This is a genomic window from Flavobacterium hiemivividum (genome assembly GCF_004349145.1).
Classification (GTDB): Bacteria; Bacteroidota; Bacteroidia; order Flavobacteriales; family Flavobacteriaceae; genus Flavobacterium; species Flavobacterium hiemivividum.
This window is the reverse complement of sequence record NZ_SMFO01000001.1, coordinates 519,044-749,729: the sequence shown is the minus strand read 5'-3', so window position 1 is coordinate 749,729 and position 230,686 is coordinate 519,044. Positions and strand designations below refer to the sequence as shown.

Annotated in this window: 204 protein-coding genes and 2 tRNA genes (2 of these 206 cut by a window edge); 118 read left to right on the top strand and 88 right to left on the bottom strand. The window is 34.7% G+C overall.

From position 1 onward, the window contains the following. From E0F98_RS03345 to E0F98_RS03320, 6 genes are all read left to right on the top strand, one after another. Positions 1-1,570, top strand: the 3' portion of a protein-coding gene (locus E0F98_RS03345; protein WP_132109168.1) for a S8 family peptidase. 56 nt of this gene lie to the left of the window's left edge; 1,570 of the gene's 1,626 nt are visible here — the last part of the coding sequence; its start codon lies beyond the left edge, outside the window; its stop codon occupies positions 1,568-1,570. Between the two features lie 60 nt (positions 1,571-1,630). Continuing rightward, positions 1,631-3,505: a M1 family metallopeptidase gene (locus E0F98_RS03340; protein WP_132109166.1), complete on the top strand. Its 1,875-nt coding sequence runs from the start codon at positions 1,631-1,633 to the stop codon at positions 3,503-3,505. A gap of 397 nt (positions 3,506-3,902) precedes the next feature. After that, positions 3,903-5,204 carry a hypothetical protein gene (locus E0F98_RS03335; RefSeq protein WP_132109164.1) on the top strand — a complete coding sequence of 434 codons (1,302 nt, stop codon included), beginning with the start codon at positions 3,903-3,905 and terminating at the stop codon, positions 5,202-5,204. A gap of 17 nt (positions 5,205-5,221) precedes the next feature. Beyond that, positions 5,222-5,641, top strand: a complete 420-nt coding sequence (locus tag E0F98_RS03330; RefSeq protein ID WP_132109162.1) for a hypothetical protein — start codon at positions 5,222-5,224, stop codon at positions 5,639-5,641. Positions 5,642-5,791: 150 nt separating this feature from the next. Continuing rightward, positions 5,792-6,037 (top strand): hypothetical protein, encoded by a 246-nt coding sequence (locus tag E0F98_RS03325; RefSeq protein WP_132109160.1) that lies wholly within the window; start codon positions 5,792-5,794, stop codon positions 6,035-6,037. A gap of 138 nt (positions 6,038-6,175) precedes the next feature. Beyond that, positions 6,176-6,553 carry a hypothetical protein gene (locus E0F98_RS03320; protein ID WP_132109158.1) on the top strand — a complete coding sequence of 126 codons (378 nt, stop codon included), beginning with the start codon at positions 6,176-6,178 and terminating at the stop codon, positions 6,551-6,553. A 199-nt stretch (positions 6,554-6,752) separates the two neighbouring features. On the opposite strand, the gene E0F98_RS03315 is transcribed toward E0F98_RS03320, so the two are convergent. Then, complete coding sequence (locus E0F98_RS03315; RefSeq protein ID WP_132109156.1) at positions 6,753-7,691, bottom strand: L-threonine 3-dehydrogenase; 939 nt, start codon at positions 7,689-7,691, stop codon at positions 6,753-6,755. A 315-nt stretch (positions 7,692-8,006) separates the two neighbouring features. Here E0F98_RS03315 and E0F98_RS03310 point away from each other — a divergent pair, with 315 nt between their 5' ends. After that, the gene (locus E0F98_RS03310; protein WP_132109154.1) at positions 8,007-8,618 is read left to right on the top strand and encodes a DUF3450 domain-containing protein; all 612 of its coding nucleotides are present in this window, start codon (positions 8,007-8,009) and stop codon (positions 8,616-8,618) included. Further along, entirely contained in the window at positions 8,611-11,985 is a 3,375-nt protein-coding gene (gene mfd, locus E0F98_RS03305) for a transcription-repair coupling factor (protein WP_132109152.1), read from the top strand. Before E0F98_RS03310 ends, mfd begins: the two co-directional genes overlap by 8 nt. Before the next feature lie 99 nt (positions 11,986-12,084). On the opposite strand, the gene E0F98_RS03300 is transcribed toward mfd, so the two are convergent. The 4 genes from E0F98_RS03300 to E0F98_RS03285 form a co-directional block, all read right to left on the bottom strand. Next, the gene (locus E0F98_RS03300) at positions 12,085-12,600 is read right to left on the bottom strand and encodes a hypothetical protein (protein WP_132109150.1); all 516 of its coding nucleotides are present in this window, start codon (positions 12,598-12,600) and stop codon (positions 12,085-12,087) included. Positions 12,601-12,691: 91 nt separating this feature from the next. Further along, positions 12,692-13,348 (bottom strand): aspartate kinase, encoded by a 657-nt coding sequence (locus E0F98_RS03295; RefSeq protein ID WP_132109148.1) that lies wholly within the window; start codon positions 13,346-13,348, stop codon positions 12,692-12,694. A 116-nt stretch (positions 13,349-13,464) separates the two neighbouring features. Continuing rightward, positions 13,465-13,824 (bottom strand): YraN family protein, encoded by a 360-nt coding sequence (locus E0F98_RS03290; protein ID WP_132109146.1) that lies wholly within the window; start codon positions 13,822-13,824, stop codon positions 13,465-13,467. 191 nt (positions 13,825-14,015) lie between these two features. After that, positions 14,016-15,017: a S66 peptidase family protein gene (locus E0F98_RS03285; protein WP_132109144.1), complete on the bottom strand. Its 1,002-nt coding sequence runs from the start codon at positions 15,015-15,017 to the stop codon at positions 14,016-14,018. A gap of 165 nt (positions 15,018-15,182) precedes the next feature. Between E0F98_RS03285 and E0F98_RS03280 the strand changes: the two genes are divergently transcribed. The 3 genes from E0F98_RS03280 (at position 15,183) to amaB (ending at position 18,704) form a co-directional block, all read left to right on the top strand. Then, complete coding sequence (locus tag E0F98_RS03280; protein WP_132109142.1) at positions 15,183-16,280, top strand: endonuclease/exonuclease/phosphatase family protein; 1,098 nt, start codon at positions 15,183-15,185, stop codon at positions 16,278-16,280. A gap of 108 nt (positions 16,281-16,388) precedes the next feature. Next, positions 16,389-16,928 carry a 3-hydroxyanthranilate 3,4-dioxygenase gene (locus tag E0F98_RS03275; protein WP_132109140.1) on the top strand — a complete coding sequence of 180 codons (540 nt, stop codon included), beginning with the start codon at positions 16,389-16,391 and terminating at the stop codon, positions 16,926-16,928. Between the two features lie 222 nt (positions 16,929-17,150). Next, on the top strand, positions 17,151-18,704 hold the full coding sequence (gene amaB, locus E0F98_RS03270; RefSeq protein ID WP_132109138.1) for an L-piperidine-6-carboxylate dehydrogenase: 1,554 nt from the start codon (positions 17,151-17,153) through the stop codon (positions 18,702-18,704). Positions 18,705-18,785: 81 nt separating this feature from the next. Here the strand turns inward: amaB and E0F98_RS03265 are convergent, their stop codons facing one another. The 3 genes from E0F98_RS03265 to E0F98_RS03255 all read right to left on the bottom strand — a co-directional run bounded on the left by E0F98_RS03265 (position 18,786) and on the right by E0F98_RS03255 (position 21,910). Then, positions 18,786-19,283 carry a DUF6646 family protein gene (locus E0F98_RS03265; RefSeq protein WP_132109136.1) on the bottom strand — a complete coding sequence of 166 codons (498 nt, stop codon included), beginning with the start codon at positions 19,281-19,283 and terminating at the stop codon, positions 18,786-18,788. A 47-nt stretch (positions 19,284-19,330) separates the two neighbouring features. Next, the gene (locus E0F98_RS03260) at positions 19,331-20,059 is read right to left on the bottom strand and encodes a metallophosphoesterase (RefSeq protein WP_132109134.1); all 729 of its coding nucleotides are present in this window, start codon (positions 20,057-20,059) and stop codon (positions 19,331-19,333) included. Positions 20,060-20,761: 702 nt separating this feature from the next. Beyond that, positions 20,762-21,910, bottom strand: a complete 1,149-nt coding sequence (locus E0F98_RS03255) for an ATP-binding protein (protein WP_132109132.1) — start codon at positions 21,908-21,910, stop codon at positions 20,762-20,764. Between the two features lie 92 nt (positions 21,911-22,002). Here E0F98_RS03255 and E0F98_RS03250 point away from each other — a divergent pair, with 92 nt between their 5' ends. Then, complete coding sequence (locus tag E0F98_RS03250; protein WP_132109130.1) at positions 22,003-22,812, top strand: DUF4382 domain-containing protein; 810 nt, start codon at positions 22,003-22,005, stop codon at positions 22,810-22,812. Between the two features lie 90 nt (positions 22,813-22,902). Here the strand turns inward: E0F98_RS03250 and E0F98_RS03245 are convergent, their stop codons facing one another. Both E0F98_RS03245 and E0F98_RS03240 read right to left on the bottom strand, forming a co-directional pair. Continuing rightward, positions 22,903-23,655: an SDR family NAD(P)-dependent oxidoreductase gene (locus E0F98_RS03245; RefSeq protein WP_132109128.1), complete on the bottom strand. Its 753-nt coding sequence runs from the start codon at positions 23,653-23,655 to the stop codon at positions 22,903-22,905. Between the two features lie 75 nt (positions 23,656-23,730). After that, positions 23,731-24,603, bottom strand: coding sequence for an aldo/keto reductase (locus tag E0F98_RS03240; RefSeq protein ID WP_132109126.1), 873 nt, complete (start codon positions 24,601-24,603; stop codon positions 23,731-23,733). A gap of 212 nt (positions 24,604-24,815) precedes the next feature. Between E0F98_RS03240 and E0F98_RS03235 the strand changes: the two genes are divergently transcribed. The 8 genes from E0F98_RS03235 to E0F98_RS03200 all read left to right on the top strand — a co-directional run bounded on the left by E0F98_RS03235 (position 24,816) and on the right by E0F98_RS03200 (position 34,099). Then, positions 24,816-25,820: an AAA family ATPase gene (locus tag E0F98_RS03235; protein ID WP_132109124.1), complete on the top strand. Its 1,005-nt coding sequence runs from the start codon at positions 24,816-24,818 to the stop codon at positions 25,818-25,820. 79 nt (positions 25,821-25,899) lie between these two features. Beyond that, positions 25,900-26,763: a DUF58 domain-containing protein gene (locus E0F98_RS03230; protein ID WP_132109122.1), complete on the top strand. Its 864-nt coding sequence runs from the start codon at positions 25,900-25,902 to the stop codon at positions 26,761-26,763. A 58-nt stretch (positions 26,764-26,821) separates the two neighbouring features. Next, on the top strand, positions 26,822-28,453 hold the full coding sequence (locus tag E0F98_RS03225) for a hypothetical protein (protein WP_132109120.1): 1,632 nt from the start codon (positions 26,822-26,824) through the stop codon (positions 28,451-28,453). Then, positions 28,453-29,454: a vWA domain-containing protein gene (locus E0F98_RS03220; protein WP_132109119.1), complete on the top strand. Its 1,002-nt coding sequence runs from the start codon at positions 28,453-28,455 to the stop codon at positions 29,452-29,454. Before E0F98_RS03225 ends, E0F98_RS03220 begins: the two co-directional genes overlap by 1 nt. A 175-nt stretch (positions 29,455-29,629) precedes the next feature. After that, complete coding sequence (locus tag E0F98_RS03215) at positions 29,630-30,664, top strand: VWA domain-containing protein (protein WP_132109117.1); 1,035 nt, start codon at positions 29,630-29,632, stop codon at positions 30,662-30,664. 53 nt (positions 30,665-30,717) lie between these two features. Beyond that, positions 30,718-31,479: a tetratricopeptide repeat protein gene (locus E0F98_RS03210; protein ID WP_132109115.1), complete on the top strand. Its 762-nt coding sequence runs from the start codon at positions 30,718-30,720 to the stop codon at positions 31,477-31,479. Positions 31,480-31,566: 87 nt separating this feature from the next. Next, positions 31,567-33,318, top strand: coding sequence for a BatD family protein (locus E0F98_RS03205; protein ID WP_132109113.1), 1,752 nt, complete (start codon positions 31,567-31,569; stop codon positions 33,316-33,318). Between the two features lie 37 nt (positions 33,319-33,355). Further along, on the top strand, positions 33,356-34,099 hold the full coding sequence (locus E0F98_RS03200; protein ID WP_132109111.1) for a tetratricopeptide repeat protein: 744 nt from the start codon (positions 33,356-33,358) through the stop codon (positions 34,097-34,099). Positions 34,100-34,286: 187 nt separating this feature from the next. Here the strand turns inward: E0F98_RS03200 and E0F98_RS03195 are convergent, their stop codons facing one another. Beyond that, complete coding sequence (locus E0F98_RS03195; protein WP_132109109.1) at positions 34,287-34,826, bottom strand: CvpA family protein; 540 nt, start codon at positions 34,824-34,826, stop codon at positions 34,287-34,289. A gap of 227 nt (positions 34,827-35,053) precedes the next feature. On the opposite strand from E0F98_RS03195, the gene E0F98_RS03190 reads away from it, so the two are divergent. The 3 genes from E0F98_RS03190 (at position 35,054) to E0F98_RS03180 (ending at position 37,030) form a co-directional block, all read left to right on the top strand. Next, entirely contained in the window at positions 35,054-35,410 is a 357-nt protein-coding gene (locus E0F98_RS03190; protein ID WP_132109107.1) for a hypothetical protein, read from the top strand. Between the two features lie 116 nt (positions 35,411-35,526). Continuing rightward, positions 35,527-36,546 (top strand): phenylalanine--tRNA ligase subunit alpha, encoded by a 1,020-nt coding sequence (gene pheS / locus E0F98_RS03185; RefSeq protein WP_132109106.1) that lies wholly within the window; start codon positions 35,527-35,529, stop codon positions 36,544-36,546. A 76-nt stretch (positions 36,547-36,622) separates the two neighbouring features. Beyond that, positions 36,623-37,030, top strand: a complete 408-nt coding sequence (locus E0F98_RS03180) for a hypothetical protein (RefSeq protein ID WP_132109104.1) — start codon at positions 36,623-36,625, stop codon at positions 37,028-37,030. Between the two features lie 114 nt (positions 37,031-37,144). On the opposite strand, the gene E0F98_RS03175 is transcribed toward E0F98_RS03180, so the two are convergent. The 3 genes from E0F98_RS03175 to E0F98_RS03165 all read right to left on the bottom strand — a co-directional run bounded on the left by E0F98_RS03175 (position 37,145) and on the right by E0F98_RS03165 (position 40,360). Beyond that, positions 37,145-38,140, bottom strand: coding sequence for an NAD(P)H-dependent glycerol-3-phosphate dehydrogenase (locus E0F98_RS03175; protein WP_132109102.1), 996 nt, complete (start codon positions 38,138-38,140; stop codon positions 37,145-37,147). A 286-nt stretch (positions 38,141-38,426) separates the two neighbouring features. Then, positions 38,427-39,584 (bottom strand): iron-containing alcohol dehydrogenase, encoded by a 1,158-nt coding sequence (locus tag E0F98_RS03170; RefSeq protein WP_132109100.1) that lies wholly within the window; start codon positions 39,582-39,584, stop codon positions 38,427-38,429. A gap of 2 nt (positions 39,585-39,586) precedes the next feature. Continuing rightward, a complete protein-coding gene (locus E0F98_RS03165; RefSeq protein ID WP_165929270.1) occupies positions 39,587-40,360 on the bottom strand; it encodes a type 1 glutamine amidotransferase domain-containing protein in 774 nt (257 codons plus the stop codon). Positions 40,361-40,447: 87 nt separating this feature from the next. On the opposite strand from E0F98_RS03165, the gene E0F98_RS03160 reads away from it, so the two are divergent. Then, positions 40,448-41,344: a LysR family transcriptional regulator gene (locus E0F98_RS03160; protein WP_132109096.1), complete on the top strand. Its 897-nt coding sequence runs from the start codon at positions 40,448-40,450 to the stop codon at positions 41,342-41,344. Here E0F98_RS03160 and nadD read toward each other — a convergent pair whose 3' ends face one another. The 6 genes from nadD to E0F98_RS03130 all read right to left on the bottom strand — a co-directional run bounded on the left by nadD (position 41,345) and on the right by E0F98_RS03130 (position 45,347). Beyond that, positions 41,345-41,926: a nicotinate (nicotinamide) nucleotide adenylyltransferase gene (gene nadD, locus E0F98_RS03155; RefSeq protein WP_132109094.1), complete on the bottom strand. Its 582-nt coding sequence runs from the start codon at positions 41,924-41,926 to the stop codon at positions 41,345-41,347. Positions 41,927-42,028: 102 nt separating this feature from the next. Then, positions 42,029-42,391 carry a four helix bundle protein gene (locus E0F98_RS03150; protein WP_132109092.1) on the bottom strand — a complete coding sequence of 121 codons (363 nt, stop codon included), beginning with the start codon at positions 42,389-42,391 and terminating at the stop codon, positions 42,029-42,031. Between the two features lie 75 nt (positions 42,392-42,466). Further along, a complete protein-coding gene (gene gmk, locus E0F98_RS03145) occupies positions 42,467-43,045 on the bottom strand; it encodes a guanylate kinase (RefSeq protein WP_132109090.1) in 579 nt (192 codons plus the stop codon). A gap of 40 nt (positions 43,046-43,085) precedes the next feature. Then, the gene (locus tag E0F98_RS03140) at positions 43,086-43,946 is read right to left on the bottom strand and encodes a YicC/YloC family endoribonuclease (RefSeq protein WP_132109088.1); all 861 of its coding nucleotides are present in this window, start codon (positions 43,944-43,946) and stop codon (positions 43,086-43,088) included. Between the two features lie 134 nt (positions 43,947-44,080). Further along, positions 44,081-44,998: a DMT family transporter gene (locus tag E0F98_RS03135; protein ID WP_132109086.1), complete on the bottom strand. Its 918-nt coding sequence runs from the start codon at positions 44,996-44,998 to the stop codon at positions 44,081-44,083. Continuing rightward, positions 44,991-45,347: an arsenate reductase family protein gene (locus tag E0F98_RS03130; RefSeq protein WP_132109084.1), complete on the bottom strand. Its 357-nt coding sequence runs from the start codon at positions 45,345-45,347 to the stop codon at positions 44,991-44,993. The genes E0F98_RS03135 and E0F98_RS03130 overlap by 8 nt, the downstream gene beginning before the upstream one ends. Before the next feature lie 77 nt (positions 45,348-45,424). Between E0F98_RS03130 and E0F98_RS03125 the strand changes: the two genes are divergently transcribed. Continuing rightward, a complete protein-coding gene (locus E0F98_RS03125; RefSeq protein WP_132109082.1) occupies positions 45,425-45,880 on the top strand; it encodes a DinB family protein in 456 nt (151 codons plus the stop codon). A gap of 195 nt (positions 45,881-46,075) precedes the next feature. On the opposite strand, the gene E0F98_RS03120 is transcribed toward E0F98_RS03125, so the two are convergent. Beyond that, positions 46,076-46,819, bottom strand: a complete 744-nt coding sequence (locus E0F98_RS03120) for a DUF3298 and DUF4163 domain-containing protein (RefSeq protein ID WP_132109081.1) — start codon at positions 46,817-46,819, stop codon at positions 46,076-46,078. Positions 46,820-46,924: 105 nt separating this feature from the next. Between E0F98_RS03120 and E0F98_RS03115 the strand changes: the two genes are divergently transcribed. Beyond that, positions 46,925-48,067 (top strand): cystathionine gamma-synthase, encoded by a 1,143-nt coding sequence (locus E0F98_RS03115; RefSeq protein WP_132109343.1) that lies wholly within the window; start codon positions 46,925-46,927, stop codon positions 48,065-48,067. Between the two features lie 106 nt (positions 48,068-48,173). Here E0F98_RS03115 and E0F98_RS03110 read toward each other — a convergent pair whose 3' ends face one another. Next, positions 48,174-48,977, bottom strand: a complete 804-nt coding sequence (locus E0F98_RS03110; RefSeq protein WP_132109079.1) for a THC0290_0291 family protein — start codon at positions 48,975-48,977, stop codon at positions 48,174-48,176. A 266-nt stretch (positions 48,978-49,243) separates the two neighbouring features. On the opposite strand from E0F98_RS03110, the gene gdhA reads away from it, so the two are divergent. The 6 genes from gdhA to E0F98_RS03080 all read left to right on the top strand — a co-directional run bounded on the left by gdhA (position 49,244) and on the right by E0F98_RS03080 (position 58,516). Further along, the gene (gene gdhA / locus E0F98_RS03105) at positions 49,244-50,587 is read left to right on the top strand and encodes an NADP-specific glutamate dehydrogenase (protein WP_132109077.1); all 1,344 of its coding nucleotides are present in this window, start codon (positions 49,244-49,246) and stop codon (positions 50,585-50,587) included. Positions 50,588-50,727: 140 nt separating this feature from the next. Continuing rightward, a complete protein-coding gene (porZ, locus tag E0F98_RS03100; RefSeq protein WP_132109075.1) occupies positions 50,728-53,016 on the top strand; it encodes a type IX secretion system anionic LPS delivery protein PorZ in 2,289 nt (762 codons plus the stop codon). A 62-nt stretch (positions 53,017-53,078) separates the two neighbouring features. Then, on the top strand, positions 53,079-53,792 hold the full coding sequence (gene recO / locus E0F98_RS03095; protein ID WP_132109073.1) for a DNA repair protein RecO: 714 nt from the start codon (positions 53,079-53,081) through the stop codon (positions 53,790-53,792). 132 nt (positions 53,793-53,924) lie between these two features. Further along, positions 53,925-57,386 carry an isoleucine--tRNA ligase gene (ileS, locus tag E0F98_RS03090; protein ID WP_132109071.1) on the top strand — a complete coding sequence of 1,154 codons (3,462 nt, stop codon included), beginning with the start codon at positions 53,925-53,927 and terminating at the stop codon, positions 57,384-57,386. 3 nt (positions 57,387-57,389) lie between these two features. Further along, positions 57,390-57,770: a TraR/DksA family transcriptional regulator gene (locus E0F98_RS03085; RefSeq protein WP_132109069.1), complete on the top strand. Its 381-nt coding sequence runs from the start codon at positions 57,390-57,392 to the stop codon at positions 57,768-57,770. Between the two features lie 122 nt (positions 57,771-57,892). After that, entirely contained in the window at positions 57,893-58,516 is a 624-nt protein-coding gene (locus tag E0F98_RS03080) for a lipoprotein signal peptidase (RefSeq protein WP_132109067.1), read from the top strand. A 293-nt stretch (positions 58,517-58,809) separates the two neighbouring features. On the opposite strand, the gene E0F98_RS03075 is transcribed toward E0F98_RS03080, so the two are convergent. From E0F98_RS03075 to E0F98_RS03050, 6 genes are all read right to left on the bottom strand, one after another. After that, positions 58,810-62,673 carry a TIM-barrel domain-containing protein gene (locus tag E0F98_RS03075; protein WP_132109065.1) on the bottom strand — a complete coding sequence of 1,288 codons (3,864 nt, stop codon included), beginning with the start codon at positions 62,671-62,673 and terminating at the stop codon, positions 58,810-58,812. 423 nt (positions 62,674-63,096) lie between these two features. Beyond that, entirely contained in the window at positions 63,097-63,432 is a 336-nt protein-coding gene (locus E0F98_RS03070) for a hypothetical protein (protein WP_132109063.1), read from the bottom strand. An 84-nt stretch (positions 63,433-63,516) separates the two neighbouring features. Beyond that, the gene (locus tag E0F98_RS03065; protein ID WP_132109061.1) at positions 63,517-64,104 is read right to left on the bottom strand and encodes a hypothetical protein; all 588 of its coding nucleotides are present in this window, start codon (positions 64,102-64,104) and stop codon (positions 63,517-63,519) included. Positions 64,105-64,422: 318 nt separating this feature from the next. After that, a complete protein-coding gene (locus tag E0F98_RS03060; protein ID WP_132109059.1) occupies positions 64,423-64,620 on the bottom strand; it encodes a hypothetical protein in 198 nt (65 codons plus the stop codon). A 38-nt stretch (positions 64,621-64,658) separates the two neighbouring features. Further along, positions 64,659-65,231 carry a 5-formyltetrahydrofolate cyclo-ligase gene (locus tag E0F98_RS03055; RefSeq protein ID WP_132109057.1) on the bottom strand — a complete coding sequence of 191 codons (573 nt, stop codon included), beginning with the start codon at positions 65,229-65,231 and terminating at the stop codon, positions 64,659-64,661. After that, the gene (locus tag E0F98_RS03050; protein ID WP_132109055.1) at positions 65,221-66,195 is read right to left on the bottom strand and encodes a succinylglutamate desuccinylase/aspartoacylase family protein; all 975 of its coding nucleotides are present in this window, start codon (positions 66,193-66,195) and stop codon (positions 65,221-65,223) included. The genes E0F98_RS03055 and E0F98_RS03050 overlap by 11 nt, the downstream gene beginning before the upstream one ends. Before the next feature lie 138 nt (positions 66,196-66,333). Here E0F98_RS03050 and uvrC point away from each other — a divergent pair, with 138 nt between their 5' ends. From uvrC to E0F98_RS02995, 11 genes are all read left to right on the top strand, one after another. Further along, the gene (gene uvrC, locus E0F98_RS03045) at positions 66,334-68,133 is read left to right on the top strand and encodes an excinuclease ABC subunit UvrC (RefSeq protein ID WP_132109053.1); all 1,800 of its coding nucleotides are present in this window, start codon (positions 66,334-66,336) and stop codon (positions 68,131-68,133) included. Between the two features lie 58 nt (positions 68,134-68,191). Continuing rightward, positions 68,192-70,393, top strand: a complete 2,202-nt coding sequence (locus E0F98_RS03040; protein ID WP_132109051.1) for a patatin-like phospholipase family protein — start codon at positions 68,192-68,194, stop codon at positions 70,391-70,393. Between the two features lie 183 nt (positions 70,394-70,576). Then, positions 70,577-71,740, top strand: coding sequence for a homogentisate 1,2-dioxygenase (locus tag E0F98_RS03035; RefSeq protein WP_132109049.1), 1,164 nt, complete (start codon positions 70,577-70,579; stop codon positions 71,738-71,740). A 122-nt stretch (positions 71,741-71,862) separates the two neighbouring features. After that, a complete protein-coding gene (gene hppD / locus E0F98_RS03030) occupies positions 71,863-73,023 on the top strand; it encodes a 4-hydroxyphenylpyruvate dioxygenase (protein WP_132109047.1) in 1,161 nt (386 codons plus the stop codon). 291 nt (positions 73,024-73,314) lie between these two features. Then, entirely contained in the window at positions 73,315-74,085 is a 771-nt protein-coding gene (locus E0F98_RS03025; RefSeq protein ID WP_132109045.1) for a DUF3108 domain-containing protein, read from the top strand. Further along, on the top strand, positions 74,085-75,020 hold the full coding sequence (locus E0F98_RS03020) for a tryptophan 2,3-dioxygenase family protein (protein WP_132109043.1): 936 nt from the start codon (positions 74,085-74,087) through the stop codon (positions 75,018-75,020). The genes E0F98_RS03025 and E0F98_RS03020 overlap by 1 nt, the downstream gene beginning before the upstream one ends. Before the next feature lie 23 nt (positions 75,021-75,043). After that, a complete protein-coding gene (locus tag E0F98_RS03015; RefSeq protein ID WP_132109041.1) occupies positions 75,044-76,276 on the top strand; it encodes a M23 family metallopeptidase in 1,233 nt (410 codons plus the stop codon). Positions 76,277-76,484: 208 nt separating this feature from the next. Next, positions 76,485-78,137: a glucose-6-phosphate isomerase gene (gene pgi, locus E0F98_RS03010; RefSeq protein ID WP_132109039.1), complete on the top strand. Its 1,653-nt coding sequence runs from the start codon at positions 76,485-76,487 to the stop codon at positions 78,135-78,137. Between the two features lie 244 nt (positions 78,138-78,381). Further along, positions 78,382-81,015, top strand: a complete 2,634-nt coding sequence (locus tag E0F98_RS03005) for a TonB-dependent receptor (RefSeq protein WP_317126181.1) — start codon at positions 78,382-78,384, stop codon at positions 81,013-81,015. Positions 81,016-81,112: 97 nt separating this feature from the next. Beyond that, a complete protein-coding gene (locus E0F98_RS03000) occupies positions 81,113-81,535 on the top strand; it encodes a hypothetical protein (protein ID WP_132109035.1) in 423 nt (140 codons plus the stop codon). An 84-nt stretch (positions 81,536-81,619) separates the two neighbouring features. Next, on the top strand, positions 81,620-82,117 hold the full coding sequence (locus tag E0F98_RS02995; RefSeq protein ID WP_132109033.1) for a septal ring lytic transglycosylase RlpA family protein: 498 nt from the start codon (positions 81,620-81,622) through the stop codon (positions 82,115-82,117). Here the strand turns inward: E0F98_RS02995 and E0F98_RS02990 are convergent. Next, positions 82,114-82,587, bottom strand: coding sequence for a CYTH domain-containing protein (locus E0F98_RS02990; RefSeq protein WP_132109031.1), 474 nt, complete (start codon positions 82,585-82,587; stop codon positions 82,114-82,116). The genes E0F98_RS02995 and E0F98_RS02990 overlap by 4 nt on opposite strands. A gap of 211 nt (positions 82,588-82,798) precedes the next feature. On the opposite strand from E0F98_RS02990, the gene dinB reads away from it, so the two are divergent. Together dinB and E0F98_RS02980 are read left to right on the top strand one after the other, a co-directional pair. Further along, positions 82,799-83,881, top strand: a complete 1,083-nt coding sequence (gene dinB / locus E0F98_RS02985; RefSeq protein WP_132109029.1) for a DNA polymerase IV — start codon at positions 82,799-82,801, stop codon at positions 83,879-83,881. A 92-nt stretch (positions 83,882-83,973) separates the two neighbouring features. Further along, the gene (locus tag E0F98_RS02980) at positions 83,974-84,489 is read left to right on the top strand and encodes a PAS domain-containing protein (RefSeq protein ID WP_132109027.1); all 516 of its coding nucleotides are present in this window, start codon (positions 83,974-83,976) and stop codon (positions 84,487-84,489) included. A gap of 50 nt (positions 84,490-84,539) precedes the next feature. Here the strand turns inward: E0F98_RS02980 and E0F98_RS02975 are convergent, their stop codons facing one another. After that, positions 84,540-85,313, bottom strand: a complete 774-nt coding sequence (locus E0F98_RS02975; RefSeq protein ID WP_132109025.1) for a Bax inhibitor-1/YccA family protein — start codon at positions 85,311-85,313, stop codon at positions 84,540-84,542. Positions 85,314-85,548: 235 nt separating this feature from the next. Here E0F98_RS02975 and E0F98_RS02970 point away from each other — a divergent pair, with 235 nt between their 5' ends. Then, positions 85,549-85,932 (top strand): VOC family protein, encoded by a 384-nt coding sequence (locus E0F98_RS02970; RefSeq protein WP_132109023.1) that lies wholly within the window; start codon positions 85,549-85,551, stop codon positions 85,930-85,932. 147 nt (positions 85,933-86,079) lie between these two features. Here the strand turns inward: E0F98_RS02970 and pyk are convergent, their stop codons facing one another. The 5 genes from pyk to E0F98_RS02945 all read right to left on the bottom strand — a co-directional run bounded on the left by pyk (position 86,080) and on the right by E0F98_RS02945 (position 90,542). Next, positions 86,080-87,510, bottom strand: coding sequence for a pyruvate kinase (pyk, locus tag E0F98_RS02965; protein ID WP_132109021.1), 1,431 nt, complete (start codon positions 87,508-87,510; stop codon positions 86,080-86,082). A 5-nt stretch (positions 87,511-87,515) separates the two neighbouring features. Continuing rightward, the gene (locus tag E0F98_RS02960; RefSeq protein ID WP_132109019.1) at positions 87,516-88,004 is read right to left on the bottom strand and encodes an IPExxxVDY family protein; all 489 of its coding nucleotides are present in this window, start codon (positions 88,002-88,004) and stop codon (positions 87,516-87,518) included. 115 nt (positions 88,005-88,119) lie between these two features. Then, positions 88,120-88,866 carry a ribonuclease III gene (gene rnc / locus E0F98_RS02955; RefSeq protein WP_132109017.1) on the bottom strand — a complete coding sequence of 249 codons (747 nt, stop codon included), beginning with the start codon at positions 88,864-88,866 and terminating at the stop codon, positions 88,120-88,122. Positions 88,867-88,873: 7 nt separating this feature from the next. Continuing rightward, the gene (gene fabF, locus E0F98_RS02950) at positions 88,874-90,127 is read right to left on the bottom strand and encodes a beta-ketoacyl-ACP synthase II (protein WP_132109015.1); all 1,254 of its coding nucleotides are present in this window, start codon (positions 90,125-90,127) and stop codon (positions 88,874-88,876) included. A gap of 178 nt (positions 90,128-90,305) precedes the next feature. Continuing rightward, the gene (locus E0F98_RS02945) at positions 90,306-90,542 is read right to left on the bottom strand and encodes an acyl carrier protein (RefSeq protein WP_007137004.1); all 237 of its coding nucleotides are present in this window, start codon (positions 90,540-90,542) and stop codon (positions 90,306-90,308) included. 176 nt (positions 90,543-90,718) lie between these two features. On the opposite strand from E0F98_RS02945, the gene purN reads away from it, so the two are divergent. The 4 genes from purN to E0F98_RS02925 all read left to right on the top strand — a co-directional run bounded on the left by purN (position 90,719) and on the right by E0F98_RS02925 (position 94,810). Beyond that, positions 90,719-91,279: a phosphoribosylglycinamide formyltransferase gene (gene purN / locus E0F98_RS02940; protein WP_132109013.1), complete on the top strand. Its 561-nt coding sequence runs from the start codon at positions 90,719-90,721 to the stop codon at positions 91,277-91,279. A 39-nt stretch (positions 91,280-91,318) separates the two neighbouring features. Next, complete coding sequence (gene rnhA, locus E0F98_RS02935; RefSeq protein ID WP_132109342.1) at positions 91,319-91,804, top strand: ribonuclease HI; 486 nt, start codon at positions 91,319-91,321, stop codon at positions 91,802-91,804. A 74-nt stretch (positions 91,805-91,878) separates the two neighbouring features. Next, on the top strand, positions 91,879-92,802 hold the full coding sequence (locus E0F98_RS02930) for a PfkB family carbohydrate kinase (RefSeq protein ID WP_132109011.1): 924 nt from the start codon (positions 91,879-91,881) through the stop codon (positions 92,800-92,802). A gap of 109 nt (positions 92,803-92,911) precedes the next feature. Next, the gene (locus E0F98_RS02925) at positions 92,912-94,810 is read left to right on the top strand and encodes an amidophosphoribosyltransferase (RefSeq protein WP_132109009.1); all 1,899 of its coding nucleotides are present in this window, start codon (positions 92,912-92,914) and stop codon (positions 94,808-94,810) included. 880 nt (positions 94,811-95,690) lie between these two features. Here E0F98_RS02925 and E0F98_RS02920 read toward each other — a convergent pair. Both E0F98_RS02920 and E0F98_RS02915 read right to left on the bottom strand, forming a co-directional pair. After that, positions 95,691-96,299, bottom strand: coding sequence for a superoxide dismutase (locus tag E0F98_RS02920; protein WP_132109007.1), 609 nt, complete (start codon positions 96,297-96,299; stop codon positions 95,691-95,693). A 261-nt stretch (positions 96,300-96,560) separates the two neighbouring features. Next, a complete protein-coding gene (locus E0F98_RS02915) occupies positions 96,561-97,181 on the bottom strand; it encodes a ComF family protein (protein WP_132109005.1) in 621 nt (206 codons plus the stop codon). A 157-nt stretch (positions 97,182-97,338) separates the two neighbouring features. Here E0F98_RS02915 and E0F98_RS02910 point away from each other — a divergent pair, with 157 nt between their 5' ends. From E0F98_RS02910 to E0F98_RS02890, 5 genes are all read left to right on the top strand, one after another. After that, positions 97,339-98,880, top strand: coding sequence for a glycine--tRNA ligase (locus tag E0F98_RS02910; protein WP_132109003.1), 1,542 nt, complete (start codon positions 97,339-97,341; stop codon positions 98,878-98,880). Positions 98,881-99,229: 349 nt separating this feature from the next. Further along, positions 99,230-100,042, top strand: a complete 813-nt coding sequence (locus tag E0F98_RS02905; protein WP_132109001.1) for a LytR/AlgR family response regulator transcription factor — start codon at positions 99,230-99,232, stop codon at positions 100,040-100,042. Positions 100,043-100,223: 181 nt separating this feature from the next. Beyond that, positions 100,224-100,517, top strand: a complete 294-nt coding sequence (locus E0F98_RS02900; RefSeq protein WP_132108999.1) for a 3-oxoacyl-ACP reductase — start codon at positions 100,224-100,226, stop codon at positions 100,515-100,517. Between the two features lie 272 nt (positions 100,518-100,789). Next, positions 100,790-102,676, top strand: a complete 1,887-nt coding sequence (locus tag E0F98_RS02895; RefSeq protein WP_243699188.1) for a tetratricopeptide repeat-containing sensor histidine kinase — start codon at positions 100,790-100,792, stop codon at positions 102,674-102,676. A gap of 2 nt (positions 102,677-102,678) precedes the next feature. Next, entirely contained in the window at positions 102,679-103,371 is a 693-nt protein-coding gene (locus E0F98_RS02890) for a response regulator (protein ID WP_132108997.1), read from the top strand. A 58-nt stretch (positions 103,372-103,429) separates the two neighbouring features. Here the strand turns inward: E0F98_RS02890 and thiL are convergent, their stop codons facing one another. Then, a complete protein-coding gene (gene thiL / locus E0F98_RS02885; protein WP_132108996.1) occupies positions 103,430-104,476 on the bottom strand; it encodes a thiamine-phosphate kinase in 1,047 nt (348 codons plus the stop codon). A gap of 170 nt (positions 104,477-104,646) precedes the next feature. Between thiL and E0F98_RS02880 the strand changes: the two genes are divergently transcribed. Next, positions 104,647-105,579, top strand: coding sequence for a 1-phosphofructokinase family hexose kinase (locus E0F98_RS02880; protein WP_132108994.1), 933 nt, complete (start codon positions 104,647-104,649; stop codon positions 105,577-105,579). Between the two features lie 143 nt (positions 105,580-105,722). Here the strand turns inward: E0F98_RS02880 and lepA are convergent, their stop codons facing one another. Beyond that, a complete protein-coding gene (gene lepA, locus E0F98_RS02875) occupies positions 105,723-107,519 on the bottom strand; it encodes a translation elongation factor 4 (protein WP_132109340.1) in 1,797 nt (598 codons plus the stop codon). A 254-nt stretch (positions 107,520-107,773) separates the two neighbouring features. Between lepA and dusB the strand changes: the two genes are divergently transcribed. Next, positions 107,774-108,766, top strand: a complete 993-nt coding sequence (gene dusB / locus E0F98_RS02870) for a tRNA dihydrouridine synthase DusB (RefSeq protein ID WP_132108992.1) — start codon at positions 107,774-107,776, stop codon at positions 108,764-108,766. Between the two features lie 97 nt (positions 108,767-108,863). Here the strand turns inward: dusB and E0F98_RS02865 are convergent, their stop codons facing one another. Then, positions 108,864-110,063 carry an ABC transporter permease gene (locus E0F98_RS02865; RefSeq protein WP_132108990.1) on the bottom strand — a complete coding sequence of 400 codons (1,200 nt, stop codon included), beginning with the start codon at positions 110,061-110,063 and terminating at the stop codon, positions 108,864-108,866. A gap of 1 nt (position 110,064) precedes the next feature. Then, positions 110,065-110,457 (bottom strand): 30S ribosome-binding factor RbfA, encoded by a 393-nt coding sequence (gene rbfA / locus E0F98_RS02860; RefSeq protein WP_132108988.1) that lies wholly within the window; start codon positions 110,455-110,457, stop codon positions 110,065-110,067. A 280-nt stretch (positions 110,458-110,737) separates the two neighbouring features. Here rbfA and E0F98_RS02855 point away from each other — a divergent pair, with 280 nt between their 5' ends. From E0F98_RS02855 to E0F98_RS02840, 4 genes are all read left to right on the top strand, one after another. Continuing rightward, entirely contained in the window at positions 110,738-114,451 is a 3,714-nt protein-coding gene (locus E0F98_RS02855) for a UvrD-helicase domain-containing protein (RefSeq protein ID WP_132109339.1), read from the top strand. Between the two features lie 48 nt (positions 114,452-114,499). Continuing rightward, positions 114,500-115,693: a glycine C-acetyltransferase gene (gene kbl / locus E0F98_RS02850; RefSeq protein WP_132108986.1), complete on the top strand. Its 1,194-nt coding sequence runs from the start codon at positions 114,500-114,502 to the stop codon at positions 115,691-115,693. Positions 115,694-115,825: 132 nt separating this feature from the next. After that, positions 115,826-117,262, top strand: coding sequence for an OmpA family protein (locus E0F98_RS02845; RefSeq protein WP_132108984.1), 1,437 nt, complete (start codon positions 115,826-115,828; stop codon positions 117,260-117,262). Between the two features lie 64 nt (positions 117,263-117,326). Further along, entirely contained in the window at positions 117,327-120,089 is a 2,763-nt protein-coding gene (locus E0F98_RS02840) for a PD-(D/E)XK nuclease family protein (RefSeq protein ID WP_132108982.1), read from the top strand. 49 nt (positions 120,090-120,138) lie between these two features. Here the strand turns inward: E0F98_RS02840 and E0F98_RS02835 are convergent, their stop codons facing one another. Continuing rightward, entirely contained in the window at positions 120,139-120,921 is a 783-nt protein-coding gene (locus E0F98_RS02835) for an alpha/beta fold hydrolase (protein ID WP_132108980.1), read from the bottom strand. 124 nt (positions 120,922-121,045) lie between these two features. Here E0F98_RS02835 and E0F98_RS02830 point away from each other — a divergent pair, with 124 nt between their 5' ends. Further along, positions 121,046-122,248 carry an AbiH family protein gene (locus tag E0F98_RS02830; protein ID WP_132108978.1) on the top strand — a complete coding sequence of 401 codons (1,203 nt, stop codon included), beginning with the start codon at positions 121,046-121,048 and terminating at the stop codon, positions 122,246-122,248. Between the two features lie 113 nt (positions 122,249-122,361). On the opposite strand, the gene E0F98_RS02825 is transcribed toward E0F98_RS02830, so the two are convergent. From E0F98_RS02825 to aceB, 4 genes are all read right to left on the bottom strand, one after another. Continuing rightward, on the bottom strand, positions 122,362-123,162 hold the full coding sequence (locus E0F98_RS02825) for a TIGR00266 family protein (protein WP_132108976.1): 801 nt from the start codon (positions 123,160-123,162) through the stop codon (positions 122,362-122,364). Between the two features lie 526 nt (positions 123,163-123,688). After that, entirely contained in the window at positions 123,689-124,981 is a 1,293-nt protein-coding gene (locus tag E0F98_RS02820) for an aminopeptidase P family protein (protein ID WP_132108974.1), read from the bottom strand. Positions 124,982-125,143: 162 nt separating this feature from the next. Then, positions 125,144-126,424 (bottom strand): isocitrate lyase, encoded by a 1,281-nt coding sequence (aceA, locus tag E0F98_RS02815; RefSeq protein ID WP_132108972.1) that lies wholly within the window; start codon positions 126,422-126,424, stop codon positions 125,144-125,146. A gap of 27 nt (positions 126,425-126,451) precedes the next feature. Next, entirely contained in the window at positions 126,452-128,053 is a 1,602-nt protein-coding gene (gene aceB, locus E0F98_RS02810) for a malate synthase A (RefSeq protein WP_132108970.1), read from the bottom strand. A 232-nt stretch (positions 128,054-128,285) separates the two neighbouring features. Between aceB and E0F98_RS02805 the strand changes: the two genes are divergently transcribed. The 4 genes from E0F98_RS02805 (at position 128,286) to E0F98_RS02790 (ending at position 133,557) form a co-directional block, all read left to right on the top strand. Further along, positions 128,286-129,767, top strand: a complete 1,482-nt coding sequence (locus E0F98_RS02805) for a helix-turn-helix domain-containing protein (RefSeq protein ID WP_132109338.1) — start codon at positions 128,286-128,288, stop codon at positions 129,765-129,767. A 272-nt stretch (positions 129,768-130,039) separates the two neighbouring features. Next, positions 130,040-130,705 (top strand): succinate dehydrogenase cytochrome b subunit, encoded by a 666-nt coding sequence (locus tag E0F98_RS02800; RefSeq protein ID WP_132108968.1) that lies wholly within the window; start codon positions 130,040-130,042, stop codon positions 130,703-130,705. A 12-nt stretch (positions 130,706-130,717) separates the two neighbouring features. Further along, positions 130,718-132,718, top strand: a complete 2,001-nt coding sequence (locus E0F98_RS02795; protein WP_132108966.1) for a fumarate reductase/succinate dehydrogenase flavoprotein subunit — start codon at positions 130,718-130,720, stop codon at positions 132,716-132,718. 92 nt (positions 132,719-132,810) lie between these two features. Beyond that, on the top strand, positions 132,811-133,557 hold the full coding sequence (locus E0F98_RS02790; RefSeq protein WP_132108964.1) for a succinate dehydrogenase/fumarate reductase iron-sulfur subunit: 747 nt from the start codon (positions 132,811-132,813) through the stop codon (positions 133,555-133,557). An 80-nt stretch (positions 133,558-133,637) separates the two neighbouring features. Here E0F98_RS02790 and E0F98_RS02785 read toward each other — a convergent pair whose 3' ends face one another. Beyond that, a complete protein-coding gene (locus tag E0F98_RS02785) occupies positions 133,638-134,201 on the bottom strand; it encodes a hypothetical protein (protein ID WP_132108962.1) in 564 nt (187 codons plus the stop codon). A gap of 72 nt (positions 134,202-134,273) precedes the next feature. On the opposite strand from E0F98_RS02785, the gene E0F98_RS02780 reads away from it, so the two are divergent. Continuing rightward, positions 134,274-135,041, top strand: coding sequence for an amidohydrolase (locus E0F98_RS02780; RefSeq protein ID WP_132108960.1), 768 nt, complete (start codon positions 134,274-134,276; stop codon positions 135,039-135,041). Here E0F98_RS02780 and E0F98_RS02775 read toward each other — a convergent pair. Beyond that, on the bottom strand, positions 135,031-136,695 hold the full coding sequence (locus E0F98_RS02775) for an Ig-like domain-containing protein (RefSeq protein ID WP_132108958.1): 1,665 nt from the start codon (positions 136,693-136,695) through the stop codon (positions 135,031-135,033). The two genes, E0F98_RS02780 and E0F98_RS02775, sit on opposite strands and share 11 nt — an antisense overlap. Positions 136,696-136,916: 221 nt before the next feature. Between E0F98_RS02775 and mce the strand changes: the two genes are divergently transcribed. Further along, positions 136,917-137,318, top strand: a complete 402-nt coding sequence (gene mce / locus E0F98_RS02770; protein WP_132108956.1) for a methylmalonyl-CoA epimerase — start codon at positions 136,917-136,919, stop codon at positions 137,316-137,318. A gap of 138 nt (positions 137,319-137,456) precedes the next feature. Next, positions 137,457-137,530, top strand: a tRNA-Ile gene (locus E0F98_RS02765). Positions 137,531-138,002: 472 nt separating this feature from the next. Here the strand turns inward: E0F98_RS02765 and E0F98_RS02760 are convergent. Continuing rightward, the gene (locus E0F98_RS02760) at positions 138,003-138,590 is read right to left on the bottom strand and encodes a riboflavin synthase (protein ID WP_132108954.1); all 588 of its coding nucleotides are present in this window, start codon (positions 138,588-138,590) and stop codon (positions 138,003-138,005) included. 58 nt (positions 138,591-138,648) lie between these two features. Here E0F98_RS02760 and pdxA point away from each other — a divergent pair, with 58 nt between their 5' ends. The 9 genes from pdxA to E0F98_RS02715 all read left to right on the top strand — a co-directional run bounded on the left by pdxA (position 138,649) and on the right by E0F98_RS02715 (position 146,046). After that, complete coding sequence (gene pdxA, locus E0F98_RS02755) at positions 138,649-139,698, top strand: 4-hydroxythreonine-4-phosphate dehydrogenase PdxA (RefSeq protein WP_132108952.1); 1,050 nt, start codon at positions 138,649-138,651, stop codon at positions 139,696-139,698. Positions 139,699-139,782: 84 nt separating this feature from the next. Then, a complete protein-coding gene (locus E0F98_RS02750; protein ID WP_132108950.1) occupies positions 139,783-140,355 on the top strand; it encodes a YceD family protein in 573 nt (190 codons plus the stop codon). Between the two features lie 9 nt (positions 140,356-140,364). Next, positions 140,365-140,559: a 50S ribosomal protein L32 gene (gene rpmF, locus E0F98_RS02745; RefSeq protein WP_007137315.1), complete on the top strand. Its 195-nt coding sequence runs from the start codon at positions 140,365-140,367 to the stop codon at positions 140,557-140,559. A 174-nt stretch (positions 140,560-140,733) separates the two neighbouring features. Then, positions 140,734-141,732 (top strand): beta-ketoacyl-ACP synthase III, encoded by a 999-nt coding sequence (locus E0F98_RS02740; RefSeq protein WP_132108948.1) that lies wholly within the window; start codon positions 140,734-140,736, stop codon positions 141,730-141,732. 23 nt (positions 141,733-141,755) lie between these two features. After that, a complete protein-coding gene (accB, locus tag E0F98_RS02735; protein ID WP_132108946.1) occupies positions 141,756-142,235 on the top strand; it encodes an acetyl-CoA carboxylase biotin carboxyl carrier protein in 480 nt (159 codons plus the stop codon). A gap of 95 nt (positions 142,236-142,330) precedes the next feature. Then, a complete protein-coding gene (accC, locus tag E0F98_RS02730) occupies positions 142,331-143,677 on the top strand; it encodes an acetyl-CoA carboxylase biotin carboxylase subunit (RefSeq protein WP_132108944.1) in 1,347 nt (448 codons plus the stop codon). Between the two features lie 259 nt (positions 143,678-143,936). After that, complete coding sequence (locus E0F98_RS02725) at positions 143,937-144,245, top strand: hypothetical protein (protein ID WP_132108942.1); 309 nt, start codon at positions 143,937-143,939, stop codon at positions 144,243-144,245. A gap of 40 nt (positions 144,246-144,285) precedes the next feature. Beyond that, positions 144,286-144,594 (top strand): hypothetical protein, encoded by a 309-nt coding sequence (locus E0F98_RS02720; RefSeq protein ID WP_132108940.1) that lies wholly within the window; start codon positions 144,286-144,288, stop codon positions 144,592-144,594. Positions 144,595-144,711: 117 nt separating this feature from the next. Further along, positions 144,712-146,046 (top strand): sigma-54-dependent transcriptional regulator, encoded by a 1,335-nt coding sequence (locus tag E0F98_RS02715; protein ID WP_132108938.1) that lies wholly within the window; start codon positions 144,712-144,714, stop codon positions 146,044-146,046. Here E0F98_RS02715 and E0F98_RS02710 read toward each other — a convergent pair. From E0F98_RS02710 to E0F98_RS02700, 3 genes are all read right to left on the bottom strand, one after another. Continuing rightward, a complete protein-coding gene (locus E0F98_RS02710) occupies positions 146,043-148,472 on the bottom strand; it encodes a hybrid sensor histidine kinase/response regulator (RefSeq protein WP_132108936.1) in 2,430 nt (809 codons plus the stop codon). The two genes, E0F98_RS02715 and E0F98_RS02710, sit on opposite strands and share 4 nt — an antisense overlap. Before the next feature lie 182 nt (positions 148,473-148,654). Beyond that, positions 148,655-149,851, bottom strand: a complete 1,197-nt coding sequence (locus E0F98_RS02705) for a C1 family peptidase (RefSeq protein WP_132108934.1) — start codon at positions 149,849-149,851, stop codon at positions 148,655-148,657. 84 nt (positions 149,852-149,935) lie between these two features. Then, complete coding sequence (locus E0F98_RS02700) at positions 149,936-151,837, bottom strand: S9 family peptidase (RefSeq protein WP_132108933.1); 1,902 nt, start codon at positions 151,835-151,837, stop codon at positions 149,936-149,938. 156 nt (positions 151,838-151,993) lie between these two features. Between E0F98_RS02700 and E0F98_RS02695 the strand changes: the two genes are divergently transcribed. The 5 genes from E0F98_RS02695 to E0F98_RS02675 all read left to right on the top strand — a co-directional run bounded on the left by E0F98_RS02695 (position 151,994) and on the right by E0F98_RS02675 (position 157,437). Beyond that, positions 151,994-153,106: an NAD(P)/FAD-dependent oxidoreductase gene (locus tag E0F98_RS02695; RefSeq protein ID WP_132108932.1), complete on the top strand. Its 1,113-nt coding sequence runs from the start codon at positions 151,994-151,996 to the stop codon at positions 153,104-153,106. Further along, positions 153,106-153,849 (top strand): monofunctional biosynthetic peptidoglycan transglycosylase, encoded by a 744-nt coding sequence (gene mtgA, locus E0F98_RS02690; protein WP_132108931.1) that lies wholly within the window; start codon positions 153,106-153,108, stop codon positions 153,847-153,849. The genes E0F98_RS02695 and mtgA overlap by 1 nt, the downstream gene beginning before the upstream one ends. A gap of 3 nt (positions 153,850-153,852) precedes the next feature. Then, positions 153,853-154,797: a lipid A deacylase LpxR family protein gene (locus tag E0F98_RS02685; RefSeq protein WP_243699187.1), complete on the top strand. Its 945-nt coding sequence runs from the start codon at positions 153,853-153,855 to the stop codon at positions 154,795-154,797. A gap of 84 nt (positions 154,798-154,881) precedes the next feature. Next, complete coding sequence (locus tag E0F98_RS02680) at positions 154,882-155,721, top strand: helix-turn-helix domain-containing protein (RefSeq protein WP_132108930.1); 840 nt, start codon at positions 154,882-154,884, stop codon at positions 155,719-155,721. 213 nt (positions 155,722-155,934) lie between these two features. Beyond that, positions 155,935-157,437 (top strand): aldehyde dehydrogenase family protein, encoded by a 1,503-nt coding sequence (locus E0F98_RS02675; protein WP_132108929.1) that lies wholly within the window; start codon positions 155,935-155,937, stop codon positions 157,435-157,437. Positions 157,438-157,536: 99 nt separating this feature from the next. Here E0F98_RS02675 and E0F98_RS02670 read toward each other — a convergent pair whose 3' ends face one another. After that, on the bottom strand, positions 157,537-158,712 hold the full coding sequence (locus tag E0F98_RS02670; protein ID WP_132108928.1) for a dicarboxylate/amino acid:cation symporter: 1,176 nt from the start codon (positions 158,710-158,712) through the stop codon (positions 157,537-157,539). A 323-nt stretch (positions 158,713-159,035) separates the two neighbouring features. On the opposite strand from E0F98_RS02670, the gene E0F98_RS02665 reads away from it, so the two are divergent. The 5 genes from E0F98_RS02665 to E0F98_RS02645 all read left to right on the top strand — a co-directional run bounded on the left by E0F98_RS02665 (position 159,036) and on the right by E0F98_RS02645 (position 161,467). Further along, positions 159,036-159,112: transfer RNA gene (locus E0F98_RS02665), tRNA-Ala, on the top strand. Positions 159,113-159,255: 143 nt separating this feature from the next. After that, positions 159,256-160,023 carry an enoyl-CoA hydratase/isomerase family protein gene (locus E0F98_RS02660; protein WP_132108926.1) on the top strand — a complete coding sequence of 256 codons (768 nt, stop codon included), beginning with the start codon at positions 159,256-159,258 and terminating at the stop codon, positions 160,021-160,023. Next, a complete protein-coding gene (locus E0F98_RS02655) occupies positions 160,024-160,203 on the top strand; it encodes a hypothetical protein (protein WP_132108924.1) in 180 nt (59 codons plus the stop codon). Between the two features lie 35 nt (positions 160,204-160,238). Further along, positions 160,239-160,691, top strand: coding sequence for a 6-pyruvoyl trahydropterin synthase family protein (locus tag E0F98_RS02650; RefSeq protein ID WP_132108922.1), 453 nt, complete (start codon positions 160,239-160,241; stop codon positions 160,689-160,691). 23 nt (positions 160,692-160,714) lie between these two features. Further along, positions 160,715-161,467: a UDP-2,3-diacylglucosamine diphosphatase gene (locus E0F98_RS02645; protein WP_132108920.1), complete on the top strand. Its 753-nt coding sequence runs from the start codon at positions 160,715-160,717 to the stop codon at positions 161,465-161,467. Here E0F98_RS02645 and E0F98_RS02640 read toward each other — a convergent pair. The 7 genes from E0F98_RS02640 to E0F98_RS02610 form a co-directional block, all read right to left on the bottom strand. Then, positions 161,464-161,820 (bottom strand): hypothetical protein, encoded by a 357-nt coding sequence (locus E0F98_RS02640; RefSeq protein ID WP_132108918.1) that lies wholly within the window; start codon positions 161,818-161,820, stop codon positions 161,464-161,466. The two genes, E0F98_RS02645 and E0F98_RS02640, sit on opposite strands and share 4 nt — an antisense overlap. 58 nt (positions 161,821-161,878) lie before the next feature. After that, entirely contained in the window at positions 161,879-163,162 is a 1,284-nt protein-coding gene (locus E0F98_RS02635; protein ID WP_132108916.1) for an MFS transporter, read from the bottom strand. Next, positions 163,162-164,850, bottom strand: coding sequence for a single-stranded-DNA-specific exonuclease RecJ (gene recJ, locus E0F98_RS02630; RefSeq protein WP_132108914.1), 1,689 nt, complete (start codon positions 164,848-164,850; stop codon positions 163,162-163,164). The genes E0F98_RS02635 and recJ overlap by 1 nt, the downstream gene beginning before the upstream one ends. An 86-nt stretch (positions 164,851-164,936) precedes the next feature. Continuing rightward, complete coding sequence (locus E0F98_RS02625; RefSeq protein ID WP_132108912.1) at positions 164,937-165,281, bottom strand: HopJ type III effector protein; 345 nt, start codon at positions 165,279-165,281, stop codon at positions 164,937-164,939. An 11-nt stretch (positions 165,282-165,292) separates the two neighbouring features. After that, positions 165,293-166,345 (bottom strand): flavin monoamine oxidase family protein, encoded by a 1,053-nt coding sequence (locus E0F98_RS02620; protein ID WP_132108910.1) that lies wholly within the window; start codon positions 166,343-166,345, stop codon positions 165,293-165,295. Between the two features lie 3 nt (positions 166,346-166,348). Continuing rightward, entirely contained in the window at positions 166,349-167,062 is a 714-nt protein-coding gene (gene rsmI / locus E0F98_RS02615; RefSeq protein WP_132108908.1) for a 16S rRNA (cytidine(1402)-2'-O)-methyltransferase, read from the bottom strand. 8 nt (positions 167,063-167,070) lie between these two features. Further along, a complete protein-coding gene (locus E0F98_RS02610) occupies positions 167,071-168,180 on the bottom strand; it encodes a hypothetical protein (RefSeq protein ID WP_132108906.1) in 1,110 nt (369 codons plus the stop codon). A 238-nt stretch (positions 168,181-168,418) separates the two neighbouring features. Between E0F98_RS02610 and E0F98_RS02605 the strand changes: the two genes are divergently transcribed. Beyond that, entirely contained in the window at positions 168,419-169,009 is a 591-nt protein-coding gene (locus E0F98_RS02605) for a thymidine kinase (protein WP_132108904.1), read from the top strand. Between the two features lie 167 nt (positions 169,010-169,176). On the opposite strand, the gene rpoN is transcribed toward E0F98_RS02605, so the two are convergent. The 4 genes from rpoN to E0F98_RS02585 form a co-directional block, all read right to left on the bottom strand. After that, positions 169,177-170,643, bottom strand: a complete 1,467-nt coding sequence (rpoN, locus tag E0F98_RS02600; protein WP_132108902.1) for an RNA polymerase factor sigma-54 — start codon at positions 170,641-170,643, stop codon at positions 169,177-169,179. A 78-nt stretch (positions 170,644-170,721) separates the two neighbouring features. Continuing rightward, positions 170,722-172,158 carry an asparagine--tRNA ligase gene (gene asnS / locus E0F98_RS02595; protein WP_132108900.1) on the bottom strand — a complete coding sequence of 479 codons (1,437 nt, stop codon included), beginning with the start codon at positions 172,156-172,158 and terminating at the stop codon, positions 170,722-170,724. A gap of 405 nt (positions 172,159-172,563) precedes the next feature. Continuing rightward, the gene (locus tag E0F98_RS02590) at positions 172,564-173,394 is read right to left on the bottom strand and encodes a mechanosensitive ion channel family protein (protein ID WP_132108898.1); all 831 of its coding nucleotides are present in this window, start codon (positions 173,392-173,394) and stop codon (positions 172,564-172,566) included. 235 nt (positions 173,395-173,629) lie between these two features. Beyond that, a complete protein-coding gene (locus E0F98_RS02585; protein ID WP_132108896.1) occupies positions 173,630-176,041 on the bottom strand; it encodes an efflux RND transporter permease subunit in 2,412 nt (803 codons plus the stop codon). Between the two features lie 206 nt (positions 176,042-176,247). On the opposite strand from E0F98_RS02585, the gene E0F98_RS02580 reads away from it, so the two are divergent. Further along, the gene (locus E0F98_RS02580) at positions 176,248-178,524 is read left to right on the top strand and encodes a cation:proton antiporter domain-containing protein (protein WP_132108894.1); all 2,277 of its coding nucleotides are present in this window, start codon (positions 176,248-176,250) and stop codon (positions 178,522-178,524) included. A gap of 3 nt (positions 178,525-178,527) precedes the next feature. Beyond that, on the top strand, positions 178,528-178,857 hold the full coding sequence (locus E0F98_RS02575) for a DMT family transporter (protein ID WP_132108892.1): 330 nt from the start codon (positions 178,528-178,530) through the stop codon (positions 178,855-178,857). On the opposite strand, the gene E0F98_RS02570 is transcribed toward E0F98_RS02575, so the two are convergent. The 4 genes from E0F98_RS02570 to E0F98_RS02555 form a co-directional block, all read right to left on the bottom strand. After that, entirely contained in the window at positions 178,854-181,352 is a 2,499-nt protein-coding gene (locus E0F98_RS02570; protein WP_132108890.1) for a DUF5686 family protein, read from the bottom strand. The two genes, E0F98_RS02575 and E0F98_RS02570, sit on opposite strands and share 4 nt — an antisense overlap. Before the next feature lie 115 nt (positions 181,353-181,467). Further along, complete coding sequence (gene frr, locus E0F98_RS02565; RefSeq protein ID WP_132108888.1) at positions 181,468-182,031, bottom strand: ribosome recycling factor; 564 nt, start codon at positions 182,029-182,031, stop codon at positions 181,468-181,470. 38 nt (positions 182,032-182,069) lie between these two features. Then, on the bottom strand, positions 182,070-182,777 hold the full coding sequence (gene pyrH, locus E0F98_RS02560) for a UMP kinase (protein ID WP_132108886.1): 708 nt from the start codon (positions 182,775-182,777) through the stop codon (positions 182,070-182,072). Positions 182,778-182,844: 67 nt separating this feature from the next. Continuing rightward, complete coding sequence (locus E0F98_RS02555) at positions 182,845-183,624, bottom strand: patatin-like phospholipase family protein (protein ID WP_132108884.1); 780 nt, start codon at positions 183,622-183,624, stop codon at positions 182,845-182,847. Between the two features lie 108 nt (positions 183,625-183,732). Between E0F98_RS02555 and E0F98_RS02550 the strand changes: the two genes are divergently transcribed. After that, the gene (locus E0F98_RS02550; RefSeq protein WP_132108882.1) at positions 183,733-184,350 is read left to right on the top strand and encodes a thioredoxin family protein; all 618 of its coding nucleotides are present in this window, start codon (positions 183,733-183,735) and stop codon (positions 184,348-184,350) included. Between the two features lie 300 nt (positions 184,351-184,650). Here the strand turns inward: E0F98_RS02550 and truB are convergent, their stop codons facing one another. The 4 genes from truB to E0F98_RS02525 are packed head-to-tail and all read right to left on the bottom strand — an operon-like array spanning position 184,651 to position 187,314. Beyond that, a complete protein-coding gene (truB, locus tag E0F98_RS02540) occupies positions 184,651-185,349 on the bottom strand; it encodes a tRNA pseudouridine(55) synthase TruB (protein ID WP_132108880.1) in 699 nt (232 codons plus the stop codon). Between the two features lie 6 nt (positions 185,350-185,355). Next, entirely contained in the window at positions 185,356-186,165 is an 810-nt protein-coding gene (locus tag E0F98_RS02535; RefSeq protein WP_132108878.1) for an undecaprenyl-diphosphate phosphatase, read from the bottom strand. Further along, the gene (locus E0F98_RS02530) at positions 186,166-186,408 is read right to left on the bottom strand and encodes a DUF3098 domain-containing protein (RefSeq protein WP_132108876.1); all 243 of its coding nucleotides are present in this window, start codon (positions 186,406-186,408) and stop codon (positions 186,166-186,168) included. A 30-nt stretch (positions 186,409-186,438) separates the two neighbouring features. Then, entirely contained in the window at positions 186,439-187,314 is an 876-nt protein-coding gene (locus tag E0F98_RS02525) for a cell division protein FtsX (RefSeq protein ID WP_132108874.1), read from the bottom strand. 215 nt (positions 187,315-187,529) lie between these two features. Here E0F98_RS02525 and E0F98_RS02520 point away from each other — a divergent pair, with 215 nt between their 5' ends. Continuing rightward, positions 187,530-190,514 carry a leucine--tRNA ligase gene (locus tag E0F98_RS02520; protein WP_132108872.1) on the top strand — a complete coding sequence of 995 codons (2,985 nt, stop codon included), beginning with the start codon at positions 187,530-187,532 and terminating at the stop codon, positions 190,512-190,514. 234 nt (positions 190,515-190,748) lie between these two features. Beyond that, positions 190,749-191,441, top strand: coding sequence for a zinc metallopeptidase (locus E0F98_RS02515; protein WP_132108870.1), 693 nt, complete (start codon positions 190,749-190,751; stop codon positions 191,439-191,441). 135 nt (positions 191,442-191,576) lie between these two features. Here the strand turns inward: E0F98_RS02515 and E0F98_RS02510 are convergent, their stop codons facing one another. The 3 genes from E0F98_RS02510 to E0F98_RS02500 form a co-directional block, all read right to left on the bottom strand. Next, a complete protein-coding gene (locus E0F98_RS02510; RefSeq protein WP_132108868.1) occupies positions 191,577-192,047 on the bottom strand; it encodes an Lrp/AsnC family transcriptional regulator in 471 nt (156 codons plus the stop codon). Between the two features lie 250 nt (positions 192,048-192,297). Further along, entirely contained in the window at positions 192,298-193,047 is a 750-nt protein-coding gene (locus tag E0F98_RS02505; protein WP_132108866.1) for a uroporphyrinogen-III synthase, read from the bottom strand. A gap of 13 nt (positions 193,048-193,060) precedes the next feature. Next, positions 193,061-193,732, bottom strand: coding sequence for a DUF4271 domain-containing protein (locus E0F98_RS02500; protein WP_132108864.1), 672 nt, complete (start codon positions 193,730-193,732; stop codon positions 193,061-193,063). A gap of 104 nt (positions 193,733-193,836) precedes the next feature. On the opposite strand from E0F98_RS02500, the gene E0F98_RS02495 reads away from it, so the two are divergent. The 3 genes from E0F98_RS02495 to E0F98_RS02485 are packed head-to-tail and all read left to right on the top strand — an operon-like array spanning position 193,837 to position 196,410. Next, positions 193,837-194,562 (top strand): polyprenol monophosphomannose synthase, encoded by a 726-nt coding sequence (locus E0F98_RS02495; protein ID WP_132108862.1) that lies wholly within the window; start codon positions 193,837-193,839, stop codon positions 194,560-194,562. An 11-nt stretch (positions 194,563-194,573) separates the two neighbouring features. Continuing rightward, positions 194,574-195,914 (top strand): dihydroorotase, encoded by a 1,341-nt coding sequence (locus E0F98_RS02490; protein WP_132108860.1) that lies wholly within the window; start codon positions 194,574-194,576, stop codon positions 195,912-195,914. Positions 195,915-195,927: 13 nt separating this feature from the next. Then, positions 195,928-196,410, top strand: coding sequence for a DUF4296 domain-containing protein (locus E0F98_RS02485; RefSeq protein WP_132108858.1), 483 nt, complete (start codon positions 195,928-195,930; stop codon positions 196,408-196,410). Between the two features lie 10 nt (positions 196,411-196,420). Here E0F98_RS02485 and E0F98_RS02480 read toward each other — a convergent pair whose 3' ends face one another. Continuing rightward, entirely contained in the window at positions 196,421-197,422 is a 1,002-nt protein-coding gene (locus tag E0F98_RS02480) for an NAD-dependent epimerase/dehydratase family protein (RefSeq protein ID WP_132108856.1), read from the bottom strand. Between the two features lie 132 nt (positions 197,423-197,554). Here E0F98_RS02480 and tyrS point away from each other — a divergent pair, with 132 nt between their 5' ends. Genes tyrS through E0F98_RS02465 form a run of 3 tightly spaced genes read left to right on the top strand, consistent with a single transcriptional unit; the run spans position 197,555 to position 199,335 of the window. After that, a complete protein-coding gene (gene tyrS / locus E0F98_RS02475) occupies positions 197,555-198,847 on the top strand; it encodes a tyrosine--tRNA ligase (protein ID WP_132108854.1) in 1,293 nt (430 codons plus the stop codon). Between the two features lie 30 nt (positions 198,848-198,877). Further along, positions 198,878-199,084, top strand: coding sequence for a hypothetical protein (locus E0F98_RS02470; protein WP_132108852.1), 207 nt, complete (start codon positions 198,878-198,880; stop codon positions 199,082-199,084). An 11-nt stretch (positions 199,085-199,095) separates the two neighbouring features. Then, positions 199,096-199,335, top strand: coding sequence for a type II toxin-antitoxin system RelE family toxin (locus tag E0F98_RS02465; protein WP_132109336.1), 240 nt, complete (start codon positions 199,096-199,098; stop codon positions 199,333-199,335). Between the two features lie 7 nt (positions 199,336-199,342). Here the strand turns inward: E0F98_RS02465 and E0F98_RS02460 are convergent, their stop codons facing one another. The 4 genes from E0F98_RS02460 to E0F98_RS02445 form a co-directional block, all read right to left on the bottom strand. Next, the gene (locus tag E0F98_RS02460; RefSeq protein ID WP_132108850.1) at positions 199,343-200,323 is read right to left on the bottom strand and encodes a LuxE/PaaK family acyltransferase; all 981 of its coding nucleotides are present in this window, start codon (positions 200,321-200,323) and stop codon (positions 199,343-199,345) included. 124 nt (positions 200,324-200,447) lie between these two features. Continuing rightward, entirely contained in the window at positions 200,448-200,786 is a 339-nt protein-coding gene (locus E0F98_RS02455) for a T9SS type A sorting domain-containing protein (protein WP_132108848.1), read from the bottom strand. A gap of 108 nt (positions 200,787-200,894) precedes the next feature. Further along, positions 200,895-202,058, bottom strand: coding sequence for a hypothetical protein (locus E0F98_RS02450; RefSeq protein WP_132108846.1), 1,164 nt, complete (start codon positions 202,056-202,058; stop codon positions 200,895-200,897). A 111-nt stretch (positions 202,059-202,169) separates the two neighbouring features. Then, positions 202,170-204,905 carry a TonB-dependent receptor gene (locus E0F98_RS02445; protein ID WP_132108844.1) on the bottom strand — a complete coding sequence of 912 codons (2,736 nt, stop codon included), beginning with the start codon at positions 204,903-204,905 and terminating at the stop codon, positions 202,170-202,172. A 177-nt stretch (positions 204,906-205,082) separates the two neighbouring features. Between E0F98_RS02445 and E0F98_RS02440 the strand changes: the two genes are divergently transcribed. From E0F98_RS02440 to phoU, 11 genes are all read left to right on the top strand, one after another. Then, positions 205,083-205,766 carry a response regulator transcription factor gene (locus E0F98_RS02440; protein ID WP_132108842.1) on the top strand — a complete coding sequence of 228 codons (684 nt, stop codon included), beginning with the start codon at positions 205,083-205,085 and terminating at the stop codon, positions 205,764-205,766. An 80-nt stretch (positions 205,767-205,846) separates the two neighbouring features. Continuing rightward, positions 205,847-206,908 (top strand): sensor histidine kinase, encoded by a 1,062-nt coding sequence (locus tag E0F98_RS02435; protein WP_132108840.1) that lies wholly within the window; start codon positions 205,847-205,849, stop codon positions 206,906-206,908. Positions 206,909-207,250: 342 nt separating this feature from the next. Further along, the gene (locus tag E0F98_RS02430) at positions 207,251-207,901 is read left to right on the top strand and encodes a carbonic anhydrase family protein (protein ID WP_132108838.1); all 651 of its coding nucleotides are present in this window, start codon (positions 207,251-207,253) and stop codon (positions 207,899-207,901) included. Positions 207,902-207,949: 48 nt separating this feature from the next. After that, a complete protein-coding gene (locus E0F98_RS02425) occupies positions 207,950-208,402 on the top strand; it encodes a tail fiber domain-containing protein (protein ID WP_132108836.1) in 453 nt (150 codons plus the stop codon). Between the two features lie 176 nt (positions 208,403-208,578). After that, positions 208,579-209,874, top strand: a complete 1,296-nt coding sequence (locus tag E0F98_RS02420; RefSeq protein ID WP_132108834.1) for a porin — start codon at positions 208,579-208,581, stop codon at positions 209,872-209,874. A gap of 290 nt (positions 209,875-210,164) precedes the next feature. Further along, the gene (locus E0F98_RS02415) at positions 210,165-211,352 is read left to right on the top strand and encodes an OprO/OprP family phosphate-selective porin (RefSeq protein ID WP_243699186.1); all 1,188 of its coding nucleotides are present in this window, start codon (positions 210,165-210,167) and stop codon (positions 211,350-211,352) included. A 142-nt stretch (positions 211,353-211,494) separates the two neighbouring features. Beyond that, complete coding sequence (locus E0F98_RS02410; RefSeq protein WP_132108830.1) at positions 211,495-212,358, top strand: PstS family phosphate ABC transporter substrate-binding protein; 864 nt, start codon at positions 211,495-211,497, stop codon at positions 212,356-212,358. Positions 212,359-212,549: 191 nt separating this feature from the next. Then, on the top strand, positions 212,550-213,758 hold the full coding sequence (gene pstC, locus E0F98_RS02405; protein ID WP_243699185.1) for a phosphate ABC transporter permease subunit PstC: 1,209 nt from the start codon (positions 212,550-212,552) through the stop codon (positions 213,756-213,758). Between the two features lies 1 nt (position 213,759). Beyond that, a complete protein-coding gene (pstA, locus tag E0F98_RS02400) occupies positions 213,760-214,638 on the top strand; it encodes a phosphate ABC transporter permease PstA (protein ID WP_132108828.1) in 879 nt (292 codons plus the stop codon). Position 214,639: 1 nt separating this feature from the next. Further along, the gene (pstB, locus tag E0F98_RS02395; RefSeq protein ID WP_132108826.1) at positions 214,640-215,392 is read left to right on the top strand and encodes a phosphate ABC transporter ATP-binding protein PstB; all 753 of its coding nucleotides are present in this window, start codon (positions 214,640-214,642) and stop codon (positions 215,390-215,392) included. A gap of 60 nt (positions 215,393-215,452) precedes the next feature. Further along, positions 215,453-216,121: a phosphate signaling complex protein PhoU gene (gene phoU / locus E0F98_RS02390; RefSeq protein WP_132108824.1), complete on the top strand. Its 669-nt coding sequence runs from the start codon at positions 215,453-215,455 to the stop codon at positions 216,119-216,121. A gap of 83 nt (positions 216,122-216,204) precedes the next feature. Here the strand turns inward: phoU and E0F98_RS02385 are convergent, their stop codons facing one another. From E0F98_RS02385 to E0F98_RS02370, 4 genes are all read right to left on the bottom strand, one after another. Continuing rightward, a complete protein-coding gene (locus tag E0F98_RS02385; protein WP_132108822.1) occupies positions 216,205-217,284 on the bottom strand; it encodes a glycosyltransferase in 1,080 nt (359 codons plus the stop codon). Between the two features lie 87 nt (positions 217,285-217,371). After that, positions 217,372-220,803, bottom strand: coding sequence for a hypothetical protein (locus E0F98_RS02380; protein ID WP_132108820.1), 3,432 nt, complete (start codon positions 220,801-220,803; stop codon positions 217,372-217,374). An 89-nt stretch (positions 220,804-220,892) separates the two neighbouring features. Next, positions 220,893-222,146: an aspartate kinase gene (locus E0F98_RS02375; RefSeq protein WP_132108818.1), complete on the bottom strand. Its 1,254-nt coding sequence runs from the start codon at positions 222,144-222,146 to the stop codon at positions 220,893-220,895. Between the two features lie 55 nt (positions 222,147-222,201). Continuing rightward, a complete protein-coding gene (locus E0F98_RS02370) occupies positions 222,202-222,684 on the bottom strand; it encodes a GNAT family N-acetyltransferase (protein WP_132108816.1) in 483 nt (160 codons plus the stop codon). 168 nt (positions 222,685-222,852) lie between these two features. Here E0F98_RS02370 and fbp point away from each other — a divergent pair, with 168 nt between their 5' ends. Further along, positions 222,853-223,872, top strand: coding sequence for a class 1 fructose-bisphosphatase (fbp, locus tag E0F98_RS02365; RefSeq protein ID WP_132108814.1), 1,020 nt, complete (start codon positions 222,853-222,855; stop codon positions 223,870-223,872). A 43-nt stretch (positions 223,873-223,915) separates the two neighbouring features. Here the strand turns inward: fbp and E0F98_RS02360 are convergent, their stop codons facing one another. Next, the gene (locus tag E0F98_RS02360; protein WP_132108812.1) at positions 223,916-224,344 is read right to left on the bottom strand and encodes a tellurite resistance TerB family protein; all 429 of its coding nucleotides are present in this window, start codon (positions 224,342-224,344) and stop codon (positions 223,916-223,918) included. Positions 224,345-224,538: 194 nt separating this feature from the next. Here E0F98_RS02360 and E0F98_RS02355 point away from each other — a divergent pair, with 194 nt between their 5' ends. From E0F98_RS02355 to E0F98_RS02345, 3 genes are read left to right on the top strand one after another with little or no spacing between them, the layout of a single operon-like run. Further along, positions 224,539-225,132, top strand: a complete 594-nt coding sequence (locus E0F98_RS02355) for a HupE/UreJ family protein (RefSeq protein WP_132108810.1) — start codon at positions 224,539-224,541, stop codon at positions 225,130-225,132. 1 nt (position 225,133) lies between these two features. Next, a complete protein-coding gene (locus E0F98_RS02350) occupies positions 225,134-225,565 on the top strand; it encodes a deoxycytidylate deaminase (protein WP_132109334.1) in 432 nt (143 codons plus the stop codon). After that, the gene (locus tag E0F98_RS02345) at positions 225,566-227,137 is read left to right on the top strand and encodes a S41 family peptidase (RefSeq protein WP_132108808.1); all 1,572 of its coding nucleotides are present in this window, start codon (positions 225,566-225,568) and stop codon (positions 227,135-227,137) included. A gap of 108 nt (positions 227,138-227,245) precedes the next feature. Here the strand turns inward: E0F98_RS02345 and E0F98_RS02340 are convergent, their stop codons facing one another. The 3 genes from E0F98_RS02340 to E0F98_RS02330 form a co-directional block, all read right to left on the bottom strand. After that, on the bottom strand, positions 227,246-227,851 hold the full coding sequence (locus tag E0F98_RS02340) for an FAD-dependent oxidoreductase (protein WP_132108806.1): 606 nt from the start codon (positions 227,849-227,851) through the stop codon (positions 227,246-227,248). A 2-nt stretch (positions 227,852-227,853) separates the two neighbouring features. Beyond that, positions 227,854-228,057, bottom strand: a complete 204-nt coding sequence (locus E0F98_RS02335) for a hypothetical protein (RefSeq protein ID WP_132108804.1) — start codon at positions 228,055-228,057, stop codon at positions 227,854-227,856. A gap of 125 nt (positions 228,058-228,182) precedes the next feature. After that, on the bottom strand, positions 228,183-228,758 hold the full coding sequence (locus tag E0F98_RS02330) for a MarC family protein (protein WP_132108801.1): 576 nt from the start codon (positions 228,756-228,758) through the stop codon (positions 228,183-228,185). A gap of 192 nt (positions 228,759-228,950) precedes the next feature. On the opposite strand from E0F98_RS02330, the gene E0F98_RS02325 reads away from it, so the two are divergent. From E0F98_RS02325 to E0F98_RS02315, 3 genes are all read left to right on the top strand, one after another. Further along, complete coding sequence (locus E0F98_RS02325; RefSeq protein WP_132108800.1) at positions 228,951-229,748, top strand: hypothetical protein; 798 nt, start codon at positions 228,951-228,953, stop codon at positions 229,746-229,748. 86 nt (positions 229,749-229,834) lie between these two features. Then, a complete protein-coding gene (locus E0F98_RS02320; protein ID WP_132108798.1) occupies positions 229,835-230,407 on the top strand; it encodes a DUF3109 family protein in 573 nt (190 codons plus the stop codon). A 256-nt stretch (positions 230,408-230,663) separates the two neighbouring features. Then, positions 230,664-230,686, top strand: the start of a protein-coding gene (locus E0F98_RS02315; protein ID WP_132108796.1) for a ribonucleotide-diphosphate reductase subunit beta. It continues 955 nt past the right edge of the window; only the first 23 of its 978 coding nucleotides appear in the window; its start codon is at positions 230,664-230,666; the stop codon falls past the right edge of the window.

Here is a 230,686-nt window from a genome sequence, read left to right as displayed (position 1 = left end):
ATGTGGAGCTCAAAAACAAGTTTCAAGTTTTAGTTCTTTAACAGCAATTTCGGCTCCTTTAAATGTTAAAAAAACGGCCACTTTAAAAGAAAATGAATTAAAACGTTGGAGTCATTTAGACATCATAAACGATACAATTCCAGGAATGAGTGTTGATAGAGCTTATGCAGAACTTCTGAAAGATAAAAAGGGAGTTAAAGTAATTGTTGGTATTGTAGATTCAGGAGTTGATATCGAGCATGAAGACTTGAAATCGGTTGTTTGGACTAACTCAAAAGAGATTGCGAGCAACGGTGTTGATGATGATAATAACGGTTACATTGATGATATTCATGGTTGGAACTTTCTAGGAGATATCACCAAAGAAAATTTAGAATACGAAAGAATCATTAAAGATAAAAGCTTAGTAAATGATGTAATTTATAAAGAAGCGAAGAAAATTAATGATGAAAAAATAGCTAAGGCAGAAGCAGGAAAAGCACGTTTAGAAGGGCTTTTAACAGCTACAGCAACTGCAGATAAAGTGATAGCAAAGCATTTAGGAAAGGCTGTCTACACTATTGACGAAGTAAATGCAATTGAATCTAAAGATACTTCAATCTTAGAAAGTAAAGTGACAATGCAAAGAATGCTTTCTTTTGGTATGAGCATTGTAGATTTAGAAAAAGCGATTCAAAAAGATCTTGAAGAAATTATTGCTACTGTAAATGGTGATAATCTAAAACAAGATTATAGAAAAGTAGTAGGAGATAATCCAAATGATATTACCGACACAAAATACGGTAACAATAACGTTATTGGTCCAGATAAAGACGAAGCGCTTCATGGAACTCACGTTGCAGGTATTGTAGCCCAAAGCAGAAATAATTCTATGGGTGGTGACGGAGTTGCTAATAATGTAGAAATTTTAACGGTTCGTGCTGTGCCAGACGGAGATGAATATGATAAAGATATCGCTCTTGGGATTCGTTATGCTGTAGATAATGGTGCAAAAGTGATCAACGGTAGTTTTGGAAAAAGTTTCTCTCCGCATAAGCAATGGGTTTATGATGCGATAAAATATGCTGAAAAGAAAGACGTGCTAATTGTTCATGCTGCAGGAAATGACGCAAAAGACATTGATTTCAGCGATAATTTTCCAACTGATTCTGATGATAAAATAAAAGAGTTTGCTGATAATATGATTACTATTGGCGCTTTGAATTTTGAATACGGTGATAAAGTAGTTGCTAACTTTTCAAACATTGGAAAAGTGAATGTAGATGTTTTTGCTCCAGGAGTAAAAATTTATGCTACAACACCAAATGATACTTATAGATATTTACAAGGAACTTCTATGGCTGCGCCAAATGTTGCTGGAGTTGCAGCCTTGATTCGCTCTTATTATCCAAATTTAACTGCCTCACAAGTGAAACATATTTTGATGGATTCTGGTGTAGCGATTACTGATCTTGTTGTTGTAGGAGGAAATCCAAAAGACAGCCGTTCATTCACAACCTTATCTAAATCAGGAAAAATAGTTAACGCATACAATGCTATATTGATGGCAGAAAAAATGTCTAAAAAATAATTTTAATAATTCTAATTTAATGGAAGGGCATTTGCTCTTCCATTTTTTATTTGTAAAATGATGAGAAAATTACTTTTACTTTCAATTGTCACTCTAAATTTGGGTTCAATTTATGCCCAAAGTTCCAGCTACTGGCAGCAGCACGCCGATTATAAAATGGATGTTGTCATGGATGCAAAAAATTACCAATACACTGGAAAACAGGAATTGGTTTACACCAATAATTCACCTGATACTCTTAGAAAAGTGTACTATCATTTGTTCAATAACGCCTTCCAGCCGGGAAGCGAAATGGATGCTAGATTACACAGTATAAAAGATCCTGACGCAAGAATGGTCAACAAAGTCAAAGTGGATGGAAAAGAGCTGAAAGTAAGCCGTATTGAAACTCTAAAGCCAGATGAAATTGGTTATTTGCGAATTTCAAACTTTAAGCAAGATGGTGTCGCTGCAACAACTAAAGAAGTGGGAACTATTTTAGAAGTTACTTTGGCTAAGCCAATATTACCAAATTCGAAAACAACATTTACACTTGATTTTGACGGACAATCTCCAGTTCAAATTCGCCGTTCTGGAAGAAATAATTCTGAAGGAGTTGAATTTTCTATGTCGCAATGGTACCCAAAATTAGCCGAATTTGATTTCGAAGGTTGGCATGCTGATCCTTATATCGCTAGAGAATTTCATGGTGTTTGGGGGAATTTTGATGTAAATATCACAATTGATAAAGAATACACTATTGGAGGAACAGGTTATTTACAAAATCAAAACGAAATAGGTCATGGATACGAAGACGCTGGAGTAAAGGTGACTTATCCAAAGAGAACTAAAACCTTGACTTGGCATTTTGTCGCGCCAATGGTTCATGATTTTACATGGGCTGCCGATAAAAATTATACTCATGATGTTGTAAAAGGAGCTAACGATGTTGATTTACATTTCTTATACAAAAACAATCCAAAAACAGCTGAAAACTGGAAGAAATTGCAGCCGCTAATGGTTAATATGCTAGATTTTTTAAATAAAAATATTGGAGAATATCCATACAAGCAATATTCATTTATTCAAGGTGGAGATGGCGGAATGGAGTATGCTATGTGTACTTTGATGTTAGGAAACGGAACCCTTGCTGGGATTTACGGGACGGCAACACATGAGTTAGCGCATGCTTGGTTCCAACATGTTTTAGCGACTAACGAATCAAAGCATCCATGGATGGACGAAGGTTTTACGACTTATGTTCAAGATTGGGCTGAGAATGAATTGTCAGGTAAGAAAGTGGAGAATCCGTTTAAAGGGAATTACAATGCGTATTACAAATTGATAGAATCAGGAAAAGAGCAAGCGCAAAGTACGCATGGAGATCGTTATGATGAAAACAGACCGTATAGCGTTTCTTCTTATGTAAAAGGGAGTATATTTTTATCCCAATTAAATTACGTGATTGGAAAGGATAAATTAGCAGAAACGATAAAGAGATATTATCACGACTTTAAGTTCAAACATCCTACACCTAACGATATCAAGAGAACTGCTGAACGTGTTTCTGGAGCTAACTTAGATTGGTATTTGATGGATTGGACTCAAACCACAAATACTATTGACTATGGTATTAAAACGGTAGCTGATAATAGTGACAAAACTACAATTAGTTTAGAAAGAATTGGAAGAATGCCAATGCCTATTGACTTATTAGTTGAATATACTGATGGAACAATGGAGAGTTTCTATATTCCTTTGCGTCTAATGCATTTTGAAAAAGAAAACCCAAATCCATCCGTAAAAAGAACAGTTTTGAATGACTGGACATGGGCAGCATCTACCTATGATTTTACAATTGGGAAAGGGAAAAGCACAATCAAGAAAATCACTATTGATCCAAGCGGATTAATGGCTGATGTGAAACAAGAGAATAATATTTATGAAGTGAAATAACAACTCACTTCGTTTTAAAACCAAAAAAAGTCTAGTTTTTTAAGCTAGACTTTTTTTGTATTTACTTTTTTGGATTATTTCAAATGCTCCAACATATCCGTTGTCATAGATTCCAAATCAAATTTGTGATTCCAATTCCAGTCTTTTCGTGCAAAATCATCATCAATACTTGCAGGCCAGCTGTCAGCAATTTTTGACGGAAGTCAAGTTTTTCATCAATAATAGTTGTAATCTTCATGTATAAATCAAGAAAAAATATCGTTAGAAACACTTATAAAGAATATTTTTCTTACATTAGCAAAAGCTATACAAATAAAATAGCTTTATTTTAACCAGATAATTATGATAAAAAATATACTGATCCCCCCCCCATTACTTAGGAATTTTCCTGGTTCTTTTGTTTTGTTCTTGCTCTAATGAAGATATTGAAACCAAAGCTGCAACCTCGGTTGTAAATCAACAAAATGAAGTGGATTCTGCTAAAATGTGGTTTGAAGATAATCCTTTAAAAAACAATTTTAGTCTTTTGGAATTTGCTGATAAAATTGATTGGGAAAAAGCACAATCGCTAAATAGCGGAAATGAGATAGCAGTTGAAGTCCCAATAATTTTAAAACAGCATATTTTTTTAACTGCGGATAATTCGACGATCTCAGTCAATAGATTGCTGTTTATTAAAACCGCTAAAAATGAGTTTACTCCCTATATTATTAATATTTCGTCCTCCAAAAAGGATTTTGATTTGATAAAAGAGATAGCCAAAATAAATTACTTTAGCATTCCGAATGATTTCACAGGGAAGGTGTTGATTATTAATAATGGCAATAAAAGTGTAAATCTCAATGTACTAGTTGATGGCAAAGAAGCAGTTCAAAAACCAAACATAACCAACAAAGAGGCCTCCGTAACTTGCTATGAGGTTGTTGAGCTTTTTGATACCGGTCCTCCAAGACGTACCGGAATTATTTTTTGTCTTCCTGACGGCGGCTCTGATACCACAACTATTCCTTATTATGGTGGTGGATCTCATGGCACAGGTACAAATGCTACGGCATCAGATCCTTGCACAACTGCTAAAGCAGCCACATCCATTTCTCAGGATAGTAACTATTTATCCGCTAAAGCCAGCATTATTACAGCAAGTGCTGATGGTCTGGAACACAGCATTACCCTAGGAAAAGATGCAGATGGAAAAATAACCCAAGCGCCGATGAATAATGGTACTTCACAATATTTGGTAGCAACAAATACTAGCTGGACGGGGGCGTTTGCTGCCCTACACAACCATCCAAACAACACCCCACTATCCGCGGGAGATATATATGCCAGTGTAAAATTGAATGTAAAAAGCAGTAATTTTACAACAACCTTTGTTTTAACAGATGGAGAGGTTTACGGAATAGTGGTTACCGACTTCGCAGCGGCTCAAGCTTTTGTTGCGGCTTATCCCGCTGACCAATTACCCGGTTATAGTCCTGAATTTCCTGATTTTATATATAACCAATTACAAGATCTTGTAACTCCAATGGGGTCTAGTATCGATGGAAAGACAGAGGCAATTGCTTTTGTTTTGGATAAATATAATGCAGGGATAACTTTACTCAAGCGAGACAGTGATGGAGAATTTAAACCCATCAAACCCCAAGAAACCACGCATCCTGATGGGTCTAAAACATATACTTCAACACCTTGTAATTAACACTAAAAACAAAAAACATGAAAAACATACTCAAAATTTTTGTAACGATCTTTATTATAATGAACTATAGCTGTAAAGCACAACAAATGGTACAAATGCCTAACGATGCTCATAAATTAAAAATAAACGAAAAACACTTCATTAATAAACCTTTGAAAAATTTATTAAAAGAAATAAAACCCGAGATAAAAACCGCATGGGGTAATAATGAAGAAGGTCATCAATTTTTTTCCTTTAGGTTTATAGATTCTGAGGAATTTAAAAGCGGAAGGGCGATAGGGAAAAATCACTTAGGACTATACGTATATGTCAAAGAACCTGTAGATTGGAAGTTCGAAAAAAGGCCCAAAGGCAAAGAATTGATGTGGACAAAAGAGGATGTGGAGAAATATGGTAATCTTATTGTAATACGCATCAAGGTAATTGGCAAAGATTAAAGGAGTGAAAATTGTGAAAAACCTGCTCCCCAAAGTGTTCCTAAATAACACGATTGCTGCGCAATCCCGAAAGCTTTTGGAAATGATGAAAATCATTTTTTTGATGTTAGTGTCGCCATCCAAATAGACTCAAATCAATTACTTAATATTATGGGATATTCTAACAATGCCCCTAATACATACGATTTGAACACATATAATTGTACGGATTTTGCTATAGTAATAGGAAATTTGGCAGGATTGAATTTGTCGGACTCTTATGGGTCTTGGCCAGGAGGCGGAGGGAGTAACCCTGGTCAATTAGGACAAAATATTAGAACGATGTCTTTACCTACTAATGCTAGGAGACAAACCACTGGAGCGAATTCAGCAAGTAATACGGGAACCTGTAATTGAATCAATATGGAATTGAGCATAATGAGAATTTGATACAGCCACAAATGAAGATATGCGAATTAAATATGACAAATAAAAAACCTACTATTAATTTTAACCGTAATTTTAGCTTTGTGTATAGGCTACTATTTATATTATTTGCAAAGTGATAAAAAGTTATTAAAAGATTTTGCATATGAAGTCGTAGATGATTCTGTTAAATTAGAAGATGTTGTTGAAAAATATGTGAAATATACAGCGGAAGGGAAAAAAATGTCTCAGTTTGTGTTAAATTCCATAAAAGATGAGTATAAAAAAACCCCGGGGCAGATAGTTGTATATACCCCCGAAGAAGGAAATAAAAAAGGGACGAAATTTAAAATGGATCTTAAAGAAAAAGAGAAATTATATTATATAAAGTTCAATAAAAATTTGATATTACCGTTTTTTGTAGATAATGACTCCAAAATTGTTGTTTTACTTTATATTACGAAAGGAGACGGAGGAACCTTATCAAATGCAAGATCTGACGAATGAACAAATTAATTCCCAGTCTCCGGTGTTCTCCGTTAATGCTGTGCGAATTTATCTTATTTCGCACCCGCAAACAAAGATATGATTTATAGACGTTTGAGTACTATTTGAAAACTTCGTGAAACCGGGGATTAAAATTGCTTTCAAACCAAAAAAAGTCTAGTTTTTTAAGCTAGACTTTTTTTGTATTTACTTTTTTGGATTATTTCAAATGCTCCAGCATATCCGTTGTCATAGATTCCAAGTCATATTTATGACTCCAATTCCAATCTTTTCTGGCCTCGGTGTCATCAATACTTGCAGGCCAACTGTCAGCAATTTTCTGGCGGAAGTCTGGCTCGTAAGTAATCGTAAATTCAGGAATGTGTTTCTTGATCTCTGCAGCGATTTCTGTTGGCGTGAAACTCATTGCGGCAAGATTGTACGAAGAACGAATTTTGATTTCTTCCACTGGCGCTTGCATAATTTGGATTGTTGCCGCAATAGCATCATCCATATACATCATCGGCATTTTTGTTTCTGAAGACAAGAAACACTCATACGTTTTATCAGAAAGTGCTTTGTGGAAAATATCCACCGCATAATCTGTAGTTCCACCACCCGGAGGCGAAGAGTAACTAATTAGTCCAGGATAACGGATGCTTCTTACATCCACACCAAAGATATTGTGGTAGTATTCACACCATCTTTCACCCGCTTGCTTACTAATTCCGTAAACCGTTGATGGCTCCATGATAGTGTATTGAGGCGTATTTTCTTTTGGAGTTGTTGGTCCAAAAACGGCAATACTGGATGGCCAGAATATTTTTTTGATTTTTCCAGCTTTCGCCAAATTCAAAACATGAAACAAAGAATTCATATTTAAATCCCAAGCAAAAGCGGGGTTTTTTTCAGCTGTTGCTGATAGTAACGCTGCCATCAAATAAACTTCATCAATTTCATGAAGTTCCACAAGATGCTCAATCTGATTGAAGTCTAATGCGTTTACTACTTCAAAAGGACCTGAATTTACAACGTCGTTATTTAATTTTCTAATATCCGAAGCGATGACATTATCAGTTCCGTATATTTTTCTTAATGAATGGGTTAACTCGGTCCCTATTTGGCCACAAGCGCCTATAATTAATATTTTCGTGCTCATTATTGATTGTTTTTGAAGCACAAAGATAACTATTTTACAAATGCATTCGCAGTGTCCCTACTGGATTGTAAATCCAATATAAAAACGCCAGTAATAGTAATTTTCTATTCGGGATTTTGGCAATTTTTATGCTAGAAATGTAGCGTTTTACGTCGAATTCTAATTTGTAATTTCGAATCTATAATTATAAATTTACTTTGTAACTTTGCGCTTCCTTGTAATCGCAATGAAATGAGCCTGAGAGATTTTATACCTCGAGAAGAAAGGGACTGTACTAATTACATTGGAAACCACAAAACAACTGAGAACATCCCTATGAAATATAAAATAGTATCCTTTCTTTTTCTGCTTATTTTCCTTTCTTCTTGTAAAGATGATAACCAAAAAAGGATAGCAGAGAATGAAAAAGACGCCAAAAAAAAGGAAGTCATTTTTTCGAGTATAAAAAAAGGCTGGGTTTTTTATGACACACCCATCAACACAGCTGCAGAAGAAAGTGTAGGGAGCTGGAATGAGCTTCGTCTGTTTTTGGCTGAATTAGCCCAAAAACCCAATAATACTATTGGCGCATTTCAACAAAAATCAACCGCCATTTCTAAAAAAGCGATGGCGTTGAACGAGAATTTGCCATTACAATTTGACAAACCGCAAATAAAAAGCCGAATCTCAACACTAATTACTAAAGTGAGATTGTTAGACTTGTACATTCATTTGGACAATATTCCAGATAAAAAAGTGGTTGTTCTCATTGCCGAAATCAATAAAGAGTTGGCTTCCCTACAGCGCCAAATGGATATTATTGTGGAGAAAAGCAAAATTCCTTTAGAAGAAGGAGAATCCGAACTAAAGAAAATGATGGATGCCTCCAGAGCCATTCCAGAAAGTAGTCCTGTAATAAACGATCAAAATATTTCTAGAGTTGAGTAAAACTGCCTTATATAACACCTTCGATAATTCGCCTAAAGTGCAACAAATTGTTGACCGCTTGCAGGAAGATAATCAACCAAAATTACATCTTGATGGCTTGTTGGGATCATCGGTATCTTTTGTTGTGCGTGCACTTTTTAAAAAAGCCGACGCTCCATTCTTAGTTATTTTAAACAATAAAGAGGAAGCAGCTTATTATTTGAACGATTTGGAACAAATGATTGGTGAAAAGGACGTGCTGTTTTTTCCAGGTTCGTACCGTCGTCCATACCAAATTGAAGATACTGATAATGCTAATGTTTTGCTTCGCGCCGAAGTGCTTAACCGAATCAATTCCCGCAAGAAACCTGCTGTAATAGTAAGTTATCCCGAAGCGCTATTTGAAAAAGTGGTGACTCGTAAAGATTTGGAGAAAAACACTTTGAAAGTGTCGGTTGGAGATAAAATATCTATTGATTTTATCAACGAGGTTTTATTCGAATATGAATTCAAAAGAGTAGATTTTATTACAGAACCGGGCGAGTTTTCTGTTCGTGGAGGAATCGTCGATGTGTTTTCTTTTTCGAATGATAATCCTTACCGAATTGAGTTTTTTGGTGATGAGGTCGAAAGCATTCGTAGCTTTGATGTGGCGACACAGCTGTCTATAGAAAAGCAGAAGAAAATTACGATAATCCCAAATGTAGAGAACAAGGTTTTTCAGGAAAACAGAGAAAGCTTTCTGGATTATATTTCAGAGAAAACAGTGATTTTTATTCAAAATACTGAAGATCTTTTTTCTCAATTAGACAAGCAATTTGCAAGAGCAGAAGAAGCGTTTGAGAAATTGTCACAAGAAATAAAACGTTCCACACCGGATCAGTTGTTTTTAAATCAAAGGACATTTATAAAGAGAGCCTTAGATTTTTCGGTAATAGAATTGAGCGCGAATCCCATTTTTAAGATAGCTAAAAAATGGGAATTCCACATTTTACCGCAGCCGTCGTTCAACAAGCAATTCGATTTGTTGTTGAATAATTTGAGTGAAAATCAGTTTAACGGATACAAAAATTATTTATTTTGTTCTAATGACGCTCAGGCAAAGCGCTTTCATGATATTTTCGAAAGTTTAGACGAAACAAATTCAGAGGATATTCGAAAGCAATATAATACTATTGTTTTGCCTTTGTACCAAGGTTTTATTGACGAAGAAAACCAAATAACCTGCTATACAGATCATCAAATTTTTGAGCGCTACCACAAATTCAACATTAAGAGTAGCTATTCGAAAAAGCAAAATATCACCTTAAAAGAATTGACCACGCTTTCCGTTGGAGATTATGTAACTCACATCGATCACGGAATAGGACGTTTTGGAGGTTTACAAAAAATACAAGTCGAAAATAAAACTCAGGAAGCCATAAAACTAGTTTATGCAGATAATGATATTGTGTATGTGAGCATTCATTCGCTACATAAAATTTCAAAATATACCGGTAAAGACGGAACACCGCCCAAAATTTATAAGTTGGGTTCGAATGCTTGGAAAGTTTTAAAACAAAAAACTAAGGCAAGGGTTAAGCATGTTGCATTCAATTTGATTCAGCTATACGCCAAAAGACGATTGGATAAAGGATTCCAGTTTTCGAAAGATAGTTACTTGCAGAACGAATTAGAAAGTTCCTTTATTTATGAGGATACACCGGATCAAACCAAGTCAACGCAGGAAGTCAAAGCCGATATGGAAAGCGATCGTCCTATGGATCGATTAGTATGTGGTGATGTCGGTTTTGGTAAAACTGAAGTTGCTATTCGTGCTGCTTTTAAAGCAGTGGATAATAGCAAGCAAGTCGCAATTCTAGTTCCTACAACCATTTTAGCCTACCAGCATTATAGAACTTTTACGGAGCGATTAAAAGATATGCCAGTTACCATCGGTTACTTAAACCGATTTAGAACGGCCAAACAAAAAGCGGAAACGCTAAAAGAGTTAGCTGAGGGAAAACTTGATATTGTTATTGGGACACATCAATTGGTCAATAAAAATGTAGTTTTTAAAGATCTTGGATTGCTGATTGTTGATGAAGAACAAAAATTTGGTGTCAACGTAAAAGACAAATTAAAAACCATTGCCGCTAACGTGGATACGCTCACATTGACTGCAACGCCAATTCCGAGAACCTTACAGTTTTCTCTAATGGCCGCGCGAGATTTATCGGTAATTACGACACCGCCACCCAATCGTTATCCTATTGAAACTAATGTTGTTGGTTTTAGTGAAGAGATGATTCGGGATGCGATTTCGTATGAGATTCAGCGTAACGGACAAGTGTTTTTTATCAATAATAGAATCGAAAACATAAAAGAAGTTGCCGGAATGATTCAACGTTTGGTACCGAATGCCAGAGTTGGAATTGGCCACGGTCAGATGGAAGGGAAAAAACTAGAAGAATTGATGTTGGCTTTCATGAACGGTGAATTTGATGTTTTGGTGGCAACCACAATTATCGAAAGCGGCTTAGATGTTCCTAATGCAAATACGATTTTTATTAATAACGCTAATAATTTCGGATTGTCAGACTTGCATCAAATGCGTGGACGTGTAGGACGTAGCAATAAAAAAGCATTTTGCTATTTTATCTGCCCACCATATTCAGTGATGACAGACGATGCTAGAAAGCGAATTCAGGCTTTGGAACAATTTAGTGAACTAGGTAGCGGATTTAATATTGCGATGAAAGATTTAGAAATTCGTGGTGCTGGAGATTTATTGGGTGGTGAGCAAAGTGGTTTTATTAACGAAATAGGTTTTGACACTTATCAGAAAATCATGAATGAAGCCATTGAGGAGTTGAAGGAAAATGAATTCAAGGATTTATATCCTGTTGAGAATGATATTGAAACCAAAGAATATGTAAAAGACCTGCAAATTGACACGGACTTTGAGTTGTTATTCTCTGATGAGTACATCAATAACATAAGTGAACGATTGAGTTTGTATAGTGAATTATCAGCAGTTAAAAACGAAGAGGAACTGCAAGTTTTCCAGACAAAATTGATCGACCGTTTTGGACCTATGCCGCCACGAGCTATTGCTTTAATGAATAGTATTCGAATAAAATGGATTGCGACACAAGTAGGAATCGAGAAACTAGTAATGAAACAAGGCAAGATGATTGGCTATTTTGTTTCTGATCAGCAATCTGATTATTACCAGTCGAAACGCTTTACATCAGTCATGGATTTTGTGACTAAAAATAGTTCAATCTGTAAAATAAAAGAAAAAGAAACGAAGAATGGTCTAAGATTGTTACTGACTTTTGACAATGTAAAATCGACCAGAAGAGCATTAGAATTGATGGAGATGCTGGGAGGGAAAAAAGTATAAAACAAAGCTTCCAGCCTTTTAAAGGCTGGAAGCTTTTTGTTTTACTTATTCAATAATCAAATCTTCTATTTCATGTAAGTCTTGATTAATGCTGTGGTACTATTTAAAGTTCTCCAAATCATAAAACGATTCTATAATTTTATCTCTTTGCAATTTAGTTGTTTTTGTTGAAAGAATTGTTCCATAAGAGGTCCAAGGGTATTCTATAATGGTTTCTGTAAAATTATGATGAACAGGGTTATTGTGGATATAAAAAATAAGTTTTTGGAAATAGGTGTCAGAAGTAACTACTTTTCTCTTAAAATTTTTCTCAAATAAACTACCAGTCCTTTTATATCGTTTATTCATCGCTAAAGTATAGGCGTTAAACAAATTTGAAAACTGTTTTGAAGCACTTATTGCTTTTGGTTTATCAGTTGATGAGTATTCTAATTTTGTAATATCAATCTCTTCCGTTTCTTTAATGTAAACCAGAATGTGAAAATGATTTTTCATCAAACACCAAGCATAAGTTTCAGCTATTGGGTCAATATATTTGTCGTATAACCTCAGAAAATGAATATAGTTTTCGATATCATAGAACAAGTTAATTCCATTATTACCTCTATTATACATATGATAGTATTTACCGTTTTCAAGAGGAATTGGGATTCATAAGAGTTACGGGGTTAAAAGCTTTCAGTCTTTTAAAGGCTGGAAGCTATGTTTAATTCTTCAAATCCTTGATTACTTTAAAAGCAACATCTACTTGGTCTTCACTTACTAAAATAGTAAACTCATTAGAAGTTGAGATAACTTCATTGATGATGATTCCTTCCCAAGCTAATCGCTGAAAGATGAAATAATAAATACCTGGAACAATAATATTTTCTTTAGGTAATTTAACGGTGATTGATGCTAAATTGTCTAATTTTTGGATCAATTTTTCATTTGCAAAATGCTTGTCCACTAAGTGATTAACACTATTGCTTACTACAATATTGATTTCATTTACTCCTCTAGATGAAGTGTAAAACACATCAGGCAAAGCGTTAATATCTGCTATTAATTCGCCTTGCTTGTTCAAAACCGTTTCCGAAACTGAGAAAGCATAGTCAGTCAAAGCAGACCTTACGGTTATCTCTCCAATGTTTTTTATTACTTTATTTATTTTGTGATTTAATCTAAAATCCAGTTCTTCAGTTAGTCTTTTTAATGACATGACAACTGCACCTTGTTTTACTTCTTTGCCAAATTCACTTTCTAATTCTGACATTATATTTCTAGATAGCGACGTCAGATTAATGATTCCAAGAGAGAGTGCGTTTAAAAGGAAAGGTTTTGTTTTGATGTAATTTTCAACAATGGAAGAAACAGTTTTCATAATTTTAATATTTTTTACCTGGTTAGAACAGTAAATTTTTATTTGTCGTAATAAAATTAGAAGCAAATATAAATAAAAAAACATTTTGTTACAAATATAACATCGATAAATTTTCTCTAAAAATGATAAAACGCATCTATAAGGTGTTCAATAACAAAAGATTTACCTTCTTTATGAATGGCAATGATGTCAAAACGAACTTCCAAATCAAGGTTTTTTTGATTGACATATTCGTTAACCGCTTTTACGAGTAGCTGAATTTTTTTAGGTTTCACAAAATCCTGTGGTAAGCCAAATTCTAGCGAGGAACGGGTTTTTACTTCAACTATGGCGAGGGTGTTTTCTTTTATAGCAATGATGTCAATTTCTGCTTTTTGAAAAGTCCAATTGATGTCTAAAATAAGATATCCGTTTTTCTGAAGAAACTCGACCGCCATTTCCTCTCCAAATTTCCCAAGATCGTTATGTTCAGCCATTTTTGTTGGTTTGCGATGTTCAGTTTAGAGTGATCAGCCCACAATACTCATTTTAAAGTGTTTAGCTCCCTGGATTTTGTTTTTGAAAGTATTCAGCTTCCAAAACATTTATTTCAAGAAGCATTCAAAATAAACTTCCATCTAATCACTCCATCCTTCGGCGGGTCCCGAAGCGTCGGGAGGGGGGAGGATTACTCAAACACTAACACACTCTTTTTGTCATTAACATCAAGACGAACTACACTTCCTAAGACTAGAGCTCTATTGTCGCGAATATGTCCTGCGGGGAAATTGTAAACTACCGGAATTTTATATTGTTTAGTGACATCTTCAATAATTTCAAGGGCGTTTTTCCCCCATGGAATATCGTTATCTCTCATCTTATTCATAGACCCTACAATGATTCCCTTTATATTTTCTAGGCAACCATTTCGTTTTAAGTTCATCATCATGCGATCTATATGATAGAGGTATTCATCTAAATCTTCGATAAATAAAATTTTGTCGTTGCAGTCAATAGCCGAATCCGAACCTAGTAAGCTGTAAAGAATTGATAAGTTTCCACCTACTAATTCCCCCGTAGCAGTTCCAAATCGATTCATTGCGTCTGGAGCAATTTCGTAACGGATTGGATTTCCAAACAAGGCTAGTTTTAAACTTTGAACGGCCTCAGGAGTTGCTCTAGGAAACGTTACAGGCATAATCCCGTGTATGGTTTTATATCCCATCGTGTTTAAATGGTTGTGCAAAACCGTGATATCGCTAAAACCAACAATCCATTTTGGGCTTTGTTTAAATTTTGTAAAATCGAGTAAGTCGATTATTCTAACGGTGCCATAGCCGCCTTTTACACACCAAATCGCTTTAATATTTGGGTTGTCTAATTGCTTCTGTAAATCGGCTGCTCTTTGAGCATCAGTTCCTGCCAGTTGATTTTCGTCTAAACCAATTGTGTTTCCTATAACAACTTCTAGTCCCCAACTATGCAATAAATCTATTGCAGGTTGTAGGTTGTCATCAATATTTTTTCGGGCTGTGGCCAAAATTGCAATGGTATCTCCTTTTTGTAAAATGGGTGGTGTTGTCATTTTTGTATGGGCTTGGCTGTTGAAAGATTGTAAAACAAAAAATAAAAGTAAGGCTTTATAAAAACCAAAACTACTGTTTATAGACCAAAATCGGGTAGTACGCATATTTTTGTTTTTCGAGAATAGTTAGAATAATGGAAGTCAAATAAATGGACTAAAAACCAAAGATAATGAATTTCGAAAATAATTAAAGGATTGATGTTAAAATGAAGTATTTTTACTAGTAGAGTCGCTGATTGTTAGGACATAAGAATTTTTTACATTTTAAATATGAGAGTTGCGCAATTATTTCTGATGTTGCTTTTAATGTTACCGATAGCGCAAGTACTTGGTCAACAAAAAAAATATGCAATCCATACCGTTGCATTTTATAATTTCGAAAACCTTTTTGACACCATAAACGATCCTAATACAAATGATGATGAATGGACACCAAAGGGAGCTCAGAAATGGACTACCAAAAAGTACAAGCAAAAACTACAGAATCTTTCTCGAGTTTTACTCGAAATAGGTTCTTCCGAAAACACCAATTCACCTACTTTTATTGGGGGTTGCGAAATAGAGAACAGAGGGGTTTTGGAAGATTTAATAAAGGAAACAAACCTTATTGATAGAGACTACGGAATCATCCATTTTGAATCTCCAGACAAAAGAGGAATAGACGTAGCACTTTTATATCAAAAGAAGTATTTCCGACCGACAACCTACACCAATATTCCCCTAATAGTTTATAAAAAAGAATCGCTGAATAAAGTTGAATCAGACGAAAAAACAGACGATAGTTTAGCCATAAACTATTATAATAATCGTGTTTTTACCCGCGATCAGCTTTTGGTAACAGGTTTTTTAGATGGAGAAGAAATTAATATTATTGTCAATCACTGGCCGTCGCGCTCCGGTGGAGAGAAAAAATCTAGTCCATTTCGCGAAGCCGCAGGAGTTTTAAACAGAAAAATAATCGATTCTTTGCAGCAAATAAATCCAAATGCAAAAGTATTGACTATGGGAGATTTAAATGATGGTCCTTATAATAAGAGTATAAAAGTTGCCCTTGACGCCAAAGCCATTAAAGGTGATGTTCTCCCTTTTGGAATTTACAATCCTTTTGAGGAGATGGCTAAGAGAGGCTTGGGAACTATTGCATATCGGGATTCATGGGATATTTTTGATCAAATTATGGTTTCGCAATCGCTTATCAGGAATGATTTTTCCTCCTTTAGTTATTGGAAAGCAGGGATATACAACAAGTCTTTTTTAATACAATCTTCAGGTCAATATAAAGGGTATCCAAAACGACATTCGGTCAACGAGGTTGGTTTCAGTGATCATTTTCCGGTTTATATTTATCTTATAAAGGAAGTTCAGTAAAAAAATTCTTTAGTAGAAACGCGTTGCTATAGTTTCTGTTTTTATACACTAAACCGCTAGAGACTTTTTAGTAACTTAGCGGATCATTAATTTAATAATTCGAAAAAAATGGCAATTTCAAAACCTTTCAACCTTAATAAATGGATTGATGAAAACCGTCAATTACTGAAGCCGCCTGTAGGGAATAAAAACTTATATGTAGATTCTGGTGATTATATTGTGATGATTGTTGGCGGGCCAAATGCTCGAAAAGACTTTCACTATAATGAGACGGAAGAGTTGTTTTATCAATTAGAAGGAACTATTCAAGTCATTACACAAGAAGACGGCCAGCGCAATGTTTTAGAACTTCAGGCTGGTGATATGTACTTGCACCCAGCAAAAACGCCACATTCTCCAGTGCGATCAGAGAATTCTATTGGTTTAGTGATCGAACGAAAAAGGGAAAATCAGGGCTATACTGACGGCTTATTATGGTTTTGTGAAAACTGTAACCATAAACTGCATGAAGTATACTTTGAATTAAAGGATATTGAAAAAGACTTTTTGCCTCATTTTGAAAATTTCTACAAATCTGAAGCCTTGCGAACATGCAGTAACTGCGGAACAGTGATGGAGGCAGATGCTCGATTCATAGCTAGTAAATAAGTTTAATAAAGCATTTTCTTTGGTTAGGAGCATTTTCTTTGGCTGTAAAATCGCTCATATAAATCTAAAAAATTTTAGTAGGGAAGAATTGTGTAGAAGAAGTCGTATTTAATAAAATACCGTCTCTTCTTATGGATATTTTATAAAATGATCGTTGCATAATAATACTTTAAATAATATCTTTACGAAAATAATATAACAATTTATAACAAAAAAGTTACAATGATAACAATAGCAAATCAATTCGGAATGAAAGAGGCTTTGGCACAATTGGGCATAAAGGACATAAATGAAGGAACTTCAACAGGGTTAAATCACTTTTCAAGCGGAGAAATCCTTGAAAGTTATTCTCCTGTAGATGGTCAATTGATAGCGAAAGTTAAAACTTCTACTGCGGCAGATTACGAAAAGGTAATGCAGTCAGCTACCGAAGCTTTCAAAACATTCCGTTTGATGCCAGCACCGCAGCGTGGTGAAATCGTGCGTCAGTTTGGAGAGAAATTACGTAAAAATAAAGAGGCTTTAGGTAAATTGGTTTCTTACGAAATGGGGAAATCATTACAAGAAGGATATGGTGAAGTGCAAGAGATGATTGATATCTGTGATTTTGCAGTGGGTCTTTCTCGTCAATTGCACGGATTAACAATGCATTCAGAGCGTCCGCAACATAGAATGTATGAGCAATATCATCCATTGGGAGTTGTAGGGATTATCTCGGCGTTTAACTTTCCAGTAGCAGTTTGGGCTTGGAATACGGCTTTAGCTTGGATAGCTGGTGATGTTTGTGTTTGGAAACCATCAGAGAAAACACCTCTATGTGGAATTGCCTGTCAAAATATAATTGCTGAAGTAATTAAAGAAAATAATCTTCCAGAAGGAATTTCTTGTTTGATAAACGGAGATTACAAAGTGGGTGAAATGATGACTAATGACAAACGTGTACCGTTAATTTCGGCGACTGGTTCTACTCGAATGGGGAAAATCGTGGCGCAAACTGTAGCAGGTCGTTTGGGAAGATCATTATTAGAATTAGGAGGAAACAATGCTATTATCGTTACGCCGGATGCTGATATAAAAATGACTGTTATTGGAGCTGTTTTTGGAGCTGTAGGAACTGCAGGGCAAAGATGTACTTCTACACGGCGTTTAATAATACACGAAAGTATTTACGATAAAGTTAAAGATGCTGTTGTGGCGGCTTACAAACAACTTAGCATTGGGAATCCATTAGACGAGAACAATCACGTTGGTCCGCTTATAGATACTCATGCTGTCGAAATGTACAATAGAGCGTTGACTAAAGTAGTAGAACAAGGCGGAAAAATTCTTGTTGAAGGTGGTGTGCTTTCAGGAGAAGGATACGAAAGTGGGTGTTACGTCAAACCTGCGATTGCAGAAGCAGACAATTCATTCGAAATCGTGCAACATGAAACTTTTGCTCCAGTATTGTATTTATTGAAATATTCGGGAACTGTAGAAAATGCAGTTGACGTTCAAAACGGAGTGGCACAAGGATTGTCTTCTGCTATTATGACAAACAATTTAAGAGAAGCAGAGCATTTCTTATCTGTTGCCGGATCAGATTGTGGTATTGCTAATGTAAATATCGGAACATCTGGAGCTGAAATTGGTGGTGCTTTTGGAGGAGAAAAAGAAACTGGTGGGGGACGTGAATCAGGATCAGATGCATGGAAAGTGTACATGCGTCGTCAAACCAATACTATCAATTACGGAACTTCTTTGCCATTGGCACAAGGAATAAAATTCGACTTGTAGTATAAAGCATGTAAACACAAAAAAGGGCAATTTGAAAATTTCAAATTGCCCTTTTTTTATTTTTCGAATAATTCGTTTTTGTTACAAATTAAATGACATACCGATATTTACAACAAACTGGTTGTTTAAATGTTCAAAACCAGTTGTGTTTTTGTCATATTTGGCGATAGGAAATCCAGCTTCACTAAATAATCCAAAACCTTCGGTAAAGAAATAACGGAAACCAAGATGTCCACCAAAATTTCTTAAGCCAACATCTAAACCTGGGTAAACATCCATTTTTGGATCTAATTGTAACACGTCTCCTAGGTTAGCATTAAATCGCGCTTTAAAATCGATACGGTCTCCAAAGTCTGGTTCGTTTCCTAAATCATCAGAAGCAACAGATAATAAATAATTAGCAGTTAGTCCCAAAGACATGTTTTCGCCAATACCAAAATCAGAAGATAGGTAAAGTCCTGTACCGCCATTTTGAAGGTTTAAACCTACCTGGCCTTTTACATCTCCATTTCCTTTAAAAGCTTGTGCGTTGGTAAGCCATACCGACGATAGTAATAATAATGTAATTACTTTTTTCATATTTTTAAATGTTTAATACAATTCATACAAAATTAGAACATTAAATTTTAATTCCGACCTTTTTCGTCAAAATACAAAGTGTGCAGGGGTTCGCTTTGCCAGAATTCCTTTGTGTCTACATTCAAAATGGTCAAAGGCCCTTTGAAAGCGGCGCCTGTATCTATATTCCAAACACAAGCCATTTGCACGGGTTCTGTCCTACCAATGCGCGTTACTGGAGTATGTCCTATGTAGATTTCGTCGTATAGAATCAATCGTTTTGGATAGAGTAAATCGTTGGGTTTAATACTTCTATCTAAAGACAAGGCTGTTTCCCATAAAGTTCTATCCCAATAAAATGGTTCAGGATAATACTCATACTGCACTCCGTTCATATTCGTAAACCCTGCGTGAACAAATAGACGTTTCTTATCATCAAGATAGTAGTTTTGCAAGGAGTGCAAAAATTCAATATGAAGGTTTTTAGTGGTAGCATCTACTTTTTCATAAGCTAAAACTGTTGCTTCTCCACCATGTTTATACCATAGCTCATTGTCTTCTTGACCATCTTTTAGCCAATGAAGTAACAATTCATCATGATTACCTCTTATAAACACACAATTATGTGTCGTATTCAATTCAATCAAGTAGTCAAGAACTTGCGGCGACTGACTCCAGCCATCCACGTAATCTCCTAAAAATATCAGAGTGTCGTCTGCGGTAACCTTGGCTCTTTCCATAATTTGGTGAAGTGCACGCAAGCCTCCGTGAATATCACCTATAACTAATGTTCTCATTTTGTGTTTGGTCAATCTGGATTATACAAACAGCAAGACTGCTGCTGCTTTAAAGCATAAAAATAAGTAAAAGAGTTGGGAAGAATTGCTTTTTTAATGGTTTTTTCCTTAAAAATAAATTAGCACAGAAATCCGTAAATTAGTAAAATTGCTTTTCTATTGTGTATAAAGCGTTTAGTTGAAGTGTAATAATTAATAGCCGTTGCTATTGACTCTATTTTTTACCAAAGAAAATTTGTCCAATTCGATGAAAATAGAATTCACCATTAAGAAGGCGGTGTTATAGGAATATTGGACAGATTGGGATTCGAGCACAGGGATAAATTTATAGTTTTCTCTCTATAATGTGTTGATTTTGAATTAAAATCACTATTTTTGGGTTGCGAAATATCACTATATTTAGTGATTGCGTAGCGTGATGTTTTAAAGTAATTTCACAAAAAAAAATCTGCAATGAATACACTTATCGTTTTGTCGCTTTTAATTATTCGAATGGTTGCCAACTTTGTCAATGAACTTTTTCTGGCGGTCTGGCATTTTTAAAGCCTCACTTTAATTATTTATTTTTTAAGGACATCAATATTTTTGATGACTTCCTACTTAATCCTATCTTCTTTTTTTTCGAAATTCATCCTAGATTTTTTAAATAGCACTATATCTGAGGTTAGAGTTCTTACCACTATTTATAGTTCTCTCGAATAGTTACATTCGCTTTGGTACATCATACTTCATTTTTCTCAAGATTCGCATGGCTTCTTTAAAAGACAAATAAATTTGAGGAAAAGGTTTTAAGTACGGTTTGGCTTCCACTAATTTTTCTTTGGCCTCTTCAAATCCGTTGAGGTAACAAATCATGAATGTCGAGGGTACATTTTCTAGATCCTTGCGTTCGCTTGCTGTTAATGTCTGTCCTTTTTTTAGTTTCGCCAGCAAAGCAATATTGGAGTTGTAAATGTGATAAAGCATTTTTCGGCTGAATTCCGGTGGTTGGAACAGCATCTCATTTTCTATTTTGTAATATCCATTTTCATAGAAATAGATGGTTTGTTTCTCCAGTGGATAATAACTCGTTTTGTCATTCAAACCCAAAGAAACATATTCAGTAATTGTAAAACTGTGTTCGTCAAAAGTAATGGTAACTACATCTTGAGCCGAATAAAACAATTTTACTTGCTCATTAATCAGTTCGATGTCAACACGGGACAAGAACGTTTTATCGCGTACTTTTTTTGGAATTCCTGCCCAGCAAATCACAAATAGTTCTTTGAATACTTTATATTTTGGGGCCATGTCTTTATGACGAAAATTCATAAAATCAAATACGCCGTCCAGGGTGTATTCTATATTATTTCGGGCATTGTTCTCTATCCCAATTACGGTCTCTGAATTTTGAAAATTCTTTTTGATTTTTTCTTCCGTTGGCATCGTGTTGCTGCCGTGCCTAATAAAGGCGCTATTGATAAGGATAGTATGGATTCCTTTTTTAAAATAGGAGGAATTTTTTTTTGGTTTTATTGTTACCAGCCCAATTACTTTGTCTTTTGGCAAGTTTGGGAAAGGCACGTTTTCATATTGAATTTTAGGAGGGTGTTCTAAATAAGCATTCACTAAATTCTGAATGTGGCTGTCATCAAAAAAATCTACGCCCACTATTTCATTGTCTAAATCTTCTACCCCCACCACGATATAGGAATTATTGGCAGGATTAGAATTAGATAAAGCGCAAATGTGTTTTAAAAACTTTGCTTTTCCTTCCCGAGTATGCAAGTTCAACTGACGTTTTTTATCATAAAAGCTACTCTCATCATTTTGGGCGAGCAGGTTTTTAATAAGAAGACGTTTGTTGATCATGTGCTAAAAATGTTTAGAATCGCTATTAAAATTGTACTAAATCGCAAAATTAAGCGTTATTAAAAGTAACAAAATTTAAATAATGGAAAGATATGAAAAAGATTAAATTTTATGTGCTAAGTTTTAGTGTAATAACATTTATGTTGTTGTCAATTATAGGGTGTAATTCAAGTGATGATTCGGCACAAACTTCAAGAGTTTCAGTTCGAATGACGGATGCTCCTGGGGATTATGATGCTGTAAACATCGAAGTTCGGGATGTTTTGATAAAGTCGACCACAGATGATGACGACAGTAAAGGCTGGGTAAGTATAGGGAATGTTTCTCCAAAAATATATAATTTATTAGAGCTAACGGGTGGAGTAAATGTATTGTTAGCTGATAATCTGGTGCCTTCCGGTTTTTTAGGGCAAGTTCGATTGCTTTTAGGCGAGAACAACACTGTTGTTAAAAATGGTGTAAGTTATGCTTTAAAGACGCCAAGCGCACAACAATCTGGACTAAAATTAAAGATTAATCAAACATTAGTTGCGGGAGCCACCTATGATTTTTTACTGGATTTTGATGTAGAACATTCTATTGTTGTACAAGCAGGTAGTTCGGGTAATTTTAATTTACATCCAGTTATTAGAGTTTCTACAACTGCAACTTCAGGAGTAATCAAAGGTACAATCAACCCTGTTTTGACAGGCTTTCAGGTTGTGGCTTCTGTTCAAGTGGGTGATGTTGAGGTTACGGCTTATGCCAATGAATTGGGAGTGTTTCAGCTAAATGGTATTCCTGCGGGAACTTACACTGTTACTTTAACTCCAGAAATAGCCTCAGGAAAAGCGATTAAAACGGTTCCAGGGATCGTAGTTGTTAATGGAATTATGACTAATATGGGTGCTATTTCCTTATAAAAATAGAGCTATAATTATTGGATAAAAAAAAAGAGGATTAAATTCAATTAATGTTGAATTTAATCCTCTTTTTTATTGCTGTAAATTAGATTAATCTCTTTTTACTATTGTAGAAGAAGCCTGCGCTGTACTCATTACAACTAAATCAGCAATATTGACATGATAAGGTCTGGACACAACAAAGTGAATAATATCAGCAATATCTTCAGCTTGCAGAGGCGTGAACCCTTGATACACCTTATCAGCTCTATCTGTGTCTCCCTTAAAACGTACTTCGCTAAATTCAGTTTCTACCATTCCGGGGTGAATGGCGCCTACTCGTATGTTGAACGGATTTAAATCAATACGCATACCTTGATTTAAGGCGTCGACTGCATGTTTTGAGGCGCAATATACATTTCCATTTGGGTATACTTCTTTAGCCGCAGTGGAACCGATATTAATGATATGGCCAGACTTTCTTTCGATCATTTGGGGAATAATAGCTTTCGAAACATATAATAATCCTTTTACGTTGATATCAATCATCGCATCCCAGTCGTCTAGATCACCAGTCTGAATAGGGTCTAAGCCATGTGCGTTTCCGGCATTGTTTATAAGAATGTCAATTTTCGAGAAGGCTTCAGGCAAAGAAGCGATACAATCAGAAACGGCTTGTTTATCCCTTACATCAAAAAGCAAGGAATGTACGGCTGTAAGTTGTGAAAGTTCTTTTTCAAGTTCCGCCATTCTATCTTCACGTCTTCCGCACAGGATTATTTTATAGTTATTTTTTGCTAATATTTGTGCGGTCGCTTTACCAATTCCGCTGGTTGCACCGGTTATTAAGGCTGTTTTACTCATGGTTTATTATTTCTTTAGAAATCAATACTTTCAGATTTCATTTTTATCTTCCTCGAACTGCAATCGGCGTTTAAATTATGGAACATCTTCTCCCATACTTTCTGCCCAGATGGCAAACCAATCTTCTTTTTCAAGATCTAATTCAACTGCTTTGATCAATGATTGTATTCGAGCAACATTTACGGTTCCAGCGATGGGAATTACTTTTGCTGGGTGTTTTAAAACCCAAGCGAGTAAAATTGTATCAGCACCTAGACTGTATTTTGAAACTAATGTTGCTAATATTTTTTTCAATCGATGTGTTTGCGGAATATCGTTTCTGAAAACAATTCCCAGTGGATTCCAGGACATGGGACGTATGTTGTTCAATTGCATATAATCAAAACTTCCGTCAATCATAGGCTCAAAATTTGTTGCTGAGAACTGCACCTGATTGTAGCTTACTTCTGTTTTTTGACGAATTAATTCCGTTTGCGAACTAGTAAAATTCGAGAGTCCAAAATCGATAATTTTCCCCTCTGATTTTAGTTTTTCTACCGCTTCAGCAATTTCATCTGCTTGCATCAACGGACTGGGTCTGTGAAGCAAAAAAACATCTAAATAATCCGTCTGTAAATTCTTTAAAGATTGTTCTACAGACCAGATAATGTGTGCCTTAGAATAGTCGTAATGTTTGATTCTGTTGTCTCGGTTTTCAGCTAGCATTTGGATTCCACATTTAGAAATCAACTGCATTTTATCTCTGGCTATTTTGCTAGAAGCAAATGCTTTCCCGAAATCGGCTTCAGTAGTATAATTGCCATAAATATCGGCATGGTCAAAGGTGGTAATTTTGTTTTCTAAACACACATGGATTATGTTTTCCATTTCCTTTGAGGTTAGGTTTTTATCCCAGACTCCCCAATTCATTGTGCCAGCAATAATAGGCGATAATATTGTTTTGCTCATGTTTTTTATTTTTTACGGAAACCCGGAATTTTCCTAATTCCAGATATATTTTTCAAAGTTCTTAAAAATAAGAAAATTGTATCATAATTAGTCCTTAAAATTAGAGGTTTATTAGAAGTTTTAACCATTTTTTAACATCTTACCTCTAAAAAAAAATTCAATTTGCACTCTCAAATAGAAGGCATTAAATTCAAGGTTTTAATTATAGCAATATGGAAGAAAATACATCGACTTTAGACATTAGAGCAATCAATGAAAAAATAGAAAGAGAGAGCGCATTTATCGACCTCTTGACAATGGAAATGAATAAAGTGATTGTGGGTCAAAAGCACATGGTTGAGCGATTATTGATCGGACTTCTAGGACAAGGACATATTTTACTTGAAGGAGTTCCGGGATTAGCAAAGACGCTAGCTATAAATACACTTGCACAAGCGGTACATGGATCGTTCAGTAGGATTCAATTTACACCAGATTTATTGCCAGCAGATGTTGTAGGAACGATGATTTACAACATTAAGCAAAATGAATTCTCCATAAAAAAAGGACCTATTTTTGCTAATTTCGTTCTTGCAGATGAGATTAACCGTGCACCAGCCAAAGTGCAATCGGCATTACTAGAAGCGATGCAGGAAAAGCAAGTGACCATTGGTGACACTACTTTTAAACTAGACAGGCCTTTCTTAGTTTTAGCAACTCAAAACCCAATTGAACAAGAAGGAACGTACCAACTTCCAGAAGCGCAAGTCGATCGTTTTATGTTAAAAACAGTTATTGACTACCCTAAAATGGATGAAGAGCGAATGGTCGTTCGTCAAAATTTAAAAGGAAGCTACGAGAAAGTAAACCAAGTTGTATCTGTAGAACAAATTCTAAGAGCACAGGAAGCGGTTCGCGAAGTGTATATGGACGAAAAAATCGAGAAGTATATTCTTGATATAATTTTCGCCACTCGTTACCCAGAGAAATATAAATTGGCAGATTTGAAACCGTTAATCAGTTTTGGAGCTTCTCCACGTGGAAGCATCAATTTAGCAAATGCGGCCAAATGTTATGCTTTTATAAAACGACGTGGTTATGTAATTCCAGAAGATGTTCGCGCCGTGGTTCACGATGTTTTGCGTCATAGAATTGGGATTACATATGAAGCAGAAGCTGAAAGCATTACCTCTGTTGATATTATCAATAAAATTATAAACGAAGTTGAAGTACCATAAAGTGAATAGTAATAAGTGAATAGTAATTAGCCTTGGTTTGTTACTATTCACTATTCACTAATTACTAATTACTAAAAAAATGGATACAAAAGAGCTTTTAAAAAAAGTACGAAAAATAGAGATAAAAACCCGAAGATTGAGTGATCATATCTTTTCTGGGGAATATCACACCTCTTTCAAGGGGCGCGGAATGACTTTTAGTGAAGTACGCCAGTATCAATATGGAGATGACATTCGAAATATTGACTGGAATGTTACGGCACGTTACAATGAAGCTCATGTAAAAGTCTTTGAAGAAGAGCGTGAATTGACCATGATGTTGATGGTGGATATCTCAGGTTCGGAAAGTTTTGGATCTAAAAATCAATTTAAAAAAGATATTGTTACGGAGATTGCTGCAACCATGGCATTTTCGGCAACACAGAATAATGATAAAATAGGGTTGATTTTATTTTCAGACCAAATTGAATTATATATTCCGCCAAAGAAAGGGAGATCACACGTCTTGCGTATCATTCGAGAATTAATCGAATTTGAACCTAAAAGTCATAAAACGGATATTGCTCAAGCTTTAAAATTTTTATCCAGCACTCAGAAAAAGAAAGCGATTGTATTTGTTATCTCTGATTTTATGTCGGAAGATTATGACCATACCTTGAAAATCGCATCTAAAAAACATGATATTACAGGAATTCGAGTATATGATATTCGAGAACAACAAATGCCAAATGTAGGAATGGTGCCGATGCTCGATGCGGAAACAGGACAAATACAATTAATTGATACCAGTTCTAAAACCGTTCGATTCAACTACGAGAAATATTATAATGAGAAATTAAATTATTTCAAGGAAACATTCAGTAAGTCAGGTGCTGGCGTTGTAAATACTAGAGTTGACGAAAGTTATGTAACTAAATTATTAGGCTATTTTAAATCGAGGTAAATATCCCCACCCAGCCTTCCCGAAGGGAAGGAGTTGAAAAACAAATGTTTCAAAAAACATGAAAAAATACTTTTATTTACTTTTATTGGTTCTATCAACTTCCGTTTTTGCTCAGCAAAAGCGATTGGTAACAAGCATTGATACGACTAAGAACAAAATTGGCGCCGAGTTTAAACTGACGGTGAAAACGTCGGTGGATACTTTTTCTAAAGTTAAATTTCCAAATCTAAAAAACATTGGAGCTCTCGAAGTGATTCAGTCTTATCCTATAGACACGATCAGGAATAATGATCGTTATGAATTAATCAAGAAATACGGACTAACACAATTTGATTCTGGGAGATATACGATTCCGAGTATAAAGATTTTCATTAATAACAAGCCTTATTTAACGGATTCTATCTTGGTAGAAGTGGCCAATGTTCAGGTGGACACTTTAAGACAAAAGATGTATGATATAAAAGATATCGTTCCAGTGAAGAGTTCAATTGGTGACTGGTGGAAATACCTTTTGATCATCGCGCTTATTCTAGGAATTGGTGCATTAGTGTATTGGTTTGCTAAAAAACAGCAAAAGAAAAAGATTGAAGAAGAGGTGTATAAAACACCAATAGAAAAAGCAACAAGCTTACTGAACACCTTAGAACAAAAGGAACTTTGGCAAAAAGGGGAAGTAAAGGCGTATTATAGTGAATTGACTGATATTGCCCGTAATTATATCGAAGAAGCAATAGATATTCCAGCTATGGAAAGCACAACTTCGGAGCTGATTGTTGGACTTAGAGCTGCTTCTGTGAGAAAGAAGATGACGCTTTCGCAAGAGACGATAGAAAATCTAGAGCGCGTTTTAAAACAGGCCGATTTAGTGAAGTTTGCTAAATCTAAGCCTTTAGATTATGAAATTACTGAGGATCGAAATAAAATACAAAAAGCAATTTTAACACTAGATAGCTCCATTCCTGTAGAAATCGAAATCGAAGAAGATACTTTATTGAATGAAGCGCAAAAACAAAAACAGATCCAAATTCAATTAAAGAAAAAAAGAAGCCAACGCATACTTATTGCAGTCGCTTCGGTTGTTTTCTTATTGTTAGCAACAATGACTTATTTTGTTGTAACAAGAGGTTTTGACTATGTAAAAGATACGATAATAGGTCACCCAACTAAAGAATTATTGGAAGGGGAGTGGATAAGAAGTACCTACGGAAATCCCGGTGTGACTATTGAAACACCAAAAGTGCTGAAGCGAATTGATTTAACAAAATCACTTCCTAAAGACGGATTGCAGCTCGTTAAAGAAATGCAATCATTTGCTTATGGTAGTTTTCTGGATAATTTTTATTTGATGGTCTCCACCATTAAATACAAACAGGACGCTCAAATAGATTTGAAGAAATCGATGGAAGTTACTTTACAGACGTTAGAGTCACAAGGAGCACAAAATATGATTGTCAAGCAAGAAGATTTTGATACAAAAGAAGGTGTAAGCGGTTTAAAATCATACGGATCCTTCTCGAGATTTGATGTTAACTCGAAAAGCAGTGAAAAACTGTACTATGAAATAATATTGTTCAGTCAAGAAGGCGGACTACAGCAAATAATGCTTTTCCACGAAGAAGCAGATTCATATGCGAATGAAATTTCAGACCGAGTTTTGAGCTCTGTCGAATTAATACAATTAAGTAAATAATGGGAAATATCACATTTTTAAATCCTGAGTTTTTCTGGTTGTTTCTTTTGATTCCAATTGCCATTTTTTGGTTGTTTGTGAAAAGAAACCACCAATCTGCGACTTTAAAAATAAGTTCAGTCAAAGGTTTTAAATCATCGGAGTCCTTGTTAGTAAAGCTCAAACCTTATTTGAGTGTATTAAGATTAGTGGCGTTGAGCTCTTTGATTGTGGCGATGGCCAGGCCTAGAACGGTTGATATTAGTAACAAAACAAAAACGACAAAAGGGATTGATATTGTAATGGCAATTGACGTTTCAGGAAGTATGCTTGCCAAAGATTTGAAACCGAACCGAATGGAAGCGCTGAAACGAGTAGCAGCTGATTTTGCAGATGAGAGACCTAATGATAGAATAGGGCTTGTCGTTTATGCTTCTGAAGCTTATACAAAAACACCTGTTACTAGCGATAAGGCCGTTGTTCTGGAGGCTATCAGGGGAATAAAATACGATAATGTTCTGCAGGATGGAACTGGAATAGGAATGGGATTAGCTACAGCGGTAAACCGTTTAAAAGACAGTAAAGCCAAGAGTAAAGTAATTATACTTCTGACTGATGGGGTGAATAACGCAGGTTTTATTGAACCAGAAACAGCTGCAGATATCGCAAAACAATATGGCATAAAAGTGTATACCATAGGAATTGGGAGTAACGGTATGGCCGAGTCGCCTTATGCTATAGGTCCGAACGGTCAGTTTTTATTCCAAATGATGAAAGTCGAAATTGACGAAAAATTGATGAAAAGTATCGCTTTAAAAACTGATGGACGTTATTTTAGAGCGACTAGCAATAGCAAGTTGGCTGAAATTTATGCAGAGATCAATAAATTAGAAACGACAGAAATCGAAGAATTAAAGTTCTATGACTATGATGAAAAATACAGGTCTTTTGTATGGCTTGCGGCTTTTTTATTATTAGCTGAGATTGGACTAAGAAATACTGTTTATAGAAGTTTTATATAGGATCCCCACCCCAGCCCTCCCCGAAGGAAGGAGAGGGAGACTGGTCGTGAAATTTTTTTGTGAAAACTGTAAATTTATTAAAGAGTAACTATTGCTGTTTTGCTTTGATGATAAAAGAGAATATTTAGCAACTTATGGCAACTGCTAACTGAATACTGCTAACTGAATACTAAGAATGGAATTAGACGAAATAAAATATTTATACTTACTTTTTATACTGCCATTTGTGGTGGTACTGTTTCTTTATACCTCCTATTGGAAAAGAAAAAAGAAGAAGGAATTTGGGGATTTAGAAATGGTGAAAAAACTAAGCCCTGAATCTTCACTTTTCAAGCCTGTTTTTAAATTGGTTGTGATTCTTTTGGCTTTGGCAGGAATGATTTTTGGATTGGTAAATCCAAAGATTGGTACTAAAATGGAAACGGTAAAACGAGAAGGGATTGATATCGTTTTTGCGATGGATGTGTCCAAAAGTATGCTTGCCGAAGATGTTGCGCCAAGCCGATTAGAAAAAAGCAAACAAATTGTTTCGCAAATTATCAATCAATTAGGCAGTGATAGAATAGGGATTGTAGCTTATGCAGGAAGCGCTTTTCCAGTGTTGCCCATCACTACTGATTACAGTGTGGCCAAAATGTTTCTGCAAAGTATGAATACTGAAATGGTGTCTTCACAAGGAACTTCCTTAGATGAAGCTATAAAGTTGTCTTCAACCTATTTTGACGATAAGAGTAAAACGTGTAAGCTTTTGATCTTAATTTCTGACGGTGAAGACCATTCTGAAGGGGCTAAAATAGCAGCAGACGAAGCGAATAAGCAGGGAATGAGAATCATCACAATAGGAATAGGAACTGAAAAGGGTGGGACGATTCCTTTAAAAAAGAATGGTGTTGTAGAAAGTTATCAAAGAGATAATAATGATGAGGTTGTTGTTACAAAATTGAACCGTAGCAGTATGGAGGCGATTGCTAAAGCAACTAAAGGAGGATATGTCAACGGGAATAACACCAAAGAAGTGCTGGAATACATTAAGTCTAGTTTAGATGATATTCAGAAAACAGAATTTGAATCCACTCAAATGGCCGATTTCCAATCGCAGTTTCAATGGTTTCTTGGTTTTGCATTCTTTTTATTGTTTTTGGATTTGTTTTTATTGGAAAAGAAAACAAATTGGGTGAAGAAAATGAATCTATTTAACGAAGAAAAATAAATGACTGTTCCTTCAGGCATTAAACCAAGAAGGACTAGTCTAATTTTATAAAAATGAAGAATTTTAAAACATATATACTTACCACTTTTTCAATTCTATTTCTAGGGATGGGAGGCGTATTTGCACAAGCGAAAGATAAAAGCTTAGCGAAAGCAAACGAAGAATATGCAGACAATAAATTCGTGGATGCAGAAGCAGATTACAGAATTTCAAATTCAAAATTTCCAAACAGAACTGTTGCTCCTTATAATTTAGGTAACGCAATTTACAAACAAAATCAGGCATCTGAAGCTAAATATGCTTATGCCAAAGCGATTAAAAACACGGAGTCAAGACCTCAAAAGCACAAAGCCTACCATAATTTAGGTAATGTATTCATGAAAGAAAAAAATTATACGCAAGCGGTGGAAGCCTACAAAAACGCACTGCGCAACAAGCCTTCAGATGAGGAAACAAGGTACAATTTCGCATTAGCAAAAAAAATGCTGAAAGAAAACCCGCCTAAAGACAACAAGGACGATAAGGATAAAAAAGATAAAGACAAGGATAAAGACAAGGAAAAGGATAAAAAAGAAGGAGATAAAGATAAGAAGGACGACAAGGGAGATGACAAGGATAAGGATAAAAAAGACGGCGACAAAAAAGACGAAAAACCGGAAGATCAACAAAAGCCGCAATCAAAACCGGGTGGAATTTCTAAGCAACGATTAGAAAACCTTTTGGATGCGGTTAACAATGAAGAAAAGAAAATTCAAGACAAAGTAAATGCTCAAAAAGTAAAAGGAAAGCCAACAAAGACAGAGAAAGATTGGTAATTCAGGTTGATTTAAGAAGGGAATAGTAAGTAGAAATAAAACAGGGACTAAAATAAATCCGAAAGGAAAGTAAGGATTGACTAAAAGATGAAAAGATATTTAATTTTAATACTCTTAAGTTTTCAAGGACTTTTAGCTCAAGTACAATTTGAGACTAAAGTCAGTAAAACCACGCTTGGACTGAATGAAAGAGTGCGGGTTGATTTTGCTATGAATATTGATGGTGACAATTTTAACGAACCTTCTTTTGATGGATTTAGAGTCATTGCGGGGCCAAGCCAACAAGTGAGTCAGTCATGGGTAAACGGAAGAAGTTCTTTCGAGAAAATATACTCTTATTACCTCGTGCCCACTCAAAAAGGAAATTTAACAATTAGGCAAGCCACAATTGAATACAATGGGCAGGTGTATAAAACTAATCCGGTTAAAATAAATGTTACCGCTGCGGTGGAACAACCTAAAGATCCTAATGATACTAGTATTTCAGCAGATAATAACTTGTATTTAATTGCTGATATTTCTAAAACAAATCCTTATGTAAATGAGCCTATTACGGTTGTTTATAAATTGTATTTCAGTAATAATATTGGGATAAGCAATTTTAGAGAGCTCAATAAACCGAAATACAATGATTTTTGGAGCCAAAACATAGAGATTAAACAATTAGTTGCCGAAGAAGGAACATTTAAAGGAGAGCGTTACCGTTATATTGTACTTAAGAAAGCAGTTTTATATCCTCAAAAATCAGGAAAATTGACCATCGAGCCTCTTTCACTTGATATCGATGTGCAACTGCCTACAAACCGTAGGGATGTTTTTGGGCGTGTTGTAATAGCTGAAGATAGTAAGAGAGTGTCTGCGGGTGCTAAAACGATTACTGTAAAAGCACTTCCAGAAGCAGGGAAACCCGCTGATTTTTCGGGCGCCGTGGGAAGTTTTGATTTCAAAGTAACGCCTACAAAAACGAGTCTGAAAAACGGCGAGAGCATGGATTTGATTGTAAGTGTTAGCGGTAAAGGGAATATGAAGCTATTCACTTTGCCAAAGCCGGTTGTTCCAAATGCATTAGAAATGTACGATGCGGTGCATACTGAGAATGTGAATACTTCTTTGTCTGGAACTTCGGGGAAAATTTCTGACAGTTACACCATTATACCGCAGTACAAAGGGAATTATCCTGTAAAACCGATGCAATTTTCTTATTTTGATCTGGGATCAGGAAAATATAAAACTATAAGCTCTGCTGAGATTATGATTACTATTTTAGATGGGCCCACTGCGAATGGACCCACTGCTGCAAATTCAGAAAGTGGTAAAAATAAAATTTCGGCTACCGAGCAATTTAAGTACATCAAATTAAAAACAAATTTGGTTGCGAGTAAAAAGGACGATTTCTTTGGCTCTCAATTGTTTTATGGATTGTTGTTTTTTCCTTTTTTAATGCTACCAATTATTGTATTGCTTAAGAAGAAAAAAGAAGCAATTGATGGAGATGTAGTAGGTAACAGAATAAGAAGAAATAATAAATTAGCCAAGAAATATTTATCAGAAGCCAAAAAGCAAATAAGCAATAAAGAGCCGTTTTATGTTGCCCTTGAAAAAGCAATGCACAACTTTTTGAAAGCCAAATTACATATTGAGACTTCGGAGATGAGTAAAGACAATATCAAAGAAATTTTGTTAGCTAGAAATGCAAATCCTATCGCGGTAGATGATTTTATTGCACTGACGGAGAATTGTGAAATTGCGCGATATGCGCCTTCATCGAGTGCGACCATTCAAAAAGATTATGAGAAAGCAGTGTCGATAATTTCTGATTTAGAAAAGCAGATACAATAATTGACAACAAGTAATTTGTAATTGACGAACCAAAACAATGAAGAATATTTTATATATATTATTACTGACAACTCAAGTTTTCTTTGCCCAAACAGGCTTCGAAAAAGGGAATGAATTGTATAAAGCAGGGAAATACGAGCAAGCCATTGATGCTTATGGAAGCGTGTTGAAATTAAATCAACATTCCTCAGAATTGTATTTTAACCTTGGGAACTGTTATTATAAACTGAACAAAGTGGCGCCGGCTATTTATAGCTATGAGAAGGCTTTAGTGCTGAGTCCAAATGATCGTGAAGTAATAAACAACCTTAAATTTGCTCAAAAACGAACTATTGATGAAGTCAAGGTGGTGCCAAAAGTAGGGTTTGCCAAGTTGCTTCGTGATTTTACCGGAATTTATCATTACAATACCTGGTCGTGGATTGCGATAGGCTTATCCATTTCATTTTTACTTGCTTTTTTAGGCTATTATTTTTCAGAAACTACGTTGGCCAAAAGGATTTCGTTTTTTATAATGTTTGCACTTATTGTTTTTATTGTGATTACAGTTGCAGCGGCTTTCTTCGAAAAAAGCTATGATGATAATGAAAAACCAGCGATTGTTTTTGCCGAAATTGCGGAGGTAAGAAGCGAGCCACAAGGCGGAAGTTCGGTTGTTTTTGTGCTTCATGAAGGGACGAAAGTGTTTGTTGAAGAAGAAGTGGACAATTGGAAAAAAGTCCAATTAACCGACGGTACAGAAGGCTGGATTGAAAATGATGCTATAAAGGAAGTGAAATAGTTTGTGGATTATTTGGTCTCAAATAGAGATTAAAACTATATAGTTTAAGTGCGTTTCGCTTTAGCTTCTAAAAACTTTAACACCACAATTTCAAAAATTTAAAAATATTATAATTAGCGAATTTGCGGTTAATATCTGTAATTTAACCGTCCAGACTTTTGGTCTGCCAAACCAAAACTAAGGACTTTTAGTCCATAGTTGTTTGTTTAGTCTCTTCTGCTTTCTTGGTTTCTCTAAAATCGCTATACCACTTTTCTAATGAAGGATAAATGTATTTTGAAACTTCTTGAATAGGATTGTAAAACATGGATTTATCAAGCGTTTCTTCTTTTGCAATCATATTATTTATGTTGATTTTCTGAAAAAGATTAATTACCACACTTAAAAGTAAAATGGTTTTTAGAATACTAAATACACCTCCAGCTAACTTATTAAATATACCTAAAAAGGCAAAATCCATAATTCCCGTTAGAACTTTTGCGAATACATGAACGGCAAGTACCACAGCTATAAAAGTGAGTCCAAATGCGATTATTTCAATGTATTTTGGTGACCAGGAAACATGATTTGTAAGCATTGCTCTTATCATATAAGAGAATTTTATAGCCATGTAAATTCCTAAAATAAGTGAAATTAAGGAAGCTAATTCAATGAAAAGTCCATTTTTCATTCCTTTGAATAAAGCATAAAGAAGTAATGCACCTAAAACAATGTCTAAAAAACTCATAGTTAACTTATAAAAGAGAATGGAGCAAAGATAAAAGAATAAAGAAAATACAGCAGACAATAGGGGAAAAACTAAGTAAAAGAGAAAAGTCTATAAAAGAATGAAGAAAATAGAGAATAGAAAATCCCGAAGTCAAAAACGGAGTTCCTATCTTTGCCTGAATTAAATTTTTAAAACGCAAAGAATGAAGGATTTTCTCTTTATTCTTTATTTTATTTTCTAAAAAAATGTCAAGAGACAATCAACTTAAAGAACGCTGGGAACAGCTTGTACAAATACTTTCTAATCAATTTTCGCAAGGTGAAGATCTAGATTTAGATGCCATTATCTATTTGATAGGGGTTCAAGAACTCGGGAAAGTACACCGTGAATTTAAAAAAGACGAAAAATTAAACCTGATGCATATCGCGATTTGCCGTTTATTAGAGCCGTATGGCTTCTATGAATTCGAATTTTTCGATGAAGAAGGTTGGCCTCATTATCGTGTTAAAGAAGAATTACCAACACTAAAGGCAGGCGAGCAATCTGTTTTAATGAAAGAAGCTATTGTTAGTTATTTTATCGAAAGAGAATTGATATCGTAACTTGTATCCGATTTCCAGTCACAGTCTTCAATCAACATTACTGAAAACTGCGACTGCCACTGCGTACTTAATAAATAAAAAATGCTTAAATTTGCACTCTCAATTATTGGATGAAAATGATAGACAAGATAAAAGAATATATTGGGGAGGCGCAAGCATTCTCTACACAAGATAAAGCAGAATTAGAAGTATTTAGGATCAAATTTCTGGGCAGTAAAGGACTTTTAAAAGAACTTTTTGCTGAGTTCAAGAATGTTCCTAATGATCAGAAAAAGGAATTTGGGCAGGTAATTAATTTGCTAAAATCTTCTGCAGAAGAAAAAGTTAAAAGCATTCAGGATTCTTTAGAAAGCAAAGAAGAAACGAAGGGTTTTTATGGTGATTTAACACGTTCGTCAGAACCAATGATTATTGGTTCACGTCATCCTATTTCATTGGTAAAAAACCAAATAATAGATATTTTCTCTAATATTGGTTTTAATGTTTCCGAAGGACCGGAAATCGAAGATGACTGGCATAATTTTTCTGCCTTAAACTTGCCAGAATACCATCCGGCGCGTGACATGCAAGATACATTCTTCATCCAGACTGATCCAGATATTTTATTGCGTACCCACACTTCATCTGTACAAGTACGTTATATGGAGGAAAATAAACCTCCAATTAGAACTATTTCTCCAGGAAGAGTTTTTCGTAATGAGGCTGTTTCATCGCGTTCGCACTGTATCTTTCACCAGGTCGAAGGATTATACATCGATAAAGATGTTTCATTTGCTGATTTAAAGCAAACACTTTTATATTTCACTAAAGAGATGTTCGGAAAGTCAAAAATCCGTTTACGTCCCTCTTATTTCCCATTTACGGAGCCAAGTGCTGAAGTAGATATTTATTGGGGTTTAAAGACAGAAACCGACTATAGAATTACCAAAGGAACCGGTTGGTTAGAGATCATGGGTTGCGGAATGGTAGATCCTAATGTTCTTAAAAACTGTGGAATCAATCCTGAAGAATACAATGGTTTTGCTTTTGGAATGGGAATAGAGCGTATCGCTATGTTACTGTATCAAATTGGTGATATCCGTATGTTTTATGAAAATGACGTACGTTTCTTAGAGCAATTTAAATCAAGTATATAAATAAGTATTTAGTATTTATTCGCTAGTAAAGGCTATTCTCACTAGGGACTAAAAACCAAGGACCGTAAACTATATTATGAAAAAAGACATCGTTATACCCGAAGTAGAAAACGTATTTATTGCTGCTGTGCAGGAATGGAGTGACGATTTTATGGAGAAAGTTTGGTATGCTTATTTAGTGAATGACAGTGATTTTCTTATCGAAAGTGTGATGGTTGTTTCTAAAGCATTTGGAACTATCGATGGCGAAATGAAGAAAACTTCACTTTTACGCCATGCCTTTGTAGAAGTGCCTGCAGTTTCGGTGGTGAAAATTGAAATGCTCGAAAAAAGCGTTTTAGTGCTCAACAACGAGTTCATGGTGACCTACTTTATAGGAGACAAATTGTACGATAAAAAATTCATCTTTAAAGCTGATTCTATCAATGAAAATTCGGTGGAAGAAGTGCCAATATTATTCGTCGACGGAATTATCGTGAGGTAATTTTTTTCATTGTTATACCAATAAAAAACAACCGCAGATTCGTAGATTTGTTAATAAAATCTGTGAATCTGCGGTTGTTTTTTTACTCCAATTTATATGAAGATGAATGATATCTTAATCTAGTTGATCTGTCAATTTCTTGAAAACTGCTCTGGCATCTTTACCTTCGTATAAAATCTCATAAACGGCATCGATTATAGGTGTTTTTGCACCGTAGCCTTGATTTAGTTTGTAAGCGCTTTTTGTTGCGTAATAGCCTTCAGAAACCATGCTCATTTCCATCATAGCACTTTTTACTGTATATCCTTTTCCAATCATATTTCCGAACATTCTGTTTCTTGAGAAAATAGAATAGCCAGTTACTAATAAATCGCCTAAATAAGCCGAATCATTAATGTTACGCTTCATTTTGTGGACTTTCTTGATGAATTTTTTCATTTCTCGAATTCCATTACTCATCAAAACCGATTGGAAATTATCTCCATAACCTAAACCGTGGGCGATTCCTGCTGCTATTGCATAAATGTTTTTAAGCATTGCGGCATATTCAGTTCCTATGATATCGTCTGTAATCTTAGTTTTTATGTAATTTCCAGAAAGATTATTGGCTACTACTTTTGCTTTTTCGGCATCACCGCAAGCAATTGTTAGATAGGATAAACGCTCTAAAGCAACTTCTTCAGCATGGCAAGGACCTGTAATTACTCCAATATTATGATAAGGGATGTCATATTTAAAATGGAAATGTTCTCCTACGATCATACTCGTTTCAGGAACAATTCCTTTTATCGCAGAAAATATTACTTTGTCTTCTAGGGAAACGGTTAATTTTTCTAATTCTCCGCCTAAAAAAGCAGAAGGTATAGCGAAAATTATGTAGTCAGCATAAGCAACTGCTTCGTTAATGTCACTCGTCAGTTTTAATTTTTTTGTATCAAATTCCACCGAACTTAAGTAATTCGGATTGTGTTTGTGTGCTTTTATATGTTCAATTGCAGGTTCGTTTCGCATGTACCACGAAACTTCAGAAAGATTGACGCATAACATTTTTGTAATTGCTGTTGCCCAACTTCCACCACCAATAACTGCAAATTTTATTTTACCGCTCATTTGTTTACTAAATTTAACCAAAAGTACTTAAAAATGGATTAATTAAACAAAAAATAACTAATGATACTTGAAGTTTTGTTAAGGTATAAAAGTAAAAACCATAAAAAAATCAAATATTTTATAATTTAATACAATATAGTTATTTTTTTAACGTTATAACTTACTATTAATTAAGTTATTTATGAATTTGGAATTAGTTAGTTTTGTTTTGGTGTTATGAAAAAGGCGTCCTAGAATCTAATTCAAGAACGCCTTTTTATTTAAGCTAGATTTTACTTTTCGTTAACTAGTAACTCATTTCAACAATAGATTTCACTTTGTCTAATGTGATATTTTGTTTTTCTCCTAAACCTTTCCAACCTCTTTCATCAAATCGATTCACGATAAAGTCTGCGGTTTTGTCATAGTCTTTTGTATAATCAGACAATTTAGTATCCATTCCCATAGTGTGGAAAAATTCAACTGTTTTATTTATTGCCTCATTTGCTATTTCATCCTCAGTTCCAGTTAAATTGAAAATACGTTTTCCGTATTGTGCTAATTTTCCTTTTTTAGTTTCAAACATCACTTTGTATAAGCTTGGTGCAATTACAGCCAAAGTTCTTGCATGATCAATTCCATACATAGCAGTCAATTCATGACCAATCATATGAGTTGCCCAGTCGCTAGGAACTCCTTTTTGGATTAATCCGTTTAAAGCCATCGTACAGCTCCACATAAAGTTAGACGCTAACGCATAATCTTTTGGGTTTTCTACCACCTTTGGTCCCACTTCGATTAAAGTTTGTAGAATTCCTTCGGCAATTCTATCTTGTAAATACCCTTCGTGAGGATACGTTAAGTATTGTTCCATTACATGAGTGTAGGCATCAACTACACCATTTTGCAATTGTCTTTTTGGTAAAGATTCAATTACTGTTGGGTCGCAAATGGAGAATTTTGGAAATAAAGCAGAACCACCAAAAGCTAGTTTCTCTTTAGTAGATTCAATTGTAACAACAGCTCCCGAATTCATTTCGCTTCCTGTTGCTGGCAAAGTCAATACTGTTCCAAAAGGCACTGCATTTTCTTTTATTAAGATACGCTTTTGCAAAATCTCGATTGGATCTCCATCGTAGTTAACTGCTCCTGAAATAAATTTCACACCGTCAATTACAGAACCACCACCTACGGCCAGAATAAAATCGATTTTTTGTTCTTTAACAATTGCAACCGCTTTCATTAAAGTTTCGAAATGTGGATTTGCTTCAATTCCGCTAAATTCTACTATTTCAAATCCTTTTAGATTGTTTATAACCTGCTCATGAATTCCATTTTTAAAAATACTTCCACCTCCGTAAGCCAATAGTATTTTAGCTCCTTTTGGTACTAATTCCCCTAATTTTTCTATTTGTCCCTTACCAAATACTAAATTCGTAGGGTTGTATAATTCAAAGTTTAACATGCTTATTTTTTTGAGTTTAATTGTTGTAATAATTTTTCGGCTACTAAGATAGAAGACGCTGGGTTTTGACCTGTAATCAATAAACCATCTTCTACTGCATAAGGTTGCCAGTCGCCCACTTTAGAATATGCCGCGCCATTAGCTTGTAACGCATCTTCTAATAGAAACGGAACCACATCAGTTAATCCCACTGCAGCTTCCTCTGTATTAGAAAATCCGGTAACGTTTTTTCCTTTAACTAAGTAGTCGCCATTCACTTTCACATTTTTTAATGCTGCTGGAGAGTGACATACAAATGCTACGGGTTTATTATTACTGTAGAAAGATGAAATTAAATCTGCGGAATTTTTATCTGTTGCTAAATCCCACATTGGTCCATGACCTCCTGGATAAAATACGGCATCGTAATCAGCTTGATTTACTGTGGCTAATTTTTTTGTATTTTTTAATTTAGCTTGTAAAGCAGTATCCTTATCAAATCTTTTTGTGTCTTCTGTCGCGGCAGATGGATCATCACTTTTTGGATCAATTGGAGGCTGCCCGCCTAATGGAGTTACAATGTCAATTTCTACTCCTTTATCTGATAATTCATAATAGGGAGCCGCAAATTCTTCTACCCAAAATCCTGTTTTTTCTCCTGTGTCTCCAAGTTCGCTGTGACTGGTAAGAACAAATAATACTTTTTTCATGGTTTTTTTGTTTTTTTGTTGTGCTGCTGCTTGGAAGCACGCAGACGTTAATAATACTATACTGGCAAATAAGGCAACTTTCTTCATGTATGATTTTTGTTTGTACAAATTTAAGGCGAATATGTTATTAGTAAAAATAATTTAAATTATGTTTGCGATAAATATATTTATATCATGGTCAATCTAGAATGGTACAGAACCTTTAAATCTGTTTATAAAAACGGTAATTTTTCATTAGCCGCTAAAGAATTGTATATCAGCCAGCCAGCCGTAAGTCAGCACATATCAATGCTGGAGGCGCATGTTGGTTATAAATTGTTCAATAGGAAATCCAAGGGGGTGGAGAAAACAGAATACGCTAAGTTACTCAATAATTTAATCATTGATGCTCTAGATCGGCTTGAAAATGTAGAGAGTAGTTTTCGTTCTAAAGCAGTGAATACGAATCAGTTAATTTCGATAGGAATTTCGAAACACTTGTTCAGTAGTATCGGGAGTTCTTTGCTCTCTAAATTTGATTATATCGATTTTAGTTTCCATGAGAATGATACGCTTTTTGAATTGGTTGACATGAAAAAACTAAGTTTTGCCATCGTCACTAAGCAATATGACACTTTCGATACGATACAAAAGAAGGTCGGCAATATCAAACAAATTATTGTAGGCTCGACAAATATTGATGCTTCCGATGTAAAGTCTAAAATTAAAGCCAAAGAATTCTCGGAAGTGGAGAACTGGTTAAACAAACAAAAATGGTACAGTCATGATTCAGGTATTCCACATATAAAATTATTTTGGCTGCATGTTTTCAACAAGAAAAGGCCTTCGATGATTCCTAATTTTTTTATTCCTTCTGAATATGAAATGCTGGAAGCACTTTCAAAAAATACAGGTCTTGCTGTAGTTTGGGATTGTAATAGCAAAGGATTTATTAAAGATGAAAAATTACAGCAAATATGGAATAGCAAGAAAATGCCCAATACTGAAGTTTTTTTAATGTCAGGAAAAAACGACACCCTTACTGCTGCTTTTGCAATTATTGCCGCGGAATTGGAAAAGGGGTTGGAATAATTACTTTTTATAAAAATTATTATGATCGATATATTCCCAGACTTTAGCCGGCAAAAGAGGCTGAATATTTTTTCCTTCCTTAATGTTATTTCGAATAAAAGTAGAAGAAATCTCAACTATGGGAGCGTCGATCAAATGTACTTTTGGGTGATTTTTAAGTTCTAGATTTTCAGGTTCAGATGAAATGCGGGGATAAACGTAAATGCTATGATTTTGCAAAATCACCTCATAATTTTTCCATTTGCACAGAGATTTCAAATTGTCTTCGCCCATAATTAGTGAAAATTCATGATTGGGAAACTTCTCTTCCAAATGAACTAGTGTATTCACTGTATAATTAGGCTGCGACAATTTAAATTCAATGTCAGAAGGTTTTAATTTCGGGAAATCTTCGGTAGCAAGGTGCACCATTTGAAGGCGGTGGGAGTCATCAAGCAAGGTGCTTTTTTTCTTCAAAGGGTTGTGTGGCGTAACAACTAACCAAACTTGGTCCAAGTCGGCATTTTCAGCCATATGGTTAGCTATTATGAGATGCCCAACATGAATGGGGTTAAACGTTCCGAAATACAATCCTATTTTCATAGTTCTAAGTTCTTAGTAATTGGTTCCTAGTCCTTAGTAATTAGTCCTTAGTGGAAATCTCCTCTGGATAATATCAATGCACTAAAGACTAATTTCTAAAAATTATTTTAAATTTCTTGCAAAAGCATTAATCATTTTAACTTCTTCTTCAATTAAGAAAATAATGTCATTAAATAGATTATCATCATTAACGAATTCTAATTCTTTTTCGATAATTAATTGAGTTTCTATTTCGTTTAATGAGCCTCGTGCAATATTTAAAAAATGATTAAATGATTTATCGGTTTGGCGTCCAAAACCTTCTGCAATATTGGAAGGGATTGAAACGCTGGCTCTTTTCAGCTGACTAGTCAATGCGTATTTTTCATCGTCGGGAAAATGCTTTGTCAGTTTATAAACTAACAGAACTAATTTAATACCTTTTTGCCAAATAAGTAATTCCTTGTATGATTTAACTCCGCTCATAAATATTTAGTTTTTATATTAACATTCTACGGAAATTAAAGTCGGTTACTAAGGACTTAGTACTAACTGCTAAAATTACTTTTTGGCTACAAAATCCTTTACCAGTTGATAAGACTCTTCTTTAGCTGTATCTAAATCGTAGTTTTTTATGGTAGTATCAAATTGCGGGGCAGTAGCTAATTCTACAGACGCTTTTGCAATTCGCATATTGATTTTATCTTCACTTTCAGTAGAGCGTTCCTTCAGTCTTCTTTTCAATTCATCCACACTTGGTGGTTTTACGAAAACGGCTAGTGTTTCTTCCGGAAATTTATGTTTAATACGGAGTCCACCAACGACATCAATATCAAAAATCACATTTTTTCCTTTGGCCCAGATGCGGTCAACTTCACTTTTTAAAGTCCCGTAGAAATTGTCTCTATACACTTCTTCCCATTCCAGAAAATCGTCATTCTTGATGTGTTGTTTGAACTCTTTAGTAGTCATGAAATAGTAATCTTTTCCGCTTACTTCCTCGCCCCTAGGATCACGAGAGGCTGCCGAAATTGAAAATTCTAAATTTAGATCTTCTTTACTCAATAAATGCCTAACTATGGTCGTTTTTCCAGATCCTGAAGGTGCCGAAAACACGATTAATTTTCCTCCTTTATTCATTTTTTTATTTTTTTAATTCCCACTTTGGGGGCTAGAGGGATTACAATACGTTCAAAACTTGTTCTTTTATTTTTTCTAATTCGTCTTTCATTTGAACGACTAATTTCTGCATTTGTGCATGATTGGATTTAGATCCCATGGTATTGATTTCGCGTCCCATTTCCTGAGTAATGAAACCTAATTTTCTACCATTAGCTTCTGTTCCGTTTATAGTTTCTAAGAAATAATCCAAGTGATTTGTCAAACGAACTTTCTCTTCCGTAATGTCTAGTTTCTCTAAATAATAAATTAATTCTTGCTCAAAACGATTCTCATCAACATTAACTTTCAACTCATCGATAGCAGTTTGCAGACGGTCTTTTATAGCTTGTACTCGCTCTGGATCTAATGCTAAAGCTTCTGTCATGTATTGACGAATGTTTCCAATGCGCAATTGAAATTCTTTCTCTAATGACATTCCTTCGTCTCTTCTAAAAGTCTTAATGTTGTTTAAGCTTTCTTCGATTACGACTTTAATTTGGGCCCAGTCATTTTCATCAATTTCATCACGCTCAATTTTTAAAGCATCTGGCATTCTCACTGCCATTTTCATTAACTCAGTTTCGTCGGCATCTGCATAAACGGCTTTCAATTGGTTGATGTATGCTTTTACGATTGGCACATTCACTTTGGTAGTGGTTTGTTCAGCGGTACTTTCGATAAAAATAGAAAAATCTACTTTTCCTCTTTCAAGTGTAGATGCAATTTGAGTACGTAATCCCAATTCCATTTCGCGGTAAAGCGAAGGCATTCTCACGTTTAGATCTAAACCTTTACTGTTTAAGGATTTTACTTCTACTGTTATTTTTTTGGTTGGTAATTGAATCGTTGCTTTACCAAAACCGGTCATTGATTGTATCATATATTTTTCTAAAAGAGTTCAAAGGTAATAAAAAAGTGGTCAGTGGTCCGTTTTTTAGTATTCACTGTTAGTCTTACTCACTGTTTTCGCGTTTCAATTTTCACAAGCGGGTTTCCGATTCCAATTTTCAAATTCTACTTTTCAAGTTCAGTCTCCCGCTCTTTCGGACCAGTCTGGGGAGAGGAAGTCACCATATAAACACCCACAAATATCAATATTGCCGACAATATTTTCACCAGACTCAATTCGTCTTTGCCTAATCCAATAGCAAATATTGTGGCAAAAAGCGGTTGGAGATAAATAAAAACGGCAACAGTTGTTGGTTTTAATTCTTTCATGGTGATCAGGTTCAGTAAATAGGTTACGAAAGTAGAAATGACCACTACAAATCCTATTTTCCAATAGATAGATTCAGGCACAACGGACCAATCTACAGCTGTAAATTGGCTCCAGCCAAAAGGCAATACCATTAAAAAACCGAATAAATAAACCCATTTCACAAAGGTGAAGGCGTTGTATTTCTCCATTAATTTCTTGACGATGATCAAGTAAAAACCATAGGATACGGCATTTACAAAAACAAGCATATTGCCAAGGTTCGCGTTTGTAGCGCTGCCAATGGACTGGCCGTATAATATAAGAAATGCTGTGCCTATTAATCCTAGAACAATACCGGAGACCATTCGATTTCGCATGCGTTCCTTCATAATAATTGCCGAAAGAACTAACACAATCATAGGTGTTGTCACCATAATCACGGAAGCTGATATGGGCGAAGTAAGGCTTAGTCCCTTAAAAAAGGTAAGCATGTTAAAAGCGACGCCAAAAAATGCCGCAGCAACAATACGCGGAAAATCGTTGAAGGCTATTCTCTCCTTTGGCATAAAAAGCCAAGAAAGCCAAAATAAAAGCATCGAGCCGCTTACTCGCAACAAAATAAAGCCATAAGCATCGATGTACTGCGGCATTACGTCCTTTGCGATGGTAAAAGTGACTCCGTAAATTACGGAAACAATGGTAGCGCCAAACAGCGCGACATTCCTTTTAGACATTAGCCAACGCTTTCATTACCTGAAGCATGTTTTGTTGCGTTCCGCCTACGTAAACAGCATTGTTAATGACAAAAACAGGTCGGCTCAAAAAAGTATAATGTTCTAAAATGTATTTTTTATAGTCGTCCTCAGTTAAGGATTTGTCTTTCAAATTCATGGACTTATACAACTGCGCTTTTTTGCTAAACAACGCTTCATAACTTCCTGAAAGTTGGTACATTTCCTCTAGTTCGTCTGTTGTTAATGGATCTTGTTTGATGTCACGGAACACAAGGTCATTTCCTTTTGGTAACGATTTTATAATTTTTCTACAAGTATCGCAGGAAGCGATGTAATATATTTTGTTCATAATAAGATGCATTTTCTTTTTGCAAAGAAAATTCATTTAAGACGGAAAATGATTATTTTTATCAAAAAATTAGAAAAATGCAACAAACAATAGACGTTACCAGAACAAGTAGAAACTTACTATCTCAAATGTTGGCGGGATATACTTTGGAACAATTGAATAAAATACCAGAAGGATACAATAATAACTTGATTTGGAATATCGCCCATGTGGTTGTGGTTCAACAGATGTTGGTTTACAAGTTATCGGGATTACCTATGATGATTTCAAATGAAATGGTCGAAAAATATAAAAAAGGGACAAAGCCAGAACATATTGCAACGCAAGCCGAAGTCGATGAAATTCAATCATTACTTGCAGAAACCATCAATCAAACGGAAACCGATTTAGAAAATAACCTCTTTATTAATTATCAGGAATACCCAACATCAGCGGGGATCGTTCTAAAAAGCGCTTTAGATGCGATAGCTTTCAACAATTTTCACGAAGGCCTTCACATTGGAATTATAATGAGTATCCGAAAGTTTATTTAGGCTAATTAACGTTAGGAGTTAATCCCGCTTTCCATTTCAATCGGGGCTAAAAGCACTGCGAATCTATTAATGTGAATCAAGGTAAAAAAAGTAGCGAATTGATTATCGATCAACACCCGACAGGTTTTAAAAAGCTGTGGGGTATAATTTATTGAAGGTTTAATGTTTATGCTAAACCTTGATTCGCATTTATGACTATTTAATCAGCAAATAGTCGTTCACTTCATTGTAGGGTAGCAATAATTCTTTTGTTCCATCAGCATAAGAGGCGACTTCGTAAGGGTTGTAAAATAAAAGCAATCCTTTATCGGTATAAAATATGTTTTGAGGCAACTGGAAAGTATCGCCTTCAAACATTAATCTTGTTGCGTTAATCGATCCGCTTTCTGGGATATTATATTTTGTTCTAAATTTCTTTTCGACGAAAGTCTTAAAAGCATTTCGATCCTTAAATAATTGATCTTGTGTAATTGTTTTTCCTGTTTTTGGGTCAAACAGCAAAGAACGCATCCCTTGATAACCGTGAGCGCCGCCAGTGTAGGTGTAATGTTTGATTTCTATATTGATGATGTTTTCAGAACTGTATTTTACTTCGCCATCAATTTGGGCTTCCCAACCAAAGGAATCTCCGGGGAAATCTTTTTGCAGTTTTTCGTAAGATTCGATGAAGGAAGTCACTAATCCATTATAGTCAGTAGCGGTATATGGCTTTTCTCCAAAGTACACAATCTCTTTCAAAACAGAGAATATTTTTTTATTGATGCTGTCAGCTACTACAGGAACATCTTTAGCTATAGGAACCCGTACATTTATATAAGGACACTTGTCTTTACAAGCTAAAGTTGTCTTTTTTTCGAAAGACTGACTTTCGAAAGTCAATTCTTTTTTACAACTAACAAATAGAAATAATAGGGATGCAAAAAGGATGTAATTTTTCATGTAAAAAAAGTGTTAATTAAATACAAAGGTAGCAACTTGTCGCTTGCTAAGAATAAAATAATGGGTAAGTTTATGAAACCATTTACATTTGAAAATAAAAAGGATATGAAATTCAATACTAAAGCAATTCACGGTGGGCAACATCATGATCCAAGTACAGGGTCTGTTATGCCGCCGGTCTATCAAACGACTACCTTTGCACAAACAAGTCCGGGGCAACCGATTGGGGAATATGAATATAGTAGAACTGGAAATCCTACAAGAGCAGCTTTAGAAAATGCGCTAGCCAGTATTGAGAATGGTGCAAGAGGATTGGCGTTTTCATCAGGTTTAGCAGCAACAGATTGTGTATTACGCGGATTGAAGGCCGCTGATGAAGTTATTGCTATGGATGATTTATATGGTGGAACTTATAGAATGTTTAGCAGAATTTATAAAGATTCGGGAATAAAATTCCATTTTGTAGATATGAATGACATGGAGAAATTCAAGTCATTGATCAACAAAAACACCAAATTAGTTTGGGTAGAAACTCCCACGAATCCTATGATGAAATTAGCAGATATCGCTGCAATTGCTAAAATCACAAAAGCGAATAAAATAGTTTTTGCTGTTGATAATACTTTCGCGACCCCGTATTTGCAAAATCCATTAGATTTAGGTGCAGATATTGTGATGCACTCAGCCACAAAATACCTGGCAGGACATTCTGATGTTATCGCAGGAGCTTTGATTATGAAAGACGAAGAATTAGGTAAACAAATGCATTTTCAACAATTTGCTACTGGAGCGACATTAGGGCCAATGGATAGCTTTTTAGTGCTTAGAGGAATAAAAACATTGCATTTAAGAATGCAAAGACATTGTGAAAATGGAGAGAAAGTGGCTGAGTTTTTAAACAATCACCCGAAAGTGAAAACCGTATATTATCCAGGTTTATCAAGTCATCCGTTTCATGAAATTGCTAAAAAGCAAATGAGTGGTTTTGGGGGTATGGTTTCTTTTGATTTTGTTTCAGGTAAAAAAGAAGAGGCGATCGATTTTCTTGAAAAAATAAAATTATTCACCTTAGCAGAATCTTTAGGCGGAGTAGAATCACTGGCAAACTACCCTGTAATGATGGCGCATGCATCGATTCCAGAAGAAAAGAGAAAAGAAATTGGAATCACGGATGATTTGGTGCGATTGAGTGTAGGTGTCGAAGATATAGACGATTTGATAGGTGATTTACAAAAAGCGTTAGCATAGTAAAATAGAAACTCTAGTTTTATACGTTATACTTTGCAAGGAGTAAAGAATAAAAGGCTCAATTCTAATCTTAGAATTGAGTCTTTTATTTATGATTGTTTGATGGTTATTGAAGGTAATATATGTATCCCACATTAAGCCAAACTAACCAGTCGTTGGCCTTGTTTTCTTTGTACGATGTAGGATTAGGTTTTAAACCGTCCACCCAGTCGGAGAAATAATATTGAAATCTCAAATCTATCATTAAATCTTGTAATGGGGTTAATTTATAACGGGTTCCTACACTTGAAACGACAGACCAGACTGTTCCTCCTTCAGTGGAAAATCCGTGAGGACGATCGTCAGTGGGGGTTAAATATTTTGGAAATGTGGTAGCTACTGTTCCTAAAGTCCCCATCGTTGAATAAGCTTCGGTGTTGTAATAACTAAATTGACCGCCAAGACTCACAAAAGGGCCTAAACTACCTATTGTTGCTGTAAAATCACGGATGCTAAAAGGGAAATATTCTAATTGCATTCCTACATTTGTAACGGCTGTATTTCCTTTCATCGCTCTCAATTGGTCGGCTCCTAGAGTGATCTTTTTAGGTGAAACCCATTCTCCAAAATGTTCTAACTTGGTTTTATTGTAAGACAATTCACTTCTAAGTTTGAAGTGGTCATTAAAATAAGTTTCAGGAGCATAACAGTTGCATTCTGCTTTGTATGAAAAATTGATATAATGAATTATTCCGATTCCCATACCGGTATTTCCTGCATTTGTTCTTGTGTCATAGCGCTCTCCATAGTCTGATTGAAACGCCACAGGACCAGCGATAACTCCTATCTCATGCGAAAATCCAAATTGCGCATTTGAATTATATGAAAATCCAAATAAGACAAATAAAACGATAGAGAGGTATTTGAGCATTTTAGTCAAATTTTCATGTACTTACAAATATATAAAAAACATCAATCATCCATTAAAAATAAATAATTAAAAGCTAAATTTCGAAAGAAAAGCAAATCGTTTTCTAATATTAGGCGGAATATAACATCCTGATGTATGTTGCAGAATGATTTGTGAAAGGCAATTTGCCAAGATATCATTGAATGTTATTAAGAAATATTTTAATAACTTGTATATTTGTAATCACTAACTAAAATGTTTTCATAAACGTTAATAATCAAACTATCATGTCACAAAGTATTACTGCCTTTATGGAAGAGGTTACTAAAAACAACTTAAACGAACCAGAGTTTTTACAGGCGGTTTTAGAGGTTGCTGAAACAGTAATCCCTTTTATCGAAGAAAATAAAAAATATCAAAATAAAATGCTTTTGGAAAGAATGGTCGAGGCTGACCGAATCATTACTTTTCGTGTAGCTTGGATTGATGATAAAGGTGCTACTCAAGTAAATAGAGGATATAGAATACAAATGAATTCGGCGATAGGACCGTATAAAGGTGGTCTTCGTTTTCATCCTTCTGTAAATTTGAGTATTTTAAAGTTTTTGGCTTTCGAGCAAACTTTTAAAAACAGCCTAACTACATTACCTATGGGTGGTGGAAAAGGAGGGTCTAATTTTGATCCAAAAGGAAAGTCAGATAATGAAGTGATGCGTTTTTGTCAAAGCTTTATGACTGAATTGTCAAAGCATATTGGAGCAAATACGGATGTGCCAGCTGGAGATATCGGTGTTGGAGGAAGAGAAGTTGGATTTTTATTTGGTCAGTATAAAAGACTGAGAAATGAGTTTACTGGAGTTTTAACTGGTAAAGGAATGTCTTTTGGAGGGTCATTAATCAGACCTGAAGCTACAGGATACGGAACTGTTTATTTTGCGCAAAGTATGTTACAAACTAAGGGAGATAGTTTTGCAGGTAAAACAGTTGTTGTTTCTGGTTCTGGAAACGTTTCACAATATGCGGCTGAAAAAGCAACTCAATTAGGAGCCAAAGTTGTAACCTTATCTGATTCAGGAGGGTATATTTATGATGTTGAAGGAATTGATGCTGAAAAATTAGCTTTTGTAATGGAGCTTAAAAACGAATTAAGAGGAAGAATTAGCGAGTATGTTGAAAAATATCCAAAAGCAAAATATGTTGCTGGGAAACGTCCTTGGGAAGTGAAATGTGATATTGCTCTACCTTGCGCAACGCAAAATGAATTAAACGAAGAGGAAGCTAAAGCTTTAGTGGCAGGTGGATGTATTTGTGTAGCTGAAGGAGCTAATATGCCAACAATGCCAGATGCGGTTATTGTTTTCCAAGAAGCAAAAATATTCTTCGCTCCAGGAAAAGCGTCAAATGCAGGTGGTGTTGCCACCTCAGGTTTAGAAATGTCTCAAAACTCATTAAGACTGAGTTGGAATTCTGAAAAAGTAGATGATAAATTAAAAGAAATCATGCTTAATATTCATACTTCATGTGTGAAATACGGTTCTGATTCAAATGGATATATTGATTACGTGAAAGGAGCAAATATTGCTGGCTTCGTAAAAGTAGCTGATGCTATGCTTGCTCAAGGAGTGGTATAAATCACTTTATAAATTAAATCAAATGCCTTCTGTCATCTCGGTACTTCGGGATAGGATAGAAGGTATTTTTTTTTATTCGAACAAAAACCGAATACTTCCGTTTATATTATATTTGTGAATAATAAGTACTACCATTTATAATGAAGAAATTATTTTACAGCCTTTTTATTTTACTACTCACACAAATGGGTTTTTCCCAAAACAATTTGTTGTGGCAAGGCTATTTTTCATATAACGAGATTAAGGATATTTCTGTCTCTCCAACCACAATTTTCGCGGCCTCAGAAAACGCTTTGTTTTCTAAAAATAAAGTCGATAACCAAATCGTAACTACCAATACTGTTGATGGACTTTCGGGGCAAACAATTAGTTCTCTTTACCACAGTACTGCATTTAATAAAACGCTTGTTGGCTATGAAAACGGCCTTGTAATAGTGATTAATGAGTCGGACAGCAAAATGTTGAACGTAGTTGATATTATCAACAAACAACTTCCTTCAAATAGAAAGAAAGTAAATCATTTTATGGAATTTGAGGGAATTGTCTATGTTTCTTGCGACTTTGGTATTGTACAATTTAATTTAAAAACAATGCTTTTTGGCGATACCTACTTCATTGGGGATGGCGGTGCAGAAATAAGTGTTAGACAAACTGCAATTTACAACGGATATATTTATGCTGCTACAAATACCGGTGTTCGTCGTGCTCTAATTTCGAGTAAAAACTTAAATGATTACAAGCAATGGGAATTGGTTACAGCTGGAAATTGGTCAGGTGTAGAGGCTTTTGGAACGGAACTAATTGCAGTTGATGATTCAGGAAATGTGAATAGATATAATGCGAGTTCGAATAGATTTATCGTGTTTGTGACACTATCTCAGCCTGCAGTGGACATTAGAGTTAATGAGAATTATTTGATCCTAACTACAGCTAACACTATTAACGTTTTTAATAAACAATTTGCGCCGGCACGTCAATTAAACAGCAATCAAATTCCAGAGTACAGCGCCATTTTTAGCTGCGCTGCAAGTATTGACGATGTGCTTTACATTGGTACAAAAGAAAACGGTTTGCTGACATCCACAATTGCAATAGCGTCTACTTTTGAAAATAGTACGCCAATGGGCCCGTCCAGAAATAATATTTTTGCTTTTCAAACTACTTCAAGTTCCTTGTGGGCAGTTTATGGAGACTATGACGTTTCTTATAATCCGTATGACTTAGATAGTTATGGCATTAGTAAATTCAGTCAGTCGGGCTGGTTAAATATTCCTTATAAATCAGTTTTAGATGCTAAATCAATCTGTAGAATAACGGTAAATCCTAATAAAGAGGATGAGGTTTATGCGAGTTCTTTCTTTTCGGGATTATTGAAAATCGAAGCAGACATTCCCACATTTTTATACAATCAAGCCAATAGCGGTCTAGAATCGTTAAAATTTGCAGGGACAAATTATGTCGATGTTCGAATAAATGGAGCAGCATTTGATAAATCTGGTGATTTATGGGTGACGAATAGCAGAGTAAAAAACGGATTAAAAGTACTGAGAACAAATGGGCAATGGCAGAGTTTTTCGACGGAAAATATTTTAGATGCAAGTGAAGATAATAGTTTTGGTAGAATGGTCATTGATAATAAAGGCACAAAATGGATGGCGACAAATAGAGACGGTGTTGTGGGTTTTAACGAAAGTAATAATGCCTTCAAAAAGATCACAATGGGCACTGAAAAAGGAAATTTGCCAGCTTCAGATGTTAGGGCCGTAGCTGTTGATAATCGAAATCAACTATGGATAGGAACTATAAAAGGCTTGCGCGTATTGTCTAATGTGGGGAGTTTTCAAACAGACAATCAGCTAACGGCAAGTCCTATAATTATAGTCGATGATAATCTCGCGCAAGAATTGCTTTATGAGCAATTTATCACAGATATTGCAGTTGATGGTGCCAATAATAAATGGATAGGAACCGCAGATTCTGGTTTGTTTATGGTTTCTCCAAACGGTCAGGAAACTAAATACCATTTTACGATAAACAATTCTCCACTGCCCAGCAATATTATAAACGACATTGATATAAATAGCGTTACAGGCGAAGTTTTTATTGCAACTGCTAAAGGGCTCGTTTCGTTTAAAGGGACAGCAACACAAGCCAACGAGGATTTGACGGATGCTTATGTTTATCCAAATCCAGTACGACCAGACTATGAAGGAACGGTTAAAATCGCTGGTTTGATCAATAAGGCAAATGTGAAAATTACTGATATTGCGGGTAATTTAGTTTTTGAAGCTATTTCAGAAGGCGGCACAACTGAATGGGATACGACCGCTTTTGGGAAATACAAGGTGGCTTCGGGAGTGTATATGATTTTCATATCGGCGCAAGACGGAGTGGAAACCAAAGTTAAAAAAGTAATGATAATAAGATAATGTTTGTGGTCGTGAGTTTATAATTTATTAGAAACTTAAACTTTAAACTTTAAACAAAAGAAATGCAAGTCAAAACTAAAGCGATAGTTCTTTCATCGATAAAATTTCAGGAAAAAAGCTTGATTGTAAAATGCTTTACTCAATCTCATGGATTAAAGTCTTATTTCGTTCGCGATGCTTTTTCTGGTCGAAAATCAAATCAGAAAATTGCTTATTTCCAGCCTTTGTCTATTCTCGAAATAGAAGCGGTACACAAGAACAAGGGAACGCTCGAGAACTTTAAAGAAATTAAACTAAGCACGCCTTTCCAGACGATACATTCTGATATTTATAAGAGTACGATTGTGATGTTTGTTTCAGAAGTTTTGCATCATTCGATCCATGAAGAGGAAAAGAATGAAGCTCTTTTTGACTTTCTAGAAGCGGCTCTATTATGGTTAGATAATCACGATGAAATCGCCAATTTTCATTTGATTTTAATGCTGGAAGCTACAAAATACTTAGGTTTTTATCCTGATATTTCTGACATGGACATGTCTTTTTTCGAAATGAACGAAGGTGTTTTTTCGCCTTTTCACGCCATTAGTTCGCTAACAGAACATGAAACCAATTTGTTGAAAAAACTCATTGCCTTACGATTTGATAACGACCAGAAAATCTTCCACGTTATTGAAAGACAGCTTGTCCTGAAAATTCTGATTGATTATTATACCCTGCATCTTGATGGTTTTAAAAAACCAAAATCATTAGACGTTTTAAAGGAGGTTTTTTCATAAAAACCTACAAATTGAATCAATTTCTGATTGGTTTACCGAATTGTACTACTACCTACCGCTATTTATGCTTTACTTTTCTTTGTTTTATTCAAAATTCCTTACTTTCGCACCTCGATTAAAGAAAAGGATAAAATGAGCACAAAATTTACTGAATACAAAGGACTTGACTTGCCAACTGTAGCGTCAGAAGTACTTGATTTCTGGAAGAAAGAAAACATATTTGAGAAGAGTGTAACAACCCGTGAGGGGAATGAACCATTCGTATTTTTTGAAGGGCCGCCTTCAGCAAATGGTTTGCCTGGAATTCACCATGTAATGGCACGTGCGATTAAAGATATTTTCTGCAGATATAAAACTCAAAAAGGTTTCCAAGTTAAGCGTAAAGCCGGCTGGGATACTCATGGATTACCTGTAGAATTAGGTACGGAGAAAGAACTGGAAATTACTAAAGAAGACATAGGAACAAAAATTTCCATCGAAGAATATAACGAGGCGTGTAAAAAAACCGTAATGCGTTATACTGATGTATGGAATGATTTAACCGAAAAAATGGGCTATTGGGTAGATATGGAAGATCCATATGTGACTTATAAGTCTAAATATATGGAAACGGTTTGGTGGCTGCTTAAACAAATCTATAATAAAGATTTGATGTACAAAGGCTACACCATTCAGCCTTATTCTCCAAAAGCAGGTACAGGATTGAGTTCTCATGAAGTGAATCAGCCCGGAAGTTATAGAGATGTAACCGACACAACGGTTGTTGCGCAATTCAAAGTTTTGGAATCGTCAAGAGAACTATTGCTTTCGAAGTTTTATGATTACATCAGTTCAAAAAATTTACAACATTATAAGTTATCAGTTTTAGACCTTGATGAGGTTTATTTCTTGGCTTGGACGACAACACCTTGGACCTTGCCATCAAATACAGCTCTGACTGTAGGTCCAAAAATCGATTATGTTTTAGTGAAAACCTTCAATCAATATACATTTTCATTAACGAATGTTATTTTGGCTAAGAATTTAGTTGGAAAACAATTTGGGAAAGGTTTTTATGAAAGTAAAGACTTTACTGATTTTGAAAATTTCAAAGAAGGAGATAAAAAAATACCATACCAGATTCTTGCAGAATGTAAAGGAGCAGATTTGGTTGGAATTCGTTACGAACAATTATTACCATTTGCATTGCCTTATCAAAACCCAGAAAATGCTTTTAGAGTAATTTCAGGGGATTTTGTAACAATCGAAGACGGAACAGGAATTGTACATACAGCACCTACTTTCGGTGCTGATGATGCAAAAGTAGCGAAAGAAGCGACACCTGAAGTTCCGCCATTATTGGTTTTAGATGCAAGTGGAACTCCAGTTCCATTAGTAGATTTACAAGGGAAATTCACTTCGCATATGGGTAAATTTGCCGGAAAATATGTGAAAAACGAATATTATGACGATGGTGATGCGCCAGAACGCTCTATTGACGTCGAGCTTGCTATTCTTCTAAAAGAAGAAAATAAAGCATTTAAAGTAGAGAAATATGTCCACAGTTATCCTCATTGCTGGAGAACGGATAAGCCCATTTTATACTATCCGCTTGACTCTTGGTTTATAAAAATTACTGAGGTAAGAGACAGAATGTTTGACTTAAACGAAACCATCAACTGGAAGCCAAAATCGACAGGAGAAGGACGTTTTGGAAACTGGATAAAAAATGCCAATGACTGGAATTTGTCGCGTTCTAGGTTTTGGGGAATCCCATTGCCAATCTGGAGAACAGAGGACAAACAGGAAGAAATTCTTATAGGTTCTATTGGAGAATTATACAATGAAATAGAAAAATCAATTCAGGCTGGTTTCCAAAATGAAAACCCTTTTAAAGGATTTGAAATTGGAAATATGGATGAATCAAATTATGATTTAATTGATTTACATAAAAATGTGGTTGATGAAATCACCTTAGTTTCTGCTTCTGGGAAACCTATGAAGCGTGAGGCTGACTTAATTGACGTTTGGTTTGACAGTGGAGCAATGCCTTATGCACAATGGCATTATCCTTTCGAAAACAAAGATAAAATTGACGACAATAAAGATTTTCCTGCCAATTTTATTGCGGAGGGAGTAGATCAAACCCGTGGTTGGTTTTACACATTGCATGCAATTGCGACTTTGGTTTTTGATAAAGTGGCCTATAAAAATGTAGTTTCGAATGGACTGGTTCTGGACAAAAACGGACAAAAAATGTCCAAACGTCTAGGAAATGCAGCAGATCCTTTTGAAACATTAGCTGAATATGGTCCAGATGCTACTCGTTGGTACATGATTTCGAATGCAAATCCTTGGGACAACTTAAAATTTGATCTTGAAGGAATCGCTGAGGTTCGTAGAAAATTCTTTGGAACGTTATACAACACGTATTCATTCTTTAGTTTGTATGCAAACATCGATGGATTTAAATATGAGGAAGCTGAAATTCCATTAGATAAAAGACCTGAAATCGATCAATGGATTATTTCAGAATTGAACACATTGATAAAAGAGGTAGATGGTTTTTATGCTGATTATGAGCCTACAAAAGCTGCTCGCGCCATATCTGATTTCGTTCAAGAAAATTTGAGCAACTGGTATGTTCGTTTGTGTAGAAGACGCTTCTGGAAAGGAGAGTATGCACAGGATAAAATTGCCGCTTATCAAACGTTATATACTTGTCTATTGACTATTAGTAAGCTGGGAGCGCCTATCGCGCCGTTCTTTATGGACAAGCTTTACAGAGACTTAACGATGGCAACACAATCAGAGCAATTTGATAGTGTACATTTGGCAGAGTTTCCAAAACACGTTGAAAACTTTGTTAATAAAATGTTAGAGAGTAAAATGCAGAAGGCTCAAACGATCTCCTCATTAGTTTTATCACTCCGTAAAAAGGAAATGATTAAGGTGCGTCAACCGTTGCAAAAGGTAATGATACCAGTACTTGACGATAAACAAAGGCTTGAAATTGAGGCGGTTTCTGACCTTATAAAAGCAGAGGTAAATGTTAAAGAAATCCTATTTTTAGATGATGCGTCTGGGGTTTTAGTGAAGCAAATTAAGCCAAATTTCAAGGCTTTAGGTCCTCGCTTTGGAAAAGATATGGGACTGATAGCTAAAGAGATACAAGGTTTTTCGGCTGAAAAAATCAATCAATTGGAAAGCAATGGCACATTAGACGTGGAAATTGCAGGAAAAAGCATAACTTTAACAATAGAAGATGTGGAGATTTCGTCCCAAGATATTGAAGGATTGTTGGTTGCTAATTCAAACGGAATAACGGTAGCGCTTGATATTGTTATTTCTCCGGAATTAAAAAAAGAAGGAATTGCAAGGGAATTAGTAAACAGAATTCAAAATATTAGAAAGGATTCTGGATTTGAAGTTACAGATAAAATAAAAGTACATTTGCAAAAAAATGATACTCTGGAAGAAGCAGTAATGCCAAATGTCGAATATATAAAATCAGAAACACTAACAGAAGAATTAGTTTTTGAGGAAAACATGAGTGAAGGAGTTGAAATTGAATTTGACGAGATAAAAACTAAAATAATAATTACAAATAAATAGATTATGGTAGAGGCACCAACAAGATACTCTGACGCTGATTTGGCAGAGTTCAAAGAGATAATTCTGAATAAGATACAGAAAGCGCAAGCAGATTTAGACTTGATTAAGAGTGCTTACATGAATGATTTGAATAATGGAACTGACGATACTTCGCCTACATTCAAAGCATTTGAGGAAGGTAGCGAATCTATGTCTAAAGAAGCAAACTCGCAATTAGCAATCCGTCAGGAGAAGTTTATTCGTGATTTAAAAAATGCATTATTCCGTGTAGAGAATAAAACATACGGTGTTTGTAGAGTTACAGCAAAACTAATTAGTAAAGAGCGACTTAAAATTGTTCCGCATGCAACAATGAGCATAGAAGCTAAAAATTTGCAACGATAAGAAATTTAAAATTTCACTACTAAAAATTCCAAATTCTAATAATAATTTATACAATTATTGGGATTTGGAATTTACTTTTTTTTTAGAATTTACCTATTTTTGCTCCACTTAAAATTTAAAAAATGTCATTACGAAAAGCGTATTTACTTATCTTCATTATATTAATCGTTGATCAAGTTTCGAAAATATATATTAAAACTAATTTTGTTTTAGGAGAAGAAGTAGAAGTCTTTAATTGGTTTAAAATTCTATTCATTGAGAATGAAGGAATGGCATGGGGTACTGAAATTCCTGGAGAATATGGTAAATTGTTCCTTACTCTATTTAGATTAGTAGCGGTTTGCGGAATCGGGTATTGGCTGTGGGATTCGGTAGAAAGAAAACACAGTTCAAATTACTTGATTGTCGCTGTTGCATTAATACTTGCAGGAGCTTTTGGGAACATCATAGACTCTGTTTTTTACGGTGTAATTTTCGATGATAGTCAATCTCAATTAGCGACTTTATTTTCAGAGCAGCCTTATGGTACTTATTTTCACGGTAAAGTAGTGGATATGTTTTATTTTCCTTTTTGGCATGGAATTTTACCAAGTTGGCTACCAATTTGGGGCGGAAAAGATTTTACTTTTTTCAATGCTATCTTTAATGTTGCCGATATGGCGATTTCAACTGGTGTTGGGATATTGATTTTCTTCAACAAAAAAGCATTCCATACTGAAGAAGATAGAGAAGGAATAGTGACCTAAACTATCTTATAGTTCTACTTTTACTAAAAACATAAAAGCCCTCTTGATAGCGATCGAGAGGGCTTTTTGTTAATTGTTGACAGGGATACTTCTACTACAGGACAAGCTTTATTCTATCTGGACAAGTTTAAATTACTGTTAGTATTTATAACTATAGTGAGTTTATCCGAGTGTGATTAAAGAGTATCCTTAATTCATTTTAGTAAAATTCTAATAAACTAAAAGTCCTTTCTCACGAATGAGAAAGGACTTTTAGGAAATTAATCACTTGATTCAACAAGTAAAAGGGGTTACTATAATTTAAGTGTATTCAAATTTTTGTCCACTAACATCATTTGCAATGGCTTCAAATTGAAGTTTACTTTTTGTTTGGCTTTCAACTTAATGATAAACAAGTCTGAATTTCCTTCGAGCGCTTCTTGTTTTCCAAGGTTGATAAAAGCAGGATACAATACTTTTTCACCGTTAGAGTGTAATCGGTCGTTAGTTAAGTTCTCCATTTTCTTAGTATTCAAAGGTTGGATTCCAACAAATTCATAGTCTTTCGTGCTGTATGGAAGTGCAAAACTCAACGCATTTACTGATTTCAGGTTTATACCCGAAACTTTAACTTCGATGATCTCCTCTTTATTATAGCTCTGTTTGGCTGTAGTCAAGGCAAGTTTTCCAGCCAAATTTTCAATTTTAGCATCGCTAATTCCGCCATCAATTTGAGTAGCCACTACTGAAACATCGTAAGCGTCAATTAGCTTGTTTTTGTTCACATCTCCATTACTTACATATCCTTCAAAATCAGCATCACCTTGACGTAAGCCCATATAGTTGATGTATGAGGTAAGGTCATTTCTATCAATCAATCGATCATTGTTGATGTCTCCTGGACGGTAACTTTCCGTTCCTGGAGCTTTGAAAACATATAATTCGCGGCCAGTACCAAAATTGCCAACTCCTTCGCTAACAGTAATTTTTATAAAGCGAGCTGTTAGTTGGTTGCTAAATATAAAGGTTTTAACGTCAGAATTATTTTTCCATTCAAATTCACCAGCTTCAGTCCAATCCTGTTTGTCATGGCTGTAATATACTTTTCCTTTTCGTAAATTACCATTTCCACCACTCATTCTTGGTAAATAATCGAATCGATCTAATTGATTGATGGTGTTTAAATCAATAATCATTTCAAAAGGAATTGCATTTGCATCCCATTTGGTATGCCACATATTAGCCTCATCATAATCAAATAACTGCTCGATTCCAGAACCATCTTGATCTGCTACATTCAATGTTGCGGTGATTCCTTTTATAGCAAATTCTAGAGGATTATTCTTCGTTTTTGCGTCGAATGTTGTCCAAGCAGAATTCCCGCTTTTGTTTACTGCACGTACTTTAAAACTATAATCAGTTTCAGCATTTAAGCCATCAAACAATAATTCAGTCCCTTTGATAGTCGTATAAAGCATCCCGTTGAATTCCACTTCGTAGAAATCAGCATTAGTGACTTTATTCCAAGTTGGTTTCAAAGTATAAGGTTCTGCATTCGCATCAGAAACTGACGCGTTTGTTGGGGCTGTTAAAACTCCGTTAGTTAATTTATAACTATCAGCAGGTGCAAAACGGAAACCTTTTACTTCAACAGTTACTCCATTTTTAGTAGTATTAGTCGAAGCTAATTTTACTAAAATCTGTGGGTTTTTAGTAATTTTTACATTTTCAAATTCACTTCCTTTTGTTGCAAACTGGTTCAAATTTGGGGCAGCATTATAGAAATATACATTTTCTTTACTTACATAATCTGCTAGCGAAATTGCCTTTGCCAATTTAGTTTTACTGTTGCCAATTTTAGCCATCAGTTTTTTAGGCTGTTGCGTTACATTAATCTTAAATTCGGTTACTTTTTCTTTTATAAAACCATTAAAATCTCCTTTTGTGGGCTGGATTGTGATGATAGCTTTATCTTTTTTAACTTCCGATTGGATTACTGTTAAAGTTCCTTTTCCAGCTTTATACCCTTCAGAAACTCCATCGTCATCGTATTCTGTAAACGACGACTTCCCTTCAGGATAAATTTCATAAATACGCAATTTCGTATTGATTTCAGCCACATTATTATTTGGATTCACCATTGGAATAATAGCACCATTTTTTACAAAAACAGGCAATTTCCACACTGGACTTTCAAATTGATTGATGATGCGATTTCCTTCGTATTTTTCACCGTTAAAATAATCAACCCAAGTTCCTTCTGGCAAATAGATTCCGTTGCGGATATCATTTCCTTTATCATCTGATTTTGTTGCTTGATAAATAGGTGCCACTAAGAAATTTGGCCCATACATAAATTGGTATTGGGTTGCTTTTCCTTGGGTATAGGCATTTTTGGATTCTAAAAACATCGGTCTGATAATTGGTAAACCATCTACGGCTTCCTTTGCAATACTATATGCGTATGGCATAAGTTCCGATTTTAATTTTAGATAATGTCTGTTGATAGAAGTCACCGGTTCGTCTAAAGCATGCGGATATTTTGGGTTAGAACCCCAACCGTCCATGTTCAATTGCATAGGCGTAAAGGTTTTCCACTGGAAATCTCTAGTGTTTACAATTGGGTTTTTACCTCCAAAAATTCCATCCACATCCGAGGTAATGTTAGGTTGTCCTGATAATCCAGAACCTAAATAAGTAGGAATGTGAAAACGAATGTATTCCCAAACGCCGCCCGTTTGATCACCCGACCAAATAGTTGCGTAACGCTGTGTTCCGGCCCATCCGTCAAGCGAAATGATAAAAGGTCTTGCATCATTACCGTATTTTGGCATAATAATTCCCGCATCGGCAACGCCATTTAGCCCAAAAGAATATCCTTCTCCAACCCACGCCACATCAGTTTTAAGCACACGAACGCCGGCGTCTCTAACTTCTTTGATGATATCTCTCTGCAATAACGCACTAATTCCCTCTTTTGGATGCAGATCAGATTGTGTCCAAAGACCAATTTCGACCCCGTTTTTTCGAGCATAATCGCCTAAGCTTTTTAAGTTTTGAATGTTTCCATCCAAAGTTTCGGTTTGACCATAACCAGCTCCATAACCATCATTTGGTAAAATCCAACCTAACGGCATATCGTGTTTTTTATAGCGATCGATAACGCCACGAGCGGAGAATTGATAATTATTTTTTTCGCCATTTAAAGATTCTTTGATACCGGTATCATCTTTTTGACTTTCGGAATAGGTTTTTCCGTCTTCAAATAAAATTCCTTTTGGTGATTCTTTCCAATAATCACGGTTGTAAGCATTCAAATGTCCTTCGTAAAAACCAAATTTTGGTAACAAAACCGGATTCCCTGTCAACTGGTAAAAATCATTCAGCAAACCTGATACCGGTTCATTAATCATAAAGAAAACATCTAAATAATCCGTTTCATGTGAAAGCTGTACGCTACCTTTTGCTTTAGCACCAAAATCATATTTCCCCTTTTTGAACGTGTACCACATCATTCCGTATCCATTAGAAGACCAATAGTAAGGATTTGGCGAAGCCACGCCGCCATCAGTCCAACTGTTTTGGTTTTCGATAGCAATCGCTTTTCCTTTATGTGAAAAACGACCGTTTTGAACACCACCACCATAGAAATATTCTGTTGGGTTTTCTTTTAGAGTTAGCGTAACTTGCTTTTCTTCAAATGCAGGAAGAGCCGTTTCTTCAACAATAACAGCTTTAGTTTTCGAATTGATTATTTTGAATAAAGAGGTGTTTTTGTCAAAAACAATTTCGATTGCTGCAGTCGAAATAACCAAGTCTTTTACTTGATCATTAATATTCAAAGAAGCAACCGATTTTCTTGGATTATCTACTAATATATGTGCTTCCTGCTTTGCTTCTGGAGTGCGCATTGCTTTTCCAGAATTATCTTGGAACAATCTAAAAATGTTATCGCCATAAAAATCGAAAAGCATTTTTTGATTGTTTGAAAAAGTAACTTCAATAGTGGTAGGATTAATTTTTGCTGCTCCAGTAACTTTTACATTGGACTGTGATATTGTATTAATAGATTGATTTTCGTTGAGTTGTTGCGCTTGAAGATTGCTGATTGAGATGCTTGAGGCTACAGCAAATAAAACGCTGGCAATAGGTTTACCATTCCAGAATTTTGTTTTCATTTTTGGTTGAATTTATAATTGTTTTGTTTAACGTAAAAATAACAATCACTATTGAAGAAACAGTTCTGATTTCTTAATTAGTTGCAGATAAATCAAAGGAAACGGAGCTTATTTGTTATGAAAAATTAAGGTAATAGCGACAAAAACGACAATAGTCTCAAAAAAAGGAATCCCCGAAAAATAATTTAGTGGGTTTTGAAAATTAATTTGCTAGATTTTTAATTGCTATTTGTCGTTGATCAAAGTTTTAAATTCCTTTGCAATACTTCTTAGTTTTAAATAATTTAATATGGAATGAAAAGGAGATTTAGTTTCATTTCGACCTAAAGTGATTAAGTTTATAAAGATATGATTTCCGTTAAACAGTACTGTTAATGATTTTTCCCAACTAAATAAACCATTATTTTTTTTACTTCTTAACATCTATAAACCAGTGTCATTAATCTGTAAATCAAGGAATCTTTTTGATAAAATTTCAACAAATATTTTTCTGTCTTTATCCGGGTTTGGCATTTCAATTTTTAGAAGCTTATAAATATAATACCAAGAAACCAAGACAATGACATTTAAAGAAATAAGTGCAATTGTCCCGAATTCACTTACTGCATTTTTAGGGTTTAGTATCAATAATATCGTGAAAATACTCCAAGTTGAGTAAACAAGAATTTCGAAAATCTTTTCTAGAACGTATTCCCAATTTGGTTTGAATATCATTCTTTCTTTTTGAATGCTCTTTTGTTTGTCTATTCTGAGGCTCATTTTTTTAGCTTTTTTTTTATTGTCTGTACGGAACGAACCTAAAAAATAAATTAACCTAAACATCAAAGCTTGGTTATTCCTTTTTTATAAAGTATAACCAATTCTTAGGTGGAAATGTGGAGTGTATTGGTTTCTTTTTTCGGCTCCATCTACATTCTGGTAATTACCATTGTTATAATTTTCTTTCAGGTAGACGACACGGTAACCTAATCCAATTGCTGTTTCATAAGTAAAATGGCTGCCTATTTGTCGTTTTATTCCCCAAGTAGGGATAATAGCAAGATCTGCGGTTTTCGTTATTTTATCATCTAAGCCCAAAACAAACCAATCTGGATGATAGCTCGTTTTGATCGAAATATAATTTCCACTATTTTTAGTTGTTACATAGCTTTTAGTATTTCTTTTTTCTAAATTATAATAATATCTTGGTTCTATTGTTAGTACCGGTTGTAAGATGAATCCAGCTCCATCATAATGATCACCTACTGTAAAATCATGTTCCATTCCTATTTCGGTTCTTAAAGCAATACTATTGGATAACTTAGTTTCGTTGTTAAGCCAGATTCCGACAAGTCCAGTTTGAATTCCAAACATTGATTTTTCAACAGAATTATTTTGAGCGTTTGCGCCTAAGGTTAGTCCTAAAAACAGGAAAGTTATTGTTCTTTTCATTTGTAAGTTGTGTTGAAATGGTGTTTTTTATCGTTAGTGCTTTTCTTGAATTTCGAAGCTAAATTAATATTATTTCAGATAATTACTACAGAATGTTAAAATTATTCTCACAAAATATTTCTTAAGTATTTAATAAATAGAAAGCACTTTCTTTTGAATAGACTGTCCTTTTTTTTAGCTAAAAACAGACAGCAATAGCGCTGTTTGCTAACTAGTTCTACATGCCAGTTTAAATGCCGCTAATATTTGACTTTTTTCCATAAAAAATGCCCCAAATAGTGTCTAATTTTTTGGGGCAGTATAGGATTGGTCTTTTTTTTATCTTTTGTTATGTCCTGGCGCGTAGTGTTTTGCACTTTTATCGCCATTAATTTTTTTGGCTTGCCCTGGTGGGATTCTTTTCGCTTTGTAATTTGAACTGTGTGTTGTTGTTCTGAAGCTACAGCTTGACAATGACACAGTAAACAGAATAACCAGTAGGGTTACAGCAAATTTTGAAGTTTTAGTAACTTTCATAATTTATATTATTTTTTAGACTGCGAATTTAAGTGTTATTATTTGAACTTATAATTATTTTTTGGAGTAATGCAATAATCCAATTTCATATCTCCTTCATGTACATCATCGATCAGCTCTTCGGCATCAAAGAAGGAAAGTCCAATTTTAATCGTTTCGGGTTTACATTCAGAGAGGAATTTATCATAAAAACCTTTTCCATAACCCACGCGATGTCCTTTTTTATCGAAGGCTAAAAGCGGAACAAAAACAACTTCTATTTTGTTAGAAGGCACTTCGATACCATCAACAGGTTCTGGAATATTATATTCGTTTTTCTTGATTTTGGTATTATCTGTCAGTAGATAATGCATCATTTTTCTGGTCTCAAAATCGCTTTTAGAAATAATAATTTCCTTGTCTTTGCCAGAAAGCATATGCAAAATGAATTCAGTATCGACTTCTTTATGTTCTGTTATAGGTAAGAAAATATGAAAATAGGTTTTTTGCCAAATAGGAAGTGTTAGTAGTTTATTGGCAACAGTCAAACTCAACTCTTCTATTTCGGTGATAGAAAGTTTCTGTCTTAGATTTTTGTATTTCTTTCGTAAAACTTTTTTATTATTTTCCATCTGCAATTTTTTTAGATATATGATAAATAGCATCACCCTGATAAACAATTGGAGAAAGATTTGCGTTTATGATGTAGCCTTCATTAGGCGCGTTTACGGTTCGTTCAAATTCGCCAAAGGGATCTGTAATGATAGCAAGTAGTGTTCCTTTTTGAACATAGCGACCTATACAACCATTATCGTGCAATAAACCGGAACATTGCGCTCGTATCCAAGATGATTTTTCAATATAAATGGTATTCGACTCTGGTTCCTCAATAGCGTGTTCTGGTCCTAACATGTCAAGATACCTCAGTATTCTTTTTGCACCATGAACGCCAGAGTCTGAAACAGCCGTATTAATATTAAGCGATTTTCCGCCTTCAAAAAGCAACATTTTTACATTCAACGCTTCACTAGAATTCCTAAAGGAACCAGCAACGTTTTTAGAAAACAGTGTAAATGGAGCGTTAAACACATTGGCTAATGTTACTAATTCGGGGCTGTCAGGAGCAATTCGAATCTGTGGAGCGTTGAAACGGCTTGCACCTCCCGAGTGAAAATCTACAGCGTAATCAACTAAGGGCATAATTTCAGTATTCATGTGGTAGGCAAAGCGGCTGGCCAGAGAACCTTTTTTACGCCCTGGAAAAACACGATTCAAATCTCGGCCATCAGGGAACTTCCTGCTTTTATTAAGGAAGCCAAACATGTTAATAACAGGAATGCAAATGATTGTTCCTCTTGTAGGTTTGTTAATTTTCTTACTGATAAGTTGGCGAACAATCTCCACTCCATTGATTTCATCACCATGAATTCCCGCTGAAAAAAGGACAGTAGGACCTTCGATTTTAGAACGATGGATAATTATTGGAATTTTTAGCTCTGCCGTGTTGTGCAGTTTAGCAATTTCCATATCCACTGTTTTGCTTTCGCCTGGCAGAATAGATTCTCCTAAAATGAATATGGGTTTTGTGTTTTTCATGGTGGATTAAAAAATCAAAATTAGAGATTATTATTTGTTATTCGTAAATTTGGACTTAAATAGACAAATAACTTCAAACTAATAAGACCAATATACATCTCACTTAATTAAGATGTGTCTTTGTGAAATAACATTATAATGCAAAACCCAACGCTCGAACTTCAAATTCAAACCTTACCTGATGGACCCGGTGTATATCAATACTATGACAAAGAAGGGAAAATCTTGTATGTGGGGAAAGCTAAGAATTTGAAAAAAAGAGTGTCTTCCTATTTTAATAAAATTCATGACACAGCCAAAACCAATGTATTGGTAAAAAAGATTGTAAGTATAAAACACATTGTTGTTCCTACGGAAACTGATGCACTTTTACTAGAAAACAACCTTATAAAAACCTTGCAGCCGCGATACAATGTATTGTTGCGTGATGATAAAAGTTACCCTTGGATTTGTATTAAAAAAGAGCCTTTTTCCCGAATTTTTGCTACTCGAAGAATGGTGAAAGATGGTTCGGAGTATTTTGGTCCGTACACAAGTTTTAAAACGGTAAATACTATTCTTGAACTTATAAAAGAGCTGTATCCACTAAGAACATGTAATTATGATTTAAGTAAATCAAACATAGAAAGTGGGAAATTTAAGGTTTGTCTCGAATATCATATTGGCAATTGTAAAGGGCCTTGTGAAGGACTTGAATCTTTAGAAAATTATCAGAGTCAGGTCGACGCTATTCGAGAAATACTAAAAGGAAATTTCAAAGAGAGCATGAAAGACTTCAAGAGAGTCATGATGGAGTTAGCTCGAGATATGCATTTTGAAGAAGCGCAGAAAATCAAGGAAAAAATTGAAGTGCTTGAGAATTATCAGTCACGCTCCACGATTGTAAACCCGAAAATCACGAACATTGATGTGTTCTCCATAGTTTCTGATGAAAGTGCCGCTTATGTCAACTTTTTACAAATTTCTCATGGTTCGATTATTCGATCACACACCATGGAAATCAAGAAAAAACTGGAGGAAACAGATGCCGAATTATTAGAATTAGCAATAATCGAACTCCGAGAGCGTTTTCAGTTGTTGTCCAGAGAAGTTATAGTTCCGTTTGCTGTTGAATTAGGTGAGAATTTAAAAATTACCGTTCCGCAATTAGGGGATAAAAAACAAATATTAGATCTTTCTATTCGAAATGCAAAATTCTATAGAATTGAACAATTGAAGCAATTGCAAATTGTAGATCCAGACCGTCATACCAATAGGATTATGGCGCAAATGCAAAAAGACTTGCGATTGGCGGTCGAGCCAAGACATATTGAATGTTTTGATAATTCGAATATTCAAGGAACGAATCCAGTTGCGGCTTGTGTCGTTTTTAAAGATGGAAAACCAAGTAAGAAAGACTATCGCCATTTTAATATAAAAACGGTTGAAGGTCCTGATGATTTTGCTTCGATGACTGAGGTCGTGTATCGAAGGTATAAAAGATTACTAGATGAAAACCAACCTTTGCCACAGCTCATAATTATTGACGGCGGAAAAGGACAACTATCGGCGGCGCTAAAAAGTCTAGACGATTTAGAATTGAGAGGAAAAATAGCGATAATTGGTATCGCAAAACGACTCGAGGAATTGTTTTATCCTGGAGATTCAGTCCCTTTATATTTAGATAAAAAATCAGAAACTTTGAAAGTGATTCAGCAATTGCGAAATGAGGCACATCGCTTTGGGATCACACATCATAGGGATCAAAGGAGTAAAGCAGCGCTGAATTCCTCGATAGAATCTATTCCTGGAATTGGCGAAAAAACAATGTTGTCGTTAATACAACATTTTAAAAGTGTTAAAAGATTGAAATTAGCGACAGAAAAGGAAATTTCTGCCGTTATTGGTGTTTCAAAAGCCAAAAAAATTGTCGACTTTTACAAAATGGTAACTGAATGACCTTAAAATAAATAGTGTTTAAATAATCAGAAATACCATCAAAATCCGTACTCCTTATATGAAAAAACAGTCTTTTCTACTTTTAGTTTTCTTTAGTTGTTTGAGCTTGTTTTCACAAGAGCAGCACAGACCAAAAGTAGGATTGGTATTAAGCGGAGGTGGAGCAAAAGGGTTTGCTCATATCGGGGTTTTGAAAGTGTTGGAGGAAGCAGGGTTAAAGATCGACTACATTGGAGGAACAAGTATGGGGTCAGTTGTTGGTGGACTTTATGCCTCAGGATATACTGCAACTCAGATCGATTCTATTTTTGGTTCTACAAATTTTGATGAGTTAATAAATGATTTCATTCCAAGGTCTTCCAAGAATTTTTACGAGAAAAAAAACGATGAATTGTATGCCCTTGTACTACCGTTCAATAAATTTAAAATTGGAATACCAGAAGCGCTTTCGAAAGGAATGTATAATTTTAATTTATTAAGTAGACTTACAAGACACGTAAGGCATTTACGAGACTTCAATCAACTACCAACCCCTTTTTTATGCATTGCTTCGGATATTGAAACTGGTAAGCAAGTGATTTTAGATAAAGGTAATCTTGCACAAGCCATGATTGCTAGTTCAGCATTTCCATCCTTGTTTTCTCCAGTCGAGATCGATGGTGCGCTTTTAGTAGATGGTGGAGTGACTAATAATTACCCTATTGATGAAATAAGAAAACTTGGCGCAGATATAATCATTGGCGTAGATGTGCAAGACGATTTAAGAGATCGGAACTCGCTCAAAGATGCCACGAAAATTTTGGTTCAAATTACAAACCTTCATTCGATAGAAAAAATGAAGCGAAATGTATTGAAAACCGATATTTACATCAAACCGAATATTAAGGATTTTGGAGTTGTATCATTCGATAAAGGAAGAGAAATTATTTTAAAAGGGGAGGAAGCTACGTTCGCAGTTTACGAAAAAATAAAAGAATTAGTAGATGAGTCAAATTTCTATCGAAAGCCTAAATTAGTACTTCCAACAGATAGTTTACAAATTGTAGATATAAATTCTAGCGAATTAGATAATTACACTAAGGATTATGTGATAGGGAAATTGCGGTTTAAGTCTGGAGCTAAAATTAGTTATAAGCAGTTAGAGGCTGGGATGAATAATATAAATGCGACGGGTAATTTCAGGACTATTAATTATACGTTTGATTCTAATAATGAAGGAGATGACTTGAATCTTATCTTAAAAGAAAATAAAACAAAATCCTATCTAAAATTTGGGTTGCATTATGACGGTTTGTTTAAGAGCGCAGTCTTAGTAAACTTAACCCGTAAAAAAACATTGTTTAAAAATGATGTGGCATCCTTGGATATTGCTCTTGGAGACAACTTCAGGTATAATTTTGGGTATTATATTGAAAACGGATACAATCTAAGTTTTGGATTTAAATCCTTTTTTAATCAGTTCAATAAAAATATAACTGGTGCAATAAGTAATGCAGATCTCGAAAACTTAGGGATAAATGCAATAAACGTAGATTTTTCGGACATGACAAATCAGGTTTATTTTCAATCCTTATTTGTGCAAAAGTTTCTAATAGGAGGAGGTTTAGAGTATAAATTATTGAAGATTAAATCTGAAACATTAGCCAATAGCAATCCAACAATCGACAAAAGTGATTATTTAAGTGTTTTTGGATATTTAAATTATGATTCCTTTGATAACAAGTCTTTTCCTAGAAAAGGATGGTATTTTTCTGGAGATATTCAATCTTTTTTAGTTTCGTCCGATTATACAAAAACGTTTAATCCGTATTCAATTGCAAAAACTGATTTTGGATTTGCAGCGACAATTTTAAAAAACACTACAATTAAAATTCAAACGGAAGCTGGATTTGCATTTGGTGATGATAGTGTTAATTTCTTCAATTTTGTATTGGGAGGTTATGGTTACAATCAAATCAATAATTTCAGGCACTTTTATGGATATGATTTTTTAAGTATAGCAGCCAATAGTTACGTCAAGTCTACAGCGACAATTGATTATGAGTTTGTGAAAAAGAATCATTTTAATATTTCGGCAAATTTTGCCAACTTAGGCGACAGAATGTTTGAAAACATCAATTGGGTAGCACTGCCAAACTATTCTGGTTACGCAGTTGGTTATGGTTTAGAAACTATAATTGGTCCAATAGAAATTAAGCACACTTGGTCTCCAGAAACTAAAATGGGTCATACTTGGTTTAGTGTAGGTTTTTCATTTTAAATTTAATTTATATCAATATTAATTCCGATATTTGTTACAATGAAAACAAAATGGCTAGGTTTATTGGATTATCTTCAATTCCTCATCAAGAGAAATCCTGAGTGAGTAACTATTTTTTGATTTAACTTAGTGCGTTGTAAAGTAATCTCTACTTTACGCTGTTAAACTTATAAATAAACAATCATGCCATTATATCATAAATTGGGGACTTTCCCTCAAAAAAGACACACACAATTTGAAAAACCTGAAGGAGGTTTTTACTACGAACAACTCTTTGGAACAGAGGGTTTTCATGGAAATTCTGCATTGCTGTATCACGTCCATAGACCTACCCAAGTAAAAGAAATTATTAAGTCTTATTCTGTAGAGCCTAAAATTGCCATTGGTAAAAATATTAAATCTTTACTATTAAAAGGGTTTGATTTAAAAGCTGAAGATGATTTTCTTGACAGTCGCAAAGCATTGCTTGTGAATAAAGACTGTACGATAGGACTAGCGGCTCCAAAGAAATCATTGTGCGAGTATTTTTATAAAAATGCTGACGCTGATGAAATGATCTTCATTCATAAAGGGAAAGGGAAATTGCGTACCATGATGGGAAATATCCCATTTGAGTATGGAGATTACCTGATTGTTCCAAGAGGAATTATCTATCAAATTGATTTTGAAACCGAAGACAATAGATTGCTTTATGTAGAATCATTCGCGCCAATTTATACGCCAAAACGTTATAAAAATGAGTCAGGACAGCATCTAGAGCACGCTCCGTTTTGTGAACGCGATTTTATTTTGCCAAATGAATTAGAAACTCATAATGAAAAAGGAGACTTTCTCATTAAGATCAAGAAAGAAGGAATGATTCATGAGGTTGTTTATGCAACGCATCCTTTTGATGTGGTAGGTTGGGATGGCTACAATTTTCCTTATGGCTTCAGTATTCATAATTTCGAACCTATAACAGGACGTGTTCATCAACCACCACCGGTTCATCAAACATTTGAAACATCCACTTTTGTGATTTGTTCCTTTGTGCCAAGGTTGTACGATTACCATCCGAAAGCAATTCCTGCTCCCTACAATCATAGTAATGTCGATAGCGATGAAGTATTGTATTATGTTGACGGTGATTTTATGAGTAGAAATAATATCGAACAAGGACATATCACTTTACATCCAAAAGGAATTCCCCACGGCCCAGCTCCAGGAGCTATGGAACGCAGTATTGGTCACACAGAAACTCAGGAATTGGCTGTTATGGTCGATACTTTTAGAACACTTATGGTAACCGAAGAGGCAATGGGAATCGATGATGGTCAATATTATAAATCGTGGGTAGAAGCCCCCTAACTCCCAAAGGGGGAATTAGAAAACCTCAATTTTATCTAAGAATTTAAGCGCAATAATAATTTTAACTAAAATCCTATTGACCCCTAATAGGAATTCCCTCTTCGGAGGTTAGGGGGCTTATCATGGCAAAAGAAGTAAAATCAGTAGAATACGGATTAGAAAAAATATTTGAAGGAGCTCAAGATTTCCTTCCTCTATTAGGAACCGATTATGTAGAATTCTATGTAGGAAACGCAAAACAATCAGCACATTATTATAAAACGGCTTTTGGATACCAATCATTGGCTTATGCAGGCCTAGAGACAGGAGTAAAAGACCGTACGTCTTATGTGTTGAAACAAGATAAGATACGCATTGTTCTTACCACGCCTTTAATTCAAGATTCTCCTATACATGAACATCTAAGAAAACATGGAGATGGAGTAAAAGTAGCGGCTCTTTGGGTAGAAGACGCTACAAGTGCTTATGAAGAAACAATGAAGCGTGGAGCTCGTTCTTTTATGGAGCCTACAGTGGAGAAAGATGAGCATGGTGAAGTAATACGATCCGGAATTTATACCTATGGAGAAACGGTTCATATTTTTGTGGAGCGTAAAAACTATAATGGTGTTTTTTTACCAGGATATAAAGAATGGAAATCAGACTACAATCCAGAATCAACGGGATTAAAATACATTGACCACATGGTAGGGAATGTAGGTTGGAATGAAATGAATACCTGGGTAAAGTTTTATGAAGAGGTAATGGGATTTGTAAATTTCCTATCTTTTGATGACAAGCAAATTAATACAGAATACTCGGCCTTGATGAGTAAGGTGATGTCTAATGGAAACGGACGTATCAAGTTCCCTATAAACGAACCAGCCGAAGGAAAGAAAAAATCACAAATAGAGGAATACCTTGATTTTTATGGTGGACCAGGAATACAGCATATCGCCATCGCAACTGATGATATCATAAAAACAGTAAGTCAATTAAAGGCTAGAGGTGTCGAATTTTTGTCTGCTCCACCTCATACTTATTATCAGGCGATTCCGGAACGATTGGGAGAACACATGAAAATGATGAAAGAGGATTTAAATGAAATCGAGAAGTTGGCGATTATGGTAGATGCAGATGAAGAAGGTTATCTACTACAAATCTTTACAAAACCAGTCCAAGATAGACCAACTTTATTTTTTGAGATTATTCAAAGAATGGGAGCTAAAGGTTTCGGTGCAGGTAATTTTAAAGCTTTATTTGAGTCTATAGAGAGAGAGCAGGCATTGCGAGGAACGCTGTAAAAAGATGTTTTTTTTGCATTATGTGAAAAAATAACTGCCAACAAAGAGGTGTTTTTGTGAATGATGTGTTAAACTTTTTTTTTTGATAAAAAATGTAGTTTTGTTGCATACCTTTGCACTCGCAAAATGGAAGGGGTGGTTTCCTTCCGTATTGATATAAATTTCATAATTTATAGTTTTTTGGTTAGTTAATAGCATAAAAACTCAGTCATTATTTGACTGAGTTTTTTTGTTTTGATATATTTGGAACAAAATTTGCAACTACAGTCAATAAACAGACAAAAATAAGCTATGAAAAAATTCGTACTATTCTTACTATTGATGTTAACCGTAAGCTTTGATTCTCCACAAGAAGAGGCTTACGATGTGGGCGAGTGGTTTAAATTCAGAATCCATTATGGTTTTGTTAATGCGGGATATGCAACCCTAGAGGTAAAAGACGCCGTGTACAATAATAAAAAAACTTTTCATGTTATAGGTAAAGGATTTACTACTGGAATGTCTCGTTTTTTTTTCAAAGTAGAAGATGTCTATGAAAGTTATATTGAAAAGGCATCCGGTAATCCCCTTCGATTTGTAAGGAAGATCAATGAAGGCGGATATATTAAAAATCAAGAAGGTTTTTTTAATCAATCAAGCAACAGTGTTTTAGTCAAAGATTATAAAAACAGAAACGAGAAAACGTTTGTTACTCCACAAGATACCCAAGATATTTTATCCGCGTTTTATTATTTAAGAAATTACCCTAATATTGATAAAATTAATCCAGGAGAGTCTATCGCGATCAATATGTTCATCGATGATGAAACCACCAAATTTAAGTTAAAGTTTGTAGGTCGTGAAGATATTACAACTAAATTTGGCGTCGTGTCATCCATGATCTTTAAACCTTTAGTGCAATCTGGTCGTGTTTTTAAAGAAAAAGAAAGTCTTACGGTCTGGATTTCAGATGATGATAATAGACTGCCTATTCGAATAAAAGCCGATCTAGCAGTAGGATCTATAAAGGCAGACTTGGATGCATTTAAAGGACTGAACCATCCATTTAAAATAAAAAAATAATGAAGATTACTGAGAATGCAGAGGCTATTTTAAACGAAATTGATGAAAAATATGCAGCCATAAATCAAAAAACAGAGACGCAGCTTGAAGGCTTACTTTGGTCTAAACCCATTACCTATTGGGACTATATTCAGACTGATGCCTTATTAAATATACAAACCCAGAGAACTACACTTCCAGATGAAATGGTTTTTATCATGTATCATCAAGTGAATGAATTGATTTTTAAAATGATTCTATGGGAAATGAACCAAATTTCCTATTGTCAAAATATCGAAGCTTCTTTTTTTGCAGAAAGGTTAATGAGAATTAGTCGCTATTTTGATATGCTTACCACCTCTTTCAGTATTATGGAGAATGGAATGGAAGTAGAGCAATATATGAAGTTTAGAAATACCTTGACTCCAGCGAGTGGTTTTCAAAGTGCTCAGTACCGATTAATCGAATTTTCTTCGACTGATTTAATTAACCTTATTGATAATAGATATAGAGACGCTATTGATAGAAATACGCCTTATGAGCATGCGTTTGAACATTTATATTGGCAAGCAGCGGGTAAAGATTATGCGACCGGTAAAAAGTCGTATTTGCTAGAGGAATTTGAAAGAAAATACAAAAAAACTTTTTTAGCTCACATGGAGGAATACAATACGATCAATATTTGGCAGAAATTCAAACAGCTACCGGAGCTTGACCAGAAAAACCCTGAGTTAGTAAAAGCAATGCGTCATTTTGATCATACCGTTAATATTACCTGGGTAATGCAGCATTTAAACGTTGCTATAAAATACATTGACCAAAGTGGAAAAGGGACTGGAGAGGCAACTGGCGGCAGTGATTGGAAAAAATACATGCACCCAAAATACCAACGAAGGATATTTTTTCCTGAGTTATGGAGTGCTGAGGAATTAGCAAACTGGGGTGTAGAAGTATAAGTTGAATTAAAAAAAAACAAGGTTTGAAGCAAGTAGTAATCATTTTTATAGTATTAACAGCAATACTATCCTGCAATAAATCCAGTAAGAATCAAGAAATAGAGAGTAAAGTTAAGATCGTTAAACCCATTGCAGAGAACTCTGATTTTGGATTTAATTTTTCGGAATTTAATGTCGTTCACGATACCGTTAAAAAGGGAGATAATTTCGGTACAATTATAAGTAAACAAAATATTGGGAGCCTTAAAGTATATGACATTGTAAACAGTGTAAAAGATACTTTTGATGTTCGTGTTATTAAGCCAAATAAGGCATACACGATGCTTAGGTCTAAAGACAAAACAAATAAACTACAGGTTTTTGTATATCAACCAGATGCGTTAAATTATTATATATTTGATTTTCGCGACACTACCGTAGTGGCTTATAAAAAAACAAGACCTATTACTATTAGGCGACGTACAATAGGTGGTGTTTTAAAAGGATCATTATCTGAAACTCTAGGGAATGCTGGAGTAGAGGCTGCTTTAGCAAGTAGAATTACAAAAATATATTCCTGGTCAATTGACTTTTTTAAACTAAAAAAGGGAGACCGATTTGCTGTTACTTTTACAGAAAAATTTATAAATGATTCTGTTTATAATGGAGTAGAAAATCTAGAAGCTTCTTTTTTCGAATACAAAGGCAAAATTATTTATGCCTTCCCATACATTCAAAACCCAGCATCTGGAAAAGTAGGCTATTATGACGAGGATGGAAAAACCTTAAAGAATTTCTTTCTTAAAACACCAATTAAATTCAGCAGGCTGACTTCGCGGTTTTCAAGTAATAGGTATCATCCGGTACAACACCGATGGAAAGCCCATAAAGGAACTGATTATGCTGCTCCACATGGAACGCCTATAACAACTACAGCCTCAGGAACTGTTGAAAGGACGGGTTATACTGCAGGAAATGGTAATTATGTAAAGATAAAGCACAATGGTACTTACTCCACTCAATACCTACACATGTCTAAGATCTTGGTTCGTCGTGGTCAACATGTAAACCAAGGGGATGTTATAGGACGAGTAGGAAGTACAGGTCTAGCGACTGGTCCTCATGTATGTTATCGTTTTTGGAAAAACGGAAAACAGGTAGATGCTTTAAAATTAAAATTACCAGGAGGTGAGCCAATGACTAGTGCTAATAGAGCACGTTATTTAACGACTATTGCACCATTAAAAGCGGAGTTAGACAGTATTGGGAATTTATAAATTGAAATCCCTATTACTGATAAAGCGTAGTTAAAGATGACATAGAGAAAGGAGCGCGATTATTTATTCAAATAATTGCGCTCCTTTACTTTTTACCATAATCTTTTCGGTTTTCTTTAAATTGTGATATAAATTAAAAGACCTAATCAATTAAAACTAATTTCAGTATTTTTGCAAAAATAGGATTAATACTTGAACTAAATATAAAATGGCTTTAAACACAATAAACCCTACAAATACTGCTTCTTGGAGCAAGCTGCAGCAACATTTTGATGATATGCATAAGGTCACTATGCAAGATATGTTTCAAGAGGACGTTTTCAGAACAGCAAAATTCAACTTGAAATGGAATGATTTTCTAATAGATTATTCTAAGAACATTATCAAGCAAGAGACAATTGATCTTTTACTGGAATTGGCAAATGAGGTAGGTCTTAAAAAAGCAATTTCTGATTATTTTGATGGGGAGATTATTAATCAAACCGAAAATAGAGCGGTGCTTCATACCGCTTTAAGAGCAAAAGAATCAGCGGTTATAAATGTAGACGGACAAAATGTAGTTCCCGAAATTTATGAAGTAAAAAGAAAGATAAAAGCTTTTTCGAATGAAATAATTGCAGGCGAAAGAACTGGATATACAGGAAAGCAGTTTACTGATGTTGTAAATATCGGTATTGGAGGTTCTGATTTAGGTCCGGCGATGGTGGTTGAAGCCTTGCAGTTTTATAAAAATCAGTTGAATGTTCATTTTGTTTCAAACATCGATGGCGATCATGTAAATGAAATCTTAAAAAAGATAAATCCAGAAACGACACTTTTTGTTGTTGTTTCTAAAACATTTACCACGCAAGAAACATTAACAAATTCAGAAACCATTAAAGCATGGTTTTTATCCCAGGAATTTGGAACAAAGCAAGAAGATATAGCGAAACATTTTGTGGCCGTTTCCACAAATATTCAAAAAGTGACCGAATTTGGAATTAATCCGGACAATGTGTTTCCAATGTGGGATTGGGTTGGTGGTCGTTTTTCATTATGGAGCGCTGTTGGATTGACCATTAGTTTGGCGGTAGGGTTTGATAATTTTGATGAATTGTTAAGTGGTGCAAACGAAATGGACGACCATTTTAAAAGTGCTGAATTTGATCAAAATATGCCGGTCGTTCTAGCTTTATTAAGCGTATGGTATAATAACTTTTTTGGTGCCGAAAGTGAAGCTTTGATTCCTTATACGCAATACTTACAAAAATTAGCTCCTTATTTACAGCAGGGAACTATGGAAAGTAATGGTAAAAGTGTAGGGAGAGATGGGAATCCCGTAAACTATGAGACTGGAACGATTATATGGGGAGAACCAGGAACGAATGCGCAGCATGCTTTTTTCCAATTGATTCATCAGGGAACAAAGTTGATTCCTTCGGATTTCATTGGCTTTGTAAAGCCATTGTATGGTGATGATGAGCATCATGATAAACTAATGTCTAACTATTTTGCTCAGACGGAAGCTTTACTACACGGAAAAACGGAGGCAAAAGTGCAGGCTGAATTTAATAAGCAAGGACTCGATGCCGAGAGGGTAAATTTTTTATTGCCGTTTAAAGTATTTGAGGGCAATAAGCCTACGAATACGATTCTGATTGAAAAACTGACACCAAAGTCTTTAGGATCATTAATTGCATTGTATGAACATAAGATTTTTGTGCAAGGGATTATCTGGAATATTTTTAGTTTTGATCAATGGGGAGTAGAGCTTGGAAAACAATTAGCTAACTCGATCTTAGAGGAGATAAATTCGAAAGAAATAAAAAACCACGATAGTTCCACAGCGTTTCTTTTGGACTATTATTTGAAAAATAAATAATTTTTTTGTTTTCTTACAATAAAAAGCCCATGTTTTCGATCGAAAACATGGGCTTTTTTTATTAGATGCAGTCTAAATGGCTAATGCAATGATGGTTGTATTGTGAGGGGGAAAAGGTGCTCAGCGTATTTCTTGTTAAATAAAATAAAATTTATTTTATTTTCTTAACAGTGTGTTAACTTAATTAGGTAAAAATGTTATAATTTTGCCGAAAATATTTTAAATTAAAGTAAAAATGAAGACAATGAAAAATTGGTTACTCTCTGGATTACTGCTCTTAATGGTTTCAACGGTGTTTTCTCAAGGGAAAGTTACAGGAACTGTTACTGACGGACAAGGTTCATTACCTGGTGCTAACGTTGCTATCAAAGGAACTAAAACTGGTGTTTCTGCAGATTTTGATGGTAAATTTTCTATTAATACAACAGTTAATTCTGGCGAATTAATTATTTCTTTTATTGGTTTTGAGCCTAAAACAGTTAAGTTTTCGGTAGCAAAAGATGCTACAACTAACGTAGGGACTATTATTTTGACCGCTAATTCTAATGAATTAAGTGAGATTGTTGTTATGGGTAAAGGTATTATTGATGTAGCGACGGGAAGAAAAACTCCAATTGCTGTTTCGACAATTAAAGCTGCAGAAATCCAAGCAAAAGTAGGAACGTCTGACATTACTCAAACTATGGTAAATACTCCATCTGTTTATGTAGCTGGACAAGCTGGAGGATTTGGTGATTCTAGAATTAGTGTTCGCGGATTTGCTCAAGACAATACAGCATTCTTATTAAATGGTCAGCCAATTAACGGAATGGAAGACGGGAAAATTTACTGGTCTAACTGGTCTGGAATGTCTGATATTGCTAGTGCAGTACAAATTCAAAGAGGTCTTGGGTCTTCTAAATTAGCTATTTCTTCAGTTGGAGGAACTGTAAATTTCATTACTAAAGCTACTGATAAAAAAGAAGGTGGTTTTGCTTCATTAGGTATGGCTAATGATAACTATTTTAAAACAACAGCTGCATATAGCACTGGGATGAGTGAAAACGGTTGGGGTACCAGCGTTATGTTATCTCATTGGCAAGGTGATGGATATAATGACGGGACTTATGGTAGAGGAGAAACTTACTTCATCTCGGTAGGTTACAAACCAAATGACAGACACAGTTTTAACTTTTTATTGACTGGTGCACCACAAGAGCACGATCAAAATTTCACAAAATCAATTAGTACTTATTTACAATATGGTAGAAAATACAATAACAATTGGGGAACATTAGATGGAGAATATAGAACAGAAAGAGTAAATTACTATCACAAGCCAGTTATGAACTTAAACTGGGATTTTGATATTAATGACAAAACTCAGCTTTCTACAGTAGCATACGCTTCATGGGGAAGAGGTGGAGGAACTGGAAGTTACGGTAGTAAATTACCTGCAGTTGACGGTCAAGTAAATTTTGATGGTATGTATGCTAAAAACCTTACTTTAGTAGATGGTTCATTTGCAAATAAAGGATATTTAATACGTGCAAGCGCAAATAATCATTCTTGGTACGGTGTTGTTTCGAATTTAAAAAACCAATTGGGCGAGAATTTATCTCTTAATGTGGGGCTTGATTTAAGAACATATCAAGGATCTCATTTTAGACAAGTTAGTGATTTTATGGGATTATCTAGTTGGTCAGAATCTAGAGATCTAAAAGGAGCTAATCATAGAGGGAGTGGAACTATAGCTAGTAATACTGTAACTGAAACTGGTTCAATTAAAAGATGGCCAGCTACTTTTAATACAATTTCTAGCGATCAAAGAATTGATTATGATTACAGTGAAACAATTTCTTACGGAGGTGTTTTTGGTCAATTAGAGTATGCTAAAAATGATTTTTCTGCATTTTTCCAAGGATCTTTATCTAATCAATCTCATGAGAGAACTGATAAATATGATTACTTATCAGAATTCCAAAAATCTAAAAAAATCAATAATTTAGGTTACAATGTAAAAGCAGGTACAAGTTATAAAATTGCAGGACAACATTCTGTTTATGCTAATGCTGGATACTACGACCGTCAACCGTACCACGATAATATTTATTTAAACTTTACAAATGAAGTTAATGAATTAACAAAGAATGAAAAAATATTAGGATTTGAAGCTGGATATACTTTTTCTTCTAAAATTTTCACAGCTAGTCTTAATGGGTATAGAACTTCGTGGGAAGATAGAGTAACAACTACTTCAAATGCTGCATCTGTGGCAGAAATAGCAAAATATCCAACTTTGCAACCTGGGGATTTAATATATAAAACTAATGAAGGTGTTGAACAAGTTCATACTGGGATTGAATTAGACTTCGTTGCTAAACCAACGTCTAAATTAGATATTACTGGTTTTGCTTCAGTTGGTAATTGGGAATATAATGGAAATGTAGTTACTTCATATAGAGATGAAGCTTTAAATCTTTTAGATAGAGTGGAAGAAGATGTAGACGGAGGTAAAGTAGGTGATGCTGCTCAAACTACATTAGGTTTAGGATTCAAATATGAAATTTTCACTAGATTTTCTATAGATGCAGATTGGAGAAACTATTCTAAATTGTATTCTAATGTTGGAGCTGTTAAAAACAACTTAGAATTACCTAATTATGATTTAGTGGATTCAGGTATTTCTTATAAAATTGTAACTGGTAAAAATAAAGAAAATTCAGTTTCATTAAGATTGAATGTAAATAACGTTTTTGACGAAGTGTATTTATCGGAGTTGACTTCTGCGAGATTGGCAGGACCAACAGATGTTACCTACAAAGGAATTAATGTTTCTAACAATGGTTTCTTTGGTCTAGGAAGAACTTGGAACTTTAGTTTACGTTATAATTTCTAATTTTTTATAATTATAAAAAACCCTCATTTCAAATCGGAATGAGGGTTTTTTTTATGCCTTTTTTTCTTATATTTGTTTTTAACAAAATAGAATATTTATGTACGAATTTTTAAAAGAATTTCATTCGGGATGGGCTTATATTGCTCTTGTATTATTAGTAGTTGCAGTTGTTAATGCTTTGATGGGAATGTTTACCAAAAAAGAATTTACTGCCAAAGACAGGAAAATAGCTATTTTCGGATTGATTGGAACGCATACTCAGTTACTAATAGGATTGATTTTGTATTTTGTTTCGCCACTAGGTTTTGCTTCGTTGGGACAAATGTCTGATAAAGCATTGCGTTTAACTTCATTAGAGCATCCTCTAATTAATATTATTGCGATTACATTAATCACTATTGGTTGGTCAAAACATAAAAAAATGACAACAAGTGAGTCAAAATTTAAGACATTTTCGATCTTCTACGGATTGGGATTATTGCTTATATTGAGTAGAATTCCATGGTCAATGTGGTTCTAAAAATAATAAAAAAGCCCTATTTATAGGGCTTTTTTCATCAAGGTATGGTTTTTGCTTAAACAGAGTCGAACTAAAAAGTTAATAATGAGAAAATCAATAACAGTCCTTTTTTTATTTGCCATTGTAGCCTTGGTGAGTAGCCAAAGCCAAATTATAAGCAGTCAAAAAACACCAGTTCAAAAAACGTCAATACCCAAAGACACTTTAAAGAAGACAAAAGCAATAGTGCTTCAACAAGAAATTAAAAAAGATACTATTGCGGAGAAAATGGGTGCTCTAGTTCCCTATAAAAAAGATGCGCATGCCTCTTACTATGCTGATAAGTTTCACGGCAGGAAAACTGCGAGCGGAGTTCCATTTGACATGAATAAATATACTGCAGCTCATAAAAAATTCCCTTTTGGAACCAAATTAAGAGTCACAAATCAAGCTAATGGAGAGTCTGTTATTGTCGAAGTTAATGATAGAGGACCATTTGTAAGAACTAGAGAAATTGATTTGTCTAAAAAAGCATTTATGGAAATAGCTAAAAATAAAGGTGCGGGAGTTATGATGGTAACTATCGAAGTCTTTAAGAATTAATCAATTCGTTGTTTATAGGGATTATTGCTTAAATAGGAATTGTAATATCTTTTATCATTAGTTACTTCTTTTCCCAGCCAACTTGGCTTTTCAAAAGTTTCGTTTTCAGATTGAAGTTCTATTTCGGCGATTACTAAACCTTCGTTTTCGCCATAAAATTCATCTACTTCATAGGTGTGAATTCCTATTTTAACTTCAAATCGAGTTTTGTCAATTATTCCTTTTTCACAGAGTAATAGTAAATTTTCAGCTTCGTTAACGGGAATTTCTTTTTCCCACTCAAAACGAGACATGCCTGTTGCATTAGACACTCCTTTTATCGTTATATAGGCTTTGTTTCCTTTTACTCGAACACGAACCGTGCGTTCAGGAACGGAGCTTAAATAACCCTGTTTAATTCGGTTTTGAGAAAAAGCTTCTTTTTTATAAGCAGCTGAATTGATTAAAAATTTTCGTTCTATTTCTACCATTTTAAACTTTGTGTTATTATTTATCTGAAGTGATTTCTGGCTGTATATTATATCTTTTAATGAAAGAAGTGAAATAGATTTAGATTCTTATAAAATAGAAATATTGACATTTTGTCCGAATCTTCAGAAAGAAGATATTGATAATGCAAATGTATCAAATATTTGTACTCCAATGGAATGTTTTCATCGAAAACCTCTTTAATTTTGTGTTATGTTAGAACTTATTCCAAATCGAAAGATCATACACATCGACATGGATGCTTTTTATGCTTCGGTGGAACAACTGGATAATCCTGAATTGCGTGGAAAACCCATTGCCGTAGGCGGCTCAGAAAATCGTGGAGTTGTTGCCGCAGCGAGTTATGAAGCAAGAAAATTTGGTGTAAGAAGTGCGCTGAGCGGGGTCATGGCTAAAAAAAATTGTCCAGGACTTATTTTTGTCCCGCCAAGATTCGAAAGATATAAAGAGATTTCGAATCAAATTCATACCATTTTTAAAGAATATACTGATTTAGTGGAACCGCTTTCACTTGATGAAGCCTATCTTGACGTTACTCAAAATAAAAAAGGAAATCCCAGTGCCAGTCAATTGGCAGAAGAAATTAGGCTGCGTATTTTTACTGAAGTGGGACTAACGGCATCGGCAGGAATATCTATCAATAAGTTTGTTGCTAAAATCGCTAGTGATTACAACAAGCCCAATGGGCAAAAAACTGTAAATCCTGAGGAGGTAATTGGATTCTTGGAAGAATTGCCCATTCGGAAATTTTATGGAGTTGGAAAAGTAACCACCGAAAAAATGTATCAATTAGGGATATTTACTGGTGTGGAGTTAAAAAGTAAATCATTGGAATTCTTAGAGAAGCATTTTGGGAAATCAGGTGGTTTTTATTACAATGTTGTGCGTGGAATTCATAATAGTGAGGTCAAATCAAACCGGATAACGAAATCAGTGGCTGCCGAACATACTTTTGATGTCAATCTTTCCTCGGAGGTATTTATGATGGAAAAATTAGAAATTATAGCTAATATATTAGACAAAAGACTTAAAAAACATAACATTTCGGGTAAAACAGTTACATTGAAAATTAAGTACAGTGATTTTACGCAGCAAACTAGAAGTAAAACCTTACCTTATTTTATCTCGGACAAAGGATTGATTTTAGAAACCGTAAAAGAACTTTTGTATCAAGAACGCATGAAAGATTCCGTTCGATTGCTAGGGATATCCTTAAATAATTTAAATACAGAAATAAAGAAAGTAGTTATCGTACAGTTGAAATTTGATTTTTAACGCACATTTAATTAGCTTCAACAAAAGTTAAAACAGCTCCAACAGTATTTTATTTTTTTATTTAAAATTATATTTGTTAAAAAATAACGATCATGTTAGATTTTAAACAATATGATATTGCAGTTGCAAGGCATCATAATAATCTAGATACAATAGCAGCACCTATTTTGTCATGGAACTTTCACCATAACTATTTAGATGTGTCAAAGAAAATTTATTTAGACTGCGATAAGTTGAATGTGATCGCAGGGACTAATAAATGGAGTGATTACGATTGGGATTTCAAAAACAAGTTAAAGGAGGAAGTGGTAATTGTTACTAATGCAAAATTAGAAATTGTATTTGCTTCTCATAACCTTACTAAAATGAACGGTTACACCGAAGAAGAAGTTTTAGGCAAAAGCCCAAAGATGTTTCAGGGAACTGATTCAAATAGAATCACTTCTAGTGAAATTAGAAAAGCAATTCAACTACAACAACCTTTTGAAAAAACAGTTTTGAATTACAATAAGAATGGTGAAACCTATTTATGTCTAATAAAAGGGTTTCCTGTATTTAATAGTAAGGGGAAACTATCTCATTTTATAGCTTTTGAAAAAGCGGCATAAAAAAAGCGCTTTTGTTTAAAAAGCGCTTTTTTGTACACAAAAATCTAAATTTAATCTTTGCTCGAAAGTTTAGAAAGCAGTCTTAAAAACTCAATGTACAACCATACAAGAGTAATCATTAAGCCCATTGCACCAAACCATTCCATATATTTAGGCATTTTCTCTTGGACTCCTTTTTCGATTCGGTCAAAGTCTAGAAACAAGTTTAAAGCGGCGATAATAATTACAAATACACTAATTCCAATGCTCATCATTGAGTTGCCATGGTGGACAGGCTGAAAGCTCGTAAACATAGATACCACCCAAGAAATTAGGTAATATGTTGCAATAGCTAATGTAGCCGCTACAACAACTGATTTAAATTGTTCTGTTACTTTTACAATTTTGAACCGGTATAAACCTAAACAAACGGCAAAGGTTACAAATGTTGCGCCAACTGCTTGAATTACAATTCCCGGATATTTAGCTTCAAAAATAGCAGAAATTCCTCCAATGAAAAGACCTTCAAATAAAGCATATCCAGGTGCTAAATAGGGTGAATATTGCGGTTTGAAAGCAGCAATTACCACTAAAACTAAGCCCGCTATAGCACCACCCATTGCTGGTACTAATGGATTTGTACCATTAAAAGCCATCCACCAAATCACCATTGCAGAAGCGATAAGCAATAAAAACAAAAGTAATGTCTTGTTGATTGTTCCGGACAAAGTCATTTGATGATTGTAATCAATAACAGATGCATGGTGAATTTGTTCTTTTTCTGCTGCTGTTGTAGGAGAGAAAGATTTATTGGTTAAAAAAGGATTTTTAGATTGGAAATTCATGTTCTGTAAATTTTATTTTTTTAATCGGTAAAACTAAATAAAATTAAGCACAAAAAACAACCGTCGTACTTAATTTCATAGAATACGTTTTTTATCAAGTTGGATTGGAACACACCAGCTGACATTTTGGTAAGTAGAATTAGAAAAGAAATGCGACAAAAAGAAATTTCTAGTCTAATTGAATTTTAGTGTAATTTTTTTAGTAATTTTATAATAATCATAAAATCAGACTATTATGAATACAAAAAGACCAATTGTTTGGTTCGAAATCTATGTCGATGATATAGAAAGAGCCGCAAAATTCTATGAAACTATTTTTGATGTTACATTAGAAGGATTGCCTAACCCCACAGAGGATGAATTACAAATGATGACTTTTCCTGGAGATATGAATGCCTATGGTGCCAACGGTGCTTTAGTGAAAGCGCAAGACGTAAAAGCAGGAGGGAATTCTACTCTTGTTTATTTTGGAAGTGCTGATTGCGTTACTGAAGAACTGCGAATTGAAAAAGCAGGCGGAAAAATCTTTAGGCCTAAGATGGCTATAGGAGAATATGGTTTTATTACTTTATTTATAGATACGGAAGGAAATATGATTGGATTGCATTCTATGGAGTAAGGTGTAACGTAACAGTTGTAAAACATATGTTGCATCAGTTTAAGTACACATGCGATCGATTTAAAAGTAATTGTATCATTCGAAAATAAAAAATCCGTCTCATTTAGTAACGAGACGGATTCTATAAATTTATTTTGGATAGTTTTACTATTCTATTTCTGAAACTCTCATGGTATTTACCATTCCTTTTTCTTTAATAGGCATAGCAGCTAGGTTGATTAGGAAATCTCCTTTAGTTACATATCCTTTTTGTCTAGCTATTTCATTTACATCAGTTACTGTGTCATCAGTACTAACTATTTTGTCATAGTAGTATGATTTTACTCCCCATAACAAACTTAATTGTGTAAGAATTCTTTTGTTTGAAGTAAATACTAAAATATGTGCTGATGGTCTCCAAGCAGATATTTGAAATGCTGTGTAACCGCTATTTGTCAAAGTACAAATTGCTTTTGCTTTAATAGCATCGGCCATAATTGCAGCGTGACGACAAATTGTTTTAGTAATAAAACGTTTTGTTTTTATTTGTGGTGTGTTTTGAGGTACTTGAATTAATGGAGAGTTTTCTACAGCTTTAATAATCTGTGACATTTTCTCAATTACTTGCACAGGGTAATTTCCTGTAGCTGTTTCACCAGAAAGCATTACGGCATCAGCACCATCCATTACAGAGTTTGCAACGTCATTTACTTCAGCTCTTGTTGGAGTTAAACTAGTAATCATAGTCTCCATCATTTGAGTAGCTACAATTACGGGAATTCGAGCCATTTTAGCCTTACGAATTAATTCTTTTTGAACTAATGGTACTTCATGCGCTGGAAGTTCAACTCCAAGGTCACCACGAGCTACCATTAAAGCATCACAGTAAGCAACGATCTTGTCGATGTTTTCTAGTGCTTCTGGCATTTCAATTTTGGCAACAATTGGAATTTTATAATCAGAATGTTCTGCAATCAAATTTTGTAAGTCTTGTAAATCTTGAGGTGTTTTTACAAATGAAAGTGCAATCCAATCTACTTTTTGTCCAATGGCAAAAATAGCGTCTTCAATATCTTTCTCTGTCATTGCAGGAAGAGATATTTTAGTGTTTGGAAGATTCACCCCTTTTTTAGACTTCAATTCTCCACCTTGTATTACTCTGGCAATTACTTCGGTATTTTTGTCCGTTTCAACAATTTCGAAAATTAGTTTTCCGTCGTCCAATAAAATTCTTTCTCCTGGATTCACATCATTTGGAAAGTTTTTATATTTCATGAACACTTTTTGAGCTGTTCCCAGAATATCTTCGGCAGTTGTAAACGTAATTAAATCACCGTCATTTACAACAACTCCTTCATTCATTACTCCTACACGAAGCTTTGGTCCTTGTAAATCACCAAGTATTGCTGTAGTATATCCAAACTCATCATTAAGATCTCTAATGATTTTCATTTTCTCTTTTACATCGGCATAATCGGCATGCGAAAAATTAACTCTAAACACATTTACACCTGCGTCAATCATGTCTTTTATAGTCTCTCTTGTGCTACATGCAGGTCCTAGTGTGGCTACAATTTTGGTTTTCTTGCTTGAAATCATTTGTATTAAAAAATTAAATTGTTTTTTGATTTTATTTGATTGGTATCGACAATATATGCTGCTGATACGTTATCAATGGTACTTAATGTCGTTTTTATTTCAGACACATCCAAGGTGTCTTCTGCATTTTCAATTTTTAAAAAATAATCTGCTTTTTTAAATTCTGGAAGCAGGTATACTTTTGTAGAAATTTCCAGTGCCGTATTTGAAAATAAATTCTGGACCGCTTCTTCTTTTTGTTGGAGAACTTCGTTTTTATTTTGAATTAAATTCCAAGAAATTTCATTCTCTGAATCAAAATAAGAAAATCGAGCAAAATTAGTTTCACCTTCTTTAATATTGATTTGCACCTCGTCATTGCTTTTTGCTAAATTGACAGGAAGTTTTTGATTGATGAAATAGGCTAATCGATAATCTTCCAATGAAGTGTGAATAGCAATTAAATAATAATCTATTTCGTCAAATTCGCCAAGGTCGAGTTTATGAATTGCCATATTCAATAAAAATAATGATGTAAATATACCATTTCTATTGAAGTTAAAGAGTGCAAAAATGTAATGATTTCGTTAATTTATGAACGAAAACGATGTAGTATTGATTAATTTGATATTATTTCTTGTCCATTTTCTCTTGTAATGCAAAATAGGTGCGTTGCGATGCTTTTTCCTCTGCTTTCTTTTTGGAGGTAGCTCTTGCTTTTGCTATTACCTTTCCGTCGATACTTAATTTAACTCCAAAGTAACGCGTTCCATCAATTCCATTATCTTCATAGATGTCATAATGAAATATTTTTTTCTCTTTTTGACACCATTCGATTACTAAGCTTTTATAGCTGATTACTTTGCCTTCTAATCTGGAAATATCAACATAAGGAGTGACTACTCTTTTTTGAATGAATTTTTCACAATAGATATAACCTCTATCTAAGTAAATTGCACCTATCAAAGATTCAAAAATATTGCCGTGTACATTTTCTCCAAAATGCTGTACGGGAACTTTGCTTTCGATAAATTGAATTAGATTTAGATCTTTTCCTAATTCATTCAAATGTTCTCTACTGACTATTTTTGAACGCATTTTAGTAAGGTAGCCTTCGTCGCCTTGGGGTGCTTTGTTAAATAAGTGTGCAGCAATTACAGAACTTAACATAGCATCTCCTAAAAATTCTAAACGCTCATAATTTATAGGATTGCCTTCTGGTGTAATTTTACTAGTAGAACGGTGTGTAAATGCCTTTCTATAGTGGTCTAAGTTTTTAGGAGGGAAACCTAAAATAGTTTGAATTTTATCAAAAAAAATCCCGTCTTCTAGATTTAGCGAACGGGATTTTGAAAATATTTTTTTTATTATATTCATGTTTGAATTAGAAGTCTAATTTTTTAACTAATACACATGCATTATGTCCTCCAAAACCAAATGTGTTGCTCATCACAACGTTCATTTCTCTTTTTTGTGCGACATTAAAAGTGAAATTTAATTTACGATCGATATTTTCATCATCTGTTAGATGATTTATTGTTGGAGGTACTATTCCGTATTTCATCGAAAGAATAGCGGATATAGTTTCAACAGCACCAGCAGCACCTAATAAGTGACCTGTCATTGATTTTGTTGAGTTTAAATTCATTTTGTAAGCGTGTTCGCCAAAAACATGAGTGATTGCTTTAGATTCTGCTAAATCTCCTAACGGAGTAGAAGTACCGTGCATGTTCACACCGTCAACGTCTGTTGGTTTTAAACCAGCGTCTCTTAAACAGTTTAACATTACGTTTTTCGCACCTAAACCTTCTGGATGTGGAGCTGTTATGTGATGTGCATCTGCAGACATACCGCCACCACCAATTTCGCAATAAATAGTTGCGCCACGAGCGATTGCGTGTTCGTATTCTTCAAGAATTAATGCTCCTGCTCCTTCTCCTAAAACAAAACCATCTCTGTCTTTGTCCATTGGTCTCGAAGCTGATTTTGGATCGTCATTTCTTGTAGATAGAGCGTGCATAGCATTAAATCCGCCCATACCTGCTATTGTTACTGCAGCTTCAGAACCTCCAGTTACCATAACATCTGCATGTCCTAATCTAATGTAATTGAAAGCGTCTATAATCGCATTTGTTGAAGATGCGCAAGCAGAAACTGTTGCGAAATTTGGTCCTCTAAAACCGTATTTGATAGAAATATGCCCGCAAGCAATATCTGAAATCATTTTTGGAATAAAGAAAGGATTGAATTTTGGAGTACCGTCACCAGCTGCATAGTTTAACATTTCGATTTGAAAAGTTTCTAATCCACCAATTCCTGATCCCCAGATAACACCTGCTCTGTCTTTGTCTAATTTTTCAAAATCGAAACCAGCGTCAGTTACAGCTTCTTCCGAAGCGACCATAGCGTATTGTGCATAACGGTCCATTTTTCTAGCTTCTTTTCGGTCTAAAAAATCTTCGGCATTAAAGTTCTTTAGTTCGCATGCAAAATGAGTTCTAAATTTAGCAGCGTCAAAATAAGTTATTGGGGCAGCTCCACTAACACCGTTAATAAGAGCGTTCCAATATTCTTGAATATTATTTCCAATAGGAGTAAGAGCACCTAAACCCGTCACAACAACTCGCTTTAATACCATAACTTGTATATTTTGTTATCTTTAAACACATAAAACCCATGCTTTCTTCACTGTATTATTACAAAAGAGCTATGGGTATTACAATAAATATCTTTTTTGATTGAAAGATCAATCTTAAACTTAATTTTAAAAAAATAATAACACCCGCGTACAACAAAGTAAGCGGGTGTTTCAATTATTATTTTTTAGCTTCTTCGATGTAAGAAATAGCTTGGCCAACAGTAGCAATGTTTTCTGCTTGGTCGTCTGGAATTTGAATGTCAAATTCTTTTTCGAATTCCATAATAAGCTCAACAGTGTCTAATGAGTCAGCTCCTAAATCATTAGTGAAGCTTGCTTCTGTTACAACTTCGTTTTCGTCAACACCTAATTTGTCTACGATAATCGCTTTTACTCTTGATGCAATGTCTGACATAATCTTTAATTTTAGAATTTAATTTGTTGGCAAAAATAAAAAACTTTATTTTAAAACCACACATAAGTTGATAAATGTGTCAACTAATTTATTAAATATATTTTGACAAAGAGGTCGCAATGTTATTTATTTTCATTTTTTATGCCTTTTTTTGCGTAATCAAAACGAGGTAGGTCATGAAAAAAATTGTTGTTTTTGCTTCTGGATCGGGTACTAATGCTGAAAATATCATTAAATATTTTGCTAAAAGCGCCACAGAAACCGTAGTCGCGGTTTTTACAAATAATCCATCTGCGATGGTTATCGAGAGAGCAAAGAATCATAAAATACGAACAGAGGTTTTTTCGAAAACAGAGTTAAATGAAGGTAAAGTACTACAGAATATTGATGCTATAGCGCCAGATTTAATTGTGCTGGCTGGATTTTTACTTAAATTTCCAGAGGATATTATTGCTAACTATCCTAATAAGATCATAAACATACATCCAGCTTTATTGCCTAATTATGGAGGAAAAGGTATGTATGGAATGAATGTTCATAGAGCCATTGTTGAGAATAAGGAAACGGAAACGGGTATAACTATTCATTATGTAAATGAAAATTACGATGAGGGTGGTTCTATTTTTCAAAAGAAAATAAAATTATTAGGAAATGAAACCCCGGAGGATATAGCTGAAAAAATCCATGAATTAGAACAGGAGTTTTTTCCTCAAATAATCGCTGGATTGCTAAAGTAAGTACTTAAGTTCTAATTCTAAAATTCTATTTTGACTACAATGAGTTACGATGTGCATATATATACAGATGGTGCTGCCAAAGGAAATCCTGGAAAAGGAGGCTATGGAGTAGTTATGGAAAGTGTGAAAATGGGTAAAACCTATAGGAGAGAATTCTATGAAGGGTTTAGGTTAACTACTAATAATAGGATGGAGCTTTTAGCTGTAATTGTTGGGCTAGAAAAATTAAAGAATCCCGATACAAAAGTTCTTGTTGTTTCAGATTCTAAGTATGTAGTGGATTCTGTATTGAAGAAATGGGTTTTTGGTTGGGAGAAAAAAAAGTTTATCGATCGAAAGAATTCCGATTTATGGAAACGTCTTTTGGTTATATATCGAAAGCATCAAGTAGATTTTAAATGGATTAAAGGGCATAATAATCACCCGCAGAATGAACGATGTGACGAACTTGCTGTGATGGCTACGCAAAATACTCCCTTGTCAATAGATGCTTTTTATGAGAAGGAGGAAGGTAAATTATTGTGAAAATTTTCAGGGATTGAGACTTTGCAGTATTGTAACTTATAACTACCTTTGCGCTTTAATTCCAAACTCAAAAAATGAACAAATTATTGATTGTCGGGACTGTCGCTTTCGACGCAATTGAAACTCCTTTTGGTAAAACAGATAAAATTTTAGGTGGCGCTGGGACGTATATAGGTCTTTCTGCTTCTTTTTTTAATTTACAATCAGCAATAGTTTCTGTAGTAGGCGATGATTTTCCACAAGAATATTTAGATTTATTGACAGAACGAAATATTGATATTTCTGGTCTCGAAGTAGTTAAAGGAGGGAAAACTTTCTTTTGGAGTGGTCGTTACCATAATGATTTGAACTCTAGAGATACTTTAGATACCCAATTAAATGTTTTAGCTGATTTTCAGCCGAAAGTTCCAGAAAACTATAAAAACGCGGATGTGGTGATGCTAGGAAACTTGCATCCGTTAGTGCAAAGCAGTGTTTTAGACCAAATGGAAGCCAAACCAAAATTAGTGGTTTTAGACACTATGAATTTTTGGATGGATTGTGCATTACCAGAATTACTTGAGGTAATGAAACGCGTGGATGTAATTACAATCAATGATGAGGAGGCAAGACAACTATCTGGAGAGTATTCTCTAGTTAAGGCTGCAGCCAAAATCCAATCGATGGGACCAAAATATGTTGTAATAAAAAAAGGAGAACATGGTGCTTTACTGTTTCATGACCTTCAGGTTTTCTTTGCGCCAGCTTTGCCACTAGAAGAAGTCTTTGATCCTACAGGTGCAGGAGATACTTTTGCAGGTGGATTTGCAGGGTTTATTACACAGAGTGAAAACGTGTCATTCGAAAATATGAAGAATGCCATTATCTATGGCTCTAATTTAGCTTCCTTTTGTGTTGAGAAATTTGGAACAGAAAGAATGGTTGATTTAGATAAAAAAGAAGTAGTGTCAAGATTGAAACAATTCAAATCTTTAACACAATTTGATATAGAATTATAATGTATTATAAGCCTCGGAAACGGGGCTTTTTTGATTAATAGTTCTGATTTTACATATTATTTGTAAGAATTTATAATAGAAAAACAACAACACAACAAACTACAATACGATGAGCGATGCTTTACAACACGAATGTGGGATAGCCTTAGTTAGACTACTTAAACCGCTTGAATTTTATAAGGAGAAATACGGGACTGCTTTCTACGGAATTCAGAAAATGTATCTTCTAATGGAGAAACAACACAACCGTGGACAGGATGGTGCTGGTTTTGCAAGTATAAAACTTGATGTCGAACCGGGCGAAAGATATATTAGCCGAGTGCGATCGAATCATGCTCAACCTATCCAAGATGTATTTGCTCAAATTAATGACAGAGTAAATGAGGAAATGGCTGCGCATCCTGAATATGCAGATAATGTGGCACTTCAAAAAGCAAATATTCCTTACATAGGCGAATTATTTTTAGGACATGTTCGTTATGGTACTTTCGGTAAAAATAGTATTGAGAGCGTACACCCGTTTTTACGTCAGAACAACTGGATGCACAGGAATCTGATATTAGCCGGAAATTTTAATATGACTAATGTAAAGGAACTTTTTCAAAGTCTAATCGAATTAGGTCAACATCCAAAAGAGATGGCGGATACCGTTACTGTAATGGAAAAAATTGGTCATTTTCTTGACGACGAAGTTACTGATTTGTACCAAGAATGTAAAAATGAAGGTTTAACAAAAAGAGAAGCTTCTCCGGTTATTGCAGAAAGATTAGACGTTGCTAAAATATTAACTAGAGCTTCTAAAAATTTAGATGGGGGTTATGCTATGGCAGGACTTCTGGGACATGGAGATGCATTTGTGTTTAGAGATCCAGCTGGAATACGTCCCGCTTACTTTTACCAGGATGATGAAGTGGTAGTTGTTGCTTCTGAAAGACCGGTTATTCAAACGGTATTCAATGTTCCATTTGAAGCGGTTCAAGAAATAGATCCTGGAAAAGCTTTAATAATCAAGAAAAATGGAAATGTTTCTATGAAAGAAATTCTTCCTCCAACGGTTAAGAAAGCCTGTTCGTTTGAAAGAATTTATTTTTCAAGAGGAAGCGATGCTGAAATATATCAAGAAAGAAAAAATCTTGGAAGGTTAATTTTACCAGCAGTTCTGAATGCGATAGATCAAGATACTGATAATACTGTTTTTTCTTATATTCCAAATACCGCCGAAACCTCATTTTATGGTCTAGTTGAGGCAGCTCAGGACTTTTTAAATCAAAGAAAGAAAAATTACATTCTTAAAAATAGAACTAAATTAACTAAGGAATCCTTAGATGAATTGCTTTCTGTAAAGATACGTACTGAGAAAGTTGCAATTAAAGATGCTAAACTAAGAACATTTATTACCGAAGATAGTAGTAGAGATGATTTAGTGGCTCATATTTATGATGTGACCTACGGTGTGATCAAGCCTACAGATAATTTAGTGATTATTGATGACAGTATTGTAAGAGGAACGACTTTAAAAATGAGCATTATCAAGATGATGGATCGTTTGAAACCGAAAAGTATTGTTATCGTTTCATCTGCGCCACAAATTAGGTATCCAGATTGTTATGGTATCGATATGGCTAAGTTAGAAGGTTTGGTAGCGTTTAGAGCTGCTTTAGAGCTTCTTAAAGACAGAAAGCTGTATCATATTGTTGATGAAGTTTATTTGAAATGTAAAGCGCAGGAAAATTATAAAGATCCTGATGTAATAAACTACGTCACGGCAATTTATGAGCCATTTCAGCCACAAGAGATTTCAGATAAAATAGCAGAGATGTTGAGCTCACCAGAAATTAATGCCGAGGTAAAAATTATATTTCAAACAGTTGAAGATTTACATGTCGCCTGTCCGAAAAACTTAGGTGATTGGTATTTTACGGGAGATTATCCTACAGCTGGTGGTAACCGAGTAGTTAATAGAGCTTTTATGAATTTTTATGAAGGAAAAGACGCTAGGGCATATTAGTCCAATACATGTATTTAAACGTTAATATTGGTCGTTTGTCTGAATTTTTTGCCGTTATCTTTCATATACTTTAATTTCGGCTCACCATAAAATTAGTAGGTTAAGTTTATGGTAGATTTGGGGCAAAAAAGGTGGAAGCAATTCCACCTTTTTTATTGGAATAAAGTTGACGCTAGAAAGCGGATAATTTCAAATTTTGAAATTATCCGCTTTTTTTAGTGTTACGATTCAAGTTTCAGATGTAGTTTTTAGTTCAATATGTATTTTACTTTTTTTAAGTTTAGATCAATCTACGAAAGCTTGTTTTATTTTAAAGTATATTCTTATAGTTCAGTAATTTAACGTTTTTATAGGTTATTCATCCCTAATAATTGTAAATGGAATTCTTTTGCCTTAAGTTTACTTCACCATAAAATTAGTAGGTTAAGTTTATGGTAGATTTGGGGCAAAAAAGGTGGAAGCAATTCCGCCTTTTTTATTGGAGTAAAATACAGATGTAATTTTGAACTATAGTAGTTGTAAGGATTGTTGTCATTAAAATCAATTTTGGAAGTTTTTATTCTCTTTGAATTTGAGTTAATTTTCTGTATTTCAGTATATTAACGATTTTATAGGTTGTTCATCTTAAATATTTGTTGATAGAATTCTATTATCTTAAATTTACTTTACCATAAAATTAGTAGGTTAAGTTTATGGTAGATTTGGGGCAAAAAAGGTGGGAGCAATTCCGCCTTTTTTATTGGCGTGAACTCAATGTCATGAATTTCAACATAAAAAAAGTCGAATGAACTATGTAGCTCATTCGACTTTTTATTTCGAAAGTTTAGAAAAGTTGGATTCACAATTCGTACCTACGTTTTCTAACTTTTAACCTTCTTTATTATTTTTCAGACGCGTATCTTCTTGAAACTTCTGTCCAGTTGATAACATTGAAAAAAGCTTCAATATAGTCAGGTCTTCTGTTTTGATAATGTAAATAATAAGCATGTTCCCAAACGTCCATTCCTAAAATTGGAGTTCCGCCACAACCTACACCTGGCATTAATGGATTGTCTTGATTTGGAGTTCCGCAAACATCTAGTTTTCCACCTTTATGTACACATAACCAAGCCCAACCTGAACCAAATTGTGTTGCTCCGGCCTTGCTGAATTTTGCTTTAAATTCTTCAAAAGAACCAAAAGCACTTTCAATAGCAGTTAGTAAATCTCCGTTTGGAAGTCCTCCACCATTTGGTGTCATTATATTCCAGAAAAGATTGTGATTGTAAAATCCTCCACCATTATTACGAACGGCAGCATTTTTCATGTCAAGGTTAATTAAAATATTTTCGATTGTCTTGCCTTCCATATCGGTACCTGCAATTGCTGCATTAAGGTTCGTCGTATAAGCATTATGATGCTTCGAGTGGTGGATTTCCATCGTACGTGCATCAATATTTGGTTCTAATGCGTCATACGCATAAGGTAATTGAGGTAATTCAAAAGCCATGATATATTTGTTTAATGATTTATAAAAATTTATTCAAATTTAAACATTTAACTTCGGAATTCGAAATTCTATTTAGCTATTATAACATTAATTTAATTGATACCGGTATTTTTGAATGCGATTATCTACCTTTAGAGGTATCATTTAAGTATTGTTTTCGATTAAGAAAATCATGTTTATATCGAATTAAAGTGATTATTAGATCTGTCGCTGCTTTCTAAAGTACAATTTACAATCTAACATTCGATTAAAATAAAAAACTTAGGATTGCGCCATTGCCATACAGACGATACTAATTCTTGTGCCAGGAATTTTTAACAAAGCTCTGGAACATGCTTCTAATGTAGCTCCTGTCGTGATGACATCATCGATAAGGAGATAGTGTTTGTTATGGTCTTTTTCATCAAAAGCAACATTAAATACGGTATCGATTCCTTCGCTTCTGTCTAATAGATTTTTTTTAGACTGAGTTTTTGAATAGGTAGTTCGAAATAAAATAGAGTCATTATAAGGCATATTTAATTCAGTCGAAAGGGCTAAGCCAAAAGTGGTTACTTGATTGTATCCTCTTTCTCTAAATTTTCTTTTATGTAGTGGAACCGGAATAATTACATCTGCAGTTTTTAAGATTTCTATTGCTTTTAAATCTTCGGCATACCAGTTCCCTAGGACGGAGCCTATGTCTTCATGCCCTTTGTATTTTAATTTATGAATGAGTTCCTGTACGATTCCCTTTTTATGAAAATAAAGAAAGGCAGAGGCATATTCCAAAGGGAATCGTCCATAAAATTTTTTGAAAGCTTCATTTTCGATTGTTAAATGATGATTTGTTAGCGGAGTATCGTGTCTGCATAGCGTACATATTACCTTTTCATTCTTCATTAAAAATGAGTTACAGCCGCTACAAACGGGAGGAAAGAATAGATTTAAAAGGTGTTTTAACATTTAGCGGCTGATTTAATTATAAAAATATGAAAATGTATGCTTCAAAGTTGTGCTATTTTTCTTTTTTTAAGTTCGCTTTTCATATTTTTGCATTATGGCAAAGCAAGAAGACTTATTTAAGAATGTAATTTCGCATGCAAAAGAGTACGGATTTATTTTTCCGTCAAGCGAAATATACGATGGTTTAAGTGCAGTATATGATTATGCACAAAACGGAGTAGAGTTAAAAAAGAACATACGTGAATATTGGTGGAAATCAATGGTTCAGATGAATGATAACATCGTGGGTCTCGATGCTTCAATATTGATGCATCCTACCACTTGGAAAGCATCTGGGCACGTTGATGCGTTTAATGACCCATTAATTGACAACAAAGATTCTAAAAGAAGATATAGAGCTGATGTTCTGATTGAAGATTATGCTGAAAAGCTAAATGTTAAAGCAGTTAAGGAGGTCGAAAAAGCAAGGACTCGTTTTGGTGATGCTTTCAACGAACAGGAATTTGTAACTACAAATCCTAGAGTGGTGGAGTACAAATCTAAAGAACGAGAGATTCTTGAACGTTTGGGTCGCTCTCTTGGTAATGAGGATTTAGAAGATGTAAAAGCGCTTATTGAAGAACTTGAAATTGCTTGTCCCGAAACTGGATCCCGAAACTGGACCGAAGTAAGACAGTTTAATTTAATGTTTGGAACAAAATTAGGAGCTTCTGCAGATACAGCGATGGATTTGTATTTACGTCCTGAAACTGCTCAAGGTATTTTTGTGAATTTTCTAAATGTTCAAAAATCTGGAAGAATGAAAGTTCCTTTTGGAATTGCTCAAACCGGAAAAGCCTTTAGAAATGAAATTGTAGCGAGACAGTTTATCTTCCGTATGCGTGAATTTGAACAAATGGAAATGCAGTTTTTTGTTCGACCAGGAGATGAAATGAAACACTATGAATTCTGGAAAGAAACACGATTAAAATGGCATTTGTCTCTAGGTTTAGGAGAGGCGAATTACCGTTTTCATGATCATGAGAAGCTAGCGCATTATGCTAACGCAGCTGCTGATATCGAGTTTAATTTTCCTTTTGGATTCAAAGAATTAGAAGGTATTCACTCACGTACTGATTTTGATTTAAAAGCACACGAAAAATTCTCAGGTAGAAAATTGCAATATTTCGATGCGGAATTGAATCAGAATTATGTGCCTTATGTAGTGGAAACATCTGTGGGGTTAGATAGGATGTTTTTGGCTGTTTTTGCAACTTCATTAAAGGAAGAAACTTTAGAAGATGGTTCGACAAGAACAGTATTAAAATTACCGTCGGTATTAGCACCTACAAAAGCGGCAGTTTTACCGTTAGTTAAAAAAGATGGGTTACCTGAAATAGCTCATAAAATTGTCGAAGATTTAAAGTGGGATTTCAGTATGACTTATGATGAGAAAGATGCTGTAGGTCGTCGTTATAGAAGACAAGATGCGTTAGGAACTCCGTTTTGTATAACGGTTGATCATCAAACTATAGAAGATCAAACGGTAACGATTCGTCATCGCGATACGATGAAACAAGATCGAGTTAAGATCTCGGAATTGAATGCGATTATCGAAAATGAAGTATCGATGAAAAATTGGTTAATGAAAATGTAATTACCTGCTTTATAGTGTATAAAAAGGCTTTCCAATGTGGAAAGCCTTTTGTTTTTATAGGGCATAGATTCTTAGAGTGCTTAAAATGAGCTCTTTTACGGCCAGTACAAAAGTGTAGTTAATCGGATTTATATGTATTTCGTCTTAATCTATGAACATTTATTAACAACATATTAACAACTTTCTTAAATACTCAATGAAACATGTATTTTTATTTTGTTAAATAAGGGTAAAAAGTTGATTTTTATTTAATTAGTTTCCCAAAACTACCATAGATTTTATTTTTTTTGAAGTGAAAGCTGCAATAAACATTTAATTAATATGCCTAACAATTTAGGAACAGCTATAAATGAACTATTCGTACATTATTATTGACGACAATCAAGAAAGTGTTTTGAAAACAAAAGCCATGGCTGATAGTTTTTCGGAACTTGACTTTATAGCTTCGGCAAATAATTATGATGAAGGTCTAAACCTTATATTAGAGCACCATCCGAAATTGATTTTTCTTGAAATCGATCCTTCCGATAAAAAAAGCAATCTATCATTGATGCTTATTAATGAGTTGCACCGGTATCTTAAAGTAATTCCCAAAATAATTATTACCACTTCAAAAAAAGATTTGGCTTACGAATCAATTCAATATGGCGTAACCGATTATATTTTGAAGCCTTTGGCGCGTATTGATTTTATAAAGACAATCTTAAAATTGAATAAATCGAATGCTGACGCTACAGTTGTTGTAGAGGAAACTGCCGTTCATGATGAGAAGCCCACGATTATAGTGCAACATGAAGCGCCAGCACTAAAGGAGCCATTGGTATTGTGTATAAAATCGTACGGTGATCACAGATATATCGATGCAAGAGATATATGTTATTTGCAAGCTGATAATAATTCTACTGATATTCATCTTAATGGAGGAGAAATGATTACTGCTTTCAAGACCTTGAAACATTTTGAAGGAGTCTTGTCTTATCCTTTTGTAAGGATTCATAATAGTTATATTGTTAACTCGCGTTACATTTCTAGGATTCATACTGGAAATGCAGTATGTTATATTAAAAACACGACGGCGAAAATTCCTTTTTCTAAGTCATATAAGGCTAATATTGACCTTATAATTTCAGAAATTTCTAACGGAAACTATTTAGAAATTTAAAAAACGTCCATTCACCAAGATTTGGGTATCATCCACAACCAAACGATAGCGTTCTACCATTTAAGCTTTTTTTTGTAAGAAAAAGCGAAAGCTCCTGTGTACTTTTACATCGTAATGACAGCGAAATCAAGTCGTTATGTAAATGTAAAAACAAAAACAACAACATAAAAAATCCCAAATTATGAAAAAATCAATCTTAACAATCGGACTATTCTCTTTAGTAATGATCTTAACTTCTTTCACTACACCAACTTCTAATGATATAATTGGACAAGGATCTGCAGGAGGAAATATGAAATTAGATATAATTGGACAAGGCTCTGCAGGTGGAAACATGAAACTAGATATAATTGGACAAGGTTCAGCAGGTGGAAATATGAAGTTGGATATAATTGGACAAGGTTCTGCTGGAGGAAATATGAAACTGGATATAATTGGACAAGGATCTGCAGGTGGAAACATGAAACTAGACTGATTGTTTTTAAATAAAAGGTAAGTAATGCATAGGCTATCAATTATTTGATAGCCTTTTTTTATGTTAATAGTTTTATTTTGTTATTTTTGATAAAATTAGAAGCTAAGCTATTGAAAAATCATCGTTTTATACAGTTACTTTTTTTTATCTTTTTATTTTTTGGCTGTGCTAAAAAGGAAAAGGAAAAGAATTTTTTAAATACCACTAAAGATAGTCTCTCTATCTATTTTTCTTTGGCAAATGACTTGAACTACAATATAGAAGATAGACAAATGTTTAATAAGAAAGCTTTTAATGTTGTTGTAGATCAGGAAAACGATTCTCTTAATAGAGTAAACCTTTTTAGGGTAGCTAATAGGTATTATAATATAAACAATTGGAACGACTATATTAAAACGGTTTTGCTTGTTTTGGAGAAATCTGAGAATGCCAGGGACACAATAAATATTGGAAAAGCCAATAGCTATTTGGGAGATTATTATAGCTCACAAATGGTTTCCGACAGTGCTTTTCAATTCTATAGTACTGCGGAAAAGATATATGACAAATTAGGGGATAATATTAATCTAGGGAAAACTCTAATAAACAAAGCTACTTTACAATTCAAGGCTGGAGATTTTTATGGGGCTGACAACACTATTATTAAAGCATTACGAAAAATTAGGAAGGAAAAGCAGGTAAATAGTATAATGTATGACGCTTATAATCTTCAAGGATTGATTTCAAACGAACTTGGGGACTTTGAAAATGCAATTTCTTACAATAATAAGGCTTTGTCAGTCATTGATGACAATTTGATACCTGAACAATTTCAGTCAAGAGCTACTTCCTATAATAATATTGGATATCTTTATTTAAGTTCAAAGAAATATCAGCAGGCAAAGGAATATTTTTTAATGGGATTAAAGCAAAACAATTTGAAGACGCAAAAGCCTTCGCTTTATGTTTTATTATTAGATAATATAGCATATGCTAAATTCAAACTCAATGAAACAAGTGATCTTCCAGATTTGTTTTTCCAGTCTCTTAAATTTAAAGATAGTCTAAAAATAACTAATGGAGTATTTGTTAATAAAATCCATTTATCAGAGTATTTTGCTTCACAACAAGACACTTTAAATGCATTAAAATATTCAAATGAAGCCTTGTTTTTAGCTAAGTCAACTAATGTTTCTAGAGATGTTTTAGTGGCCTTAAAGCAATTGTCAATTATACAGCCCAAAAATGCGGCAGTTTATAATAAGGAATACATTCAAATTAATGAAAACTTACAGAAGGCAGAACGAAGTATGGGTGATAAATTCTCGCGTATAGAGTATGAAACTGATCAAATAAAGAGTCAAAACTCTAGTCTAGAGGTTCAAAACAGGAATTTAGTATATGCCTTTAGTTTAATAACGATCTTAGGTTTGTTTTTGTATATCATTAAAGCCCAGAAAAATAAAAACAGGGTGCTTTTATACAAGCAGCAACAACAAAAAGCAAATGAGGATATCTATAATCTAATGATAACTCAACAAAACACCATAGAAACCAATCGAGTTGAAGAGAAGAAAAGGGTAGCCCAAGAACTGCACGATGGCGTTTTAGGGAGAATGTTTGGTGTTCGGATGAATTTAGATAGCTTAAATAAATATCAGGACGAAGTGGCTGTCAATCAAAGAAGTGGGTATTTATCCGAGTTAAAGAATATAGAACAAGACATTCGTGAAATTTCGCATGATTTAAATAGAGAGAAGTCGGAATTAATTAATAACTTCGTTGCTATTGTCGACAATCTTTTTGAGGAACAAAGAAAAACCTTCCAGTCTAAATTGATTTCAAGTATTGATAGTACAATAAAATGGGAGCTGCTGGAGAATGCTGTCAAAATCAATTTGTACCGAATCATACAGGAATCACTTCAGAATATTAATAAATATGCTCAAGCGAATACTATTAAAGTCGAATTAAAAAAGAATGAGGGAAATCTAGTTCTCGTGATCAGTGACGACGGAATCGGGTTTAATGCAAAAGTAAAAAAGAAAGGAATCGGGATTCAGAATATGCGCTCTCGAACTAAAGAATGTAATGGTGAATTTCATATTAAATCAAAAAAAGGAGAAGGTACAAGTAGTACCGTTATCATCCCAATAGAACAAAAACTAATACCTACATAGAAATGACAACTGAATCGGCTGCCCCAACGACGATAAAAAGTAATATACTAATTGTGGATGATCACCCTTTTATTATACAGGGTTATAAAAATGCAATTACAAGATACAATCCAAGCGAGCATGAATTTTTTATCGCAGAAGCAAAGGATTGTGAATCGGCATATCATGTTATTACAAATCCAGATTCTGTAGTTTTTGATATTGCGTTTTTAGATATCAGTATGCCGCCTTATGAAGATAAGGGGATTTACTCAGGCGAAGATTTGGCAAAATTAATTTTAGAATTTATGCCAAATTGCAAAATTATCTTGCTTACCATGTTCACTGAGTTTTTGAAGATTAAAACGATTATTAAGAATATTAATCCAAATGGATTAGTTATAAAAAATGATTTGACCTTTGATGAACTATTATTTGCTTTTGATAAGGTGATGAAAAATGAAACTTATTACAGTGAGTCAGTTATTAAAATGTTAGAATCACAAGAGCACAGTATCGAAATTGACCTGTTTGACAAGCAAATTTTATTTCATTTATCCAAAGGGACGAAGTCGAAAGATATAACACAATTTATTCCCATATCGCTGAATGCAATCGAAGTTCGAAAGTTAAAACTTAAGGAATTATTGAAAGTAATTGATGGGAGTGATATTGAATTGGTGCGTGAGGCAAGAAATATAGGATTGTTATTTTAACAGTTCAAATTGATAAAAAACGGCATTTATAAATTTATAAATGCCGTTTTTTTTATTTTTACTCAGTCATTGGGTCCCAACCGCGTGCTTTTAATGGGATTTTTGTATCCGCACGAGTGATAAGATGTATTCCTTCGCTTTCCTGTGTCATGTGTCCAATAATTGAAAAGTTAGGGTTTCCCTTTATTTTATCAAAATCTTCCATGGCTATAGTGAAAAGCAATTCATAATCTTCACCACCATTTATTGCTACCGTTGTAGAATCAATGTTGAATTCCTCACATACATTTATCAACTGTGGATCCAGTGGTAATTTATCTTCATACAAATTACAACCTACATTGGACTGCTTGCATAAATGCATGATTTCAGACGATAGTCCATCCGAAATATCAATCATTGAAGTTGGTTTGATCTCTAAAGCGTGCAGTAAAGTACGAACGTCTTTTCGAGCCTCCGGTTTCAGTTGGCGCTCTATCAAATAAGTATAAGCATCTAAATCAGGTTGTGAATTCGGGTTTACCTGAAATACTTGTTTCTCACGCTCTAAAACTTGCAATCCCATATATGCAGCTCCAATATCACCAGTAACTACTAGTAAATCGGTTTGTTTGGCGCCATTTCGATAAACAATCTCTTCTTCATCAGCTTCTCCAATTACGGTTATGCTAATGATTAAACCTTTTTGTGAAGAAGTAGTATCGCCACCAATAACATCTACTTTATATTCATTAGAAGCATGTGTAATTCCGGCAAATAATTCATCTAATGCTTCGAGCGGGAAACGATTTGAAACTGCGATTGAAACTGTGATTTGTGTGGCTTTTGCATTCATCGCGCAAATATCAGAGATATTTGTAGTCACTGCTTTGTAGCCTAAATGCTTCAGTGGCATGTAAGCCAAATCAAAGTGGACGCCTTCAACTAATATGTCTGTAGAAATTACGACTTTCTTATCTTTAAAATCAAGCACTGCGGCGTCATCCCCAATTCCTTTTAAAGTTGAAGGTTGGATGATTTCGAAGTTTTTTGTTAGGTGATCAATCAATGCGAATTCTCCTAATTGAGCAATACTAGTACGTTGCGGTGTTTTATCTTCAATCATATTTTTAAATTTGTTTTTCTGTATAGAATTATAAAGCGCTACAGGATTGCAAAGGTACAAAGGTTTTGTCTAATTAATTCTGGATTCATCATCTGAAAGGATGTTGTTAGATGGCGATATGGGAGATTTAATTTTTTTTTCGCATCTTTAGAGTAATAAACACAAGCAAAATGAAATCATTTGACATTGTCACGCTAACAGTTAGTCCTGCTTTAGACAAAAGTGCACACTTCTCGGGGTTAATTCCTGAGCAAAAAATTCGCTGTCAAACACCTTTGTTTGATGCGGGCGGAGGAGGGATTAATGTTTCTAAAGCAATCTCAAGATTAGGAGGGAGTTCGCTGGCTGTAATGACTGCCGGAGGTTCAACAGGTGAAATGTTAAAAGGACTTTTGGAAGCAGAGTCCATATCATTTAAGTCAGTAGAAACTCAAAGTTGGACTCGGGAAAATTTCGTTGCAGTCGATGACAATACTAATTCTCAGTTTCGTTTTGTTTTTCCTGCTCCACCCGTTACAAATTTCGAAAAAGATAAAATTATTGCAACAATTCAACAATTAAGTTTTAAGTATTTAGTGCTAAGTGGTGGGTTGAGTGAGGGCTTGCCGACAGATTTTTATAGAGAAATCGCTGAAATGTCGAAAAAGTCAAATTCAAAAATTATTATAGACACTAGCGGGGAACCGTTAAAAAAAGCATTGGAAACAGGTGTTTATATGATTAAGCCTAATGTTGGTGAATTGGCAAAACTAATTGGAGTGGAACGCTTAGAAATGGAGGAAGTTAATGAAGCTGCAAAAGAAATAATTAGAAAAGGTGGTGCCGAAATTGTGGTTGTTTCCCTTGGACCCCAAGGTGCGGTATTAGTTACCAAAGATTCCTACGACTATGTTCCTGCTCCAAATGTTGTAAAGAAAAGTACCGTTGGTGCTGGAGATAGCATGGTGGGTGGAATGGTATGGGCGTTATCTCAAAATAAAAGCCTGAAAGAAGTAATTCGCTGGGGAGTAGCCTGTGGTTCGGCGGCAACGATGAATGAAGGAACTCGGTTATTTAAATTAGAAGATGCTAAAAGGCTGTATGAGTGGTTGAAGGATAAGTGAAATTAGCCACGCAAGTTTAACCGAATTGGCAAAGTAACTCCCGGACAGGAATATAATTAGATAAGCAAAAAAAAACCTGACAATTTTTACATCGTCAGGTTTCCTCTTTATTATATTCTCTTTTTTCTTTATTCTAAAAAGATCTAGTCATTTAATTTCAAAACAGCCATAAAAGCTTCTTGCGGAATTTCAACATTACCAACAAGTCTCATACGTTTTTTTCCTTTTTTCTGTTTTTCTAATAATTTACGTTTACGAGAAATATCCCCACCGTAACATTTGGCAGTAACGTCTTTACGTAAGGCTTTTATCGTTTCACGCGAAATAACTTTCACACCAATCGCCGCTTGAACTGGAATATCAAATTGTTGACGTGGAATTAACTCTTTCAATTTCTCACACATCTTTTTACCAATTGAATAAGCATTGTCAGTATGCATCAAGGAAGACAAAGCATCAACAATTGTTGCATTTAATAAAATATCCACTTTAACCAAATTAGAAGTTCGCATTCCAATTGGTGTATAATCAAACGAAGCATATCCTTTAGATACTGTTTTTAATCGGTCGTAGAAATCAAATACAATCTCAGCCAAAGGCATGTCAAAAGTCAATTCTACACGCTCTGTAGTCAAATAGGTTTGATTAGTAATTAAGCCTCTTTTTTCGATACATAAACTCATTACATTCCCTACATAATCAGCTTTGGTGATGATCGTAGCTTTAATAAATGGCTCTTCAACATGGTCTAGACGGGAAGGCTCTGGCAAGTCGGAAGGGTTGTTTACTATAAGTGGCGTTGTAGGATCTTTTTTGGTGTAAGCATAGTAGGAAACGTTGGGAACAGTAGTAATAACCGTCATGTTGAACTCTCTTTCAAGACGTTCTTGTATAATTTCCATGTGTAGCATTCCTAGGAACCCACAACGGAAACCAAATCCTAAAGCTGCCGAACTTTCCGGTAAAAAAACAAGAGAAGCATCGTTCAACTGTAGTTTTTCCATAGAGTTTCTCAACTCTTCATAATCTTCGGTGTCTACAGGATAAATTCCTGCAAAAACCATTGGTTTCACATCTTCAAAACCAGTAATTATATTTGTAGTTGGTGTTTTTGCATCGGTCAATGTATCACCTACTTTTACTTCTTTAGCTTCCTTGATTCCAGAAATTAAATAACCAACATCACCAGCCGAAATAACTTGTTTCGGAACTTGGTTCAGTTTTAATGTTCCAATTTCGTCAGCAAAATATTCGTTTCCAGTAGCCATAAATTTAATTTTCTGACCTTTTTTTATTTGCCCGTTTTTTATACGGAAAATAACTTCAATTCCACGAAACGGATTGTAGTGAGAATCGAAAATCAAAGCTTGTAGTGGCTCATCCACATTTCCTGATGGAGGAGGTATTTTTTCGATAATAGCTGCTAGAATATTTTCGACACCAAAACCAGTTTTACCTGAAGCATGAATAATATCTTCTAATTTACAACCTAGTAAATCAATAATATCATCACTTACTTCCTCAGGATTAGCGCTTGGTAAATCCACTTTATTCAAAACCGGAATAATTTCTAAGTCATTTTCTAAAGCTAAATATAGATTTGATATTGTTTGTGCTTGAATGCTTTGTGCAGCGTCCACAATCAATAGTGCACCTTCGCAGGCAGCAATAGATCGGGAAACTTCATATGAGAAATCCACGTGACCAGGAGTGTCTATTAAATTCAGAATATATTCTTCTCCTTTATAGGTATATTCCATTTGAATCGCGTGACTTTTAATCGTGATTCCGCGTTCGCGTTCCAAGTCCATGTTGTCCAGTAACTGCGCTTTTTCTTGGCGCGCTGTAACGGTTTGCGTAGCACCAAGTAAACGGTCAGCAAGCGTACTTTTACCGTGGTCTATATGTGCAATAATGCAAAAATTCCTTATTTTTTTCATCTTATCCATCTGTCAATTTTATTTTTGGCTTAGCCTGATTTAAAATCAAGACTTGTTCGCCAAGCCGAACTGGTTTTTTTACCGCAAGCCTTTATGCAATCGGCTAAGCTGCGACTATTAAGCTGCAAAGATAGTTTAAATTCAACAGTTTCAAAGTCCCAAATAGCAAACTAATGAGTTAAGTAGTAAGTCTTTCATCGTTGCTATTTCATGCTTTGATCAAAAAAGCGTAATTTTGCACAAAATTTAAGCAGATGATTAAGATTGGCAACATAGAATTACCGGATTTCCCTTTACTTCTCGCTCCTATGGAGGACGTGAGCGATCCGCCTTTTCGTAGGTTGTGTAAGATGCACGGTGCTGATATGATGTACTCAGAATTTATTTCTTCCGAAGGACTAATTCGTGACGCCATCAAAAGTCGCATGAAATTAGATATTTTCGATTATGAAAGACCTGTTGGAATTCAAATTTTTGGAGGTGACGAAGAAGCGATGGCTTTGTCTTCAAAAATCGTTTCTACTGTAAATCCAGATATTATAGATATTAACTATGGTTGTCCAGTAAAAAAAGTGGTTTGCAAAGGAGCTGGTGCTGGAGTCTTAAAAGATGTTGATTTGATGATTCGCTTAACTAAAGCCGTTATAGACAGTACTCATTTACCGGTAACCGTAAAAACTCGTTTGGGTTGGGATGATAATTCTATTAACATTGATGAGGTGGCTGAGCGTCTTCAAGATATTGGAGTTGCTGCTTTGAGTATTCATGCAAGAACGCGTGCCCAAATGTATAAAGGGCATTCGGACTGGTCACACATTGCCCGAGTAAAAAACAACCCGAGAATTACAATGCCTATCTTTGGTAACGGAGACATTGACAGTCCAGAAAAAGCATTACAATATAAAAATGAATACGGTATCGATGGAATCATGATTGGTCGTGCCGCAATTGGTTATCCTTGGATTTTTAACGAAATCAAACATTATTTCAATACCGGAGAACATTTAGCAAAGCCGACGGTTGTTGATAGAGTAGAAGCAGTTCGAAATCATCTAACTTGGGCAATGGATTGGAAAGGAGAGAGATTAGGAATTGTAGAAACTAGACCTCACTATACGAATTATTTTAAAGGAATTCATTCTTTTAAACCGTTCAAACAAAAACTAGTAACCTTAGATCGTCCCGAAGAATTATTTGCTGCTTTGAATGAAATCGAAGAAGCATATGCAGGATATGAAGTTGTTTAAAATTTTGTTTACCACAAATTTACAAATTATCTTTTTTGGCATTTAAAAAGACAGAGAATTTAAAAGAGAATGAAATTTGCGAGTTAGCGGTGAAAACCTACTCTAACAACTTCTTACTCACTCGACTACTTGCAATCAGCGAAGCGATAAATCCAAGAGTTACAATTGTTCCCATAACAATCAATACGTTTTCGAGTGTGAAAACAACTGGATAAGCCAGTGTAGGTGTAATCATAACCAATTGAAAATGCTGTTGTAAAAGGACAATTGCAATTCCTAAAACTAAACCAATAATTCCGCCAAAGACACTTAGTAGAGTTCCTTGAAGTAAAAAGATTTTACGTAGATCCTTGATTTCTGTTCCCAAATTAAAAAGTGTTTTTAGGTTTCCTTTTTTGTCGAGAATCATCATAATCAGTGCGCCAATAAGATTGAAAAGCGCCACTACAATAACCAAAGTAAAAATTAAATACACAGCGATATTCTCTGTATTCAACATTTTATACAAGGCTTCGTTGAGTTGTGCCCTATTTTTTACCGTGATTTTATTGTTGAAGATGGTCTGTAGTTTCTCGATGATTGCTGCTTCATCAGCTCCAGCTTTTTCCTTAATCTCAATTCCCGAAATCTGATTGGTTTTGTATTCCAATAATTCTTGGGCCAGACCCAAATCTGCAAAAACGTATTTAGAGTCGAGATCGTCACTTATGGAATAAATGCCTACGGGAAAAACATCGGTTTTATTAAAAGCTTGCGCGGGATTTGTAATGGCTCCTCTTCCTGGTTTAGGAACTAATACTTCCAGTTGTTTATTAAAATCCAGTAATCCCATGGAGAATTTCTGAGCAATTCCATAACCTACAACAACCTGATAAGTATCAGGCTCAATCCACTGGCCGTTGTACAATGTTTTTTTAATGTCGTTTACTTTACTAAAGTTGGTGTCAACTCCTTTCAAGTACGTTACGACTTGCTTGTCATTAAAAACAAACAATACTCGTTCTTCTATAATTTTACTATAAGAAGCTATGCCTTCAATTTTATTTATTTGCTCTTCTTGTGATGGAGAAACGAGAAATGATTTTCCTAAAGTGCTGCTTATTTTTAGATCGGGGTCAATGTCGTTTGTGAATGAAAGACTAAACACTTTCAAGCCGCTAAAAACAGATAACACCACAAACAAAGCCATGGCGCCAACAATTATTCCCAAACTCGCAATGCGATTGATGATATTTATGGCATTGTTTTTACTGTTACTTAGAATGTAACGTTTGGCGATGTAAAGGGGGAAATTCAAATTATATCAGCTTGCGTTTTTCTAAAAGATCTCTGTTTTCAATAGGATTATCTCTATTAGCTAAAGCATTGTCAATTTTTTCAATGTAGTCTAAAGAGTCATCAATAAAGAAAACCAAATTTGGCACTTTTCTCAATTGCAAACGTACTCTTTGTGATAAATCGTGTTTTATTGTTTTCGAATTTGACTTAACAGCCTCTAAAATCTCTTTTGCTTTTTCCTGAGGAAAAACACTTAAATGAACCGTCGCTACAGATAAATCTGAAGTAACGACAACCTTGGATACCGAAATAATTAAGTTACTTACTCCGTTTTTTCTCACTTCACCTTGTAGGATATCAACCAAATCTTTTTGGATCACCCCACCTATTTTTTTCTGTCTATTTGTTTCCATAGTGCAAAAATACTACTTTTAAACATTAAACAAACAATTTTTAAAAGCAACCTAGTAATAGTTCTGTTTTTAGGAGCTTTTTCCTGCTATTCGTTGCAATCTTTTTCTAAATATTCCTGATTTAGAAAAAGGATTTTCACTTCTATCAGGGCTAGTTCTATACGTCATAGACATAGAGGATAATGTAGGAAAATGATATCGTCAAATAAAAAAATAAAAAATTCAAGCTAATTTGGAACATAATATAAATCCAGTTTCGAGTACTAACGAGTCGGTAAAGGTGCAGAGACCATCCTTCGCTATATATGATGCATCCGCAGGTTCCGGTAAAACCTATGCGCTTGTAAAAGAATATCTGAAGATCATTTTAGTGGCTCCTAAAAATGATGCTTATCGCAACATTCTCGCCATTACGTTTACCAATAAAGCGGTACACGAAATGAAAAGCCGTATTGTGGGAAGTTTATCTGAATTTGCTAAAGACGAACCTTCGAAAAAAGCAGCCGATTTGATGCATGATTTGGCTAAAGATACAGCGTTATCGATTATCCAGATCAAAACCAAATCACAACAAATCATCAAGCATATTATTCATAACTATGCTGCTTTTGATATTTCGACCATTGATAAATTTACTCATAAAGTGATTCGTGCTTTTGCTCATGATTTAAAGTTGCCTATGACTTTTGAAGTAACCTTAGATACAGAGAATTTATTAATTGAAGCGGTTGATGCCATCATCGCGCAAGCTGGGGAAGACGAAACGCTGACTAAGTTGCTTATCGATTTCACCATGGAGAAAACGGATGATGATAAATCCTGGGATATTTCGCGTGAGATTTTGGACACGGGACGCTTAGTACTCAATGAAAACCACCGAAGTGAAATCACTCATTTTCACGACAAATCCATTGCTGATTTTGTCGAGATCAAAAAGAAATTAATTGAGTCTTGCAAAGTTTTAGAAAAAGACAACGCCGAATTTGCTCAAGCCGCATTAACACTTATAGAAAATAACGGAATAGACTTGAAGTCGTTTTCTAGAGGGACATTCCCGAATCACCTAATTAGTATTCGAGACGGAAAATACAATCCGAAAAACAAAACCTTTCACGAGGTTGATGATATTGCAATTAATAAAACGGCTAGAGATCGCGCAATAATCGAAAATATAATTCCAGAGTTGATTCAGATTTTGGGAACGATTTATAAGAATTTCGAAAAAAGAGATTTCTACAAAGCCTTTCTTAGAAACATTACGCCGTTATCATTACTGAATACGGTCAGCAATGAATTAGCCAAAATTCAGGAAGAGCAAAATGTACTTTCCATTTCTGAATTTAATGCAATTATACATCGGGAGATTCAAAATCAGCCGGCACCTTTTATATATGAACGATTAGGGGAACGCTATCGTCACTTTTTTATTGACGAATTTCAGGATACCTCAGAGATGCAATGGCAAAATTTAATTCCGTTAATTGATAATGCGCTTGCCGGTCAGGACGATTATGGAGAGAAAGGAACGTTGATGATTGTGGGCGATCCCAAACAATCCATTTACCGCTGGCGTGGAGGTAAAGCAGAGCAGTTTATCGAGCTAAGCAAAGACAATAATCCTTTCTCTAATCCGGAAAAGAAGTTGGAACATTTAGATAAAAACTATCGTTCTTATTCGCAGGTGATTGAGTTTAACAATGAATTTTTCAAACTGTTGTCATCAGAGTTTGAACATCCTGACTACAAAGATTTATATGAAAATCACAGCCATCAGAAAACCAATGATAAAACTGGCGGCTACGTTAATATTTCCTTTATCCCAAAGGTCGAAACGACAGAAGAGGACGAAGAAGCTTTGGATAAAACAGAGTTGTTTGTTTTGGCGACTTTGAATACGATTCAAAAAGTAGTTCGAGAAGGATTTGAATACAAAGACATTGTGATTTTGACTCGTAAAAGAAGCCAAGGTATTGCAATTGCTAACTATTTGACAGAACAGAATATTCCGCTTTTGTCTTCAGAAACGTTGATGATTCAGAACGCGACCGAAGTCAGGCTGATTATTCATCTTTTAAAATACCTTAAAAACAATGCCGATTTAGAGGCGAAAGCCCATTTTCTACATTATATCGCTGAAAACATTCAAGATCAGTTGCCGGTTCATGATTTCATTGCAAAAGGAATGGAGCAAAAACTAGAAGCCGATTTTGAGAAATGGCTCATGAGTTATGATATTTCACTATCCTTTCAAAACATTCGAAAAAAATCATTGTATGAAGCGGTAGAAGTGATAGTTGCAAAATTTATCCTCCCCCCAGTCCCCTCTGAAGGAGGGGGAGACGTTGTTGATATTGGGAACGTTAAAGACTTAGATAATGTAGATGGAAATACTAGGTCTATCTCGGGTAAAAAAGGGTTTGTGACTGGTGGGAATAATTCTCATCTTTTAATAGAAAAAGCAATTGCACATAGAAAAGAACCTACGGTTGCTGAGAAAATACTTTGGAATGAACTCAAAGAGCAGTCTTTGGGCAGCAAATTCAGGCAGCAACATTTGATAGATAATTATATAGTTGATTTTGTTTGTTTGTCAAAAAAACTAATCGTTGAGGTTGATGGCGAATATCATTTATCTGAGGAGCAAATTTTATTAGATCAAAACCGAACAAATGTTTTAAATGATTTAGGATATAAAGTAATCCGTTTTCGTAATGAAGAAGTAGTACGTTCAATTTCAAAAGTTTTAGAAGCCATTAGAAACGTACTGGAAGAGCAGCAACAAACTGTAGAATTGAATAATGAAAAATTATTCAATTTGGCTAATAAATCAAAAGACAACGTAATCAACCAGTCTCCCTCCCCTTCGGGGAGGGCTGGGGTGGGGAATGCTTATGTGCAATATTTCCTAGACATTGTTCTCGAACGAGATGTACGAAACCAGGCAGGAATTGCAGACTTCCTTAATTTTTGGGATAAAAATGCGGAGAAACTCAGTATCCCGTTACCTGAAGGGAATAATGCGGTTCGCATTATGACGATACATAAATCCAAAGGATTAGAATTTCCCGTGGTAATCATGCCTTTCGCCGAAGAAGATTACAGTCGAAAGCCTAAGGATAAGTTATGGCTTGACGGTGAAGAAATGGATTTTGGTCTGCCAAAGGTGTTGGTAGACAACAGTAGTGCGGTAGAAGGTTTTGGTGTTGAAGCAAAAGCGGTCTATGATCAAAAGAAACAAGAGGAATTATTGGATAATGTAAATGTGTTATATGTGGCATTAACTCGAGCGGAGGAACAACTTTATGTCATTTCGAATATGAATTTGTCAAGTAAAGGAGAAGTTCCCAAAAACAACATGTGTACTTTTTTTATTAATTATTTAGTGAGTAAAGGAGTTTTTGACGAAAATAAATTGGACTATGATTTTGGAAGTACTATAAAATTATCAAACAAGGCGAAGCATATTGATACTTCAAAAGCAATTCGTGTGGTTGATGAAATCTTAAATCCAAAAAATATTAAAATAGCGCAACGGGAGGCTTTGATGTGGGGGACACATCAGCAGGAGTCTATAGAATACGGGAATGTAGTTCATGAAATTCTATCTTTTGTAAAAACTAAAAAGGACGTTGATCTGGCGGTTACTAAATCCATTGAAAGTGGATTGATTACTTTTGCACAAAAGGAATTGGTGCAAAAGACAATTCAAGACATTGTAAATCATGCAGCTTTGGAATCATTTTTTTCTGAAAAACATACGGTGTTAAATGAACAAACCATAATTCAAAAAGAAGGGAAAACGATAAAGCCAGATAGAATGGTTGTCACTAAAGACAAGGAAGTTTTTTTATTGGATTATAAAACAGGAGTTCATAATGCAAAATATCAAAAGCAAATAGAAGACTATCAGTCGGCAATAGAATTAATGGGATACAAAGTGGTAAAAAAAGCACTTATCTATATTGGAAAAGAAATTGATGTGGTAGATTTGTAATCGAAAAATAGAACAGAGCAAATTATAAATATATTAAAAGGCAATAAAATGTACGGAAAAATTAAAGAGCATTTGCAAAACGAATTGCAAACTATTGAGGACAACGGAATTTTCAAAAAGGAAAGAATTATTACATCTCCTCAAGGAGCTGAAATAACAATTTCAACGGGAGAAACAGTTTTAAATTTTTGTGCTAATAATTATTTGGGATTGTCTTCTCATCCAGAAGTAGTACAAGCTGCAAAAGACGCATTAGATACACATGGTTTTGGTATGTCGTCTGTTCGTTTTATTTGTGGGACACAAGACATTCATAAAACTTTAGAGAGAAAAATTGCTGAGTTTTACGGAACAGAGGATACAATTTTATATGCGGCGGCTTTTGATGCTAATGGAGGTGTTTTCGAACCTTTATTGGGTGAAGGAGATGCTATTATTTCAGATAGTTTGAATCATGCGTCTATTATTGACGGCGTTCGTTTGTGTAAAGCGGCACGTTATCGTTATGCAAATAGTGATATGGCCGATTTAGAACAACAATTGATCAAAGCGAATGAAGCTGGTAGTCGTTTTAAAATTATCGTTACTGATGGCGTCTTCTCTATGGACGGGGTTGTAGCGCCCTTAGATAAAATTTGTGATTTAGCAGATAAATATGACGCTATGGTAATGGTTGATGAGTGTCATGCTGCGGGTTTTATTGGAGCAACAGGAAAAGGAACGCTTGAGGCAAAAGGAGTAATGGGAAGAGTGGATATAATCACGGGAACTCTGGGGAAAGCCCTGGGAGGAGCAATGGGTGGATATACAACAGCTAAAAAAGAAATTATTGAATTGTTACGCCAACGTTCTAGACCTTATTTGTTTTCTAATTCTTTAGCGCCGGCGATTGTTGGAGCGTCTATTAAAGTTTTCGAACTATTAGAAAAAGATACTTCTTTAAGAGATAAATTAGAATGGAATACCAATTATTTCAAAGAAGGAATGAAAAAGGCTGGATTTGACATTGTTGAAGGAGATTCTGCAATTGTACCAGTTATGCTTTATGACGCAAAATTATCTCAAACAATGGCAGATGAATTGTTGAAAAAAGGGATTTATGTAATTGGATTCTTTTTCCCTGTAGTGCCTAAAGATAAGGCAAGGATTAGGGTTCAGCTGTCTGCGGCACATACAAAAGAGCATTTGGATAGAGCGATAAATGCGTTTGTTGAGGTTGGCAAGGCGCTGAATGTTGTATAATTATAGGTCGAAGTTATATAATTACCATTTTTCCTTAATAAAATGGGTTTTTTTTAACATTTCGTTTTGTAAATAATAATAATCGAGTTACTTTTGTTAGTAATTAACTAAATTGTAATTAAAAAAAAAAGTATGAAACATCTTAGCAAAATTTTAGTTGCTGTAATGATGGTGATGGGTTTAAGCTCACACGCACAAGACAGCAACAATCCATGGGCTATCTCTTTTGGAGTTAATGCCGTAGACACTAGAACTAGTGCAGGTGGTGGAAATGGTTGGTTAGACCAACATTTTTCTCAACCTTTCGCAGTAAAAGACAATTGGAATGTTCTTCCATCTGTATCTTACATTAAAGTATCTAAATACCTAGGAGATAATTTCTCTTTTGGTGTTCAAGGTTCTGTAAACAAGATTGATAAATATGTAAAATTCGATCCTACTGCACCAGGACATGATTCAAGAGGAATGGTAGTTTCTAATCCTGGAGATTTGATGTACTATGGTATTGACGGTACAGTTAAATACAGCTTCATGAATTTAATTAATTCTAAAGTAATTGATCCTTCCTTACACGTAGGTGGAGGTTATACTTTCTTTGGAGATAGTAGTTACGGAACGTTAAACCCAGGTGCTGGATTAACATTTTGGTTCACTGAAAACATTGGTTTATCTCTTGAATCTTCATATAAAAAATCTTTTGGAGATAGAGAAGATGCTAACGGAACTCCTGATGCTCCATCTCATTTCCAACATACTGCTGGTATTACTTTCAAATTTGGAGGAAAAGATACTGACGGTGATGGAATTTACGATAAAGATGATGCGTGCCCAGAAGTTGCAGGTTTAAAAGAATTCAACGGTTGTCCTGATACTGATGGAGACGGAATTCAAGATAGTGCTGATGCTTGTCCAACTGAAGCTGGAACAGCTGCATTAAATGGTTGTCCAGACAGAGATGGTGATGGTATCGCTGATAAAGATGATGCTTGTCCAGACGTATTTGGTTTAGCTGCATTGAAAGGTTGTCCTGATACTGATGGAGATGGAGTAGCTGATAAAGATGACAAATGTCCTACTGTTGCAGGACCAAAAGAAAATGCTGGTTGTCCTTGGCCTGATACTGACGGTGACGGAGTTTTAGATAAAGATGACAAATGTCCAGAAGTAAAAGGTACTGTTGCTAACAAAGGTTGTCCTGAAGTTTCAGAAGCAGTTATGATGAAATTGAATGAGTACAGTAGAACTATCTTGTTTGATTCTGGAAAATCATCTTTCAAAAAACAAACTTACCCAACTTTAGTGTCAATTACTGAAATCTTAAAAGAATATCCTTATTCTAGATTCTTAGTTGAAGGCCATACTGATAGCGACGGAAGTAACGAAATGAACCAAACTTTATCTGAAAACAGAGCTGCAGCGGTTAAAAATTACTTAGTTGAAAATGGTATTCAAGCTGATAGATTGAAATCTACAGGTTTTGGTGAAACTAAACCAATGGATACTAACAAAACTGCTAAAGGTAAAGCGAAAAATAGAAGAGTTGAAATTTCTTTAATAAAAGAAGAATAGATTTTTCTAAAATATTTATGGGAAACGCCTCGATTTATCGGGGCGTTTTTTTTATTTTTATGAAATGATAAATACTTCTTTTTTAGATAAAATTGCACAAGTTTTAATTGAAAATTACTCTGATAAGCTATCTGATACGATAGTCGTTTTACCAAATAAGAGAGCTAAGATTTTCCTGATTGAAGCCCTGAAAAAACAAGTCGACGGCAATATTCTTTCTCCTGAAATTATTAGTATCGAGGATTTTATCCAAGACATTGCAGGAATTCGAACGATAGATCCGATCGAATTGTTGTTTGAATTTTATGATGTATATTTATCAGTTACTGAGAAAGCAAACCAACAGTCGTTTGAATTGTTTGCCAATTGGGCCAAAACACTCTTGCAAGATTTTAATGAAATCGATCGTTATTTGTTAGATCCAACTTATGTTTTGTCTTATTTAAAAGACATCGAAGATATCAAGAAATGGGGCATCGAAGTCGAAAACAAAACTCAACTACTCGAAAATTATATTGACTTTTGGAAATTATTACCTAATTATTACCAAACTTTATATGCGCACTTGCTTAAAAAAGGCATTGGTTATCAAGGACTAATTTACCGTCAAGCAGTAGAGAATTTAGGTGAATTTTCGAAATTAATTACGAGCAAGACTTATATTTTTGCGGGCTTTAATGCCTTAAATGCCTCCGAAGAAAAAATCATTCAACATCTTATAGCTGCTGATAAAGCTAAAATATACTGGGATGCCGATCAAACGTTCCTCAATGATCCCTATCATGACGCAGGATTATTTGTAAGGCGGTTTAAACAAAACTGGAAAGAGTACAAATCAAATCCTTTTGAATGGATTGTAGACGATTTTTCGCAGACTAAAAACATTCAAGTTATTGGTACTCCAAAAACAATTGGTCAGGCAAAAATTGCCGGTGGTATTATCGAAAATATAATTAATGAAAATCCTAATGCAACGCTCGATAAAGTTGCTGTAGTTCTTGGGGAAGAAAATCTTCTAGTTCCACTTTTATATTCGTTGCCCTCGAGTGTGGGTGCTTTGAATATTACAATGGGATATCCTAGTAAAAATAATCCTGCCCAAATTTTAATCGCCAAGTTGTTCAAGATGCATACAAATGCATTAGCTAGAAACGCGAAGAATTATGTGTTGTATTATAAAGATGTACTGGATATTTTAACACATCCTTTGGTGGAGCCATATGCGCAAACAGGTAAATTAGTTAATCTAATTAATAAGAACAATTACACATTTATAACCCATCATAAATTGATGGAGCTGAATGCGAATCCTACGGATCTATTTGTGTTGTTGTTCCAGAAATGGGAAAATGGTTCGATTGCAGTTTTGGATACTGTTTCTAAGTTGTTGCTTACCATTAAAGAGAATTTAAGTAACGACAATGAAGAGGAAAAAATAACAAAGGCCTTTGTGTTTTCTATTTTTAAAGTAATTAATAAACTGATTAATTATTACTCACAACACCAACACATTGATAAGATTGAAACGCTGTACGCTATTTATAAACAAGTGATTGACTTGGCTGCCGTTTCTTTTGAAGGAGAGCCATTAAACGGTTTGCAAATTATGGGTGTTCTAGAAAGTCGAGTGCTTGATTTCGATACTGTGATTGTGACTTCCATGAATGAAGGAAAGTTCCCAGCGGGAAAATCCCAGAATTCATTCATTCCATATGATGTGAAACGAGAGTTAGGTTTGCCTACTTTTAAAGAGAAAGACGCTATTTATACCTATCATTTTTATCATTTATTGCAACGTGCTAAAAACATCTACTTGCTTTATAACACCGAAAGTGAAGGACTGGATGCAGGTGAGAAAAGTAGGTTTATCACTCAGTTAGAAGTCGAGAAACAGCCAAATCATGCCTTAACGCACGAAATTTACAATGCCGTATTACCGGAAACAGCTTATACGCCAATGGTTATCGAAAAATCAGAATCCGTGATGCTGCGTTTAAAGGAAATCGCTGATGTTGGTTTTTCACCATCGGCGTTGACGAGTTATATAAGGAATCCAATTCAGTTTTATTTTCAGAAGATATTGCGTATCCGGGAAGTCGAAGAAGTCGAAGAGAATATTGCTTTGAATACTTTGGGGACCATAATTCACGAAACGTTGAAGTCTTTGTACGATCCGTTTGTAGATAAATTTATTTCAGAAGCTGATATTCAAAATTGCTTTAAGCAAATAGATGATGAGGTTTTGAAACAATTTAAAGAAGTTTACAAGGAAGGCGAAATTAAGAAAGGACGTAATTTACTCGCTTTTGAAGTAGCAAAACGCAATGTATCTAATTTCTTGAAGGTCGAATTAGAAAGTATAAAAGCAGGCGATGCGATTAAAATAATAGCATTGGAAAAAACTTTCGAAAGAATTTTAAATCATCCTACTTTGCCATTTCCAGTATTGATAAAAGGAAACGTTGACAGAATCGAAGAGCGCAACGGAGTAATCAGGATTATTGATTATAAAACCGGGAAGGTCGAAAAATCTAGTGTAATGCTGAAGACATGGAAAGGACTGACGCAGGAGATTAAAAACGACAAAATTATTCAGGTTTTAGCTTATGCGTACATGTACGAAACCGAAGCGAAATCGAAATCTATTGAAGCCGGAATTATCTCTTTTAAGAATCTAAAAGCGGGTTTTTTACCGTTTAATTTCAAAGAAGAAAAAGAAGGGAATATGATAGTAAACCAAGAGGTGATGACTAATTATCTAGAGCAGATTGTGTTGTTGCTGAATGAAATTCTGGATGTTAGTATTCCATTCGAAGAGAAAGAATAGGTTCTTTAACAGCAAAGCTAACTAAGTTATCGCGAAGAGCACAAAATCATTAAAGTTTCTTAAAAAACTTCAATAAAATATCTGTCAATGCTTCTTCGTTTTCGATGTGACTCATGTGTCCGTCTGGAAAAGTGACTAACTGTACTTTGGTGTTCTCAATTTGTTCTTTTGATTCTTCGAAAGGTAAAACGGGATCTTTCTCTCCCAGAATTAGTAGTTTTGGAAAAGCAGTAAGATGCAGTAACACTTCGCGATCGTTTCTAATTTTCATTCCTTCGAGCGAAGCTACGATGCCTTGCAGTGGCGTTTTTAGCGCTTTGTTTTTTACAATTTCAATCTCAGCACTTAGCCTTTCTCGGTTTCCTTCACTAAATAAATTAGCAATAGCGAGAGATATAAAATTCACAAAAGATTGTTTCACGGCTCTTATCGCGCGATCGCGATTTACTTTTCGTTCTTCGCTATCTGCTCTAGCTGTCGAATTTAGTAAAACCAAACCTTTTACATTTTCTGGATACAATTCGGCGAAAGCCAAAGCTACATAACCACCCATCGAATGTCCCACAAGAATTGCTTTGCGGATGCGCAACTCCGCTAAAACAGTATGCACGACATCAGCGTTGTCTTCCATGGAATGGACATAGCCTAAACATTCTGTTTCTCCGTGACCCAATAAATCAATTGTGATCACTCGGTTTTTTTTCGAAAAAGTAGCAATGTAATTATCCCACATAGTTTGGTTTTCCAGGAAACCATGAAGCAGGACAATAGCGGTGCCTTTTCCTGAGTCAGAATAAGAGATGCTGGTATTTTTAAACAGAATTTGTTTCAACGGGTTCAGTTTGTTTTTTGCAAAAATAGAATTTTAATTATTTTTAAACCATATAAGTAATAGAAGTTGATATAAGTTTTCGTGTAATAAAAATAGTATATTTGAAAGAAGCAATTTTTTACTTATGAGTAAAATTCTAATTATAGGAAACGGATTTGATTTATTTCATCATTTACCAACAAAGTATGGCCATTTTATGGCTATTATGAAGACGATTGATACAGCTAAATTTGAAAACGAAGTCTCATTTGAAAAATTATTTGGTAGTTATTTCAAAGACGAATTTGATCTAGATTATAATTTAATTTTAGAAAATTATAACACGGTAGATATTAAATTCGACAAAGAGAAAATCAAAGAATTACACATTTTGTTAAAGGATAATAATTGGTATAGCTATTTTAAAACTGTTTTAGAAGTTGATACTTGGATTGATTTTGAAATTGAAGTTGAAAATATTTTGAAACAACTTTCGGTTTTACTAAAATCAGAAACTCCTCAATTTAAAAAACGCAACGAATATCGAGATGTAACTATAAATTATTTTGATTTTAATTTATTTGAAATAATTGAACATAAATATGAAGACAAAGAAATTTTTAGTATTAATGACAAATATGTAGATAAAAGGACGCAAGGAATTAAAAGCGTACATATATTGAAGGATTTGTCAATTACATTTGAAAATTTTGCAATTATATTTAATCGATATCTTGTAGATATTGTCGGGTTATTTTACAATCATAAAAATCATAATCAAATTATACCATTTCAATTAATCAATGAAATCTATACTTTTAATTACACTCCAACTTTAGAAAAATTCTATAATATTGATAAATCAAAAGTAGTTTATTTACATGGGGAAATGCATGAAGATTGTGAGTTTCAAAATTTAGTTTTTGGCGTTAGTGAAATTCCGGTAGAAGTTAAAATAGCTAAAGGATATGATTTCGCTAAATATTATCAAAAAATAAAGAAAAATTCTAATAAAAAGTTTATTGAAATTCCAGGAAATGTAAAAAGCCATATTGATGAGACGATTTTTTATATACTAGGGCATTCTTTGGACGAATCAGATAAAGAGTATATTAAGGATTTGTTTAGGTTTTTGGAATTAGATTCCGGTGCATATTCCAAAATATGTATATTTTATCACTGTGCTCATGATAGGGAGAGTAAATTAAAAAATTTACTTAGTATAATAGATAAGAAAGTTATTATTGAAATGAATAAGGTTGGGAGACTTTATTTTAAGGAATTAAATAATGAGAGTATTAATTTTGAGTTTAATAAAGTGACATATATATATCAGATGTTTATTTAATAAAAACGGCTCCCATCTCTGAAAGCCGTTGGTATTGGTTTCGTATTTTGACAAGATCCTTACTTCGTCAGGATGACAAGTTTGCGTTTGGATTAAGGTGGGATGTTTTAACCTTAAAAACGATTATCGCCATCCAGTAAATTTCCTAATCCGCCCAATAGGCTTCCTTCACCGCGGCTATCTCCACCCGCTTTTGGTGCTGAAGCGATGATTCTATCTGCGAGTCTGCTGAAAGGTAGGGATTGAATATATACCGTTCCAGGACCGCGAAGCGTAGCATAAAACAAACCTTCGCCACCAAAAATAGAGTTCTTGATTCCGCCAATGAATTCGATATCATAATCTACATCTTTAGTGAATCCTATGATACAGCCAGTATCTACTTTTAGCACTTCGCCCGCTCTAAGTTCTTTTTTAGCCATGGTTCCACCAGAATGTACAAACGCTAATCCGTCGCCTTCTATTTTTTGCATAATGAATCCTTCACCGCCAAAGAGTCCGCGGCCTAGTTTTTTAGAGAATTCAATTCCAACAGATACGCCTTTAGCAGCGCATAAGAAGGAACTTTTTTGACAGATGAATTTTCCTTGAAATTCGGTTAAATCTATTGGTAAAATTTTCCCGGGATAGGGAGAGGCAAAAGAAACTTTTCCTTTTGTGTTGGCTTGATTTATAAAAGCAGTCATAAACAAGCTTTCGCCTGTAAGTACTCTTTTACCAGCATTTAAAAGTTGGCCAAAGATTCCTGATTTTTGTTCAGAACCATCTCCAAATATCGTTTCCATCTGGATGTTATTGTCCATCATCATAAAGCTCCCTGCCTCGGCAATGACGATTTCTTGAGGATCTAATTCGATCTCTACATATTGCATTTCTTCGCCAAATATCTGGTAATCTATTTCGTGTGCTGTCATAGTTTTATTTTTTTTTGAACCAATGTGGTTTGAAGTTGATTTTTATCGTTTTTAACTACATAGAGAGGCATAGGTTTTTGGATTGCTTAAAAGGCGTTTCACTTTTTAAGGAAAAATAGAGCTGTAGGCTTTTTATGGCGTTAGAATAAAATTCTATTTAGTCTATGTTTCTCTTATGTTTTAGTTTTGCTCAATGATTGATTTCATTTATTTTAATAGGACGTCAACGGTCGAATAAAGTTACGACTTTAAGATTGTTTTAGGATTTGTTAGCTGTTGTTATGGTTCGCGCAAGGGATAGCAGCGAAAAGCCCACAGTCTCGTCTTTTAGGACGAGACGAGGACTTGTAGCGAATAGCCCGACCCAGCTAGAGTTTACGGAAGCGGGGATGCGCCCAAAAGATTAGAAAAAGGTTTAATTGTGATGTGTCGTTTGTTAATTGAAAACTGGGTTTATTCCATAAAAAAAAACGGTTCACATTGCTGTAAACCGTCTTTATTCTTTTTTCTTTGCTCTGTTTTCTTTCTAAGAATTCATCAAAGTTTCAATTTCATCTACTTCAACAGGAATGTTACGCATCAAGTTGAATGGTTCTCCACTTTCTTGAATTACGACATCATCCTCAAGACGGATTCCGAAGCCTTCTGCAGGAATATAAATTCCCGGCTCTACAGTGAAAACCATATTAGCTTGCATAGGTTCTGTCAAAATTCCATAATCATGGGTGTCTAATCCCATATGGTGTGAAGTTCCGTGCATGAAGTATTTTTTGTAAGCTGGCCAGTCTGGGTTTTCGTTTTGTACATCGGCTTTATCGATTAATCCTAAACCTAGCAGTTCTGAAGTCATTATTTTTCCCACTTCAATGTGGTATTGTTTCCAAATTGTTCCTGGAACAAGCATTTTAGTAGCTTCGTTTTTAACATTCAAAACGGCATTGTAAACTGCTTTTTGACGGTCAGTAAATTTTCCTGAAACGGGAATGGTACGGGTCATATCACTTGAATAGTTAGCGTACTCTGCACCTACATCTAATAAAATCAAATCCCCTGCTTTACATTGCTGGTTGTTTTCGATATAATGCAAAACATTAGCGTTATTTCCTGAACCAATAATTGGTGTGTAAGCAAAACCTTTAGAACGATTGCGAAGGAATTCGTGGATGAACTCGGCTTCGATTTCGTACTCCATGACGTTTGGTTTCACAAAAGAAAGAATTCTACGGAATCCTTTTTCAGTAATATTACACGCTTGTTGTATTAAGTCGATCTCTTCGCTTTCTTTTATAGAACGGATGCGTTGCAAAATAGGATTACTCTTTGCAACAGCATGTGCAGGGTATTTATCTTTCCACCATTTAACAAAACGGGCCTCGCGAGTTTCTGTTTCGACAGTAGCTCTGTAATGTTCGTTAGTATTTATATATATTGTTTCAGAATGTGTCATTAATTCGAATAAAACTTTTTCGAATTCCTGCAACCAATATACGGTTTTGATACCTGAAACTGCTAATGCTCGTTCTTTGGTTAGTTTTTCACCTTCCCAAACGGCAATGTGATCGTTAGTTTCTTTTAAGAATAAAATTTCTCTTTGATGCTCATAAGGAGCGTCTGGAAATAATAGTAAGATGCTTTCTTCTTGATCCACACCACTTAAATAAAAGATATCGCGGTGTTGTGCAAATGGCATTGTACTGTCGGCACTTATTGGATAAATATCATTAGAGTTAAAAATGGCTACACTTTTTGGCTTCATTTGAGCCATAAATTTACTACGGTTCTTTATAAATAAGTCACGGTCAATTTGATGGTATTTCATGTTCTTTCTATTTAATCTTTTTAATTATTCAAAAATACTAAGATTAAATTGTTTCCATCTATGAATCCGAGAATTTTATGTAAAAAACAACAAAAACGCATTGGCTCAAAAAGTATGTTTTTTAAACCAATGCGTTATGAAGTTAGTAATGAATAGTTTTGTTTAGAACTGAGCAGCTTCGGTAGAATTTTTCATAGCAGTTGTAGATGATTTACCTGTTGTAACGGTGTTTTGAACTGCGTCAAAATAAGATGTTCCTACAAAACTTTGATGCTTAACTGCTCTAAAACCGTGTTTTTGCAAAGCAAACTCTCTTTCTTGCAATTCAGAGTAACCCGCCATTCCTCTTTCTTTATAAGCTTTAGATAATTCGAACATGCTTGTGTTTAGTGCATGGAATCCAGCTAAAGTGATAAATTGGAATTTATAACCCATTGCAGCCAAGTCTTCTCTAAAAGTTTCCATTTGTGCTACAGATAATTTGGCAGCCCAGTTGAATGATGGTGAGCAGTTATAGGCCAGCAATTTACCTGGAAATTCTTTGTGAATGGCGTCAGCAAATAGTTTTGCGTAGGCTAAATCCGGGTTGCTGGTTTCCATCCAAATTAAATCAGCATAAGGGGCATAACTCAATCCTCTGTCAATTCCTTGTAGAATACCACTATTTACATGGAAAAATCCTTCACTTGTTTTTTCTCCCGTAATAAACTTGGCATCTCTTGGATCTATATCGCTTGTCAATAAGTTAGCCGCATCTGCATCTGTTCGAGCTACAATTAGTGTCGGAGTACCCATAACATCAGTCGCTAAACGCGCTGCAATTAATTTATTTATCGCCTCCTGTGTAGGAACTAATACTTTTCCGCCAAGATGGCCACATTTTTTTGCCGAGCTCAATTGATCTTCAAAGTGAACTCCTGAAGCTCCTGCTTCTATCATAGCTTTCATTAATTCGAATGCATTCAAATTACCTCCAAAACCTGCTTCTGCATCGGCAACGATCGGTACTAAATAATCTTTTTTGTGTCTTTCTCCGTTAACAACCTGTATTTGGTCGGCTCTTAATAATGCATTGTTAATTCGTTTTACAACTAAAGGAACACTGTTTACCGGGTATAAGGATTGGTCAGGATACATTTCGCCTGCCACGTTAGCATCAGCGGCAACTTGCCATCCACTTAAATATATAGCTTCTAGTCCTGCCTCAACTTCTTGAATGGCTTGATTTCCTGTTAGTGCGCCTAATCCTGCTACAAAATCTTGTGAGTTAAGCTTGTTCCATAATTTTTCAGCACCAAGTTTGGCGATACTATGTTCTATTTTGTATGACCCTTGAAGTTTTACTACTTCTTCGGCTGTATATGGACGTTCAACGCCTTTCCATCTTGGGTTTGTAATCCAGTCACTAACTAATTCTTGAATTCTGGTTTCGGTAGTTTTCATAATTTCTAATTTATTGGTTGGTTGTTTTTAGATGTATTTGTATCCAGGAATCGTTAAAAAGTCAATGAATTTTGGATTGACAACAAGAATGTCTAATAGTTGTTCGGCTAATTTGTATTTGCCTTTTTCATGATTGTCATCTCCAATAAGTTTTCTTATTTTTTCGAATTCCTCCATGGCAATACGATGATAATAGCTGTCAGTCAATTCTTTTCCATCTTCTAATGTGACTTTGTTTTGTAGCCATTGCCATAGTTGGGATCTGGAAATTTCTGCTGTTGCAGCATCTTCCATCAAATGATGAATGGCGGCAGCACCTTGGCCGTTGAGCCATGAGGCTATGTAAAGAATAGAAACATTTATATTTTTTCTGACTCCTTCTTCAGTAATGGTTCCAACTGGTGCTTCTAATAGGTTTGCTTCAGAAACGTTAACGTCCTCTCTTTTTATATGAATCTGATTTTTTGTAGGCATGTATTTGTCGAATACTGTCATGGCTAATCCCACTAAATCTGGATGTGCTACCCAAGTGCCGTCATGTCCGTTTTTGGCTTCACGTTCCTTATCGGCGATGACTTTGTTGAACGCGATTGTATTCGCTTCGGGGTTATTTTTTATCGGAATCTGTGCTGCCATTCCTCCTATAGCGTGGATGTTTCTTTTGTGACATCTTTGAATCACCAGTTGGGAATAAGCAAGCATAAATGGGGAAGTCATGGTTACTTGGTCTCTGTTAGGCACAATAAAGGCTGGGTTATTTCTTAATTTTTTGATATAAGAGAATATGTAATCCCATCGACCACAGTTTAGTCCTACGATGTGTTCTTTCAACTCAAATATGATTTCGTCTAACTGGAAACTTGCTGTTATCGTTTCAATTAATACCGTTACTTTGATTGTTCCTCTTGGTATTTTCAAGTAGTCTTCGGTAAAGTCGATTACTTCGTTCCACCATCTTGCTTCTAGATAATGCTCTAATTTTGGAATGTAATAATAGGGTGCTGATTCATTTTTCATTAACTGTTTGAAATTATGAAAAGCGTATAATCCAAAATCAATTAATGAACCGGAAGTCTCTTCGCCGTCTATCATAATATTCTTTTCCGATAAATGCAGTCCTCTAGCTCTTACAATTAAAACGGCAGTCTCGTCGTTCAACTTGTATTTTTTGTTTTTTATCGGGTCTTCTAATGAAATTGTTTTGTTTACTGCATCTATTAAGTTTTGCTGACCACTCATGAGGTTATCCCAGGTAGGTGATGTGCTGTCTTCAAAATCAGCCATAAATGTTTTTGCGCCGCAGTTGAGTGCGTTGATTACCATTTTTCTATCGACTGGGCCTGTTATTTCTACTCTTCGGTCTAATAAGTCGTCGGGTGTGGAAGCAGCTTGCCATTCACTTTCTCTGATGTTTTTTGTTTCTATTGGAAAGTTGGGTAGGTTTCCGGCATCAAATAGCTGCTGTTGTTTTTCTCGTCTTTCTAATAGCAAAAGTCTTTGGTTATTAAATTGACGATGTAAGTCGGTTACAAAGTCCATTGCGGTATCTGTTAGAATATTGGCATACTGCTGAGATGATTCAGCTGTGATTTGTAATGAATCTTCGGTTGTTTTGTTTTGGTCTTTCATAGTTAATGTGTTTTACATGACAATGTTACGAAAAGTTTTTTACAAAACAAGCGAACGTTCGCAAAAAATGTGAAAAACTTTTTTCTTGCGTTTTTATTTTTTAGCGTATATTTGGAATAGTGCAATGCGTCTAGGTTTAGGGTTGTTGTTATTTTCGAAAGGAAAGAATAACAATCCTAAAAGAGGTAGAAAGATATTGTTAGCTGTTCTTAAAATAAAAATATACCACGGTATGACTGTAGAAAAGGAATATATAAAGTTGATTTTTGGGCTAAAACTTAAGCAAGCTCGCACCAATAAGAATTTATCTTTATTTGGTTTGGCGAAAATCACGGATCTGTCAAAATCGTATTTGAACGAAATCGAAAAAGGTAAAAAATATCCAAAAACAGATAAGATTATACTTCTATCTGAAAAATTAGATGTTTCTTACGACAATATGGTTTCCTTGAAGTTGGATAATAATCTGGCTCCAATAGGGGAAATCTTAAAATCTGGGATTCTAAAGGAGATTCCTTTAGATATTTTCGGAATCCAGGAAAATGATCTTATTGATATTATTGCTAATGCGCCTGCAAAAGTGAACGCCTTTATTAGCACGATTATCGAGATAGCGCAGCACTATAATTTAACTCGGGAGAGTTTTTTTCTGGCCGCCTTACGTTCGTACCAAGAAGCGCATAATAATTATTTTGAGGATTTAGAGCAAAAAGTGTTAGACTTTTCAAAAGCATTTCAAATAAATATAGACAGTAAAATTGCTGTTGGAGATTTGACAGCTGTGTTAATCGAAGAATATGGTTATACAATTCAGGAGATTGTTTTTTCAGAGCAGGAGGAATTAGGAGATTTGCGATCTATATATGTTCCAAAAAGTAAAACTTTGTTACTTTCATTAGACATCGACGAACAACAAAAGGCATTTATTCTAGCTAAGGAGATTGCTTATAATTATTTAGAAATAACCGAAAGATTGTATACTTTCAGTTGGATTAAATTTGATAATTTTGATCAGGTTTTAAATAATTTCTACGCTTCTTATTTTGCTGGAGCGTTACTAATACCAAGAAAACAATTGGTTGGCGAATTGAATTTATTTTTGGCTAAAACAGATCCTAAACCACAAGAAATGCTGCAATTAATGGGTAAGTTTAATGTATCTCCAGAATCGTTTTACCAGAGATTAACTAATATTTTACCTAAGGATTTCCAGTTGAAAAATATATTTTTTCTTCGATTGTCTCATAAAATCGGCGCGGATACTTATCAGATTAAAAAAGAGCTGCATATTACTAATCAGCAGGAGCCACATGCTAACGAAATGAACGAGCATTATTGCCGTCGTTGGGTTTCGGTTAAAACAATCGAGCAATCCATAGCGCAGCATAAAAAACACTTTTTTGATGCTCAGATTTCGAGTTACGAAAACAGCGGAAACGAGTATTTTGTTTTTTCATCGGCCACCGAAGATCCTTTCAAAAAAGATTGTTTGAGAAGTATATCTGTTGGTATTTTGATTACTCCTAGCATGAAGAAGAAATTTAAATTCATCGATAATAAATCAATTAAAAAGCAAATTGTAGGAGTAACTTGTGAAACATGTGCTGTAAAAAACTGCGAAGAAAGAGCTTCTGCTCCCATTCAACTAGAGCTCAAAACTCGAAATGAAAATACGGATTTAATAGTTCAAAAATACATGGACAAATTTAGTTAATTGTGTCTAAGGCATACGGAAATCTGGTTTTTTGTCACGGAATAAATAGAATATCTATTATTTTGTTAAGTTGTAAGGTCTGAAAAAGAATCTTCAACATAGTGATAAATGTTTTAATGTATTGAACTACAATTAGAAGTTGGTTTTTTATAGGCTTAAATTTAGTGGAAACCGACACTTTAAAATCATTATAAATAACAGCGAAAAGGTTGTAGTTCATTTCATTTTGCTTTATTTTTGTGGTATTTTTTAAAACAAATTATTCAAATCTTATGGCAAAATCTGCATTATTGAAGTCGTCAATAGCTAAAAAAGTTGCTATGGCGCTTTCAGGAATTTTTTTAATGCTGTTCTTAGCACAGCATTTTTTTATTAATATGACTTCGGTTTTTAGTTCCGATACTTTTAATTCGATTTCTCATTTTATGGGAAATAACCCACTGGTTCAATTTGTGATTCAGCCCATTTTAATTGTAGGTGTTATTTTTCACTTTACAATGGGTTTTGTTTTAGAAATTCAAAACAGAAACGCAAGACCAATTTCGTATGCTAAAAACAACGGAGCTGCAAATTCTTCTTGGACTTCAAGAAACATGATTTATTCTGGAGTAGTAGTCCTGGCATTTTTAGGATTGCATTTTTACGACTTTTGGTTTCCAGAGATGGTTTACAAGTACGTTGAGGTAAGCCCATTAGATGAAACAAGATATTTCCACGAATTAGTGGCTAAATTTGAAAGTCCGGTACGGACAGGATTGTATTCACTTTCTTTTATTTTGTTAGCATTACACTTATGGCATGGATTCAGCTCTTCTTTTCAATCAGTTGGGTTTAATAATAAATATTCAAGATCTTTAAAAGCTTTTGGATACGCTTTTGCAATTGTGATTCCTTTTGGATTCATTTTTATTGCATTATTTCATCATTTCAATCATTAATATTCAATTATAATGGCATTAGACTCAAAAATTCCAAACGGTCCTATTTCGGACAAATGGACAAATTATAAAGATCATATTAATTTAGTAAATCCTGCTAACAAACGTAACCTTGATGTTATTGTTGTTGGTACAGGATTAGCTGGAGGTTCTGCTGCTGCAACTTTGGCAGAGCTAGGATATAACGTTAAGGCATTTTGTTTTCAAGATTCACCTCGTCGTGCGCACTCGATTGCAGCACAAGGTGGTATTAACGCTGCAAAAAATTATCAAGGAGACGGAGATTCAACTTTTAGATTGTTTTATGACACTGTAAAAGGAGGAGATTACCGCGCTCGTGAAGCAAACGTACACCGTCTTGCGGAAGTTTCAACAAATATCATTGACCAATGTGTGGCTCAAGGAGTTCCATTGGCGCGTGAATATGGAGGTTTATTAGATAATCGTTCTTTTGGTGGTGCGCTAGTATCGAGAACGTTTTATGCTAGAGGGCAAACAGGACAGCAATTGTTACTTGGTGCTTACTCAGCAATGAATCGTCAAATAGGTCGTGGAAAAATAAAAATGCACAACCGTCACGAGATGCTAGATATAGTAATCGTAAACGGAAAAGCAAGAGGGATTATCGCTCGTAATTTAATTACTGGTGAAATCGAAAGACATTCTGCTCATGCAGTTGTGATCGCTTCTGGTGGTTACGGAAATGTATTTTTCTTATCAACAAATGCAATGGGGTCTAATGCTACAGCAGCATGGAAAATCCATAAAAAAGGAGCTTACTTTGCAAATCCTTGTTACACGCAAATTCATCCAACATGTATTCCAGTTTCTGGAGACCACCAATCGAAATTAACTTTGATGTCAGAGTCATTGCGTAATGATGGTCGTATTTGGGTTCCTGCTAAACTAGAAGATGCTAAGGCAATTCGTGAAGGAAAGAAAAAAGCAATTGATTTATCTGAAGCTGAAAGAGATTATTACTTAGAAAGAAGATACCCAGCTTTTGGTAACTTAGTTCCTAGAGATGTAGCTTCTCGTGCAGCTAAAGAAAGATGTGACGCTGGTTTTGGAGTAAACAAAACAGGTGAAGCAGTTTACTTGGATTTTGCTGCAGCGATACAACGTTACGGAAAAGAGCAGGCATTCTTAAAAGGAATTGATGCTAATGATAAAAAAGCGGTTACTAAACTAGGTACTGAAGTTGTAAAAAATAAATACGGGAATTTATTCCAGATGTATTATAAAATTGTAGATGAGGATCCTTATACTTCACCTATGATGATTTACCCAGCGGTTCACTACACAATGGGTGGGACATGGGTTGATTATAACTTGATGACTACAATTCCTGGATGTTTCTCAATTGGAGAATCTAACTTCTCTGATCACGGTGCAAATAGACTTGGAGCTTCTGCCTTAATGCAAGGTTTAGCTGATGGTTATTTTGTATTGCCATACACAATTGGAGATTACTTATCACCAGATATTAAAATGGGGCCTATCCCAACTGATTCTCCAGAATTTGAAGCTGCAGAAAAAGGAGTTAAGGACCAAATCTATAGATTCATGAACAATAACGGAACACATTCTGTTGACTATTTCCACAGGAAATTAGGGAAAATTATGTGGGACAAAGTGGGTATGGCTCGTAATGCTCAAGGACTAAACGAAGCAATCAATGAAATCTCTGCTTTACGTGAAGAGTTTTATAAGGATGTAAAAATTCCTGGGACAGACAAAGGGTTCAACCAAGAACTAGAGAAAGCAACTCGTGTAGCTGACTTTTTAGAACTAGGCGAATTATTTGCTAAGGATGCATTGCACCGTAACGAGTCTTGTGGAGGACATTTCCGTGAGGAATATCAAACAGAAGATGGGGAAGCAAAACGTGATGACGAAAATTTCGCTTACGTGGCTGCTTGGGAATACAAAGGAAAACCTAGTGACGCTGTTTTACACAAGGAAGATTTGGTATTTGATGCCGTTAAATTAGTTCAAAGAAATTACAAATAGCATTTAGTTAAAAGGCTAAAGTAGTAAGATGAAATGACTTCACGTCAATCGACTTTCGACTTTCGTTTTTATGACTTTCAAACTAAAAAAGTATGAAACTTACATTAAAAATATGGCGTCAAAAAAACGCCCAAGATAAAGGAGCAATGGTTGATTATCAAATTGACGGAATTGAGCCAGACATGTCTTTCCTTGAAATGCTAGACGTTTTCAATGAAGATTTAATGAGCAAAGGTGGCGAACCAGTTGCTTTTGATCATGACTGTCGCGAAGGAATTTGCGGAATGTGTTCTTTATTCATTAACGGAGAAGCACACGGACCAGATAGAGGTGTAACAACTTGTCAATTGCACATGCGTATGTTTAAGGATGGTGATACAATTACCATCGAACCATTTCGCGCAGCTGCTTTTCCAGTAGTTAAAGATTTAGTTGTTAATCGTAGTGCTTTTGATAGAATTCAACATGCTGGTGGATTTATATCTGTAAATACTTCAGGAAATACAATCGACGCTAATGCTATTCCAATTAACAAGCAAGATGCTGACGATGCGTTTGATGCTGCTACTTGTATTGGTTGCGGAGCTTGTGTAGCGAGTTGTAAAAACTCTTCTGCAATGTTATTTGTGGCTGCAAAAGTATCTCAATATGCATTATTGCCTCAAGGTAAAATTGAAGCAACTGATCGTGTATTAAATATGGTGAGCCAAATGGATGCGGAAGGTTTCGGAAACTGTTCGAATACTGGAGCATGTGAGGTTGAATGTCCGAAAGGAATTTCTTTAGAGAACATTGCTCGTATGAACAGAGAATATTTATCTGCAAGTATGAAAGGTTAAAAAACAACTCGTTTTTCAATATTAAAAAAACGCATTCATTGATTTGAATGCGTTTTTTTTGTCCAATTTATTTGAAATAGTTAATCTTTCCAGCCCCAGGGCGCAGCAGGTGTAGGGAGTGTTTTTGTTAAATCAAATTTTACTGTAAACAATCGTTCTGAACCAATGCGTCTTAGATTATAGGTAAACGATGTTTCGTCTAAAGTGATCCACCAAACATTGGCAGCGGCATTTGGAATTGTATCATAGGTTTGTTGGTCTGCTGGGAAAAACTGTAGTGTTGACGAACCAGAATTAGTCGTTGTTCCACCATATTGAGTAACTTTATCTTCCGAACCGTCTTCGTGACGGTGGTCGTGTTTCAATTGAATACGTTCATTTTTATAGGTTAATACCCAAGTTCGAGATTTGTCATCAGCTACAAAAAACGGAATTCTGATTGTAGTTTCTCCACAATTGCGAACGTGCATTACTAATTTTTTATTTCGAAAAGTATCATTGTCGGCTCCTTCAGTAACTTGGCCTTCAAAAGATTTTCCGCATTGTTTCTGTAAGTTTTCCCAAAATTGTTTTGCACCTGATTTTTGTTGAGCGAAAGCAAAAACAGAGATTAGCATGGTGCAAAGGAGTAGTTTCTTTTTCATGTTTTTTTTAGCTAATATAATGAACTTAAATTACTGTGATATTTCTTAATTTTATAAAAAATAAATAAAGCAATGCAAGTTATATTGATTCAAGCTTCTTTGATTTGGGAAAACCCAAAGTTAAATCGCGATTATTTCGAAGAAAAAATTAATTCACTTTCTGAAAAGATTGATTTAATTGTGCTTCCAGAGATGTTCACCACGGGATTTACTATGAATCCGAGGGCTGTTGCCGAGGCAATGGAGGGAGAAACTGTACTGTGGATGCAATCTTTGGCAAAAGCTAAAAACAGTGCTATCACGGGAAGTGTTGTTATTGAGGAGAACGGTAATTTTTATAATAGAATGTTGTTTGTGTTCCCTTCGGGCGAAATTCAGTATTATGATAAAAGGCATTTATTTACTCTTGCGGGAGAGGAAAAAGTATATACGGCAGGGACTAAAAAATTGATTGTTGAGTATTTAGGTTGGAAAATCTGTCCGCTTGTATGTTATGATTTGCGTTTTCCGGTTTTTTCTAGAAATGTCGAAAATTATGATTTGCTGATTTATGTTGCCAGTTGGCCAAAAATTAGAACTAATGCTTGGGATGCTTTGTTGAAAGCTCGAGCAATAGAAAATATGAGTTATGCAATTGGCGTCAATAGAACTGGAGAAGACAATAATGGACATTCTTATATAGGACATTCGCAAGTGGTTGATTGCTTGGGTGATTATTTAGCCGAGCCACAAGGAAATGATGCTGTTCTAAAGGCAACTTTAGATAAATCAAAATTAATTGAGACTCGTAAAAAACTTGGTTTTTTAAATGATCAAGATGGTTTTGAGCTTAAAAACTAGATTTTTTCTTATTTTCTGTTTTCTTTTTTGGCTCCGGTGTGTACGGAATACTCAGGTCAAAAACTTGTTCTACATCCCAATTTGCTCTGATGTCTATTTCTTTTGAAAAATAAATCACCTCTTCAGAATAGCGTTTCTCTAGATAATTTCCTGAATCGTAGACTTTATTTTTATTATCGTCATAAATGGCACGAAGCGTGAATAAAGAGGGTTCCATCAGGTTGAAATCAACTGTAGTGTCACTCTCTGTATATTCTGAAGCTAAAATGTCTCCTTTTAGATTTGTTAATTCTACAATGACTGGGAAGCGTTTTACGTTTTGCAATTTTACTCTAAGGTTCCCATAATCTGAAGTGTTTTGAGTAGTAATATTGTATTTTAAAGTGTCATTCGATTTTTCGAAAAAATCAGTAAGTGCGCCTGGTAGGATGCTGAAGGTATATTTTTCTAATGGTTCTTTCTTGAAGTCAATAAATAATTTCTGGTTGAATTCATCATATTCAGTAGTAAACGGAATAGCAGTTGAATCTTTGCTGATGATTTTTATTTTCGAATTGTCGAACTTTACTAAAGGCGTGTTGCTTTCTAATGTAAACCGATTTCTAAAATGCAAGTTGCCGTTGTAAATCGCAGCGATGTTTAAGGTGTCTTTTTTCTGGTCCTTAATTTTGAACGTAAAGTCTTTTTGGTATTTATTTTTGGCTACAGCCAATGATAAAGAATCCGCTTTAAGGGGTTTAAACCATATTTGGAGTGAATCTTTTTTAGGTAGCTGAGTAATAATCGAAGCTAAGTTTTCGTTGTTGTTTTTTAGCGTTATTGATGGTCTAGAATTAGCTAAACTCATATTTCCTTCATAAGCCATGACTAATCTATTTCCGGATGCTTGTGTAGGCTTAAAGGCTTTGAATGGTAATACTTCCTTGAATAATTCCAATTCATACACAGTGTCATTTGGAATAGTGATGAAATTTTTGATGAAAGCAATTTTGTCCTCTTTAGGATTGAATTTATTATTACTGTTTTTGTCTTTCAGCGCCACAAGAAGGTATTTTCCAGCTTTTAAATTTTCTAGTCGAAATGTTTTTAAACTGTCTAAGGTATTTGTAATATATCTGGGATTCTCGTTGTAAATAACGGAGTCATTAAAGGTTTCATTTACGTCATAAAGCATCACAGAAACAAAAGGTGCTACTTCTATATCATAGGCGTCTTTAATTCTGCCTCCAAGGGCTAAGGAGTCGATATAATCCCCAGTTGAAAAAATATATTTGAATTGATTGTAGGGGTTTCCTTCGTTATTATCAGCGATGCTTTGGCCAAAGTTGATGCTATACGTTGTGTTAGCTTTAAGAGTGTCTATTATTTTTATCGAAAGAAATTTAGATGCAGATGTTGGAGAAATAATCGGTTCGTATTTCATGGGAGGTGAAATAATCAATTGCTTATTTAGGTTTTTAAGCTTGATGTTTTCATCGAAGGTCAATTTAATTTCGTCTCCTTTAAAATTTGTGCTAAAATTTTCAGGGAAACTCGTTTTTAATACGGGGGCAATCGTGTCTTTTAGGCCTCCTGTGATGGATCCTCTTTTGGCGCAACTTGCGATAACTATAAGCAACAGAAGGGAAATATATCTTAAATTGTTTTTCAACATATCAAATTAGTATTAGAGGGTACAAAATAACAATTATAATTGCTGAGATTGAAGTTTTTTATAAAATTATTATAGGTAATCGATTAGGTGTACTTTTGACGCTGTTCTGCTGCATTTTGTTTTTTAATGTTTATTTTTACATAATGATAGGGCGTGCAATTATAATTTATTTGTAATTTTTGCAGTGTTTTACAAATGAAAATAAGTAGAAGGTGTAAAAAATGAGAAAAATAGAGCATATAGGGATTGCGGTAAAAGATTTAGAAGTTTCAAATTTATTGTTTGAAAAACTTTTTGGAGCTCCGGCTTATAAATTTGAGGAAGTCGAAAGTGAAGGAGTGACAACTTCATTTTTTATGAACGGACCTAATAAAATTGAGCTTTTGGCGGCGACAAATCCAGAGAGTCCTATTGCTAAATTTTTAGAAAAGAAAGGCGAGGGTATTCATCACATAGCTTTTGATGTAGAAAACATAGAAGAAGAAATTGCCCGACTTAAAAATGAGGGTTTTGTTGTCTTAAATGAAGTTCCAAAGAAAGGAGCTGATAATAAATTGGTAGCCTTCTTGCACCCTAAAAGTACTAATGGGGTTTTGATTGAGCTTTGTCAAGAAATAAAATAATTTTTTTTAGAAAGTTTAAAAGCTAATAATCAATGGTTTTGTGATTTAAATCTTTAAAAGATGTAAGTTGGTTAAAAATCTAAGCTAGAAATATTTGGAGCAAACGAAAAATAGTAGTAATATTGCACACTCTTAACCGGTCCTATAGCTCAGCTGGTTAGAGCACCTGACTCATAATCAGGTGGTCCCTGGTTCGAGCCCAGGTGGGACCACATAAAAAACCCTTCAAAATTAATTATTTTGAAGGGTTTTGTTTTGTATGTAAAAATGTAAATTCATTTAAAAAAGAGGTATCTTTATCTTGAGAAAGCTGTTTTTGTGAGAGTATATCTTTATGGATATATTATTGATTTGGTCAAATAATAGGAATAAACAGCTTAAATTGCTTTTTTTAATCAATTGATTTGCTATTTTTGAAGCGTATGAAGATGATTTCAAATAGATTTTTATTGTCGATTGCGCTGGTTTTGAACTGGATAGTTGCGCATGCGGAAACACCTCCTGAGCCGACTTCTACGTCGACGTCAGGAACTCCTCCTCCTCCTCCGGGACTGCCAATTGATGAAAATATCATTATTTTAGTAATAATTGCGCTTCTATTTGGAATTTATATTATCTATAATCACAGATTAAAATCAAAAGCTTCAATTTAAATTGGAGCTTTTGATTTTAAAAAAGAGTTTTTTAATTTTGGCTGTATAAACGAGAAACATATTTGCCAATAACATCAAACTCCAAGTTTATCTTTGTACCAATCACGAAATTCTTAAAATTAGTGTGTTCGTGGGTGTAGGGAATTATTGCGACACTAAATTGATTTTTCTTTGAGTTTACGACTGTTAAGCTTACTCCGTTTACGGTAATCGAACCTTTTTCGATAGTAAGGTTGTTTAAGGTTTGATCGTATTCGAAGGTGTAATGCCAACTACCATTGGTTTCTTCGGCTTCAATACATGTGCCTGTTTGGTCTACATGTCCTTGTACAATGTGTCCGTCAAGACGGTCGCCTAATTTCATGGCTCTCTCGAGGTTGACGCTGTCACCTACTCTCCAATCTCCTAGATTTGTTTTTTGAATTGTTTCGTTAATTGCGGTAACGGTGTATGAGGTGTCTTTTATTTCTACTACAGTTAGGCAAATCCCATTGTGGGAAACGCTTTGGTCGATTTTTAGTTCGGTCGTGATGGAGGAGTCGATCGTAATGTGAATATTGTCTTTCTCTTTTTTTATTTCTTGGATTGTACCAAGGGTTTCTATGATTCCTGTAAACATTTCTTGTTTTATTTTACTAAATTTGCACTTCAAAATTAGTAATAAATAACTAGAGGTAATGATGAAAAAAGCAGAAAATATAATTGTTGGAATTTCGATAGGAGATTTAAACGGTATTGGAAGCGAGGTTGTTCTTAAAACTTTCGAGGATTCTCGAATGTTAGAACTGTGTACTCCTGTTATTTTTGCTAATGTGAAAATAATGTCATTTATAAAAAAGAATTTAGACTCAGCGGTTCCGCTTCATGGAATTGATAAGTTAGATCAAATTCTTCCTGGGAAGATCAATGTTTTCAATCTTTGGAGAGAAGGTGTGGATTTGAATCTTGGAGTAAATGATGATAAGGTAGGTGAGTATGCGGTAAAATCATTTATTGCTGCTACAAATGCTTTAAAAGAAGGATTGGTGGATGTTTTAGTTACTGCGCCAATAAATAAATACAATATTCAATCAGAAGAGTTTAAGTTTCCTGGGCATACGGATTATTTAGATCAGGAATTAGAAGGGAATGCGTTGATGTTGATGGTTCAAGGTAATTTAAGAGTGGGTTTGTTGACAGATCATATTCCTGTTAGTGAAGTGGCGTCCCGACTTACTGAAGAGCTTATTCGAGAAAAAATTGAGACGGTAAGAAAAGCGCTGATTCAGGATTTTAGTATCAATAAACCAAAGATTGCTGTATTAGGATTAAATCCGCATTGTGGTGATGGTGGTGTGATAGGTAAAGAAGATGATGCGGTGTTGAAGCCAACATTGAAAAAAATATTCGAAAAAGGCACCTTAGTTTTTGGCCCTTTTGCGGCGGATGGTTTTTTTGGAAGCGGGCAATATGAGAATTATGATGCGGTAATTGCTACTTATCATGATCAAGGATTGATTCCTTTTAAAACATTATCTTTTGGTAATGGGGTGAATTATACAGCTGGTTTGAGTAAAATAAGAACTTCTCCAGATCATGGAACTGCTTATGATATTGCTGGGAAAGGAATGGCGGATTATAACTCGTTTAAGGAAGCGGTTTATCTTGCTTTAGATATTTATCGATCCAGAATTGAGTATGCAGAAATTAGTGAGAAACCACTAAAAGTTAGGGAAAAACAGCACTAAATAAAAAAAGATAAATAACATTATTAGTTTTGTAATAATTTTATATCTTTGCACTCCCGAAGTTTGGGGCAAAATTTTGGCGAAATGAATAAGACTAAACAATATTTAATTCCATTTGTGGGATTAAAGCTAGGGAAACATCATTTTGAATATCAAATAAGTAATGCGTTCTTTGAAATCTTTGATTATGATGAATTTGAAAATTCAAACATCAAAGTAAACGTAGTTTTAGAGAAGAAAAGCACGATGCTGGAATTGATTTTCAAGCACGAAGGAACAGTAAATGTACCTTGTGATTTAACGAGTGAAGATTTTGATTTGCCAATAAAAGGCGAGATGAAATTGATAGTTCGTTTTGGTGACGTATATAATAATGATAATGAGGAGTTGTTGATTCTGCCATTTGGAGAATTTGAAATAGACATTGCTCAGTATATATATGAAATGATTGCGCTTTCTGTACCTTTAAGACGGGTTCATCCAGGTGTTCAAGACGGAAGTTTAAAAACGGAAGCTCTTGAAAGATTAAAGGAATTAGTTCTGGAAGAACATAAGGAAGAGAATGAAGAACAGGTTGAAGAAGACACAATACAAGATAAAGAAGAGAATATTGACCCGCGTTGGGACAAATTAAAGCAACTATTAACGGATAAATAATATAGTAAAATGGCACATCCTAAGAGAAAAATCTCCAAAACAAGAAGAGATAAGAGAAGAACGCATTATAAAGCTACTGTAGCACAAATCGCTACTTGCCCAATTACGGGTGAGGCGCATTTATACCATAGAGCCTACTGGCATGAAGGGAAAATGTATTACAGAGGGCAAGTTGTTATAGATAAGTCTGTAGCTGTTGCTTAATGCATTTTTTTGCAAATGATATTGGAACTCTCACTTCGTGAGAGTTTTTTTGTTGTTTATAATTTTCATAAATAAGAAGTTCTAAATCAGGAGGTTTAGATATTTTTTTGTAATTTTCAACTCTTTTAATCGTTTTTTCAAATGTCATTATTTGAAAAAAAATATTCAAATACCATGAATACAATCACAGCCGCAATAACCGCTGTTGGAGCCTATGTTCCTGACTTTGTACTTTCAAACAAAGTCCTTGAAACTATGGTCGATACAAATGACGAGTGGATCACTTCTCGAACAGGAATTAAAGAAAGAAGAATTCTTAAAGACGCAGACAAAGGAACGTCGTATTTAGCCATAAAAGCAGCAGAAGATTTATTAGCTAAAGGAAATATTAATCCTTTAGATATTGATTTAATAGTAATGGCAACAGCTACGCCAGACATGCCAGTTGCTTCGACTGGAGTTTATGTTGCAACTGCAATAGGCGCTACAAATGCTTTTGCTTTTGATTTACAGGCAGCTTGTTCCAGTTTTATATATGGAATGTCAGTTGCTTCAGCTTACATTCAATCTGGAAAATATAAAAAAGTACTATTAATAGGAGCTGATAAAATGTCTTCTATTGTAGATTATACAGACCGTTCTACTTGTATCATTTTTGGCGATGGAGCAGGTGCTGTTTTATTCGAACCAAATTATGAGGGATTAGGATTGCAGGATGAGTATTTAAGAAGTGATGGTGTAGGTCGTGATTTTTTAAAGATTGATGCTGGAGGATCTCTACATCCTACTTCTATAAAAACTGTGGAAGAGAACAGACATAATATTGTTCAAGATGGAAAGACTGTGTTTAAATATGCAGTAACAAATATGGCTGACGCCAGTGAGCTAATTATGAAAAGGAATGACTTGAGCAACGCAGATGTTGACTGGTTAGTTCCACATCAGGCTAATAAGCGTATCATTGATGCGACGGCTAGCAGAATGAATTTAGAAGAATCCAAGGTTTTAATGAATATAGAGAAGTATGGAAATACTACTTCTGCAACATTGCCTCTAGTGCTTTATGATTTTGAACACTTATTTAAAAAAGGGGACACAATCATCTTGGCTGCCTTTGGAGGTGGTTTCACTTGGGGGTCTGTTTATTTAAAATGGGCATACGACAAAAAATAAATTTAAACTAAAAACAAATAATTATGGATTTAAAAGAAATTCAGAACCTAATCAAATTTGTAGCAAATTCGGGAGTTGCAGAAGTTAAATTGGAAATGGATGATGTTAAAATCACCATTAGAACAACTATAGAAGGCAGTACAACAGAAACTACGTATGTACAACAAATGCCAGCTCACAACCAACTTCAACAAGCAATGCCTATTCAAAACGTTGCGCCAGTTGCAGCTGCGGTAGAGACTCCTGCGGTAGAAGAAAACAAATACATTACTATAAAATCTCCAATTATTGGAACCTTTTATAGAAAACCATCTCCAGACAAAGCGATGTTTGTTGAAGTAGGAACTACTATTTCAAAAGGAGATGTTCTATGTGTAATTGAAGCAATGAAATTATTCAATGAAATTGAATCTGAAGTTTCTGGTAAAATTGTAAAAATATTGGTTGATGACATGTCGCCAGTAGAATTTGACCAACCTTTATTCTTAGTTGATCCATCTTAATTAATTATAAATTATGAATTATAAATTGTAAGCTGATTCTCAATCAACTCATAATTTTAAAAAACTCATAACTCATAACTCATAACTCAAAATAGATGTTTAAAAAAATATTAATTGCAAATAGAGGAGAAATTGCGCTTCGCGTAATTAGAACTTGTAAAGAAATGGGCATTAAAACGGTGGCTGTTTACTCTACTGCTGATGTAGAAAGTTTGCACGTTAGGTTTGCTGATGAAGCTGTTTGTATAGGACCGCCTCCCAGTAACTTGTCCTATTTGAAAATGTCAAATATTATTGCCGCTGCAGAAATTACAAATGCTGATGCGATACATCCTGGTTACGGCTTTCTTTCTGAAAATTCAAAATTTTCTAAAATTTGTCAAGAGCACGGTATTAAGTTTATTGGAGCTTCGCCAGAAATGATTGATAGAATGGGTGATAAAGCCTCTGCTAAAGCTACAATGATTGAAGCTGGAGTGCCTTGTGTTCCTGGATCTGTTGGAATTTTGGAATCTTACGAACAAGCTTTAGAGCTTTCTAGAGAGTTTGGTTTTCCAGTTATGTTAAAAGCTACTGCCGGTGGTGGTGGAAAAGGTATGCGTGCCGTTTGGAAAGAAGAAGAATTACATAAAGCATGGGAAAGTGCGCGTCAGGAATCTGCTGCTGCTTTTGGAAATGACGGAATGTATCTTGAAAAATTAATCGAAGAGCCTCGTCATATTGAAATCCAAATTATTGGTGATTCTTATGGAAAAGCATGTCACCTTTCTGAAAGAGACTGTTCAGTACAAAGACGTCATCAAAAATTGACTGAAGAAACGCCTTCTCCATTTATGACAGACGAATTGCGCATGAAAATGGGTGATGCGGCGGTAAAAGCAGCTGAATATATTAAGTATGAAGGTGCTGGAACTGTAGAGTTCTTGGTTGACAAACACCGTAATTTCTATTTCATGGAAATGAATACTCGTATTCAGGTAGAGCATCCTATTACAGAACAAGTAATTGACTATGATTTAATTCGTGAGCAAATATTAGTTGCTGCAGGAGTGCCTATCTCGGGTAAAAATTATTTGCCTCAATTGCATGCAATTGAATGTCGTATTAATGCTGAAGATCCTTATAATGATTTTAGACCTTCTCCAGGAAAAATTACGACACTTCATACGCCAGGAGGACACGGTGTTCGCTTAGATACTCATGTGTATTCAGGATATACGATCCCACCAAATTATGACTCTATGATCGCTAAGATAATTACTACAGCTCAAACTAGAGAAGAAGCAATTAGTAAAATGAGAAGAGCATTAGATGAATTTGTAATTGAAGGAATTAAAACGACAATACCTTTTCATAGGCAGTTAATGGATGATCCGCGCTACATTGCTGGAGAATATACTACTGCTTTTATGGATACCTTTAAAATGATTGCTCCAGAATAATTTATTTATTCTTTTTATTATAACTAAGTCGCACCTATGTGCGACTTTTTTTATGGTTTTATTTTTAGTATAGTGTATAAAAATGACACACTTACTGTAGTCACTACACACAAGTATACACTTTTTATAAGATTGTTGTTTTAGTAATTAACAAGTTATCAGATAGTTGATGGGTTGGTTCTATTAATAAACGTAGTGGCATAATAATTTCATTGTCTGATGTAGAAAACAGTAATTAAATATCTAAAATAAACAAACTATGAAAAAATTAATTTTATCCGCAGCAATCGTATTAGGAAGTTTAACAACAATGTCTGCACAGGTACAAGAAGAAACGAAAGAAGCAACAACTACTGAGCAAACCGCTCCTGCAACTGATGTTTACACTGAAATAAAAATGGAAGAATTGCCAGCAGCAATTACTGAAGCATTAAAAAAGGCGTATCCAGAAGCTGTCGTTTCAAAGGCTTACATAAACGACAAAAAAGAATATAAACTAGACGTTACAGTAGGTGAAAAAGCAGGTTCTTTATTTGCTGATGCAAATGGAAACTGGATTCAAAAATAAATATCTACCAGAATTTTACAACAATTAAAAATATACTATCATGAAAAAATTAATTTTATCCGCAGCAATCGTATTAGGAAGTTTAACAACCATGTCTGCACAGGTACAAGAAGAAACAAAAGAAGCAACAACTACTGAGCAAACCGTTCCTGCAACTGATGCTTACACTGAAATAAAAGTGGAAGAATTGCCAGCAGCAATTACTGAAGCATTAAAGAAAGCGTATCCAGAGGCTGTTGTTTCAAAGGCTTATATAAACGACAAAAAAGAATATAAACTAGACATTACAGTAGGTGAAAAAGTAGGTTCTTTATTTGCTGATGCAAATGGAAACTGGATCCAAAAATAAAATAATTTTAAGTTTTTGTTCAAAAAAAGTGGCTGTATTTACAGCCACTTTTTTTGCATAATTTTATGAAAATACAATAATATATGACTTAATTTAGCGTAAAAAGTTCCCAGACTCATGCCAAAGATTTTAATAATTGAAGATGATATTTCGTTTTGTAAACTGTTAGATAAATTCCTAACCAAAAACAGTTACGAAGTAACCACTTCTTTCTCTGCTACCGATGCTCGATTACTTTTACAAAAGGGAACTTTTGATTTGATTTTAACTGATTTACGATTGCCAGATGCCAATGGGATTGAGTTGTTGACTGAATTTAAAGCTATTAATTCACAAATCCCCATTGTTTTAATGACGGGTTATTCTGATGTGAATACTGCTGTTAAGGCTATTAAAAATGGAGCATCGGATTATATTTCGAAACCATTTAACCCTGATGAAGTCTTATTGGTGATCACTAATGCAATGGAAACTTTCGAAAATAAACCTAATAGGAGTAAAGCAAGTGATTCTAATTCAAAAAAAACAACTGGCTCAGATTATATTCAAGGCATTTCTAATGCTTCCAAAAAATTAGCAGAGCACATTCAGCTGGTCAGCCCTACTGATATGTCGGTTCTAATTATTGGCGAAAGCGGAACAGGAAAAGAAATTATAGCAAAGAGTATTCATCAAAAAAGCAATCGAAAGGGAACTAATTTTATAGCCGTTGATTGTGGGGCTATTCCAAAAGAGTTGGCTGCAAGTGAATTTTTCGGACATTTAAAAGGCTCGTTTACTGGAGCAATTTCTGATAAAATTGGGTATTTTGAAGCGGCCAATGGCGGAACAATATTTTTGGACGAAATAGGGAATTTATCTTATGAAAACCAAATTCAGCTGTTGCGCGCTTTACAGGAGCGAAAGATAAAACCTGTAGGTAGTAATAAAGAAATGCAAGTAGATATTAGAATTATTACTGCTACTAATGAAGATTTGCGCGAAGCAGTTAAGAATGGTAGTTTTAGAGAAGATTTATACCATAGAATTAATGAGTTTTCTATACATTCTCCATCACTTTCTGAACGTACCGAAGACTTAATGATTTTTGCAGAGTTCTTTTTAGATAAAGCAAACGAGCAATTACAGAAAGATGTTATTGGTTTCTCTAGCGAAGTTGTGAGTATTTTTCAAAACTATCCTTGGCCCGGAAACCTCCGTGAAATGCAAAACTGCATTAAGCGTTCTACACTTTTGACACAAGGAGATTTTATAGAAAGTAATGTTTTACCAGCGGAGTTTTTTCAAAATAATAAAAGTACGACTAATGATTTTTCGCTGTCTGAAAATGAAAAAGAGGCGATTGTTTATGCTTTGGGTAAGACGCAAAACAATAAATCTGAGGCGGCTAAATTGTTGAAAATTACTCGTAAAACGCTGTATAATAAACTCAAATTATACGACATCAATTAGATTACTTTCCTTATTTCTACAAAAAGCACCGATATTTTCGATTTGAGATCGGATAAATGCGCTTTTAATTGAGTTGAATTAAAATTCTGTGATTCGAGCTGCGTTAAAATGAGTGCGACGTCTGTTGCTTCAATTTGCTTGAAGATCGGTGCCATTTTATGAGCAACTTCTTTTATTTTTTGCTGCTCTCGTTTCTCAATATTATTTTCTAATTCTATAATGTTAGCGTCTGTAGAATGTATAAGGGATTCTATTATGTTTTTTACTGCTTCGGCATCATTATTTAACAATAAACGTAAAGACGCTAAAGAAAATAGTCTTTCATGTGTTTTGAAAATTGTTTTATCTTGTACTGGAAGTGAAGTTTTAGAGAAAATCGCGTCAATAGTTTCGAGAAGAATGTTAGGTGTAAATGGCTTAGTTAGAACTACAGTAAAACCTGCTTTTTTATAGGTTTCATCACTTAGGTCTGTTCGTCCAGTAACGGCAATTATAGGTTGGTTTTTATAATTATTCTTCTCTTTCCCTTGCATGGCTTTTACAAATTCAAATCCATCCATTATGGGCATTTGTATGTCAGTAATTAGTAAATCAAACTCGTTTATGCGGATTTCATCTAATGCTTCTTGTGCATTAGAAAAGGAAAGCACAGTATGATGTTGTTTAAGAACTTCGGTTGTTAATTGAAGTAAATTAGCATCGTCATCAATTGCAATAATGGTTTTATTTTTTTGTATTGGAATGTAAATAGTTGGAGCTGCTATACGTTCGTCGATTGATTTGGCAAAAGTAATTGGTAATTTAATCTCAAAACAACTTCCTTTTTCAGAGCTTTCCTTTAAGTACAATTCGCCACCTAATAGTGCGATAATTTTTTTCGAAATTGATAATCCTAAACCAGTTCCACCAAATGTTTTTTCAATCGATTCATTTGCTTGAGTAAATTCTTCGAAAATTAAGTTTTGACTTGCTTTTTCTATTCCAATTCCAGAATCTGTAATGCTGATAAAAACGATCTTTTTTGTTGCATCTAAGGTTGCGTTTATTGCTATGAATCCTTGTTGCGTAAATTTATAAGCATTTCCTATAATATTAATTATGACCTGCTTCAATCTAAACTCGTCACCTATGATGGATTGATTTAGCTTTTCGTCAATTGTAATTAAGAGATCAATATTCTTTTGTTGGTGAACCGTTTGTATGTTTTTGGCTACTTCATTAATTGTTTCCTTTATTGAAAAAGGAGATTTTTCGATCTTGATTTTCCCTGCTTCAAGTTGTGAAAAATCTAATAAATCCTTTACTAATCTCGAAATGTATTCCGATGCGTTTTTAATATTATTAGTAAAATAAGATTGTTTGTTTGTTAATTCAGAATTACTAAGTAATTCAGCATAACCGGCAAGGGTACTAAGTGGTGTTTTTAAGTCGTGACTTACTGTAGAAATGAGTTGTTCTCTGCTTTTAAGTAAATTTCGGGCTTTAAAGTTAGCAATCTCTAGTTGTTTTTTATACAATTGCGTTTTAGAAAAATCGCTGGTAATAAGTATCGAAAAAAACACGGTGAGTAATAATCCTACGATTGCCGCTGCAGAAACTATTTGATTGATTCTTTTGAGTGATTTTTCTCTTTCGTTATTGTTTTTTAAAGAGTGAACGATGATTTCTCGCTCTATTATATGAAGTACTTTTCTAAGCTGATCTGATATTAGAATTTCGTTGTTGATTAGTTTTTTTTCTTGAATTGCTAAAGATGCTTTTTTCTTTTCAGTTTCTATTTTTACATCATTTAATAATCGTTTAGACGCAGATAAAATAGAATCAGAGGCTTTTTTTGTTAAAGTATTTGAGCTATCATCAGGGATGTTTTGATTGAGATAATCAACGTAATTTTGCAATACATTATATTGGTATTTACTTAGGTTCTCAGGTCGTGAATGAAAATCTTGTAGTTTTAATTTGCGTAAAGAGTTCTCTAATATGCTTAATTCCTGTATAGCATTTTTTACAGATGCCTCGTCTGTTGTTTTATTTTTAATTTGCCTGAGCTGCCTTATGTTATTAGTTTTTTCCGAAAGTAAAACGGTAACGCTGTCGAGCAATTTAGTCTGATAGGTACTGGATACGACTTTTTTTAGTAAATTGAGTCGAATTTGCAGTGAATCCGTTTTTAGTAGATAGGTTTTAAAATCATCTTCTGAATTGGATTGAATTGTTTTTCGAGCTAAGCTTTCTGTTTCGTAAACATTTGAAAATAGTTTACTGATTTTTAAAACCTTATTTTCTTCGAAGTCAATTTCGCTTTCAATTTTAGAATAGATCTTGTTTTCAGTATATAAAACCCACCCCACACTAACCACAAGCATCGCTAGAGCGATGTAGCTTATAAATACTTTTACGGGAATATTGCTGTTTTTATTTCCCATTTTTTAGAATTAATGTGGGGCGAATTTAGATATTTTATATTCTTTAATTGATAAAAGAATGTCCTAGTGTAGTTTGAACTCTCGAATCGCTCTATCTTGTAATGTGTAAGATATTGGTTTTTTGGTTTTCGAATAACATAGGACAAAAATTTGTGCGTTTTAGGCGCCGCTCGATTGTGAAATTACACGCCTAGCTTTTTAGCAATATCAGCTGGAATTCCAGCTTTATTTACCATAAACGCGGTAGTCTTATATTTTACATAGTTTTTACTAACATAAAGGTATCCTTTGTAGTCGTTAGTTGTTCCCCAAGAGTTTTTTACCACATAGTATTCTTTTCCTGTTTGATCCTTTGCAAGACCTACAATATGCATAGCATGATCATCTGTAGTTTGATAATTATCGAATGCTTTTTGACGTAATTCAGGAGTGATTTCCAACTCTGGTTTTGGACCATTAAACATGTTTTCTTTCTCAGCCGCTGTCATGTCATCGATATTTTTCGCTGGAACGTAAGCTACACCGTTTTTCCAGCTAAAGCTTTTTTCACTTACATCAGATGCCCATGCAACGGTAAATCCATTCTTTAATGCATTGTCAATAATATTTGTCATATCATTTAACGGTACATTATAGATTAGGTCGAAAGACCAATTGTCAGGAACCATCAACATCGATTTTGCATAATAAGGAGAGTCTGTGAACGAAGAAATCTCGATGTAATCAGCAGGATTTATTCCTACTACTTCTTTTGCAAATGTTTGTGGAGTGTAATTTTTTCCTTTGTAGTTAAACGACTCAGGAACTTGTCCTAAGTAAGAATCGATTACAGCAGTATATGCTTTTTCCCAATTGGGAGTCAACTCTCCGTTTGGATTTTTTACAGTTGCGGCCAATACACCTTCCATAAGAGCTCCCATTTCGGCAAACTTATTTTTAGACGTTCCGTAATTTAAACCAGTGTAAAGCTCTTGTGGTAAGGCTCCGTATTTAGCATACATATTGATTACATCATGCAAAGCACCACCGTCGCCTAGAGTTACTGCTCCATGCATGCGTACATAATTTTTCCCTTTTTCGATATAAACATTACGAGCTGAATAAATTTGAGATAACTCAACGGGTTGCTTTCCGAGGCGGATCATTTCTGATTCCAAATAAGAATTAGTGCAATAACTCCAGCAAGTTCCTGAAGAACCTTGGTTTTTTATCGAAGTATTCGCTAGGTCGATTATTTCTGTGAATTTGAAGCTTTCTTTGCTTTTTTCGCTTGCATTAATTTTTAGGGAATTGACAAGGCCATCTTGTGCTGAAATACTGTTTATGCCTAATAGGAAAGTCGAGGCAATAAAAAGACTTTTAATTGGAAATTTGTACATGTTCTATTATTTGAATTTTAATGTTGGTATGCAAAACAACAAAATTGTTACTTGCTAATTTTAGTTTAAAAAAGCGTAATGGTTTTATAATGTTTCTTTAAGCCATTTGAAGAATTCTTTTTGCCAAACTTGGGCATTTTGTGGTTTCAAAACCCAATGGTTTTCTTCAGGGAAATAAAGAAATCTACTTTTTATACCACGCAATTGTGCTGCTTGAAAAGCTTCTTGTCCTTGTCCTATTGGCACACGGAAATCCTTTCCACCTTGTATAATCAGGATTGGCGAGTTCCATTTATCTACTAGATTAATGGGATTGAATGTAGTGTAGGTTTTTTGTGCTGCAATATTATCTTTTTCCCAGTAAGCACCACCAAAATCCCAGTTGCTAAAGAAAACTTCCTCAGTTGTACCAAACATGCTTTGGGTGTTAAATACACCGTCATGAGCAATGAAAGTTTTGAATCGGTTGTTGTGAATTCCGGCTAAATAGAATGCCGAATATCCACCATAGCTCGCGCCAACGCAGCCCAAACGGTCTTTGTCAACATAACTTTCTTTAGCGACATCATCAATCGCCGAAAGATAATCGTCCATTACTTGTCCGCCCCAGTCTTTACTAATTTGTTCATTCCATTCCACTCCATGTCCTGGCATTCCACGACGATTTGGTGCTACTACTATATATCCATTTGCAGCCATCAACTGAAAATTCCAACGGAAAGAATAGAATTGTGTCAAGGCGCTTTGTGGTCCTCCTTGGCAATATAAAAGTGTTGGGTATTTTTTGGTAGCGTCAAAATTAGGAGGGAGAATAACCCAAACTAACATTTTTTTGCCGTCAGTTGTGGTCACATATCTTTTTTCGGTTTTGCTTAACGCCAAGGAATCATAAGTTTCCTTATTTACATTTGTGATTTGTTTCCAAGTATTTTTCTTTAGATCCAAGGAATAAATCTCCGAAGCATGGTTCATATCGCCTCTGGTAACAATAATACTATTCCCTGCAAATCCAACTAAGTCATTGATATCAAAATCACCTTTGGTAAGCTGTTGAACCTGAACCGCAATTCTAGTACGACCCGGGAAATTGACTTCAAAAAGTTGTTTTGTACCATCGACTGCAGCTGCAAAATAGATTTTTTTACCGTCTTTACTCCATAAATAGCTGTCCACTGTACCGTCCCAGGCTGCCGTTAAATTCATTTTCGCACCATTGTAATCAACTATGATGTCGTTTTTATCGGCTTCATATCCATCACGTTTCATCTGCAACCAAGTCAAGTGACCAGCTGGAGAAAATTGAGGAGCCATATCGTAACCAAGATTTTCTTCAGTTCTATTAGTAGTAAGTCCGGTTTCTAGACTGTATTCAAAAATATTAGTGTTAGTCGAAACAGCATACTGGGTTCCAGATTTTTTCTTACTAACATAAATTATTTGTTTACTGTCTGGCGACCAGATGTAATCTTCATCACCACCGAAAGGTTTTTGCGGACTGTCAAATTGTTCATTCCCCATTATGTCAGTTCCTACTGCATCTTCACGGTTTTCTTTATAATGGACGTGGTTGTATTTTCCCTCGTTCCAAGTGTCCCAATGGCGGTAGTCTAAGCCATCGTAGATTTGAACTTCTGATTTTTCCAAATTAGGATAGAAATCTTTTCCATGAACGTTGCTGATCTTCACTTCTTCGCTATAGACAATATATTTTCCGTCAGGCGAAATATTTTTGTCTTTTAACAAGTCTTTTGTTTCTTTAACTTCAGTCGGATTTCCACCAGTTACTGGAACGATATAGAATTTTGAACTAGATTTATTTTCTTCGATAGAAGGCGTAGTCACCTTGTAAACTACATTTTTAGTGTCCTTAGAAATACCAACGGCGCTCACTCGGCCTAATTTCCATAGGGTTTCGGGAGTCATTACGTTCTGGGCCATGGCGTTTAAGCTCATCATTGTTAGGGTTGTAAGAAGTATTTTTTTCATAAATTATTTGCTAAAATTTAAGCTTCTAAATTACAATAATAATCTAAATACAGCCAAAGGATTATGTTAACTCTTTTCAATAATCACTAGAGTAATAAAGAGTGTTTCATGGCTGTTTACTAGACTAAAAATATTATTTTTATAAAAATTATTCAGATGCAGCTTAGTTATTGGGAATTAAAAAATTGGTTTACAAAAGTAGATTATACGGTCGTAGGAAGCGGAATTGTAGGGTTACATGCTGCTTTGCGCTTGCGCGAAAAGTACCCGGAAAGTAAAATACTAGTACTAGAAAAAGGAATGTTGCCACATGGAGCGAGTACTAAAAATGCTGGTTTTGCTTGTTTTGGAAGTATTTCTGAGATTATTGACGACTTAAAATCGCATTCAGAGGAAGAGGTTTTTCAACTGGTTAGCAAACGTTGGGAAGGACTTCGGCTATTGCGGAAACGCCTGGGAGATGAAGCGATAGATTTCAAGCCTTTCGGCGGATATGAATTGTTTTTAAACGAAGATGAAAGTTGCTATAACGAGTGTGCAAATAGATTACCGTTTATTAATGAGATTCTGAAACCTCTTTTTAGATCGGATGTGTTTGCCAAAGAAATAGATCGTTTTGGTTTTAATGGTGTTCGGGAACATTTGATTTTTAATCCATTCGAAGCTCAAATTGATACTGGAAATATGATGCAAGAGTTGTTGCGACAAGCTATTTCTAGTAATATATTGATTTTAAATCAGCAAGCGGTTACCGCTTTTTTAGACAAAGGAGAAGATGTGGAAGTGGTTTTAAATGATTTTAGCTTTTTGTCTAAAAAGGTTTTGTTTGCCACTAATGGTTTTTCAGGTAAATTAACGGATGGAGCAGTAAAGCCTGCCAGAGCACAAGTTTTAATTACTAAACCTATTGAGAATTTAGATATAAAAGGAACATTTCATTTAGATCGAGGATACTATTACTTTAGAAATATTGGAGATCGAATATTATTGGGAGGTGGCAGAAACCTTGATTTCGACGCAGAAACCACTACTGAATTTGCACAAACAGAAATAGTACAAAATAAATTGGAACAATTATTAAAAGAAGTAATTTTGCCCAATCAAAAGTTTGAGATTGCCCATCGCTGGAGCGGTATCATGGGTATTGGCAACAGCAAGAATCCTATCGTTTCTCAATTATCGGAGAACGTGTATTGTGGAGTACGATTAGGTGGAATGGGAGTGGCAATAGGAAGTTTAATAGGAACAGAATTAGCAGATTTAATATAATGGCAACACGAATAGTACAAAGGAAAACCGCTAAAAAACCGGTAAGAAAACAATCAACAAGTTTTATGAGTAAACTAAGTCGGTTTTTATTTAAGATGATGTTGTGGTTCTTTGGGATCTCTTTATTTTTTGTGGTATTTTATAAATTTGTTCCCGTTGTCTTCACGCCTTTAATGGTGGTGCGAAGTGTTGAAAATATCTCTGCCGGCAAAGAAAATTCATTTAGCCATGACTGGGAACCTCTCGAGAATATTTCGATGAATTTACAAAAAGCTGTTGTTGCTAGTGAGGACGGTACTTTTTTACTTCACAATGGTTTTGATTTTAAGGCGATGCAAAAAGCATACAAAGGCAATGAACGAGGTCGAAAAATAAAAGGCGGAAGCACGATATCGCAACAAACAGCGAAAAATGTTTTCTTATGGCAAGGACGCAGTTACTTGCGCAAAGGATTAGAAGCTTATTTCACAGTTCTTATTGAGGTAATCTGGGGCAAAGAACGTATCATGGAAGTGTATTTGAACAGTATCGAAATGGGAACGGGTATTTATGGCGCTCAAGCGGCGGCTGAACATTGGTATAGAAAAGATGCTAAAAATCTTACGCCTATTCAAGCGGCTGGTATAGCTGCTATTTTACCTAGCCCTAGAAAATTTACTGCCACGAGTTCGTCGTCATACATCAATAATAGAAAGACAAAAATAATGCGCGTCATGCGAACTGTAGGGAAAATTGAATATTAAAACGTGACAAAAAGGACTTATATTATTTTCTTATTTATGGTTGCTACTTTTGTTTTTGGGCAAAGTAGGACAAGAGAAATAGGTCTAATAACTGAAAACGATTTATATACTTCTTCAAAGAATGATAAGTACTATACGAATGGTATTGAACTTTTTTATCGGTTTCTAGTTAAGGATACTGACGAGAAAGTACGAAAAAAGGTTGTTGAGTTAACAATGGGGCAATACATCTATAATCCTAAATTCATAAATAAGGGAGCGGTAGCGGTAATTGACCGGCCTTTTGCAGGTTACCTTTTTGGAGGTGTCGGCAAGAGTTTGTTTTTCCAAAACGAATCAGTTTTTAAAGGCGGAATAGTATTGGGCGTTGTAGGAAATAAATCATTTGCGGAAGAAACACAAAGAAGTTTTCACAAATTCTTTAAATATAAGCCTGTCTTTGGTTGGGAAACTCAAGTTGCAAATAGCGTGGCTGTTCAAACTCATTTCATGTTTGCTAAGAAGTTGTTCGTTAGCAAGGAAAGTAATTATGTCGATTTTAATTTTCAATCTGAAGCCGATTTAGGAACAGTTTTTACAGGTTTTTCTGCTGGTTTTTTGTCTCGAATAGGTTTCGAAAAATTAGCACCTATTTATGACTCTAATATCTATGGAGCCTCAGTTAGTAGTGAATCTCGGAAACTGGAGCCAGAGTTTTATTTTTATATTGCTCCCAGTATTAGATATCAGGTTTATGATGCCACAATTCAAGGCGGTTTAATTAATGATAATAGTCCAGTGACTTTTGATTTGATTCCCATTCGGTTCAATGGAGAAGCGGGTTTTAAATTTCGAAAAGACAACCTTAACCTGTCCTACGCTTTTGTCTACCGAAGTAAAGAGCTTCATAATAAAATAAATACAGGCTATTTTTATGGATCTATATTGGTTTCCTATTTATTGAAATAAAGTGGTAGCGATAGTAGTTGATTTGGCTTCAGGTACTTAAAGATTAACTGATTTTCTTATTTTTATCCTTTTAAAAAGAACAACATGGCAATAGAAAATATACCTGAGATTTTTTTTCAGGAAGAGAATATACCAGCCGACATATTTGTTTATGATTTCAAAATGGTTAGCGATGTCGTAAAAAGTAAAGTCAATCTGAGTATGAATATGTTTAGCTTTTTACAAGTGGGTAAAAAGCAAGTTCATTTTGCCGACAATTCTGTGGCGGTAAACAGTAAACAATCGTTGCTTTTAAAAAAGGGAAATTGGTTGTGGACAGAATTACTCGATACACAAGCTATTTATTATTGTAAGCTTTTCTTTTTTTCAGAGAAAAAACTAACGGACTTTTTAAGTAAATACACGAATAACGTGAAACCTTATAAGGAAGAGGTTCCGTATTTTGTGATTGAAAACGATGATTATATCGCCGCGTTTATCAACTCGCTGTCGTCTGATACTTTTTCAAATCACAGTTATAGTGACGCTTTACTAGTCTTGAAATTTGAAGAAATTATGCTGTATTTACTAAACAAATACGGAAATGAGTTTGAATATTATTTGCATTCTTTAATCTCAAAAGAACTGTCGCCCTTTAAAAATATAGTGGAAAGCAATGTGCATTCTAATTTGAAATTAGAGGAAATTGCGTTTTTATGTAACATGAGTCTATCGACTTTCAAACGTCATTTTACTTCCGAGTACAATGAAGCTCCTGGGAAATGGTTGCAAGACAAACGGCTACAAAAAGCCAAAGAGCTGCTTCAAGCGGGTGATTTAAAAGCATCTGATATCTACTTAGATATTGGCTATAACAACCTGTCTAACTTTAGTGTAGCCTTTAAAAACAAGTTTGGAATTAGTCCAACAGAAGTGTCTAATTAGATAGTAAATAAATTATAACGCTGATTTTAAGGTAAGTATTACTCGTGTATTGCCTGATTTTCCGCTCTATAATTATATTGAACGTTTTTCATAAGTTATTGAACTGAATCAATAACTTGCTAAGGGAACTCCGGCCATACATTTGCAGTGTAATTAATAAGAAGCAATTCTTTGAGATTACATCAAAATAATTTAAAAATTAAATATATAATTATGGCAAATGTAACTAAACCTGTATTCAAAGAAAGATACGGGAATTTTATTGGTGGTAAGTTCGTAGCTCCTGTTAAAGGTCAGTATTTCGATAACGTATCTCCAGTTGATGGAAAAGTATTTACTCAAGCTGCTCGTTCAACTCAAGAAGACATAGACCTAGCTTTAGATGCAGCTCATGAAGCATTCCCAACTTGGAGTGTAACTTCAGCAACGGAACGTAGCAATATGTTGTTAAAAATTGCTCAAGTAATGGAAGATAACTTCGAATACTTGGCAACCTTAGAAACTATTGATAACGGTAAACCAATCCGTGAATCAAGAGCGGCAGATATCCCTTATTGTATTGATCACTTCCGTTATTTTGCTGGAGTTATCCGTGCAGACGAAGGAAGTATCTCTGAGCATGACAAAAACACAGTAAGTATCGTTTTACACGAACCTATTGGAGTAGTCGGTGAAATCATTCCTTGGAACTTCCCAATGTTAATGCTAGCATGGAAAATTGCTCCAGCTTTAGCAGCAGGTTGTACTGCAGTTGTAAAACCAGCAGAACAAACTCCTACTAGTGTAATAATGTTAATGGAATTGATAGGTGATATTTTACCTGCAGGTGTATTAAACATTGTAACTGGTTTTGGTGCAGAAGCGGGTGCAGCTTTAGCAACTTCAAACCGTGTAGCTAAACTTTCATTTACTGGTTCTACTGAAACAGGACGTAAAGTTTTACACAATGCAGCTGAAAACATTATTCCAGTAACAATGGAATTAGGTGGAAAATCTCCAAATATTTTCTTCCCATCAGTAGCAGATCAAGACGATGATTTCTACAGTAAAGCGATCGAAGGAGCGTTAATGTTTGCTCTTAATCAAGGTGAAATTTGTACAGCTCCAACTCGTATTTTAGTTCACGAAGATATCGCTGATGATTTTATCGCTAGAATGCAAGTACGTTTAGGCGCTATCAAAACAGGTAATCCTTTAGATCCTGAAACAATGATTGGTTCTCAAGTTTCTAAACCACAGTACGAAAAAATCCTTAACTACATCAAAATTGGTAAAGAAGAAGGTGCTGAAGTATTAGCTGGTGGTGACGCTGGTAACTACGAAGGTGAAATTTCTGAAGGATATTACATCCAACCAACAGTACTGAAAGGAACAAACAATATGCGTGTTTTTCAAGAAGAAATTTTTGGACCAGTTGTAGCTTTAACTACATTTAGCTCTACTGAAGAAGCTATCGCTATTGCAAATGATACTCCTTACGGATTAGGTGCTGGTGTTTGGTCTCGTGATGCCCACGAATTATTCCAAGTTCCACGTGCTATCCAAGCGGGTAGAGTTTGGGTAAACCAATATCATACTTATCCTGCTCACGCTCCTTTTGGTGGTGTGAAAGAATCAGGATTTGGTCGTGAAAACCACAAAATGGCATTAGATCATTACCGTGTTGTGAAAAACATGTTGATCTCTTACGACAAAAAACCAATGGGATTCTTTTAATTGAAACCTTGATTCTAACAAAAAAACCTCGGCAAAGCCGAGGTTTTTTTGTTAGAATCAAATGCAGTTTGTGAAAAAGTATATTTGAAATACTTAAATCTAAGCAACTAATTTTTCCTTAGTGATTCTGTCAACAACTAAAGCAATTGCACCATCTCCAGTAACATTACAGGCAGTACCAAAACTATCCATTGCAATATATAAGGCAATCATCAGTCCAATCATCTCTTCATTGAATCCTAGCATAGATTGCAATATTCCTACTGCAGCCATAATTGCTCCACCAGGAACTCCAGGTGCGGCAACCATTGCAATTCCTAGCATAAATATAAAACCTGCAAATAGTGTAAAGTCAAACGGTATGCCGTGTAAAATCATTAATGCGATCGCACATGCTGTAATTTTCATAGTACTTCCAGACAGATGTATGGTTGCGCATAATGGTATGACAAATCCAGCAATTTTTTCAGAAACTCCATTTTTTAAGGTTTGCTCTAAGGTAACAGGAATAGTAGCTGCAGACGACTGTGTTCCTAATGCAGTGAAATAAGCAGGCATCATGGTTAGTAACAATTTGAAAGGATTCTGTTTTGTAACGATGCCAGCAATAGTGTATTGTAGCAGTAATAATATAATGTGTAAGGCAAAAATAACTCCGATAATATTAATAAAAACGGAAAGAATCGAGAATACTTTTCCGCTAAAGGACATGCTGGCGAAAATACCTAATATGAATAATGGCAATAACGGCACAATCACGTTTTCTATTAATTGCATTATGATCTTCTCAAAATCTTTAACCACTAATTTTAAGCTTGATTTTTCTTGATACGAAAGTCCTAATCCAATCACAAAGGCTAAAACTAGAGAAGTCATAACGTCTAATGCTGGCGGAATTGTAATGCTAAAATAAGGAGTTAATTCAGGTCCTGAACTGCCAATTTGAGCTACGTCATTAACATGAGAAGCTAAAAGTTCTGGAAATATACCAGACGTAATCAAATAAGTCATAAAGCCCGAGAACAAAGTCGACCCATAGGCAATAGCAGCGGTTATCAATAATAATTTACCTGCGCCTTTTCCTAAATCAGAAATAGCCGGCATGATTAACCCCATTATAATTAAAGGGATGGAGAAGCTTAAAAACTGTCCGAAGAAAGCGTTGAAGGTGGAGAATATTCTATTGATAGATTCGGGTAAATACAATCCGAAAACAATACCTAGAACAATAGCGATAAAAACTTTAAAAAGTAAGTTCGAAAATAAATGTTTCATAATATATACAAATTAGTAAAATACTGTAGGTGTCTTGTAGTACGTTATTTTAAGATTGCGAATATACTGCCAATGTTAGGAACAAGCGAGTTATGATTGAGTTTTCTTCAATTATTAATATTAAAAATGTATTTGTATATTGAATTTCAGAATTCTTTATAATTTAAAATAATTGATTTCTTCTATCGAATGCGCTTCATTATCAAGTGATTTAGTTGCTAGCATCGTTTTGATTTTAAAAAAGTATTAAGTGCTACTTTAAGTAATTATAAAAATAATTTTTTAGTTTTAAACCAATAATATGCTATATTTGTGCCATAAATGGGGGATTAGCTCATTTGGCTAGAGTGCTTGCCTGGCAGGCAAGAGGTGATCGGTTCGAATCCGATATTCTCCACCATCAAGAGAATGAAAGGCTTTGCAATTTCGCAGAGCCTTTTTTTATTTCATGTGCTAAAAGAGTTTTTTATATTCCCCTTTTAGTGATTTTCAAGAGATACATACCTCTTGAGAATTATTGTTTTACATCCAAAAATAATTGATATGTCATCACAAAGTCCTATTGGTTCACTTTTTACAACCATCGAAAACAAAATAGCAACGATTACATTTGGTCATCCTTCGAGTAATTCTTTTCCAAGGGAATTATTGGACAGATTGACGGCTGAATTTAGTAATTTAAGTTCGAACGAATTAGTTTCTGTAATTATTTTGCGAAGCGAAGGAACGGGAGCATTTTGTGCAGGTGCTTCTTTTGACGAACTGTTGGCAGTTTCTAGTGAACAAGAAGGTACTCAGTTTTTCTCAGGTTTTGCCCATTTGATTAATGCGATGCGATCGTGTTCTAAACTGATTATTGGACGCATTCACGGAAAAGCAGTAGGAGGTGGCGTAGGTATTGCCGCGGCCTGCGATTATGTTTTGGCCACAAAAAATGCCTCCATAAAACTTTCCGAATTAGCAATAGGAATTGGTCCATTCGTTATAGAACCAGCAGTTTCGAGGAAAATTGGAAAAACGGCAATGTCCGAAATGACTTTGGCAGCGCACGAATGGAAATCAGCTGATTGGGCTTTCGCCAAAGGTTTGTATGCTAATACTTTTGAAACTATCGAAGAACTTGATGCTGCAATTACTGATTTTAGTTCCAAATTATCGAGTTACAATCCTAAAGCTTTAACAGAAATGAAAAAAATAATCTGGGAAGGAACGGAAGATTGGGATGCCTTATTGCTTAAAAGAGCAGCGATTTCTGGAGAGTTAGTTTTATCCGATTTCACCAAAAATGCCCTCAACCAATTTAAAAAATAGATGACATTGAAAATAGTATTGCTAGTGCAAGAAGTTAATATTGCTGAGAAATTAAAAACAGCACCCGATGGTACTTATCAAATTGGAGTGCTTATTGGCTCCTTTATTCCATTTGTAGTTTTGGCGGGTTTGGCTTATTGGATGTACGCTTCTGCAAAAAAAAGAGACAAGAACGTTTAATTATTCACTAAATTTGCATTCAAAATTATAAGTAGATGAGCAAAATCAGAATTACAAAGAAATTTAGTTTCGAAACCGGTCATGCACTTTATGGTTACGATGGCAAATGTAAAAATGTTCATGGACATAGTTATAAACTGTCTGTAACCGTTATTGGCAGCCCTATCGAGAACCGTAATGATGTAAAATTTGGAATGGTAATCGATTTTACCGACTTAAAGAAAATTGTAAAAGAAGAGATTGTAGATCAATTTGATCATGCTACTGTTTTTAATGAAACTACTCCGCATGTTGATTTAGCGCACGAATTAAAGAATCGCGGTCATCATGTTATTTTGGTTGATTACCAACCTACAAGCGAAAATATGGTTATTGATTTTGCACAAAGAATAATTGGTAGATTACCAGCAGATATCAAGCTTTTTTCTTTAAAATTACAAGAAACAGATTCGTCTTTTGCTGAATGGTACGCCAGCGATAATTTGTAATCCACAATCCATACTTAAGCTTCATGCAATTAGCCAACAATAAAAAAATATACTTTGCCTCGGATCAGCATTTTGGTGCACCAACAGCAGAACTTAGTTTGCCAAGAGAAAAGCGATTTGTGGCTTGGCTCGATGAAGTAAAAGAAGATGCCGAAGCGATTTTTCTATTAGGTGATTTGTTTGATTTTTGGTTCGAATATAAAGCTGTTGTTCCAAAGGGATTTGTTCGTGTTTTAGGAAAATTAGCTGAAATAAGAGACAGCGGAATTCCAATCTATTTTTTCGTTGGGAATCACGATTTATGGATGGAAGATTACTTCCAAAAAGAATTAAATATTCCTGTTTATCATGACAATCAAGAATTTACTTTTGGAGGTAAAACATTCTTAATTGGTCATGGCGACGGAAAAGGTCCCGGTGATATGGGATACAAACGAATGAAAAAAGTGTTTACCAATCCATTCTCAAAATGGCTGTTCAGATGGCTGCATCCTGATATTGGTGTTCGTTTGGCACAATATCTATCCGTAAAAAATAAATTAATTTCGGGTGCTGAAGATGTTACTTTTCTAGGTGAAGACAACGAATGGCTAATCCTTTATTCGAAAAGAAAATTGGAAACCAAACATTACAACTATCTTATTTTTGGACACCGTCACCTACCAATGAAAGTGAGTGTAGGAGAAAATTCAGAATATGTGAATCTGGGAGATTGGATTAGCTATTTCACTTATGGAGTTTTCGATGGTGAAACATTCGAAATAAAAGTATATTAGTTCATTCCTTCGCCAAATAAATAAGCGTCTAAATTTATTTTGAATAAAGTTCCTTCAACCAAGTCTTTTACGGCGGTCAACTCTTTCATGGAAACCGCTAAATCAATTTGAGAACAGGGAGTTTTTAATAGAAATTTTCGGCAATTATTTTTTAATTCGCAATCTTCGCAACAGTTATTTAATTTATAACTTTCTTCAATACAGCTCCTAAATTGCTGAAGTTCGTACTGGCTAAAGTAAAATCCAGTTTCTCTAAAAATCAATTGGACTTTATCGATTAGTATGTCATTCTCTTTTCTCCAGTAGAAAGAAGTTCCTGAATCGTTGTAATATATTTGCTTTATATCTTGCATGTGAAAATGTTTGAAACAAATATAGTTATTATTTATAATAATTCTAAATAAAACGCAATCATTCCTGATTTTCATGCTCCTCTAAATCTTTTCTCAAATCTAGTTTTCGGAAAGATGGCGAAATAATTCCAGTGGTTAAAACGACTAGGAGAGTCATGCTTCCGCCAAAAACAACGGCAGTAACTGTTCCCATTAAGCGAGCGGTTAATCCACTTTCAAAAGCTCCTAATTCATTTGAAGATCCTACAAACATAGAGTTTACTGCCGAAACTCTTCCACGCATATGATCTGGAGTTTTCAGTTGTAAAATAGTTTGACGAATAACTACTGAAATTCCATCAAAAACTCCGCTAAAGAATAAGGCAAGTAGTGAAACCCAAAAAATGGTTGAAAGTCCAAAAACAATAATACAAATTCCAAAAGCAAATATAGCTGAGAGCAGTTTTAGCCCGGCATTTTTACTCAAAGGAACATAGGCAGTGATAATCATGGTCAAAAAAGCACCAACTGCGGGAGCGGCTCTAAGAAAACCGAAGCCTTCTGGGCCTACTTTTAGTATGTCTTGAGCAAAAATGGGTAGAAGTGCTATAGCACCACCAAAAAGAACGGCTACCATATCTAATGTAATTGCTCCTAAAACAGTCTTATTATTGAATACAAATTTTATTCCTTCGGATAAACTTTGCATTACAGGTTCTCCAATTTTAGGATTAAGAATTGGTTTTTTCTTTATTTGAGATAATGCTAATAAAGCGAAAATCGAGCAAGCAAAAACAGTACACAGCGACCAATGTACTCCAATTAATGTAATTGAAAATCCTGCAAGCGCTGGTCCAGCAACTGAGGCAATTTGCCAAACAGAACTGCTCCACGTCGCTGCATTAGGATATACTTTTTTAGGTACAAGTAAGGAGAGTAAGGAAAAGATGGTTGGCCCAAGAAAGGCTCTGACTAAACCGCCGAGGAAAACCAAGAAATAGATAGAATACAAAATAGTTTTTGTCGAAATATCCTTTATCACAACTGGCCAAGTCAATAAAAATAATCCAAAACTAATTACAGAAAAAGCGAGGATGCATTTTACAAGTAGTCCTTTTTTTTCCTTTTGATCTACGATATGTCCGGCAAATAAAGCCAATGAAATAGCTGGAATAACTTCCATTAAACCGATAATTCCCAGTGAAAGAGGATCTTTGGTAATGCTATAAACTTGCCATTCGATAATGATGAATTGCATAGACCAAGCAAAAACCATGGCAAAACGCAGTAGTAAAAAAGTGTTGAATTCTTTAAATCGTAAAGCAGCGTAGGGATCTTTTTTATGCGGTTTTAATGAGCTCATTACTTAATGCTTTTTAATCTTAATTGGATGGAGACTTTTCCGTTCCATTCATTTTCGTCTATACAGTATGCCATTTGAAAAGGTTTTTGATTGGTCGTTAAATCAAATTTATCTCCTAATCCAAAACCAATTGCGGCAATACCTTCACTCCCATTTTGCTTTACAAAAAGACGTATATGTTCGTCCTCTTGACCCATTAGTTTTCCGTAGCCCGTATCTTTAACGTCTTTTGTCAAAAAAGTAGGTGTCATATTCATTGGTCCAAAAGGTTCGAATTGCTTTAGAATCCGGATTAATTTTGGTGTAATATCAGAAAAATTGATTTCAGCATCGATCGCAATTTCAGGCATTAACATATCTGGATGAATGGTTTTTTCGACCTCTTTTTCGAATGCTTCTTTGAAAACAGAATAGTTTTCTGCTGCCAATGTCATTCCAGCCGCGTACATGTGTCCGCCAAATTGTTCCAAATGGTCCGAGCAAGCTTCAAGTGCATTATACACATCAAAACCTTTTACAGAACGTGCTGAAGCAGCATATTTATCGCCGCTTTTTGTAAAAACCAAAGTAGGACGATAATACGTTTCAATCAATCGAGAAGCAACAATTCCGATTACTCCTTTGTGCCAATCTTCTTGAAAAACTACAGATGTAAATCGCTCTTTTTCATTGTTTTCGTCGATTTGTTTTAAGGCTTCTTTGGTAATTAATTTGTCTAAATCTTTGCGTTCCGAATTATAAGCTTCAATTTCGGAAGCGAATTGTTGCGCTTGGTCAAAATCAAATTCGGTTAGTAATTCGACTGCATGATTTCCGTGTTTGATGCGACCAGCGGCATTAATTCTTGGAGCGATGATAAAAACGACATCGGTAATATCTAAAGTTTGTTTTTTTATTTGATGTATCAAAGCTCTGATTCCGGGTCTCGGATCGCTATTAATAACTTGTAATCCAAAATGGGCTAAAACTCGATTTTCTCCCGTCATAGGAACAATATCGGCAGCAATAGCGGCGGCAACTAAATCTAAGTAGGGAACTAAGTCTGTGATAGTTTGGTTTCTATTTATTCCTAAAGCCTGAATCAGTTTAAAACCAATTCCGCAGCCACATAATTCGTCATAGGGATAGTTGCAATCGTCTCGTTTTGGATCGAGAACCGCAACCGCATCAGGTAATGTATCTCCGGGTCTGTGGTGATCGCAAATGATGAAATCGATATTTCGTTCTTTTGCGTAAGCGACATGATCAATCGATTTTATACCGCAATCTAAAGCAATGATTAACGAAAAACCATTGTCATCAGCAAAGTCAATTCCCATGAATGAAACACCATAACCTTCTTTATAACGATCCGGAATATAAGTTGCTACATCAGGATAATAGCTTTTTAAGTAAGAAGAAACGAGTGAAACTGCCGTAGTTCCATCTACATCATAATCGCCAAAAACAAGAATTCGTTCCTGATTTTCAATCGCTTTTTCTATTCGTTCGACTGCTTTTTCCATATCTTTCATTAAGTATGGATCGTGTAAATGGTCTAAAGAAGGTCTGAAGAAATTCTTAGCATCTTCAAAAGTTTCAATACCGCGTTGCACTAATAACTGCGCCACAAAATCTTCCACATTCAGGGCTTGCGCCAAATGCTTGATTTTTTCTTCAGAAGGTTTTGGTTTTATAGTCCAACGCATATGATTTTTGATTGTGGATTAACGATTTATGATTTAAGATTTTGCCTTCTGAAATCAAAAATCGTTAATCAAAATTCTTAAATAGTTTACTTCAATTCTAACGGACTTCCGTAAAATGCAATCCCATCCCAACCTGTTTTCATAAAGTTACGAATGTTTTGGTGATTTGTTCCTTCAGGATTTTTCAATACATCATCATAATAATAAGCTCCAAAACATGACAATGTTGCTTCTTCCGACAATTTCTGTAATTCGGCGAAAGCAAATATCTTACAAGAACCGGAGTTTTCTCCTGCGGCATTGTGTAGCAATCCGTTTTCGAATGCCGTAGGTGAGAAATTGTAATTTTCCTCAATTACCGTAATGGTTTCTGCGAAAGTTATTTCTTGAGGAGTTTGATTTAATTTTTCTAAAAAAGAATCTATATTCATGTGCTTAGTTTTTAAAATTGGGCGGCAATGTTTTTGGCTGCAACTATCGCGCCCTCCATATATCCTGGATTTTTGGAAGCGGTTTCTGAGCCAGAAATATATAATTTGTTGTTTAAGAATGGTTTGTTGTATTCAGGATGTCCATTGTTTTCATGACCCATCAGTAGGTGCTCGTACGGGAAAAAGGTGAGTGGTTCTTCACGCCATACTTTTTCATGATACTCCACATAATTTCCTGCTTCGGCGCCAAATAGTTTTGTTAGCTGTAGAATTGCTTGCTCTTTGCGCTCTTCTGCTGATAGTGTATATGTACCTCCGTTTAGAAAACCTTTTAATGCATATCCTATGTTGTCCGCTGTGCTGTGATCGTACATTTCCTGAATTATGCAGGCTTGGCTATATAGCGTTCCAGAATAGTTGTTTTCTCTCCAAAATGGACTTGCATATTCGACGGCAAACTTTATCGATTCACCCATCCAAGTATGCGTTTTTCGGGCTAATTGCCGAATAGAATCAGGTAAAATGGGCTCGAATAATATCGTTTGAACTAACAAATGGGGTGGTAATGTCGAAATAACTTTATCTCCTAGATATTGACTTCCGTCAGAAGTGGTAACTTCTAGATGGTTGCCAACTTCTTTTATTGCAGTTACTTTAGTTTGTGTTTTGATGTTGTGGATTTCAACTTCAGCAGTTAATTTTTCAATTAATTTTGCTGTTCCACCAACTATTCGATACGAAGACTCTTCTGTATCCGAAATTTCAAATTTCTGCGGGGGCACAAAAGACATGGTTTCAAAAAAAGAGATTCCCTGAGTGTGCTGCTTAAAATAAGCGATTTTGAATTCGTCAAGTAAAGCGATAAGGTTTTGGTGCGGATTGCTAAACCATGTCGCGCCCATTTCCATTGTAACGCCAGTTGGACCAATGATCGTTTGTATGCGGCCTCCAATGCGTTTATCGGCTTCTAATAAAATAACTTCCAAGCCTTTTTTTTGTAGCAAATAAGCGATCATTAAACCAGATAAACCGGCACCGATGATTATGATATTTGCTTTATTCATGTTTTATTCTTCTTTCTGGAATTTACTTTTTTTCACTTCTTTAACGATAGTTTTTCCTGCGACCACAACCACTATTTCTCCTCTTGGAGCTGTTTTTTCAAAGTGAGCTAGAACTTCTTTAGCTGTTCCTCTTCGGTTTTCTTCGTGCAGTTTAGAAAGTTCTCTAGAAACACAAATTTGGCGGTCTTCGCCAAAATAAGTCACAAATTCAGCCAGTGTTTTTACTAATTTATGAGGCGAAACATATAGAATCATCGTCCTCGTTTCTTCGGCTAGTTCTAAATATCGTGTTTGACGCCCTTTTTTTTCAGGTAAAAAGCCTTCGAAAATAAATTTGTCATTGGGCAAACCACTATTCACTAAAGCGGGAACGAAAGCTGTGGCACCGGGAAGACATTCTACTGTAATTCCGTTCTCCACGCAAGCACGAGTCAGTAAAAAACCAGGATCTGAAATGGCTGGTGTTCCAGCGTCAGATATCAATGCAATGGTTTCGCCAGCTTTTAATCGAGAAATTAAATTCTCGACTGTTTTGTGTTCGTTGTGCATATGATGGCTGTGCATGTGCGTGCCAATTTCAAAATGCTTCAATAATTTCCCACTCGTACGCGTGTCTTCGGCAAGAATCAAGTCGACTTCTTTAAGAATCCGAATTGCTCGAAAAGTCATGTCTTCAAGATTACCTATTGGTGTAGGAACGATGTATAATTTTGACATAAATTATTTTAAAGGAATTTTTTTTCTATGATGTCCATGAAACGCTCTTCATAATCAGCCTTTCCGTCCCAGTTGTTGTAATCCGGTTTCACCATTTCTTCTATGAAGTTTCTTGTTTCATAGAAATTATCAAACGTGATTAATTGATTCAACACGCGGTTGTAATCCTCATTGCTGTTTCCAAAAAGGTGTTTTACAAACGCAATTTGATCATTCAAATCAATATTGATGCCTTTTGAAAACGTGTCATTTATAGAAATCGTTTTTGTCTCAGGAGTTTTTTCGGCTGCTATAGTTGGGATGATTTCTTTCTCTTCTGTTTTTGCGACAGCTTCAAATACCATTTGGGGTTGTAGCGACTCTATGTCGTTAACTTTTACAAACTCAGGTTCGCTGTAGTGACCTCCTAGCAAATCTTCAAAAGTTATTTGCATAGCTGGCGCTTTCATCGGAGTTTCTACTTCGATTTCTTCTGTTAACTCGAAAGCAGATTTGAATTCGGTTGCTGGTTCTTCTTTTGTTTCTTCGTTTTCCACTTCTTCATTTTCAGCGATGATTTTCTCTGTTTCTTCAGCTATTTCCTCGCTATCATTTTCATTATTTGAAACTTTTTCCTCTTCAATAGCTTCTACATCCTCAACAGGCTGTTCTATTATGTCGGCTGCAAAATCACCTAATTCATTTACGTCTTCTGCAGTAAGTTCTTCTTCGTCAGTATCGTTTTTCTCTTCAGTAGTTTCCTCTGTTGCCATTGGTTCTTCTACGGATTCATCTTCAGCAGAAATTTCTTCACTTGCTGCTTGTTCATCTGCTACCTCTGCTGTTGGAATTTCTTCAGCAGAAATTTCTTCAACAGGGACCATTTCGGTCATTTCAATCATCGTCTCCACAGGTAGATGGTCGCTTTTGTCATAAAAAGCTTCAATATCTTTTTCAATTTCAGCTTGACCTATTGTAGGTCTCACCTCACCATATTGCTCATCGACAAATCGTAAAACCGACAGCTTTTCATATAGTTTTTGGGTTTCCAAAAACAATTGATTGATGTCAGACTTATTCTTAAGTTGTAATATTCTGTGAGCAATGCTGACTAAATCGGCTTCCAATCTTTTTTTCATGACGTTTGAATTATGGTGTGTATGGCGTGTGTGTTTCTAATTTATATAATTATTATCCTACTTAAGAAATAAGGTCCTTTTGTAGGGAATATTTAATTTGCATTTAAGCGTTCTCAAATCACTGAATTGATAAAATTTTTCTACTTTTGAGACTACGTAAAAGTATAAAATCTTAAGTCGGTTTATTACAATACAAAGTAATAAAAACTATTCATTTTTTAAGTTAGAAAAATACAAAATGTTTCTCGAAAATACAGTAAATCATAAAGAACAATTTGGTTGGATCGAAGTCATTTGCGGTTCGATGTTTTCGGGTAAAACCGAAGAGCTTATTCGACGTCTGAAAAGGGCGCAATTTGCCAAACAAAAAGTCGAAATTTTTAAACCTACAATTGACACTCGTTATGATGATGAGATGGTGGTTTCTCATAATGCTAACGAAATTCGCTCTACACCAGTTCCTGCTGCCGCAAACATTGCTATTCTAGCGCAAGGTTGTGACGTTGTAGGTATTGATGAAGCGCAGTTTTTTGACGACGAAATTGTAAGAGTATGCAATGATTTAGCTAACCAGGGAATTCGTGTTATTGTAGCAGGATTAGATATGGATTTTAAAGGAAATCCCTTTGGACCAATGCCAGCTTTAATGGCAACTGCCGAATATGTTACTAAAGTGCATGCGGTATGCACACGCACTGGGAATTTAGCGAATTACAGTTTTCGTAAAACTGATAATGAGAAATTAGTGATGCTTGGAGAAACAGAAGAATATGAGCCATTAAGTCGCGCAGCATATTACCATGCCATGCGAAAAGATCAAGAAAAGTAATCTTCATCCCTCCCGACGCTTCGGGACTCTCCGAAGGAGAGGGAGACTGAACTAGTATATAGGAAATAATAAACCCTTTCAAAATTGAAATTTTGAAAGGGTTTTGCTTTTTATAGAGATGCTTAATAGTTCTACAATCGTTAATCTACAATCTATGAGCAAAAATCCTATATCTTCTTCCTCATTCTAGCAACTGGAATGTCCAGTTGTTCTCTGTATTTTGCTATGGTTCTTCTCGCAATAGGATAGCCTTTTTCTTTTAGAAGTTCGGCTAATTGATCGTCAGGAAGTGGTTTTTTCTTATCTTCTTCCTCGATGATATTCTGAAGGATTTTTTTAATTTCCAAAGTAGAAACATCTTCGCCCTGATCGTTTTTCATCGCTTCCGAGAAAAATTCCTTGATCAGTTTAGTTCCATAAGGTGTTTCAACATATTTGCTGTTGGCAACTCGAGAAATAGTCGAAATATCGAGACCTACCATATCAGCAATGTCTTTTAGAATCATTGGCTTCAGCTTAGTCTCATCTCCTTCAAGAAAATATTCTTCTTGGTAATGCATGATTGCATTCATGGTGACAAAAAGTGTTTCCTGACGTTGTCTAATCGCATCTATAAACCATTTAGCCGAATCTAGTTTCTGCTTTATAAATTGTACAGCGTCCTTTTGCGGACCTGATTTATCAGTTGACACTTTATACGTCTGCATCATTTCCTGATAATCTTTAGAAACGTGCAGGCTAGGAGCGTTTCTTCCATTTAATGTCAATTCCAGTTCGCCGTCAACGATTCTAATGGCAAAGTCGGGAACTACATTTTCTGTAATTTTATTATTTCCAGTAAAAGCGCCACCTGGCTTTGGATTGAGTTTTTCTATTTCGTGAATTGCTTTTTTAAGCTGCTCATTCGAAACATTATATTTTTGAATTAACTTCTCGTAATGCTTTTTGGTAAAAGCATCAAATTGGTTTTCGATAATATCAGTTGCTAATTCTACCGACTCAGTAGGTGTTTTGTGTTTTAATTGCAACAATAAACACTCTTGCAAATCACGTGCTCCTACTCCAGAAGGCTCTAATTCATGAATAACAGTAAGCATTCTTTCTACGGTTGCTTCATCGGTGTAAAGTGCTTGCGTAAATGCCATATCATCTACAATGTCAGGAACACTGCGGCGGATATAACCCATGTCATCAATGCTACCCACTAAAAATTCTGCAATATCGCGTTCATCATCGTTCAAGATAAACGTATTCAACTGATTGATTAGATCCTGGTGAAAACTTACGGGCGCTGCTAATGGAGATTCACGATCTTCATCATCATCGCTATAATTGTTTGTTTGAGTTTTATAATCAGGAGTGTCGTCACTGCTTAGATATTCGTCGATATTAATGTCTTCGGCATCAACTCTGTCTGATTCAGAGTCGTCGTAGTCATCATAATCTTCATTATCAAACTCGTCATTTTCGTAGTCGTCTTCCTCTTTCCCTGCTTCCAAAGCGGGGTTTTCATTCATTTCTTCCAACAAACGTTGTTCGAATGCTTGCGTAGGCAATTGAATTAGCTTCATCAGCTGAATTTGCTGAGGAGATAATTTCTGGGATAATTTTAAATTTAAAAATTGCTTTAGCATTTATTTTTTGGTTGAAAGTGTCAAGTTTAAGGTTTAAAGTTTTAGAATTTTAAACCTTAAACTTGAAACAAAATTATATTAAAACTCTGCATTCAATGGCGTTCTTGGGAAAGGAATTACGTCGCGAATGTTTGTCATTCCTGTTACGAATAGTACCAGTCTTTCAAATCCAAGTCCGAAACCAGAGTGAACTGCTGAACCAAATCTTCGGGTGTCTAAGTACCACCATAATTCTTCTTCATCAATTCCAAGAGCTTTCATTTTTTCGACCAAAACATCAAAACGTTCCTCTCTTTGTGATCCACCTACGATTTCTCCAATTCCTGGGAATAAGATGTCCATCGCTCTTACTGTTTTTCCATCTTCGTTCAAACGCATGTAAAATGCTTTAATATTCGCTGGATAATCAAACAGGATTACTGGGCATTTAAAGTGTTTTTCTACTAAGTAACGTTCGTGTTCAGATTGTAAATCAGCACCCCATTCGTTAATGATGTAGTTGAATTTTTTCTTTTTATTTGGTGTACATTCTCTTAAAATGTCAATAGCTTCGGTATAAGATACGCGTTTAAAGTTGTTTTCCAAAACAAAATTTAATTTGTCAAGTAATGCCATTTCACTTCTTTCGCCCTGTGGTTTTGATTTTTCTTCGTCTAATAAACGAGTTTCTAGAAATTTCAAGTCCTCTGGGCATTTCTCCATTGTGTACTTAATCACGTACTGAATGAAATCTTCGGCTAAGTCCATGTTGTCATTCAAATCATTGAAAGCCACTTCTGGTTCAATCATCCAAAATTCAGCAAGGTGACGCGAAGTATTCGAGTTTTCGGCTCTAAATGTTGGTCCAAAAGTATAAATCTGTCCCAAAGCCATTGCAAAAGTTTCACCTTCTAATTGTCCGGAAACAGTTAGGTTAGTCTCTTTACCAAAGAAATCTTCTTTGTAGTTTACTTTACCGTCTTCCGTTCTTGGCGTTTCGTCAAATGGTAAAGCAGTAACTTTAAACATTTCACCAGCTCCTTCAGCATCAGATCCTGTAATGATTGGCGTATTTACATATACAAATCCTTTTTCTTGGAAATAACTATGAACTGCATACGATAATACGGAACGCACTCTCATAATCGCACCAAACATATTGGTACGAACACGTAAATGTGCATTTTCACGCAAGAAATCAAGACTTGGTTTATTCTTTGGTTGTATTGGGAACTTCTCAGCATCCGAATCTCCAAGGATTTCTAGTTTTGCGACTTGAATTTCAAATTTTTGTCCAGCACCTTTACTTTCGACTAAAGTTCCTGTTACAGAAATAGCTGCTCCAGTAGTAATTCTTTTTAATGTTTCGTCAGGAGTATTCTCAAAATCGACTACACATTGTATATTATTGATGGTTGATCCGTCATTTAAAGCGATAAATTGATTGTTTCTAAAAGTTCGCACCCATCCTTTTGCATTTACTTCGTGAAGTGTTTTGGTACTTTCTAGTAAGTCTTTAACTCTTGTATGTCTCATTTTAATTTTAGATTTTTAGCTGTACGATCTATGATTTCATAGTATATCGAATAAAAGTAAATGCAAATATAATTGATTTGTTTTAATTGTCATTATCGGGATTGCGCCAATGTGACCCTTTTTCATGCTCCTGAAGTTTCGAGACGCTATATCTTTAGCTTTTTAATGTAAAAGCACTTCCTATTCGAAGAAAAAAAATAAAGAAATTCGACTGAAGCGTCTTGACTATTAGAAATGAAAGTGCTAGAATTTTACAAACTTGTCATGCCGACGAAGGAGGAATCTTCACGTAGAACTCAATAATAAATTGTATTTAAAATTAAACTTCCTGTTAATATGGACGGGAAGTTTTATAAAGCTCTAAAAAATCACAATAAATACTTTGCAGTGATTGTTATGATTTCTCTATTGGTTTTTGTGAACGTATACATCCATTTGTGGAAACGGAATATTGAGTTTGTACTCCCCAAAACGGGTGTAAACTTTCTCATTCATATCATAAAACACATCCCAATAATCCGGACTATCTACCCATACTCTAACTGCAAAATTGACAGAGCTACCTGCTAATTCAGAAAGCCCAATAAAAGGCGCAGGATCCTGCAGAATTCTTGGGTCCTCAGCTATGAAATCATTAATTGCTTTTTTGAAATTCTCTAGGTCGTCACCGTATGCAATTCCATAGGTCCAATCGACTCTTCGCGTAGGTTCAGCAGAAAAATTAGTTAGTGCATCGGTTGACAGAGGTCCGTTCGGAATAATAATTAACTTTTTATCCACCGTATTCAACAGGGTCGAAAAAATGCTAATTTCCTTTACGGTTCCTGTGTAGCCTTGCGCTTCGATGAAATCTCCTATTTTAAACGGTTTTAAAATCAGAATAATTACTCCACCCGCAAAATTCTGAAGTGTTCCAGACAGAGCTAGTCCAACTGCTAAACCAGCGGCTCCAATAATTGCTACAAAAGAAGTCATTTGGATACCTATCATTCCCATGACCGTGATAGCTAATAATACTTTCAATATTATGTTTGTAATACTTCTTAAAAAAGGGACAAGAGATTGATCAATATTTGATTTTTCTAGTGATTTTCTAACACCTTTAGTTATTAGATTACTTACCCATAATCCAATAAATAGTACTATAATAGCGCCTACTAATTTAGGTGCATATTCAAATCCAAAATCCGTTATTTTTTCTAGGTAATTGTTTACAACGATAACTTGTTGCTCCATTTTTTATGCTTTTTTGTTTTTCTACTCATTAGGCTTTTCGATTTCGCCCCGTTTATTTTAGTGGTCACTGGACTCCACTTTTAGATTAAAAATCTAAGTCGATAAGATAATGGAATTAGTTTAAAAAACGAATTAAACTACCAATTATATTTTTTTAGACATTAATTATGAAGCAAAAAAAAGCTTCCGTTCAATCAAGAAGGGAAGCTTTGTATAACTTTTTTTAACGTACCGCTTACTTATCAGAATCTTCGGTATCTGTGTCTGGCTTACTCAAAACATCGATTTTAGGTTCGATGAATTCCTGTTTGTTTGCCAATGATTTGTTTAGTGTTAAAACCAAACAAGGCAATAACATCAAGTTAGACAACATCCCGAAAGCTAATGTAATCGCTATCAATCCACCAAGGGCTACGGTTCCACCAAAATCGGACAGCATGAAAACAGAAAAACCTGTAAATAAAACCACCGAGGTATAGAACATACTCAGTCCAGATTCTCTTATGGTAGCAAAAACAGAGCGCTTAATTTTCCAATTATTTCGAGTTAATTCCTGACGGTATTGTGCCAAGAAATGGATAGTGTCATCAACAGAAAGTCCAAAAGCAATACTAAATACTAATATGGTGGATGGTTTTAACGGAATTCCAAAATAACCCATTAATCCCGCGGTAATCATTAGCGGCAAGAGATTTGGTATTAAGGAAACAATCACCATTTTGAAGGATCGAAACATGAAAACCATCAACATAGAAATCAGAAATACTGCAAAAAGCAGAGACATCAATAAATTGTTCAGTAAGTATTTGGTTCCTTTTTCGAAAACTAAAGCTTTTCCGGTCATCACTACATTATAGCGGTCAGAAGGGAATATTTTATTGATTTTCGTCCAGAGCTTATTTTCAATTGTCGCCATGTTACCGGTTCCAATATCTCTCATGAAAGTAGTGATGCGAGCCACTTGGCCTGTACTATCTACATAACTTTTCATGATGTTGTTTTGCGTATCTTTAGTTGCGTTTTTGGCGTAACCCAAGATAAAACTTTGCTCCTGTGAAGTAGGCAGTTCGTAATATTCAGGATTACCATTGTAGTAGGCTTGCTTAGAATATTTTACTAGATTAAGAATGGAGACAGGTTTAGAAAGTTCAGGAATTTCTTCAATTGTTTCTTGAAGTTCGTCTATCTTTTTTAATGTAGATAGTTTCATTACTCCTTTCTTTCTTTTGGTATCGACTGTGATTTCCAGTGGCATGATACCTTCAAATTCTTCTTCGAAAAAAAGAATGTCTTTAAAGAAACCTGTGTTTTTAGGCATGTCTTCAATTAAACTTCCAGATGTCTTAATTTTAAAAGCACCAATACTGCTTATTAAAAATAGAAATATAGCTACCAGGTAAACATGTCGTCTGTTGTATTTTACCATTTTTTCGATCCAAGCCATAAACACTTTGGTGTAATTGAGGCTTAAATGTTTCAGGTGTTTATCTTTTGGAACTGGCTGATAGCTGTAATAAATAGGTATAATAATAAGGCATAAAAAGAACAAGGCAACAATACTCAATGAGGATATGATACCAAACTCTTTCAGCAATTCACTATTAGTAATGATAAAAGTGGCAAAACCGGCAGCTGTAGTTAAGTTCGTCATCAAGGTTGCCGTTCCTACCTTTGTAATTACACGCTGCAATGCACGGGCTTTATTTCCATGAGCAACATATTCCTGTTGGTATTTATTAGTCAGGAAAATACAATTTGGAATTCCGATTACGATAACAAGTGTAGGTACCAGAGCGGTAAGTACGGTGATTTGATAATGGAATAATCCTAGAAGTCCAAAGGTCCACATTACTCCAATAATCACAATCAAAATAGCGATTAATGTAGCTCTGAAGGAGCGGAAAAAGAAAAAGAATATCAACGAGGTTAACAATAACGAAGCGCCAATGAACAAACTAATTTCATTTTTGATGCTAATCGCATTTAGTGTTCTAATGTATGGCATTCCCGAAACGCGTAAATCAATGCCAGTCTCTTTTTCAAAAGCTTCTATTTTTGGGATAAAATCTTGAACGATATAATCTTTACGTTGTGCGGTGTTGACTATTTCTTTATCCAAATAAATAGCAGATCGGATAGTTCCATTTTTTTTATTAAAAAGTAAGCCTTCATAAAAAGGCATGTTTTCGAACAAATCCTTCTTGACAGTATTTAAATAATCCTGATTTGTAGTTTTTTTGCTGTCAACAAATGGCAGAAGCTCAAAGGTTTGAAGGTTTTCATTTTTCTGCAGTTTCTTCAAGTCATTTATGGAGATAATCAGATCGACTTCTTTTTGCGCTTTGAACTCATTCATTAATTTAGTCCAAGCAGCAAATGCTTTTGGCGTAAAAAAAGTATCGTCTTTAACGCCTACAACAATTAAATTTCCTTCTTCCCCAAACATGTCTAGAAAGGCATTGTATTCTGTATTTACAATGTGATCGTCTGGCAGTAGATTAGCTTCTGTAAAAGAAAACTGTATGTTTTTCCATTGCAGGGCTAAAAAAAGTGTGATAAAAGCGATAACGCCCAGGATGATAATTCTGTTTTTAAGTACGATACGGGCAATAAATTCCCAAAATCCTACTTTAAATTTCTTTTTCATAAGTCTGTTAAAAATGGGTGCAAATGTAGTGAAAACCACTGCAAAAGCCATAAATTATGTTGTTTTTTTTATCGGTTTTTGAGTTCGTTTTATCATTGTTTTCGTAGTTTTTTAATGCCTTTTTTAAAATTAATATTTGGCTTGTAAAACATATTGTAGAATTTCACATCTTTGTGTGCTTTTATAAAATAATACGCTACGTTACAATGGATTTTAAAAAATATAAAAATACTTTGTTTTATATAACAATAACGGGAGGTTTCACGATATTGATTTATTGGATAATTGCAAAGGGGAAGCTGCTTGAAAAAAGGAATAATGTTGTCATTTCAGAAACACCACATAGTTCTTGGAATGATTTTATAGCTTCTATGGTACATAATTTTCAAGATCCATTAGCAATACTTTTGGCACAAATTGTAATGATTATCCTGGTAGCCCGACTTTTTGGTTGGATTTTCAAGAAAATTGGACAGCCCACAGTAATTGGGGAGATTATAGCGGGAATTGTGTTAGGTCCCTCTTTATTGGGAATGTATTTTCCTGATTTTTCTGCGACTTTGTTTCCAGTTGAATCCTTGGGGAATTTAAAGTTCCTAAGCCAGATAGGATTGATTCTTTTCATGTTTGTCATAGGTATGGAACTCGATATTAAAGTACTTAAAAACAAAGCGAGTGAAGCGGTTGTGATCAGTCACGCCAGTATCGTTTTTCCTTTTGCGCTGGGAATTGGTTTATCTTATTTTGTATTCGATCAATTTGCACCCGAAGGTGTTCAATTTCTTTCTTTTAGTTTGTTTATGGGAATCGCCATGAGTATAACTGCTTTTCCTGTTTTGGCAAGAATCGTTCAAGAAAGAGAAATTCATAAAACTAAACTTGGCGCCATAGTCATTACTTGTGCCGCTGCGGATGATATTACTGCTTGGTGTCTCTTAGCAGTGGTTATCGCAATTGTAAAGGCAGGAGATTTTGTTAGTTCGCTGTATGTTGTTTCTCTAGCTATAGTTTATGTTATGGCAATGATTTTTATCGTTAAACCTTTCTTGAAAAGAATAGGCGATTTACATGGATCAAAAGATAATATTGGCAAACCGGTTATGGCTATTTTCTTTCTATTTCTAATTCTTTCCTCTTATGCTACAGAAGTAATTGGTATTCATGCTCTTTTTGGAGCTTTTATGATGGGTTCGATTATGCCGGATATTTCTAAATTCCGAATGATATTTATTGATAAAGTAGAAGACGTTTCGGTGATTCTTTTATTGCCTTTGTTTTTTGTATTTACCGGATTAAAAACAGAAATCGGTCTTATAAACGATCCTTATTTATGGAAAGTGACCGCGGCAATTATTATGGTGGCTGTTGTGGGTAAGTTTCTGGGAAGCGCGCTGGCCGCAAAATTTGTGGGGCAAAACTGGAAGGATAGCTTAACCATTGGTGCCTTGATGAATACAAGAGGATTAATGGAATTGATTGTACTAAATATAGGTTTAGAGCTAAAAGTACTGACGCCCGAAGTTTTTACAATGATGGTGATCATGGCGCTAGTAACCACTTTTATGACCGGACCGGCTTTAGATCTAATTAATTTTGTGTTCAAAAATAAAAATGTGCCTGATGCCGAGGAAATTGCCGAGTCAAGTAAATACCGAATCCTATTTTCATTTGGAAACGACGAGAAGGGGAAATCACTTTTGCGTCTAGCAAATAGCTTGACCAAAAAACAAAAAAGTAACTCTACGATTACTGCAATGCATCTTTCCTTGAGCGACGAACTGCATTCTTTTAATTTGGCACAAAAAGAGAAAGAAAGTTTCTCTCCTATTTTTGAAGAATCAAAGGAGTTAAATCTCGAAATTGACACTATTTTTAAAGCAACGACTGATATTGAATCTGAGATTGCTGATGTGGCAAATCAAGGAGATTACGATTTGCTCTTGATTGGTTTAGGACAATCTATTTTTGATGGAACCATTTTGGGCAAAGTAATTGGATTTACCACTAGAATCATAAATCCCGATCGGTTGATTGATAAATTCACGGGTAAAGAAGGATTGTTTGAAAACTCTCCTTTTGACGAAAGAACCCGACAAGTCGTGGCCAAAACAAAAATGCCTTTAGGAATATTGATTGACAAAGAATTCCAGAAAATTGACCGCGTTTTTATGCCAGTTTTTAAATCAGATGATTCATTTTTAATTGACTACGCCCAAAAAATAATTTATAACAATAATTCTACAATAACGCTTTTAGATGTAAACGGGCACGTTAAGAACAATTTTGTGATTCAAAGCGCAGTGACTTCTTTACAACAAATACATCCTGACAATTTAACAATAGTCACTGATAAGGTGGTAAGCGTGCCTTTTCTGGAAAAACAAGACTTAATGATCATTAGCCTTGAAAGTTGGAAATCATTAATAGACTCAAACAGCGACTGGTTAATAGGCGTTCCTTCTGTTTTAATTATTAAACCGTAAATTATGAATTGGATTTTATTAGTCATTGGTGGATTGTTCGAAGTGGGTTTTGCTTCTTGTTTAGGTAAAGCCAATGAAACAAAAGGTATCGAATCAACTTATTGGATGCTTGGTTTTTTAATTTGCCTGAGCATAAGTATGATTTTGTTGTATAAAGCAACACAGGAATTACCAATCGGGACTGCTTATGCGGTGTGGACTGGAATTGGTGCTGTAGGAACTGTTTTAGTAGGTATTTTTATATTTAAAGAACCAGCTACTTTTTGGAGAATCTTCTTTTTGACGACCTTAATTGCTTCTATTATCGGATTAAAGTATGTATCGAATCATTAAAGCCCTAGATTCAATGTAAAACTCAATTTGATGGCAATATTGTCTTCTAATCTCGGCAACTGATTTGGGCCATAACGGTAAAATGCGGTGAGGCCTAATCCCTTGAAAATTTGATTGAGTTCTATTCCCGATTCAAAATAGCCTTCGTTTAAGGTTTTGTAATCTAAGCCGAGGTGCTGTTCTGGTTTTTGCAAATTTCCCCAGGCCATTCTAGAGACTAATACAAAGGTAGGTTTGACTTTTTTGAAAATAGTAACTCTATTGAATCCGTGTTTAATTTGGAAATAGACGAACTCACTCGAGAAAAATTCGTTGAAATACATCGTTTCAAAACTGTTTTTTCCTCCAAAGGTGATTCTTTCAATAATAGATTCTTTAGTAATATTATTGGGAGAAGTATTGTACAAATGTGTTAACGGAAGGTCTCCCGTCGCAAATCCTGCTTCAAAAAGTAAATTAGTTTTTTGTCCGTCTAGATATTTTTTCTCATATTCGGTTTTGAAATCGATTTTGCTGAATTTAAAATCATCCTCCAATACATTAGGTAATGATTGTGTAAACTGCAGCGTAAATTTAGGAAAACGTTTTTCCACCTCAACTCTGCCGTTTGGCGTTTGCATATAATCACTAAAAGGATTCCATTGCAACGAGGCCATCGCCGTTGTCATGATATAATTGGGATATAATTTGCCATTTAGGTTATAGACATAATCGAATTTTGGTTCGATTTCGGAACGATTCAGTGTCCAGATACTTTCTGTTTTTGGTAGAATTTGAGTTTTGAATGTGGCTTTCCAAGTCACATAATTGTAAAAAGTACTAATGTTTATAGGTCTTGGATCATAGAGTTTAAAAGGCCTTTTTTCGATAACATATAAGGTGTTTGCGATTTCCCTGACATCGTCAGTATATGATGCGCCAATCCAAGAATCAGAAAGTTTACCCACTCGTGCAGACAAACCAGCGTTATATTTAAAATTTCCATCTTTTGTTCCGTAAGCGGAGTAGCCTTCAATTCTGAAATTTTTCGAAAACTGGTCATTTGTAATTCCGCCAAAACCCAATCGGAAGCCTTCGTAGTTGTTATAGCTGATAATTTTGCGCAAGTCCATGTCAAAAAAGACTAAAGGTAAATAGCCATTAATGACTTTTCGTCCAAAACGAATTCGGCTGGCAATTCTTCTCTTAACGGCGATACTGTCTAAGCCAGAATATGTTTTTTGGCTTCGAATATCTAAACTATCCTTTCGGAAGGATTCCCAAAAACTATCCGGTTTATTAATGGCATCCTCTTTTATTTCGACAGAAATATAACTTTGTTTAATCTTAATAGAGGTGTTGTATTGGATATCAAAATTATCAGTTTTAGAGACTAGGTAAGTAAAATCAGAAGCTGTTTTCTTTCTAGGTTTAAAATCTTTTTCTACATCGCCGTCAAACTGAACCGTTCCACCAAGAATCTTTATATCATCGTCATTTTTTCCTTTTACAATTTTAAAAGTTTTGCTCATGGGAAACCAAATTTCTTCTTGAGGAATATATTGAAATTCGTGGATTCCACTGATATCAAGAACACCTTTTATTCGCATGACAGCCTTAGAAACGGCAAAATTATTTTGGTCAATATACAGCACGCCTTCAAGTCCAGAAGCTTTACTCTTCTTTTTATTTTTAAAATAAATCATGTAAGACGGTCTGCCATTGATGGCGATGGTGTCTAGTAATTTATAATTGTAATCCAGCTGGGCATCAGTAGCAATTGGGCTGTTGTATTTTGTTTCAAAAAGTTCGTAACTGGAGTCGTAAACCGAAAAAGATTGTAGATTAAACCCTAAAATCTCATAGATGGGTTGCTTAAAACCAGCCATTTTAGTTCCTAAAATTGTTTCTTTTAATTTCTGGTTTCCAAACTGGTATTGCGAAACTTTCTCGGTTTGAAATAAATGTTGCTTGCTTACGATCTCTTTAAATTTATGGGCAGAGGAATCGATTTTTGAGAAGGTTTTGCCAATGGAATTCTCAATAAACACCGAGTCGATTTCGCCTTTTAATGAATCAGGATGAGCCGAAACAATTAGTTTGTTGTAAGATTTAAATTCGAAACTACTTAACTTCTTTTGCGGGTTATTCTTGTTTTTATTTTCAATTGCCTTTTTAATTATTGCTAGGGCGGGATTTTTATTCGAAATAACAACTTCTTTTAAATTGTCTGTTTTTAGAATTAAGAAAACCGCATAATAATTTTTCCCGAAAAGCACAGGGACTTTTGTTTTTAGATAACCAATATAAGAAACGTTAAAAAAGGCGATTTCTTTTTTTGATACAATATTAAATTTTCCGTCGACATCAGAAATCGTAGTGGCTCCATCTGCATAAGTAATGGTTGCAAAAGCAAGTGGTTTGTTTGCTGTAGCATCTTTTACAATTCCGTTGATCTGAAACTGAGCCTGAATGGAAATCGTAAAGAGTAAAAGCAATAGCCAAAAATGCTTCATAGATGCCGTTTTATTAGAGAACGATTGCAGTTTCGTTTTGTTGCCGCAAAAATAAGAATAAAAAATCCGTCTCATTATTTAAACGAGACGGATTTTAAAGTTGTTGGTCAAAAAATTAAACCTTCATGATTTCGGCTTCTTTAACCGCAAGATGTTCGTCTATTTTTTTGATATAAGTATTTGTTAAGATTTGCACTTCTTCTTCGGCACTCTTACAAATGTCTTCTGATGTTCCCTCTTTTTCTAATTTTTTGATATCAGTATTCGCATCTTTACGTGCATTTCTAATACCTATTTTAGCGTCTTCAGCTTCTACTTTTGCCTGTTTCGCAAGATCGCGTCTTCTTTCCTCAGTTAATGGCGGAACGCTGATAATAACGATATCACCATTGTTCATTGGATTAAATCCAATATTAGCGATCATGATTGCTTTTTCGATTGTATGAAGCATGTTTCTTTCAAAAGGCTGCAAAGTAATCGTTCTTGCATCTGGAACACTTATTTTAGCCACTTGAGAAAGTGGTGTGGCTGAACCATAATAATCTACAAAGACACTTCCTAGCATCGCTGGAGAAGCTTTTCCTGCGCGAATATTTAGAAACTCTTTTTCTAAGTGTTCAATAGAACCTATCATCGATTCCTTAGTACTATCTAATATAAATTCAATCTCTTCAGTCATAATTTGCAATTTTTAAGTCCCCTTCGGGGATTTAGGGATTATATATTTACTACTGTTCCTATGTTTTCTCCGTCACAGATTTTTAATAAATTACCTTGTTTGTTCATGTCGAAAATTACGATAGGCAATTTATTTTCTTGGCTTAATGTAAATGCAGTAGAATCCATTACATTCAATCCTTTTCTAATTACATCGTCAAAAGAAATAAAATCAAATTTTACAGCGTCTGCATTTTTCTCTGGATCTGAATCATAAACTCCGTCAACACGTGTTCCTTTCAAAATTACGTCGGCATGTATTTCTACACCACGTAAAACTGCTGCAGTATCTGTTGTAAAATATGGATTTCCAGTTCCAGCGCCAAAGATTACTATTCTACCTTTCTCAAGGTGACGAACGGCTCTTCTTTTTATATAAGGTTCAGCAATTGCTTCGATTTTTAATGCAGTTTGTAAGCGAGTAAGCATTCCTTTGTCTTCTAGAGCACCTTGTAAAGCCATTCCGTTAATAACCGTAGCAAGCATTCCCATGTAGTCTCCTTGTACGCGATCCATTCCGTTACTGGCTCCTGCAACTCCTCTAAAAATATTTCCGCCGCCTATTACTATTGCGATTTCGATCCCTTTATCGTGAATTTTTTTGATTTCTTCGGCATATTCAGCTAACCTTACTGGGTCAATACCATATTGTCTGTCGCCCATCAAAGCTTCACCACTTAATTTCAGAAGAATTCTTTTATATTTCATGTCTATATTGAGTTGTTTGCTGCAAATATAGGCATATTCTTTTTTTTTAAATAGTGTCCCTTAATTTTTATAGATTAAGTTTTTCAAAGGAGCTCTTTGCTGCTTCGTAACCAATTTTAAAAATAGCATTCATTTTTGCTTTGTTCATCTCGAATGTGCTGTAAATACTAAGTTCTTTAGGTTCGATTACCCATTCGCAAATATTGAATTTATGCATATCAGAATTAGCAGAAAGAATATCAAAAGCTCGCGTTGTCACTGCTCTTATCGATTTTAAATCCTTGGCTTCTATTTTTTGAATTGGACTCACATAAACACCAATAATATTATCACATTGTCCTTGTAATATGTCAGTTGGGAAATGGTTCAAAATTCCGCCGTCACTATACAGATCGCCGTTAATTTCGTAAGGAGATATAATTCCAGGAAAAGCAGAAGAAGCTAAAAGGGCATCAATAATTTTTGTTTCTGCGTCAAATATCTTCAGGCGACCTTTTACCATGTCTGTTGCCGTAATTTGTGTTGGAATTTTTAATTCTCCAATCAGGGCATCCTGAAATATGTAGTGAAAGTATTCTTTAAAAGACTCAGAATCTACTAAGCCTGCTTTCTTAAAAGTAAAATGCCTCCATTGAAATAAATATATCGATTTAAAAAAGTCTAAAATCTCATCAGGGCTTTTTCCCCAGGAATACATTGCTGCCACAATTGCGCCGGCGCTTGTGCCAGCAATTCGATTGGGGCGAATGTTTTGCTCTTCTAGAAATTTAATGGCTCCTGCGTGAGCAATGCCTTTTGATCCTCCGCCTGAAAGTACAAGTCCAATTGAATTTGAATTAAAATCCATTTCTCTTTTTAATTTGTTCTAAAATTAATCTTTTGCTTATTTTTAAGTGACTTTTGTAATGTTAAAAATTATTAAATTGTTTTAACTTTACATAAATATCCATAAATCATGAAAAAATCGATTGCTAAAGCATTATTTAATAGTCATTCGTATGCCGAATACAGGAAATTAATTACAGATTTATTAAAAGTAGATAAATCAACAGGTAATGAACAGTCTCCGGAATTAACTAATTACAGTCTTTTAAATGAGACTCGAATGAATCGCTTAGAGAAAACATTACAAATTCCAGAAGAGAATGTTGTTAAATTAAATGCTCTCAAGTACGATTACATTTGGCTGGTCCTTTCGGAAGGCTGGTGTGGAGATGCGGCACAATTGTTACCTGTATTTGATAAAATGACCGCTGCTTCTGATGGTAAAATAGAGATGAGAATTGTTTTGCGCGATGAAAATGAAGAGTTGATGAATATGTTTTTGACTAATAAAGGCAAAGCGATTCCGAAACTTATTGTTATCAATAAAGAAACGAGTGGTGCATTAGCACATTGGGGACCACGACCAAAAGGAGCTAGCGATTTAATTGCTGCTTATAAAAAAGAACATGGCGTCCTTGATGAGCAAGCAAAAACCGATTTGCAATTGTGGTATTTACACGATAAGGGAATGACTTCTCAAGACGAAATTATCTGGATGATGCTTGACTTAGACAAAGAAGTAGAGTAATAATATTTAAAAGCTGATTCAGGAAATCCCTAAACTTATATTTCCTGAATCTCTTTGATTGTTAATCGGAAAATCATAATGGTTTATTTCGATAAAAAGTAAAATGTCATCTGAGGATTGTAGCCCAAGGCTGAGCTTTTTATATTCTCCGGTTAAGTCACCGCGACTTAATGCGTTTGCTTTTCCAAGTCCTAGCTGCAGTGTAATTCTGGTTTCTTCTCCTATTTTTTGTCTTGGGCTAAAAGACTTCCGCTGAATAGTAATAGGAATAAAAGCGGTTTTAGAAGCTTCAAAATAGGATTATTTTGATTCTAAATTTTCTTCGAATGCTATAACATCTACCCCGTTTTTTACATCATAATCACCAATTTTTGTACGGCGCAAGGCTGTTAAATGCGAACCTGAATTCATGGCGCGTCCAAAATCAAAAGCTAAAGAACGAATGTAAGTCCCTTTACTGCAGACTACTCTGAAATCAATTTCAGGAAGTGCTATTCTAGTAATTTCAAATTCGTGAATGGTAGTTTTCCTAGATTCGATTTCTATGCTCTTGCCTGCACGAGCATGCTCATATAGTCTAACACCTTCTTTCTTTATAGCAGAAAAAATAGGTGGAATTTGGTCTATTTCACCTAGAAATTGCTTCACGGTTTCGTGGATTAATACTTCGTCGATATGTGAAGTAGGGAAGGTCTCGTCTATTTCCGTTTCTAAATCGTAAGAAGGGGTTGTGGCTCCAATGAAGAAAGTTCCGGTGTATTCTTTGGCTTGGCCTTGAAGTTCTGTAATCCTTTTGGTAAACTTTCCAGTACAAACTAAAAGTAATCCAGTGGCTAGAGGGTCTAAAGTTCCAGCATGACCAATTTTAAATTTTTTAGGAAGTCCCAGTTTGTTAATCAGCGCATATTTTAATTTATTTACCGCCTGAAAGGAAGTCCAATTCAAAGGCTTGTCAATCAATAAAATTTGTCCGTTTAAGTAGTCTTCGGGAGTTAGCAAAGGAGTTTAATTTAGGTATGTGAAATAGATAAGTAAGAAAGAACCAACAATAATTCGATACCAACCCCAAGGTTTAAAACCGTATTTTTTGATGATTTCGATAAAAAATTTAATGGCTAAAACCGCAACGATAAAAGCAATTAGATTTCCTATTATAAACATTTTTATATTCCCGTCTGATTTTAAGATTAGCTCGTAACCTTTCATTTGAGAGGTTTCGTACGTCTTTAAAAACACAGAATAACAGGTTACCGCTAACATTGTTGGCACCGCTAGAAAAAAGGAGAACTCTGCAGCAGCATGACGAGTAAGCCCTTGTTGCATACCACCAATTATAGATGCAGCTGATCTGCTCGTTCCTGGCATCATGGCTAAACATTGCCAGAAACCAATAATAACTGCTTTTTTCACAGTAATATCTTCTTCTTTAAGCACGGTTGGGTTCTGAAAACGACTGTCGACAAATAGTAATATGATCCCCCCAATAATTAATACAATTGCAATAGGGACAGGATCGCCTAAAACCGCTTCGATTTTGTCATCGAATAATTTTCCTAGAACCAAAGCTGGAATTACTGCAGCAATTAATTTGATGTAAAAATTAAATTTCGAAAAGTCAAAAAACTTTTTCCAATACAAAGCCACTACGGCCAAAATCGCTCCAAATTGAATCGATACTTGGAAAAGTTTAACAAAATCGTCTTCTTGAATTCCAAAATAGGAGCTGACAAATACCATGTGAGCTGTTGAAGAAACGGGAAGAAATTCTGTCAATCCTTCGATAATGGCAATTAAAAGTGCTTGAAAAGTATTCATTTATGCGTTCTTTGGATTTTTTAGTATGGCGTAAATTGTAATTCCAAAACCAATTAAAACGGTTGTTGGAGCGAGGCGTATTCTTCTAAAACTAAATATAGCATCGCTATATACGTTAGGATCATCACTTCCTCCGCCAGACATTAGAATAAACCCTAGGGTAATTACTCCAATTCCAATAAGTAGAATTTTATAATTTATTTTTCCAAAAAGGAATTCGTGTTTTGGGTCCTTGTCTTTCATGTATGCTTTTTTACTTTTTAAATTCTGAAATTAATATAGGTCGTCTGTTCTTAAGTTCAAGAATTTCTGCGTCGCAAAATGAGTGCTTAACCAAGTAATCAAAATTCCAATTCCTAACACCGATAATAAAACTCCCCCAATAAGAGGTTTGTTCTCAAGAATTCCTAAATCAGGAAAGCTATTTTCTACATATAGTAACACACCGATAAGTGCAATAATAGCTAAAGTAGCACCTAGCATTCCTAGTTTTATACTGCGCATCACAAATGGTTTTCTAATAAATGATTTTGTTGCCCCTACCATTTGCATGGTTTTGATGATAAATCGGTTGGAGTAAATCGATAGTCGCAATGAGCTATTGATTAATAAAACTGCAATAAAAGCAAGGAATCCGCTGATTATTAAAATCCACAAACTCACTTTTTTAATATTGTCGTTTACTAAATTCACTAATTGTTTGTCATAGACAATATCTGAAATCATAGGATTGGTACGCAATTGTTTCTCAATTTTAGCGATAGAATCCTTCTCAACATAATCAGCTTTTAAGTGAATGTCGAATGAGTTTTGTAGAGGATTTTCACCAAGAAACGTCATGAAATCTTCGCCTATTATATCAGTATGTTGTTTAGCAGCTGCTTCTTTAGTTACAAAGTCCGTTGATCTTGCATAGGGAGCTGTTTTTAATTTGGTTCCAAAAGTTTTTAAGATGCTGTCATTAGCTTCGTTTTTGAAAAATACCGTCATGGCAATTTTTTCCTTGAAGTCGTCTGCTAGTTTTTTAGAATTTATTATAAAAAGACCTAATATTCCTAACAGGAATAGCACTAAGAATACACTTAGAACGACCGAAAAATAAGACGAAATTAACCTGCGTTTTTGAAACCTATCAAATGAAGAACTCATAGTTTACTTTAATTATGGGGTAAAAATAATAAAGAATTTCTTTATTTGAAGTTAATAACGCCCAAAGTTTCAACTTTCGTACAATAAACGTAAATTTGCCACCTTAAAATGCAGAACGTTATAGTTTTTGTCACTTTGAAAGGTTAGTAGCCTAAGGTAATGATTCGAGCTTTTGCGACAGCATGACTCCGTTAAAATAAAAATATAAAAAGGGAATGAAATATAATCCGAACGAGATAGAAGCCAAATGGCAAAAATATTGGGCAGAAAATCAAACATTTGCCGCTGTAAATAACTCTGAAAAACCAAAACATTATGTGTTAGATATGTTTCCTTATCCATCAGGCGCGGGACTGCATGTAGGACATCCTCTGGGTTATATCGCTTCAGATGTGTATGCAAGATATAAAAGGCATCAGGGTTTTAATGTGTTGCACCCAATGGGTTATGACAGTTTTGGATTACCAGCTGAACAGTATGCTATTCAAACCGGACAACGTCCTGAAGATACCACTTCGGTTAATATTGATGGAGGATTTGATAAAGAAGGAAATAAAATTGCGGGATATAGAAAGCAACTAGACAAAATTGGATTTTCATTTGATTGGGCTAGAGAAGTGCGCACTTCTAATCCAGATTATTACAAACATACCCAATGGATTTTCATCCAGTTATTTAATTCTTGGTACAACAAAGACAACGATAAAGCCGAAGATATCTCCACTTTAGTTGCCCTATTCGAGGTAAATGGAAATGCCGCTGTCAATGCAGTTTGTGATGATAAGATTGCGCCTTTTACATCTAGTGAGTGGAACGCTTACGCAAAAGAGCAACAGCAGAAAATTTTGTTACAATACAGATTGACGTATTTAGCAGAGACTGAAGTGAACTGGTGTCCGGGTTTAGGAACTGTTTTAGCTAATGACGAAATTGTAAACGGAGTTTCAGAACGTGGTGGATTCACGGTGGTTCGTAAAAAAATGACCCAATGGAGTATGCGTATCTCCGCTTATGCAGAACGTTTGTTGCAAGGATTGAATGATATTGACTGGAGCGAAAGCATCAAAGAAAGTCAGAGAAACTGGATTGGAAAGAGTGTTGGTGCGATGGTTTCTTTTAAGGTGAAAAGTGAATCGTCAGAAGTGAATGGTGAGCAACATTATATTGATGTGTTTACTACAAGACCAGATACTATTTTTGGAGTTACGTTTATGACATTAGCTCCAGAGCACGAATTGGTGGCTCAAATTACAACTCCAGAACAAAAAGCAGCGGTTGAAGCGTATATAGAAAAAACAGCAAAACGATCTGAAAGAGAGCGTATGGCCGATGTTAAAACCATTTCGGGAGTTTTTACTGGAGCTTATGCTGAGCATCCTTTTACTAAGGAAGCAATTCCAGTTTGGATAGGAGATTATGTTTTGGCAGGTTATGGAACAGGTGCTGTGATGGCTGTTCCGTGTGGAGACGAAAGAGATTATGCTTTTGCTAATTTCTTTAAAGGTCATCCCGAAGCTTCGGGAGGAATGCCGGAAATTAAAAATATTTTTGACAAAGACATTTCTGAAGCAGCTTTTGGGGCGAAGGAAGGATTTCAAATAGTAAACTCGGATTTCCTAAATGGAATGGGGTATAAAGAAGGTACAAAAAAAGCAATTGCCGAATTGGAAGCGTTAGGTCAAGGAAAAGGAAAAATTAATTACCGTTTGCGTGATGCTGTTTTCTCTCGCCAACGCTATTGGGGAGAACCATTTCCAGTGTATTATGTGAATGGCTTGCCCCAGATGATCGATGCACAATATTTGCCAATCATTCTCCCAGAAGTAGAGAAATATTTACCTACAGAAGACGGTTTGCCGCCTTTAGGAAATGCTGAGGTTTGGGCGTGGGACACTGCTAAGAATGAAGTTGTAAATACTGATTTAGTTGATCATAAAACTATTTTTCCTTTAGAATTGAATACGATGCCAGGTTGGGCGGGAAGTTCATTTTATTGGATGCGTTATATGGATCCTCAAAATGAAAACGAGTTTGCAAGCAAGGAAGCTTTGGCGTATTGGGAAAGCGTTGATTTGTACATTGGTGGAAACGAACATGCGACTGGACACTTGTTGTACTCTCGTTTTTGGAATAAATTCCTAAAAGATAAAGGTTTTGCGCCTACTGAAGAGCCATTCAAGAAATTAATCAATCAAGGAATGATCTTGGGGACTAGTGCAATTTCTTATCAATTAATGTGTACGGATAATTTGACAATATTTGTTTCCAAAGAAGTAATTGATAAAGGTGAAGATTATACTAAGTCTAAAATCAATGAATATTATAAAAATAGAAACTTGTCAATTCCAGAATTAATTAAAATTAGTATTAGTTTTTCACCTATTCACGCCGATGTTTCAATGGTGAATTCATCAGATGAATTAGATACTGAAAGGTTTAAAGCGTGGAGAGAATATTATAAAGATGCTGATTTCATTTGTGACGACAACGGAAAATACATCGTTGGTCGCGAAGTAGAAAAAATGTCTAAGTCTAAATACAATGTAGTTACTCCAGATGATATTTGCAATGAATACGGAGCCGATACTTTACGTTTGTATGAAATGTTCTTAGGTCCATTAGAGCAAGCAAAACCATGGAACACAGCAGGTATTTCAGGAGTATTTGGTTTCTTGAAAAAACTATGTCGTTTGTATTTTGACGAACACAATTTGATTGTGACTGATGAAGTCCCAACAAAAGACAATTTAAAAACATTACACAAAACCATTAAAAAAGTAGCCGATGATATTGAGAATTTCTCTTTCAATACTTCAGTTTCGCAGTTTATGATTTGTGTGAATGAATTGTCAACTCAAGGTTGTCATTCTCGCGCTATTTTAGAACCATTGGCTATCGTGATTTCGCCTTATGCTCCGCACATTGCTGAGGAGTTGTGGTCGTTATTAGGGCATGAAGGTTCTATTGCAACGGTTCCTTTTCCTGTTTTCGAACCAAAACATTTAATAGAAAGTAGTAAGGAATATCCTGTTTCTTTTAACGGAAAAATGCGTTTCACTATCGAATTGCCTTTGGATTTAACCAAGGATCAAATCGAAGAAATCATTATGAAAGACGAAAGAACGATAAAACAATTAGAAGGAAGAACGCCAAATAAGGTGATTATTGTCCCTGGGAAAATCATTAACTTGGTAGGGTAAATTTCTTAAATAATTCAACACTTAAAAACCAAATTCCAATTAGTGGGATTTGGTTTTTTTTTTTTGTAAAAAAAGGTTCTTGTTGTAAGGTTGGAATTTCTCTATTTGGAATTTCATTCTTTCGATCGAAATTATTATTTAATAAATATTTAACCAATGTCAATTTGGCATTTTCAAAATTTGGTTCGTAATTTGATATTTCCTTTGTAACTTTAAAAAATAAAACACTGAATTATGGGAATGAGTTATTTAATTCTTGCCGGAGCAATCATGCTGGCAAGCTGGGCGGTAAGCGCAAGGCTAAAAAGCAAATTTGCACATTATTCTAAACTGCAATTGCAAAATGGCATGAGTGGTGCTGAAATTGCCGAGAAGATGCTGGCAGATAATGGAATTCGCGATGTACGTGTGATTTCAGTAGCTGGTCAATTGACAGATCATTATAATCCAGTTGATAAAACGGTGAATCTAAGTGAGGCGGTTTACAACCAGCGCAATGCAGCTGCGGCAGCCGTTGCGGCACACGAATGTGGTCACGCGGTACAACATGCTGTAGGTTATGAATGGTTGACTATGCGTTCTAAATTGGTTCCGTTTGTAAATGTAGCCTCTACTTATATGCAATGGATTCTTTTAGGAGGGATTTTGTTAATGAATACTTTTCCGCAATTATTGCTTTTCGGAATTGTACTTTTTGCTGCAACAACTGTTTTTTCATTAGTGACTTTACCTGTAGAATATGATGCTAGTCATCGCGCTTTGGCATGGTTAGAGAACAAAAGAATGCTTACGCAACAAGAGCAAGCTGGAGCTAAAGATGCTTTAAAGTGGGCTGCTAGAACTTATTTGGTTGCTGCTTTAGGTTCTATTGCTACCTTATTGTATTATGTTTCCATTTATATGGGCGGCAGTAGTCAAAGAGATTAATCTTTAAAAACTCCGATTTCAAAACTTCAAATTCTAACTAAGAAGTAGGGAATAAGATGTTGTTATATCTAAAAAATCCAAATTCCATTAGCTGGGATTTGGATTTTTTTTGGATTTTAATTAAAGTGTATTTTTTTAGAGCTGTATTTGTCTGTCAATTTGCTGATCTAAGGAAATGAAGGTTTCTGTTCTGGAAACACCTTCTATCACTTGAATTTTAGAATTTAGCAATTGCATTAAATGCTGATTGTCTCTACAGATTATTTTAATCAATATAGACCAGTTTCCAGTGGTAAAATGACATTCTAAGACTTCGGGGATTTTTCTTAATTCCTTTACAGCTTCTGGGTTTCGGGCTGCTTTGTCAAGGTAAACTCCAATAAAAGCCATGGTGTTGTATCCAAGAACTTTGTGGTTTACGACAAATTTTGAACCTGAAATTACTCCAGACACTTCGAGTTTTCGCAATCTTTGATGAATAGCCGCTCCCGAAATTCCTATTTTATTCGCGATTTGGAGGATTGGTTTGCGAGCGTCTTCCATAAGGAATCTTAAAATTTCTTTGTCGATTCCGTCTATTTCTACGACCATGGAGTTTAATTTCATAAGTTTGACTTTAGAACTAAAACTAGAGTTTTTAGTTGTAATTGAAAACCAAATTTAAGTAAAAACAAACAATAATAAGGTGTTTAAACGTTAATTAGAAAAGTATTCTAACGTTGAGGTGTTTAAGATTTCAATTGTTCGCTAATGAATTGTAGAATAGGAAGTGCGGTAGTGTTACTTAGAAATCAGGCATAAAAAAACCACCTGTAACAAAATACAGATGGTTTTTATTATGAGGAAAAGCTAAGAACTATTTACCTTTATTAGCTTCAGTAATGTATTTTTCTAAGGCCATTGTCATCGAAGGTGCATTTGGCGAAGGCGCTAGAATATCAACTCTTAATCCATTGTCCAATGCTTCTTTTTGAGTTGTACTCCCAAAAACAGCTATTCTAGTATTGTTTTGTTCGAAGTCTGGGAAGTTTTTAAATAATGATTTAATTCCAGTAGGACTAAAGAAGGCTAGAACATCATAATACACATCAGCTAAGTCAGAAAGGTCACTCATAACTGTTTTGTAAAAAATAGCTGGAGTCCAGTCTACTTTTAATGCATTAAGTGTGATGGTTGCGTCAGCATTTAATTGATCTGAAGCCGGTAAAAGAAATTTTTCGTCTTTGTACTTTTTGATCAATGGAGATAAATCTGCAAAGTCCTTGGGACCTACGTAGATTTTACGTTTTCTATAAACAACGTATTTTTGCAAATAAAAGGCTACAGCTTCAGACTGGCAGAAATATTTCAAGCCTTCTGGTACTTTGAAGCGCATTTCGTCTGCGACTCTAAAGAAATGATCAACCGCATTTCTACTCGTTAAAATAATTGCAGTATATTGATTAAGATCGATTTTTTGAAGTCGAATCTCTTTAGCATTAACTCCTTCTATATGAATAAAAGGCCTGAAATCAATTTTCACTTTATGCTTCTGTTGGAGTTCAAAGTAAGGAGAGTTCTCTACTTTAGGCTCAGGTTGTGACACCAAAATTGTTTTCACTTTCATATTTTAACTTTTTCTAAGCGCCCCCTTTTTTAAACATAAAAAACATAAAAAAATAGGGGGCTATTTCGAGAGCGCAAAGATATAAAATAAAATAAAACAACTTACCGAATATTAGATTTTGATATTTTTTTATAGAAACAATATATATTAAAACATTGACAATCAATATTGTAGATATTATTATAAGTGGAATATTTCTCGATATTGTATCGTAATAGAATAATATAATGTTAATGGGTAGGATAAATAGCCCAATATAGGTTCGATAAGCAACTTTTTGGAGGTTGAAATGCTCCATAAAATCCTCAATATTAAATGCGGTAGCAATGATTTTTTCTATTAAATATTTAGATAAAACAAAGAATAGTAGTAAAGTGATAATTTGAATGTAGAATATTAAGTCTGTCTTAGAACCATATCCAAAAAAACTTAGTGAAAGCTGAATGAAAAAAGCAATGGAAATAACTTGCACAAAAAACAAGGAAATTGTGAAACTGTCTCTTAAGTGGCTTCCGTCGCGATAAACCTTAGAATATTTATCTGAAAAGATCAAATTCATAAAATCGCTAAAGCGGTTTTCATAAACTGATTTGGTAATTGCGACAATAGCAAATGCCAATACAAATAAAAGGATTGCCCAATCTTTGCTTTCTGTTATTCTTGGATTAAGTAGGTGTTCTATCATAGCGTGACAAAATTAGTAATTTTTTATATCAATCTTTTTATTATAAATTTATTATGAATGAAATGCTATAAAAACGTTACTTTTGCACTGAAATTACTAGAAATATGAACGACTGTATTGTTATAATTCCTACCTATAACGAAATTGAGAATATTGAAAGCATAATCAGGTCGGTACTTTCCCAACACAAACCTTTTCATATCCTTATTGTAGACGACAATTCTCCGGATCAAACCGCAGATAAAGTCAGATTGCTTCAAGGCGAGTTTGAGGGTCGTTTATTTTTGGAAAATAGAGAAAAGAAATCTGGACTAGGTACTGCCTATGTTCATGGGTTCAAATGGGCATTAGAGAGAAAGTATGGTTTTATTTTCGAAATGGATGCTGATTTTTCTCATAATCCGAATGATTTAGAGAAGCTATACAATGCTTGTCACTTTGGAACTGCTGATCTTGCGATTGGTTCGCGCTATGTTACAGGTGTAAATGTCGTTAATTGGCCGTTAAACCGAGTGTTGATGTCTTATTTTGCATCGGTATATGTTCGAATTATAACTGGAATGAAAATTCATGATGCTACGGCAGGTTTCGTTTGTTATAAAAGAGAGGTGCTTGAAGCGATTAATCTCGATAAAATAAAATTTGTGGGATACGCGTTTCAGATTGAAATGAAATACAGAACGTTTTGTAAAAAATTTAATATTGTCGAAGTGCCAATAATTTTTACAGACCGCACAAAAGGAGAATCAAAAATGAGCAATTCTATAATTATTGAAGCCGTTTTTGGAGTAATTTCTCTACGATTAAAAAAATTAGTTAATAGTTTATAAGCAAAAATACAATGAATAGGGTTTTAATTAAGAATGCCAAAATAGTAAATGAAGGGGTAATTTTTGAGGGCGATGTATTAATTGAAAATGACTTAATTGTTGAGGTTTCAGAAAGTATCAGCGCGAAATCATCAAATTGTGTGATTATCGACGCAGAGGGGAACTATTTAATGCCGGGTGCTATTGATGATCAAGTGCATTTTAGAGAGCCAGGTCTTACTTATAAAGGGGATATAGAAACGGAATCTAGAGCGGCCGTTGCCGGTGGAATTACTTCTTACATCGAGCAGCCTAATACGGTTCCTAATGCGGTTACGCAAGAAATTTTAGAAGAAAAATACCAGCTTGCTGCTGAGAAATCATATGCGAATTATTCGTTTATGATGGGTGCAACTAATGATAACTTGGAGGAAGTTCTAAAAACAAATCCGAAAAATGTTGCCGGTATAAAAATATTTTTAGGTTCATCAACAGGGAATATGCTCGTTGATAATGAAGCTACTTTAGAAAAAATATTCTCCAGTACACCTATGCTTATTGCAGTTCATTGTGAAGATGAAACTACTATAAAAAACAATTTAGAGAAATACAAAGCTGAATTTGGAGATGATGTTCCCGTTACGGCGCATCATTTGATTCGAAGTGAAGAAGCTTGTTATATTTCTTCTTCCAAAGCGGTTGCGCTTGCTAAGAAAACTGGAGCTCGTTTGCACATTTTTCATCTTTCAACTGCTAAAGAAATGGATTTGTTCACAAACAAAATTCCATTGGAACAAAAGAAAATTACTGCCGAAGTTTGCGTGCATCATTTATGGTTTACCAATGACGATTATGCTACCAAAGGGAATCTTATAAAATGGAATCCAGCGGTAAAAACAGCAAATGATCAAAAAGTGCTTTGGGAAGCTTTGCTCGATGGTAGAATTGATGTGATTGCTACTGATCATGCACCGCATACATTAGAAGAGAAAAAGAAATCATATCTAGAAGCTCCTTCTGGAGGACCTTTAGTTCAGCATGCCGTTGTGGCTATGTTTGAAGCTTTTCACCAAGGTAAAATAAGTGTTGAGAAAATTGTCGAAAAAATGTGCCATAATCCGGCTAAGATTTTCAAAATTGAAAAACGTGGTTTTATTAAAGAAGGATATTATGCCGACTTAGTAATCGTAAACCCGGGTTTGCCTTGGAGCGTTAAGAAAGAAAATATTTTTGCTAAATGCGGATGGTCTCCATTTGAAGGATTTACTTTCAAATCTAGAATTACTCATACTTTAGTAAATGGACAATTAGTGTATAGTGCTTTTAAAGTAAAAAATATTCGCGCAGGAAAAAGACTTTTGTTTGATCGCTAATAGACAAATATAGATGAAAAAATTACTGTTACTATTGACCGTTTTAGTTGGGTTTATGAGCTGCAAAGAAGAGGTAGTTCATAAGCCTGACAATCTTATAGAAAGAGATGTCATGATCGATGTAATGTATGATTTATCAATTTTGGACGCTATAAAATATCAAAATCCAGCGTCAATAGATACGTTTAAAATTAATCCGTCTCAGTACATTTTTAAAAAGTATAAAATAGATAGCTTGCAATTTGCGCAAAGCAATACTTATTATGCTTCAAATTATATCGATTATAAAGAAATGTATGACGAGCTTATCCAGCGAATTGAGGCTAAAAAAACAGTCTTAGATTCATTGGTAAAAAGAGAAGAGAAAAAGCAAGAGAAACTAAAAGCTGATTCACTAAAAAAAGTCAAGATGAACGATGAAAAAAAAGATTCTTTACTATTAAAAAAGAAGAAAATTATCTTGAAAAACGGAAAAGACTCTTTGAGAATTCAATAAATTTCCCTTTTTATAATTTTGAAATCTCCTCGATGTATTGATGGACATCTACAAATTCAGTGTTTAAAGTCCTTTTTATTTTTTCATTCGAATAGATGTGTTTCGAATAAGATGCTGTAGCAGTCGCTCTGGTTAACTGCCTTTTTCTCCCTAAAATGCTTGATATAATCCAATCCACTCTCCAAGCGATTTGCATTACCGATGGTTTTAGGTGGCGGGTAGGTCTTTTTACTTTCAACGCGTCGGAGATAGAATTCAGTATGTCTCTAAAAGGGATGTTCTGCGCAATCAATATAAAACGCTCGTTTTTAATTTCGCTTTTCATCAATTGAATTGTAATTCTTACCACATCGCTAACTGCTACGAAAGCCGCTATTCCAAGAGTGTAAAACGGCAGCCCGTTGGCCACTTTCTGAAAAAGAAGACCACTTCCTTGATCTTGAAAACCAGGTCCAATAATAACTCCCGGATTTACCACGACGACATCTAAGCCTTCTTGCCGGCCACGCCATATTTCTATTTCAGCACCGTATTTTGAAATAGCATAATCGCTATGTGGTTTTTCAGGATTCCACTCGGTTTCTTCAGTGGTACTAGTTTCGTGTGCTGCTAAATCACCTAAAGCCGCTGTCGAACTAATGTAGCATAGTTTTTTTACTCCTTTAGCAAGGCAAAAATTCACAATGTTTGCGGTTCCTTCGATGTTAGTTTTGCGGAGTGTTTCTTCGTCTTTTGGATCAAATGAAATTAGGGCAGCGCTATGGTAAACGTAGTCAATTCCTATAAAAGCATCTTCTAAAGAAGGGATGTCAATTATGTCAGCTTGAACCCATTCGATAGCATTAAACAATGCAGATTTACTATAAAGCTGAAACAAGGCTTTCGTTTTCTCGATACTTTCTAATTTTCGATAAATAGCCCGTATTTTATTAGCTCCGATGTTTTCGGATTCTATTAAATACAGCAATAAATGTGCTCCTACTAAACCAGTTCCTCCTGTTACTAAAATCATCTTGTAAATGTACTAAATCAATTTCAATTCAGAAATTCAAATTTATTTTGAGGTTTCTCAGTAGTATTGCCATTGAAATTGCTATTGCCATTGCAGTTGAATTACTATCTTTGCGGAAATTGATTAAAAAAGATGAAAAATTTTATTGAAGAAGTGACTTGGAGAGGAATGCTCCACGATGTTATGCCAGGCACAGAAGAACATTTGATGGAGCAAATGCGTGTGGCGTATGTGGGTATTGATCCAACTGCAGATTCATTGCATATAGGGCATTTAGTAGGTGTAATGTTGTTGAAACATTTTCAATTGTCAGGACACAAACCATTAGCGCTAGTAGGTGGTGCGACAGGAATGATTGGAGATCCATCAGGAAAATCCAATGAAAGAAATTTATTAGACGAGCCTACTTTACGTCACAATCAAGAAGCAATTAGAGCACAATTGAGTCGTTTTCTTGATTTTACTTCAGATGCTCCAAATGCAGCTGAATTAGTGAATAATTACGACTGGATGAAGAATTTCTCTTTTCTGGAGTTTATTCGTGATATTGGAAAACACATTACGGTAAATTATATGATGTCTAAAGATTCAGTAAAGAAGCGTTTGTCTTCTGAATCAGCAGAAGGAATGTCATTTACTGAGTTTACATACCAAATGGTTCAGGGATACGACTTTTTACATTTGTTCAAAACCAAAAGTTGTACACTGCAAATGGGTGGTTCAGACCAATGGGGAAATATCACTACTGGAACGGAATTAGTACGTAGAATTGCTGGCGGAAAAGCATACGCTTTAACTTGTCCGTTGATTACAAAAGCGGATGGAACTAAATTCGGGAAATCTGAAGGAGGAAATATCTGGTTAGACGCAGCGCGAACTTCACCTTATAAATTTTACCAATATTGGTTGAATACTTCAGATGTTGATGCTGAAAAATACATCAAGATTTTTACCTTTTTATCGAAAGAAGAAATTACTGAATTAACCGAAAAACATTCAGAAACACCACATTTGCGTTTGTTACAAAAACGTTTGGCTGAAGAAACTACGGTAATGGTTCATTCACAAGTAGATTTAGAAAATGCGATAAAAGCATCAAATATTTTGTTTGGAAATTCTACTTCCGATGATTTAAAACAATTGGACGAAGCCACTTTCTTAGATGTTTTTGAAGGTGTTCCGCAAGCGGAAATAGCAAGAAACGAAATTGAATCTGGAATTGATATTATCGCTGTTTTGAATGAAAAGACAGGATTTTTTAAGTCTAATGGTGAAGCAAGACGCGCTTTGACGGCTAATTCGATATCAGTAAACAGAGAAAAAGTGAAAGAAGATTTTGCACTTTCGACAAAAGATTTAATCAACAGCCAATTTGTATTGTTGCAAAGCGGTAAGAAAAATTATTTTGTGGTTAGAGTAGTTTAATTTCTTAACTTTACTATAAATATTAATAGTATGGAAACTCAATTCTTAACTGATAAAAATGGAAATAGAACGGCTGTTGTTTTGCCGATAGAGAAGTACAATAGAATGATTGAAGAATTGGAAGATTTAGAAGACGTACGTCTTTATGATGAGGCCAAAAGAGACGATGATGGTTATCGTATTTCTATTGACGAAGCGTTTAAAATTATTGAAGAAAAGCGCAAAGTAGTCAAGTAACGTCTTACACTATTGAATTTAGAAAAAAAGTTTTAAAAGCTTTAATCAAAATTAATGAGCCTTATTTTTCTGCGATAAAAAAGCAAATTTATGATTTAGCTGATAATCCTAGACCACAAGGGTACAAAAAGTTAAAAGGAAGAAAAGGATATAGAATACGTGTTGGCGATTATAGAGTGATTTATGAGATTTTTGACGATATTCTTTTGATTGATGTTGTTGATTTAGGACATCGAAAAGAAATACATTAATAAGGTTTTATAGCACCATCAAATTACAACCGCGAATATCAGAATTATCAAAACGTCCCAATACCTCGAAAGAGTTGTTGGGATTTTTTTTGCCCAAATCCTGAGTAGCTATAAACGAACAAGAATTGATGTTAGCCAAATCAATCACGTTGATTCCGCCTGTTTTTCCTTGCGGAATGTATGTCAATGCATCTTCAGTATCGCGGATGAGGATTTGGATCCAAGAAGGACATTCAAAAACGCCTTCACCAAGAGAATAGGCTTGTGAGAGTAATTCAGTCATTCCATATTCAGAATGGATGGCGGTAACGCCAAAACCTTCGCAAAGCTGCTGATGCAGTTCTTCTCGGATCATTTCTTTGCGCTTGCCTTTCATACCGCCGGTTTCCATGATAATGGTGTTTTGCAGTTGGAACTGATGTTTTTCGATCAAGTCTAATAAGGCAAAAGTAACTCCGATAAGAATTATATTTTGGCCAGATTCGTCTAATTCGGTCAATTTTTTAATAAGCTGCTCGTGGTTGTGAAGATAAAAACCGCTTTCGGCATGATTCGATAGCTGAATCAAATCTTCGACCATATAAATCAAGGAAGAACCTTCTCTTTCCAGATAAGAAGGTAATAAAGCTAAAACGACGTAATCTTCAATGTTTCCATAAAACTCAGAAAATCCTCGGCGGTAACTTTCCTCATAAATAGAAATGTCTGTTACAAGATGTTTGCTGGTAATCATTCCGGTCGTTCCGCTGCTGGTAAATGTATTTTGAACTGGGTTTGTATTAGAAACTACAGCGTGACTTTTAAAAAATTGAATTGGTAAAAACGGAATCTGTTGTAGTGTTTTTATTTTTTGAGGTTCTATTTTCAATAGATCACAAAATTCTCTGTACACCAAGTTGTTTTCGTGTTGGTAACGAAATACTTTTAAGGCTATTTTTTCAAATTGCTTTTGATTCGAAATGGCAAATATATCAGTAGCTGTAATCAAGAATTTTTTTTTGCAAAGGTATAAATTTTAATAGCGTTTTCAGATATTAAAAGGCATTCCAATCGGAATAAAAAAAACTCCAATTGTAGTTGGAGCTTTTAAATTTATTTTTCGAAAGTAATTTTTACCTTACAATGAGTTTTCTGGTAGCAGTTGCGTTTTCCTCATTAATCTTAATAATGTAAACGCCAGGGTTAAGACTGGAGACATTTAGTTCTCTTGAACTAATTAACGTTTGCAGTACTTTTTTTCCTAAAAGATCAAATATAATTATTTCTTTATTTGAATCATTTTTGGTGGAAATATATACCTTTCCATTAGTTACAGGGTTTGGGTACAAGCTTAAACCTTCAATTATGGAGGTTTCTTGTAGTTTTGGTTGTTGCTTTGTTTCTTGAGCGCTGAGGTTCAAGGAGAAGAAAAAAACCAATAAGATTGCAATATAAAAGTAATTTTTTGCCATTAGCTTGATTTTGTTTAGTAAATATACAAAAAAAATCAAATACTGTACCAAAATAAAAAACACCTTTCTTTTGAAAGGTGTTTTACAACAAATTTATTGTTTTTATTATTATAATCCTGCAGTCCAGCCAGTTGTCCATGACGGAGCAGCTGCTCCAGCACCAGCACCAGTATTAGTTCCTACTGTTAAATAAGTAGTGTTTGTTCCAGTATATTCCGATGGTAAAAAGCCAGTTGCAGTGTTTGCAAATTGGATAGGATTGAATTTTATATTTCCATTCGTTATATTCTCATTTGCCGCAGCGTCGTCAGATTTTATTTTTAACCCTTTTGTAAAAGCACCGTCAATGTATACATTTGAAGCAGTCCATTTTCCAGCACCTTCTTTTAGATAAATCGCATCTTCAGAGTTAGCTAAAGTTCCTTTTACAATCGAAATGTTTTTTAAAGTTGCATTTGTCATTGGTGTAGCGTAACCATTTGTACCATTATTTGATCCTTCGATACCCGCTTTAGCTGTGTTTTTGATATACCAAAATTCTCCTGTTCCAGCCCATCCATCAGCAAAGTCAATTGAATCATCATCACTATCAGTTGATACTAAATACTTCCCGTTTACAGTTCCTCCGAAAAATTCGATACCATCATCACCATTGTGATTTGCGTGAACATATTCTAAAGTTGTTCCAGAACCCACACCAAATAATGATAATCCATTGAATTCTTTTGTAGAGGTATAAGCGTAGCCTGTGTATTCTATTCTCAAATACCTAATTACTCCTGAGTTGTCAGCGGTATCAGAACCACCATACGTTAAATCTGAAACTTCTGCAGAAGCCGTTCCTCCAGCGGTTGCCGAAGTGTTTATTGGAGCTTTACCACAAATTACTAGACCTCCCCAGTCACTTTTAGATGGTGTTGCTTTGGCCGAAGTCATAACTACTGGGTTAGTAGCTGTACCATTGATGAAGATTTGCCCTCCTTGAGATACCGCAATGTATCTTACTGTACTATCTGTGTTTTCTGTTGCTTTGATTACAGTTCCAGCAGGAATAGTTAGTTTAGCTCCGCTTTTTACAATAAATGCTCCTGTTAAATAATACACTTTTGAAGCATCTAATGTAGCTTCTTTTCCAGCTTCTAACGTTCCTTTAAAGTTTGTAGGATCTAGAGAAACAACATTTGGATCCGTTTCTGTAGCAACATCATTACTAGTACAAGACGTAATTGTTAATGTTGCTAATGTAAGCATTGATAAAAATACTTTTTTCATTTTTTTTAGTTTTAATTGTGGTTGTTTTATTATTACAGTGCAAACCTAGCACTGTTTTTCTGTAGTTTGATTTTGTTAAGTTTATCAGTTTGTTAAGCAATCGTAAACTTCTTAAAAAGTATAAGTCGCAGCTACTTTAAAGTTTATACCGTTCTTATACGATTTTACTAATACGTTTTGGTTGTCTTGTATTCTTTCGATTGTAGGGTCTAAAATATTTTTTACAGATAATCCTAAACCAATGTTTTTAGTAAGCTTAGACTTCAATATGAAATCTAAAGAGCCGTTAGCTTTGTCGATTAAATCTCCTCTTCCGCTTGTACCTAGAGCATAAATTCTGTCGGAGAAATAACCATAGGTAATTGTTGCTAGAACATTTTTATCTTGTGAAAATTCTTTAAAATAGCTCAGGTCAGCATTCAATAATAAATCTGAAGCTCCAGTTAGCTTACCTTCTGTTTTAGAGAAGAAAACAGTTAAGTCTGTTTCATTTTCTACTTTTTGCCCATTAAAATCTTGATTGTTGTACATATACGATGCGTTGAATCCGGTACTTAATGATTCTTTGTTTTCAGTATCCTTTTCGAAAATGTTTTTTCTAATCTCAAATTCAGCTCCTAGGACAACTGCTTTGTCTCCTGAGTTGACATAAGATATATCGTTAGTTGCTGAGGTAATCGTGATTTCGTTGATTGGATTCTGAATTAATTTTCCAAAAGCAGTTAACGAAATTATTTCGCTCGACTTAGGGAAATATTCCCATTTGACATCTGCATTATAATTGGTCGAAGAGTATAATTTCGGGTTTCCAATAATAACCTCGGTAACATCTTCAAACTGGAAAGGTGCTCTCTCTTTAAATTGTGGTAAAGTGTATGATTTACTGGCTGCAAATTTTAAGTTTTGATCTTCGTTTAACTCATATTTAATACTAGTTGAAGGTAAAAATTCAAACTTGTCAAACTTGTTTGTGCCTTTACTGATGTTAGTGAACCAATCTATATTTTGAATAATATATTCTCCTCTTGTTCCAAAAACTACTGTAAGCTTTGGTGTAAACTTATATTCAACTCCCACAAATGCTGCCTGAATATTTTGATCGCCATCATAAGTTTGAGGAGCTAATCCGCCATTAAAAGTTTTTATGCTAAAGAGATTATTGCTAAAATTGGTTTGGTTAAAGTAACCGTCAATATTGTTCTTGTCTACGACTGGTTGTGCAACTGCGTTGTTGATATCAAAATTAAATTGTCTTGCTTGAAAACCTACTTTTTTAGTATATCCACTGTATCCTAAGGTAAATTTCCCTCTATAGTCTTCATCCTCTTTGTTAAACTTATAATCCAAAGCTAAGTTTGCAGCTAACTGATTGTCTTTTAAATTCTGATAAAATCGGTGGTTTTCAGAATCATTATTGTCTGACACTTGCTTTACATCTGGATCAGATTGTTCGTTCTGCGGAATTAAGGTGTTTTGCATTCGATCTGGAATGCTGTTTTTTAAAGAGTTAAAAGAAACACCCCAGTTAAAATTCGTTCTTTCGTTTAAAGAATGATTTCCTAATAATTGGTTTATAAATACTGTAGTTTGATCTAAATTAGACCTTCTAATGTATCCACCGCCATCCGAAGCAATGTCAAAACTATCAATAATACCTTCAAATTCTTGATGGTCTTGGCTCGAGGTGTTGACGAATAGTGAGTTGAATTTTATGGAGTTGTTTGTGTTAATTTTATAATTAACGTTCCCCATTACTGTTGTGTTTGTATTGTATGAAAAAGATTCGAAATTTAAATTTCTTCTTGGGATGCCATTTAGGCCAATAGATCCATTCGAAACTCCAGTAGTATAATTGTATTCATTGTCAAAAGACGCTGTTCCAAAAAAGCCGAGTTTTCCATTTTCTCCAACATTGAATTCACTACCGCCTCTAATAAAGATAGAAGTGTTAATAGGAGTCGCAGCAGCGGTATTCCAATTAGTATCGAAATTATAAGAAGAAAATGGGTTTTTAGGATAGCTTGTATTTGAGAATCCAGTTTTAGATGGTCCGTCTTGTAATCGAAAATCTTTTTGGCTGTTAGCCAAAGTATTCATGCCTAATTCGAAACCTATCTCTAACATTTCGCTTCCTGTATGCGTTTTTGATACAATATCAATATTTGCACCTCCAAAATCTCCAAAATTTCTAAAATTGTATGTTTTGTCAATGCCTATTGATTCTACAATATCAGTATTGAATATACCTAATTTAATATTCTTTTTTGAAGGATCGTCTGATGGTAAGGGCAAGCCATTCATAGTAGTAGAGTTGTAGCGGTCGCCTAAACCTCGTACAAATATATTTCCAGTACCTTCCTGTTTTGTAATACCACTCGTTTTAGTAACTGCTGTGGCTACGTCGCTAACTCCTTTTCTGGAGAGTTCTTGCGCGCCAATACTTTGTTTGATTTCGACAGCCTTTTTTTGTTCTAATAATAAGGCGGTTTCTTTTTGTTTGTTTACATGAGTCGTGATAACAACATCACTTAATTTGTAACCAGCCGCGCCTAATGCTTTGCTTAGAGTAACCGTTTCGCTATCAATCACGGTTACGGGAATTTCTACTGATTCGTAACCAATAAAACTATACTGTATAACATAGCTTCCTGCTGGAGCACTAAGTGAGTATTTACCATCAATATCAGTTATGCCATTTATTTGTGTTCCTTTTAATAATACATTCGCAAAAGGTAACGTTTCGTTGTTTGAATCCTTATCAGTTAGTACTCCAGAAATAGTCCCTTTAGTTTGAGAAAAAGCAAGGGTACTAATAAAAAGCGTTAAAATGAATAATTTAAGTTTCATAGTTTGTTTAATTTTTTGCAAAGTAATGGGGTCTTTGTAAAGTTTGCGTTATTGGCAGGTTACGATTACGTTTATTGAATATTACCAAATAGTTATCAAATTAAATTACGGTTAATACTGCTTTTTTGCTGTTCATTTATTGTTACATTTACAATTGCAAACGTAATTTTGCCAAATATGAAAAAGAAACATACCAAGATTTTACTTGTTGACGATGAACCAGATATTTTAGAAATCGTAGGTTATAATCTTGCTCAAGAGGGCTATCAGATTTTTAAGGCCGCTAATGGAAAAGAGGCAATTGTAAAGGCTAAAAAGGAATTACCAGATTTAATTATCATGGATGTCATGATGCCTGAAATGGATGGAATGGAAGCTTGTGAAAATATTAGAAAAATTCCAGAATTGAGCAATGTGATTATTACTTTCTTGACTGCAAGAAGTGAAGACTATTCGCAAGTGGCGGGATTTGATGCGGGAGCAGATGACTACATCGCAAAGCCTATAAAGCCAAAACTATTAGTTAGTAAAGTCAAAGCATTACTGCGCCGTCTAAAAGAAAGTGAGCAAGACAGCGAAACTTTAAATGTAGGTGGAATAGAAATAAATCGCGAAGAATATAAAATAGTAAAGGATAATGTCGAAATTGCATTGCCTAGAAAAGAGTTTGAGCTGTTTTATTTGCTTGCTTCTAAACCCGGAAAAGTATTTAAGCGTGATGAAATTCTGGATAAAGTTTGGGGAAATGAAGTAGTGGTAGGAGGAAGAACTATTGATGTCCATATTAGAAAACTTCGAGAAAAAATAGGGGAAGATCTTTTTAAAACCATTAAAGGGGTTGGCTATAAATTTGAAGTTTAAAATAAAACAATGAGGTTGTTTGTGAGGTGCAAGTTCTTCTTTATAATGCTCTTTTAAACATACAGTATAAGTACTTAAAAATGAATGTAAGTTTTAAAAAAACCTATAAGTTTGCCGTAAAGTCAGCGTTGTACATCAGTCTATTTTCAACTGGATTTGTAATGCTATTGGTTTCAGTAATGTTCCAATTGCCTTTGCGCAGTCTGCTATTGTTTGGTTTTATTTTCATTTTAGTTATTTATATATTTTCATTTATTGTTTTACAACATCGAGTTGAGCGTTTTATATATAGACGTGTAAAGAAAATCTATGATGATGTTTCGCTTTTAGAATCAAGTACATTTCTGGATCAACCCATTGCGACCGATATGGAAACACTGACTCGAGAGGTAAAGAAATTTGCCACGGATAAGAAACTTGAAATCGAGATGTTGAAAGTGCGTGAAGAGTACCGAAGAGAGTTTTTGGGAAATGTTTCACATGAGTTAAAAACACCCTTATTTACCGTGCAAGGTTATATTGACACTTTGCTAGATGGAGCAATGGAAGATAAAGTCATTCGAAAAAAATATTTAAAACGGGCCGAAAAAGGGGTAGAACGACTAATTTATATTGTTGAAGATTTAGACATGATAACCAAACTTGAAGTTGGGGATCTGAATTTAGATATTACTGAATTTGATATTGTCGAATTGATTCAGAACGTTTTCGACCTACTAGAAATGAAAGCCGAGAAAAAGAAAATCACGCTTGAGTTTGAGAATTATCACATCTTACCCAATTATGTGAGAGCAGACAGAGATCGAATTCAACAAATCGTAGAAAACCTAATCGTAAATTCAATAAAGTACGGAAACCCAAAGGGTACAACAGAAGTTGCGGTGGTTAATTTGACAAAAGAAAAAGTTTTGATTCGGATAACAGATAATGGTGAAGGAATAGAAAAGCAAAATATTCCGCGGCTTTTTGAACGTTTTTATCGAATAGATAAAAGTGGAGCCCGCTCCGAAGGAGGTTCTGGATTAGGACTTGCAATAGTAAAGCATATTATAGAGGCTCATAAAGAAAAAATATTTGTCGAAAGTGAAATTGGTGTTGGTTCACAATTTTCTTTTACGCTAACAAAGGCAGTGAAGCAATAATATAAAACGCTTTGAAAAGTCTTCTGTTTATTAATGTAATTTCAAGTTTAATAACTTTTTTTGAAATTCAGTGAAATTACTTCATAAGAAACTTCTCCTTTCTATTACTTCAATTTTTTATTAAAGCAATTAATTTTAAAGTGTAAGCTAAGAATCTGTGGTGCTTATATCTACGAGAAGGCGGTGTATTAATGTGCTGTTTTGGTAGTTTTTAGTTTTGATTTACTTGAATTGGCCAAGAATAAAAAAAATCAATACGAATAAAAAAAATAAGACTCGAAAAGAAATAGAGTGTATTTTTGCTGGAGTAAAGAATGGACATAATCAACAATTAATTAGAAAATGAAAACATTAACTAAAGAAATGCAGGACGCTATTACTCCAGTAATGGCGATAGAAATTCTAAAAGAAGGAAATAAAAGATTTGCAAACAATCTAAAAGCAAACCGCAACCTTTTGCAACAGGCTAATGAAACTGTAGAGGGTCAGCATCCTTTTGCGGTGATTTTGAGTTGTATTGATTCACGAACTTCAGCCGAGTTAATTTTTGACCAAGGCTTAGGCGACGTGTTTAGCGTGCGTATTGCTGGGAATATTGTGAATGAAGATATTTTGGGCAGCATGGAGTTTGGATGTAAGGTAGCTGGTTCAAAAATAATTGTGGTCTTAGGACACACTAAATGCGGTGCCATCAAAGGAGCTTGTGACCACGTCGAAATGGGGAATTTGACAGCTTTGCTTAGTAAAATACAGCCTGCGGTGTACGATGAAAAAACAGAAACCGAAAACAGAAATTCAACCAATAGCGATTTTGTAGATAAAGTATCTGTGATCAATGTTAAAAAAACAGTACAAGCCATTATGGAACGCAGCCCGATTTTAAAACAAATGATTGAAAATGGAGAAATTGGTATAGTAGGAGGAACGCACGATATTACAACTGGACTTGTAACTTTTTATGAAGATGCCATGATGGTAGTGGACGGTAAGTAAAGAAAAATAACTTGACGATATTTGCAATCAAATCAAAAAACTTTAATCATGAAATATTCACTGAGAGAATTTAAAAAAGCATGTTTTTTACTTTCATTTTTAGCAATATCGGCTGTTTCATTTTCACAAAGCTACCCCGATAGCACTATAAAAATAAATGCACAGCTGATACAAAATCCATTGCAAAGTATTATTCGGCTGGAACCAACGATGTTTGAATATGATACACAAAATTTCAAACAATTGGATCTAGAGAAAGGAGAACAATTTGGATTTATGGCAGATAATATACAGGAGGTTTTTCCGAGTCTTGTAGGTGAGAAATCGATCTCTTATTTGTTCAGTAAAAATACGTTTCGCAACGCTACCATTAAAACAATTGATGAAGCAGGTCTCATTCCTGTTTTGGTCGCTGCATTCAAAGAACAGCAAGCAGAAATTGAAAAATTAAAAAGTGAAATGGCAGACCTTAGAAATAAGTTGGAAACTGCGGCACAATAATTCTTTTTTAGAATCCATATTTCAATCTGTGAAATATGGATTTTATGTTTCTAAATGAATCGTAATCTTAAAGACGATCATTGACCCTATTTGTTATCATCATGATAATGATTTGTTAACAATAGCTTAACATAAAAAATAGACATTTGCAAAATAAAATACTGATATCATTAGAGATGAAAAAAATTTTAATTGCATTTTTTATAGTTAGTGCAGGTGTACTTCAAGCGCAAGAAATAAATAGAAACGAAATTTCGAGAGAAGTGGCTCGTATTATGGATTCTATAAGCAAAGTTAAGGCAGCTGAAGAAAAAGCGAAGCCGAAAAAAGAGTCTCAATGGTATGATAAAATTAGTCTAAGAGGGTATGCTCAGGTGCGTTACAACGGGTTAATATCTACTAATGATAAAGTTTCATGTGATCAATGTGATAAATCGTGGGGAACCACAGCTACGGGAGATGATGTAAAATCTAATAATGGGTTTTTTATTAGAAGAGCTAGAATTGTCTTTTCAGGTCAAATTCATCCCAATTTATCTTTCTACATTCAGCCTGATTTAGCGAGTTCACCGAGTACAGGAGTCAATAATTTTTTGCAGTTACGTGATGCTTATTTTGATTTGTCATTCGATGCAAAGAAAGAGTTTCGTTTAAGAATAGGGCAAAGTAAGGTCCCTTTTGGATTTGAAAACATGCAATCAAGTCAAAATAGATTAACTTTAGACCGTAATGACGCTTTAAATAGTGCCATTGCAAATGAAAGAGATCTTGGTGCGTTCTTTTATTGGGCACCAAGTAAAATAAGAGAGCGCTTCGCTATGCTTATTAAGGATGGATATAAAGGTTCAGGAGATTATGGGGTTTTTGCCTTTGGGGCATATAATGGTCAAACAGCCAGTAAAACTGAAGGTAATAAAAATCTTCATGTAGTGACTAGGGTAAGTTATCCTTTTCTAATAGGAAATCAAATTATTGAACCAGGGCTTCAAGCGTACACAGGTAAATGGGCTTTTGGAAGCGAAATTTCTTCGGGTGTTTCTGTTAAGGATAAACAATACACTATTGATCAAAGAGTGGCGGCTTCTTTTGTGCTGTATCCAAAACCATTTGGTGTTCAAGCGGAATACAACATTGGTAAAGGGCCTCGCTACAATAAACTTACAAATTCGGTAGAAGTCTCTAACTTAGAAGGAGGTTATGTTACTTTAAACTATAAATGGGATCTTTCTAAAAATCAATTGCTATATCCATTTGCTAAATTTCAATATTATGATGGTGGAAAGAAATTTGAAAAAGATGCTAGAAGTTATACTGTTAGAGATTATGAACTAGGTTTAGAGTGGCAGCCGTATAAAGCATTTGAACTAACTGCAACTTGGGTAATTGCCGACAGAACTTTTGAGGATAGCGTACTTAAAAATAACAGACAGCAGGGAAATTTATTGAGGTTACAGGCTCAGTTTAATTTTTAGAAGTAGATAATTCACGAAAACAAAAAGCATCAAATACTTAATAAGAGTATTTGGTGCTTTTTTATTTGAATGAGGAAGAGTTTAAATGACATTAATTGCTATTTCAAGAAGATGTAAATTTACTTAAGCACCTTTAATTTAGTCGGTTGTAGTTTTTATGTCGCTTTAAATTACCGTTATGTTAACCTTGGCTTAATACTAAAAGGGTTTATTAACATTAATTTTGCCTCGTAATAACACAACAATAACTAATTATTAAAATGAAAAATTTTTTATTAAGCATCGTGCTAATGTTTACATTAATAACGATGGCTCAAGAACAACAATTAACTAAAGAATTGCCTGCAAAAAAATCAGAGCTAAACCATTATTTAACCTCCTCTAAAAAACTGGGTTTTACAGAGAAAGATAGTTTGTTTCAAGTGATTATTGGCTTTAGAGTTCAAAGTAGAATAGGTTTTGGTAAAGAAGAAGGCGAGTCAGGAGTTGTAGAAGGAGAAATAAGAAGAATGCGACTGAAGTTAGATGGTTTTGTTTATAATCCGAAGTTTGGATATAAAGTTGAACTAGGTTTTTCGGCTAGAGATATTGGAACTGTGGCTGTAGGGAATAGCGGAAACGTAATTTTAGATGGAGTTCTTTTTTACAAGCCTACTTCTCATTTTACAATCGGTTTTGGTCAAACAAAACTCCCAGGTAACAATCAACGTGTAATCTCTTCAAATTCCTTAGAGCTTACAGATCGTAGTATCAACAACTCGAAGTTTAATATTGATCGTGATTTTGGAGTGTTTTTAGATTATTCGAAACAAAACCCAGAACATTTTTCATATGCATTAAAAGGTGCAATTACTAAAGGAGAAGGTAGAAACTGGGTAAAAACCAAAGATGACGGAATCGCTTTAACTGGAAAAGTAGAATTATTTCCTCTTGGAGCATTTACTAAAAACGGATCAAATTTTGAAGCAGATTTAACGCGAGAAAAAACGCTGAAATGGATGGTTTCTGGGGCTTTTAGCCAAAATAATAATGCTTTACGTTCTCAAGGACAATTGGGTAGTAGCTTATATGAGTCAAGAACACTGCAGTCTTTATTTTTTGATACCATGTTTAAATATAATGGTTGGACGGCATCTGCGGCTTATATGTCTAGAACGACTGATAATCCTATTACGATAAATCCTCTGGATATTACTAAACAACAAGCGGTGTATGTAGGTTACGGAGTTGACACTCAATTGAGTTATCTTTTCCCTTCTGATTATCAAATAATTGGTAGATTCTCAACGCAAAAAGTTAATGACGCGATACAAACGTTAAGTCCAGATGTAGACGAATACACGATTGGATTATCTAAATATATATTTGGACATAAAGTAAAAGTTCAAGCTGAGGTTTCGTATGATGACGTAAAGAATTTTAGTGGAAGTGTAGATAACAATTGGTTTGGACGACTTCAAGTAGAGATTGGAATATAATGTATAAGGAGTGTTTTTTTTCGAAATTGATTTCGATATTTAAAACATAAGTAATAAAGATTGTTTAATGTTCAGTTAACAAGGAGTTAACATTCAGGCAGTACTTTCGTGAAAAATTAATAGAACTAATAAAAAAGATAAAATGAATAAAACTAAATTGTTTTTAATGTTGCCATTGATTGGTATGTTAAGTTGTGGTAAAGCAAAAAATGAAGATAAAGCAACTGCATCTTCTGGGACTGAAGTGTCTGTAACCATCAAAGGAAGTGATACTGTTTTGCCATTGGCACAAAAAGAAGCTGAAGAATTAATGAAAACAAATGCTGACGTAAGCATTACTGTTGTAGGTGGTGGATCTGGAGTAGGAATTACGGCAATGATTGATGGTACTACTGATATCGCGATGGCTTCAAGAGACCTAAAGACCGAAGAGAAAATGAAGTTTGCTGATAAGAAAATTGAAATTGAAGAAGTGATAATTGCTTATGATGCTTTAACAGTAATTGTTAATCCCGCAAATAAGGTTTCTAAATTAACACGTGAGCAGTTAGAAAAAATCTTTACAGGAGAAATCAAAAACTGGAAAGAAGTGGGCGGTGCTGATGAAAAAATCGTCGCTTATTCAAGAGAATCTTCATCTGGAACCTATGAGTTTTTTAAAGAAGAAGTTATGGACAAGAAAAACTATGCTACAGATATTTTAAACTTACCAGCAACAGGCGCGATCGTTCAAGCTGTAGGTCAAACTAAAGGAGCTATCGGTTATATCGGATTAGCATATGAAACAAAGGAAGTGAAACAATTAGCAGTGTCGTATGATCAAGGAAAAACATTTGTTGAGCCTTCTATAGCTAGCGCTAAAGATAAATCGTATCCTATCTCTAGACCATTGTTCTATATGTTTGATAAGAAAAATGCTGATAAAGTAAAAACAGTTGTTGATTATGCACTTTCTGCTGAAGGACAAAAAATAGTTGGCGAAATAGGATATATTCCATTGAACTAATACAAAAAGGTTAATTATTATTTATAATGAAAGGTTGTTCGATTACGAGCAACCTTTTTTTATTTATAGAACGAGTTGTGGTGTTAAACTTGTATCAATCGCTTAACCTTAAGTTAACATAAGGATAATAAAGGGAATACATTCGTCAAGTTTGACTGACGTATTTTTGTTCAAAATTAAAAAACACTCTTTTGAAAACAAATTTTAAACAGATTAAAGAGAAGGTAATTGAATCCATCTTGATGCTAAGTAGCGCCGCTACTAGTATTACGGTGATTTTAATTATCTTTTTTCTATTTATAGAAGGTGCTGGAGTTTTTACCAAAAAACCAATAGAGAAGGGTTTTTTATTGGCAGTAAATAATTCTAATCCAGTAAGTAAATTAGATCCATCGCAAATAAAAGATATTTTTGATCAAAAAATTACAAACTGGAGTGACCTTGGCGGGAAAGATGTGCCTATCGTTTTGTTTAGAAGTGGAGACATAACAGACTATTATTCAGAAGAAGAGCTGGGTGAGAATTTTGCGAATTTCCCCGATAAAATAAACGAACTTATTGCAAACACGCCTGGAATTATAGCGTTTTTTTCAGATAAGTATGTAAATGAAGAGTTTAAAGGAAAAGAACTTGATATAAATAAAATCACTGTTTATAAATTCTTATCTGATGAAGAATGGTTTCCGACGGCAGAACCTGTTGCACAAATGGGAGTTAAGCCTTTAATTTACGGAACCTTATGGGTGAGTTTAGGAGCTATACTTTTGGCTTTGCCAATAGCTTTGGCTGCAGCGATCTATTTAAGTGAAATTGCAAAGAAAAGAACTCGCAATTTATTAAAGCCACTTATTGAACTTTTAGCCGGAATTCCGTCTGTAGTTTATGGGTTCTTCGGCCTAGTGGTTATTGTTCCATTAATTCAAGATCTTTTTAATCTGCCTGTGGGTGAAACTGCTTTGGCAGGAAGTGTGGTTCTTGCAATCATGGCTTTGCCTACTATTATCACTATTTCTGAAGATGCAATGCGCAACACGCCACGAGCGATGAAAGAAGCAAGTTTGGCCTTAGGTGCATCCCATTGGCAAACGATATATAAAGTAGTAATTCCGTACTCTGCATCTGGGATAACAGCTGGGGCCATTTTAGGAATTGGACGCGCTATTGGCGAAACCATGGCCGTTTTAATGGTAACTGGAAATGCTGCAGTAATTCCGAGTTCCTTTTTAGCGCCTATTCGAACAATTCCCGCAACTATTGCAGCAGAATTAGGTGAGGCGCCAAACGGTGGACTGCACTATGAAGCATTATTCGCGTTGGGATGTATTCTTTTCATAATCACTTTTGGGATCAATATGTTAGTAGAAGTGGTGACCAATAGAAACTCACAAAAAAAACACTAAAATGAGTACTGAAAATAATTTAGCAAAGAAAAAAAGAAGAAGTCAAAAAATTGCCTTTGGGATTTTTACAGCAACGAGCTACGCCATTGTAGGACTTCTATTTGTAATATTAGCTTTTATAGTTATTAATGGAATTGGAGTTATCAGCTGGGAATTCATCAGCGCCATGCCTGAAAACGGAATGACCGAAGGCGGAATTTTCCCCGCTATTGTAGGAACACTTTGTTTGGTCTTGGTAAGTATGGTATTTGCATTTCCAGTTGGTGTGCTTGCAGCGATTTACATGAATGAATATGTAAAGGATGGTTGGCCCAAAAAAATCATTAAGCAAATGACAAATAACCTTGCGGGAGTTCCATCGATTGTATTTGGACTTTTCGGGATGGCATTATTTGTGAATAAGTTGGAATTTGGAGATTCGATTTTAGCTGGTGGATTGACATTGGGCTTATTAGTTCTTCCGGTTATTATTCGAACAACAGAAGAATCTTTGAAAGCAGTCGATGATACCTTTAGACAAGCAAGTTTAGGGTTGGGAGCAAGTAAGTGGGAAACCACGAGTAAAATTGTTTTCCCAATCGCATTTCCTAATATTATTACAGGATTAATATTATCCATAGGAAGAGTTTCTGGTGAAACTGCGCCAATTTTATTTACCGTAGCTGCTTATTTTTTACCTAAATTGCCTACTTCCATTTTTGATCAGGCGATGGCTTTACCTTACCATTTATATGTAATCGCAACCAGCGGTACTAATATTGAAAAATCAAGAGCAATGGCTTATGGTACGGCACTTATCTTAATTATTATTGTATTAATTTCTAATTTATTGGCGAATGCACTTCGTAAATATTATGGAAAAAAAGTAAAAATGAACTAATATGCATAAAATAGAATCAAATAACGTAAATTTTTACTACGGAGAAAATCATGCTTTGCGCGATATTTCTTTATCGATGAAGGAGAATACGGTTACCGCGCTAATTGGGCCATCAGGTTGTGGTAAGTCAACTTACCTGCGTTTATTAAATAGAATGAACGACCTTATAGACGGTACTAAAATGACCGGAAATATTGCTATTGATGGAGTAGATATTTACGCAAAAAATACCAATGTTGATAATTTACGTAAAAACGTAGGTATGGTTTTTCAAAAGCCAAATCCTTTCCCAAAGACTATTTTTGAGAATGTAGCTTATGGATTGCGAGTTAACGGAATTACCGACAAAAATGAAATTGAAGAGCGTGTTATTACTACTATCGAGCAAGTAGCGCTTTGGGATGAGGTAAAAGACAAACTGAAAAAATCAGCTTTTGAACTTTCTGGAGGACAGCAACAAAGGTTGTGTATCGCTCGTGCATTGGCAATAAAACCATCGATTTTATTGATGGATGAGCCAACATCAGCTTTAGATCCAATATCTACTTCCAAAATTGAAGAGCTTATTTATGAGCTAAAAAATAAATATACTATTGTTATCGTAACACACAACATGCAACAAGCTGGTCGTGTAAGTGATACTACTGCTTTTTTCTATATGGGAGAGCTAATAGAATACGACAAAACAAAAACTATTTTTACAAAACCCGCTATCAAGCAAACGGAGGATTATATAACAGGAAGATTCGGATAGAAATGATTATGAATTGTATCAATAATCGATTAACTTTAAATCTTCAAATCTTTAGATAAAATGGCATCACACTTAGAAACAGAACTAGGGAAACTTAGAATGATTATAATAAAAATTGGGAGTCTGGCTGAAAGTCAGGTCGCTGAAGCTGTTAAGGCAGTACTTTCAGAGCCCGTTTTAGAAAGTAAAGAAGTAAAGAAAACTGAAAATAAAATTGACAAACTTGATGTGAAAATTGACGATATCTGTCAAAGTGTTTTCGCTTTGCAACAGCCTGTCGCGTCCGACTTGCGTTTTATCATCTCAGCAATGCAAATAAGCAGGGAGATAGAAAGAATTGGCGATTTATCGATGAGTATTATCAAGCTGACGAAAAGCATTAAGGAGAAACATGAGCTAATCTCAAAATTTGAAATAGCTGATATTGTTAGGGGAGTGGAAGATATCACAATTCAAACAAATGCGTGTTTCCAGAATATGGATGAAACTGCAATTGAAGAAATTTTTAAGCTGAACAGAGATATTAAAAGTAAAAGCAGTGATGCGATCGATAATATTATTAGTGAGATGAAAAGTAACTCTAAAACAGTTGGCTCTGGAACCAGTTTAATTATTGCTTTAAAACACTTCGAAAGAATTGCAGATCACAGTACAAACGTAGCCGAATCAGTGTATTTTATGATTAATGCAAAGACTATTAAACACGAAAAATTTTCAGACAAAAAATAACGAAGGAAACTATTTAATTAGAAAGCTGGTTTTTATATCAATAATGATGTGAAAGCCAGCTTTTTCTTTGGTAGTATAATTTTTTAAATTTCGAAAACTTCAAATAATTTTTCCCAATTAGGAATGTTTTCAAAGTCGGCGAACCCTGAATATTGTTTTGTTTCAATCAAGTCTTCGATTTTAAAATCATCTTGTTCTGAATATGGAGCGATACCGTCTTTCTTTAGCTTTCTAGCCAAGTACATTTGTTCATATTGCCCCGGAGTGGGGATGAAAAACGCTTTTTTACCAAGCTTTGCCAAATCCATAATTGTTGTAAATCCTGAACGTGCCAGAACGAGATTACTTTCATTAAAAGTTTGCTGGAGCTGCAGGCTGGTCATAAAGTTGAAATAAGTAATGCTTTCTATCTTTTCCTTTTTTTGCTCTTCTTCCACTATTCCTTTTATGAAAACGACCTTGCCTTCGTAGTGTTTTAACTCGGTTTTTAAGATGGATTCTAGCATTCCTCGTTGCGGATCTGGGCCGGAGAGAACGATCATTAAATCATATTGTTTTGCAGCGTCTTTCTTGTGCATCCTGCTTAATGAGCCTAAATATTTAGGAGTAAAGGCTAGCTCTTTCGAATGACTTAATTCTCCCGCTAAATTTGGTTCTCCCGCGACATCAGGAACCCAACATTCCGTAAATTTTTTAATGCTTTTTTGATGTAGTTTGCTAGTTAGCCAAGTCGTGCTTCCAGACATCACATTCAGTTGATGCGTTATATAAACAGAAGGAATATTTTCATTAAAAACGCCCAATCTGTTGTCTGAGATTATTCCATCAATTTTGTATTTATTAATCCATGAAGCAACCATTTTTTTTTCACTCCAAATTGCTTTCAGCATTTTCGGAGTATTGAGTAGCATCTTCCATTTAAAATCACTTCCTTTTTTAGAATATTCGACTTGGTAGGAAGGCAATTCGAGGGTTTGCACGTCAGGAAATTCTTTACGCAACATGGCAAGCGCAATTCCGTCAGAAGCAATAATCGGGGTGTAATCGCCCTCTTGTAACGCCTTAATTATGGGAATACAACGCGTTGCATGACCCAAGCCCCAATTTAATGGAGCAACCAAAATGTTTTTCGGAATCTTGTTCACTTCCTTCTGTAGGGACATGGTTGTTTTTTTTAGGGAAAGATACTCAAACTACTGTTTTGAAAAGGAATACGTTGCAGTATCAATGCTTTGAAATTAGTATTCGTATTAAAAATAAGCTCTTAATTGCACATTGCCAGTATGAATAGCTTGACTTGTTTCACTTTTTCTACCTTGATAATTAAAATTAATGTCTAAGAATTGGGTGATGTTTTTTTGTAAGAGCAATCTCCAAGTGATGTTTTGACCCGTTTGTAAACCTTCTAACATTTGAAATCCGACAGCAGAAAACTCATTGCCAGTATATTTATTCTGATAAAAGGAAACCTCACCATTCATTGTGATTTTTTTCTCGCCAGCATATGAAAAGGATGTTCCAAAACGATTTTGAAGTAATTTTTCGAAATCTCCAATTTGGTTTTCTTTGTTTTGCAACTCGTAAAACACATCCCAACTCGTATTTTTCGAAAATAGGTAGCTGATTTTTGGCGCTAATTGATAACCTGAAATTGTATAGTTCTTTTCAGGAAAATTTTCGGAAATTATAGAGGTTTGAATCGTTTTTGCGGAAGCGCCAAACAACCAACTTTTCTTATACAAATGAGAATATTGGAACTGATTTGAGCTATTTGTAGACTCCTGTGATCCTATGGAAAGTAAATTTTTCGTTTGGTTTTCTATATAAGTGTAGGTGACGGAGTGCTTTTGTTTTCCTCTGTTGTAAAACAAACTATTTCTAAAACTGGAATTCAATCCCAATACATTTTCTTGTGAGGAATTAAAAGGATTCAGCTCGAAATTGCCGCCTTCATTTTTTGTTTTTCGATCAATAATAAAAGAAGTTTGATTGTAAAAAAACGAACTGAATTTTTTAAATCCGGTTTCGTTTTGCCATTGAGTCGGATTCAAAATAATCGATTGCGAGAATTTTGTCTGATGCGTTTTTATATAAACTCGATTAGGTAAATACACCCTAATGTATTTTGCCTGATCGATAAATGGAGCCACTTCAAATTCCTGTAACTCCTGAATTCCGTTTGCATTGTAATCATTCCAAGTGTAAACGCCCTGCCCCGTGGGCACTTCAAGATAAGTAAATTCCTGCTGCGGTAGAGTCCCAGAATTGGTTTCATAAGCGGTTGTTCCTTGAATCAGCTGATTGAAAAAACGGTCGTTATATACGATTCTCGAATTTAGCGAAGGCTCTTTTCGCTTCGAAGCATCCTCAAAATCCAATACCCGATAATTAGTATAAACAGACAAATCACTTTTTGCCGTCTGAATTAATTTTGATTTCAAATAGTAGGTTTGAGAATTATTTACCCTTTGTAATACTCCATTTTGAATACTGTCATTACTTCTTCTTAATAATCCTAGTTCAACAAAAACCTTTGTGCTATCACCTCGACCGGCAAACAATCCATATTCAGAAAAGCGCTGACTTAGGTTCGAAAATTCATTTGTTGTTTTATTTTTTTCTTGGTTGTCTTCAAAACGTTGGCTGGAGCCAATCCAATTTTTATCAAAGTGAAACCGAATTTGAGATTGATTTCTAATAAAATTTGAAGAGCTGAGTGCGCCGTCGCTTCTTAAATAACTTCCCTGGTTTTTGAAACTCCAGTTTTTTAAATTAAAATACCCGTTCAGAATATGTCTGTTTCCAGAAAAACTTTCAGAGAAATCTAGTTTTTCAAATTGGTATTTTAAGATTCCCTTGTTAGTAGGATTATATTTGGGATTTAGGTTAAAATTCAAGCCTGAAACCAATAGACTTTGATTCCCAAATGCTGTTGTTCCCAAATTCCAATCCCTATCAAATTCAATGGTGTAAAGCCGTTCGACGGTTGTGAATTCTTTTTGCGTAAATTGATAATTAGCAAAAGCATCGACGATCCATTTTTTCGAATACAACCTTTGCTGAGCATTTATTTTTGTACTTATTCCTTGATTATTTGAATCATCAATAGCCGAAAAAAGATTAGCATCGTTATTACTCACCGCGATTTCAAAATCAACAGCCGTTTTCTCTGATGGAGAATACTTTCCTAAAAATGTAGCCACTTGAATTTTTGTAGGGGCCACAAGCTGGATTGTAGGATCATAATTTCCTTGCGGAATAGCATTTATCGGTTCAATGTATTCGTAAATTCTACTGACACTGGCTGCATTTTTCAAGATGTAATTTCCTTTATTAGGTCCTACTAAACTAAATCTTACATTGAATAACTCTTCCTGAGACTCATTTGAATATTCGAAAATTTCAGTGGCATTTAGGATCATTTTTCGATACAGCACTTTATTGTCAGAGAAAGAATCTGGATAAGCCGATGGAGCGACCATCAACTCTTGATTATCTCCAGCCTCAATCAGGATTTGCGCTTGATCTTTAGTAAGGTTTTGCTGTAAAGGTTGGTTTTTAATGTCATTTTCAGAATAGATATAACTTCCAAAAGTCCATTTTTCATTTTGATGTGTTGCACCCGCATAAGTCACAAATCGCGTATAATTCCGATCGGAATATTGGTATTCAATAGCGATACGCATTTCTGAAGTTATGGTAAACAAGGGAGTGAATGTGATTTCGCCAGCATTGTAGTCGATAGTGTAATCATTATTCTCGCCTCTTTCTAAAAGCAATCCGTTTACGTAAACGCGTTCTGAGCCAGAGATTACAAGTACATATAATTCGCCATTTTGACCTTTTAATTTATAGGGTCCTTGGCTTCCTTCGACTCCAGTGAAATTACTTTTGGCATATTGTCCTTTAACTAATGCTACGGAGGCAAAAACATTTGTTTTATTTTTCGGTGTTCCAAAATCAAAATTTGCGGAAAGCCCCTGAACCTTTTTATTAAAGTTTAAAAACTGGCTGCTGTGGTTTTCTAGAAAGAGATCTCCTGCTCGTATATTCCATTTATTGCTAAATAGCTCCATGAAAATGTTGTCAAACTGGTCTAGCTTTTGCGAATAGCCGCCGTCTTGCAACGGAATATTGCTGTCTTGCAATGAGGCTCGCAAACTAACCTTATCTGATAATTTTCCTGTGATTTGCAAATCTAAATTTGAATTTAGAACTGTATTTTGGTTATTACCTATGGTTAGTCCGCGGGTAATACTTCCTGAAGTAGTTAGTCTATCAAAAGGGATGTTTTTCTCAGTAGATTTCGTGTTTACTTGATATAATTTATCCGAGTTGATATCGTTGCTAACTACCTTGCTAGGATCGTAGATACGGTATTCCTTGGTTAAAAAATCAGGGAATTTCAAGTACTGTACCGTTATAGAATCAGATGCAAGTAGAAGATTGTTTTTTAAGAGTAAAGTTCCTTTTAGAAAATCTATTGTATAGAAAGTGCTGTCTATCGCTCTGCTATTGGCGTCAAGCAATTTAAAAAAAGAAGCATTTAGGCTTTCATTTTGAAGGCGAATAGTGTCTCTGGAAACAGGAATTTTCTTGGTTTTGTATAATGAATTGTTTTCCTGGGCATAAAGCCCAGAAAAACATATAATCATTAGTAAAACCAATACTTTTTGTGCCATAAAGAGAATAACTTCTATAGTTCAAAAGTAGTGTATTCTATATAACTATGAGCAATGGTGTTTTAAAGCAGACAACGAAAATTAAACTCTTACTCGACAGTCACAATTTGCATTGTTTCAGTACTAATTTGTTTCAAAACTACTTTTTTACCTTGTTCCACTGTCTGAGCAGCCGAATCATTAAAATGCCTAATGGTGTATAAAGTTACATCTGGTGTAAAATCGACTTTGAATTTTTTAGATAAAATAGCATTCAGCTCGTCGAAATTATCAAATTTATCTTCGACGCACACAGAGAAGCTAATCGCGGTATTTTGAATTAAATTCACCTTTAGTTTAAATTGATGGAATAAAGAAAATATCTCACTAATATTCTCTTCCATGATAAATGAAAAATCGATAGAAGAAAGTGAAATTAGCAACTGGTTTCTTTTAACGATGAAACACGGTAAATAGGGCTCTAGATTTACACCTTTTGAAACACTTGTTCCTTTTAGTAAAGGATTTATGAAAGATTTTACATACAAAGGAATTTCTTTTTTCTGTAATGGTTGTAAAGTTTTTGGGTGGATCACTGTTGCACCATAAAAGGCTAATTCAATAGCTTCACGATACGAAATCTGGTTTAGTAAACTTGCGTTCTCAAAATAACGTGGATCAGCGTTCATCACTCCAGGGACGTCTTTCCAGATGGTTACACTTTCAGCATTTAAACAGTAAGCAAATATCGCCGCCGTATAATCTGAACCTTCACGACCTAATGTTGTTGTGAAATTGTTTTCGTTAGAACCTAAGAAACCTTGAGTAATGTTCAACATTTTTCTTTTTACATTTTTCGAAATGTTCTTTTGCGTAAGATCCCAATCCACAGTTGCATCTCTATAGTTAGAATCGGTTTTGATGAAGTTTCTAACATCAATCCATTCTGTTTTTATTCCCATATGATTCATGAAATGAGCAAGAATTGTTGTCGAAATCAACTCTCCATAACTCACCACTTGGTCATAAACAAAATCATAGTTAGGAGATTTGTTATGTGATAAAAAATATTCTAGTTCAACAAAATGTGCTTGCACAGCAGTAAAAACTGGGTTTTTATCATCTTCAAACAAATCTAAAAGGACTTGATTGTGGTACTTTTTTACTTCTTGAACTGAGGATTTTAGAGCTGAAGACTTCTCAAAATAGTCTTTTATCACTACTTCGAGGGCATTAGTGGTTTTTCCCATTGCAGAAACTACCAATAAAACATCCTCATAACCTACCTTTTGTAAAACGTCATACACATTTTTAATTCCCTCAGCATCTTTTACGGATGCACCTCCAAATTTGAATACTCTCATAATAATAAAAATTCCAACATTATAAATTCCAACTTTTAACCTCTATTCGCTAACCTTATTTTCTTAATTTATTGTCAACAAAATCGTTGATTGCTTCTTCGTCCATTTGTGCTAAATACCAATTTTTATAAACTGCTGCCCCTGATTTTTCATAAAAATCAATCGCTGGTGTATTCCAGTCTAGAACATGCCAGTCAATTCTTCGCACATTATCTCTTTTTCCCTGTTTGATAATTTCAGAATACAAAGCATAGCCAACTCCTGTGCCACGCATTTTATCTTTTACCACCAGATCTTCTAGGTGTATTATTTTTCCCTTCCAAGTAGAGTAGCGATAATAATACAAAGCTATACCTACAACTTCCGATTCAACTTCAGCTACAAAAACATTAAATAAAGGATTAGCACCAAAACCATCTCTAACTAAATCATCAACAGTTATTAAAACGGCATCAGGTTCCTTTTCGAAATCAGCTAATTCTTGAATTAATGCCAGAACGGCGGTCATGTCTTCTGGGATTCCTTTTCTAATAATCATAAATTCGTGTTTTAAAGGTTAAAAACTTAAAATAAAGCTTTTTCAACCTATAATTTAGCTGTTTTATGAGCAAATATACAATACTGATAAACTAAGTAAATTTTATTCAATTCATTTTCACAAAAAAAACGATATTTGTGACTTCAAATTAACTACAACGATTTCGTAATGAAAGAACGCAACAAGACCTTAGGGGAATTTATCATTGAAAACCAAAATGCCTTTCAATATTCGTCAGGTGAATTATCCAGAATTATAAATTCGATTCGATTAGCTGCTAAGGTAGTCAACTACAAAGTGAATAAAGCGGGGCTTGTTGACATAGTGGGAGCGGCCGGAGAACAAAATATTCAAGGGGAAGACCAGCAGAAACTCGATGTTTATGCCAATGAAGTTTTTATTCAAACATTAATAAATCGTGAAATTGTATGCGGAATAGCATCTGAAGAAAATGATGATTTTATTACTGTTGAAGGGAGTGATAATAGCCACAATAATAAATATGTGGTATTAATGGATCCACTCGACGGATCATCAAATATAGATGTAAATGTATCTGTAGGAACAATTTTTTCTGTTTATAGAAGGGTAACGCCAATAGGTTCACCTGTAACTTTAGAGGACTTTTTACAACCAGGTACGAGTCAAGTTGCTGCTGGCTACGTAATTTATGGAACATCTACCATGATTGTTTATACAACTGGGCATGGTGTAAATGGCTTTACATTAAATCCTGCAATTGGAACATTTTATTTATCACATCCTAATATGCAGTTTTCTGAAGATGGAAATATATATTCTATCAATGAAGGTAATTATGTTCATTTTCCACAAGGGGTTAAAGATTACATTAAATACTGTCAGTTAGAAGAAGGAGATAGACCGTACACATCCCGTTATATAGGAAGTCTAGTTTCTGACATTCATAGAAATATGATAAAAGGCGGAATCTATATTTATCCAACAAGTTCTAAAGCGCCAAAAGGAAAATTGCGTTTGTTGTACGAATGTAATCCAATGGCTTTCATTGTAGAGCAAGCAGGCGGAAAAGCGTCAGATGGATTCAATAGAATAATGGAATTACAGCCTACAGAACTTCATGAAAGAGTTCCTTTTTTCTGTGGAAGCTATAATATGGTAGAGAAAGCAGAGGAGTTTATGCACCAAGCGAAACTAAGTAAGTACTAAAATAATAAATAAGAGCCCTAAAATTATTAGGGCTCTTTATATTTTAAAGGTGTTTTTCCATTTCTGAAACGAAATCATCACTATCTACATTGTTATCAACTAATAAAAGTGCATTAGCAACAACTAGGTCTACGTTTTCTGGAGTAAAACCAATTCCTAATGAAAGTTTTTTCAACATAACTTCTTGGTTGTCTCCCAAAACGTGGTCAACCCGCACTATTCTAGCTAAGTCGTACAAACGCTCCAGTCTCATTGAATTTAAGTATGGAGGATTGATTGGGTATTTTGAAGGGTTTTCTAAAATCTCTTCGTATTCTGCAGAAGAAATTTCCAGCCTAATGGCTAATTTGTCTAAAAACTCTTTTTCTTCAGGGGCAAAAACCCCATCGGCTAACGCTAATCTCACAATAGAAGAAAAGTGACCTTTGTTTCTTTGCTTGAATTCGCTATCAAATAAATCTGAAAATGACATAATTAATTGTGTTTTGTATGTTACAAATATAAATCAAATTTTAAACTATTAATTTAATTTCGTTTTAAATTTTGTTTTATAATAATTGGATTTATTTATCGAAATATAAAGATAGGTTTTAAGTTTTGGATTCCACCATTTTCAAAATAAATCGTAAGTTTACAATCCCTTAATCAACAATAATAAGAATACCTATGTCAGAATTTTTGATTTATTTCCAAATAGGATTGAAACACGTTTTGGATATCAACGCTTACGATCATGTTTTGTTTTTAATGGCTTTGGCTGTTCCGTTTTCTTTTAAAGATTGGCAGAGAATTGTAGTTCTAGTAACGCTTTTTACAATAGGACACACAGTAGCTTTACTACTTTCTGTATTAGAAATTATTGTAATTAAGGCAAATGTCGTGGAATTGTTGATTCCCATTACTATTGTAATTACTGCTTTCTATAACCTGTTTACTGCTGGAAAAACAAACAAAAAAGACGGTTTAAATCTGATATTTTTTGTCACGCTTTTTTTCGGAATTATTCATGGATTAGGATTTTCTAATTATTTTAAGGCTATTCTTGGAGGAAGCACGACATCAAAATTATTGCCTTTGGGCGAATTTGCCTTAGGAATTGAAGCAGCACAAATTATTGTCGTTTTTATAGTTTTGATGCTGTCGTATATTGTTCAAACGGTTTTTAGATTTTCTAAAAGGGATTGGACCTTGGTAATGTCAGCATTTATAATAGGGGTAGTATTGCCAATGATAATTGAAAATGAAATTTGGATTAGATAAAATGGAAGCAAAAAAACTGAATAAATACGATAAGGCTTACTTGAGAATAGCTACTGAATGGGGAAGTTTATCCTACTGCAAGCGCAAACAAGTAGGAGCAATAATCGTTCGTGACCGAATGATAATTTCAGACGGTTATAATGGAACTCCTAGCGGTTTTGAAAACTGTTGTGAGGATGATGAAGGAATTACGAAATGGGATGTCTTGCATGCTGAAGCAAATGCGATATTAAAAGTAGCACGATCGACACAGTCCTGTGAAGGTTCTACTTTATATATTACCTTGTCTCCGTGCAAAGAATGCAGTAAATTGATACATCAATCTGGGATAACTAGAGTCGTGTATCATAAAGGTTACCGTGATGATTCAGGGATTCAGTTTTTGATGAAAGCAGGCGTAGTCGTAGAGCATATTTCGATATTAGAAGAATAAATGAAAAATGAAGTTAAATACCTGCCAATACTCATTGGTGCAACTCTTGCGCTAGGGATTATTATTGGCGGCTGGTTAAATACTTTCAATGGAGATCATTTTTTGATAGAAAATAGCTCCAAAACTAAAATCAATAAACTCATTGATTTTATAGATAATGAATATGTAGATAATGTAAATACAGATTCTATTGTAAACATTACGGTTGACAATATTCTAAGTCAGCTAGATCCACACTCTGTTTATATTCCGCCAAGTGAACAAGCTCAGGTTGCAGAAAACATGAAAGGTGATTTTGTGGGAATTGGCGTAAATTTTTATATGTATAAAGATTCTGTCGCAATCATTAGACCTATCGAAAATGGTCCTTCGGCCAAGGCTGGAGTAAAGGCTGGAGATCGAATTCTATATGCCGATAAAACAAAATTATTTGGTCGTAATTTACCTAGCGATAGCCTTTTCTCTAAGTTAAAAGGGGAGCAGGGTTCTGTAGTAGAACTTACTATTTATCGAAAATCTGCTGGGAAACAAATAAAACTCAAAATTAAACGTGGAGTTGTTCCGCTAAAAAGTGTCGATGCAGCAGTTCTTTTGAATGATAATACAGGATATATAAAAATCAATCGCTTTGCAGAAACAACTTTTGAAGAATTTAAAAGCGGCCTGGCCAAATTAAAAAATCAAGGAGCGAAAACGCTTGTAATCGATCTCCGCGATAATGGAGGTGGATATATGGAAGAAGCAATCGAGATCGCGGATGAAGTGTTAAAAGACAAGCAGTTAATTGTTTTTACTAAAAATAAAAAAGGCAGTATTAAAAAAACCTACGCAACCAAAAAAGGTGATTTTGAAAGTGGAAAAGTCTTTGTTTTGCAAAATGAAAATAGTGCTTCGGCGAGTGAAATTCTGGCAGGAGCGATTCAAGATAATGATAGAGGTATCATCGTTGGGCGCCGTTCTTTTGGGAAAGGGTTAGTACAGCGCGAAATGGATTTTGAAGATGGTTCTGCAGTTCGTATGACAGTCGCGAGATATTACACGCCCACAGGAAGATCGATACAAAAACCATACGTTAAAGGTAATGAAGAGTATTTTAAAGAGTCTGAAATTCGTTTCCAGAACGGTGAATTATATGAGAAAGACAGCATTAAGATAGCTGATAGTTTAAAATTTAAAACACCCAAAGGAAAAATTGTGTACGGCGGCGGCGGAATCGTTCCTGATATTTTCGTTCCTCTCGAAGTAGAGCATGGTAATGAAAACACCGTGTATTTGATGAAATCTGGATTTGTGGTGAATTTTGTTTTTGAACAATTAGACAAAAATAGAAGTGATTTTAAAGGCCTCTCTTTTACGCAATTTGAAAATAAAATGGGTAAAACTGATTTGTATTTTAGCACCTTCCAAAAATACCTTTTTAAAAATGGCTTAGATTTAAATTTGTCAAAAAGCAAAGCCATTGTAAAGCGTTATCTCGCCGCTGAATTTGCCCGTCAATTGTATGGAGAAAGCAGCTATTATGAAATTGTTTTAAAAGAAGATGCGATGATTAAGGCGGTACTTAAAAAGTAAATTGATCTCTTGATAAAAAGATTAGTCGTTATTTTTACTGAAAAGTAAGCTAGTTAGTTTTCGAAAAAAAAGAGGAAACTTCTATTGTTTCCGGATAAATAAAGGAATTTATCTAATGCTGTCGTGCACATGTGTTTGAGTTCCGTTATTCCAAAGTGTAAGAATATCGGTGGCTACTGAGGCGCCACTTCCAGCGGCAATAGCGAGTTGGCTTCTCCAGCCAGCAAGAGTTCCTGCGGCATAAATGCCTTCAGCGACTTTATGATCAGTATTGCGCAATTGTATTCTTTGTTTTTCAGGGATTGATTTCTGATGGGGTTCTACAAATTGCATCAATCCTTCAATAGAAAAAGTGTTTGCTGCGCCAATAGCGACTACAATAGCTTTTGTTTTATAGGTATTTTTATTTGTGGTAACAGTAAAGTTTGGGGAGTTTCCTTCTATTTTTATTACTTTTTCATTAGCTATTTGACGAATGTGAGGATAAAGACGGGAAAGTTGTTCAGTACTTTGAACTAATAAATTTGAGCCCAAAGTTCCGGCAGGAATTCCGTAGGCGTTATTGAAAAGAGCTTCTTGGAGTGATGATGATTTTTGATGGGTAAAAATTCCAATTTCTTTATTACTTGCAAATTTTTTGTTTTTTGCAGAGCCTAAAACTAGAGCACATGACATTCCTGAAACACCACCGCCAATAAGTAAAACGTCAAACATAACTATCTGTTGTCGTTCATTTTTTCTTCAATTTTTTTAGACATTCTAAAAATCACAAGAATTAATACAGCGCAAAAAGCAGCTCCAATTCCAATAGTTGCTACCATACTGTCTCCTTGAAACGGTTGACTAAAATCTAGCAATGTAATGTTGAAAATAATAAGCGCTACTGCTAGAAATACTAATACGTTAGTAAAAATTTTCATAATATGGGTTTTTTAGCCAGATTTGTTATAAAAGATTTAAGGAGCATTTTAAATTAAAATATATTCCAATTAAATCAGATTATATTTACAGGCTACATTAGGGAGTAAATTTATAAAAAAAAAGATTAGAGAAACAAACCTTTAACATTAGCAGCGAATAATTTAACAGCTATCGCCAGTAGAACAACTCCAAAAGTTTTTCTAACAACGCCCAGGCCGTTTTGACCTAACATTCTCTCGATTTTGGAAGATGATTTTAGAACTAAATACACGATAAGAATGTTTAATAGGATCGCTATAATGATATTTATGGTATGGAATTGAGATTTTAAGGAAAGTAAAGTGGTCATCGTTCCTGCTCCAGCAATTAATGGAAATGCAAGTGGAACAATGGAAGCAGAGCTAGCTTCTTCATCACGATAAATACGAATTCCCAGTATCATTTCTAACGCTAAGAAGAATAAAACAAAAGATCCAGCAACGGCAAATGAATTGACATCAATGCCAATCAATTTTAAAAGTTCCTCACCCGCAAATAAGAAAACAATCATAATGACAGCTGCTACAATAGAAGCCTTTTCTGATTCAATAATTCCAAATTTAGACTTCAAATCAATAATTATAGGAATAGATCCTATAATATCAATTACGGCAAATAATACCATTCCAACAGTAGCTATCTCTCTTATATCTAATTGCATAACCTTGCTTGTTAATTTTCTGCAAAAGTATTGAATTTACTTTGGTTGATTACTATGTTGGCGTTTAATAGTTTATATAGTGGTAAATCAGTCTTTTTTATAATAAATGCAGAATAGCCGTTTTCTTTTGAATAATATTTAACTATCTGAAAATCAATTCGTAAATTTGATTATGATTTTAAATAGATTGCGATGAGACAGATATTTCGTGTTTTTAGTATAGTGCTCTCGTTGTTTTTTGTAACTACGGTAGAAGGGCAAATTTTAAGAAAGTTGTCCAAGAAAGTCCAAGATAAAATAGTTTCAAAAGCTGTTCCGGAAGATTCTATTTCGACGAAAGATAATGAGGCAGCTATGAATGCTGATATAATGTCAATGGTTCATGGGAAAAATAAGATTGATGTTACATTGATTCCAAAATCTTATCCGTTCAGTTGGGAATATTCATTAGAAATTCAAGCGGAGAATGAAAAACCGATGATTGTGGATTATTTGTTGGAGTCCAGGTCGGAGTATTTTGGTTTCAAAATGAGAGAAGCGGGAGGTGTATTTATGGTTATTGATAGTAAAAACAAGTTTATGATTACTGCCTTTAGTGAGAAAGAAGGGAAGATGGCAATGGCTGTTAGAATGCCTGATTATTCTGAAATAACAGAAAATGAAAACAAGGAGTTTTCGTATAAAGTTCTTCATGATAAGGTAATCATGGGTTATAAGTGTAAGGGAATTCAAGCTAACAGCGAAGATTATGAAATGGTATTTTATTATACCAATGAAGCTAAAGTTAGTTTTTCGGATTTATTTAGAGCGCAACAAAAGCAAACGACTCTCAATGCGTTGAAAAATTATTTTAAAGCAGCCTATACACCGTTGATGATGACTATGAGTATGAAAGATTTAAAAAATAAGGGGGCGGTTACCACGATGAAGTGTGTTAGTTTAGTCGAGAAACGAAATGCATTTAATAAATCAGATTATGTATTTATGTAGTTTGGTTTTCAATCTGTTCCGTTTTTGTTTTCGAATTTATGATTTGCTGATGTGCTTTTTTAAATTTCTTTGAATACCTTTGCAGAATGTTTCAACTAGGAAAAACCATCGTCTCAGAAGACTTGCTCGAAAAAGATTTTGTTTGCAATTTGACCGCTTGTAAAGGCGCTTGCTGTGTAGACGGCGACGCTGGAGCGCCATTAAGTCTTGAGGAAACTAAAATCCTCGAATCTATATATCCAAAAGTAAAACCTTTTTTACGCAAGGAGGGAATTGCAGCTATTGAAGCGCAAGGAACTTGGACAAAAGGTGTAGATGGTGACCTTGAAACGCCCTTGATTGATGATAAAGATTGTGCTTATGTAATCTTTGATGGTAAAACTGCTTTGTGCGGAATTGAGCAAGCCTACAATCAAGGAATAATTGATTGGAAAAAACCTGTTTCCTGTCATCTATATCCGGTTCGTGTAAAAGACTTCACTGAATTTGCTGCCGTCAATTATGATAAGTGGGATATTTGTGACGCAGCCTGTTCTTTAGGTCAAGAGCTTGAAGTTCCGGTTTACAAATTTGTCAAAGAAGCTTTAATTAGAAGGTTTGGTGAAGACTGGTACTTAGAGCTAGAGCAGGTCGCACAAGACTTAAAAAACCAAAAATAGAAATCTACTTTTTCTGTTTTTTTCTGATTTTCTAAATCCTATATTTCACGGTACTTTAGGGATTTCCTATTATTGTAATCGTCTTAAGAACAGAGCCTTATAGAAAATATCAAAATTATTTATATTTCAGTCCTTTGTTAAAAACTAGGTCGGATTGTGGATAAGTTTGGCTTTTTATTACCGCAATATTTCACAATCTTTGTAAAGATCAAAAAGTAATAAATTTTATTAAACGCATAAAAAATAAACCCTCACAATGACACAACTAGAGCCAATTTT

Excerpts from the sequence above, each read along its gene's own strand:
- aceB (WP_132108970.1), bottom strand. The coding sequence starts at position 128,053 with ATGAAAGACCAAAACAAAACAACCGAAGATTCATTACAAATCACAGCT.
- kbl (WP_132108986.1), top strand. The coding sequence starts at position 114,500 with ATGTACGGAAAAATTAAAGAGCATTTGCAAAACGAATTGCAAACTATT.
- E0F98_RS03120 (WP_132109081.1), bottom strand. The coding sequence starts at position 46,819 with ATGAAAAATTACATCCTTTTTGCATCCCTATTATTTCTATTTGTTAGT.
- E0F98_RS03210 (WP_132109115.1), top strand. The coding sequence starts at position 30,718 with ATGAAGAATTTTAAAACATATATACTTACCACTTTTTCAATTCTATTT.
- E0F98_RS02920 (WP_132109007.1), bottom strand. The coding sequence starts at position 96,299 with ATGGCTTTTGAATTACCTCAATTACCTTATGCGTATGACGCATTAGAA.
- E0F98_RS03150 (WP_132109092.1), bottom strand. The coding sequence starts at position 42,391 with ATGAGCGGAGTTAAATCATACAAGGAATTACTTATTTGGCAAAAAGGT.
- E0F98_RS03255 (WP_132109132.1), bottom strand. The coding sequence starts at position 21,910 with ATGATCAACAAACGTCTTCTTATTAAAAACCTGCTCGCCCAAAATGAT.
- E0F98_RS03315 (WP_132109156.1), bottom strand. The coding sequence starts at position 7,691 with ATGAGCACGAAAATATTAATTATAGGCGCTTGTGGCCAAATAGGGACC.
- E0F98_RS02505 (WP_132108866.1), bottom strand. The coding sequence starts at position 193,047 with ATGAAAGTGAAAACAATTTTGGTGTCACAACCTGAGCCTAAAGTAGAG.
- E0F98_RS02495 (WP_132108862.1), top strand. The coding sequence starts at position 193,837 with ATGAACGACTGTATTGTTATAATTCCTACCTATAACGAAATTGAGAAT.
- pstA (WP_132108828.1), top strand. The coding sequence starts at position 213,760 with ATGAGTACTGAAAATAATTTAGCAAAGAAAAAAAGAAGAAGTCAAAAA.
- aceA (WP_132108972.1), bottom strand. The coding sequence starts at position 126,424 with ATGAAAACTACCGAAACCAGAATTCAAGAATTAGTTAGTGACTGGATT.
- E0F98_RS02415 (WP_243699186.1), top strand. The coding sequence starts at position 210,165 with ATGTTTACATTAATAACGATGGCTCAAGAACAACAATTAACTAAAGAA.
- E0F98_RS02960 (WP_132109019.1), bottom strand. The coding sequence starts at position 88,004 with ATGGCAATTCATAAACTCGACCTTGGCGAATTTGACGAAATAGATTAT.
- E0F98_RS03115 (WP_132109343.1), top strand. The coding sequence starts at position 46,925 with ATGAAATTCAATACTAAAGCAATTCACGGTGGGCAACATCATGATCCA.
- E0F98_RS03025 (WP_132109045.1), top strand. The coding sequence starts at position 73,315 with ATGAAAAAATTCGTACTATTCTTACTATTGATGTTAACCGTAAGCTTT.
- E0F98_RS02945 (WP_007137004.1), bottom strand. The coding sequence starts at position 90,542 with ATGTCAGACATTGCATCAAGAGTAAAAGCGATTATCGTAGACAAATTA.
- E0F98_RS02535 (WP_132108878.1), bottom strand. The coding sequence starts at position 186,165 with ATGAATACTTTTCAAGCACTTTTAATTGCCATTATCGAAGGATTGACA.
- phoU (WP_132108824.1), top strand. The coding sequence starts at position 215,453 with ATGGCATCACACTTAGAAACAGAACTAGGGAAACTTAGAATGATTATA.
- E0F98_RS02440 (WP_132108842.1), top strand. The coding sequence starts at position 205,083 with ATGAAAAAGAAACATACCAAGATTTTACTTGTTGACGATGAACCAGAT.
- E0F98_RS03180 (WP_132109104.1), top strand. The coding sequence starts at position 36,623 with ATGAAAAAAGACATCGTTATACCCGAAGTAGAAAACGTATTTATTGCT.
- E0F98_RS02380 (WP_132108820.1), bottom strand. The coding sequence starts at position 220,803 with ATGGCACAAAAAGTATTGGTTTTACTAATGATTATATGTTTTTCTGGG.
- E0F98_RS02590 (WP_132108898.1), bottom strand. The coding sequence starts at position 173,394 with ATGGAGCAACAAGTTATCGTTGTAAACAATTACCTAGAAAAAATAACG.
- E0F98_RS02640 (WP_132108918.1), bottom strand. The coding sequence starts at position 161,820 with ATGCAAGATATAAAGCAAATATATTACAACGATTCAGGAACTTCTTTC.
- E0F98_RS02325 (WP_132108800.1), top strand. The coding sequence starts at position 228,951 with ATGAGACAGATATTTCGTGTTTTTAGTATAGTGCTCTCGTTGTTTTTT.
- E0F98_RS03005 (WP_317126181.1), top strand. The coding sequence starts at position 78,382 with ATGAAAAATTGGTTACTCTCTGGATTACTGCTCTTAATGGTTTCAACG.
- porZ (WP_132109075.1), top strand. The coding sequence starts at position 50,728 with ATGAAGAAATTATTTTACAGCCTTTTTATTTTACTACTCACACAAATG.
- E0F98_RS02455 (WP_132108848.1), bottom strand. The coding sequence starts at position 200,786 with ATGGCAAAAAATTACTTTTATATTGCAATCTTATTGGTTTTTTTCTTC.
- E0F98_RS02715 (WP_132108938.1), top strand. The coding sequence starts at position 144,712 with ATGCCAAAGATTTTAATAATTGAAGATGATATTTCGTTTTGTAAACTG.
- E0F98_RS02330 (WP_132108801.1), bottom strand. The coding sequence starts at position 228,758 with ATGCAATTAGATATAAGAGAGATAGCTACTGTTGGAATGGTATTATTT.
- rnhA (WP_132109342.1), top strand. The coding sequence starts at position 91,319 with ATGAGTTACGATGTGCATATATATACAGATGGTGCTGCCAAAGGAAAT.
- E0F98_RS02485 (WP_132108858.1), top strand. The coding sequence starts at position 195,928 with ATGAAAAAATTACTGTTACTATTGACCGTTTTAGTTGGGTTTATGAGC.
- thiL (WP_132108996.1), bottom strand. The coding sequence starts at position 104,476 with ATGATTGAAGATAAAACACCGCAACGTACTAGTATTGCTCAATTAGGA.
- E0F98_RS03075 (WP_132109065.1), bottom strand. The coding sequence starts at position 62,673 with ATGAAAACAAAATTCTGGAATGGTAAACCTATTGCCAGCGTTTTATTT.
- E0F98_RS03065 (WP_132109061.1), bottom strand. The coding sequence starts at position 64,104 with ATGAAAAGAACAATAACTTTCCTGTTTTTAGGACTAACCTTAGGCGCA.
- E0F98_RS03040 (WP_132109051.1), top strand. The coding sequence starts at position 68,192 with ATGAAAAAACAGTCTTTTCTACTTTTAGTTTTCTTTAGTTGTTTGAGC.
- E0F98_RS02805 (WP_132109338.1), top strand. The coding sequence starts at position 128,286 with ATGACTGTAGAAAAGGAATATATAAAGTTGATTTTTGGGCTAAAACTT.
- E0F98_RS02990 (WP_132109031.1), bottom strand. The coding sequence starts at position 82,587 with ATGGTAGAAATAGAACGAAAATTTTTAATCAATTCAGCTGCTTATAAA.
- E0F98_RS03055 (WP_132109057.1), bottom strand. The coding sequence starts at position 65,231 with ATGGAAAATAATAAAAAAGTTTTACGAAAGAAATACAAAAATCTAAGA.
- E0F98_RS03205 (WP_132109113.1), top strand. The coding sequence starts at position 31,567 with ATGAAAAGATATTTAATTTTAATACTCTTAAGTTTTCAAGGACTTTTA.
- E0F98_RS02580 (WP_132108894.1), top strand. The coding sequence starts at position 176,248 with ATGGATTTTAAAAAATATAAAAATACTTTGTTTTATATAACAATAACG.
- E0F98_RS03170 (WP_132109100.1), bottom strand. The coding sequence starts at position 39,584 with ATGTTAAACTTTGAATTATACAACCCTACGAATTTAGTATTTGGTAAG.
- accC (WP_132108944.1), top strand. The coding sequence starts at position 142,331 with ATGTTTAAAAAAATATTAATTGCAAATAGAGGAGAAATTGCGCTTCGC.
- E0F98_RS02820 (WP_132108974.1), bottom strand. The coding sequence starts at position 124,981 with ATGAAATACCATCAAATTGACCGTGACTTATTTATAAAGAACCGTAGT.
- ileS (WP_132109071.1), top strand. The coding sequence starts at position 53,925 with ATGAGCACAAAATTTACTGAATACAAAGGACTTGACTTGCCAACTGTA.
- E0F98_RS03295 (WP_132109148.1), bottom strand. The coding sequence starts at position 13,348 with ATGAAAACTGTTTCTTCCATTGTTGAAAATTACATCAAAACAAAACCT.
- E0F98_RS02335 (WP_132108804.1), bottom strand. The coding sequence starts at position 228,057 with ATGAAAATTTTTACTAACGTATTAGTATTTCTAGCAGTAGCGCTTATT.
- mce (WP_132108956.1), top strand. The coding sequence starts at position 136,917 with ATGAGAAAAATAGAGCATATAGGGATTGCGGTAAAAGATTTAGAAGTT.
- E0F98_RS02710 (WP_132108936.1), bottom strand. The coding sequence starts at position 148,472 with ATGGGAAATAAAAACAGCAATATTCCCGTAAAAGTATTTATAAGCTAC.
- mtgA (WP_132108931.1), top strand. The coding sequence starts at position 153,106 with ATGGCAACACGAATAGTACAAAGGAAAACCGCTAAAAAACCGGTAAGA.
- E0F98_RS03310 (WP_132109154.1), top strand. The coding sequence starts at position 8,007 with ATGAAATATAAAATAGTATCCTTTCTTTTTCTGCTTATTTTCCTTTCT.
- pdxA (WP_132108952.1), top strand. The coding sequence starts at position 138,649 with ATGATGAAAAAAGCAGAAAATATAATTGTTGGAATTTCGATAGGAGAT.
- E0F98_RS02995 (WP_132109033.1), top strand. The coding sequence starts at position 81,620 with ATGAGAAAATCAATAACAGTCCTTTTTTTATTTGCCATTGTAGCCTTG.
- fbp (WP_132108814.1), top strand. The coding sequence starts at position 222,853 with ATGAAAGAACGCAACAAGACCTTAGGGGAATTTATCATTGAAAACCAA.
- E0F98_RS02605 (WP_132108904.1), top strand. The coding sequence starts at position 168,419 with ATGTTTCTCGAAAATACAGTAAATCATAAAGAACAATTTGGTTGGATC.
- rpmF (WP_007137315.1), top strand. The coding sequence starts at position 140,365 with ATGGCACATCCTAAGAGAAAAATCTCCAAAACAAGAAGAGATAAGAGA.
- E0F98_RS02795 (WP_132108966.1), top strand. The coding sequence starts at position 130,718 with ATGGCATTAGACTCAAAAATTCCAAACGGTCCTATTTCGGACAAATGG.
- E0F98_RS03280 (WP_132109142.1), top strand. The coding sequence starts at position 15,183 with ATGAGAGTTGCGCAATTATTTCTGATGTTGCTTTTAATGTTACCGATA.
- lepA (WP_132109340.1), bottom strand. The coding sequence starts at position 107,519 with ATGAAAAAAATAAGGAATTTTTGCATTATTGCACATATAGACCACGGT.
- E0F98_RS03200 (WP_132109111.1), top strand. The coding sequence starts at position 33,356 with ATGAAGAATATTTTATATATATTATTACTGACAACTCAAGTTTTCTTT.
- E0F98_RS03300 (WP_132109150.1), bottom strand. The coding sequence starts at position 12,600 with ATGTATAATAGAGGTAATAATGGAATTAACTTGTTCTATGATATCGAA.
- E0F98_RS03070 (WP_132109063.1), bottom strand. The coding sequence starts at position 63,432 with ATGAGCCTCAGAATAGACAAACAAAAGAGCATTCAAAAAGAAAGAATG.
- frr (WP_132108888.1), bottom strand. The coding sequence starts at position 182,031 with ATGACTGAAGAGATTGAATTTATATTAGATAGTACTAAGGAATCGATG.
- asnS (WP_132108900.1), bottom strand. The coding sequence starts at position 172,158 with ATGAGACATACAAGAGTTAAAGACTTACTAGAAAGTACCAAAACACTT.
- E0F98_RS02610 (WP_132108906.1), bottom strand. The coding sequence starts at position 168,180 with ATGAAAAAAAGATTGGAAGCCGATTTAGTCAGCATTGCTCACAGAATA.
- E0F98_RS02760 (WP_132108954.1), bottom strand. The coding sequence starts at position 138,590 with ATGTTTACAGGAATCATAGAAACCCTTGGTACAATCCAAGAAATAAAA.
- E0F98_RS02880 (WP_132108994.1), top strand. The coding sequence starts at position 104,647 with ATGAAATCATTTGACATTGTCACGCTAACAGTTAGTCCTGCTTTAGAC.
- E0F98_RS02650 (WP_132108922.1), top strand. The coding sequence starts at position 160,239 with ATGAGCAAAATCAGAATTACAAAGAAATTTAGTTTCGAAACCGGTCAT.
- E0F98_RS02695 (WP_132108932.1), top strand. The coding sequence starts at position 151,994 with ATGCAGCTTAGTTATTGGGAATTAAAAAATTGGTTTACAAAAGTAGAT.
- E0F98_RS02780 (WP_132108960.1), top strand. The coding sequence starts at position 134,274 with ATGCAAGTTATATTGATTCAAGCTTCTTTGATTTGGGAAAACCCAAAG.
- amaB (WP_132109138.1), top strand. The coding sequence starts at position 17,151 with ATGATAACAATAGCAAATCAATTCGGAATGAAAGAGGCTTTGGCACAA.
- E0F98_RS02520 (WP_132108872.1), top strand. The coding sequence starts at position 187,530 with ATGAAATATAATCCGAACGAGATAGAAGCCAAATGGCAAAAATATTGG.
- E0F98_RS03245 (WP_132109128.1), bottom strand. The coding sequence starts at position 23,655 with ATGAGTAAAACAGCCTTAATAACCGGTGCAACCAGCGGAATTGGTAAA.
- E0F98_RS02425 (WP_132108836.1), top strand. The coding sequence starts at position 207,950 with ATGAAATATTCACTGAGAGAATTTAAAAAAGCATGTTTTTTACTTTCA.
- E0F98_RS02915 (WP_132109005.1), bottom strand. The coding sequence starts at position 97,181 with ATGAAGAATGAAAAGGTAATATGTACGCTATGCAGACACGATACTCCG.
- E0F98_RS02720 (WP_132108940.1), top strand. The coding sequence starts at position 144,286 with ATGAAAAAATTAATTTTATCCGCAGCAATCGTATTAGGAAGTTTAACA.
- E0F98_RS02480 (WP_132108856.1), bottom strand. The coding sequence starts at position 197,422 with ATGATTTTAGTAACAGGAGGAACTGGTTTAGTAGGAGCACATTTATTG.
- E0F98_RS02675 (WP_132108929.1), top strand. The coding sequence starts at position 155,935 with ATGGCAAATGTAACTAAACCTGTATTCAAAGAAAGATACGGGAATTTT.
- pstB (WP_132108826.1), top strand. The coding sequence starts at position 214,640 with ATGCATAAAATAGAATCAAATAACGTAAATTTTTACTACGGAGAAAAT.
- E0F98_RS02975 (WP_132109025.1), bottom strand. The coding sequence starts at position 85,313 with ATGAATTTCCAATCTAAAAATCCTTTTTTAACCAATAAATCTTTCTCT.
- E0F98_RS03240 (WP_132109126.1), bottom strand. The coding sequence starts at position 24,603 with ATGAGCAAAACAATATTATCGCCTATTATTGCTGGCACAATGAATTGG.
- E0F98_RS02900 (WP_132108999.1), top strand. The coding sequence starts at position 100,224 with ATGAAAAAATCAATCTTAACAATCGGACTATTCTCTTTAGTAATGATC.
- E0F98_RS02750 (WP_132108950.1), top strand. The coding sequence starts at position 139,783 with ATGAATAAGACTAAACAATATTTAATTCCATTTGTGGGATTAAAGCTA.
- E0F98_RS02570 (WP_132108890.1), bottom strand. The coding sequence starts at position 181,352 with ATGAAGCATTTTTGGCTATTGCTTTTACTCTTTACGATTTCCATTCAG.
- E0F98_RS03035 (WP_132109049.1), top strand. The coding sequence starts at position 70,577 with ATGCCATTATATCATAAATTGGGGACTTTCCCTCAAAAAAGACACACA.
- gdhA (WP_132109077.1), top strand. The coding sequence starts at position 49,244 with ATGTCACAAAGTATTACTGCCTTTATGGAAGAGGTTACTAAAAACAAC.
- E0F98_RS02670 (WP_132108928.1), bottom strand. The coding sequence starts at position 158,712 with ATGAAACATTTATTTTCGAACTTACTTTTTAAAGTTTTTATCGCTATT.
- E0F98_RS02825 (WP_132108976.1), bottom strand. The coding sequence starts at position 123,162 with ATGACAGCACACGAAATAGATTACCAGATATTTGGCGAAGAAATGCAA.
- E0F98_RS02635 (WP_132108916.1), bottom strand. The coding sequence starts at position 163,162 with ATGAGCTCATTAAAACCGCATAAAAAAGATCCCTACGCTGCTTTACGA.
- E0F98_RS03225 (WP_132109120.1), top strand. The coding sequence starts at position 26,822 with ATGAAAAAATACTTTTATTTACTTTTATTGGTTCTATCAACTTCCGTT.
- dusB (WP_132108992.1), top strand. The coding sequence starts at position 107,774 with ATGATTAAGATTGGCAACATAGAATTACCGGATTTCCCTTTACTTCTC.
- E0F98_RS03125 (WP_132109082.1), top strand. The coding sequence starts at position 45,425 with ATGCAACAAACAATAGACGTTACCAGAACAAGTAGAAACTTACTATCT.
- rbfA (WP_132108988.1), bottom strand. The coding sequence starts at position 110,457 with ATGGAAACAAATAGACAGAAAAAAATAGGTGGGGTGATCCAAAAAGAT.
- E0F98_RS02890 (WP_132108997.1), top strand. The coding sequence starts at position 102,679 with ATGACAACTGAATCGGCTGCCCCAACGACGATAAAAAGTAATATACTA.
- recO (WP_132109073.1), top strand. The coding sequence starts at position 53,079 with ATGCAAGTCAAAACTAAAGCGATAGTTCTTTCATCGATAAAATTTCAG.
- E0F98_RS02345 (WP_132108808.1), top strand. The coding sequence starts at position 225,566 with ATGAAAAATGAAGTTAAATACCTGCCAATACTCATTGGTGCAACTCTT.
- rpoN (WP_132108902.1), bottom strand. The coding sequence starts at position 170,643 with ATGCTAAAGCAATTTTTAAATTTAAAATTATCCCAGAAATTATCTCCT.
- E0F98_RS03135 (WP_132109086.1), bottom strand. The coding sequence starts at position 44,998 with ATGTCTAAAAGGAATGTCGCGCTGTTTGGCGCTACCATTGTTTCCGTA.
- pheS (WP_132109106.1), top strand. The coding sequence starts at position 35,527 with ATGATAGACAAGATAAAAGAATATATTGGGGAGGCGCAAGCATTCTCT.
- E0F98_RS02660 (WP_132108926.1), top strand. The coding sequence starts at position 159,256 with ATGTCATCACAAAGTCCTATTGGTTCACTTTTTACAACCATCGAAAAC.
- E0F98_RS02725 (WP_132108942.1), top strand. The coding sequence starts at position 143,937 with ATGAAAAAATTAATTTTATCCGCAGCAATCGTATTAGGAAGTTTAACA.
- E0F98_RS02980 (WP_132109027.1), top strand. The coding sequence starts at position 83,974 with ATGTTAGATTTTAAACAATATGATATTGCAGTTGCAAGGCATCATAAT.
- E0F98_RS03230 (WP_132109122.1), top strand. The coding sequence starts at position 25,900 with ATGGATACAAAAGAGCTTTTAAAAAAAGTACGAAAAATAGAGATAAAA.
- E0F98_RS02500 (WP_132108864.1), bottom strand. The coding sequence starts at position 193,732 with ATGATAGAACACCTACTTAATCCAAGAATAACAGAAAGCAAAGATTGG.
- rsmI (WP_132108908.1), bottom strand. The coding sequence starts at position 167,062 with ATGTCAAAATTATACATCGTTCCTACACCAATAGGTAATCTTGAAGAC.
- E0F98_RS02625 (WP_132108912.1), bottom strand. The coding sequence starts at position 165,281 with ATGAATATAGATTCTTTTTTAGAAAAATTAAATCAAACTCCTCAAGAA.
- tyrS (WP_132108854.1), top strand. The coding sequence starts at position 197,555 with ATGAAAAATTTTATTGAAGAAGTGACTTGGAGAGGAATGCTCCACGAT.
- gmk (WP_132109090.1), bottom strand. The coding sequence starts at position 43,045 with ATGAATAAAGGAGGAAAATTAATCGTGTTTTCGGCACCTTCAGGATCT.
- E0F98_RS03330 (WP_132109162.1), top strand. The coding sequence starts at position 5,222 with ATGAAAAACATACTCAAAATTTTTGTAACGATCTTTATTATAATGAAC.
- E0F98_RS02575 (WP_132108892.1), top strand. The coding sequence starts at position 178,528 with ATGAATTGGATTTTATTAGTCATTGGTGGATTGTTCGAAGTGGGTTTT.
- E0F98_RS03130 (WP_132109084.1), bottom strand. The coding sequence starts at position 45,347 with ATGAACAAAATATATTACATCGCTTCCTGCGATACTTGTAGAAAAATT.
- E0F98_RS02445 (WP_132108844.1), bottom strand. The coding sequence starts at position 204,905 with ATGAAACTTAAATTATTCATTTTAACGCTTTTTATTAGTACCCTTGCT.
- E0F98_RS02585 (WP_132108896.1), bottom strand. The coding sequence starts at position 176,041 with ATGAAAAAGAAATTTAAAGTAGGATTTTGGGAATTTATTGCCCGTATC.
- E0F98_RS02910 (WP_132109003.1), top strand. The coding sequence starts at position 97,339 with ATGGCAAAGCAAGAAGACTTATTTAAGAATGTAATTTCGCATGCAAAA.
- E0F98_RS02785 (WP_132108962.1), bottom strand. The coding sequence starts at position 134,201 with ATGAAAAAGAAACTACTCCTTTGCACCATGCTAATCTCTGTTTTTGCT.
- E0F98_RS03080 (WP_132109067.1), top strand. The coding sequence starts at position 57,893 with ATGTCATTACGAAAAGCGTATTTACTTATCTTCATTATATTAATCGTT.
- E0F98_RS02525 (WP_132108874.1), bottom strand. The coding sequence starts at position 187,314 with ATGAGTTCTTCATTTGATAGGTTTCAAAAACGCAGGTTAATTTCGTCT.
- purN (WP_132109013.1), top strand. The coding sequence starts at position 90,719 with ATGAAAAAAATTGTTGTTTTTGCTTCTGGATCGGGTACTAATGCTGAA.
- E0F98_RS02790 (WP_132108964.1), top strand. The coding sequence starts at position 132,811 with ATGAAACTTACATTAAAAATATGGCGTCAAAAAAACGCCCAAGATAAA.
- E0F98_RS03340 (WP_132109166.1), top strand. The coding sequence starts at position 1,631 with ATGAGAAAATTACTTTTACTTTCAATTGTCACTCTAAATTTGGGTTCA.
- E0F98_RS02705 (WP_132108934.1), bottom strand. The coding sequence starts at position 149,851 with ATGTACAAATTTCCAATTAAAAGTCTTTTTATTGCCTCGACTTTCCTA.
- E0F98_RS02845 (WP_132108984.1), top strand. The coding sequence starts at position 115,826 with ATGAAACATCTTAGCAAAATTTTAGTTGCTGTAATGATGGTGATGGGT.
- E0F98_RS02930 (WP_132109011.1), top strand. The coding sequence starts at position 91,879 with ATGAACAAATTATTGATTGTCGGGACTGTCGCTTTCGACGCAATTGAA.
- E0F98_RS03140 (WP_132109088.1), bottom strand. The coding sequence starts at position 43,946 with ATGATACAATCAATGACCGGTTTTGGTAAAGCAACGATTCAATTACCA.
- E0F98_RS03325 (WP_132109160.1), top strand. The coding sequence starts at position 5,792 with ATGGGATATTCTAACAATGCCCCTAATACATACGATTTGAACACATAT.
- E0F98_RS03000 (WP_132109035.1), top strand. The coding sequence starts at position 81,113 with ATGTACGAATTTTTAAAAGAATTTCATTCGGGATGGGCTTATATTGCT.
- E0F98_RS02350 (WP_132109334.1), top strand. The coding sequence starts at position 225,134 with ATGGAAGCAAAAAAACTGAATAAATACGATAAGGCTTACTTGAGAATA.
- E0F98_RS03195 (WP_132109109.1), bottom strand. The coding sequence starts at position 34,826 with ATGAGTTTTTTAGACATTGTTTTAGGTGCATTACTTCTTTATGCTTTA.
- E0F98_RS02370 (WP_132108816.1), bottom strand. The coding sequence starts at position 222,684 with ATGATTATTAGAAAAGGAATCCCAGAAGACATGACCGCCGTTCTGGCA.
- rnc (WP_132109017.1), bottom strand. The coding sequence starts at position 88,866 with ATGAATATAATAAAAAAAATATTTTCAAAATCCCGTTCGCTAAATCTA.
- E0F98_RS02925 (WP_132109009.1), top strand. The coding sequence starts at position 92,912 with ATGAGCGATGCTTTACAACACGAATGTGGGATAGCCTTAGTTAGACTA.
- recJ (WP_132108914.1), bottom strand. The coding sequence starts at position 164,850 with ATGCGTTGGACTATAAAACCAAAACCTTCTGAAGAAAAAATCAAGCAT.
- E0F98_RS03050 (WP_132109055.1), bottom strand. The coding sequence starts at position 66,195 with ATGAAAAACACAAAACCCATATTCATTTTAGGAGAATCTATTCTGCCA.
- E0F98_RS03175 (WP_132109102.1), bottom strand. The coding sequence starts at position 38,140 with ATGAGCGGTAAAATAAAATTTGCAGTTATTGGTGGTGGAAGTTGGGCA.
- E0F98_RS02800 (WP_132108968.1), top strand. The coding sequence starts at position 130,040 with ATGGCAAAATCTGCATTATTGAAGTCGTCAATAGCTAAAAAAGTTGCT.
- pyrH (WP_132108886.1), bottom strand. The coding sequence starts at position 182,777 with ATGAAATATAAAAGAATTCTTCTGAAATTAAGTGGTGAAGCTTTGATG.
- E0F98_RS03290 (WP_132109146.1), bottom strand. The coding sequence starts at position 13,824 with ATGGCTGAACATAACGATCTTGGGAAATTTGGAGAGGAAATGGCGGTC.
- E0F98_RS02450 (WP_132108846.1), bottom strand. The coding sequence starts at position 202,058 with ATGAAAAAAGTATTTTTATCAATGCTTACATTAGCAACATTAACAATT.
- E0F98_RS02410 (WP_132108830.1), top strand. The coding sequence starts at position 211,495 with ATGAATAAAACTAAATTGTTTTTAATGTTGCCATTGATTGGTATGTTA.
- E0F98_RS02555 (WP_132108884.1), bottom strand. The coding sequence starts at position 183,624 with ATGGATTTTAATTCAAATTCAATTGGACTTGTACTTTCAGGCGGAGGA.
- E0F98_RS02680 (WP_132108930.1), top strand. The coding sequence starts at position 154,882 with ATGGCAATAGAAAATATACCTGAGATTTTTTTTCAGGAAGAGAATATA.
- E0F98_RS02700 (WP_132108933.1), bottom strand. The coding sequence starts at position 151,837 with ATGAAAAAAATACTTCTTACAACCCTAACAATGATGAGCTTAAACGCC.
- E0F98_RS03260 (WP_132109134.1), bottom strand. The coding sequence starts at position 20,059 with ATGAGAACATTAGTTATAGGTGATATTCACGGAGGCTTGCGTGCACTT.
- E0F98_RS02470 (WP_132108852.1), top strand. The coding sequence starts at position 198,878 with ATGGAAACTCAATTCTTAACTGATAAAAATGGAAATAGAACGGCTGTT.
- E0F98_RS02355 (WP_132108810.1), top strand. The coding sequence starts at position 224,539 with ATGTCAGAATTTTTGATTTATTTCCAAATAGGATTGAAACACGTTTTG.
- E0F98_RS02530 (WP_132108876.1), bottom strand. The coding sequence starts at position 186,408 with ATGAAAGACAAGGACCCAAAACACGAATTCCTTTTTGGAAAAATAAAT.
- E0F98_RS02320 (WP_132108798.1), top strand. The coding sequence starts at position 229,835 with ATGTTTCAACTAGGAAAAACCATCGTCTCAGAAGACTTGCTCGAAAAA.
- E0F98_RS02375 (WP_132108818.1), bottom strand. The coding sequence starts at position 222,146 with ATGAGAGTATTCAAATTTGGAGGTGCATCCGTAAAAGATGCTGAGGGA.
- E0F98_RS03085 (WP_132109069.1), top strand. The coding sequence starts at position 57,390 with ATGGTAGAGGCACCAACAAGATACTCTGACGCTGATTTGGCAGAGTTC.
- E0F98_RS03285 (WP_132109144.1), bottom strand. The coding sequence starts at position 15,017 with ATGCGTACTACCCGATTTTGGTCTATAAACAGTAGTTTTGGTTTTTAT.
- E0F98_RS02340 (WP_132108806.1), bottom strand. The coding sequence starts at position 227,851 with ATGTTTGACGTTTTACTTATTGGCGGTGGTGTTTCAGGAATGTCATGT.
- E0F98_RS02420 (WP_132108834.1), top strand. The coding sequence starts at position 208,579 with ATGAAAAAAATTTTAATTGCATTTTTTATAGTTAGTGCAGGTGTACTT.
- E0F98_RS02905 (WP_132109001.1), top strand. The coding sequence starts at position 99,230 with ATGAACTATTCGTACATTATTATTGACGACAATCAAGAAAGTGTTTTG.
- E0F98_RS03250 (WP_132109130.1), top strand. The coding sequence starts at position 22,003 with ATGAAAAAGATTAAATTTTATGTGCTAAGTTTTAGTGTAATAACATTT.
- hppD (WP_132109047.1), top strand. The coding sequence starts at position 71,863 with ATGGCAAAAGAAGTAAAATCAGTAGAATACGGATTAGAAAAAATATTT.
- pgi (WP_132109039.1), top strand. The coding sequence starts at position 76,485 with ATGGCTTTAAACACAATAAACCCTACAAATACTGCTTCTTGGAGCAAG.
- E0F98_RS02430 (WP_132108838.1), top strand. The coding sequence starts at position 207,251 with ATGAAAACATTAACTAAAGAAATGCAGGACGCTATTACTCCAGTAATG.
- E0F98_RS03190 (WP_132109107.1), top strand. The coding sequence starts at position 35,054 with ATGTCAAGAGACAATCAACTTAAAGAACGCTGGGAACAGCTTGTACAA.
- E0F98_RS02830 (WP_132108978.1), top strand. The coding sequence starts at position 121,046 with ATGAGTAAAATTCTAATTATAGGAAACGGATTTGATTTATTTCATCAT.
- E0F98_RS02740 (WP_132108948.1), top strand. The coding sequence starts at position 140,734 with ATGAATACAATCACAGCCGCAATAACCGCTGTTGGAGCCTATGTTCCT.
- E0F98_RS02550 (WP_132108882.1), top strand. The coding sequence starts at position 183,733 with ATGAAAAAATCGATTGCTAAAGCATTATTTAATAGTCATTCGTATGCC.
- E0F98_RS03265 (WP_132109136.1), bottom strand. The coding sequence starts at position 19,283 with ATGAAAAAAGTAATTACATTATTATTACTATCGTCGGTATGGCTTACC.
- uvrC (WP_132109053.1), top strand. The coding sequence starts at position 66,334 with ATGCAAAACCCAACGCTCGAACTTCAAATTCAAACCTTACCTGATGGA.
- E0F98_RS02510 (WP_132108868.1), bottom strand. The coding sequence starts at position 192,047 with ATGAAATTAAACTCCATGGTCGTAGAAATAGACGGAATCGACAAAGAA.
- E0F98_RS02840 (WP_132108982.1), top strand. The coding sequence starts at position 117,327 with ATGATAAATACTTCTTTTTTAGATAAAATTGCACAAGTTTTAATTGAA.
- dinB (WP_132109029.1), top strand. The coding sequence starts at position 82,799 with ATGTTAGAACTTATTCCAAATCGAAAGATCATACACATCGACATGGAT.
- E0F98_RS03215 (WP_132109117.1), top strand. The coding sequence starts at position 29,630 with ATGGAATTAGACGAAATAAAATATTTATACTTACTTTTTATACTGCCA.
- E0F98_RS03165 (WP_165929270.1), bottom strand. The coding sequence starts at position 40,360 with ATGAAGAAAGTTGCCTTATTTGCCAGTATAGTATTATTAACGTCTGCG.
- E0F98_RS03160 (WP_132109096.1), top strand. The coding sequence starts at position 40,448 with ATGGTCAATCTAGAATGGTACAGAACCTTTAAATCTGTTTATAAAAAC.
- accB (WP_132108946.1), top strand. The coding sequence starts at position 141,756 with ATGGATTTAAAAGAAATTCAGAACCTAATCAAATTTGTAGCAAATTCG.
- E0F98_RS02775 (WP_132108958.1), bottom strand. The coding sequence starts at position 136,695 with ATGTTGAAAAACAATTTAAGATATATTTCCCTTCTGTTGCTTATAGTT.
- E0F98_RS02360 (WP_132108812.1), bottom strand. The coding sequence starts at position 224,344 with ATGTCATTTTCAGATTTATTTGATAGCGAATTCAAGCAAAGAAACAAA.
- E0F98_RS02645 (WP_132108920.1), top strand. The coding sequence starts at position 160,715 with ATGCAATTAGCCAACAATAAAAAAATATACTTTGCCTCGGATCAGCAT.
- E0F98_RS02515 (WP_132108870.1), top strand. The coding sequence starts at position 190,749 with ATGGGAATGAGTTATTTAATTCTTGCCGGAGCAATCATGCTGGCAAGC.
- E0F98_RS02620 (WP_132108910.1), bottom strand. The coding sequence starts at position 166,345 with ATGAATAAAGCAAATATCATAATCATCGGTGCCGGTTTATCTGGTTTA.
- E0F98_RS03060 (WP_132109059.1), bottom strand. The coding sequence starts at position 64,620 with ATGAAAGTTACTAAAACTTCAAAATTTGCTGTAACCCTACTGGTTATT.
- E0F98_RS02655 (WP_132108924.1), top strand. The coding sequence starts at position 160,024 with ATGACATTGAAAATAGTATTGCTAGTGCAAGAAGTTAATATTGCTGAG.
- pyk (WP_132109021.1), bottom strand. The coding sequence starts at position 87,510 with ATGATTTCAAGCAAGAAAACCAAAATTGTAGCCACACTAGGACCTGCA.
- E0F98_RS02970 (WP_132109023.1), top strand. The coding sequence starts at position 85,549 with ATGAATACAAAAAGACCAATTGTTTGGTTCGAAATCTATGTCGATGAT.
- fabF (WP_132109015.1), bottom strand. The coding sequence starts at position 90,127 with ATGGTATTAAAGCGAGTTGTTGTGACGGGTTTAGGTGCTCTTACTCCT.
- E0F98_RS03235 (WP_132109124.1), top strand. The coding sequence starts at position 24,816 with ATGGAAGAAAATACATCGACTTTAGACATTAGAGCAATCAATGAAAAA.
- E0F98_RS03110 (WP_132109079.1), bottom strand. The coding sequence starts at position 48,977 with ATGCTCAAATACCTCTCTATCGTTTTATTTGTCTTATTTGGATTTTCA.
- E0F98_RS03275 (WP_132109140.1), top strand. The coding sequence starts at position 16,389 with ATGGCAATTTCAAAACCTTTCAACCTTAATAAATGGATTGATGAAAAC.
- E0F98_RS03020 (WP_132109043.1), top strand. The coding sequence starts at position 74,085 with ATGAAGATTACTGAGAATGCAGAGGCTATTTTAAACGAAATTGATGAA.
- E0F98_RS02895 (WP_243699188.1), top strand. The coding sequence starts at position 100,790 with ATGTTTAATAAGAAAGCTTTTAATGTTGTTGTAGATCAGGAAAACGAT.
- E0F98_RS02385 (WP_132108822.1), bottom strand. The coding sequence starts at position 217,284 with ATGTCCCTACAGAAGGAAGTGAACAAGATTCCGAAAAACATTTTGGTT.
- E0F98_RS03220 (WP_132109119.1), top strand. The coding sequence starts at position 28,453 with ATGGGAAATATCACATTTTTAAATCCTGAGTTTTTCTGGTTGTTTCTT.
- E0F98_RS02435 (WP_132108840.1), top strand. The coding sequence starts at position 205,847 with ATGAATGTAAGTTTTAAAAAAACCTATAAGTTTGCCGTAAAGTCAGCG.
- nadD (WP_132109094.1), bottom strand. The coding sequence starts at position 41,926 with ATGAAAATAGGATTGTATTTCGGAACGTTTAACCCCATTCATGTTGGG.
- E0F98_RS02490 (WP_132108860.1), top strand. The coding sequence starts at position 194,574 with ATGAATAGGGTTTTAATTAAGAATGCCAAAATAGTAAATGAAGGGGTA.